The 230,686-nt window shown below is 59.9% G+C and carries 183 protein-coding genes, 2 tRNA genes, 2 pseudogenes and 1 riboswitch (2 of these 188 cut by a window edge); of the genes and pseudogenes, 89 read left to right on the top strand and 98 right to left on the bottom strand.

The window, feature by feature from the left end:
• The 9 genes in view from PPTH39_RS18560 to PPTH39_RS18520 are tightly spaced (at most 13 nt apart) and all read right to left on the bottom strand, a layout consistent with a single transcriptional unit that may run on beyond the window.
• Nucleotides 1-1,004: the 5' portion of an HAL/PAL/TAL family ammonia-lyase gene (locus PPTH39_RS18560; protein ID WP_130872287.1), read on the bottom strand. It extends 541 nt beyond the left edge of the window; the window shows 1,004 of its 1,545 coding nt (coding positions 1-1,004); it begins with the start codon at nucleotides 1,002-1,004; the stop codon falls past the left edge of the window.
• Complete coding sequence (locus PPTH39_RS18555) at nucleotides 985-1,923, bottom strand: LpxL/LpxP family acyltransferase (protein WP_095000880.1); 939 nt, start codon at nucleotides 1,921-1,923, stop codon at nucleotides 985-987. Before PPTH39_RS18555 ends, PPTH39_RS18560 begins: the two co-directional genes overlap by 20 nt.
• A complete protein-coding gene (locus PPTH39_RS18550; RefSeq protein WP_095000881.1) occupies nucleotides 1,920-2,654 on the bottom strand; it encodes a glycosyltransferase family 2 protein in 735 nt (244 codons plus the stop codon). Before PPTH39_RS18550 ends, PPTH39_RS18555 begins: the two co-directional genes overlap by 4 nt.
• A gap of 13 nt (nucleotides 2,655-2,667) precedes the next feature.
• Nucleotides 2,668-4,338: an AMP-binding protein gene (locus PPTH39_RS18545; protein WP_130872286.1), complete on the bottom strand. Its 1,671-nt coding sequence runs from the start codon at nucleotides 4,336-4,338 to the stop codon at nucleotides 2,668-2,670.
• Nucleotides 4,335-4,880, bottom strand: a complete 546-nt coding sequence (locus PPTH39_RS18540; protein WP_095000883.1) for a COG4648 family protein — start codon at nucleotides 4,878-4,880, stop codon at nucleotides 4,335-4,337. Before PPTH39_RS18540 ends, PPTH39_RS18545 begins: the two co-directional genes overlap by 4 nt.
• Nucleotides 4,877-5,131 carry an acyl carrier protein gene (locus PPTH39_RS18535; protein ID WP_095000884.1) on the bottom strand — a complete coding sequence of 85 codons (255 nt, stop codon included), beginning with the start codon at nucleotides 5,129-5,131 and terminating at the stop codon, nucleotides 4,877-4,879. Before PPTH39_RS18535 ends, PPTH39_RS18540 begins: the two co-directional genes overlap by 4 nt.
• Before the next feature lie 9 nt (nucleotides 5,132-5,140).
• Nucleotides 5,141-5,401 (bottom strand): phosphopantetheine-binding protein, encoded by a 261-nt coding sequence (locus PPTH39_RS18530; protein WP_095000885.1) that lies wholly within the window; start codon nucleotides 5,399-5,401, stop codon nucleotides 5,141-5,143.
• A complete protein-coding gene (locus PPTH39_RS18525; protein WP_095000886.1) occupies nucleotides 5,376-6,188 on the bottom strand; it encodes a lysophospholipid acyltransferase family protein in 813 nt (270 codons plus the stop codon). The genes PPTH39_RS18530 and PPTH39_RS18525 overlap by 26 nt, the downstream gene beginning before the upstream one ends.
• Nucleotides 6,164-6,886, bottom strand: coding sequence for a beta-ketoacyl synthase chain length factor (locus PPTH39_RS18520; protein ID WP_130872285.1), 723 nt, complete (start codon nucleotides 6,884-6,886; stop codon nucleotides 6,164-6,166). The genes PPTH39_RS18525 and PPTH39_RS18520 overlap by 25 nt, the downstream gene beginning before the upstream one ends.
• A gap of 303 nt (nucleotides 6,887-7,189) precedes the next feature.
• On the opposite strand from PPTH39_RS18520, the gene PPTH39_RS18515 reads away from it, so the two are divergent.
• Nucleotides 7,190-7,963: a ParA family protein gene (locus PPTH39_RS18515; RefSeq protein WP_095000888.1), complete on the top strand. Its 774-nt coding sequence runs from the start codon at nucleotides 7,190-7,192 to the stop codon at nucleotides 7,961-7,963.
• Here PPTH39_RS18515 and trxC read toward each other — a convergent pair.
• Entirely contained in the window at nucleotides 7,960-8,400 is a 441-nt protein-coding gene (trxC, locus tag PPTH39_RS18510; RefSeq protein WP_095000889.1) for a thioredoxin TrxC, read from the bottom strand. The two genes, PPTH39_RS18515 and trxC, sit on opposite strands and share 4 nt — an antisense overlap.
• A 262-nt stretch (nucleotides 8,401-8,662) precedes the next feature.
• Between trxC and PPTH39_RS18505 the strand changes: the two are divergent.
• Nucleotides 8,663-8,958, top strand: a pseudogene (locus tag PPTH39_RS18505) (type II toxin-antitoxin system HigB family toxin).
• The gene (locus tag PPTH39_RS18500) at nucleotides 8,955-9,356 is read left to right on the top strand and encodes a helix-turn-helix domain-containing protein (protein WP_095017710.1); all 402 of its coding nucleotides are present in this window, start codon (nucleotides 8,955-8,957) and stop codon (nucleotides 9,354-9,356) included. Before PPTH39_RS18505 ends, PPTH39_RS18500 begins: the two are co-directional and overlap by 4 nt.
• Nucleotides 9,357-9,467: 111 nt before the next feature.
• Here PPTH39_RS18500 and selO read toward each other — a convergent pair whose 3' ends face one another.
• The 3 genes from selO to PPTH39_RS18485 all read right to left on the bottom strand — a co-directional run bounded on the left by selO (nucleotide 9,468) and on the right by PPTH39_RS18485 (nucleotide 16,191).
• Nucleotides 9,468-10,931: a protein adenylyltransferase SelO gene (selO, locus tag PPTH39_RS18495; RefSeq protein ID WP_095017709.1), complete on the bottom strand. Its 1,464-nt coding sequence runs from the start codon at nucleotides 10,929-10,931 to the stop codon at nucleotides 9,468-9,470.
• Between the two features lie 135 nt (nucleotides 10,932-11,066).
• Nucleotides 11,067-14,414 (bottom strand): mechanosensitive channel MscK, encoded by a 3,348-nt coding sequence (gene mscK, locus PPTH39_RS18490; RefSeq protein WP_095017708.1) that lies wholly within the window; start codon nucleotides 14,412-14,414, stop codon nucleotides 11,067-11,069.
• A 34-nt stretch (nucleotides 14,415-14,448) separates the two neighbouring features.
• Entirely contained in the window at nucleotides 14,449-16,191 is a 1,743-nt protein-coding gene (locus tag PPTH39_RS18485) for a potassium/proton antiporter (RefSeq protein WP_095000894.1), read from the bottom strand.
• A gap of 246 nt (nucleotides 16,192-16,437) precedes the next feature.
• Here PPTH39_RS18485 and PPTH39_RS18480 point away from each other — a divergent pair, with 246 nt between their 5' ends.
• Nucleotides 16,438-17,019, top strand: a complete 582-nt coding sequence (locus PPTH39_RS18480; protein WP_095000895.1) for a hypothetical protein — start codon at nucleotides 16,438-16,440, stop codon at nucleotides 17,017-17,019.
• A 66-nt stretch (nucleotides 17,020-17,085) separates the two neighbouring features.
• On the opposite strand, the gene putA is transcribed toward PPTH39_RS18480, so the two are convergent.
• Nucleotides 17,086-21,039, bottom strand: coding sequence for a trifunctional transcriptional regulator/proline dehydrogenase/L-glutamate gamma-semialdehyde dehydrogenase (gene putA / locus PPTH39_RS18475; RefSeq protein ID WP_130872284.1), 3,954 nt, complete (start codon nucleotides 21,037-21,039; stop codon nucleotides 17,086-17,088).
• Nucleotides 21,040-21,499: 460 nt separating this feature from the next.
• Between putA and putP the strand changes: the two genes are divergently transcribed.
• Nucleotides 21,500-22,987 (top strand): sodium/proline symporter PutP, encoded by a 1,488-nt coding sequence (gene putP / locus PPTH39_RS18470; protein WP_095000897.1) that lies wholly within the window; start codon nucleotides 21,500-21,502, stop codon nucleotides 22,985-22,987.
• 170 nt (nucleotides 22,988-23,157) lie between these two features.
• Nucleotides 23,158-24,000: a 23S rRNA (adenine(2030)-N(6))-methyltransferase RlmJ gene (locus PPTH39_RS18465; protein WP_095000898.1), complete on the top strand. Its 843-nt coding sequence runs from the start codon at nucleotides 23,158-23,160 to the stop codon at nucleotides 23,998-24,000.
• A gap of 109 nt (nucleotides 24,001-24,109) precedes the next feature.
• Here PPTH39_RS18465 and msrA read toward each other — a convergent pair whose 3' ends face one another.
• The 5 genes from msrA to aceE all read right to left on the bottom strand — a co-directional run bounded on the left by msrA (nucleotide 24,110) and on the right by aceE (nucleotide 33,730).
• Nucleotides 24,110-24,757, bottom strand: a complete 648-nt coding sequence (gene msrA, locus PPTH39_RS18460) for a peptide-methionine (S)-S-oxide reductase MsrA (protein ID WP_095000899.1) — start codon at nucleotides 24,755-24,757, stop codon at nucleotides 24,110-24,112.
• 67 nt (nucleotides 24,758-24,824) lie between these two features.
• A complete protein-coding gene (locus PPTH39_RS18455; protein ID WP_095000900.1) occupies nucleotides 24,825-27,518 on the bottom strand; it encodes a sensor domain-containing phosphodiesterase in 2,694 nt (897 codons plus the stop codon).
• Between the two features lie 175 nt (nucleotides 27,519-27,693).
• Nucleotides 27,694-29,079 carry an alkaline phosphatase D family protein gene (locus PPTH39_RS18450; protein WP_095025240.1) on the bottom strand — a complete coding sequence of 462 codons (1,386 nt, stop codon included), beginning with the start codon at nucleotides 29,077-29,079 and terminating at the stop codon, nucleotides 27,694-27,696.
• A gap of 365 nt (nucleotides 29,080-29,444) precedes the next feature.
• Nucleotides 29,445-31,076, bottom strand: a complete 1,632-nt coding sequence (gene aceF, locus PPTH39_RS18445; protein WP_095000902.1) for a dihydrolipoyllysine-residue acetyltransferase — start codon at nucleotides 31,074-31,076, stop codon at nucleotides 29,445-29,447.
• Nucleotides 31,077-31,087: 11 nt separating this feature from the next.
• Nucleotides 31,088-33,730, bottom strand: coding sequence for a pyruvate dehydrogenase (acetyl-transferring), homodimeric type (gene aceE / locus PPTH39_RS18440; protein WP_095000903.1), 2,643 nt, complete (start codon nucleotides 33,728-33,730; stop codon nucleotides 31,088-31,090).
• 383 nt (nucleotides 33,731-34,113) lie between these two features.
• Here aceE and glnE point away from each other — a divergent pair, with 383 nt between their 5' ends.
• The 9 genes from glnE (at nucleotide 34,114) to PPTH39_RS18395 (ending at nucleotide 45,109) form a co-directional block, all read left to right on the top strand.
• On the top strand, nucleotides 34,114-37,056 hold the full coding sequence (gene glnE / locus PPTH39_RS18435) for a bifunctional [glutamate--ammonia ligase]-adenylyl-L-tyrosine phosphorylase/[glutamate--ammonia-ligase] adenylyltransferase (RefSeq protein ID WP_095025241.1): 2,943 nt from the start codon (nucleotides 34,114-34,116) through the stop codon (nucleotides 37,054-37,056).
• A 118-nt stretch (nucleotides 37,057-37,174) separates the two neighbouring features.
• Nucleotides 37,175-38,098, top strand: a complete 924-nt coding sequence (locus PPTH39_RS18430; protein ID WP_095000905.1) for a branched-chain amino acid transaminase — start codon at nucleotides 37,175-37,177, stop codon at nucleotides 38,096-38,098.
• A 59-nt stretch (nucleotides 38,099-38,157) separates the two neighbouring features.
• A complete protein-coding gene (waaF, locus tag PPTH39_RS18425) occupies nucleotides 38,158-39,192 on the top strand; it encodes a lipopolysaccharide heptosyltransferase II (protein WP_095000906.1) in 1,035 nt (344 codons plus the stop codon).
• Nucleotides 39,193-40,254 carry a lipopolysaccharide heptosyltransferase I gene (gene waaC / locus PPTH39_RS18420; RefSeq protein ID WP_095000907.1) on the top strand — a complete coding sequence of 354 codons (1,062 nt, stop codon included), beginning with the start codon at nucleotides 39,193-39,195 and terminating at the stop codon, nucleotides 40,252-40,254.
• Entirely contained in the window at nucleotides 40,254-41,375 is a 1,122-nt protein-coding gene (locus tag PPTH39_RS18415) for a glycosyltransferase family 4 protein (RefSeq protein WP_095000908.1), read from the top strand. Before waaC ends, PPTH39_RS18415 begins: the two co-directional genes overlap by 1 nt.
• Nucleotides 41,375-42,181, top strand: a complete 807-nt coding sequence (gene rfaP / locus PPTH39_RS18410; protein WP_095000909.1) for a lipopolysaccharide core heptose(I) kinase RfaP — start codon at nucleotides 41,375-41,377, stop codon at nucleotides 42,179-42,181. Before PPTH39_RS18415 ends, rfaP begins: the two co-directional genes overlap by 1 nt.
• Entirely contained in the window at nucleotides 42,181-42,915 is a 735-nt protein-coding gene (locus PPTH39_RS18405) for a lipopolysaccharide kinase InaA family protein (RefSeq protein ID WP_095000910.1), read from the top strand. Before rfaP ends, PPTH39_RS18405 begins: the two co-directional genes overlap by 1 nt.
• Entirely contained in the window at nucleotides 42,912-43,667 is a 756-nt protein-coding gene (locus tag PPTH39_RS18400; RefSeq protein ID WP_095000911.1) for a lipopolysaccharide kinase InaA family protein, read from the top strand. Before PPTH39_RS18405 ends, PPTH39_RS18400 begins: the two co-directional genes overlap by 4 nt.
• Nucleotides 43,667-45,109, top strand: coding sequence for a lipopolysaccharide kinase InaA family protein (locus tag PPTH39_RS18395; RefSeq protein ID WP_095017701.1), 1,443 nt, complete (start codon nucleotides 43,667-43,669; stop codon nucleotides 45,107-45,109). The genes PPTH39_RS18400 and PPTH39_RS18395 overlap by 1 nt, the downstream gene beginning before the upstream one ends.
• Before the next feature lie 88 nt (nucleotides 45,110-45,197).
• Here the strand turns inward: PPTH39_RS18395 and PPTH39_RS18390 are convergent, their stop codons facing one another.
• Nucleotides 45,198-47,276, bottom strand: coding sequence for a TonB-dependent receptor family protein (locus PPTH39_RS18390; protein WP_095000913.1), 2,079 nt, complete (start codon nucleotides 47,274-47,276; stop codon nucleotides 45,198-45,200).
• A gap of 162 nt (nucleotides 47,277-47,438) precedes the next feature.
• A complete protein-coding gene (locus PPTH39_RS18385; RefSeq protein WP_130872283.1) occupies nucleotides 47,439-51,725 on the bottom strand; it encodes a membrane-targeted effector domain-containing toxin in 4,287 nt (1,428 codons plus the stop codon).
• Nucleotides 51,726-51,984: 259 nt separating this feature from the next.
• Here PPTH39_RS18385 and PPTH39_RS18380 point away from each other — a divergent pair, with 259 nt between their 5' ends.
• From PPTH39_RS18380 to PPTH39_RS18350, 7 genes are all read left to right on the top strand, one after another.
• A complete protein-coding gene (locus tag PPTH39_RS18380; RefSeq protein ID WP_095000915.1) occupies nucleotides 51,985-53,742 on the top strand; it encodes a carbamoyltransferase family protein in 1,758 nt (585 codons plus the stop codon).
• The gene (locus PPTH39_RS18375; protein WP_095000916.1) at nucleotides 53,726-54,856 is read left to right on the top strand and encodes a glycosyltransferase; all 1,131 of its coding nucleotides are present in this window, start codon (nucleotides 53,726-53,728) and stop codon (nucleotides 54,854-54,856) included. Before PPTH39_RS18380 ends, PPTH39_RS18375 begins: the two co-directional genes overlap by 17 nt.
• Nucleotides 54,856-55,752 (top strand): antimicrobial resistance protein Mig-14, encoded by an 897-nt coding sequence (locus tag PPTH39_RS18370; protein WP_095017697.1) that lies wholly within the window; start codon nucleotides 54,856-54,858, stop codon nucleotides 55,750-55,752. The genes PPTH39_RS18375 and PPTH39_RS18370 overlap by 1 nt, the downstream gene beginning before the upstream one ends.
• A gap of 121 nt (nucleotides 55,753-55,873) precedes the next feature.
• Entirely contained in the window at nucleotides 55,874-57,292 is a 1,419-nt protein-coding gene (locus tag PPTH39_RS18365) for a PIG-L deacetylase family protein (protein WP_130872282.1), read from the top strand.
• Nucleotides 57,293-57,355: 63 nt separating this feature from the next.
• Nucleotides 57,356-58,240, top strand: coding sequence for a DUF6625 family protein (locus PPTH39_RS18360; RefSeq protein ID WP_170943714.1), 885 nt, complete (start codon nucleotides 57,356-57,358; stop codon nucleotides 58,238-58,240).
• On the top strand, nucleotides 58,237-59,388 hold the full coding sequence (locus PPTH39_RS18355) for a glycosyltransferase family 4 protein (RefSeq protein WP_130872281.1): 1,152 nt from the start codon (nucleotides 58,237-58,239) through the stop codon (nucleotides 59,386-59,388). The genes PPTH39_RS18360 and PPTH39_RS18355 overlap by 4 nt, the downstream gene beginning before the upstream one ends.
• The gene (locus tag PPTH39_RS18350; protein ID WP_095017695.1) at nucleotides 59,385-60,269 is read left to right on the top strand and encodes a glycosyltransferase; all 885 of its coding nucleotides are present in this window, start codon (nucleotides 59,385-59,387) and stop codon (nucleotides 60,267-60,269) included. Before PPTH39_RS18355 ends, PPTH39_RS18350 begins: the two co-directional genes overlap by 4 nt.
• 14 nt (nucleotides 60,270-60,283) lie before the next feature.
• Here PPTH39_RS18350 and PPTH39_RS18345 read toward each other — a convergent pair whose 3' ends face one another.
• Both PPTH39_RS18345 and PPTH39_RS18340 read right to left on the bottom strand, forming a co-directional pair.
• Nucleotides 60,284-61,492, bottom strand: a complete 1,209-nt coding sequence (locus tag PPTH39_RS18345; RefSeq protein ID WP_232527670.1) for an acyltransferase family protein — start codon at nucleotides 61,490-61,492, stop codon at nucleotides 60,284-60,286.
• A 2-nt stretch (nucleotides 61,493-61,494) separates the two neighbouring features.
• Nucleotides 61,495-63,360 carry a bifunctional O-antigen ligase/aminoglycoside phosphotransferase family protein gene (locus tag PPTH39_RS18340; RefSeq protein ID WP_095020185.1) on the bottom strand — a complete coding sequence of 622 codons (1,866 nt, stop codon included), beginning with the start codon at nucleotides 63,358-63,360 and terminating at the stop codon, nucleotides 61,495-61,497.
• 157 nt (nucleotides 63,361-63,517) lie between these two features.
• Between PPTH39_RS18340 and msbA the strand changes: the two genes are divergently transcribed.
• Both msbA and hldE read left to right on the top strand, forming a co-directional pair.
• Nucleotides 63,518-65,326, top strand: a complete 1,809-nt coding sequence (msbA, locus tag PPTH39_RS18335) for a lipid A export permease/ATP-binding protein MsbA (RefSeq protein ID WP_095000924.1) — start codon at nucleotides 63,518-63,520, stop codon at nucleotides 65,324-65,326.
• A gap of 167 nt (nucleotides 65,327-65,493) precedes the next feature.
• A complete protein-coding gene (hldE, locus tag PPTH39_RS18330) occupies nucleotides 65,494-66,915 on the top strand; it encodes a bifunctional D-glycero-beta-D-manno-heptose-7-phosphate kinase/D-glycero-beta-D-manno-heptose 1-phosphate adenylyltransferase HldE (RefSeq protein WP_095000925.1) in 1,422 nt (473 codons plus the stop codon).
• Between the two features lie 110 nt (nucleotides 66,916-67,025).
• On the opposite strand, the gene PPTH39_RS18325 is transcribed toward hldE, so the two are convergent.
• From PPTH39_RS18325 to PPTH39_RS18310, 4 genes are all read right to left on the bottom strand, one after another.
• Nucleotides 67,026-67,982, bottom strand: coding sequence for a metal ABC transporter ATPase (locus PPTH39_RS18325; protein ID WP_095000926.1), 957 nt, complete (start codon nucleotides 67,980-67,982; stop codon nucleotides 67,026-67,028).
• A 41-nt stretch (nucleotides 67,983-68,023) separates the two neighbouring features.
• A complete protein-coding gene (locus PPTH39_RS18320) occupies nucleotides 68,024-68,836 on the bottom strand; it encodes an aldo/keto reductase (protein WP_095000927.1) in 813 nt (270 codons plus the stop codon).
• Nucleotides 68,833-70,008 (bottom strand): NAD(P)/FAD-dependent oxidoreductase, encoded by a 1,176-nt coding sequence (locus PPTH39_RS18315; RefSeq protein WP_095017691.1) that lies wholly within the window; start codon nucleotides 70,006-70,008, stop codon nucleotides 68,833-68,835. Before PPTH39_RS18315 ends, PPTH39_RS18320 begins: the two co-directional genes overlap by 4 nt.
• 124 nt (nucleotides 70,009-70,132) lie before the next feature.
• Entirely contained in the window at nucleotides 70,133-70,465 is a 333-nt protein-coding gene (locus PPTH39_RS18310; protein WP_095000929.1) for a DMT family transporter, read from the bottom strand.
• A 145-nt stretch (nucleotides 70,466-70,610) separates the two neighbouring features.
• On the opposite strand from PPTH39_RS18310, the gene waaA reads away from it, so the two are divergent.
• Nucleotides 70,611-71,888 carry a lipid IV(A) 3-deoxy-D-manno-octulosonic acid transferase gene (waaA, locus tag PPTH39_RS18305; RefSeq protein ID WP_130872280.1) on the top strand — a complete coding sequence of 426 codons (1,278 nt, stop codon included), beginning with the start codon at nucleotides 70,611-70,613 and terminating at the stop codon, nucleotides 71,886-71,888.
• On the opposite strand, the gene PPTH39_RS18300 is transcribed toward waaA, so the two are convergent.
• Both PPTH39_RS18300 and PPTH39_RS18295 read right to left on the bottom strand, forming a co-directional pair.
• A complete protein-coding gene (locus PPTH39_RS18300; RefSeq protein ID WP_130872279.1) occupies nucleotides 71,885-76,567 on the bottom strand; it encodes a dermonecrotic toxin domain-containing protein in 4,683 nt (1,560 codons plus the stop codon). The genes waaA and PPTH39_RS18300 overlap by 4 nt on opposite strands.
• 113 nt (nucleotides 76,568-76,680) lie before the next feature.
• A complete protein-coding gene (locus PPTH39_RS18295; protein WP_095017688.1) occupies nucleotides 76,681-78,117 on the bottom strand; it encodes a TolC family outer membrane protein in 1,437 nt (478 codons plus the stop codon).
• Nucleotides 78,118-78,289: 172 nt separating this feature from the next.
• Nucleotides 78,290-78,395: riboswitch (TPP riboswitch) on the top strand.
• A 154-nt stretch (nucleotides 78,396-78,549) separates the two neighbouring features.
• Here PPTH39_RS18295 and thiC point away from each other — a divergent pair.
• Together thiC and cytX are read left to right on the top strand one after the other, a co-directional pair.
• On the top strand, nucleotides 78,550-80,439 hold the full coding sequence (gene thiC / locus PPTH39_RS18290) for a phosphomethylpyrimidine synthase ThiC (RefSeq protein WP_130872278.1): 1,890 nt from the start codon (nucleotides 78,550-78,552) through the stop codon (nucleotides 80,437-80,439).
• Between the two features lie 140 nt (nucleotides 80,440-80,579).
• Nucleotides 80,580-81,851 (top strand): putative hydroxymethylpyrimidine transporter CytX, encoded by a 1,272-nt coding sequence (gene cytX / locus PPTH39_RS18285; protein WP_169916129.1) that lies wholly within the window; start codon nucleotides 80,580-80,582, stop codon nucleotides 81,849-81,851.
• A 105-nt stretch (nucleotides 81,852-81,956) separates the two neighbouring features.
• Here the strand turns inward: cytX and PPTH39_RS18280 are convergent, their stop codons facing one another.
• Nucleotides 81,957-82,703 carry an RsiV family protein gene (locus PPTH39_RS18280; protein WP_130872277.1) on the bottom strand — a complete coding sequence of 249 codons (747 nt, stop codon included), beginning with the start codon at nucleotides 82,701-82,703 and terminating at the stop codon, nucleotides 81,957-81,959.
• Nucleotides 82,704-82,926: 223 nt separating this feature from the next.
• Here PPTH39_RS18280 and PPTH39_RS18275 point away from each other — a divergent pair, with 223 nt between their 5' ends.
• The 9 genes from PPTH39_RS18275 to PPTH39_RS18235 all read left to right on the top strand — a co-directional run bounded on the left by PPTH39_RS18275 (nucleotide 82,927) and on the right by PPTH39_RS18235 (nucleotide 92,235).
• Complete coding sequence (locus PPTH39_RS18275; RefSeq protein WP_095001096.1) at nucleotides 82,927-83,544, top strand: NUDIX domain-containing protein; 618 nt, start codon at nucleotides 82,927-82,929, stop codon at nucleotides 83,542-83,544.
• The gene (locus PPTH39_RS18270) at nucleotides 83,535-83,987 is read left to right on the top strand and encodes a DUF1249 domain-containing protein (RefSeq protein ID WP_095000935.1); all 453 of its coding nucleotides are present in this window, start codon (nucleotides 83,535-83,537) and stop codon (nucleotides 83,985-83,987) included. Before PPTH39_RS18275 ends, PPTH39_RS18270 begins: the two co-directional genes overlap by 10 nt.
• 114 nt (nucleotides 83,988-84,101) lie before the next feature.
• Entirely contained in the window at nucleotides 84,102-84,917 is an 816-nt protein-coding gene (gene cpdA, locus PPTH39_RS18265; RefSeq protein ID WP_095000936.1) for a 3',5'-cyclic-AMP phosphodiesterase, read from the top strand.
• A gap of 95 nt (nucleotides 84,918-85,012) precedes the next feature.
• A complete protein-coding gene (locus PPTH39_RS18260) occupies nucleotides 85,013-85,621 on the top strand; it encodes a YqiA/YcfP family alpha/beta fold hydrolase (RefSeq protein ID WP_095000937.1) in 609 nt (202 codons plus the stop codon).
• A 51-nt stretch (nucleotides 85,622-85,672) separates the two neighbouring features.
• Nucleotides 85,673-87,577 carry a DNA topoisomerase IV subunit B gene (gene parE, locus PPTH39_RS18255; protein WP_095000938.1) on the top strand — a complete coding sequence of 635 codons (1,905 nt, stop codon included), beginning with the start codon at nucleotides 85,673-85,675 and terminating at the stop codon, nucleotides 87,575-87,577.
• Nucleotides 87,577-88,557 (top strand): esterase-like activity of phytase family protein, encoded by a 981-nt coding sequence (locus PPTH39_RS18250; protein ID WP_130872276.1) that lies wholly within the window; start codon nucleotides 87,577-87,579, stop codon nucleotides 88,555-88,557. The genes parE and PPTH39_RS18250 overlap by 1 nt, the downstream gene beginning before the upstream one ends.
• The gene (locus PPTH39_RS18245) at nucleotides 88,554-89,075 is read left to right on the top strand and encodes a retropepsin-like aspartic protease family protein (protein WP_095000940.1); all 522 of its coding nucleotides are present in this window, start codon (nucleotides 88,554-88,556) and stop codon (nucleotides 89,073-89,075) included. Before PPTH39_RS18250 ends, PPTH39_RS18245 begins: the two co-directional genes overlap by 4 nt.
• An 11-nt stretch (nucleotides 89,076-89,086) precedes the next feature.
• Nucleotides 89,087-91,351: a DNA topoisomerase IV subunit A gene (gene parC / locus PPTH39_RS18240; protein ID WP_095000941.1), complete on the top strand. Its 2,265-nt coding sequence runs from the start codon at nucleotides 89,087-89,089 to the stop codon at nucleotides 91,349-91,351.
• Between the two features lie 179 nt (nucleotides 91,352-91,530).
• The gene (locus PPTH39_RS18235; RefSeq protein WP_179292897.1) at nucleotides 91,531-92,235 is read left to right on the top strand and encodes a PqiC family protein; all 705 of its coding nucleotides are present in this window, start codon (nucleotides 91,531-91,533) and stop codon (nucleotides 92,233-92,235) included.
• A 121-nt stretch (nucleotides 92,236-92,356) separates the two neighbouring features.
• Here PPTH39_RS18235 and PPTH39_RS18230 read toward each other — a convergent pair whose 3' ends face one another.
• Complete coding sequence (locus PPTH39_RS18230) at nucleotides 92,357-93,904, bottom strand: AhpA/YtjB family protein (RefSeq protein ID WP_095000943.1); 1,548 nt, start codon at nucleotides 93,902-93,904, stop codon at nucleotides 92,357-92,359.
• 132 nt (nucleotides 93,905-94,036) lie between these two features.
• Between PPTH39_RS18230 and serB the strand changes: the two genes are divergently transcribed.
• Nucleotides 94,037-95,251, top strand: a complete 1,215-nt coding sequence (serB, locus tag PPTH39_RS18225) for a phosphoserine phosphatase SerB (protein WP_095000944.1) — start codon at nucleotides 94,037-94,039, stop codon at nucleotides 95,249-95,251.
• A gap of 115 nt (nucleotides 95,252-95,366) precedes the next feature.
• Here the strand turns inward: serB and asd are convergent, their stop codons facing one another.
• The 3 genes from asd to PPTH39_RS18210 are packed head-to-tail and all read right to left on the bottom strand — an operon-like array spanning nucleotide 95,367 to nucleotide 98,645.
• The gene (gene asd / locus PPTH39_RS18220) at nucleotides 95,367-96,233 is read right to left on the bottom strand and encodes an archaetidylserine decarboxylase (RefSeq protein ID WP_130872275.1); all 867 of its coding nucleotides are present in this window, start codon (nucleotides 96,231-96,233) and stop codon (nucleotides 95,367-95,369) included.
• Nucleotides 96,234-96,242: 9 nt separating this feature from the next.
• Nucleotides 96,243-97,070 carry a rhodanese-like domain-containing protein gene (locus tag PPTH39_RS18215; RefSeq protein ID WP_095017684.1) on the bottom strand — a complete coding sequence of 276 codons (828 nt, stop codon included), beginning with the start codon at nucleotides 97,068-97,070 and terminating at the stop codon, nucleotides 96,243-96,245.
• A gap of 36 nt (nucleotides 97,071-97,106) precedes the next feature.
• On the bottom strand, nucleotides 97,107-98,645 hold the full coding sequence (locus PPTH39_RS18210) for an HDOD domain-containing protein (RefSeq protein ID WP_130872274.1): 1,539 nt from the start codon (nucleotides 98,643-98,645) through the stop codon (nucleotides 97,107-97,109).
• 152 nt (nucleotides 98,646-98,797) lie between these two features.
• Here PPTH39_RS18210 and motA point away from each other — a divergent pair, with 152 nt between their 5' ends.
• Nucleotides 98,798-99,649, top strand: coding sequence for a flagellar motor stator protein MotA (gene motA / locus PPTH39_RS18205; protein WP_095000946.1), 852 nt, complete (start codon nucleotides 98,798-98,800; stop codon nucleotides 99,647-99,649).
• Nucleotides 99,650-99,652: 3 nt separating this feature from the next.
• On the top strand, nucleotides 99,653-100,639 hold the full coding sequence (gene motB / locus PPTH39_RS18200) for a flagellar motor protein MotB (protein ID WP_095000947.1): 987 nt from the start codon (nucleotides 99,653-99,655) through the stop codon (nucleotides 100,637-100,639).
• Between the two features lie 109 nt (nucleotides 100,640-100,748).
• On the opposite strand, the gene rsgA is transcribed toward motB, so the two are convergent.
• The gene (rsgA, locus tag PPTH39_RS18195) at nucleotides 100,749-101,780 is read right to left on the bottom strand and encodes a small ribosomal subunit biogenesis GTPase RsgA (RefSeq protein WP_095000948.1); all 1,032 of its coding nucleotides are present in this window, start codon (nucleotides 101,778-101,780) and stop codon (nucleotides 100,749-100,751) included.
• Between the two features lie 106 nt (nucleotides 101,781-101,886).
• On the opposite strand from rsgA, the gene orn reads away from it, so the two are divergent.
• Nucleotides 101,887-102,429, top strand: a complete 543-nt coding sequence (orn, locus tag PPTH39_RS18190) for an oligoribonuclease (RefSeq protein ID WP_086799078.1) — start codon at nucleotides 101,887-101,889, stop codon at nucleotides 102,427-102,429.
• A 184-nt stretch (nucleotides 102,430-102,613) separates the two neighbouring features.
• Nucleotides 102,614-103,225: a trimeric intracellular cation channel family protein gene (locus PPTH39_RS18185; RefSeq protein ID WP_019826256.1), complete on the top strand. Its 612-nt coding sequence runs from the start codon at nucleotides 102,614-102,616 to the stop codon at nucleotides 103,223-103,225.
• A gap of 23 nt (nucleotides 103,226-103,248) precedes the next feature.
• Here PPTH39_RS18185 and queG read toward each other — a convergent pair whose 3' ends face one another.
• Nucleotides 103,249-104,316, bottom strand: coding sequence for a tRNA epoxyqueuosine(34) reductase QueG (gene queG / locus PPTH39_RS18180; protein WP_095020195.1), 1,068 nt, complete (start codon nucleotides 104,314-104,316; stop codon nucleotides 103,249-103,251).
• Between the two features lie 62 nt (nucleotides 104,317-104,378).
• On the opposite strand from queG, the gene PPTH39_RS18175 reads away from it, so the two are divergent.
• From PPTH39_RS18175 to PPTH39_RS23890, 13 genes and pseudogenes are all read left to right on the top strand, one after another.
• The gene (locus tag PPTH39_RS18175) at nucleotides 104,379-105,239 is read left to right on the top strand and encodes an NAD(P)H-hydrate dehydratase (RefSeq protein WP_095017682.1); all 861 of its coding nucleotides are present in this window, start codon (nucleotides 104,379-104,381) and stop codon (nucleotides 105,237-105,239) included.
• On the top strand, nucleotides 105,227-105,697 hold the full coding sequence (gene tsaE / locus PPTH39_RS18170; RefSeq protein WP_016783300.1) for a tRNA (adenosine(37)-N6)-threonylcarbamoyltransferase complex ATPase subunit type 1 TsaE: 471 nt from the start codon (nucleotides 105,227-105,229) through the stop codon (nucleotides 105,695-105,697). Before PPTH39_RS18175 ends, tsaE begins: the two co-directional genes overlap by 13 nt.
• A gap of 2 nt (nucleotides 105,698-105,699) precedes the next feature.
• The gene (locus PPTH39_RS18165) at nucleotides 105,700-107,121 is read left to right on the top strand and encodes an N-acetylmuramoyl-L-alanine amidase (protein ID WP_198417412.1); all 1,422 of its coding nucleotides are present in this window, start codon (nucleotides 105,700-105,702) and stop codon (nucleotides 107,119-107,121) included.
• Nucleotides 107,122-107,135: 14 nt separating this feature from the next.
• On the top strand, nucleotides 107,136-109,034 hold the full coding sequence (gene mutL, locus PPTH39_RS18160; protein WP_165446536.1) for a DNA mismatch repair endonuclease MutL: 1,899 nt from the start codon (nucleotides 107,136-107,138) through the stop codon (nucleotides 109,032-109,034).
• Nucleotides 109,034-110,014, top strand: a complete 981-nt coding sequence (gene miaA / locus PPTH39_RS18155) for a tRNA (adenosine(37)-N6)-dimethylallyltransferase MiaA (RefSeq protein ID WP_130872273.1) — start codon at nucleotides 109,034-109,036, stop codon at nucleotides 110,012-110,014. Before mutL ends, miaA begins: the two co-directional genes overlap by 1 nt.
• Before the next feature lie 90 nt (nucleotides 110,015-110,104).
• Entirely contained in the window at nucleotides 110,105-110,365 is a 261-nt protein-coding gene (gene hfq / locus PPTH39_RS18150; RefSeq protein ID WP_016783304.1) for an RNA chaperone Hfq, read from the top strand.
• 13 nt (nucleotides 110,366-110,378) lie between these two features.
• A complete protein-coding gene (hflX, locus tag PPTH39_RS18145; protein ID WP_095000953.1) occupies nucleotides 110,379-111,680 on the top strand; it encodes a ribosome rescue GTPase HflX in 1,302 nt (433 codons plus the stop codon).
• Nucleotides 111,681-111,776: 96 nt separating this feature from the next.
• Nucleotides 111,777-112,958 (top strand): FtsH protease activity modulator HflK, encoded by a 1,182-nt coding sequence (hflK, locus tag PPTH39_RS18140; RefSeq protein WP_095000954.1) that lies wholly within the window; start codon nucleotides 111,777-111,779, stop codon nucleotides 112,956-112,958.
• On the top strand, nucleotides 112,958-113,836 hold the full coding sequence (gene hflC / locus PPTH39_RS18135) for a protease modulator HflC (protein ID WP_095000955.1): 879 nt from the start codon (nucleotides 112,958-112,960) through the stop codon (nucleotides 113,834-113,836). The genes hflK and hflC overlap by 1 nt, the downstream gene beginning before the upstream one ends.
• 407 nt (nucleotides 113,837-114,243) lie before the next feature.
• The gene (locus PPTH39_RS18130) at nucleotides 114,244-115,431 is read left to right on the top strand and encodes an ATP phosphoribosyltransferase regulatory subunit (RefSeq protein WP_095000956.1); all 1,188 of its coding nucleotides are present in this window, start codon (nucleotides 114,244-114,246) and stop codon (nucleotides 115,429-115,431) included.
• Nucleotides 115,432-115,485: 54 nt separating this feature from the next.
• On the top strand, nucleotides 115,486-116,775 hold the full coding sequence (locus tag PPTH39_RS18125) for an adenylosuccinate synthase (RefSeq protein ID WP_016783309.1): 1,290 nt from the start codon (nucleotides 115,486-115,488) through the stop codon (nucleotides 116,773-116,775).
• 419 nt (nucleotides 116,776-117,194) lie between these two features.
• A pseudogene (locus PPTH39_RS23895) lies at nucleotides 117,195-117,938 on the top strand (methyl-accepting chemotaxis protein); the annotation flags it as partial.
• A 21-nt stretch (nucleotides 117,939-117,959) separates the two neighbouring features.
• Nucleotides 117,960-118,844 carry a methyl-accepting chemotaxis protein gene (locus PPTH39_RS23890; RefSeq protein WP_370688628.1) on the top strand — a complete coding sequence of 295 codons (885 nt, stop codon included), beginning with the start codon at nucleotides 117,960-117,962 and terminating at the stop codon, nucleotides 118,842-118,844.
• A 125-nt stretch (nucleotides 118,845-118,969) separates the two neighbouring features.
• Here PPTH39_RS23890 and PPTH39_RS18115 read toward each other — a convergent pair whose 3' ends face one another.
• From PPTH39_RS18115 to PPTH39_RS18080, 8 genes are all read right to left on the bottom strand, one after another.
• A complete protein-coding gene (locus PPTH39_RS18115; protein ID WP_095017680.1) occupies nucleotides 118,970-120,523 on the bottom strand; it encodes an ABC transporter permease in 1,554 nt (517 codons plus the stop codon).
• On the bottom strand, nucleotides 120,523-121,548 hold the full coding sequence (locus PPTH39_RS18110) for an iron ABC transporter substrate-binding protein (RefSeq protein ID WP_095000959.1): 1,026 nt from the start codon (nucleotides 121,546-121,548) through the stop codon (nucleotides 120,523-120,525). Before PPTH39_RS18110 ends, PPTH39_RS18115 begins: the two co-directional genes overlap by 1 nt.
• Nucleotides 121,549-121,781: 233 nt before the next feature.
• Complete coding sequence (locus PPTH39_RS18105) at nucleotides 121,782-122,873, bottom strand: cytochrome-c peroxidase (RefSeq protein ID WP_232527657.1); 1,092 nt, start codon at nucleotides 122,871-122,873, stop codon at nucleotides 121,782-121,784.
• Nucleotides 122,870-125,644 (bottom strand): TonB-dependent receptor, encoded by a 2,775-nt coding sequence (locus PPTH39_RS18100; protein WP_232527656.1) that lies wholly within the window; start codon nucleotides 125,642-125,644, stop codon nucleotides 122,870-122,872. The genes PPTH39_RS18105 and PPTH39_RS18100 overlap by 4 nt, the downstream gene beginning before the upstream one ends.
• A gap of 145 nt (nucleotides 125,645-125,789) precedes the next feature.
• Nucleotides 125,790-126,758, bottom strand: a complete 969-nt coding sequence (locus PPTH39_RS18095) for a FecR family protein (RefSeq protein ID WP_130872272.1) — start codon at nucleotides 126,756-126,758, stop codon at nucleotides 125,790-125,792.
• The gene (locus PPTH39_RS18090; RefSeq protein ID WP_095017676.1) at nucleotides 126,751-127,257 is read right to left on the bottom strand and encodes a sigma-70 family RNA polymerase sigma factor; all 507 of its coding nucleotides are present in this window, start codon (nucleotides 127,255-127,257) and stop codon (nucleotides 126,751-126,753) included. Before PPTH39_RS18090 ends, PPTH39_RS18095 begins: the two co-directional genes overlap by 8 nt.
• Before the next feature lie 192 nt (nucleotides 127,258-127,449).
• A tRNA-Leu gene (locus tag PPTH39_RS18085) sits at nucleotides 127,450-127,536 on the bottom strand.
• A gap of 174 nt (nucleotides 127,537-127,710) precedes the next feature.
• Nucleotides 127,711-127,797, bottom strand: a tRNA-Leu gene (locus tag PPTH39_RS18080).
• A 227-nt stretch (nucleotides 127,798-128,024) separates the two neighbouring features.
• Between PPTH39_RS18080 and rnr the strand changes: the two genes are divergently transcribed.
• The 8 genes from rnr (at nucleotide 128,025) to PPTH39_RS18040 (ending at nucleotide 137,893) form a co-directional block, all read left to right on the top strand.
• The gene (rnr, locus tag PPTH39_RS18075) at nucleotides 128,025-130,688 is read left to right on the top strand and encodes a ribonuclease R (protein ID WP_095000963.1); all 2,664 of its coding nucleotides are present in this window, start codon (nucleotides 128,025-128,027) and stop codon (nucleotides 130,686-130,688) included.
• Complete coding sequence (gene rlmB, locus PPTH39_RS18070) at nucleotides 130,685-131,449, top strand: 23S rRNA (guanosine(2251)-2'-O)-methyltransferase RlmB (RefSeq protein WP_095000964.1); 765 nt, start codon at nucleotides 130,685-130,687, stop codon at nucleotides 131,447-131,449. The genes rnr and rlmB overlap by 4 nt, the downstream gene beginning before the upstream one ends.
• A gap of 306 nt (nucleotides 131,450-131,755) precedes the next feature.
• Nucleotides 131,756-132,181: a 30S ribosomal protein S6 gene (rpsF, locus tag PPTH39_RS18065; protein WP_003439045.1), complete on the top strand. Its 426-nt coding sequence runs from the start codon at nucleotides 131,756-131,758 to the stop codon at nucleotides 132,179-132,181.
• 28 nt (nucleotides 132,182-132,209) lie between these two features.
• A complete protein-coding gene (gene rpsR / locus PPTH39_RS18060; RefSeq protein WP_003171373.1) occupies nucleotides 132,210-132,440 on the top strand; it encodes a 30S ribosomal protein S18 in 231 nt (76 codons plus the stop codon).
• Nucleotides 132,441-132,476: 36 nt separating this feature from the next.
• Nucleotides 132,477-133,373 (top strand): YybS family protein, encoded by an 897-nt coding sequence (locus PPTH39_RS18055; RefSeq protein WP_095000965.1) that lies wholly within the window; start codon nucleotides 132,477-132,479, stop codon nucleotides 133,371-133,373.
• Nucleotides 133,374-133,392: 19 nt separating this feature from the next.
• Nucleotides 133,393-133,839, top strand: a complete 447-nt coding sequence (gene rplI / locus PPTH39_RS18050; RefSeq protein ID WP_003439047.1) for a 50S ribosomal protein L9 — start codon at nucleotides 133,393-133,395, stop codon at nucleotides 133,837-133,839.
• Nucleotides 133,840-133,959: 120 nt separating this feature from the next.
• Nucleotides 133,960-135,354 (top strand): replicative DNA helicase, encoded by a 1,395-nt coding sequence (dnaB, locus tag PPTH39_RS18045; protein WP_016783319.1) that lies wholly within the window; start codon nucleotides 133,960-133,962, stop codon nucleotides 135,352-135,354.
• A gap of 232 nt (nucleotides 135,355-135,586) precedes the next feature.
• Entirely contained in the window at nucleotides 135,587-137,893 is a 2,307-nt protein-coding gene (locus tag PPTH39_RS18040; RefSeq protein WP_095000967.1) for a YgiQ family radical SAM protein, read from the top strand.
• Between the two features lie 351 nt (nucleotides 137,894-138,244).
• Here the strand turns inward: PPTH39_RS18040 and PPTH39_RS18035 are convergent, their stop codons facing one another.
• Nucleotides 138,245-138,445 (bottom strand): hypothetical protein, encoded by a 201-nt coding sequence (locus tag PPTH39_RS18035; protein ID WP_095000968.1) that lies wholly within the window; start codon nucleotides 138,443-138,445, stop codon nucleotides 138,245-138,247.
• 332 nt (nucleotides 138,446-138,777) lie between these two features.
• Between PPTH39_RS18035 and azu the strand changes: the two genes are divergently transcribed.
• Complete coding sequence (gene azu / locus PPTH39_RS18030; protein ID WP_095000969.1) at nucleotides 138,778-139,224, top strand: azurin; 447 nt, start codon at nucleotides 138,778-138,780, stop codon at nucleotides 139,222-139,224.
• Between the two features lie 57 nt (nucleotides 139,225-139,281).
• Here azu and PPTH39_RS18025 read toward each other — a convergent pair whose 3' ends face one another.
• From PPTH39_RS18025 to PPTH39_RS18010, 4 genes are all read right to left on the bottom strand, one after another.
• Complete coding sequence (locus tag PPTH39_RS18025) at nucleotides 139,282-140,304, bottom strand: DUF1338 domain-containing protein (RefSeq protein WP_095017675.1); 1,023 nt, start codon at nucleotides 140,302-140,304, stop codon at nucleotides 139,282-139,284.
• A 214-nt stretch (nucleotides 140,305-140,518) separates the two neighbouring features.
• On the bottom strand, nucleotides 140,519-141,346 hold the full coding sequence (gene nadE / locus PPTH39_RS18020; RefSeq protein WP_095000971.1) for an ammonia-dependent NAD(+) synthetase: 828 nt from the start codon (nucleotides 141,344-141,346) through the stop codon (nucleotides 140,519-140,521).
• 3 nt (nucleotides 141,347-141,349) lie between these two features.
• Entirely contained in the window at nucleotides 141,350-142,564 is a 1,215-nt protein-coding gene (gene pncB, locus PPTH39_RS18015; RefSeq protein WP_095000972.1) for a nicotinate phosphoribosyltransferase, read from the bottom strand.
• Nucleotides 142,565-142,705: 141 nt separating this feature from the next.
• On the bottom strand, nucleotides 142,706-143,602 hold the full coding sequence (locus tag PPTH39_RS18010; protein ID WP_095017674.1) for a LysR family transcriptional regulator: 897 nt from the start codon (nucleotides 143,600-143,602) through the stop codon (nucleotides 142,706-142,708).
• A gap of 154 nt (nucleotides 143,603-143,756) precedes the next feature.
• Between PPTH39_RS18010 and amaB the strand changes: the two genes are divergently transcribed.
• From amaB to PPTH39_RS17960, 10 genes are all read left to right on the top strand, one after another.
• Nucleotides 143,757-145,247 carry an L-piperidine-6-carboxylate dehydrogenase gene (amaB, locus tag PPTH39_RS18005; RefSeq protein WP_095000974.1) on the top strand — a complete coding sequence of 497 codons (1,491 nt, stop codon included), beginning with the start codon at nucleotides 143,757-143,759 and terminating at the stop codon, nucleotides 145,245-145,247.
• A gap of 142 nt (nucleotides 145,248-145,389) precedes the next feature.
• On the top strand, nucleotides 145,390-146,673 hold the full coding sequence (gene amaA / locus PPTH39_RS18000; protein WP_095000975.1) for an L-pipecolate oxidase: 1,284 nt from the start codon (nucleotides 145,390-145,392) through the stop codon (nucleotides 146,671-146,673).
• Nucleotides 146,674-147,036: 363 nt separating this feature from the next.
• The gene (locus PPTH39_RS17995) at nucleotides 147,037-148,173 is read left to right on the top strand and encodes a branched-chain amino acid ABC transporter substrate-binding protein (protein WP_095000976.1); all 1,137 of its coding nucleotides are present in this window, start codon (nucleotides 147,037-147,039) and stop codon (nucleotides 148,171-148,173) included.
• A 1-nt stretch (nucleotide 148,174) separates the two neighbouring features.
• Nucleotides 148,175-148,330: a hypothetical protein gene (locus PPTH39_RS23555; protein ID WP_153327708.1), complete on the top strand. Its 156-nt coding sequence runs from the start codon at nucleotides 148,175-148,177 to the stop codon at nucleotides 148,328-148,330.
• A 9-nt stretch (nucleotides 148,331-148,339) separates the two neighbouring features.
• A complete protein-coding gene (locus tag PPTH39_RS17990; protein WP_095000977.1) occupies nucleotides 148,340-149,254 on the top strand; it encodes an ABC transporter permease subunit in 915 nt (304 codons plus the stop codon).
• Between the two features lie 2 nt (nucleotides 149,255-149,256).
• On the top strand, nucleotides 149,257-150,540 hold the full coding sequence (gene livM, locus PPTH39_RS17985) for a high-affinity branched-chain amino acid ABC transporter permease LivM (protein ID WP_095000978.1): 1,284 nt from the start codon (nucleotides 149,257-149,259) through the stop codon (nucleotides 150,538-150,540).
• The gene (locus tag PPTH39_RS17980) at nucleotides 150,537-151,424 is read left to right on the top strand and encodes an ABC transporter ATP-binding protein (protein ID WP_095017673.1); all 888 of its coding nucleotides are present in this window, start codon (nucleotides 150,537-150,539) and stop codon (nucleotides 151,422-151,424) included. The genes livM and PPTH39_RS17980 overlap by 4 nt, the downstream gene beginning before the upstream one ends.
• Nucleotides 151,421-152,137: an ABC transporter ATP-binding protein gene (locus PPTH39_RS17975; RefSeq protein WP_095000980.1), complete on the top strand. Its 717-nt coding sequence runs from the start codon at nucleotides 151,421-151,423 to the stop codon at nucleotides 152,135-152,137. Before PPTH39_RS17980 ends, PPTH39_RS17975 begins: the two co-directional genes overlap by 4 nt.
• 811 nt (nucleotides 152,138-152,948) lie before the next feature.
• Complete coding sequence (locus tag PPTH39_RS17965; RefSeq protein WP_130872345.1) at nucleotides 152,949-153,716, top strand: SDR family oxidoreductase; 768 nt, start codon at nucleotides 152,949-152,951, stop codon at nucleotides 153,714-153,716.
• A gap of 70 nt (nucleotides 153,717-153,786) precedes the next feature.
• Nucleotides 153,787-154,692: a cation diffusion facilitator family transporter gene (locus tag PPTH39_RS17960; RefSeq protein WP_095000982.1), complete on the top strand. Its 906-nt coding sequence runs from the start codon at nucleotides 153,787-153,789 to the stop codon at nucleotides 154,690-154,692.
• Between the two features lie 110 nt (nucleotides 154,693-154,802).
• On the opposite strand, the gene PPTH39_RS17955 is transcribed toward PPTH39_RS17960, so the two are convergent.
• The 6 genes from PPTH39_RS17955 to PPTH39_RS17930 form a co-directional block, all read right to left on the bottom strand.
• Complete coding sequence (locus PPTH39_RS17955) at nucleotides 154,803-155,936, bottom strand: AGE family epimerase/isomerase (protein ID WP_095024338.1); 1,134 nt, start codon at nucleotides 155,934-155,936, stop codon at nucleotides 154,803-154,805.
• 170 nt (nucleotides 155,937-156,106) lie between these two features.
• The gene (gene ureG / locus PPTH39_RS17950) at nucleotides 156,107-156,718 is read right to left on the bottom strand and encodes an urease accessory protein UreG (RefSeq protein ID WP_095000984.1); all 612 of its coding nucleotides are present in this window, start codon (nucleotides 156,716-156,718) and stop codon (nucleotides 156,107-156,109) included.
• 9 nt (nucleotides 156,719-156,727) lie between these two features.
• Nucleotides 156,728-157,402 carry an urease accessory protein UreF gene (locus tag PPTH39_RS17945; protein ID WP_095017670.1) on the bottom strand — a complete coding sequence of 225 codons (675 nt, stop codon included), beginning with the start codon at nucleotides 157,400-157,402 and terminating at the stop codon, nucleotides 156,728-156,730.
• Nucleotides 157,399-157,899: an urease accessory protein UreE gene (ureE, locus tag PPTH39_RS17940; protein ID WP_095000986.1), complete on the bottom strand. Its 501-nt coding sequence runs from the start codon at nucleotides 157,897-157,899 to the stop codon at nucleotides 157,399-157,401. The genes PPTH39_RS17945 and ureE overlap by 4 nt, the downstream gene beginning before the upstream one ends.
• 161 nt (nucleotides 157,900-158,060) lie before the next feature.
• On the bottom strand, nucleotides 158,061-158,693 hold the full coding sequence (locus PPTH39_RS17935; protein ID WP_095000987.1) for a TetR family transcriptional regulator: 633 nt from the start codon (nucleotides 158,691-158,693) through the stop codon (nucleotides 158,061-158,063).
• A 180-nt stretch (nucleotides 158,694-158,873) separates the two neighbouring features.
• Nucleotides 158,874-159,146: a hypothetical protein gene (locus PPTH39_RS17930; protein WP_095000988.1), complete on the bottom strand. Its 273-nt coding sequence runs from the start codon at nucleotides 159,144-159,146 to the stop codon at nucleotides 158,874-158,876.
• 253 nt (nucleotides 159,147-159,399) lie between these two features.
• Between PPTH39_RS17930 and PPTH39_RS17925 the strand changes: the two genes are divergently transcribed.
• Nucleotides 159,400-161,466 (top strand): AsmA family protein, encoded by a 2,067-nt coding sequence (locus tag PPTH39_RS17925; protein WP_095031352.1) that lies wholly within the window; start codon nucleotides 159,400-159,402, stop codon nucleotides 161,464-161,466.
• 154 nt (nucleotides 161,467-161,620) lie between these two features.
• Here PPTH39_RS17925 and PPTH39_RS17920 read toward each other — a convergent pair whose 3' ends face one another.
• Nucleotides 161,621-162,496, bottom strand: a complete 876-nt coding sequence (locus tag PPTH39_RS17920; protein WP_095017667.1) for a DMT family transporter — start codon at nucleotides 162,494-162,496, stop codon at nucleotides 161,621-161,623.
• A 97-nt stretch (nucleotides 162,497-162,593) separates the two neighbouring features.
• Here PPTH39_RS17920 and PPTH39_RS17915 point away from each other — a divergent pair, with 97 nt between their 5' ends.
• The 3 genes from PPTH39_RS17915 to PPTH39_RS17905 all read left to right on the top strand — a co-directional run bounded on the left by PPTH39_RS17915 (nucleotide 162,594) and on the right by PPTH39_RS17905 (nucleotide 164,923).
• The gene (locus PPTH39_RS17915; protein WP_095000991.1) at nucleotides 162,594-163,379 is read left to right on the top strand and encodes an AraC family transcriptional regulator; all 786 of its coding nucleotides are present in this window, start codon (nucleotides 162,594-162,596) and stop codon (nucleotides 163,377-163,379) included.
• 63 nt (nucleotides 163,380-163,442) lie between these two features.
• Nucleotides 163,443-163,724, top strand: coding sequence for a PsiF family protein (locus PPTH39_RS17910; RefSeq protein WP_095000992.1), 282 nt, complete (start codon nucleotides 163,443-163,445; stop codon nucleotides 163,722-163,724).
• Nucleotides 163,725-163,912: 188 nt separating this feature from the next.
• The gene (locus tag PPTH39_RS17905) at nucleotides 163,913-164,923 is read left to right on the top strand and encodes an AI-2E family transporter (RefSeq protein ID WP_095000993.1); all 1,011 of its coding nucleotides are present in this window, start codon (nucleotides 163,913-163,915) and stop codon (nucleotides 164,921-164,923) included.
• 48 nt (nucleotides 164,924-164,971) lie between these two features.
• Here the strand turns inward: PPTH39_RS17905 and PPTH39_RS17900 are convergent, their stop codons facing one another.
• Nucleotides 164,972-166,237 carry an Hsp70 family protein gene (locus PPTH39_RS17900; protein WP_095000994.1) on the bottom strand — a complete coding sequence of 422 codons (1,266 nt, stop codon included), beginning with the start codon at nucleotides 166,235-166,237 and terminating at the stop codon, nucleotides 164,972-164,974.
• A 269-nt stretch (nucleotides 166,238-166,506) separates the two neighbouring features.
• Here PPTH39_RS17900 and cbpA point away from each other — a divergent pair, with 269 nt between their 5' ends.
• Together cbpA and PPTH39_RS17890 are read left to right on the top strand one after the other, a co-directional pair.
• On the top strand, nucleotides 166,507-167,418 hold the full coding sequence (gene cbpA, locus PPTH39_RS17895; RefSeq protein WP_095000995.1) for a curved DNA-binding protein: 912 nt from the start codon (nucleotides 166,507-166,509) through the stop codon (nucleotides 167,416-167,418).
• Between the two features lie 2 nt (nucleotides 167,419-167,420).
• Nucleotides 167,421-167,726: a chaperone modulator CbpM gene (locus tag PPTH39_RS17890; RefSeq protein ID WP_095000996.1), complete on the top strand. Its 306-nt coding sequence runs from the start codon at nucleotides 167,421-167,423 to the stop codon at nucleotides 167,724-167,726.
• A gap of 126 nt (nucleotides 167,727-167,852) precedes the next feature.
• On the opposite strand, the gene PPTH39_RS17885 is transcribed toward PPTH39_RS17890, so the two are convergent.
• The 26 genes from PPTH39_RS17885 to cbiE form a co-directional block, all read right to left on the bottom strand.
• The gene (locus PPTH39_RS17885) at nucleotides 167,853-168,986 is read right to left on the bottom strand and encodes a sensor histidine kinase (RefSeq protein ID WP_095017665.1); all 1,134 of its coding nucleotides are present in this window, start codon (nucleotides 168,984-168,986) and stop codon (nucleotides 167,853-167,855) included.
• A gap of 105 nt (nucleotides 168,987-169,091) precedes the next feature.
• Nucleotides 169,092-170,792, bottom strand: a complete 1,701-nt coding sequence (ureC, locus tag PPTH39_RS17880) for an urease subunit alpha (RefSeq protein WP_095025263.1) — start codon at nucleotides 170,790-170,792, stop codon at nucleotides 169,092-169,094.
• Between the two features lie 35 nt (nucleotides 170,793-170,827).
• Nucleotides 170,828-171,136, bottom strand: coding sequence for an urease subunit beta (locus PPTH39_RS17875; RefSeq protein ID WP_095000999.1), 309 nt, complete (start codon nucleotides 171,134-171,136; stop codon nucleotides 170,828-170,830).
• Nucleotides 171,133-171,666 carry a GNAT family N-acetyltransferase gene (locus tag PPTH39_RS17870; protein WP_095017663.1) on the bottom strand — a complete coding sequence of 178 codons (534 nt, stop codon included), beginning with the start codon at nucleotides 171,664-171,666 and terminating at the stop codon, nucleotides 171,133-171,135. The genes PPTH39_RS17875 and PPTH39_RS17870 overlap by 4 nt, the downstream gene beginning before the upstream one ends.
• The gene (locus tag PPTH39_RS17865; RefSeq protein WP_095038947.1) at nucleotides 171,663-172,196 is read right to left on the bottom strand and encodes a GNAT family N-acetyltransferase; all 534 of its coding nucleotides are present in this window, start codon (nucleotides 172,194-172,196) and stop codon (nucleotides 171,663-171,665) included. The genes PPTH39_RS17870 and PPTH39_RS17865 overlap by 4 nt, the downstream gene beginning before the upstream one ends.
• Nucleotides 172,197-172,204: 8 nt before the next feature.
• Entirely contained in the window at nucleotides 172,205-172,507 is a 303-nt protein-coding gene (ureA, locus tag PPTH39_RS17860) for an urease subunit gamma (RefSeq protein ID WP_016783355.1), read from the bottom strand.
• A gap of 75 nt (nucleotides 172,508-172,582) precedes the next feature.
• Nucleotides 172,583-173,422 (bottom strand): urease accessory protein UreD, encoded by an 840-nt coding sequence (locus PPTH39_RS17855; RefSeq protein WP_130872271.1) that lies wholly within the window; start codon nucleotides 173,420-173,422, stop codon nucleotides 172,583-172,585.
• Nucleotides 173,423-173,467: 45 nt separating this feature from the next.
• Complete coding sequence (gene urtE / locus PPTH39_RS17850) at nucleotides 173,468-174,166, bottom strand: urea ABC transporter ATP-binding subunit UrtE (protein WP_095024332.1); 699 nt, start codon at nucleotides 174,164-174,166, stop codon at nucleotides 173,468-173,470.
• 40 nt (nucleotides 174,167-174,206) lie between these two features.
• The gene (gene urtD / locus PPTH39_RS17845; RefSeq protein WP_095001004.1) at nucleotides 174,207-175,055 is read right to left on the bottom strand and encodes an urea ABC transporter ATP-binding protein UrtD; all 849 of its coding nucleotides are present in this window, start codon (nucleotides 175,053-175,055) and stop codon (nucleotides 174,207-174,209) included.
• A complete protein-coding gene (gene urtC, locus PPTH39_RS17840; RefSeq protein ID WP_095020797.1) occupies nucleotides 175,052-176,131 on the bottom strand; it encodes an urea ABC transporter permease subunit UrtC in 1,080 nt (359 codons plus the stop codon). Before urtC ends, urtD begins: the two co-directional genes overlap by 4 nt.
• Nucleotides 176,131-177,633, bottom strand: coding sequence for an urea ABC transporter permease subunit UrtB (gene urtB, locus PPTH39_RS17835; RefSeq protein WP_095017660.1), 1,503 nt, complete (start codon nucleotides 177,631-177,633; stop codon nucleotides 176,131-176,133). The genes urtC and urtB overlap by 1 nt, the downstream gene beginning before the upstream one ends.
• A 149-nt stretch (nucleotides 177,634-177,782) precedes the next feature.
• The gene (urtA, locus tag PPTH39_RS17830; RefSeq protein ID WP_095017659.1) at nucleotides 177,783-179,048 is read right to left on the bottom strand and encodes an urea ABC transporter substrate-binding protein; all 1,266 of its coding nucleotides are present in this window, start codon (nucleotides 179,046-179,048) and stop codon (nucleotides 177,783-177,785) included.
• Nucleotides 179,049-179,271: 223 nt separating this feature from the next.
• Nucleotides 179,272-180,282, bottom strand: coding sequence for a FecCD family ABC transporter permease (locus PPTH39_RS17825; protein ID WP_095017658.1), 1,011 nt, complete (start codon nucleotides 180,280-180,282; stop codon nucleotides 179,272-179,274).
• Nucleotides 180,279-181,229, bottom strand: coding sequence for an ABC transporter substrate-binding protein (locus PPTH39_RS17820; RefSeq protein WP_095001009.1), 951 nt, complete (start codon nucleotides 181,227-181,229; stop codon nucleotides 180,279-180,281). Before PPTH39_RS17820 ends, PPTH39_RS17825 begins: the two co-directional genes overlap by 4 nt.
• Complete coding sequence (locus PPTH39_RS17815) at nucleotides 181,226-182,014, bottom strand: ABC transporter ATP-binding protein (RefSeq protein WP_095001010.1); 789 nt, start codon at nucleotides 182,012-182,014, stop codon at nucleotides 181,226-181,228. Before PPTH39_RS17815 ends, PPTH39_RS17820 begins: the two co-directional genes overlap by 4 nt.
• A gap of 83 nt (nucleotides 182,015-182,097) precedes the next feature.
• Nucleotides 182,098-184,224 (bottom strand): TonB-dependent receptor, encoded by a 2,127-nt coding sequence (locus PPTH39_RS17810; RefSeq protein WP_130872270.1) that lies wholly within the window; start codon nucleotides 184,222-184,224, stop codon nucleotides 182,098-182,100.
• Nucleotides 184,225-184,389: 165 nt separating this feature from the next.
• Nucleotides 184,390-185,766 (bottom strand): PepSY-associated TM helix domain-containing protein, encoded by a 1,377-nt coding sequence (locus tag PPTH39_RS17805; protein ID WP_095001012.1) that lies wholly within the window; start codon nucleotides 185,764-185,766, stop codon nucleotides 184,390-184,392.
• Nucleotides 185,767-185,925: 159 nt separating this feature from the next.
• On the bottom strand, nucleotides 185,926-187,983 hold the full coding sequence (locus tag PPTH39_RS17800; protein ID WP_095017655.1) for a TonB-dependent copper receptor: 2,058 nt from the start codon (nucleotides 187,981-187,983) through the stop codon (nucleotides 185,926-185,928).
• A 101-nt stretch (nucleotides 187,984-188,084) separates the two neighbouring features.
• Nucleotides 188,085-188,450 (bottom strand): DUF2946 domain-containing protein, encoded by a 366-nt coding sequence (locus PPTH39_RS17795; protein WP_095020802.1) that lies wholly within the window; start codon nucleotides 188,448-188,450, stop codon nucleotides 188,085-188,087.
• 48 nt (nucleotides 188,451-188,498) lie between these two features.
• Complete coding sequence (locus PPTH39_RS17790; RefSeq protein WP_130872269.1) at nucleotides 188,499-188,993, bottom strand: copper chaperone PCu(A)C; 495 nt, start codon at nucleotides 188,991-188,993, stop codon at nucleotides 188,499-188,501.
• A gap of 48 nt (nucleotides 188,994-189,041) precedes the next feature.
• Nucleotides 189,042-189,440 (bottom strand): DUF2946 domain-containing protein, encoded by a 399-nt coding sequence (locus PPTH39_RS17785; protein ID WP_095001016.1) that lies wholly within the window; start codon nucleotides 189,438-189,440, stop codon nucleotides 189,042-189,044.
• A gap of 109 nt (nucleotides 189,441-189,549) precedes the next feature.
• The gene (locus tag PPTH39_RS17780; protein ID WP_095024324.1) at nucleotides 189,550-189,840 is read right to left on the bottom strand and encodes an addiction module antidote protein; all 291 of its coding nucleotides are present in this window, start codon (nucleotides 189,838-189,840) and stop codon (nucleotides 189,550-189,552) included.
• A gap of 3 nt (nucleotides 189,841-189,843) precedes the next feature.
• Nucleotides 189,844-190,146, bottom strand: a complete 303-nt coding sequence (locus PPTH39_RS17775; RefSeq protein ID WP_095020804.1) for a type II toxin-antitoxin system RelE/ParE family toxin — start codon at nucleotides 190,144-190,146, stop codon at nucleotides 189,844-189,846.
• A gap of 49 nt (nucleotides 190,147-190,195) precedes the next feature.
• The gene (locus tag PPTH39_RS17770) at nucleotides 190,196-190,924 is read right to left on the bottom strand and encodes a cobalt-precorrin-6A reductase (RefSeq protein WP_095024323.1); all 729 of its coding nucleotides are present in this window, start codon (nucleotides 190,922-190,924) and stop codon (nucleotides 190,196-190,198) included.
• Nucleotides 190,921-192,018: a cobalt-precorrin-5B (C(1))-methyltransferase gene (locus PPTH39_RS17765; protein WP_095025273.1), complete on the bottom strand. Its 1,098-nt coding sequence runs from the start codon at nucleotides 192,016-192,018 to the stop codon at nucleotides 190,921-190,923. Before PPTH39_RS17765 ends, PPTH39_RS17770 begins: the two co-directional genes overlap by 4 nt.
• Complete coding sequence (cbiE, locus tag PPTH39_RS17760) at nucleotides 192,011-193,222, bottom strand: precorrin-6y C5,15-methyltransferase (decarboxylating) subunit CbiE (RefSeq protein ID WP_130872268.1); 1,212 nt, start codon at nucleotides 193,220-193,222, stop codon at nucleotides 192,011-192,013. The genes PPTH39_RS17765 and cbiE overlap by 8 nt, the downstream gene beginning before the upstream one ends.
• 188 nt (nucleotides 193,223-193,410) lie before the next feature.
• Between cbiE and PPTH39_RS17755 the strand changes: the two genes are divergently transcribed.
• The 6 genes from PPTH39_RS17755 to cobJ all read left to right on the top strand — a co-directional run bounded on the left by PPTH39_RS17755 (nucleotide 193,411) and on the right by cobJ (nucleotide 206,927).
• Nucleotides 193,411-198,630, top strand: a complete 5,220-nt coding sequence (locus tag PPTH39_RS17755) for a dermonecrotic toxin domain-containing protein (RefSeq protein ID WP_130872267.1) — start codon at nucleotides 193,411-193,413, stop codon at nucleotides 198,628-198,630.
• Nucleotides 198,631-198,726: 96 nt separating this feature from the next.
• Complete coding sequence (locus tag PPTH39_RS17750) at nucleotides 198,727-202,491, top strand: dermonecrotic toxin domain-containing protein (RefSeq protein ID WP_130872266.1); 3,765 nt, start codon at nucleotides 198,727-198,729, stop codon at nucleotides 202,489-202,491.
• A gap of 90 nt (nucleotides 202,492-202,581) precedes the next feature.
• Nucleotides 202,582-203,913 (top strand): precorrin-3B synthase, encoded by a 1,332-nt coding sequence (gene cobG / locus PPTH39_RS17745; protein ID WP_301448596.1) that lies wholly within the window; start codon nucleotides 202,582-202,584, stop codon nucleotides 203,911-203,913.
• On the top strand, nucleotides 203,906-204,532 hold the full coding sequence (locus tag PPTH39_RS17740; RefSeq protein WP_016783380.1) for a precorrin-8X methylmutase: 627 nt from the start codon (nucleotides 203,906-203,908) through the stop codon (nucleotides 204,530-204,532). Before cobG ends, PPTH39_RS17740 begins: the two co-directional genes overlap by 8 nt.
• Nucleotides 204,532-205,263, top strand: a complete 732-nt coding sequence (locus PPTH39_RS17735) for a precorrin-2 C(20)-methyltransferase (protein WP_086798974.1) — start codon at nucleotides 204,532-204,534, stop codon at nucleotides 205,261-205,263. The genes PPTH39_RS17740 and PPTH39_RS17735 overlap by 1 nt, the downstream gene beginning before the upstream one ends.
• Nucleotides 205,260-206,927: a precorrin-3B C(17)-methyltransferase gene (cobJ, locus tag PPTH39_RS17730; RefSeq protein WP_130872264.1), complete on the top strand. Its 1,668-nt coding sequence runs from the start codon at nucleotides 205,260-205,262 to the stop codon at nucleotides 206,925-206,927. Before PPTH39_RS17735 ends, cobJ begins: the two co-directional genes overlap by 4 nt.
• Nucleotides 206,928-207,008: 81 nt before the next feature.
• On the opposite strand, the gene PPTH39_RS17725 is transcribed toward cobJ, so the two are convergent.
• The 14 genes from PPTH39_RS17725 to PPTH39_RS17660 form a co-directional block, all read right to left on the bottom strand.
• Nucleotides 207,009-207,605, bottom strand: a complete 597-nt coding sequence (locus PPTH39_RS17725; protein ID WP_095001023.1) for a MarC family protein — start codon at nucleotides 207,603-207,605, stop codon at nucleotides 207,009-207,011.
• Between the two features lie 58 nt (nucleotides 207,606-207,663).
• Nucleotides 207,664-210,444, bottom strand: a complete 2,781-nt coding sequence (locus tag PPTH39_RS17720; protein WP_130872263.1) for a hybrid sensor histidine kinase/response regulator — start codon at nucleotides 210,442-210,444, stop codon at nucleotides 207,664-207,666.
• Nucleotides 210,445-210,543: 99 nt separating this feature from the next.
• Nucleotides 210,544-211,842 carry a phosphoribosylamine--glycine ligase gene (gene purD, locus PPTH39_RS17715; RefSeq protein ID WP_130872262.1) on the bottom strand — a complete coding sequence of 433 codons (1,299 nt, stop codon included), beginning with the start codon at nucleotides 211,840-211,842 and terminating at the stop codon, nucleotides 210,544-210,546.
• Nucleotides 211,843-212,025: 183 nt separating this feature from the next.
• Nucleotides 212,026-213,633 (bottom strand): bifunctional phosphoribosylaminoimidazolecarboxamide formyltransferase/IMP cyclohydrolase, encoded by a 1,608-nt coding sequence (purH, locus tag PPTH39_RS17710; protein ID WP_095019746.1) that lies wholly within the window; start codon nucleotides 213,631-213,633, stop codon nucleotides 212,026-212,028.
• 81 nt (nucleotides 213,634-213,714) lie between these two features.
• The gene (gene fis, locus PPTH39_RS17705) at nucleotides 213,715-214,035 is read right to left on the bottom strand and encodes a DNA-binding transcriptional regulator Fis (protein WP_003439210.1); all 321 of its coding nucleotides are present in this window, start codon (nucleotides 214,033-214,035) and stop codon (nucleotides 213,715-213,717) included.
• The gene (gene dusB, locus PPTH39_RS17700; RefSeq protein WP_095001027.1) at nucleotides 214,032-215,045 is read right to left on the bottom strand and encodes a tRNA dihydrouridine synthase DusB; all 1,014 of its coding nucleotides are present in this window, start codon (nucleotides 215,043-215,045) and stop codon (nucleotides 214,032-214,034) included. The genes fis and dusB overlap by 4 nt, the downstream gene beginning before the upstream one ends.
• Nucleotides 215,046-215,242: 197 nt before the next feature.
• On the bottom strand, nucleotides 215,243-216,496 hold the full coding sequence (locus PPTH39_RS17695; RefSeq protein WP_130872261.1) for a DUF3426 domain-containing protein: 1,254 nt from the start codon (nucleotides 216,494-216,496) through the stop codon (nucleotides 215,243-215,245).
• Nucleotides 216,497-216,526: 30 nt separating this feature from the next.
• Complete coding sequence (gene prmA / locus PPTH39_RS17690; protein ID WP_130872260.1) at nucleotides 216,527-217,405, bottom strand: 50S ribosomal protein L11 methyltransferase; 879 nt, start codon at nucleotides 217,403-217,405, stop codon at nucleotides 216,527-216,529.
• Nucleotides 217,406-217,677: 272 nt separating this feature from the next.
• Nucleotides 217,678-219,036: an acetyl-CoA carboxylase biotin carboxylase subunit gene (gene accC, locus PPTH39_RS17685; RefSeq protein ID WP_095001029.1), complete on the bottom strand. Its 1,359-nt coding sequence runs from the start codon at nucleotides 219,034-219,036 to the stop codon at nucleotides 217,678-217,680.
• A gap of 17 nt (nucleotides 219,037-219,053) precedes the next feature.
• Nucleotides 219,054-219,512: an acetyl-CoA carboxylase biotin carboxyl carrier protein gene (gene accB / locus PPTH39_RS17680; protein ID WP_095001030.1), complete on the bottom strand. Its 459-nt coding sequence runs from the start codon at nucleotides 219,510-219,512 to the stop codon at nucleotides 219,054-219,056.
• 25 nt (nucleotides 219,513-219,537) lie between these two features.
• A complete protein-coding gene (gene aroQ / locus PPTH39_RS17675) occupies nucleotides 219,538-219,993 on the bottom strand; it encodes a type II 3-dehydroquinate dehydratase (protein WP_048360251.1) in 456 nt (151 codons plus the stop codon).
• A 130-nt stretch (nucleotides 219,994-220,123) separates the two neighbouring features.
• Entirely contained in the window at nucleotides 220,124-221,890 is a 1,767-nt protein-coding gene (locus PPTH39_RS17670) for a protein-disulfide reductase DsbD (RefSeq protein ID WP_095027258.1), read from the bottom strand.
• A 123-nt stretch (nucleotides 221,891-222,013) separates the two neighbouring features.
• Nucleotides 222,014-223,057 carry a methyl-accepting chemotaxis protein gene (locus PPTH39_RS23885; protein WP_416068818.1) on the bottom strand — a complete coding sequence of 348 codons (1,044 nt, stop codon included), beginning with the start codon at nucleotides 223,055-223,057 and terminating at the stop codon, nucleotides 222,014-222,016.
• A 998-nt stretch (nucleotides 223,058-224,055) separates the two neighbouring features.
• Nucleotides 224,056-225,699: a response regulator gene (locus PPTH39_RS17660; protein ID WP_130872258.1), complete on the bottom strand. Its 1,644-nt coding sequence runs from the start codon at nucleotides 225,697-225,699 to the stop codon at nucleotides 224,056-224,058.
• Nucleotides 225,700-225,942: 243 nt separating this feature from the next.
• Here PPTH39_RS17660 and PPTH39_RS17655 point away from each other — a divergent pair, with 243 nt between their 5' ends.
• From PPTH39_RS17655 to speA, 4 genes are all read left to right on the top strand, one after another.
• Nucleotides 225,943-227,010 carry a DUF2333 family protein gene (locus PPTH39_RS17655; protein WP_095001034.1) on the top strand — a complete coding sequence of 356 codons (1,068 nt, stop codon included), beginning with the start codon at nucleotides 225,943-225,945 and terminating at the stop codon, nucleotides 227,008-227,010.
• A gap of 3 nt (nucleotides 227,011-227,013) precedes the next feature.
• Nucleotides 227,014-227,547 carry an NUDIX hydrolase gene (locus PPTH39_RS17650; RefSeq protein ID WP_095001035.1) on the top strand — a complete coding sequence of 178 codons (534 nt, stop codon included), beginning with the start codon at nucleotides 227,014-227,016 and terminating at the stop codon, nucleotides 227,545-227,547.
• Between the two features lie 310 nt (nucleotides 227,548-227,857).
• Complete coding sequence (locus tag PPTH39_RS17645) at nucleotides 227,858-228,229, top strand: translation initiation factor Sui1 (protein ID WP_016783399.1); 372 nt, start codon at nucleotides 227,858-227,860, stop codon at nucleotides 228,227-228,229.
• Between the two features lie 208 nt (nucleotides 228,230-228,437).
• Nucleotides 228,438-230,357 (top strand): arginine decarboxylase, encoded by a 1,920-nt coding sequence (speA, locus tag PPTH39_RS17640; protein ID WP_130872257.1) that lies wholly within the window; start codon nucleotides 228,438-228,440, stop codon nucleotides 230,355-230,357.
• Between the two features lie 77 nt (nucleotides 230,358-230,434).
• Here the strand turns inward: speA and PPTH39_RS17635 are convergent, their stop codons facing one another.
• Nucleotides 230,435-230,686, bottom strand: the end of a protein-coding gene (locus PPTH39_RS17635) for an MATE family efflux transporter (RefSeq protein ID WP_095020816.1). 1,092 nt of this gene lie beyond the right edge of the window; 252 of the gene's 1,344 nt are visible here — the last part of the coding sequence; its start codon lies beyond the right edge, outside the window; its stop codon occupies nucleotides 230,435-230,437.

Here is a 230,686-nt window from a genome sequence, read left to right as displayed (position 1 = left end):
CCGTAGAAGTGCCCGCCGTGCAGTACGCGCTCCTCTTCGGCGTCAATGATCGGGTTGTCGTTGGCGCTGTTGAGTTCGGTCTCGATAAACCCGCGCAGCCAGCTCAGGCTGTCTGCCAGCACGCCCAGCACATGGGGCGCGCAACGCAGCGAGTAGCGGTCTTGCAGGCGATGCAACGGTGCGGTGGGGGCATCGATGGCGAGGTCCTGACGGATCCAGGCAGCGACCTGCATTTGTCCCGGGTGCGGCTTGGTGGCAAACAGGCGTTCGTCAAAGTGCTCGGGGTTGCCTTGCAGCGCCACCACGTTGAGGGCGGTGATGCGCGTGGCCAGTTTGAGCAGGTAGTCGGCGCGGGCATAGGCCAGGCAGGCGAGGCCGGTCATCACGGCGGTACCGTTCATCAGTGCCAGCGCTTCCTTGGGCCGAAGTACCAGCGGTGTCCAGCCCAGTTCCCGGTGCACATCTGCTGCAAGGCGGCGCTCGCCCTTGAACAGGACTTCGCGTTCGCCCGACAGGGTTGCGGCCACGTAAGACAGTGGCGTCAGGTCGCCACTGGCCCCCACCGAGCCTTCTTCGGGGATCAGTGGCAGGATGTCGTGGGCAATAAAAGCCTGCAATCGTTCCAGCAACTCTATGCGCACCCCCGACACGCCGTGGCACAGCGACTGCAAGCGTGCCGCAAGCACCGCGCGGGTGGCTTGCGCATCGAGCAATTTGCCCAGGCCGCAACCGTGGAAGGTATAGAGGTGGCGGGGCAAGGCTTCGACGTGCTCCAGCGGCACCGCAACCACGCAGGAGTCGCCGTAGCCGGTGGTTACGCCATAGATCACGCCTTCCTTGTCCAGCAGCGAGTCGAGAAAGCGCGCGCCCTTGGCGATGCGCTCGCGGTAGTCGGGGTCGTCCTGCAGCCGCGTTGGCGCCTGACGATTGGCCAGGGCCAGCACGTCTTCAATGCGCAACGGGGTTTGGCCGAAGGTTACTGGCTCATGCGGATGCGTCGTCATCGGTCTTCCAGAAAGGGTAAAAGTTGAACCATTGTTGCGGTGCCTGCAGGCAGTAGTAGCCCAGGCGGTCGGCGTAGAGCGTGGCCCAGTCGTCGATCACCTGCTCGCGGTTATTGCGTCGCCACACCACTTCGCGGGCAAAGGGTTCGAGGATGACTCGATAACGGCCTTTGTGTTTCAGGCAGAACATCAGATTGACCGGGCATTTGAGCAGTCCTGCCAGCAACCACGGGCCTTGGGGGAATGCTGCCGTATAGCCGAGGAAACCGACCTCTATATGGCGCCCGCCATTGAGTGGTACGCGGTCACCGGCGATGGCCAGCCATTCGCCGTTTTCCAGGCGCTGGTTGAGTTGCAGCATCACCGCCGGGTTGAGTTCACTGACCTGAATCAACCGTAAATGGCTGGCCCCGGCTTCGCCCAGCAGGCGGTTGAAGTGTTCGGCATGCCGGGTGTGAACCAGCACATTCATGGTCACCTGCTCGCCCAGTTCGGCGAGCGCACGGCAGACTTCAAGGTTCCCCAAGTGGGCGCCTACCAGCATCTGCCCGCGTTCGCCGCGCAGTTGATTGCGCAGCAGCGCGGGGTCAACGATTTCGATGTCTTCGATCTTGAGACGGCCATTCCATACATCGAGCTTGTCGAGCAGGGCGTCGGCAAACGCCATGAACTGCCCGAATACCCGCCAGCGGGTAGGGCGCAACTCGCTTTGCTCGCTCCAGTCGGCCAGGCGCTGCTGGTATTGCCAGATGCTGCGTCGTGCGCGGCCGCCGAACACAAAGAAGTACAGCACAATGGCGTAAAGCACCGGGCTGAGCACACGTCGGCCCAGCAACCTGACGCCCAGGGCGGTGAGCTTCATCAGCCGGAAACTGCCGCGCTCTTTGTGGGCAGCCCAATGCTGTTGAGGTTCATTCATGCTTTGCAGCGCCTCCAGAGGATGCCCGGCAAGCGTATCAACATGCCGAAAAACAGCTTGGTGTGCATGCTCGAAATCAGCGCATTGTCATGGAACAGGCGAAAGTGCGAGAGACCGTCCTGCGGGTAGTGGACCTGGGTCGGCAGCCAGCACATCGGCTGGTTGCGCCACGCCAGGCGAACCAGGATCTCGGGGTCGAAATCCATGCGCTTGCCCAGCGTTACCGAGTTGATCAGTGCGAGGGTCGGCGCCAGCGGGTAGACCCGAAAACCGCACATCGAGTCGGGAATCTGCAATGAAAGGCTGTTGATCCACACCCACACATGGGTCAGGTAACGCGCATACAGGCGGCCCTTGGGCACGCTGGCATCGTACTGTGGGTAACCGCAAACCAGCGCTGCAGGGTTTTGCTGTGAAACCCGCATGAAAGTAGCGACGTTGCGCAGATCGTGCTGGCCATCTGCATCCACTTGCAGGGCATGGGTAAAGCCCAGTTGCATGGCTTCACGAAGACCGGCCATGACTGCGCCGCCTTTGCCCTGATTGACGGCCAGACGAATGAGGAAGATGTTTTCGCCACGGGCAAGCTCACCAAGAACAGCGGCGCAAGCGGGGCTGCTGGCGTCGTCGACCAGCACACAGGGCAAACCGGCGGCGCGCAGGGCCGCGACCACGCCAGGCACGGCGGTTTCGTGGTTGTACACCGGGATCACGGCGCAGGGGTTATGCACGGGACTATTACTGTTATCCACAGGGGGCCTCCAGCACGATGCGACCACTGGAACAGGGTGCAGTGGCGTTGCGGTAGGCGAAGTGCAATTTTGCGCGTTCGCTGTCAAAGCGCAGGGTTAATTCAATGGCGTCCCCGGGGCGCACCAGTTGCTGGAACTTGAGTACTTCCATCCCGGCAAAACGCGGCGGCAGATCGAGCAGTTGCTGGCCCAACACCATTGCCCAGTCCACTTGCACCACACCCGGCAACACCGGTGTTTTGGGGAAATGGCCGCTGAAGAACGCCAGGTCCGGCGGGATCGACAGGTTCAGCGTCCACTGACCGGCGTCTTCGCTTTGGCTCAACACTTCCGGCAGCTTGGGCCGGGGTGCGAGTAACAATGCATCGACTCGGGCCTGTGGCAGCTTGCCCTGGCTGTTGAGTGGTAACTGGCGCAGCAAACGCCAGCGGCGCGGCAAGGCCACGGCTTCGCAGTGCTGACTCAAGTGCTGGCGCAGGGTGTGAGTCAGGGCTCGGCGCCCCTGTTCGCGCAGGGCAAACAGGCCACTGGCGCTGAGCACCAGCAGGGCGCCCAGTGAGGCGCGTTTGTCATGCACCACGCCCAGGCGGGCTTCGGCTACCCAGTCATGGGAGAGCAGCGCCTGCTCCAGCATTGGCAGGGAAATACGTTTCTCTTCGAGTTTGACGATGCGATCCAGTCGCCCGAGCAACTCAAATCGCCCGTCGGCTTCAATACGGGCGGCATCAGCCGTGTGTTCGACATGGCCCTTGGGCAAGTAGCTAGAGGCGATGATCAAGGCGCCGTCACTGCTCTGGCTCAATTGCACATCGGCAAAGGGCTGCCACAGGTGTTGCCCCTGACGCCAGGCGATACCGCCGGTTTCGGAGCTGCCGAGGATCTCGGTCGGCCACTGGCCCAGGCGTTCGAACAGCGTCCGGGCTGCTTCTTCGGGCAGGGCACCGCCAGAAGAAAATACTCGGCGGACCGAGCTTAACGCCGGCCAGTCGAGGTTGTCGGCCATGCGCTTGAGCAAGGCCGGGCTGGCGATCCAGGCAAAAGCAGCGTGCTCACGGCTGGCGCGTTGCATGTCTTCAGGGAAGGCCAGTTGTTTGCGTACAAAGCTGCGGCCTGCGCACAGAGGCCACAACACACGGAACAACAGCCCGTAGATGTGCTGCGCCGCCACACTGGCAATAATGCATGCATCACCCAGATCAGCACCCCACAGTTGCTCCAGTGCCTGAACCTCGTTGGCCATCTGGCGCAGGCTTTTGTCGATCCGTTTGGGTTCGCCGCTGGAGCCCGAGGTGCACAAACTGAGCTGGCACTGGTCCAGATCCAGTTGCGCTGCAGGCAGAGGATCGGCGTACAGGTCCTGCAACTCTTCGCTTTGAGTTATCCACAGGTCAACCTGGCTGTCCCATCGAAGGCGGGTTTGCGCTTGCAGGTCGGCGGGCAAGAGCACGCTGACTCCGGCCTGCCAGGCACCGAGCAAGGCCTGCGCCAGCTCGGCGGCATCTTCAAGGTGTACGGCAACGCGCCGCACGCCGCGCTGTTGCAGGCCGCCCGCCAGGCGCAGGGCCCGTTCACGCAGGGTGTCGTGGTTCAGCTCGGGGTCAACGCTGACCCGGCGATCTGCGTGCCCCTTGAGCAACAGGTGCTCAAGATTTATCCAATTCATGCCCGGCCTCTTACCTTTTGTCGTATCAGCCATTCAATGAAAAACAGCAGCCCCATCAGCGCGTAGGCGATCAGGCCGTTGTACAACGTCCACCAGCTCAGCGGCGCCCACAGCGTCAGGGAGGCTGCGACTAATCCGTTTAGCATGAAGAACAGGCACCAGACCTTGGTCACCTGCCGCGTGTAATCAATTGCAATATCGGGCAGCACGGGCTCGCGCAACCGCGCCAGCCGCTCGATCATTGGCGGCCCGTACTTCAGGCTCAGGCCGAACAGGCAAAGCATGAACGTGCTGACCAGCACCGGGTACCAGCGCAACAGTGCCGGGCTGTTGAACAGCCCCAGCAGGGCGCAGAACATCAATGCAACCACCGCCATCAACAGACTGCCCGGGCGGCGTTCGCCGGTCAGGGCGCGGGCCAGCCACAGGCTGCCCAGCAGCAGCGCGAATTGCCACGGGGCGAAATGGGCCATGCCGAAATACACCGCAAAGGGGTACATCAGTCCGGCCAGCAACAGGCCGAGGCCAATCAGGCGGTTCATGCGTCAGCGTGAACCAGGCGGTAAACCGCCTCGACCACGTCATTGACGGTACGCACCGATTTGAATTCTTCAGCGGCGATTCGTTTGCCGGTTTTACGCTTGATATGGTCAATCAGGTCGACAGCGTCAATGCTGTCGATTTCCAGATCCTGATACAGGTTGGCGTCCAGGGTGATGCGTTCGGGTTCCAGTTCGAAAAGTTCGACCAGAGCGTCGCGCAGGGTGTTGAAAATGTCGTCACGGTTTTGCATGGTTCGGTCTCAGGCTGCCTGTTTGGCGGTGACAAAAGCCGCAAGGCTGGCCACGTTGGAAAAATGATTGCGTGTATCTTTGGCGTCGGCGTCTATTTTGATGCCGTAGGTCTTTTGAATCGCCAGGCCCAGCTCCAGTGCGTCGACCGAGTCCAGCCCCAGGCCGTCGCCAAACAGGGTTTGATCGTCGCCAATGTCGCTGACACTGATGTCTTCGAGGCCCAGGGCATCGATGATCAGCTGTTTAATATCGTTTTTCAGATCGCTCATCTGTGGCGAGCTCCTTAATAAAATAGTCATGCACGAAGTCGTTGAGCAGGCGCGAGGCTTTGGGCGGCGGGCCAAGCGCGGAAAATGTATGTGGATCTATATCGGCACCGACCCGAAAGCTGAAGTGCACGCGACGCTCGGGTATGCGATACCAGGGCTCGGCCTTGGTCAGCGTGGTGGGGCTGACCTTGATCACCACCGGCGTAAGGATCTTCGCACCCCGCAGTGCAATCGCGGCGGCCCCGCGATGAAAGGATGGCGCATGGCCTGGCCGGGTACGCGTGCCTTCCGGGAAAATCACCAGGGTCTGGCCTTGCTGCAACGCCCCCGCAGCGTTATCGAGCATGTCTACGCTGCCATCATTGCTGATGTATTGCGCCGCACGCACAGGGCTACGGGTAAACGGGTTTTGCCAAAGGCTCTGTTTGACCACGCAATTGGCGTTTCTCACCAGGCCGATCAAAAAAACCACATCGATTAGCGACGGGTGGTTGGCGATGATCATCTGCCCGGGGCGGCCTAGCCGCTCGGCACCCTGGACGTCATAGGTCAGCACGCCCATGCGCGCCATGGTGCGAATAAACAGCCAGAACAGGCGGCTGACGGTAAAACGGGCACGCTCGCGCTGACGCGTGGCATCGCCCGGCAGGCAACTCAGCACCGGAAAAATCACCAGACGCAGGCACAGGCAACCGATACCGAACAGTGCAAAGCTGATGGCAGTGGCGATCAAGCGCCAGGCATAAGCATCACGGCGGGCGCTCACAGGCTGTGCTGCCAGTTCCACACGCGGTTTTTCCAGGTGTGCTGGAATGATCTCTGCTGCTTATCGAGCAGTTGGCGCAACAGATTCAGGGCATGGGGCCATTGAGCTTGTTCTATGCCTGCGGTACCACTGGCGAGTGAAACCTGCCATTGCTCGCCCGGGGTCAGCAGCAGGCCCACGGCATAAGGGAAGGGCACGTCATTGATACAGCGTGTGTAGGCCTCGGGTGGCTGCTCTTCGGTGATGATCAGCAACACGGCGGGCGCGCCTTCATTGAGCAGGGCGCAGGCTTCGATCAGGCCGTGCTCCAGGCCGTCTCCGGCGGCAGCAATAGCGGTCATTTCGCTGGTTTCGCCGCGCATGATCGACCACAGGCCAATCACGGCGTTATGCACCGAGAGGCTGAACTGCGTGGGGGACAAGGGCTGATCAGCCGCGAGGTCGCTGAGTATGTCGAATGTGCGCGGGGTTTCACCGTGACGCGAGGCAAAGACCAGCGGTAATGCTTCATGGCCTTCGGCCAATGGCCAGCCGACGCAGAATGCCATGCGAGCCAGGCGGCTGAGGCGGCGCCGTTGCATGGCGGGTAAAAATGAGACATCGGGTGCTGCGCTGTTGGCAGCAAGTACACAGGGGTGCTGGCTCCAGGCTTGCCAATCGGCCACGGTGTCGAGGCCTGGAGCCCAGGCGCGCCACGCGGCGATATTGAAATTGATCACTGGAGTTCATCCCGCCCTTGCAGGCTTCCTTGATGCGAAAGTGGACACCGATCGACGCCGCACTTGATACAGAGGGGCGATATTATCCCGGTGCAGTTGGTTCGTAGCAAATATTGCTTACAGCCCCAGTGTGGTTTTTCTGGGAATTTAGAAAAATAGGATCAATGGATTTTATTTGAGAGATTTATTCGTTTGTTTTTGTGGAGATATTCTTGATTGATGTAGGGCATTTCTTAGCAAGGTAGCTAAGCCGCGCAAAGGGCATCTACACTCGGACACTCATAGGTACACGGAGGTTTTGAAATGCGTCGCGTGGTGTTTAACCAGAAAGGCGGTGTGGGTAAATCCAGCATCGCGTGTAACCTGGCTGCGGTTAGCGCCAGCGAAGGGTATCGCACGTTGTTGGTGGATCTGGATGCCCAGGCCAACTCTACTCAATACCTGACCGGACTGACCGGCGATGATATCCCTATGGGGATTGCCGAGTTCTTTAAACACACCTTGTCAGCGGGCGTGGGCTCGAAGAAAAACCGGGTCGATATTTACGAAACACCCTTTGAAAACTTGCACGTAGTGACGGCTACGGGTGAATTGGCCGATTTGCAACCCAAGCTTGAGGCCAAGCACAAGATCAACAAGTTGCGTAAGTTGCTGGACGAGCTGGCTGAAGACTATGACCGCATTTATGTCGACACTCCACCCGCGCTGAATTTTTACGCGGTATCGGCGTTGATTGCCTGTGATCGTGTGCTGATTCCGTTCGATTGCGACAGTTTTTCACGTCAGGCGCTCTATGGCCTGCTGGCTGAAATCGCTGAGCTAAAGGAAGACCACAATGAAGACCTGCTGGTCGAGGGCATCGTGGTCAACCAGTTTCAGGCCCGGGCCAGCCTGCCCCAGCAAATGCTTGATGAGCTGATTGCCGAGGGGCTGCCGGTGCTGCCCATGTACCTGAGCAGCTCAGTGCGCATGCGTGAGTCGCATCAGGCCTGCCAGCCTTTGATTCACTTCGACCCGAGGCACAAGCTGACCCAGCAGTTTGTGGAGTTGCACGATTACCTGGATCAGAACGCTTAAGCGCTGATGCCTTGGCTGCGCAGCCAGGCGCCAAGTTGCTGCAATGGCAACGCACCGCTCTGGCGTGCGATTTCGCGGCCATTTTTAAACAGGATCAGGCTGGGTATCGAACGGATGCCCAGTTGCCCCGCCAGGTGCTGGTTGGCCTCGCTGTCGAGCTTGGCAAGCCGACACTTGCCCAGCAGTTGGCGGGCGGCCTGCTCAAATACCGGAGCAAAGGCCTTGCAGGGCCCGCACCACTCGGCCCATACATCTATCAGTAGCGGCAGGTCGCCCTTGATCTGGCTGGCGTAATCGGTTTGCTGCAAATCGAAGGGCCTGGCCAGCAATACTTCATTTTTGCAGCGCCCGCATTTGGGGTGCTCACCCAGGCGATCGCCGGGGATGCGGTTCAGGCCGTTGCAGTGGGGGCAGGGGATCAGCAGCGGTTCGGTCATGGAGAGCTCCTTGGAAGTGGCCATTGGTGCCGCCTGTCGCAGCGACTCCAGATTGATGGCGTGCAGTTCAGCAGATGAACACCTGGGCCGCCACCCCCCATGACGTATCTGCTCACAATGTGCTCAAGCCGGCCACCAGGTCTCTATCTAGGCTGTAAAAACCCCCCGGGCTTTGCACCGCTGGTCTGGCAATCGTTATCGCAAGTTGCGATTGCCAGGGTTCGGGTTTAGCCTTCATAGCAAGATGCGATAAGGACATTGCATGCGAGTGATTACAGCAAAACGAATTTGGGAAGCCAAAGCACAATGGCCGCAATCGGCGAGCGCACTGGATGAGTGGTATCGCAAGATCAAAGTCCTCAGCCCTGAAGACTTCGCCGCGTTGAGGTCGTTTTTCCCGTCACCGACAAGGTGGGTTCGTTTCATGTTTTCAATATAGGTGGTAACAAACTGCGGTTGATCGCCGTGGTGCGTTACCGGGTACAGCGCCTCTACATCCGTCATGTGCTGGATCACCGTGACTATGACAAGGGCAAATGGAAGGAATCAGCACCATGAACGCATTGGTCGAACAGGCAGCAGAGCATTGGCAATTCGTGGCGCCGCTGCTGCGCAAACCGAAAAACGAAGCCGATTACGACGGGCTGGTCGCCGCCCTTGATACGTTGATCGACTTGATAGGCGATGATGAGACCAACCCCTTGATGAGCCTGGTGGACATCATCGGTGACTGGGTTGAGGCTTACGACCTAGAGCATCGACCGATGCCCAAGGTCAGCGGCGTCGATGTGCTGCGCTCGGTGATGCAGGAACACGGGCTGACGCAAAGCGATTTGCCAGGTGTCGGCACCCAGTCTGTGGTGTCCGAAATCCTCAGCGGTAAACGCCAGCTCAACGTACGGCAGATTCGTTGGCTGGCCGATTACTTCAAAGTGCCTGTGGATATGTTTATCTGAGGCTTACGGCGTGCGCCACGCTGTGGCTGGTTTGTGGGCCGACGACTGGCGACCGGCCTCGGTTCTGTGGGAGCGGGCAAAACCGGCAACAGTATATTTACCGGTTTTGCATCACGACGAGCAGCTGATTTCCAGATGCTTGCCCCACTCCGGCGGGCGTTCGGCGTAGCCTTCCATGCCCGGTTGTTCGGTGAACGGTTGGGTCAGTACCGTGTGCAAGCGTTGCACTTCGCTGTAATCCCCGGCCTCGGCCGCATCGATGGCCTTTTGTGCCAGGTAGTTGCGCAGGATATACAGCGGGTTGACCGCGTGCATGCGCTCACGCCGGACGCTTTCATCGCTTGCGCCGTCTCGGGCAACCCGGGCCACGTACTGCGCGGCCCATTCGTCAAAACCCTTGAGATCGACAAATTCGTCTCGCAGCCGTGCTACCGCCTGTTCTGCCGGGAGGTCCCCCAGGCGCCGGAAAAACAGGTTGTAGTCGACGCTGCTGCCTTGCATCTTTTGCAGCAAGGTTTCGACCAGGTGTTGATCGGTGTCTTCGGCACTGGTCAGACCCAACCGGCGGCGCATCAGGTCGAGGTAGTGGGCCTGGTACAGCGGCAAAAAAAGCCCCAGGGTTTCGCGCAAGGCTTCAACGCTGATAAACGGCGTCAATGCCTGGGCCAGGGCACTCAGATTCCACTGGCCGATCGGCACCTGGTTGCTGAAGGAGTAACGCCCTTCATGGTCGGAATGGTTGCAGATGAAGTTGGCGTCGAAGTCGTCGAGGAAGGCGAACGGACCGAAGTCAAAGGTGATGCCCAGGATCGACATGTTGTCGGTGTTCATTACACCGTGACAAAACCCGTAGGCCTGCCACTTGGCGATCAGTTCAGCGTTGCGTTCGACGATTTCGCGAAACATGGCCAGATAGGGTTCGGGTTGCTCCAGGCACTCGGGGAAGTGCATCGCCAGCACATGCTCACCCAGTAGCTTTTGCTGCTCGGGGCGCTTGGTGTAGTAGAAATACTCGAAGTGCCCGAAGCGTATATGGCTGGGTGCCAGGCGCAGCACCATGGCGGCGCGCTCCTGGGTTTCGCGCCACACCGGGGTGTCGGAGGCGATCACACACAGGGCTCGGCTGCTGGGGATGCCCAGTGCATGCAGTGCCTCGCTGGCGAGAAACTCGCGGATCGAGGAGCGCAGTACGGCGCGGCCATCACCCATGCGCGAATAAGGGGTCATGCCGGCGCCCTTGAGGTGCAGGTCCCAGTGCTCGCCCGCGTCGTTATACACCTCACCCAGCAGTAACCCGCGGCCATCGCCCAGTTGCGGATTGTAAGAACCGAACTGATGACCGGAATAGACCATCGCCCGAGGCTCGGCGTTGGCCCACAGGGTATGGCCACCAAACAGTTGCGCAAATACAGGGTCTTGGGTGACAGCGGGGTCGAGGTCGAGCAGTGCCAGGGCGGCGTCGCTGGCGACCACAACACGCGGTGCGTCGATGGGCTCAGGCAGCACATGGGTCGAGAAGGCATCACCCAGGCGGGCAAAGCGGTTATCAAAAGTCAGTTCGTCGAGGGCTTTCAATGACCGTCTCCAGTGAACAGTGGCGGATCGTGGCAGCGGGCTTGCCCGCGATGGCATCAACGGGCTTGGTTGGTTAAACCGATTCGTTTGCATCGCAGGCAAGCCAGCTCCCACAGAGGTTGCATCGGACTTGCGTCAGTCGAGCTTGCCCAACTGCGGCTTTTGCGGTGGTGGTGTCGGCTCGGGCGGGACTTCCGGCCCAACGGGCACCAGTTTGTATTCTTGCCCCTGCAGGTTCTTGAGGTACACCTCCATCTGCTGGAAGGAGATGTTGATGTGGTGGTTCTTGAACTCGCGGTTGATAAAGCGGTTGACCTCGTCGATCACCGGGTTGCGGTCGCCCAGGTCGCGTACGTGCATGCGCAGTTCGTGGTCGAGGGTGCTTTGGCCGAAGTTGAGGAAGTACACATGGGGCTCCGGGTCTTTGAGCACCCGCGGGTTCTCTTGCGCAGCCTTGAGCAGCAACTGCTTGACCAGGTCGAGGTCGGAGCCGTAATCGACGCCCAGCTTCAGGGTCACACGGGTGATGGTGTCCGTAAGCGACCAGTTGATCAGTTGCCCGGTAATAAAGGTCTTGTTCGGGACGATGATGTCTTTGCGGTCGAAGTCGGTGATGGTGGTGGCCCGGATGCGGATCTTGCTCACGGTGCCTGACAGATTGCCGATGGTGATGGTGTCGCCGATCCGTACCGGGCGTTCGAACAGGATCATGATCCCGGAAATAAAGTTGGCGAAGATTTCCTGCATGCCGAAGCCCAGGCCTACCGACAGTGCCGCAACCAGCCATTGCAACTTGTCCCAGCTCACGCCCAGTGTTGACAGGGTGGAGACAAAGCCTACGCCGATGATCACGTAGGTCAGCAGGGTCGTAGTTGCGTAAGCACTGCCCTGGCCCAGATCAAGGCGCGACAGCACCAGCACCTCCAGCAGGCCGGGCAAGTTACGCGCCAGCGCGATGCTGATGCCGATGATGACCAGCGCACCTATCACGTCGCCGATGCTGATGGGCACCATGCTCATATTGGCGCCGGTACCGCTGGTATATTCGTAGAGGGTGATGTTGTCCAGGTAGGAAAAAACCGAGATCAAGTCAGCCCACACCCAGTACAGAATGCCGATAAAGCCAGCCAGCAGGGCCAGGCGGATCAGGCGCAGGGACTGTTGGTTGACCTGTTCGATGTCCAGGGTCGGCTCTTCGATAATCGTATCGTTGCCTTCGCCTGCTTCCTTGGCGGCCTGGCGTTTGGCCAGTGCACGCTGGTAGGCCAGGCGCCGTGCCGCTACTGCCAGGCCACGGACAAACGCCGCTTCGACAACCAGCCAGAGCATCAGCAGATAGAGGGTATTGATCAGGCGGTCGCTGAGCTTGAGCGCGGTGTAGTAGTAGCCAAAACACACCGCCACAAACAGCGCCAGCGGCAGCAGGGCGAAGGCAAAACCGAGCAACTTGCGCAGGCGATAGGCTTTTGTTGCTGTTTCAAAGTCGTTGAGCAACAGGCGGCAGAGCAGCCAGGCCATGGCCGCATAGCAACTGAGCACCACCAGAATACCCAGGACATCGTCGGCCAGCGCAGCCGGTTGTTGCTCGGCAAAGGCGACGACGGCCACAAGGGCCAGGACCACAAAACCGAGTTTGCGGATCCAGTTCTGCAAGAACGCGACCAACGGTTTTTCCCAGCGAAAATGCAGTTCGGCCACGCCACCCGGCGCCAGAATCCGGTAAGCGGTGTAGAACACCAGCCAGGCCTCGGCCATCTGAATCAACGCCGCGCCCGTATTGGCATTCATGCCCCGGGCATCGGTTTGCAAGGCGTAGCCGCACAAGGCCAGCGCCAATGAAATGGGCATCGCCAGCAAGATGTTGATCAATATTGCCAGCGGCGTGTGCCATTGGCTGTCACGCTTGAAGTGACCGATGTCCTGATGGATCTTGTTCAATTTGCTGTAGAGGTAGCGACGTTTCCACAGCAGCGCCACGACCACCAGCAAAAACGGCAAGAACAGCAGGGGACGTTGCACCAGGCCTTCTGCCAGTTCACTGACGCTGGAACCCCAGGGCAGGGTGGTGATTTGCTGCTCAAGCTGGCGCGGTGCGGTTTCCAGCCATTCCAGATCCAGCGGCTTGTTGCTGGGGATCCAGAACATTTGCTCATCCAGCGTGGCGCGCAGGCTTTGGGCGGTGCTGAGCAGTTGTTTCTGGTTCAGTTGCAGGGTGATCGATTCGTTGAGCAGTGAGCTTAGTTCGCGGTTCAGGCGGTCCAGCAGATCGCTGCGGGTGTTGACCAGTTCGAGCAGGGTTTTGCGCAGTTGCGGTGTGACCTGGTCGGCAGGTTGGGTGGACAGCAGGTTGTCGACGTAAGTCGTGGGGTTGCTGATCAACTCGCGCTGCTGGTTGATTTCAAACTGGTACAGACGGATATCGGCGATTTCGTCTGCCAGATTCTTGTCCATTTTTTGCAGGCGCGGCAGGGCTTGCTTCTGCTTATAAAGTATCTTGGACAGCAACAAACTGCCCTTGAGCACGTTGATCTGCTCATCCAGGGCCTGGTCGCTCTGGGTAACGTTGTCCAGTTGTTGCTTTGTTTGCAGATTCTGCTGGGTCACCTCGTTGAGGCGATCGGTGCTGCGCAACAGGTAGTCGGAGAGCTTGAGGTTGATCGCGCTTTCGGTCGCCAGCAGGCTGCTGCTGCCGGACTTTTTCGCCTCGATGGATTGCTCGGTCACGGTCTGCTGCGACTGGGCCAGGCGCTTTTGATTGATCAGGGTTTGCAGGTCCTGGATTTCCTGGTCCTGGCGCGTGGTTTTTTCCAGCAGCAGGTCGTGCTGGCTGCCGCTCAGATCTTGCAACAGGCTGTTGCCAGCCAGTTCCTGGCGGCGCAGGGCAATCAGTGCGTTAAGCGAGGCGGCTTCGGCGTTGAGCTGGTTGCGCTGATCGGGGGTAAGCAACTTGCCATTGTCGCGTCCTGTTTTCAGGGTGGTGTTGATCTGCTGGATACGGGTCTGGCTGTTGCTGATCTCGGCCTGGGCCCGCTCGGGTCGGGTCTGCGCGGCAATGCTTTGGCTGTTGGCGATAGCCAGGGCTTTTTGCAGCTCGCCCTGTTGCGTGGTGCGTTCCGCCAGCAGTTGTTCCAGCTGCTGCACGGACAGCTCGCTGTAGCGCTGGGCTACGGGTATGGGTTTGCTGGCCTTGATTTTGGCCAGTTCGCGCTGGTTTTCGGCAGTCTGGCGAGGGGCATCGTTGATCTGTTGTTTGACGTCGTTCAGGCGCTGTTCGTAATCGGCTTTGCTGTCGAGCAGGGTCAGGGTCTGCTGGAGCACCGCCTGCAGGGCTTTTTGGTCGGCGTCCGGCAGTTTGCGCTCGGCAATTTTGTCCAGGCTTTGCTGCACCGCTTCGGCGGTAGGCGGGTCGGCAGCCTGAAGCGTGCCGACACAAAGGCTCAGGCCGAGCAGGACGGTGGCGATGAACGTGCGCAGAGTTGGCATAGATACCGGTCAGACAAGGGCGGAAAGTTGGAGTTTAGAGGAACAGCCCCGGGCCCGGTGCACTTCCTTCGGGGAATCTGACGCCCACTTTGGCGATCTTGTTCCCTTCCATCATCGCAACCGTCCAGATGGTGTTGTTCCACTCCACCTGGTCGCCGACCACCGGCGCGCCGCCGACCTTGTGGGCAATGAAGCTGCTCAGTGAGGTGTTCGGGTCGATGCCGTCCAGCTTCAGGCCGTACAAGGCGGCCACAGCGCCCAGCTGGGCGTCGCCTTCGAGCACGAAGTCGCCGAAGAAACGCAGGTCCAGGCCACGGCTCGGGGGCTGGCTGAACAGTTTGCCCAAGGCAGGCAAGTCGTGTTCGTGGCCGATGACGCAGAGCAGGTCACCCACTTCAAGCGTGGTACTACCCGACGGATGGAGCAGTTTTTTATCGCGAAACAGGGCGGCGATACGGGTGCCGTCGGGCATTTTCAGTTCACGCAGGGCCGCACCGATGCACCAGTTTTGTGCGTCGAGGCGATAAACAAAGAGTTCCCACTCGCTGGTGACATGCACTTCAAGGGCTGAACGGGACACGGGGGCCAGATCAGGCGGTACGGTCACCTTGAGCAGCTTGGCGACCCACGGCAGGCTGGTGCCTTGCACCAGAAGAGATACCAGCACGATAAAGAATGCCAGGTTGAAATACAGCTGCGCATTGGGCAGCCCGGCCATCAACGGGAACACCGCCAGAATGATCGGCACCGCACCGCGCAGGCCTACCCATGAGATAAAGGCTTTTTCGCGTCCATGGAAGGCTTTGAAAGGTAGCAGCCCCACTACCACTGACAGCGGGCGGGCAAACAGAATCATCCACAGGGCCAGTGCCAGTGCTGGAATGGCGATGGGCAACAGGTCGTGTGGCGTGACCAGCAAGCCCAGCACCAGGAACATGCCAATCTGGGCCAGCCAGGCCATGCCGTCGAGCATATGCAAAATGCCATGACGGCTGCGGATCGGACTGTTGCCAATCACCAGGCCGCACAGGTAGACCGCGAGAAAGCCGCTGCCGTGCAGGGCGTTGGTCAGGGAAAAGACCACCAGCCCGCCTGCGATCACCAGAATCGGGTACAGGCCGTTGGCCAGGTTGATACGGTTGACCATTTGCAGCATTAGCCAGCCGCCTGCCAGACCGACCGTGCCGCCGATGGCAAATTCACGCACCAGGTTGAGCAACAGGCTCCAGTGCAGGCCTGTTTCACCGCTGGCGAGCATGTCGATCAGGGTGACGGTGAGGAATACCGCCATCGGGTCGTTGCTGCCGGACTCGATTTCGAGGCTGGCTGAAACCCGCTCGTTCAGGCCTTTGCCACCCAGCAGCGAGAACACTGCGGCGGCATCGGTGGAGCCGACAATGGCGCCAACCAGCAGACCCTGGATCAAGTTGAGATTAAACAGCCAGGCGGCCATCAGCCCGGTCAGCCCCGTGGTGATCATCACCCCCACCGTGGCCAGCGATAACGCGGGCCATAACGCCACGCGAAAACTGGAAACCCGGGTGCGCAAGCCGCCGTCGAGCAAAATCACCGCCAGGGCGAGGTTGCCCACCAGATAGGCCGTGGGGTAGTTGTCAAAAATGATGCCGCCGCCATCGACACCTGCGGTCATGCCCACCGCAAGGATGATGACCAGTATCGGGATGCCCAGGCGCGAGGACAGAGAACTTACCAGGATGCTTGCGCCTACCAGCAACGCGCCGATCAAGAACAGGCTGTTGATGGTCGTCGCATTCAAAGGCAGTACTCCAGAAAGCTAAAAAAGACAGGGCGCAGACCTGGCATGCAGCCTGCGTGCCATCGATTCTAACCTGCGCCATTGGCGGGCTGTCAAAAAAGGTTTTGAATGGATTACACCCTGGAGGTGTTTGGGCCTGTCGAGTAGGACTGAAGGCCTTTCTTACAAAAAAATGGGATTTTCACTGCATTTTTATATTAGGTAAATTGTGTGTACTGCGGCCTCCCACTTGCGCACGGACATGACATGAACCCTGCTACTGAGGCTGGCAACAGGCTATCGAAGACAACACCGTGGTGTGACGACAAACGAATCAACCTTTATGTCGTGTCTGTCAGCAAGTTTCTGCTGCTGTATGGGCTTACGGCAGGCGGGTACATGGTCTATTGGTCATATCGCAACTGGGCGTCCTACAAAGCGGAAACCGGGGCGCCGATCGCGCCGTTGCTGCGCGCTGCGCTCTGGCCATTTTTTATCCTGCCGCTGTTTGAAGTGGTTCAGAACGGCCTCGACAGGACAGGGCGCTGCTATTTTTGGCAACCCGAGACCAGAGGCCTGCTCATTATGCTGCTGGTCATGTTCTCGGTGCTGGTGTCCACGCTGTTTACCCGGCCCGCGGATGCGGTCTATGTGTTGTTCACCAATGCAGTACTGATCACCGGTTGTTGTGCAATGCTGGTGGCGGCCCAGCGCGCAATCAATATGCTGGCGGGTGACCCGCAGGGCAGCGTCAACAAGGCCCTGAGCTGCGCTAATTTTGCCTGGATGGTGGCCGGCACGTTGTTGATGGCCATCGTTGGCTATATGGAATTCATGAGCCAACGTTGAGTTCATGGCGTAAAAAAACCGGGCAACCCTTTCGGGTGCCCGGTTTTTTATTGCCCGATCACATCCTCAACCGATGGTCATCAGGCTTGCGTTGCCACCCGCAGCAGCGGTGTTGACGCTCAGTGCGCGCTCGATCACCAGGCGTTCCAGGGCGATATTGGTTTCGCCCTGGGACAGGCCCTGTACGCCAACGATGGCGCCTGCGCGTTGTGCCACTTGCTGGCACACGTCACGCAACTGGTCACAGTCGCCGTGGTGCAGGACGGCGTCGAAGATCACTTCGTCCTTGGTCCAGTCCGCGACCAGTGTGATGCGTGGCTGCACCTCTGCAGGCAGGCGGGCCAGCAGGGCCTTGGCCAGTTCACTTTGCGGCAGTACCGCCGAGCTGCCCACGGCCAGAACGGCAGCCAGTTGGGTCAGCAGGTCGCTTTCAACTTCAGCCAGGCACAGCACATGTTCACGCGGCAGAATGGCGTAGCTGTTGCGTTCGCCGGTCGGGCCGTTGAGCAGGCGCGTGATGCCACTTTGCGAGTGTGCAGCGTACTCGGTGCACAGCTCGGCCAGTGCTGGTTGCTGGTTGCTGGTTGCCCAGGCTTGCAGGGCGCTGAGCGGTTTGCTCATGGCCTCGCGGGCCTGGGTGTCCGGTGCGGTCACGGCATCGACCTTGGCGAACGATTGCTCGATTGCATTGCCCGGGCGGGTCGACAGCAGGCGGTACAGGTACAGCGGGCCACCGGCTTTCGGGCCGGTACCCGACAGGCCTTCACCGCCGAACGGTTGCACGCCGACCACTGCACCAACGATGTTGCGGTTGACGTAGACGTTACCGGCGTTGACGTTGTTGACCACCTTGGCAATGGTTTCGTCGATACGGGTATGCACGCCCAGTGTCAGGCCATAACCCGAAGCGTTGATCTGTGCGATCAACTGGTCGATGTCTTTGCGCTTGTAGCGCACCACGTGCAGCACCGGCCCGAAGATCTCGCGTTCCAGCTCGTCAAAGCTTTCCAGTTCAATCAGGGTCGGCATGACAAAGGTGCCGCGTTTACATTCTTCGCTATCGGCGATGGCCATCTGGTACACAGAGCGGCCCTTGTCGCGCATGCCCTGGATATGCTGCTCGATCCCGGCCTTGGCTTCGGCGTCGATCACCGGGCCGATGTCCACGTTCAAGCGCTCGGGGTTGCCCATGCGCGATTCGGCCATGGCACCTTTGAGCATTTCGATGACGCGATCTGCCGAGTCCTCTTGCAGGCACAGTACCCGCAGTGCCGAGCAACGTTGACCGGCGCTGTCGAAGGCCGAAGACACCACGTCGATAACCACTTGCTCGGTCAGGGCCGAAGAGTCGACGATCATGGCGTTCTGGCCGCCAGTTTCGGCGATCAGCGGGATAGGGCGGCCCTGGGCATCCAGGCGACCGGCAATATTGCGTTGCAGCAGGCGGGCCACTTCGGTGGAGCCGGTGAACATCACGCCTTTGACGCGATCATCACCCACCAGGCGTGCGCCGACGGTTTCGCCGCGGCCAGGCAGCAATTGCAGCACGCCTTGCGGGATGCCGGCTTCGAGCAGGATGCGTACGGCTTGTGCGGCAACCAGCGGGGTTTGCTCGGCAGGCTTGGCCAGTACCGGGTTACCGGCAGCCAATGCTGCAGCCACCTGGCCGCTGAAGATGGCCAGCGGGAAGTTCCACGGGCTGATGCAGACCACCGGGCCCAGCGGGCGGTGGGCATCGTTGGTGAAGTCGTTACGGGCCTGCACCGCGTAGTAGCGCAGGAAGTCCACTGCTTCGCGCACTTCGGCGATAGCGTTGGCGAAGGTCTTGCCAGCTTCACGGGCCAGCAGGCCCATCAGTGGCTGGATCTCGCCTTCCATCAGGTCGGCGGCGCGCTCCAGGATCGCAGCGCGCTCGGCGGGCGGGGTGGCCTGCCAGATCGGTGCGGCGCTCAGGGCACACTGGATAGCGTTATCGGCGTCTTCAACGGTGGCTTCTTGTACATGACCCACCACATCACGCAGGTCGGCCGGGTTGAGCACCGCCGCCGGGGCTTCGTTGCTGGAGTCACAACCGAGCATCGGCGCGGCTTTCCAGTCGTTATGGGCCGTGGCCAGCAAGGCGCAGGACAGCGACGCCAAACGGTGTTCGTTGGACATGTCGATGCCGCTGGAGTTGGCGCGTTCGCTGCCATACAGATCACGCGGCAACGGGATGCGCGGGTGCGGCAAGCCGAAGCCGCCTTCGGTCGTGGCCATTTGTTCAATCTGGCTGACTGGATCGGCCACCAACTCGTGGATTGCGATAGTGTGGTCGGCGATACGGTTAACGAACGAGGTGTTCGCGCCGTTTTCCAGCAGGCGTCGCACCAGGTAAGCCAGCAGTGTTTCGTGGGTACCCACTGGGGCGTACACACGGCACGGACGGTTCAGCTTGCCTTCGGCAACCTTGCCTACAACCTGTTCGTAGAGGGGTTCACCCATGCCGTGCAGGCACTGGAACTCGTACTGACCCGGGTAGTAGTTTTGACCGGCAATGTGATAAATCGCCGACAGCGTCTGGGCGTTGTGGGTGGCGAATTGCGGGTAGATGGCTTCTGGTACGGCCAGCAGCTTTTTCGCACAAGCGAGGTAGGACACGTCGGTGTACACCTTGCGGGTGTAGACCGGATAGCCTTCCAGGCCTTCGACTTGGGCGCGTTTGATTTCGCTGTCCCAGTACGCGCCCTTCACCAGGCGGATCATCAGGCGATGACGACTGCGGCGAGCCAGGTCGATCACGTAGTCGATCACATACGGGCAGCGCTTCTGGTAAGCCTGAATCACGAAGCCGATGCCGTTCCAGCCAGCCAGCTGCGGCTCGAAGCACAGGCGCTCGAGCAGGTCGAGAGAGATTTCCAGGCGGTCTGCTTCTTCGGCGTCGATATTGAGACCGATGTCATACTTCTTGGCCAGCAAGGTCAGCGACAACAGGCGCGGGTACAGTTCGTCCATCACGCGTTCGTACTGGGCGCGGCTGTAGCGCGGGTGCAGGGCCGACAGCTTGATGGAAATGCCCGGGCCTTCATAGATGCCGCGACCGTGGGAGGCTTTGCCAATCGAGTGGATGGCTTGCTCGTAGGACGCGAGGTACTTTTGTGCGTCATGTTCGGTGAGTGCGGCTTCGCCGAGCATGTCGTAGGAATAACGGAAGCCCTTGGCTTCAAAGCGCGTGGCGTTGGCCAGGGCTTCGGCGATGGTTTCGCCGGTGACAAACTGCTCGCCCATCAGGCGCATGGCCATGTCGACGCCCTTGCGGATCATCGGCTCGCCGCTCTTGCCGATAATGCGGCTCAGGGAGGAGGTCAGGCCTGCTTCGTTGTGCGTCGACACCAGCTTGCCGGTCAGCAACAGACCCCAGGTCGCAGCGTTGACGAACAGCGACGGGCTGTTGCCCAGGTGCGGGTGCCAGTTGCCAGTGCTGATCTTGTCGCGAATAAGGGCGTCGCGGGTGCCTTTGTCCGGGATACGCAGCAGCGCCTCAGCCAGGCACATCAGGGCCACGCCCTCCTGGGACGACAGGGAAAACTCCTGCAGCAAGCCCTGCACGATACCGGCACGGCCGCCGGCGCTCTTCTGGTTGCGCAATTTTTCGGCAATCGAGGCTGCCAGGGTTTGCGTGGCTTCGGCCATAGGGGCTGGCAGTCGCGCCTGCTCCAGCAACATGGGCACCACTTCGGGTTCCGGGCGACGGTACGCCGAAGTAATGGCAGCGCGCAGTACGGACTGCGGCAGGATGCTTTCTGCGAACTCCAGGAAGCATTGATGCGCGTGGTCGGTTTGTACTTCGTAGGCGTCATCGCTGGCAGAACCAGGGATACCGCTCAACTCGGTCAGGGTTGCACCACCCTCGAGTTTTTCCAGGTAATTGAAGATTGCCTGCTTGATCAGCCAGTGTGGCGTGCGATCAATCGAGGTCGCGGCGGCCTTGAGGCGCTCGCGGGTCGGGTCATCAAGTTTGACCCCAAGGGTGGTGGTAGCCATTTTTTTATCCTCATGGGTGCCACATTTGCGTGGCAGCAGCTGGCGGCAAGATTAGCGCTGCGCCGAAACGGGTGCAACTAGGTGCAACCCGTTTTTTTGTGGATTGGTCGACGCTTCGTCAGGAATATTCAGGCGGGGTGAAATCAGTGCCCTGGTGTGGTGCTTTCTGTTTGGTTTGGTAGGGTCTTTGCTCCGAAAAGGCGCAAAAACTCCGAATTGAGACGAAAAGGCGACAAGGTGCAACTTGGCTCGCAGAAACTGGTTGCACCCGATTTGCTTTGTTGCATAGCATTCGCGCCCAAGGTGCAACCTCCTACAGAAGATTGGTTCATCGGCTGATGGATTTCCTGGGGAAACATCAGTCATAAATGCGCGGCAGGGTTAATCGTCTCAAACAGGACGTTTGTGAGCGTACGGCCAGACCGCCGCTAAACATAAAAACAATGCCAGGGCTTTATCAATGAGTGTTAGTAACCCAACCCTGATCACGTTCGTGATCTATATTGCGGCAATGGTGCTGATTGGCCTGATGGCTTATCGCTCCACCAACAACCTTTCTGACTATATTCTCGGTGGCCGTAGCCTGGGCAGCGTTGTCACTGCATTGTCCGCCGGTGCCTCCGACATGAGCGGCTGGTTGTTGATGGGTTTGCCGGGTGCGATCTACATGTCCGGCTTGTCGGAAAGCTGGATCGCCATCGGTCTGGTGACCGGCGCTTACCTGAACTGGCTGTTTGTTGCCGGTCGCCTGCGGGTACAGACCGAGCACAACGGTGATGCGCTGACCTTGCCGGATTACTTCTCCAGCCGTTTTGAAGACAAAAGCGGTTTGCTGCGGATCATCTCGGCCATCGTGATTCTGGTGTTCTTCACCATCTACTGCGCTTCCGGCATTGTGGCCGGCGCCCGCCTGTTCGAAAGCACCTTCGGCATGTCTTACGAATCCGCCTTGTGGGCCGGTGCTGCGGCGACCATCGCCTATACCTTTATCGGTGGGTTCCTGGCAGTGAGCTGGACCGACACGGTTCAAGCCACCCTGATGATCTTCGCGCTGATCCTGACGCCTATCATCGTGCTGCTGGCCACGGGTGGCGTAGACACCACGTTCCTGGCCATCGAGGCCAACGACCCAAGCAACTTCGACATGCTCAAGGGCACGTCCTTCATCGGCATCATCTCGCTGATGGGCTGGGGTCTGGGTTACTTCGGTCAACCGCACATTCTGGCGCGTTTCATGGCCGCTGATTCGGTCAAGTCGATCGCCAAGGCGCGTCGCATCTCCATGACCTGGATGATCCTGTGCCTGGCCGGTACGGTCGCTGTAGGCTTTTTCGGTATCGCTTACTTCTCGGCACACCCTGAAGTGGCCGGGCCGGTGACCGAAAACCCAGAGCGCGTATTCATTGAACTGGCCAAGCTGCTGTTCAACCCGTGGATTGCCGGTGTGCTGCTGTCGGCCATTCTGGCTGCGGTCATGAGTACCCTGAGCTGCCAGTTGCTGGTGTGCTCCAGTGCCCTGACCGAAGACTTCTACAAGTCCTTCCTGCGTAAAAATGCCTCCCAGCTGGAACTGGTATGGGTTGGCCGGATCATGGTGCTGGTGGTTGCACTGATCGCCATTGCACTGGCCTCCAACCCGGAGAACCGTGTGCTGGGTCTGGTGAGCTACGCGTGGGCAGGTTTCGGTGCTGCGTTCGGTCCAGTAGTACTGATCTCTGTACTGTGGAAAGGCATGACCCGTAATGGTGCATTGGCCGGTATTCTGGTCGGTGCCATTACCGTGATCGTGTGGAAGCATTTCGCCTTGTTTGGCCTGTACGAAATCATCCCGGGCTTTATCCTGGGCAGCCTGGCCATTGTGCTGGCAAGCCTTGCGGGCAAAGGCCCAAGCAAAGGCATGATCGAGCGTTTCGACGCTGCTGAAAAAGACTTCCAGCAAAACAGCTGATCAGAGAAGCGCTTGCGCTGACCTTGAAGTGTTCAGAAACGGCCCGTCTCCAGGTGAGACGGGCCGTTTTTTTTTGCCTGGGTGTTGCTCACCGTATCTCGGAAAAAACGCCCGCGACCTGACGTCAGGTTGCGTACAAGGTAAACTTCGCCTCCTGCGCAGGAGCAACCATGAACTATCGTCACGCCTTCCACGCCGGCAACCACGCCGACGTCTTCAAACATATCGTCTTGACCCGCCTCATCGCCCTGATGTCGCGCAAAGAGCAGCCTTTTGCCTATCTCGATACCCACGCCGGTATTGGTCTGTACGACCTCAAGGGCGATCAGGCCAACCGCACGGGCGAGTACCTTGAAGGCATTGCACGGTTGTGGGGGCAGAAAGACCTGCCTGCAGTGACTGATGACTACATGCAAGTACTGCACAAGATGAACCCGGATGGCGAGTTGCGCTATTACCCGGGCTCGCCGGAGTGGGCGCGACGCCTGACCCGTTCCCAGGACCGTGTGCTGTTGAACGAGAAACACCCCGAAGACGGCGTATTGCTCAAAGACAACATGAAGGGTGATCGCCGCGTAGCGGTGCATTTGGGCGAAGGCTGGCATGTGCCGCGTGCTTTGCTGCCGGTGGCTGAGAAGCGTGGCTTGATGCTGATCGACCCGCCGTTCGAGAAACTCGACGAAATGAAGCGCTGCGCCGAATCGTTGAAAGACGCGATCAGTCGCATGCGCCAGACCGTTGTAGCGATCTGGTATCCGATCAAGGACAAGCGCCAGTTGCGTCGTTTCTATCAGGACCTGGCAGGTTCAGGTGCACCGAAGTTGCTGCAGGTGGAGTTGTTCGTGCATCCGCTGGATACGCCCAACAGCCTCAATGGTTCGGGCCTGGCGATCGCCAACCCGCCTTGGGGTCTCGAAGAAGAGCTGCGCGAACTGTTGCCGTGGCTGGCCAAAAAACTGGGTCAAACCCAGGGTGGCTGGCAGATGGAATGGTTGATTGCGGAAAATAGCTGAAAACCAATGTGAGAGCGGGCTTGCTCGCGATCGAGGCGATGCGGTGTAACAGAAACACCGAGTCGCTTGCATCGCGAGCAAGCCCGCTCCCACCGTTTTTTGTGCTACATCAAATCGGGCAGGTCACACCGGTGCCGCCGATACCGCAATAACCCTGCGGGTTTTTCGCCAGGTACTGCTGGTGGTATGCCTCGGCGAAGTACACCGTTGGCGCCTGGTCGATTTCAGTGGTGATGGTGCCCAGCCCGGCCTTGTCCAGTTCCGCCTGGAACACCTTCTTGCTTTCCAGTGCCTGCTCAAGCTGTTCAGGGGTGGTGCAGTAGATCACCGAGCGGTACTGGGTGCCGATGTCGTTACCCTGGCGCATGCCCTGGGTGGGGTTGTGCAGTTCCCAGAACATGGCCAGCAATTGCTTGTAGCTGACCACTTCCGGTTCGTAGACCACCAGCACCACTTCGGTATGGCCGGTCAGGCCCGAGCAGACTTCTTCGTAGGTCGGGTTCGGCGTGTAGCCGCCCGCATAGCCCACTACGGTGCTGACTACGCCTTCGCGCTCCCAGAACTTGCGTTCTGCGCCCCAGAAGCAACCCAGGCCAAAAATCGCGAAGTCCACGTTCATCGGGAACGGGCCCAGTAGCGGCTGGCCGGTGACGTAGTGGGTTTCCGGCAGTTGTACGTGAGTGTCACGGCCGGGCAGGGCTTGTTCTTTAGTGGGTAGCACGTTTTTATTCACCAGGATTTCCGAGCGCAAGACCATGTTTCATGTCCTCTCAGTCAGAGTGTAGGAAGTCAGGCTGCTAGTGTGCCCGAGTGTTACGGCGCTGTCAGGCCAGTGGGCCACGCGGGTAGCGTTTGAGTTTTTCTATCAGTTCGCTGCCGGGGATAGGTCGGTCGAACAGATAACCCTGGCCTACATCACAGCGATGGCGGCGCAGGAATGCCAACTGTGCAGCGGTTTCAATGCCCTCGGCAACCACTTTGAGCTTGAGGTTGTGGGCCATGGCAATCACGGCGGAGGTGATTTCCATGTCGTTCTGGTTGTCGGGGATGTCTTTGATAAAGCTGCGGTCGATCTTGATGATGTCGATCGGAAATTTTTTCAAGTAGCTGAGCGATGAGTAGCCGGTGCCGAAATCGTCCATGGCCAGGGTCAGGCCCAGTTTTTTCAGTTGGTCGAGTTGCAGGCGGGTGTCGTCGGTGGCTTCCAGCAGCAAGCCTTCGGTCAGCTCCAGCTCCAGCAGCGCAGCCGGTAACTGTTCTTCCTTGAGGATACTGGCAATCGAGGCAACCAGGTCCGGGTCGGAAAACTGCTTGGGCGACACGTTGATCGCTACTTGCAGACTGCCCAGCCCGGCCAGGCTCAGTTGCCGGCTCATCCGGCAGGCCTGGCGGGCGACCCATTTGCCGATAGGGATGATCAGCCCGGTTTCTTCGGCCACGCTGATGAACTGATCGGGGCGGATCATGCCGTTTTTAGGGTGGTTCCAGCGCAGCAGGGCTTCCATGCCCAGCAGTCGTCCGGTACGCAGGCACAGCTTGGGCTGGTAGAACACCTCAAGTTCGTTCTGGGTCAGGGCGCGGCGCAGGTTGTTTTCGACAAACAGTTTGTAGCTGGCTTCGGCATTCAGGGCTTCGGTAAACACCTGCACCTGGTGCTTGCCGCAGGCCTTGGCCTTGTGCAGCGCCAGGCCTGCGTTGCGCATCAGGGTTTGCGGATCCCGGCCATGCAAGGGCGCACAGGCTACCCCGACCGAGCCGGTGACGCTGATCAGCTGGTTATCGACGAACATCGGCTTGTCGAGGGTCATCAGCAACTGGCTGGCAATTTGCTGTCCGGTCGTCAGGTCAGTATCGTCCAGCAATACCGCGAATTCGTTACTGGCAAAGCGCGCCAGCCCATCGCTGGCGCTCAGGCTGTTGCGCAGGCGCCGGGCCAGGCTGATCAGCAGCTTGTCGCCGGTCTGGTGGCCAAGGCTGTCATTGATGCGCTTGAAGTTGTCGATGTCCACCAGCAACAGGCACACCGGCGTGTTGCTGTTGCGGGCGAAGCGTTCATCGAGGTTGCGGATAAAGGCCGGGCGGTTGCCCAGGTTGGTCAGGTTGTCGGTGTAGGCCAGGCGTTCGATGCGCTGCTGCGCCAGCTTGGCCTCGGTGATGTCTTCATAAATACCGATGTAGTGGGTCAGCTCACGGTTGTCGCCATACACCTTGGAAATCGACATCTGCCCCCAGTAGGGTTCCAGGTTTTTGCGTCGGCTCTTGAATTCACCCTGCCAGCTGTTGCCTTTGCTCAGACTGGAGTGAGCATCGAAGAGCAGTTCGCTGAGGTTTTCCAGAGCGGGCAGCTCGGACAGTTTATGGCCCTGGACTTCCTCGGTGCTGTATTGGGTGATGGCGGTAAAGCTGGGGTTTACGTACTCCACCACGCCATCGCAGTTGACCAGCAAAAAGGCGTTGGCACTTTGTTCGACGGCGCGCTGGAACAGGTGCAGGGCGTTGGTGGCAGCGCGGCGGTTGTGGTTGTTGATGACCTGGGCAAACTGGTCGGCCAGCTCGCCGGCGAAGGCGATTTCGTCCGCTTGCCAGGCGCGGGTTCTGCCGACCTGCTCCAGGCACAGGACGCCCACCACCTGACCGTCGATGCGGATACCTGCGTCGAGCATGGCATTGGCTTCGTGCCGGCCCAGGCTGGCCACCAGTTCGCGGGTGCGCGGGTCGCGGCTGGCGTTCGGCGCGTCGATCGAGCGGCTGGTGTGCAAGGCTTCCAGGTAGTCGGGGAAGTGGCTGGCATCGAAGATGTCTTGCGCGACATGGGCCTGGGTCTCGCGTTCGAACGCCGAAACAGGCAGCAACCGGTTGCCTTCAAGATTCCACAGGCTGGCACCATCGATTTGATAGATATCGCAGGCGCTGCGGGTGATCAGCTCGGCGGCTTCTTGCAGCGAATTGTGCTGGCTGTAGCGATGACGGGCGAGGCGCAGGATCAAGTCCTGCTGGGCACGCACGCGCTCTAGATGCTGAAGTTGATCCGCCTGGGTACGCTGGTTGAGCGCCAGGGCGATCTGCAGGCGGCTGTTTTGTGTTTCAAGTTCGGCCACCGGGGCGGGCGAAGGGCTGGCAGCGCTGTCTTCAATGGCCAGCAGATAGCCGCGCAAAAAATGTCGATTGTGCTGTTTGTAGGCCTCGCCCAGCTCCATCAGGTTCAGTGGGCCCAGGGCGGTGTGCAGGGTGTAATGCACAACGTAGTGGTGGCTGGTCCTGAGCTGATGCTCGATTGCATCGTGCAGGTGATAGCGGGCGCGGGGTTCCATCAGACTGGCGTAAGGCGAGCCAACCAGCGCGCACAAGTCTGCCGCGGGCATGCCGAATTGGCGCTCGCAGTGCGGGTCGAGATAGAGCATGGCCCAGCTGGCTTCATTAAGCCGTTCGAAACGCAGCATGCCGAGCCTGGAAGGTACGGGGAGCTGGGTCACGACCTCGGCTGCCAGGCGCGGGGCAGCATCAGGCTGGCTTTTCATTGGGGCACTCGCTTCACAAATGCGGATTGCGCACGGGCTGTCACCCTGTCTCTGTGGTAGACGGCAAGGTTGCATCATGCTCGGCGTGCTGACAAGTGAACATAAAGGCTAAGTGCTATAAGGGCTTATCGGCCGGTCGGGGATTTCCTGCAGGCCGATCGGCAAGGTTTGCAGCTTATTTAAGCTCAACAGTTGCGGACTCGATAATCCGGCCCTTTTTATTGTGAAAATCAACCTTGAGTTGTTGGCCGCTAATGCTCAGGCAGACGAAGTTGTCTTCGCTGACCACTCGACTGTTGAGCTTGAGTGAGTAAGTGCCAGTGCCCACGCTGGTCAGGGGGGTGTTGACGAGCAGGTCTCTGACGTTCGCGTACGGCAGCAGTCTGGTATTGCACAGGGGTGAGGACACCACGCTGTGTACGATAAAGTCCGGGCTTTTGTCGTGGGTCAGATGACAGCAGAGCGAGCCATGAATATCGCCCGACACGAACACCACGTTCTTGATGGCGTTGCTGCGAATGGATTCGAGGATGCGGTTGCGCTGCGCCGCAAAGGCCTTCCAGCCGTCATTGTCGCGCCGTTGGTCGGGCATAAGCATGACGCTGCTGACGATGAACTTGACCCTGGCGTTGCTGTTGATCAGCCATTTGAGCAGTGCCTGTTCCTGAGTGACGCCGATCATGCGTTTGTCACGCCCCGTAAGGGTGCGCTCGGTGCGGCAATCCATGACGAACCAGTCGATGTCAGCGTTGGCAAACCTGTACCAGTAGCGGGACAGGTTGCGGTTGATGCGCCCGTCGGGCAGCAGGTCGTGGGCCGGGCCATGGCTGCACTGGTAAGCCTCGTAAGCTCTCATGGCGTTGTTGTAGAGCGTTTTATCTCCGGTATCCCGATTGGCTGGCCAGTTATCTTCGATTTCATGGTCGTCGAGGATCATGTAGGTCGCAGTGCCTGCCATTAGCTTGCGGATATGGGGTTGTGTGAAAGCGGCGCGGTATTTTCGGGTGATGCTGGAGTAGTCGCGGTCCGGGGCCACAATATTCAGGTCATCGACATACACCTGATCGCCGGCCATCACCACAGCATCAATGCTTTGCTGGCGGGTCAGTGCATGGATGTTGCCGAAGATTTCGTCCCCTAGGTGCGGGGCAGAAGGGATGCCTGCCGTGAGCCTGAGGTAGCGGCAAGAGCCAACGACATATCGGCGAGTACGGTTGCGTGCAGTTGAGTCGGTCTTGAAACTGTATACCGTGGCAGGCCATTGAAGCGGGATCTGCTTGACGGTTTCAGTCGTGTGCCCGGGGTTTGCGGTGGCGAACCAGCCAGCCTGGTATTCGTAGCGGGTATCACTGTGCAGAGTGTTCAAGACCAGCGTATCGGACATGTCGAACTCAGGGCTCAGTCTTGAAAACACACCGGCAGACCACTGGCTGTCGCCAGCCTTGCGATGCCGGATACCGGCGAAGACGGCGTTGTTTTTGTCGAGTTCGCCGCGGACAAAAATGCGCGCGTGCTGTGAAGTGGTAAAGCCCACTATCGGGCCAACGGTGGGTGGGATCACATCGAAATCCTTTCTGATGTTTGGGCGATGGCAATCGCGTGGTTCAATTCCTTTGGTTAACGGTAGAAGTGGTTGGGTGGTTGACCCATTCATGGATTCAGCGCTGGGTGTAGTGCTTGAAGGGCAGTGAGTGTCAGAAAAGCCCCTCACCCTAGCCCTCTCCCAAAGTGAGAGGGGCCTAAGCGCACGCAACTTCAAAACACCGCCAATCAGCTCCCTCTCCCTCCGGGAGAGGGTTGGGGTGAGGGGCTCTTCAAATCGCAGGCAAAAAAAAGCCCCGCCAAATGGCGGGGTTGAGGTACGAGCGTGGCGCTCGGAAAACAGTGCGCTACCCCGGCCTTCAGTGACGAAGGCCGGGGCGTGGCTTACAACAGGATAGTGCGGATGTCGCCCAGCAACTGGCTCAGACGCTGGGTGAAGCGTGCAGCAGCAGCGCCGTTGATCACGCGGTGATCGTAGGACAGCGACAGTGGCAGCATCAGCTTCGGCTGGAAGGCTTTACCGTCCCAGACTGGCTGGATGGTTGCCTTGGATACGCCGAGGATAGCCACTTCCGGTGCGTTGACGATTGGCGTGAAGCCGGTGCCGCCAATGTGACCGAGGCTGGAAATGGTGAAGCACGCGCCTTGCATGTCGTCTGCGGTGAGCTTCTTGTCACGGGCCTTGGCGGCCAGTGCAGCGGCTTCAGCAGCCAGTTGCAACAGGCTCTTCTGATCAACGTTCTTGATCACAGGCACCAGCAGGCCATCCGGGGTGTCAACGGCGAAGCCGATGTTGACGTACTTCTTGCGGATGATCGCTTTGCCGCTTGGCGCCAGCGAGCTGTTGAAGTCCGGCATTTCCTTGAGCAGGTGCGCGCAGGACTTGAGCAGCAGAGGCAGTACGGTCAGTTTCACGCCGGCTTTTTCTGCGACGGCTTTTTGCGCGACGCGGAAGGCTTCCAGCTCGGTGATGTCAGCCTGGTCGAACTGAGTCACGTGCGGAATGTTCAGCCAGCTGCGGTGCAGGCTCGACGCGCCGATTTGCATCAGGCGGGTCATGGCCACTTCTTCCACTTCACCGAAACGGCTGAAGTCGACAGCAGGGATCGGCGGAATGCCAGCACCACCGGTTGCGCCGGCGGCCGGTGCTTCCTTGGCTTTTTGCATCATGGCTTTGACGTGCGCCTGCACGTCTTCCTTGATGATACGGCCGTGCGGGCCGCTCGGAGTGACTGCACTCAGCTCGACGCCGAATTCGCGGGCCAGTTGACGCACGGCAGGGCCGGCGTGAACCTTGCCACCTTTTGGCGCAGGCGCGGCGGCCGGGGCAGGAGCAGCCTCGGTTTTCGCAGCAGGTGCCGGGGCTGCAGGTGCTTCAGCTTTTGCCGGTGCTGGAGCAGCAGCGGCCTGGGCAGGAGCAGCAGGTGCCGCAGCGCCTTGAACCTTGAGCTTGAGGATAAAGTCGCCAGTGCCGACTTCGTCATCCAGCTTGACCGAAATACTCTCAACCACACCGGCGGCTGGCGATGGAATTTCCATGCTGGCCTTGTCGGACTCGAGAGTGATCAAGGATTGATCAGCCTCAACGGTATCGCCGGCCTTGACCAGGATTTCGATGATTTTAGCTTTGCCCGACGAGCCGATATCCGGGACATGAATGTCCTGGATGGTAGCAGCGGCAGGTGCAGCCGGGGCCGCAGGGGCCTCGGCAGCAGGAGCAGCAGGTTTTTCGGCCGCAGCAGGAGCTGCAGCAGGGGCCGGTGCTTCAGGCGCCGCAGCGGCGCCCTCGGCTTCCAGTTCCAGCAGTTCGTCGCCTTCTTTCAGGCGGTCGCCCAGCTTGATCTTCAGGCTCTTGACGATACCGGCCTTGGGAGCAGGGATTTCCATGCTCGCCTTGTCCGATTCCAGGGTCAGGATGCTCTGATCGGCTTCGATACGGTCGCCGACTTTTACAAACAGCTCGATGACTTCACCGTCGCCGCTGCCGATGTCAGGTACTCGAATGAGTTCGCTCACAAATATTCTCCTCAGCAGTCCAGTGGGTTGCGTTTTTCCGGGTTGATGCCGAACTTGACGATGGCTTCTGCCACCACTTTAGGTTCGATATCGCCACGGTCAGCCAGTGCTTCCAGGGCTGCCAACACCACGAAATGACGGTCTACTTCAAAGAAGTGACGCAGTTTTTTGCGGCTGTCGCTGCGGCCGAAACCGTCAGTGCCCAGCACTTTGAATTCCTTGACCGGTACCCACTGGCGAATCTGTTCGGCGAACAGCTTCATGTAGTCGGTAGAGGCAATCACCGGACCTTTACGGCCAGTCAGGCACTCTTCAACGTAGCTCAGCTGAGGCTTCTGGCCAGGGTGCAGGCGGTTGTGACGCTCTACGGCCAGGCCGTCGCGACGCAGTTCGTTGAAGCTGGTAACGCTCCATACGTCAGCGCCGATGTTGAACTGTTCACGCAGGATGATCGCCGCTTCACGGACTTCACGCAGGATGGTGCCGGAGCCCATCAGCTGAACGTGGTGCGCCGCTTCCTTGGTGTCTTCCTCGAGCAGGTACATGCCCTTGACGATGCCTTCCTCGACACCGGCCGGCATGGCTGGCTGCTGGTAGGACTCGTTCATGACGGTGATGTAGTAGAAGACGTCCTGTTGCTCTTCGGTCATCTTCTTCATGCCGTCCTGAATGATCACCGCCAGCTCATAGCCGTAGGTCGGATCAAAGGTGCGGCAGTTCGGGATGGTACCGGCCAGGATGTGGCTGTGACCGTCTTCGTGCTGCAGGCCTTCACCGTTGAGCGTGGTACGCCCGGCGGTGCCGCCGATCAGGAAGCCACGGGTGCGGCTGTCGCCAGCGGCCCAGGCCAGGTCGCCAATACGCTGGAAGCCGAACATCGAGTAGAAGATGTAGAACGGCAGCATCGGCTGGTTGTGGTTGGAGTACGAAGTACCGGCGGCGATGAAGGAGCTCATGGCGCCTGCTTCGTTGATGCCTTCTTCGAGGATCTGACCTTTTTTGTCTTCGCGGTAGAACATCACCTGGTCTTTATCGACTGGCTCGTAGAGCTGGCCGACAGAGGAGTAGATGCCCAGCTGGCGGAACATGCCTTCCATACCGAAGGTACGGGCTTCGTCCGGGATGATCGGAACGATGCGCGGGCCGATTTCCTTGTCCTTGACCAGCTGCGCGAGGATCCGCACGAAAGCCATGGTGGTGGAAATTTCACGGTCGCCGGAGCCGTCAAGGATGGCCTTGAGGGTTTCCAGTGGCGGGGTCGGAATGCTGATGCTCTGTGCGCGGCGCTGAGGTACGAAACCGCCCAGTGCGGCACGGCGCTCGCTCAGGTAACGGGCTTCGGCGCTGCCTGCTTCCGGTTTGAAGAACGGCAGGTTTTCGATTTCGTCGTCTTTGACCGGGATGTCGAAACGATCGCGGAACAGCTTCAGGCTTTCAACATCAACCTTCTTGGTGTTGTGCGCGGTGTTTTTCGCTTCGCCGGCGCCGGTGCCATAACCCTTGATGGTCTTGGCCAGGATAACGGTTGGCTGGTCTTTGTGGTTGACCGCTTCGTGGTACGCCGCGTAGACCTTGTACGGGTCGTGGCCGCCACGGTTGAGCTTCCAGATCTCGTCATCGGACAGATCGGCAACCATCGCCTTGAGTTCCGGCGTGTTGAAGAAGTGTTCACGTACGAACGCGCCGTCTTTGGCTTTGTAGTTCTGGTACTCGCCGTCGATGACTTCGTCCATGCGACGTTGCAGGATACCGTCGACGTCTTTGGCCAGCAGCGGGTCCCAGAAACGGCCCCAGATGACTTTGGTTACGTTCCACTGAGCGCCGCGGAACACGCCTTCGAGTTCCTGGATGATCTTGCCGTTGCCGCGAACCGGACCGTCGAGGCGCTGCAGGTTGCAGTTGATGACGAAGATCAGGTTGTCGAGGTTTTCACGGCCTGCCAGGGAGATTGCGCCCAGGGATTCCGGCTCGTCGCACTCGCCGTCGCCCAGGAAGCACCAGACTTTCTGGCCAGCAGGGATGTAGCCACGGGCTTCCAGGTACTTCATGAAGCGCGCCTGGTAGATCGCCTGGATCGGGCCAAGGCCCATCGACACGGTCGGGAACTGCCAGAAATCAGGCATCAGCCAAGGGTGCGGGTAGGACGACAGGCCCTGACCGTCCACTTCCTGGCGGAAGTTGTTCATTTGTTCTTCGCTGATGCGGCCTTCCATGAACGCACGGGCGTAAACGCCTGGCGAGGTGTGACCCTGGAAGTAGATCAGGTCGCCGCCGTGTGCGTCGGTCGGGGCCTGGAAGAAGTAGTTGAAGCCGATGTCATACAGGGTTGCGCTGGAAGCGAAGCTGGAGATATGACCGCCCAGGTCAGAATCTTTCAAGTTCGTGCGCATCACCATGGCCATGGCGTTCCAGCGTACCAGCGAGCGAATGCGGCGTTCCATGAACAGGTCGCCAGGCATGCGTGCTTCGTGGGTTACGGGAATCGTGTTGCGATAAGGCGTGGTGATGGCATACGGCAGCTGCGAACCGGTGCGGGTAGCGAGCTCACCCATACGGGTCATCAGATAGTGAGCGCGGTCTTCGCCTTCTTTGTCGAGAACCGATTCCAGGGCGTCCAACCATTCCTGGGTTTCGACGGGATCGAGGTCTTGCATGGCTTGCTCCAGGGCGGATAGGCTTCCAGAATCGGTTGCCTGAGTTTGCGACTGGCCTTGTGGGCAGACGACATAAATTCTTGGATGGCCGGAGGTTGATTCCAGCGGCGTGTAGTTTTACTACAAATCGTCGGCCATTTCAGCCTTTCGAGTGTGTCATGCAGTAGTAAAACTACAGGAATGGTCCTGGTGGCCACCTGTTTCGTTGTGCGAAAAATCGATATTGTTGGTGCTTTTATCTGCAATAAGCCGGTGATCTGCTGGCTTGATGCTAAACAAAATGATCTTACAGCTATTTATAACCTTTGTTCGACAGTCGGATTAAACCGCTGTTTCTTCCTGTCACCGTACTCGGCAACACCATAGCCGATCAAGGATAGACCATGAGCCTCCCGTCGCTTGCTCCAATTCCCGGTCTTTTACAGCCACTGGCCAGCCGTGCCGAGCAGTCGTGGCGCACGGCAGTCGCCGGGCTTGAGGACGGGCACGGGCTCGATGACTGGTCGCCAGAGCGCTGGTCGGCGTTCAGCCGGGTCAGTGCAGCCAGCGACTTCTTTATAGAACAGTCTTTGCGTGACCCTTTGATGTTGCTCGAACTGGCGCGCTCGGGTGAGCTGGACCGCACCTTCGCCCCCGGCGAGTTGTGCGGGCAGATTGCTGCTGCCGCGCAGGCCGCAACCAGCGATGACGAACTGGGCCGCGCACTGCGTCGTCAGCGCACCCGCCAGCAAGTGCGGATTATCTGGCGCGATATCAATCGTCAGGCCGACCTGATCGAAACCTGTCGCGATCTGTCGGACATGGCCGATGCCAGCATCGATCAGGCCTATCGCTGGCTGTATCAACGTCATTGCCAGCAGTTCGGCACACCCATTGGCAATCGCAGTGGCGAGCCGCAGGCGATGGTGATCCTGGGCATGGGCAAGCTCGGCGCCGTGGAGCTGAACCTGTCTTCGGACATCGACCTGATCTTTGCCTACCCTGAAGGCGGCGAAACCGTGGGGGCCAAGCGGGCGCTGGACAATCAGGAGTTCTTTATCCGCTTGGGCCAGCGCCTGATCAAGGCGCTGGATCCGATGACGGTCGACGGTTTTGTGTTTCGCGTCGACATGCGCCTGCGTCCTTATGGCTCATCCGGTGCGCTGGTGTTGAGCTTCAACGCGCTGGAGCAGTACTACCAGGATCAGGGCCGTGACTGGGAGCGTTATGCAATGATCAAGGCCCGGGTCGTGGCCGGTGATCAGGTGATGGGCGCGCAGTTGCTCAGTCTGTTACGCCCGTTTGTGTATCGTCGCTACCTCGATTTTTCCGCGATTGAAGCGCTGCGCACCATGAAGCAGTTGATCCAGCAGGAAGTGCGGCGCAAAGGCATGGCTGACAATATCAAGCTGGGGGCGGGCGGTATCCGCGAGGTCGAGTTTATCGCCCAGGCATTCCAGCTGATTCACGGCGGCCGCGATCTGAGCCTGCAACAACGGCCGCTGCTGAAAGTCCTGACCATCCTGGAAGGCCAGGGCTACTTGCCTGCAGAGGTGGTCGGCGAACTGCGCGAAGGTTATGAGTTCCTGCGTTACACCGAGCATGCAATCCAGGCCATTGCCGATCGCCAGACTCAAATGCTGCCCGACAATCAGCAGGATCAGGCCCGCATTGCCTTTATGATGGGTTTTGACAGCTGGACCGCATTCCATGAACAGCTGATGGCGTGGCGTGGTCGTATTGACTGGCACTTCCGTCAGGTTATTGCTGACCCTGATGAAGAAGAGGTCATCGACGAAGGCGAGCTGATTGTCGGTGGTGAGTGGTTGCCGCTGTGGGAAGAGGTCCAGGACGATGCCGCAGCCTGCGCGCAGTTGGAAGAGGCCGGGTTTGTCGATGCGCCCAAAGCCCTGAAACAACTGGCGGCCCTGCGTTCCAGTCCGCAACTGCGCTCTATGCAGCGCTTGGGGCGCGAGCGTCTGGATGCTTTTATCCCGCGCTTGCTGGCGCAAGCCGTTGAGCACGCCAACCCTGATCTGGTGCTGGAGCGGGTGCTGCCGCTGGTCGAGGCGGTGGCCCGGCGTTCTGCTTATTTAGTGTTGCTCACCGAAAACCCAGATGCTTTGCGCCGTTTGCTGACGCTGTGCGCAGCCAGCCCGTGGATCGCCGAGCAGATCACCCGTTTCCCGTTGCTGCTCGACGAGTTGCTCAACGAGCGCCGTTTGTTCAAGCCGCCGCTGGCCCCTGAGCTGGCCGCAGAGTTGCGTGAACGCCTGACGCGTATCCCCGAAGACGACCTTGAGCAGCAGATGGAAGCCTTGCGCAACTTCAAGCTGGCCCACCGTTTGCGGGTCGCGGCATCGGAAATCTCCGGCAGCCTGCCTTTAATGAAGGTCAGCGATTACCTGACCTGGCTGGCCGAGGCCATTCTGGAGCAGGTGCTGGCCCTGGCCTGGCGCCAGACAGTGGCCAAGTACGGCACGCCACAGCGCACCGACGGCAGCCTGTGCGATCCCGGCTTTATTATTGTCGGCTACGGCAAGGTCGGTGGCATCGAGCTGGGGCATGGCTCGGATCTGGACCTGGTATTTATCCACGATGGCGACCCGAATGCTGAAACCGATGGCGCCAAGCCCATCGACGGTGCGCAGTTTTTCACCCGTCTGGGCCAGCGGATCATCCATTTGCTCACGGCGCAGACCAACTCCGGGCAGTTGTATGAGGTCGACATGCGCCTGCGCCCGTCAGGCGCTTCGGGGTTGCTGGTCAGCTCGCTAGGTGCTTTTGAGCGCTATCAGGAAAACGAAGCCTGGACCTGGGAGCATCAGGCACTGGTGCGCGCCCGCGTGCTGGTGGGCTGCAAGCAGGTGGGCGCGGCCTTTGAACAGGTGCGCGCGAGCGTATTGGGCCGCGAGCGGGATTTGCCGACCTTGCGTCAGGAGGTCAGCGAGATGCGGGCCAAGATGCGCGACAACCTGGGCACCCGTATTACCGCTGCCGGAACCGCAGAAAACGCCTTCGAGGCAACGGTGCCGTTCGACCTCAAGCAGGACGCCGGAGGTATCGTCGATATTGAATTTATGGTGCAATACGCGGCCCTGGCGTGGTCCAGGGAACACCCGGCGTTACTGCGCTACACCGACAATATCCGCATTCTGGAAGGGCTGGAGCAGGTCGGGCTGATGCCCGCCACCGATGCCAGCCTGTTGCGCGAGGCTTACAAGGCCTTTCGCGCCGTCGCCCACCGGCAAGCCTTGCAGAAGGAAGCCGGGGTGGTCACGGGGGATCAATTTGTGGTCGAACGCCAACACGTACGGCGCATCTGGTCCGAGCTAGGGTTGAGCTGATTTGCTGGCTCACACACAGAGTTAAAGCTGTAAGAACGTATCCGGCGGGTCCATAAGGCCCGTCCAATTTGCCTGCCGCCTCGTGGTGCGGGTGCTGGATTCTTTGAGGAGCGTAATGATGTCGATGGCTGATCGTGATGGTGTGATCTGGTATGACGGCAAGCTGGTGCCGTGGCGTGATGCCACGACCCATGTGCTGACCCATACATTGCACTACGGCATGGGCGTGTTTGAAGGTGTGCGCGCTTACGAAACCCCGCAAGGCGCGGCGATTTTCCGCTTGCAGGCGCACACTGACCGTCTGTTCGATTCGGCCCACATCATGGGCATGAAGATCCCGTTCAGCAAAGACGAAATCAACGAAGCGACCCGCGTAGCGGTGCGTGAAAACAACCTCGACAGCGCCTATATCCGCCCGATGGTGTTCTACGGTTCCGAAGCCATGGGCCTGCGCGCCACCGGTCTCAAGGTGCACGTGATCATCGCCCCCTGGAGCTGGGGTGCCTACATGGGCGCCGAAGCGCTGGAAGTCGGAATCAAGGTGCGTACCAGCTCCTTTACCCGCCATCATGTGAACATCTCCATGACCCGGGCCAAGGCCAACGGCCATTACATCAACTCGATGCTGGCCCTGCAGGAAGCGATTTCCGGTGGAGCCGACGAAGCGCTGTTGCTCGATCCGGAAGGCTTTGTGGCTGAAGGCTCGGGTGAAAACGTATTCCTGGTCAAGGATGGCGTGATCTACACCCCGGACGTGACCGCGTGCCTGAACGGCATTACCCGCAGCACGATCCTGACCCTGGCCACCGAGCTGGGGTACAAGTTTGTTGAAAAACGCATCACCCGCGACGAGGTGTATATCGCCGACGAAGCGTTCTTTACCGGCACTGCCGCTGAAGTGACGCCGATTCGCGAAGTCGACGGGCGTCAAATCGGGATCGGCCGCCGTGGCCCGATCACCGAAAAACTGCAAAAGGCTTACTTTGACCTGGTGACCGGCAAGACTACGGACCATCCAGAGTGGCGTACACTGGTCAAGTAATGTCGGCATAGCATCACAGCAGGGAGGCGAATGCCTCCCTTGCTTGTTTATGGAAACTTATGAATATTTTGATCGTTGGGCCCAGCTGGGTCGGTGACATGGTGATGGCGCAGACACTGTTCCAGTGCCTCAAGCAGCGCCACCCGCAGTGCGAAATCGATGTGCTGGCTCCCGAGTGGAGCCGGCCCATCCTTGAGCGCATGCCTGAAGTTCGCAAGGCCTTGAGCTTCCCGCTCGGCCACGGCGCGCTTGAACTGGCCACGCGACGCAAGATCGGCAAGTCCCTCAAGGGCCAATACGATCAGGCAATCTTGTTGCCCAACTCGCTTAAATCGGCCCTGGTGCCATTTTTTGCGGGTATTCCCAAACGTACCGGCTGGCGCGGCGAGTTCCGCTACGGCCTGCTTAACGATGTGCGCAAGCTCGACAAAGAGCGCTACCCGCTGATGATCGAGCGCTTTATGGCCCTGGCCTATGAGCCTGGGGCCGACCTGCCCAAGCCGTACCCGCGCCCTGATTTGCAGATTGACCCGCAAAGCCGTGCCGGCGCACTGGCCAAGTTCGGCCTGGAGCTGGATCGTCCGGTGCTGGCGCTGTGTCCGGGTGCCGAATTTGGCGAGTCCAAGCGCTGGCCGTCCGAGCACTACGCCAAAGTTGCCGAACAAAAGATCCGCGAAGGTTGGCAAGTGTGGCTGTTCGGCTCCAAAAACGATCACGGGGTAGGCGAAGATATCCGTTCGCGCCTGATCCCGGGGCTGCGCGAAGAGTCGGTCAACCTCAGCGGCGAGACCTCACTGGCCGAAGCCATCGACCTGTTGTCCTGTGCAGATGCCGTGGTATCCAACGATTCCGGGCTGATGCATGTGGCCGCTGCGCTGAACCGCCCGCTGGTGGCGGTCTACGGCTCCACTTCGCCAGGTTTTACCCCGCCCTTGGCGGACAAGGTCGAAATTGTGCGGCTGGGCCTCGATTGCAGCCCCTGTTTTGACCGTACCTGCCGTTTTGGCCACTACAACTGCCTGCGCGAACTGATGCCGCAGCCGGTGATTGAAGCCTTGCAGCGCCTGCAGGGTTCACCGGTCGAGGTTAACTAGGTGCGCGTTCTGTTGGTCAAAACTTCATCCCTCGGGGATGTGATCCATGCCTTGCCGGCGCTGACCGATGCGGCGCGGGCGATTCCGGGCATCACCTTTGACTGGGTAGTGGAAGAAGGCTTTGCCGAAATCCCGACCTGGCACCCGGCGGTGGGCAAGGTGATTCCGGTGGCGATTCGCCGCTGGCGCAAAAATATCTGGCAGACCCTCAAGAGCGGCGAGTGGAGCCGCTTCAAGCAAAGCCTGCGCGCCGAAAAATACGACCTGGTGATCGACGCTCAGGGACTGGTGAAAAGTGCCTGGTTGACCCGCTACGTGAAAGCCCCGGTTGCCGGGCTGGATAAAGACTCTGCCCGTGAGCCGCTGGCCAGCCGCTTTTACCAGCGCCGCCTGGCGGTAGCCCGCGGGCAGCACGCGGTTGAGCGTCTGCGTCAGTTGTTCGCGGTCGCGCTGGGCTACGACCTGCCCAAAGGGCTGGGCGATTACGGCCTGGATGTCGAAAAACTGGTTGAGCTGCCGCGCAAAAAGCCCTTCGTGCTGTTTTTGCATGGCACCACCTGGGACACCAAGCACTGGCCCGAAGTCTATTGGCGCGATCTGGCCCAGCGCATGGGCCATCTGGGCGTCGAAGTGCGCCTGCCGTGGGGCAATCCGGCTGAAAAAGCCCGGGCCGAACGCATTGCCAATGGCTTGAATAATGCCGTGGTGCTGCCCAAATTGAATCTGGCCGGGGTCGCCAAGGTACTGGCCAGTGCCAGTGCCTGCGTGGCAGTAGACACCGGGTTAGGGCATTTGGCCGCTGCACTGGATGTGCCGACCATTTCTTTGTTCGGGCCTACCAATCCGGGCCTGACCGGGGCCTATGGCAAGGTGCAAATCCACCTGGCCAGCGATTTTCCGTGTGCGCCATGCCTGCAGAAAAAATGCACCTACACTCCGACTGCACAGGACCAGCAGCGGTTTGATCTGAAAAACGAGTGGCCACTGTGCTTCACCCGTTTGAACCCTGAGCGTGTCGCGAGTCGATTAAGCACGTTGTTACTGGCTGAGGAACTGCGCTGATGCAACTGGCTTTTGTGCTGTACAAATACTTTCCGTTTGGTGGGCTGCAACGGGATTTCATGCGCATTGCGCTGGAATGCCAGAAGCGCGGCCATCAAATCCGCGTCTACACCATGATCTGGGAAGGCGATATCCCGCCCGGATTCGAAGTGCTGGTGGCGCCGGTCAAGGCGTTCCACAACCATACCCGCAATGAAAAAATGCTCGCCTGGATGCAGGCCGATCTGGCCAAGCGCCCGGTAGACCGGCTCATCGGCTTCAACAAGATGCCGGGGCTGGACGTGTACTACGCGGCGGACGGCTGCTTTGAAGACAAGGCGCAAAACCTGCGTCATTCGTTTTATCGCTTTTTCAAGCGCTACAAGCACTTTGCCGAGTACGAGCGCGCGGTGTTCGCCAAGGACGCCAAGACTGAAATCCTGATGATTTCCGAAGTCCAGCAGCCGCTGTTCATCAAACACTACGACACCCCGCTGGAGCGTTTCCATCTGCTGCCACCGGGTATCGCCCTGGATCGCCGCGCGCCGGACAATGCCGCCGAGATTCGCGCCGAGTTCCGACGTGAATTCAATCTGGCAGACGACGACTTGCTGCTGGTGCAGATTGGCTCGGGCTTCAAGACCAAGGGTGTGGATCGCAGCCTCAAAGCGCTGGCGGCCTTGCCGGGTGAGCTCAAAAAACGTACGAAATTGTTTGTAATCGGCCAGGACGACCCCAAAGTCTTTCAATTGCAGAGTGCCACTTTGGGTTTGGGCGATCATGTGCAGTTCCTCAAGGGGCGCAGTGATATCCCGCGCTTCCTGCTGGGCGCCGATTTGCTGATTCATCCGGCCTATAACGAAAACACCGGCACTGTATTGCTTGAGGCACTGGTAGCGGGTTTGCCGGTGCTGGTCAGCGCTGTTTGCGGCTACGCCCATTACATCAGCGACGCCGATTGCGGTCGGGTCCTGGACGAGCCGTTCGAGCAGGCGCAACTCAATGAATACCTGACACACATGTTGTCCGACGACACTGCGCGCGCGGCCTGGAGCCGAAACGGCCTGGCCTACGCGCAGACGGCCGACCTCTACAGCATGCCGCAGCACGCTGCGGATGTGATTCTGGCGGAGCAACACTGATGAAACTGATTCTTGCCGAACCGTTCAAGAGCTTGTGGGCAGGGCGCGATGCGTTCACCGAAGTCGAGCGTCTGGAAGGCGAGGTTTACCGCGAACTGGAAGGCCGGCGTACCTTGCGTACCGAAGTCGACGGACGCGGTTTCTTTGTGAAAATCCACCGTGGCATTGGCTGGGGTGAAGTGTTCAAGAACCTGCTGACGGCCAAGCTGCCAGTTCTTGGCGCCGGCCAGGAGTGGCGGGCGATCAAGCGCCTGCACGAAGTGGGTGTGCCGACCATGACGGCCGTGGCTTACGGCGAAAAGGGCAACAACCCGGCAGCCCAGCATTCCTTCATCATCACCGAAGAACTGGCGCCGACGGTCAGCCTCGAAGACTTCAGCCTCAACTGGGTCAAGCAGCCACCGCAGCCCAGGCTCAAGCATGCGCTGATCGCTGAAGTGGCACGCATGACCGGCATGATGCACCGTGCCGGGGTCAACCACCGTGACTGCTATATCTGCCATTTCTTGCTGCACACCGACAAACCGGTGACCGCAGACAACTTCCGCCTGTCGGTGATCGATCTGCACCGCGCCCAGACTCGCGCCGTGATCAGTAAGCGCTGGCGCAACAAGGATCTGGCGGCACTGTATTTCTCGGCCCTGGATATCGGCCTGACCCAGCGGGACAAACTGCGCTTCCTGCGCGGTTACTTCCAGATGCCCCTGCGCCAGATCCTGCGCGAAGAAGCCCGCCTGCTGGCGTGGCTCGAAGGCAAGGCGAACAAACTCTACGAACGCAAACAGCGTTATGGAGATGCACTGTAATGGCGGGTTGGAATCTGGAACCTGCTTACAGTGCGTTGGCGTCTGATTTTGGCAGTCTGGAGGCAGTATTTGCCTTGCAGGGGGAGCATCTGACGCGCGATCCGCTATCGGAAGTCATCCGTGTGCAGCGCGATGGCGTGAATTATTACGTCAAGCGCTACACCGGGGCCGGCAAGGGCCTGCGCCGTTATCTGGGCCGCCCGCGGGTCAAGTCCGAATGGCAGAACCTCAAGCGCTTCGCCAAGTGGGGTATCCCCACGGCCGAGGTGGTGGCCTGGGGCCTTGAACGCAGTGGGTTCGCCTACTCCCGTGGCGCCATGATCACCCGCGAACTGCCCAATACCCGGGATTTGTCAGAGTTGGCGGACAACCATGATCCGCTGCTCAAGGATCGTGCCTGGGTAGATTGTGTCAGCCGTCAGTTGGCGCGTTATACCAAGACCATGCATGACCATCGCTTTACCCATAACGACCTGAAATGGCGCAATTTGCTGATCGATGAGCAGCCCAAGCTGTTTTTGATCGATTGCCCCAACGGCGATTTCTGGCGCGGCTTCTGGCTCAAATACCGCATCACCAAAGACCTGGCGTGCCTCGATAAAGTGGCCAAGTACCATTTGTCCTACACCCAGCGTTTGCGTTTCTATTTTCAATACACCGGGCGCACGACGCTCAATGCGGCGGACAAGGAACGTGTCCGTCATATCGTGCGTTTTTTCGAGGGCCGGGAATGACAGACTTTATGGCAGACGCCGACCGGGCATTGCTTGAGCGCAATGGCCTGGCTGACTTTGATGCCCTGTGGGCCGTGCAGCTGGAAGCGGTAGACGAGCCCAATACCAGTGGTGGCGGCTGGAGTAGCGTGTTTCGCATGGATCTTGAAGGTCAGGGCTATTACCTCAAGCGTCAGAGCAATTACCTTACGCGCACGCTGCACAGTCCGCTGGGCGAGCCGAGTTTTGCCCGCGAATTCCGTAATATTCAGCGCTATAAGCACATAGGTATTCCTGCGCTGGAAGCGGTGTTTTTTGGTGAGCGAAAAGTGCCGGGCGAGCGTCGTGCAGTGCTGATGACCCGTGCGCTGGACGGTTGGAATGACCTCGACTCGCTGCTCGAGCAATGGCCGCAACTGACCACAGAGCAGCAGCAGGCGATTTTGCGCGAATGCGGCCAATTGGCTCGTCGGCTTCACGCTGCGCGGCAGGTGCATGGTTGTTTTTACCCCAAGCATATCTTCCTGCAGGCCGATGGCGCGGGGGGGTATCGCGCTCAATTGATCGATCTGGAAAAAACCCGGCCCTTGTTGCTGGGCCAGCGGGACAGGGTCAAGGACATTGAGCCGTTGTTGCGTCGGGCCGATGTCTGGAGCGAAGCAGAGGTGCGCGCCTTGCTCGCTGCTTATCTGGAACAGCCCGTCGACAGTTCCTTGGTCGATGCCTGGCTGACGCGACTGTATGTGCGGCGCAATCAAAAAGGGGGGCGCTGATGCGTTTGTCCGAACTGCTGAAGGCTGGCCGTGCGCCAGGCTTGCCGCTGAGTATCGAACTGGCCGACGCAGCAGGGCCTGCGCAATTGCAACTGCTGACCTTGCTGCGGGTATTGCCGGGCCAGCGTTATGTCGGTGCCGGGGTGTGGCGCGGGCGTACCGTGCTGGCCAAGATGATGGTCGGCAACAAGGCTGCGCGCAACTTTCAGCGCGAGCTGACCGGGGTGCGTCTGCTGGCTGAACAAGGCTTGACCACGCCGCAACTGCTGGCCGATGGCTTGCAGGAAGGTGAGGGGGGCTGGTTGCTGTTCGAGTACCTGGAGGGCGCTCAGAGCTTGGGCGATGCCTGGGATGCAGTCGCGTCGTTGCCGGTGCTGGCTGATGAACAAGTGGCCGTACTTGCCGAGGCTTTGACTGCCATCGGGCAGATGCACCGCAAGGGTCTGTGGCAGGAAGACCTGCATCTGGACAACCTGTTGCGTCAGGACGGCAAGCTGTATTTGATCGATGGTGCAGGCATCTGTGTCGAAGAGGCAGGCAAACCGCTGTCGCGGCAAAAAGTGCTGGAAAACCTCGGCGTGTTTTTTGCCCAGTTGCCCAAAAGCCTTGAGCCGTTTATCGAAGAATTACTCGTGCACTACCTGCTGAGCAACGGCGAGCATGCCTTGCCGCTTGAAGCGCTGCTCAAGCAGGTCGAGAAAGTCCGTGCCTGGCGCCTGAATGACTTTTTAAACAAGGTTGGCCGTGATTGCTCGTTGTTCAGCGTGCACCGCGGGGCGTTTGCCTTGCGTGCCGTCCTGCGCGAAGAAGAGCCGGCGATGTTGCCCGTTTTGGCCAGGGCTGATGCGTTGCTTGATCAGGGGCATCTGTACAAGACCGGTGGCGCGGCGAGTGTCGGCAAGGTTGAAGTAGCGGGCCGCATGCTGGTGGTCAAGCGCTATAACATCAAGGGCTTTGCCCACTGGCTCAAACGTTTCTGGCGCCCGAGCCGGGCCTGGCATTCATGGCGTGAAGGCAACCGTCTGGCGTTTTTGGGCATTGCCACGCCTAAACCGTTGGCAATGCTGGAGACCCGTTTTATGTGGTTGCGGGGCAAGGCGTATCTGGTGACGGAGTTTTTGCCGGGGCCGGATATCATCGAGCGTTTTGCGCCGTATGTTGAGCACGGAGATGCGCCCGAAGCCGAATTGATGGCTTTGGAGCGGTTGTTTGCCGATTTGATCCGCGAGCGTATCAGCCACGGTGACCTCAAGGGCCATAACGTGTTCTGGGATGACGGGCGCTGGGCGCTGATTGATCTGGATTCGATGTGCCAGCATCGCTCATCGAGCAGCTTCGCTTCAGCGTACGCCCGCGATCGTGCACGCTTTATGCGCAACTGGCCGGTGGGCAGTGCGTTGTATCAGGTGATTGACGGGCGATTGCCGACAAACCCTGACTGAAGCCTAGCCAGGACTTTCTGTGGGAGCGAGCCTGCTCGCGAATGCTCTTCGCGAGCAGGCTCGCTCCCACAGGGATGGTGTTGAGGCTTTAGAAGCTGTACTGCGCCCCGGCTCCGGCATACCACGAGCGGCCCGGCGCAGCTTCGTAGTAGCGACTGTTGGAGTCGCCGACAATCACCGAACCCACATACTGACGGTCCAGCAGGTTGTCCAGACGCAAGGTCTGGTGGAAGGTCCAGTGCTCGATCTTCTGTTCAAACTTCGCCCGCCAGTTGAATACGGTATAAGCAGGTGCTGCCTTGGCGGTGTTGGTGTCTTCCACATATACCTTGCTGCGGTACATGCCTTCAATAGCCGTACTGACCCAGTCGGCCGGCTTCCAGTTCACCTCGGCAAACAGCGTGGTCTGCGGTACGCCCGGCAGGTAGTTGCCTTTGTCTACGGTACCGCTGGTGCTGGCGAAGTCGCTGTCGTAGGTGGCTTGCAGGCGAGTGTAAGCGAGGGTTGAGGTCCAGTGTTCTGCGAGCTGGCTCTCTACACCCAGTTCAAAGCCCCGGCGCAAGGTGCGGCCGGCGTTCTGGTAGGTCGTACGGCCACCGGTATTACTCAGCACCACCAGTTCATCTTCTGTGGTGATCTGGAATATGGCCGCATTGATCCGCGTATTGTTGAGCTGAGCCTTGAGGCCCATTTCATATTGGGTGCTCTCGGAAGGTTTGAGGCCGAAATTGAAGCCCTGGCCGTTGGGCGAGTATGCCAGTTCGGCCTGAGTCGGCGTTTCAAAGCCTTTGCCTGCACTGATATAACCATGCAGCTCGGGGGTAAAGGCATACATCACGCTGACGGATGGCGTGGCCTTTTCGTAACGCTTGGTGCCACTGGCGTCGCCGTTGCTCAAAAATTGATCATCGACGTCCATCTCCATGGTGCTGTAGCGCAAGCCGGCCTGTACCGTCCAGTTGTCCAACGCCCAGTTGGCCTGTACATACGGGTCGAGACTGCGGGCGGTATCTACTTCATCACGCACCAGTGCGCCTTTGACCCCCAGCTCACTGCCGATAAAGTTTTGATAACCGTGGCGGCTGTCCTGGCTCTGATCGAAGTCCAGGCCGCCAATCAGGGTCAGATCGCCCGGTACACCGTAGACCGGTTGCATCCAGCGCAGGCTGCCGCCGTAAAACTTGCGATCGAATTGCACGACACCGCCGCCCTGTTTATTGCTGGCTGCTGTGGGCGGAATCGCCAAATACTGAATAACGCTGCGCGTACCGGTATAGGCATTGACCTGCAGGGTAGCGTCACCGATATAGCGCTCGTAGTTCAGGCCCAGTTGCTGATGGTCGATGCTCTTACGGGTGTTGTAGGTAATGGCATTGGGCGTTACCGAGCGCGGGTCGGCCTTGTAGGCTTCCCAGCTTTGGCCCAGCGGATCCTGTGTGCCGTTTTGCTCAAGGCTGCTGTAGATCAGCGCCAGCTTGCTGTCTTCGTCGGGCTTGAGGTTGAGCTTGGCGAAGGTCTGGTCCCGGCGTGCGGCGCTGTGGTCGCGGTAGCCGTCGGTGTCCATGCGTGAGGCATCAAGCACAAAGCCGACGTCGTCGGTGGCGCCCTCGGCGGTCAGGTGGTTCTTGCTCATGCCGTCGCTGCCGACCAGAGTCTCGGCGCCAATGCGCGGCGGGCCCTCGCCGTCGCGGGAGAACATTTGAATCACGCCACCGGCGTTACTGCCATACAGGGTTGCCGCCGGGCCGCGCAGCACTTCAATGCGCTCGGCGGTATCGAGGTTGAAGGTTGCAGCCTGGCCCTGGCCGTCGGGGGTGCTGGCCGGTATGCCGTCGGCAATCAGCTTGATGCCGCGCACCCCAAACGCCGAGCGGGCACCAAAGCCACGGGAAGATATTTGCAGGTCCTGGGCATAGTTCTGACGGTTTTGCACCACCAGCCCCGGTACACGGGACAGCACCTCGGATGCATTGATGCCCAGTTGGCCATCCTGGATTTGCTCCTGATTGATACTGTCCACCGAGTACGGCAGGTCAAAACTCGGGCTGGCGCTGCGCGAGCCGGTGATGACACTGGGATCCAGCTCCAGGGTTTCGGCGCAGACGACAGGTGCCAGGCACAGGCCTGGCAGTAACAGGGCAAGGTGAGCAGGTGTGAAATATTTCATGGGCAAATCGGGTTCCGTGTGACGCGACCCGTCCAGGGCGACGGGGGGAGGCTAGCAGAGGGCGCGCAGTTTAGCGGCTGAGGTGCGGATATCCAGCAAAACAAGTGACAAGGACGCGCTGAGCCGTCCCTGTCTTGAACGTGATGAGCGTCGGGCGCGGGGTTATTGCACTTGGGTCATGTTGATGTCTTGTAAGCCATGGATCAGGTCTTTGAGGGTGTCGTAGCGTTTTTGGTGGATGGTTGGCCAGCTTTCACGTTCGATAAAAATCTGACCATTGGCGTCGGTTCTCAAAGGGGTATGCACAATTTCGTGGTTATTTGAGCGATGTATCAACTGGGCGCCTTGAGGGGATGCGCTGTCCAGGCGGAAGAACCCCGGAGCCGGTAGCCTGTTATTGGTTTGCGATGGGGAGAGGGCTGGTAAATGGGGCTTTGTGCCTGGAATGTCGATTTGCAGCCAGTAATCGTTTTTCAAAAAGCGGTAGTTAGCATGTTTGTTATCCGCGGGGATGATTTCACCGATGTCCTGACGCAAGCCGCGGCTGGTGCCCGGGGCTGAATCCGATACCCGCACGGATATCGCCCCTTCAAGTTCGGCCAGCCCCGGTATGCCCTCAAAGGTGTTGGCATGTGAGTTGCCCGTCAGGGCTATCCATTTGCCTCCTGGGTTTTGGGCCTGATGAGCGCGAATCGTACGGGAGGCAAAGTAGCTGAACATTTCATAACGGTTTAGCCAGGGCGTTTCGCTCGGTGTGCTTTTCGGGTAGTAACTGGCCGAGCAGTCAACCGCGATAACCCTGATGCCATGCCGTCTGGCCTCGCGCACCAGTTGGCTGAAGGTATGGCGGCTGGAGGGGTTGATCTGATGACCAAAATCCTGATCCTCAAGGTATTTGTTCAACCTGAGGGGCATTTTTCCGCTTTGGAAGTAGTCATCCAGAAGGCTTTGGTGCAGGTCGCTTTGCAGGTGCTCCATGTAGAGGACCTTTACGTCGTGTCTGGCAAACTCGGCCATGTTGTCGATCAGGATCTTTTTACTCGATTGGTGAGAGTGGGTTTCACCCCACACGATGCCATCTGACTGCTCGAACAGGTGGTTGATCAACGCTTGTTCCTGCACGTTGCCAGGTAATTGCGGGCGGGTGGCCCGGGGTTTTGCAGGTTTTGTCAGGAAGTAGGCCTTGGCATCCGCGAGCAGCTTGATCCGCAGCTCCTTGAATGCCCGGTGGGCAAGGCTGCGCTCGGACGCAAAATCCATAAAATCAGTGATGCCATCGAGTACTGAACGATGGTTCTCGGTGATGTCCCGAAGTGCTTCCTGGTACTCGGCGGGCATGTCGTAGTCACTGTATTTGAGGTGGGGTACATCGCCAGTCAACTCGGTGAGATGCCCCGTCAGAGGCACCCAGCGTTTGCTGTTGTCCGCCAGCCTGTGCTTGATTTGCCAGCGGCCTGCGGTGCGCCGGACCTTGAAGCTGGCGCTTGCGCCAGCGCTTGAACTCGATTGCGGTTGCAAGTACCAGTTGCGGCCCAGCCAGCCGCTGTAGACTTCGAACACGTCGCTGTCCTGCTTGATATATCGCATGTTGTCTATGCGATAGATGCCCTGCTCGTCAGGGGTGTAGCGGCTGAGATCGACGCCTCTGACGCGCGCGTTGTCGATTACCCTTTCAATGCCGGGCTTTTGTTTGAGCAAAGGGGTTGTTGGATCGACATCCCATTGCCCGGCCGAGAGTTCGCGCAAGGGGATGCTGTACGGTGCGTTGGGTTTGCGCTCATCCAGTGCGCGCCAGGTGTTGTCCAGGTTGTCGTACTGGCTGCGATAGAACCTGCCGTTTGTGTTTTTGGTGTAGCGGGCGGTCTGACCATTGGCAGTGGGCGCTTCATACACACCTGCACCGTATTCATCCCCCGTGCGCAGCCTGAGCCTGGCACCGGGATAATGGCTGGCAGCAGCGGGACTCAACGAGGGTACGGGCTGTTTTGCGCGTTGACGTATCGAATTGCCGAATACGGCTGAGCCGGTAAAGTCCGAGGCGCCGTCAGTCAGGTAGGTGATGGACTCCATAAAGTGCAGCAGAGCTTCGTGTTTTTCGTCGCGCTGCAGGGCATCAAGGCCTCTGATGATCTGAGCGATAAACCGCGCCAGTACGATGGGCAGCAGCACTCGGGTGGGCAATGCGAAAGACAGGATGTCGATTGCCGTCAGTACGGCCTCTTTGGCAGTGTTTACGTTGCTTTCCCAGGTAGAAGTCGACTGCTCGTCAGCATCGCGGATGGCGTGCAAGGCCTCGGTGTCGTAGGACGCTTCGAACAGGTCATGGCTGATGCCCTGCAGTTGCAGATTGGCCTCGCTCAGTCCCCGCTCCAGCAGCGGCTTGATATACGGCTGTTGCGCCGGTGTGACGTGGCGCATCACATAGGCTCGCCAAATAGGCCGTGACAGGATCTGGCCCAGCTCGTTGCGTGAGTTGGCAACCAGGAACCAGCGGCTCTCAGGCCCGCCGGGGGTGTAGCACAGCAGTTGCCCGGAGCCGGTGGCGCTGAACACCAGCAAACCCGGTAGTGGTTTATAGCGCAACATCAGCAGATGGACTTTGACCTGCTCACCGTTGATTTGTGCACGGTTGTTCTCTACGGGCTGCTCAAGCGCAGCCCTGACCCATGACACCTGTTGGGTGGTCAGCGCACCCGCCAGCGTGGCTTCAAGCAAGTCCAGGTTCAGTTGTGCCTGCTTAAAAGCGACATAGCGCTCCTTGCGCCATTGGGCCTGGCTGGAGTTGACCAGTAGCTCCTTGAGATTTTTTTTGTAGCGCTCGCCAATATCCAGCTGGCGCACCAGCGTTTTCAGATAGCTGCTGGTCAGCACGGCATGTTTCTGGCCCGCTCCATCCTTGACTTGTGCAGTGAGGGCGAAAGTGACGTCCCAGATACCGACATTGGACAGCGCCATCTCACTCAGGCTACGGCGTGTGGTGTGGTAACTGATGATCGGCCCGGTTCTGCCCAGGCTCATGCCTGCAGGAAACCCGGAACCACTGACAGGGTTGATCAAGGGGCCGGTGCGCAGGGCTTCAGTGGTCGAGATGAAGATCTCGTCCGGGTCGACGTCTATGCCGTGGTCTTTTTTGATCTGTTGCTGTAACTGAAGGCGGGCATAACCCAGCAGTGTATGTTTGCGGCCGATTTCGCTGAGGGGTTGGGCGTCGTCGGATTCTGCCGCCAGGCGCTCGTGATTAAGGCGCTCAACGGCCAGCCGCCACTGGGTTTTTTGGCTGTCTGAAGCAGTCTTCAACCAGTCGGGCAATTGGCTTTCCAGCAATCGGGTATAGCGCCCGCGCAGTATGTTGGCGGGATTGAGGGGCAGGCTTGCAGCCAGGGATTGGTCGACGCAGTCGGATAGCTGATCGAGGGATGTGTCTTGCTTGAGATTGCGTGCCACCGACCAGGCATGGTGCATGTCGCTTTTTTGTTTGTTGATCAATTGATCGCTGAAGACGGTAGCTATGGCGCTGTCTGCAACCGGGCTGTAGTCGACTTGCTCATGGGCCAGGGCGCGCTCCCGATCTTCGGTGAGTACGCACGTGAGCAGTGTTTCACGCTGGTAAGGATCGTTGAGCCGGGTCGACAGTTCCTGGCTGAGGGCGGCGAGTGAATCGAACACTTCCAGGCCAGTGTTCGGCAGGTAAAGCACTGAAGGCCGCGGGGTGGGATCCAGGGCAGTGCGCTTGTCCTGCACGCTGGCTGAGATCAGGGGCAGGTGTTTCGTGGTAATCACGAAGGCGCCGTGCAGCACTGCAGTCCTTTGCATGAGACGACTGCTGAGTGCCAGCGTGTAAAAGCCGTAGGGGCCGGGCGTTTTTGGCGCGGGAGATGGGCTGGCATCAGGGAGTACCTGATTGATCATGTCCAGGGCGGTGGGGCTGAAGGTGCTGTCCTCGTGGCGCACGGAGGCTTCTGCGCGGATCAGCCTGTGGGCAAATTGCGACAGCCAGTCTTTGGGCGCTTGCCCATTGAGGTCCTTGTGGGGTGTGCGCCAGAAGTCGTTAAGGGCATCCCTCACACACAACTGCGGGGAGCGGACGACAAACTCAAGGTATTTTTCGAGTTCAGGGGCGGATACCCCGGCCGTTCGATCCTCCTCGTCAAGGCTATAGGCGTAGTTGTAGACGCGGGTGGCACCCTGTACGAAGGTCGGGATCTGGCCGGTCAGGTAGCACTGGTCTATCAGGGCAGTCACCGACTGGCTGGTGATAGTGGGGTTTTGGCCAGGCTGGGCTGCGATCTCTTCATTGATGAAAAGAAAGTCGGTGCAGGTGTCAGCGGGCAACCGCGGAAAAAATACCCGCAGGCAGTGATCCAGCGACAGATCAAGGTTGGGCAAGGCATTGCGCAGCACGAGCAGTTCGCGCTCTGCGTCTTTGAGGTTAGCGAGTGCACTGGGCATGGGGTCGTTCCTGTCTATTGACGCGTACGTCGGTGTATCCACAGGAAATCCCAAAACGTTCGGGTGTTAGGGCTACATATATGTGGCCCGGCGATTTTTTTGCAGATGAGGGCGCGCAATAGGGCGTGGCAAATCGTGCAGGGTCACTGCGGGCGTCTTTACGCTATAATCCCGCTCTTTAGCTGTTTCTCGAACTGCGAGGAACGCATCATTTTTTCAGGCGCCCGCCGCCTGCCTGCATTCAAAAGAGGCTAATCCAGTGGCATTGACGATTCTTGGCCTGTCCGGCGCCCTTAGCCATGATCCCTCCGCAGCCCTCTATATCGACGGCAAGCTGGTAGCGGCGGCTGAAGAAGAGCGCTTCGTACGCGATAAGCATGCAAAGAACCGCATGCCCTACGAGTCCGCAAAATTCTGTCTTGAACAAGCGGGTATCAAACCTTCCGACGTTGACGTGGTGGCGATCCCGTTCGCTCCGATCAGCTTGTTCGGCAAGGCTCGCTGGCACTACGCCAAGCGCTACTGGTACGCCCCGGACCGCGCCCTTGACGCGATCCTGATGGGCAACCGGCGCTACAAGCGCTACCGCAACAAGATCGTGTTCTGTCTTGAGCAACTGGGCTTCGACCCGAAGAAAATCAAGATCGAACCGGTCGAGCACCACCTGGCTCACGCATCCAGCGCCTACCACTGCTCGGGTTTCAAAGAGAAAACCGCGATCCTGGGCATCGATGGCAAGGGCGAGTACGCCACGACCTTCTTCGGCTACGGCGAAAACGGCAAGATCACCAAGATCAAGGAGTTCTTCGACCCGGACTCCCTGGGTGGCCTGTACGGTGCAATCACCGAGTTCCTCGGTTTCGAGATGCTCGATGGCGAATTCAAGGTCATGGGCATGGCGCCGTACGGCGACGCCAGCAAGTACGACTTCTCGCGTCTGGCCTCGTTCGAAAACGGCGAACTGGTGATCAACACCGAATACGCCAACGTGATCGGTCTGCGTCGCTACAAAGAGAACGGAAAGGGCTTCTACTTCTCGCCAAAACTGATCGAGTGGCTGGGGCCCAAGCGCGAAGGCGATATCGCCGACGAGCCGTACATCCACTACGCGGCCAGCATGCAGGCGCTGTTTGAAAAACTGTCGCTGCAGATGATCGACTACTACCTGGGCGACATCCTCAAGGAAACCGGCAAGATTGCCTTTGCGGGCGGCTGCGCGTTGAACGTGAAGCTGAACCAGAAAATCATTGCTCGCCCGGAAGTCAAAGAACTGTTCGTACAGCCTGCGTCCGGTGATGCCGGTACCGCAGTCGGTGCAGCGGCGTATGTATCCCACGCTCGCGGCGTGCCGGTCGAGAAGATGGAACACGTCTACCTCGGCCCTGCGTACAGCAACGAAGACGTGATCGCGGCCTGTGCCCGTCACCCTGGCAAACCTGCCTACCGCCGCATCGAAAACACCCCGGAGCGCATCGCCAAGATCATGGTCGATGGCAACCCGGTAGCGTGGTTCCAGGGGCGCATGGAGTTCGGTCCGCGTGCATTGGGCGGTCGCTCGATCATCGGTTGCCCGAGCAGCGAAGGCGTGGCAGACCGCATCAACGAACAGATCAAGTTCCGCGAGCGCTGGAGGCCTTTCTGCCCGTCGATGCTCGACACCGTAGGCCCGCAGATGATCAAGGTCGATCACCCGGCACCCTTCATGACCTTCACTTTCGAAGTGGCTGAAGAGTGGAAAACCCGCGTGCCGGAGGTTGTCCATGAAGATGGCACTTCCCGCGCCCAGGTGCTCAAGCGCGAATACAACCCGCGTTATTACGACATGATGAAGGCGCTGGAAGTGCTGACCGGTAACGGCGTTTCGCTGAACACTTCGCTTAACCGTCGTGGCGAGCCTATGGTTTGCTCGCCGACTGACGCGCTGAACATGTTCTTCGGTTCCGATCTGCAGTACCTGATCATGGAAGACATCCTGGTGGTTAAAGACGGCGCTGAGACTTATGAATCGCTCGACTGAGCGTCATGTGCTGCAGTTCTGCCACGGCTATGACGGGCCGTTCCTGGACTGTGCGCGCCAGTACGCGAGCCTGTTTGCCGGTACCGGGTACAAGGTCACCACGGTCTTCCTGACCGGAGCAACCGACCCTGAAGTGGCAGCAGGCTGTGCGTCTGATGAAGTGATCTTTATGGAATTCAGCTCCAGGGCCATTCGTGGCCTGAAGCTGGGTGCCATCGCCAGGCTGCGCAAGATCGCAGCCTCGCGCAATTTCAGTTTTTGCATCGCCCACCGCTTCAAGCCGATTTATATCGCCTTGTTGGCCACCGGTTTGCCGGTGATCGGCGTGCATCATGCGTTTGGCGATTATCAGCGTCGCAGCCGCAAACTGTTTGCCCACCTGTTTCGCAAGCGCCTGAGCCTGCTCGGTGTTTCCGACGCGGTGCGTGACGACATGCGCAAGTGCCTGCCCAAGTGGCCAGCAGGGCGTATCAACACGCTCTATAACCGTATCGACATCGATGCGGTCCAGGCCGGGCAATTGTCTGGCACCCCGGCGCGCGAAGCGTTGGGGCTGTCGGTCGATGGCTTTATTGTCGGCAACGTCGGTCGCCTGCATCCGGACAAGGACCAGGCCACGCTGATTCGCGGTTTTGCCCTGGCGTTGCCCAATCTGCCAACTGACAGCCAACTGGTCATTATGGGCAAGGGGCGTCTGGAGGAGGATCTCAAAGAGCTGAGCAATGAGCTGGGGATCGGCGATCAGGTGCTGTTTTTGGGCCAGGTGCCTGATGCACGCCGCTATTTCAGGGCCTTTGACGTGTTTGCGTTGAGCTCTGATCACGAACCGTTTGGCATGGTGCTGCTTGAGGCTATGGCTGCCGGTGTGCCGTTGCTGGCAACGGCCTGTGGCGGTGCCAAAGAAGTGGTCGAGGGCGTGGGGATTTTGTTCCCGCTGGGCGATGCCGAGCATCTGGCCCAGGGCCTGCAGCACCTGGCTCAACTCGATGATGAGCAGCGCATGGCCTGCGCCGAACTGATGCTTGAGCGTTTGCATGAACGCTTTAGTGATCGGGCGGTGCGCAATACCTTCTGGCACTTGGCGCAAGTCACCGACCTGATTGCGGAGTCCTGATGCTCAATCGATTTCAAGGCTGGCGTGAGCGCGGCTGGAGCGTTGTGGATTCCGGCACTTATGCCGATGCCTGGCAGCGTTTTGGCGGCAGCGTCGCTACCCACCCGATGGTCGTTGAACGTCTGGCGCAGTTGGCCGGTATTCCTGTGCGTTATCTTGCCTGGGAGCAGGACGGCAAGCTGAAGGCGGCGATCCCTACTTGGGGGCGCGACCTGGCCTTGTCCAAGGATGTGCTCAAGCGTCATGGCAAAAAAGGCCTGTTCGATCTGGGTAACGCCGAGCTGATCCTGCCCGCAGCTGCGGATGCAGCGGCGCCTTTGCGTCATCGAGCACGCTACCTGTCGCAGCTCAATGAGGGCCGTTTCAGCAATCTGCTGCCGCAAGCCGAGCAGTTGGCGATGGCTCGCACGCCGGAAGAACTGTCGAAAAAATTCCGCTACAACCAGCGCCGCGAACTGCGCCTGCTGGAAGAGGCGGGCGGCGTAGTGCGCCCGGTATCGGAGTTTTCCAGTGCTGAATTGGCGAGCATATACTGCGATCTGTTTTTGCGCCGCTGGGGCTTTGTTGCCACAGGGGCCGAGCGGATGGCCGAGGTCATCGAGCTGTTGCGCGAGCTGTTGATCGGCTCGGTGATTTTCCTCAACGATGCGCCGATAGCGATTCAATTGGTGTACCGCGCTGAATCGCCCGAGTGGATCAGTGTCGAGTACGTCAATGGCGGTGTTGACCCTCAGACCCGTGAATTCAGCCCTGGCAGCGTGTTGAGTTTTCTCAATACCCAATCTGCCTGGGAACAGGCCCGCAATGTCAACAAGCCGTTGCGCTTCTCGTTCGGCCGCGCCGACCGTGAATACAAAGAGCGTTGGTGCAACCCGGTGCCCGTGTTCAAAGTCTGAAACACAAATCTTGTAGGTGCGGACTTGCTCGCGATGGTATCACTGCGTTTTTTAACATCCCGCAGTGCCTGCATCGCGAACAGGTTCGCTCCCACGGGAGATCAATCACAAGAGCCTAGCCATGAGCCAACCCGCCTCGCGCAAACAGCAACTTCTCAAGCGTCATCGGCGCAACAAGCGTATTGGCCTGCTGATCGGCCTGCTGGTGCTGATTGCCAGTGGCGTGTTGCTGGCCTGGTGGTTGCCACCGGTGTTGGCGGTGCTGGGCTGGGTGGCCCATGAAGCATGGTTTGCCGATCATCTGTTCTATTCGCCCAAGGACGATTACCAGTACAGCTTCCCGGCCGGCAGCGAGCAGCCGGCGGTGCGCCTTGAGGGCGACAAGCTGGTAGCGGAGCAGCCGCTGCAACTGGCGGGAGATGAAACCCTGATCCTGGAGGTCAAGGTTAAAAGTGGCTGGCTGGGACGCTTTGTTGACCCGTATGTGCAACTGTCGGGTGGCGAGTCGGCGGACCGGCAAACTTTCGAGCGTGGCGTGAATGGCCAGCGCTACCTGAACGTGAGTGGTTGTGCGCAGGCGCTGGTCGCGGGGCAGTTGCGTGTGCGCGGGCGCTACTGCCGCGTTTTGGGCCAACCTGAACTGCGGATTTTCCGTCAACCCGATTATCGCCAGCAGCGGATCATGGTTGTTGCGCCCCACGCCGATGATGCAGAGCTGGCCGCGTTTGGCCTGTACAGCCAGGCCAAAGAAGCCTGGATCGTGACCCTGACCGCTGGCGAAATCGAAGCCGGGCATTATCAGCAAATGGGCCTGCCACGGGCAGAGGCCGCCCGCCTCAAGGGCCGTTTGCGCGCCTGGGACAGCATGGTCGTACCGCGCTGGGCCGGGGTGCCTGAAGCCCATTGCGCGCAATTGGGTTATTTTTGCCTGCAATTGCCCGCCATGCAGGGCGCTCCCGATCAGCCGATGGCCTCGCGCGAGGCCGATTTGAGCGACATTCGCGTATTCCGCCAATTCAACCCGTTCCCGTTGCCCGCCGATCAGGACGGCGCGCCGACCTGGCATAACCTGCTGGCCGACTTGCGTGCATTGATTCTGCGCGCGCGCCCTGAAGTGATCGTGCTTCCGCACCCGTCAATCGACCCGCACCCGGACCATATCTGTGCCCATGACGCTGTCATCGAGGCCCTTGAAGGCCTGGAGTGGCAGCCGACCACGGTGCTCGGCTACGCCAACCACCTGCATGACAACGATCGCTGGCCGATGGGTAACAGCGGTGACGGCATTGCCTTGCCGCCGGTGTTCGATGCCACGCTCTGCCTGCGCCCTTGCAGCCTGCCGTTGAGCCTTGCACAGCAATGCGACAAGGCCATGGCGCTGGGGATGATGCATGACCTGCAGCCACGGGCTGCGCTCAAGCGCAGGATTAGACGATCGATACAGCAACTCCTGGCAGGCAGAAAGCCATCGCCTTATGGCGAGAATGAGTTTTTCCGCAAGGCCGTCAGGCGTCATGAGCTGTTTTGGCAACTAAAATAATAAGCACATATAAAAAGCGGTCATAGCATTGACCCTAATCTCGACCTTTACATTGAGTTCCCTGTGATAAAACCATCACCGCGTATTTTATTTGTGATCCCGTACTTCGGCCGCTGGCCGTTCTGGATGCCGTTTTTCCTAGAAAGCTGTCGGCACAATCCCGATATTAACTGGCTATTTTTCAGCGACTGTGGGGTACCTGAAAATCTGCCGGCCAATGTGACCGTTGAATCGATCAGCTTTACCGACTATTGCCGTAAGGTTTCTGAGCGCCTGAAGATCAATTTCGCACCCAAAGAGGCTTATAAACTGTGCGATATCAAGCCGGCGTTGGGCTATATCCACGAAGATCGTCTGCAGGGCTATGATTTCTGGGCCTTCGGCGATATTGATCTGGTGTACGGAGACCTGCGCAGTTATTTCACCGCCGAGCGGCTGGCCCGCTATGACCTGTTTTCAACCCACGAACGCCGGGTCGCGGGGCATTTGTGCCTGATGCGCAATACGTCATGCAAGCGCGAGCTGTTCATGCGGATAAAGGACTGGCAGCAGCGCTTTACTGACAATCAGCATCATGCGCTGGATGAAGGTGCCTTCAGCCGGATCTTCCTGTGGCGCAAGAACCTGCCCAAACCGCTGTTCGAGCTGGTGGGCAAGTTCAACCCGCTGCGTCGCACCAGTGAGTTTACCGAGGCCTTCAGTACCCCCGGCGGCTGCATTAAGTGGCATGACGGCACGGAAAATTTCCCGGGCAAGTGGTTCTGGAAAAACGGCATATTGAAAAACGATCGTGACGGCGATCACACCTTTCCTTACTTTCACTTCGTGTGTTGGAAGCGTAACGAGTGGGCCAAGCTGCCTGCTCCCGATCCAGTTGCAATCCAGCGTCTGGCGGCAGAGCCTGCCTGGGTTATTGATGCCACCGGATTTCACCGGGGAGAGTTATGAAGCGTTCCAAGGTTTTGCAATTGCAGCCCGACTACAACGTCAAGTCCTATGACTTTGCCGACCTCGCCGAGCAGATCGTACGCGCATTGCCCCGTGAGCATTACGAGATCACGGCGGCCTTTTTGCGTGGGCGCCCGGGGCCGGGCGAGCCAGTGAGCAAGGCCGACCACTCGGTGTATTTCGAGTTCAGCGACAAGTCGCTCAAGGGCATGCGGTTGCGCGCCATGTGGGCGTTGTACAAGTTCTGCCGCAAAGAGCAGTTTGATGTGGTGATCTGCAACCGCTTCAAGCCGGTGAACATGATGCTGCAGCTCAACCGCTGGCTGAAAATCCCGCTGTGCGTGGGTATTTCCCACGGGTTTGGCGAGTACGACCGTTTTTACCGGCGCAGCCAGGCCAAGCGCCTGATCGACAAGCACTGGCGCTTTGTCGGCGTGTCGCCTGCGGTCAAACAGTACCTGCTGGACTGCCAGTGCGGTTTCACCGACGCCAATACTTACGCGATCACCAACGCCATCGATATCGAGCAGGCCGAAGCCCTGCAGCTGCCACGCCAGCAGGCGCGTGAAAAGCTCGGCCTCGATCAGGATGCGCGGATGATCGGCGCGCTGGGGCGTCTGGTGCCTATCAAGGGCCATCGCTTTTTGCTGCAAGCCTTCGCGGCATTGAAAGACAAATACCCGAACGCGCAATTGGCCATTATTGGTGCCGGCCGCGAGGAGTCGCGTTTGCGCGAGCAGATCGGGCAACTGGGGCTCGATGGTCGTGCGCATTTGTTGGGCTTCCAGGAGAACGCCCTGCAGTACGTGCGTGCTTTTGATATCTGGACCATGCCTTCACTGGCCGAAGGCCTGGGGCTGGCGCTGCTCGAAGGCATGAGTGGGCACTTGCCGGTGATCGCCAGCAATGTACCGGCCATGCTGCCGCTGATTGAAGGGGCGGGCGGCCTGGCGGTGAAGCCCAGCGACGTGGCAACGCTCACCGCAGCGCTGGACGAGTACCTGGCCCTGTCGGACGACGCTTTGCGAGCCAAGGGCGAGCAGGCGTTCCGCTACTTGCAGCAAAACCACGACATTGAGGTATTCCGCCAGGAGTATCTGGACCTGATCGACTCGGGCCTGCGCCAGGCCCGTAAGGAACACCCATGACTGACTCGCAACCCCTGGTGACGGTGATCATCGCCTCCTACAACCACGGGCCCTACATAGAACAAAGCATCCAGAGCGTTCTGGATCAGACTTATCCCAATATCGAATTGCTGGTGATCGATGACGGCTCGCCTGATGACAGCGTGGAGCGTATCCAGCGTTTACAGGCGGTACATGGTTTCGACTTTCGAGTGCAACAGAACCAAGGCCTGACCAATACCCTCAATGGTGCGATTGCTCGGGCCAAGGGCAGCCTGATCGTGCCCTTCGGTTCCGATGACATCATGATGCCGGATCGTATCGCGGTGCAGGTTGCCTACATGGATGGCAAGCCGGAAGTAGGTATTTGCGCGGGCAATATCGAGTTGATCGATGCCAATGGCAACCTGTTCCCGGAAAAACGCCAGCGCCGTGATGTACCGTTCCGGCGCCTGGACTTCGATGACATGTTCCTGGAGCGCAAACCGTATCCGCCTGCGCCGACCCTGATGATCCGCCGTGAAGCACTGGACAAGGTGGGGGGGTTTGACCCGAGCATTCGCCTGGAAGACTTGTATATCGAGCTGAAGATTACCCATGCAGGGTACTTTATCGACGGCCTGAACGTGGTGATGGCGCGCTATCGCAAGCACGCGACCAACTCGTACAAGAACCACCGGTTCATGATCGACAGCATTCTGCGCATTTATGCCCAGTTCAGCGATCACCCGCTGTACGACGAGGTGCGCTACAAGTTCCTCAATTCCATGTTCCTGAAAACGGCCAACCGCAATCGTGCCCTGGCTCGCGAGCTGTTGGCGCAGATTCCGTTCAAGCGCTGGACGGGCAAAACCTGGCGTGGGCTGGGGCGGCTGTATTTCTCACCCCTGGAAAAAGACTGACGGCGTGCGAGGGGTTATTCCGGCTCGACCTGTGAGGTTGTCCGGGTACGCCGGCGCAGTCGGCGCACAACCCTTTTGCCTGCGGCCATGCCCGGCTTCTCGATGTAGAGGAAGCTCAGGCTGCTGAGCACAATCAGCAGGCAGCTGCTCAGGGCCGCCAGCAGCAGGAACACCAGCGGCTCTCTGGTATCCAGTGGCAGCCCCAGTGGCAGGCGTTGCAACATCAGCCAGATCAGGAAGCCGTGTAACAGGTAGGTGCTGTAGCTGATTTCACCCATCCAGCGAATGCTGCGCTTGGCCAATGCGCCAAACAGCGTATGCCCGGAGGCGATGATCGAGAACGCCAGGGTAAGCAACAGCAGCGGGAAGAACGCAAAGCTCTTGCGGAACAGGGTCAGCACGGCCATCAGCACAACCAATGCAATGACCCCTGCAACGGGCGTCCGGCTCCAGGCCAGCAGCCTGGGCGTGCGTACCCAGTACGCCGCGGCCACGCCACCGAGAAAGCTCATCAGAATGTGCTTTTTCAGCGAGTGCTCCCAACCTACCACCTGATACAGCGCATAGATGGCGATCAGGCACAGTGCAGTCTGTCGCCAGTCGCTGCGGTACAGAAACACCATCCCGAACAGCGGCAACGCCATATAGAAGAACACTTCGTAGCTCAGGGTCCAGGTGACGTTGGCAATCAGCCCGCCGGTTTGCGGGAATTGATTGATGTCCGGGCGATCAAAAAACAGCCAGGCCAGTATCTGGCCGGCAATCTCCAGCGGGGTGTCCTTGAGTGTCCAGTCCTGGATGTAGAACACGCTGACAATCACCAGCAGCATCAGCGGCAAATATAGCGGGTACAGGCGGAAAACCCGGGACACGGCGAAGGCCAGCCAGTCGTATTCACGGCCTTTCTCGAGCAAACGCCCCCAGAACAGAAAGGCCGTGATCATGAAAAACAAGGCCACGCTGGCCAGGCCGATCTGGGCGTAGAACCGGGTCGAGGGCATTTCAAATGCCCCGGTATGCAGGAACACCCAGGTAATGGCGGTGTGGTGAATGAACACACCAAAGGCCAAATAGCCGCGCAAGCCATCAACACTGCTATAGCGGCCTTGAGCTGAGTGCTCCAGATTGCGCTGGATGGTCGGCGACCACCGCAGCAGCAATGCTGACGTCATGATCGCCAGGCCATAGGCCAGCACCGCCCACAAGGGGTTACTGCTGTCCAGGCTCAAGGCGCGTTGGTTTGAGCAAGTGCCATAACCTGGTTGCGCAGGCTTGTAACGGCAGGGGCGGGAGCCAGGGTGGCATAACCTTGCAGCAGTTCGGGCAGTTGCTCTTCGAACAGCCAGCGACGGTCTTCGGGGTAGCGTTGCATATGCCGCAAGTTGCGCTGGCGCAGGGCTATGCGCAGTGCCGAAGGATAAAGATGCATGTCGGCGATATCGATCAGGGCGAACTCGCCATCGTCCATCAACAACACATTGCCCAAGTGCAGTGAGCGGAAGTAAACGCCCTTGTCATGCAGGATCGCCAGGAACTTGCCGAAGCGCTCGACCAGGGCCTGGCGCATGGCCGGCGAACCCATCGACTGCATGACCTGGCGCAGGGTCTGGCCGGGCAGTGGTTGGTACAGCACGGCAGTGCTGCCATTGCGCAACTGAAACAGGTCGAGGATTTTCGGCGCGGGAATGCCCATCGCCTGCAAGCGCTCACTGTTGACGGCAAAACGTTCCGAATAAGGGTTGAAGCTGCCCGAGGTATAGCAGCGGCGTGCGCGGAACAACTTGAGGAAGTTGCCGTTTTGCAGGCGCAGCACCTTGGGGCCCAAGCCATCTTCTTCAATCACCTGGGCATGGCTGGCAAGGGTATTGAAGGCGGCATCGGACAGGCGGTGAACCGGCCTGTCGCGCAGGGTCTTGATGCGCAGGCCGATATTCAGTGCGGCGATCAGGGCCAGCGGGATCCACAGCAGATACCAGTGTTCCTTGGGGCGCGAGATGATCCCTCCACCCTCGGTCAGGCCGGCACCGATACCGTATACCAGCCAGGCGGAGGCCAGGATGAACAACGGCTGCACGCGGTGACGCCAGCTGCTGTACAGGCCCCAGGCCTGCATGAACAACCAGGGCAGCAGGCCGAGCAAACCGACGTAGAACAGTACCCCGAGGAAAAAATTATGGGGCTCGCTCAGGGGGTCGTCGGGATATTGTGGCAACGTCAGAGACAAGTGCGCGTCATAGCCATGACCGACCCACGGGCTTTGCGCGATCAGATCCAGCGCCATCTGCCACAGTTCAAAGCGGAACGAGCTGCCGCGGCTGACGAGCATGTCCCAGAACAGCGTGGCCACCACAATGCCCCCTGCAGCGAGCATGCTGATCAGGGCCAGTGAGCGACGGTTCCAGCAGATAAAGCTGAGCCAGACCATGGTCATGACGATGGCCAGCAGCGGGGTTCGGGAGCCGGTGGCGATCACCGCCGCAAACATGATGACAAAGGCGGGAATGGCCACAAACAGGGCTGGCGGGCGCTTGCAGGTCATGCCCAGGGTTAGCCAGTAGATGCAAAAGAACCCGAATGCGTGGGAGCTGAGCAGCGGATTGTCGAAAGCACCGGCTCCGATCATCCGCAGTTGCGGATCATGGTTGGGGTAGAACATGTACAGGTTGTACAGGGTCGCGACCAGGGCAATGACAGCGGCACCAAAAATGACCGGCTGCAGGCTGTCACTGCGGTATTTGACCAGCAATGTACCGCCCGCGAACAGCATGAACAGGTGCAGCGGGGGTTTGAACAGGCCGAGAATGCTCTCCTCGGTGTTGCTCCAGATCAGGCTGACCATGGCCCAGGCAGCAAACAGCAGGAAGCCTGCGATCAACGGTTCACGCAAGATGTCCCGGAGTTCTTTGGGCCGCAAGACAAGGGCAATCAGGGTCGGAATGCTGAACAGCCCGTAATACAGTTTGTGATGCAGGCTTCGTCCAGGTAGAAAATAAAGGTCGGATAAAAGTAATAAAAGGCCGACAGGCAGCAGCCATAGGCAAATGAAATCAAACACCCGTTGTTTTGAATAATTTAAGTAGCTCAATTGCATGCTGAAAGGTTCGTTCCAGATTTTGGACGGCCATACTAGCGCACTGGCCCTGTAGTGTCGTTTTTACTGCCCCACGAGGCCGGGCTACAAGCGGCAGTCAGTACACCAGAGAAGCTGTGATAAAGTCAGCTTCCTTTTTTACTAACCGCCGCGTGATATGACCGAATCCAGCCCCAGCACAAGCGAATCGAGCTTGAAGATATATCTGCGCCTGCTCAGCTATGTCCGGCCTTATGTCGGCCTGTTCCTGCTGAGTATCGTCGGGTTTCTTATTTTCGCTTCGACCCAGCCAATGCTTGGTTACATCCTCAAGTATTTCGTCGATGGCCTGTCCAATCCGGACGCAGTGCTGTTTCCTTCCGTTCCCTATTTGCGTGATCTGCGCCTGTTGCAGGTCGTGCCGATCCTGATTGTGTTGATCGCCGCATGGCAGGGCCTGGGATCCTTCCTGGGCAACTACTTCCTGGCCAAGGTCTCCCTGGGCCTGGTACACGACTTGCGGGTTCAGCTGTTCAACAACCTGCTGGTCTTGCCCAACCGCTATTTCGACAAGCACAACTCGGGCCATCTGATCTCCCGTATTACCTTCAACGTGACCATGGTCACCGGTGCTGCCACCGATGCGATCAAGGTGGTGATCCGTGAAGGTATGACAGTCGTATTCCTGTTTGGCTCGTTGCTGTGGATGAACTGGCGCCTGACGCTGGTTATGGTCGCGATCTTGCCACTGATTGCGGTCATGGTGAGCACAGCCAGCAAAAAATTCCGCAAGCAAAGCAAGAAGATTCAGGTGGCGATGGGTGACGTAACCCACGTTGCCTCGGAAACCATCCAGGGCTACCGCGTTGTGCGCAGCTTTGGCGGTGAGGCGTATGAGCGCAAGCGCTTCCTGCAGGCGAGCCAGAGCAACACCGACAAGCAACTGCGCATGACCCGCACCGGGGCTATCTATACCCCGATGCTGCAACTGGTCATCTATGTAGCTATGGGCATCCTGATGTTCCTGGTGCTTTACCTTCGTGGTGACTCGTCGCCTGGCGACATGATCGCCTACATCACCCTGGCCGGCCTGTTACCCAAGCCGATTCGTCAGCTGTCTGAAGTCAGCTCGACGATCCAGAAGGGTGTAGCGGGTGCCGAAAGCATCTTTGAACAGCTGGATGAGAAACCGGAGGTCGATACCGGCACTGTTGAGCGCGACCACGTCACTGGCCGTCTGGAAGTGCGCAATCTGAGCTTCACCTACCCGGACACCGACCGTCAGGTGCTCAGGGACGTGAGCTTTTCGGCCGAACCGGGGCAAATGGTGGCATTGGTGGGGCGTTCCGGCAGTGGCAAGTCGACATTGGCGAACCTGATTCCGCGTTTCTATCACCACACAGCGGGCGAAATTCTGCTCGATGGTGTTGAAATCGAAGATTACCGTCTGCTCAACCTGCGCCGTCATATTGCCCAGGTAACCCAGCATGTGACCCTGTTCAGCGATACCGTGGCCAACAATATTGCCTACGGTGACCTGGCGGGTGCCCCGCGTGCCGACATCGAAAAAGCCGCGCGTGATGCTTACGCGATGGACTTTATCGAGCAATTGCCACAAGGCCTGGACACCCAGGTCGGTGAGAACGGCGTGCTGCTTTCCGGCGGTCAGCGTCAGCGTCTGGCAATTGCCCGGGCGTTACTCAAAAACGCACCGCTGCTGATCCTGGATGAGGCCACCTCGGCGCTGGATACCGAGTCCGAGCGCCATATCCAGGCGGCACTCGACCACGTCATGAAAGGTCGCACCACGCTGGTGATCGCTCACCGGCTGACCACCATCGAGAAAGCCGATCTGATTCTGGTGATGGATCAGGGCCAGATTGTCGAGCGCGGTACCCATGCCGAGCTGATGGCGCAAAACGGTTACTACGCACGCTTGCACTCGATGGGGCTTGATGCGCCTGAGGTCTCCGGCGATATCGCCTGAGGCCTATACTGATACCTGTGGAGGCAGGCCTGCCTCCACGGGGAATCTTCATCTTGAGTCTTGTAGCTCATGTCTGATTCTCATTCGCTGCGATTAATACCGTGAACTGACCTGCGTTCACCCTGTGTTAATATCGCGCCCCTGTTCATTTTGTATGTGGGTTGTCCATGAAGTTGTCCATGCCGCGATTCGATCAAGCCCCTGTCTTGGTGGTAGGCGATGTCATGCTCGACCGTTATTGGCATGGCGGGACCTCACGGATTTCCCCTGAGGCGCCGGTGCCGGTGGTCAAGGTCGAGCAAATCGAAGACCGCCCGGGCGGCGCTGCCAACGTTGCGCTCAACATCGCTGCACTGGGCGCGCCTGCCTCGCTGGTGGGGGTGACCGGCGACGACGAAGCCGCCGACAGCCTGGCCAACCGGCTCAAGGGTGCGGGTGTTCGTGCACTGTTCCAGCGTATTGCGCACCAGCCGACCATCGTCAAGCTGCGGGTCATGAGCCGTCACCAGCAATTGCTGCGTATCGATTTCGAAGAACCGTTTGCCACCGACGCCCTGGCGTTGGGCGCTGAAGTTGAAAACCTGCTTGAAGGCATCAAGGTGCTGGTGCTGTCCGACTACGGCAAGGGTGCCCTGAAAAACCATCAGGTGCTGATCCAGGCCGCACGTGCCAGGGGCATTCCGGTGCTGGCCGATCCCAAGGGCAAGGATTTTTCGATCTACCGTGGCGCCAGCCTGATTACGCCAAATCTCAGTGAGTTTGAAACCATCGTCGGTGGTTGCACCGACGAGGCCGACCTGGTGGCCAAGGGCGCCAAGCTGATGGCAGATCTGGACCTGGGTGCCTTGCTGGTGACCCGTGGCGAACATGGCATGACCCTGTTGCGTCCGGGCTTTGCCGCCATGCACCTACCGGCCCGTGCCCGAGAAGTGTTTGACGTAACAGGGGCTGGCGATACCGTCATCTCAACCCTGGCCGCAGCCATTGCTGCCGGTGAAGAACTGCCCCACGCCGTGGCCCTGGCCAATCTGGCGGCGGGTATTGTGGTCGGCAAGCTGGGTACGGCAGCCATCAGTGCGCCGGAACTGCGTCGGGCGATCCAGCGCTCAGAAGGGTCGGAGCGTGGTGTGCTGAGCCTCGATCAGCTGTTGCTGGCCATCGAAGATGCGCGGGCGCACAACGAAAAAATCGTCTTCACCAATGGTTGTTTCGATATTTTGCATGCCGGGCATGTGACCTATCTGGAGCAAGCGCGGGCCCAGGGCGATCGTTTGATCGTTGCAGTCAACGATGATGCTTCGGTGAGTCGCCTCAAGGGTCCGGGTCGCCCGATCAATAGTGTGGACCGTCGCATGGCGGTACTGGCCGGTCTGGGCGCCGTGGACTGGGTGATCAGCTTTCCTGAAGCCACGCCGGAAAACCTGCTGGCTCAGGTCAAGCCTGACGTGCTGGTCAAAGGCGGTGATTACGGCATCGATCAGGTGGTTGGCGCCGATATCGTGGCCGCCTATGGCGGTACGGTTAAAGTGTTGGGGCTGGTTGAAAACAGCTCGACCACAGCCATTGTCGAGAAAATTCGCGGTCAGTGATCGACCGCACACCCCCTGTGGGAGCGGGCTTGCTCGCGATCGGGTCGACTCGGTGTAACTGAAAAACCGAGTTGTCTGAATCGCGAGCAAGCCCGCTCCCACATTTGAATCTAAGACTTTTTCACCACCTTCCTGAAAATCTGCCGCGCCTTGCCGGTCAGGCGCTTGAGCCGTGACTCGGGTTTGGGCGGGGTTAAACCCTGTTGCCGAACCCAATCCTTCCAGCGAATCCGCTCGTCATGGACCACCCAGCCGTCCTGCGGTGCAAAGCTCTCGGCCAGCCGCACGCCACGGGTACTGGCAGGTTGCAGGCGGTCTTTGCTCAGGGTGTATAACTCGGCGCAGGGCCGGCCTTCCGTGAGCGGGATCAGGTACAGATCCGGGCGCTTGCGGTCCAGCCGCGCTACCAATTGATCCCCTTCAAGCCGCTCTTCGACATGGAAAAGGCTCAGGGACTTGGCCTCTTTGGGCACTTCCAGACGCAGGTCGTAAATCAGTTGCAGCGATGCTGTCGGCAAGTGCACGTAGGTCCGTGGCCGCTCCAGCAAGGGCTGGCTGCCACAGCTTACAGGCCGTGTCGCACCGGACAGGGGGGTCAGGCGAAAGGGCATGGCCTCGCGGTAATGCAGCGCGGCGGCGTAGGGCGCAGGCAGCCATGTTTCATTGAACCGCCCGCTCAGCCAGCCTTCGGGGGTTTCCAGCAGGCACTCTTCGGCAATCTCCTGGATGGCTGTGTGCAGGGGCAGGCTGACCTCGTGGGCTGGCACGTAACCAGAGATCAGCTTGAGCACCACATCGCCCCGATCCTGACGACGCTGACGTACCAGCACCCAGTAGTCGCGACCTTGCCAACTCATGGTCAGTCGCACGGATACGCCAAGGTTGGCCAGCTCCAGCGAAAAACGCTCATTATCGGCAACCTTGACCGGGCGGCGCTTTAGCAGGGTCTGCGCGAAGTTCAACGGCATGCCGATGCTTTGATAGCTCAAGCCCTCTGGCGTGGCTTCGACAAATAACGGCAGGGTTTTGAAGTCGCTGGGGTTCTTGCGGATCAGCATGCGCGGCATGTCGGCTCCTCCTTGCGTCGGGGTCGGCCGCGTCGGCGGCTTCAGGTTTTACGCAGAACCTGCGCAACGGTCGCCACGTTATGGGCCAAGTGCAGCGGATTGATGGTGCCGACAATAGCACTGGCAACCCCGTGATGGCCAAACACCAGTTCGAAGCTGGCGCGCACCGGATCGACCCCAGGGCTCAAGCACACATGCCCGCTGGCCAGCGCCTTTTTAACCAGAATGGCCTTGCCGTGGGCCGCGGCGTAATCGATCACCGGCCGCTCGGCCTGTTCATTGAGGTTGTAGGTGACCATCGCGCAATCACCGGTTTCCAAGGCCTTGAGCCCTCCTTCAACGGTTTTGCCCGACAAGCCGAAACCGCGAATCTTGCCCTCGCGTTTGAGTTCGGCCAGGGTCTCGTAGACCTCGCACTCATTGAGAACCGCAAGGTCATTGCCGTCAGAGTGCACCAGTACCAGATCGATAAAGTCCGTTTCAAGACGTTGCAGGCTGCGCTCAACGGAGTGGCGGGTATGCGCAGCGCTGAAGTCGTGACTCGACTGGCCGTCGACAAACTCTTCGCCGACCTTGCTGACGATCACCCAGTCCTGGCGCTGACCACGCAATAGCGGGCCAAGGCGTTCTTCACTGCGGCCATAGGCGGGGGCGGTGTCGATCAGGTTGATGCCCAGGTCGCGGCTGAGCTTGAGCAGCATCTGCGCTTCGTTATCATCCGGAATCTTGAAGCCGCTGGGGTACTTGACCCCCTGGTCGCGGCCCAGCTTGACGGTGCCCAGCCCCAGTGGCGAAACCAGCAGGCCGGTACTGCCCAGCGGGCGATGGAAGTCGTGCAGGGTTGGCTGGCTCATGGCAAAAGTTGCTCCCACGCGGTTTTTCCCAGGGGTGGACGTGGCAGCGGAGGGAGGGCCGGTGCATTGCCCGGTTTGATTCCGTCGTGCTCCAGCGCTTGCAGCACCCGGTCAGAGAAGTCCGGTGCCAGTGCCAGCTTGGTCGGCCAGCCGACCAGCAGACGGCCCTGGTCCGAGAGAAAAGCGTTGTCCGGGCGTACCAGCCCCGACTGCGCAGGCTCGGCACGGTTGACCCGCAACGTGGCCCACTGCGCCTGGCTCAGGTCAACCCAGGGCAGCAGGTTGCCCAGCTCTTTTTTCGCCACGGCGATTTGCTCGGCAGGTTCGCGGGCCACGCCATCGGCTTCGGCGATATCACCGCCCAGATACCACACCCACTCGCCATTGGCCGCGGGGTGAGTGGTTACCGTAATGCGTGGCTTGGGCCCACCGCCCAGGCAGTGGGCGTACAGCGGCTTGAGGCTGGGCCCCTTGACCAGCACCATATGCAGCGGGCGCAGTTGCTGGGCCGGAACGCTGATGCCGACACTGGCCAGCAGCTCGGCATTGCCGCCACCTGCACTGAACACAATACGCTGGGCGTGAATTTCGAGACCGTCGACCCGCAGGCCAATCAGTTCGTCGTTGTCAAACAGCGGCTCAATCACCTGCCCGGCCAGCAGGCCATCCCCCGCCAACTCCGCCAGACGCTCGATCAGGCTCGGGACGTCGACTACCAGCTCCGCCAGGCGATACACCTTGCCTTTGAAACGTGGATCTTGCAGGGCCGGGGGCAACTGGTCGCCCTTGACCTGATCGACCCGGCCACGCACGGCCTTGCTGGCAAAAAAGCTGGTGAGGTTGCCCGCGAGGGTGCCCGGCGACCACAGGTAATGGGCTTCGGAAAGAAGGCGCACACCACTCAGGTCGAGTTCGCCGTCGCCGGCAAGGGCTTCGCGCCAGCGGCGCGGCATATCGGCGATGGCTTCGGACGCCCCGGTCAGGGCACCGTGCAGTGCATACTTGGCGCCGCCATGAATGATGCCTTGAGATTTCACACTCTGCCCGCCCCCCAGGCTTTCACGCTCGACCACAATCGTGGAGAAGCCCTGGCGACGCAGGCGGGCATTGAGCCAAAGGCCGGCAACCCCAGCGCCGACAATCAGCACGTCGGTGGAAATAACAGATGGCATGGGCGACCTCGGCGTTTAAAGACAAAGACCGCAAGTATACAGCCTGATCCACAACCTGGCCTGAGCCTGTAAACCTGCGTAGCAGCTGCCGAAGGAACGAGGTGTGGTGTTTTCGTTGCTGGATTCAATGCCCCGCTGTTTTCGAGAACAGTTGAATCACCACCACCCCCAGCACAATCAGGCCCATGCCGAGCATGGCCGGGATGTCGAGTTTTTGCCCGTAGATAAACAGCGCTGCGACACTCACCATCACAATGCCCATACCCGCCCACACCGCGTAAGCCACGCCCACGGGAATGGTTCGCACCACCAGGGTCAGCATCCAGAATGCCGTGGCGTAACCGGCAATCACCAGGATCAGCGGCAGCGGTGTGCTGAAACCCTTGATCGCTTTCATGGAGACGGTGGCGATGACTTCGGCGCAAATGGCAATGGCCAGGTAATAGTAGGCGTTCATGGTGGAGTCCTGAGTGTGGAGCGGGGCAATTTAGCAGCAAGGCATTCTAGTAGTTGTGAAAGTGTGTAGTGCGTTCTGGTTGCGACAGGGTAGGGAGTATTCGGTGCCATCATCGTGAATACTTTTTCAAGTAAACTCCGCACCCATGAATAGAACTCTCTACACCTTGCTGTTTCATCTGGGGCTGCCACTGGTGGCGATTCGATTGTGGCTGCGGGCGCGCAAGGCGCCCGCTTATGCCCGGCGTATTGGTGAGCGTTTCGCCTTGAATCTGCCGACCCTGCAGCCGGGGGGGATCTGGGTGCATGCGGTCTCGGTGGGCGAGAGCATCGCTGCCGCGCCGATGATTCGTGAGCTGCTAAAACGTTACCCACAGCTGCCAATCACAGTGACGTGTATGACACCCACCGGGTCCGAGCGGATCCAGGCGCTGTTCGCGAATGAGCCGCGTATTCAGCATTGCTACCTGCCTTACGACTTGCCGTGGGCGGCCGCGCGCTTTTTGAATCGCGTGCAACCCAAACTCGCGGTCATCATGGAAACCGAGTTGTGGCCCAATCATATCCATCAGTGTGCCAAGCGCGGCATACCGGTGGCGCTCGCCAATGCCCGCTTGTCGGCACGCTCGGCCAAGGGCTATGGCCGCTTCGCCCGCCTGACCCGGCCCATGTTGGAAGAAATGAGCCTGATTGCCGTGCAGACCGAAACCGAAGCCGAGCGCTTTCGTCAATTGGGTGCACGATCTGAGTGCGTTGAGGTCACCGGCTCGATCAAGTTTGACCTGACCATTGACCCCCAGCTGCTGGTCGATGCCCGGGAGCTGCGTGAGCAGTGGCAGGCTCTGGCTCGCCCGGTATGGATTGCAGCCAGCACCCACGAGGGGGAGGACGAGATTGTACTCGCGGCCCATCGGCAATTGCTTGGCCATTACCCCAATGCGTTGCTGATGCTGGTGCCTCGGCACCCGGAGCGCTTCAATCAGGTATTCGAGCTGTGCCAGCGCGAAGGGTTTGCCACGGTGCACCGTTCCAGTGGCGAGCCGGTCACCGCGAGTACCCAGGTCATGCTGGGCGATACCATGGGTGAATTGCTGTTTTTGTACGCGCTGGCAGACACCGCTTTTGTGGGGGGCAGTCTGGTTCCCAATGGCGGGCACAACCTGCTGGAACCGGCGGCGCTGGCCAAACCGGTGTTGAGCGGGCCACATCTGTTCAACTTTCTGGAAATCAGCGCGATGCTGCGCGACGCCGGAGCACTGGAAGAAGTGGACGACGTCCAAGGGCTGGCGCTGGCGGTACAGCGCTTGTTCGAGTTGCCGCAAGACGCCCGGCGCATGGGCCAGGCGGGCCTTAAAGTCATGCAGCGCAATCAGGGCGCCTTGCAGCGGTTGCTCGATGGCCTGGGACGGTTGATGTCGCGCTAGTCGGCCAGTGGCAGAAACCAGCGTTCGGCCAGGTCTTTACCAATCTGGCCGCGATGCACGTTTACGATGGCAGGGGCAGTTTTAGCCTTGTCCAGCTGGACGATGTAGCTGAATTTTCGCTGCTCTTTTGTCTTCAAGTGAGCGGCCGTGTAGTTCGCTTTCGGGGTATGGGCCTCGTCATAGTGAAAATGGGCATACCACAGCGGGCTGCCCTGGCGGTCGTTGACGGCGTACTCCTGCATATAGTCCTGCCGCTCACCGGTTAACGGGATGCGCTTGCCTAGCCCCGCTATCTGGACCTGTTTCTCATCAATCAGGTACTGCAGGTTGCCATGGGTCGGCGGCAGTTCGAAGCTCAACTTGATGCGCATCTCCCTGCCTTCCCTGATCATTTTTTGGGCAGCACTGCGCATGCTGTCGATCAGGGTCTGATCGTCCTGGGACCTTGAATCCTCGGCTTGGGTCTGCAGGGCCAAGTGCAGTTCAGTGGCCAGCTTGTCGAGCTTATTGGCTTCGCGAATGAGTTCTTCCTCGACTTCCTGCGGGTAGCGGGTACTCATGCTGTGCACTGTGGCCTTGTGCAGATGCCATTCGGACAAGGCGTAAAGTTTGCGCGCATCACCCTTGATGATATTCAGTGCCCGTGTGCGCGGTGATTCAGTGCGCACGGTTTTAATCTCGATCCATTCGTCCTCGTGCTGCAAATAAGTCGACAGTAATTGCTCGTCATAGTCTGAGCGGATTTCAATGACATCACTCAGCCATTCGTTGTCTGCGGGCCGGAGTTCGCCGATCAATTTGCCCTTGCCACGGACATGAATCACTTTTTTGGAGCGACTGCCAGCGGTAGGTGGAGTGCGCTTTCCAGGTCTTTGTGCGGGGGGCTGCGGGGGCGGCTTGATCTCGGCCGCCAGTTGGCGGGTGACATCCTGATAGAGCTCTGTCAGCAACAGACGAAGCTTTTTGAAGTACTCGGGATCCAGTTCATCGGCATACATCAAGCCAATGCCTTCCAGGGCATCCAGCGCCTGGCCGTAGTTCTCCACCAGGCTGTCCAGTACCTCGAGGCGTTTGTCAGCGTCGATTTCCAGAGTATTGAGCTGGTTATGGGTGTGGGTGTGCTCATTGAGCGGGTCAATGGCGCTATCAAGGCTTTCTTCTGTGAGACTGCTTGCGGAGGGGGTGGAGCTGGCCTGTTTCAGGCAGTCGAGCTGAAAACCCTTGAGAGTCAGGCTGGTATGTCCAGCCGCAGGTATTGAACGGGCCAGTTCGGTAGCGGCAGCGATGCCCGCTTCGCCGAAGTTGTACAACTGCTCCAGATAGCCGTCTCTTTGTTCGATACGTTCTATCGTGATCTCGTTGATTGCCACCTGCTCGCGGTTTGACTGTGCATACCCCTGGGGGTCTGCCTGTACCGCGGCCTCGATATCAGCGTCCTCTGCATTGAACTGCGGCCACTTGTTGATCAGGGCTCTTTGTTCGTTTGCCGAGACAACCAGGGAGATGATCCGGTTGTCGAAGGACTTCTCCAGCATGGAAATCACGATCGTTTCGTGAAAGGGGATATCAAGCTTGCTGCGTTCCTCGGCAGTGGCCAGCAATGCCTGGTAACCGCTCAACTCCGCGTGCAGTGCGGTTTTGAGCCTCTCGCGTAAAGCGGCGAGCTGCTCGGCAGTGAAGCGTGGGTCTGCCATTGCACTTCTCAGGGCGCTGTGGGTGATATCAACGGCCTTCTGCCGCGGAGCTTCAAGGGGGTAAAAGTCAGTCAGCTGTGTTTGCAGTTCACTTTTACGCCGGGCTTTTTGCGCTTGCAGGGACGCTATGCGTCTGGAGAGGCCCCCAGCCTGTAAACGCAGGCGGGTGTCTACAAACCAATTACCTTTACCATCCGTTCTCAGGTTCGGGCCAATGCGATTGATATCGGTGCTTGAAGAGATGGCGACATTATCTTCGCTGTCGATGTGCACGGGGTACAGCCCTTCACCGAGCAAGGCGTGCCACTTCTGATCAATTAAATAAAGCCCCTTGAACAGGCCGTCGGGTATCGGAGGCGGTAAAGTTTCGGGTCGCGCCACCTTGAAACTGGCCAACAGCTCGCGTCTGCTGGCAGTCAGGCGATCGCTGGCGCTGGCGATGCCCAAGTCCAGCTCGGTGCTGCGGGCACCAGGCAACTCGCCGGGCAGGGCCACGATGCCCGTGACAATTTTGGGCGGCTCCGGCTCCGGCCAGATTTCGGCGATACGGGCCGGCGCCTGCGCTCGCAAGGCCTTGCTCATTAACCCTTCTGGAAGTGGTGTGAGTTTCTGCAGAGCCGTCTGGGACTGGTGGAACAGCAACATGCCCAGGTTAAGCAATACATCGGCGGCTGCCAGCTCGCGAGTCGCGGCGTCACTGCTGGCAAGAGCGGGGATGTCCTGGCTGGCCAGTTTCGCGACACTCAGCAAACCGCCGGTCAGCATGATGGGGGGTGGCAAGCCCGGCAGCAGCAACAGGCTGTTGAAAATCAGGCTGCCACCTTCCAGTAGCACCCCCCAGCGGCTTTCCGTATTGGACACCGAATCTGTGTTCGCCTGCTCCACCAGCGCCCTGGCATTACAGCCAAAGAGGTACTGCATCAACTGGCCGTTCTGTAGAAATTGCAGTAACTCGTCGCTGCCGTTGGTGGCCAGCCTGGCAGGACCCGGCCGTTCAATCGGAGCGAACTCACTGCCCAAACCGAAGCGCAGGTAATGTGGCTCCTTGAAGCCGCCGTTGTCGTAGATCGGACGGGCAATGTCACTCAACCAGGTCAGTACGCTGGTTTGCAGAGGCGAGGGCTCGACAATGGCGTCCAGCAGTGCGTCGCGGGTGCTGAACTCCAGCAGTGATGGCGAGTAAAAAGGCCGGTACAGCACATGTGGCCCATACTCGACGTTGGCCGGCTCGATGATAAACATGTTGCCCACAATGTCGGGCAGGGCTTCGGGGTGGCGTAGCAGGGCCAAATGACGAATGACCACTGCCAGTCCTTCGACCTGTTGCTCAGCGGCGCAGGTGTGTACCACTGCGGCCACATGGCGGGCGCCCAGCGGGGTCAGGCCATTTTGTTTTTTCAGGCTCAGTTCCAGCGCTTCCATCGGCAGTTGCACGCTGGTTTGAGTGGCGAAAAACCTTTCGCGCACCAGGGCGTCGGGTGTGTTGCTCAACAGTGCGTTTTCAAGATACTTGGGGTACACCCTGCCGATATCGACCTTTTCGATCAGCCCGCCGCGTCGGGTGATGTAGTCGGGCGTCAACCATCCTGGCAGTGGCTCCCCCAGGCGATGGCGCAGGCTGAGTGCACCTTCGGGCCGACCGATCAGATTTTTCAGGGACAGCTCGGTCAGGCTCATGGTGGTGCTCTCCACGATGCCGATGGTCCCGGGCAGGCCGGTGGCGGACAGAAAAGTCAGCTCGATATCATTGGGTGCAAACTGATCCATGCGCTCTTGCATGGGGATATCTTGCTCGAATTGTCGCTGGTCGGCGCGCATTTGCCAGTGCAACGCGTCGGCGGCATAGGTGTGGATGTCGCTGATGCCATACAGGTAGGTCTTGCCTTCGCTGGCCTGTTTGGCGGCATACAGGGCAAGGCTGTAATGGCGATAGCGTGCGATGCTGGCCGCTGACGCGTTATTCAGCCATTCGGGCAAGTGGTTTTTGACCGTTGTAAGGCTCTGCAAGGTGGCTTTGGGCGCGTCGGCAAAGTATGCCGAGGTATCCGTGATGGACCTGTAAACCCTTTGCAGTGCCTGCCAGCCGATACTGGACGGCACTTTTAGCGTGGCTGTGCGTTCAAGTTGCCGGTTCAGAATGGCGGCGGCGCTGGCATCGAAAAAATTACCCTCCAGCTCAAATTGCTTCATGCGAATTTCTTTTACGGTGTACGAGCTGATGATTTTCCTGGCCCAGGCCTGACCCAGTGTGGCCATGCTTTTAAAGGTGAGGGTGTCGCCGTCAGCTTTGCACATCAGCACCTGGTTTCGGGTGACCAGAGCAATCCTTGTATTGAGCCCGGAGTAAACCACCTCAGGATTCAGCAGGGTGGCTTCGAGCCAATAGGCGCGCACAGCGTTCTCGCCATACAGGCGGATACGCTCTTCGAGGTCAGGCGTGGTGATGATCTGGTTGATGGCAGCAAGGGCGGCCGGGTTCAGACCGGTTTGCCGAATTGCACCAATTGTCAGGGTGTCCCGCATCACATCGCTGAGCCACCGCCAGCGGCTGGTGCCGGTATCGGTTTTTTTTGTCCACCACTGGTGCAGTGCATTCTGCAGTCCGACGGGCAGGCGCCAGGGGAGCTCCTTGACCAGGCTTTCGATAACCTGCATATCCAGCTCACCGTCATCGGGCTTGAGCCAGTCGGGGGCGTTATCGGTCAGGTAGTAGGGTTGTGTGTTGACGGGGCTTAAATCCAGCGTGACACCGCTACCCAGGTAATCCAGCACCCGGGGCATGAACGGCTCCAGCGACCAGCCTCCACCGGGCCTGGGCACGGCCAGGCGGGTGCGTTCGAGGCTGATTCGCAGTGAGGGATAGCGCTGTGCAATGGCCGCTGCGAGCATTTGCCGGGCGACCGTTGTGAGTGGGGGCGGGTTGGCGAACTGTGCCCGTACGGCATTTTCGGGCAGGGCGAGGGAGGGCGAGGGGACTGTAGGCATGAGCGTTCCTGTGTTGCGTTCCAGAAGGTCATACGACCGATGCCGTATTAACTTCTGGAGCGTTCAAGGAACGGTGTTAGCTGGATATGTCAGCCAATCAAATTGCGCGAAAGTCAGTTGCCCGGCGAGCGCAGATTGGCTTCGGCGGCCTTGGCCAGGTCCGGTGGCAGAAAGTCCTTGTCCGGGTTGTAGTCGGCTTTCAAATAATGTGACAGCGCTTCCAGATCCCCCGGGTTCAACGTTCCTGCAGCTTGCTTGAGGCGCAGGTTGTCGAGGATGTAGTCGTAGCGACTGTTGTTGTAATCACGTACCGAGTTGTACAGCTGGCGCTGGGCGTCGAGCACGTCGACGATATTGCGTGTGCCCACCTGGTAGCCGATTTCCGTGGCTTCCAGTGCGCTCTGGTTGGAGATGATCGACTGTTTGCGTGCCTGCACCTGTTCAACGTCGGTATTGACCGCACGGTGCAGGTTGCGGGTGTTTTCCACCACCTGGCGGCGCAAGGCTTCACGCTGTTGTTCGGTCTGGTCCAGGCGCGAGTACGACTCGCGCACCTGGGAGCTGGTCAGCCCGCCGCTATAGATCGGGATATTCAACTGCACGCCGATGCTGCGCTGGGACACGTCGCCGCCGTAACGCTGGTTCAGGGCGTTGGGGTTGCTCAAACCGAAAGCGTCGTTGTCGCCGGTTTTGTACTGTGCCACGGCATCGAGGGTTGGCGCATGGCCAGCCTTGCGCTGCTTGAGGGTTTCTTCGGCGGCGTTTACCGCGTAATTGCTGGCCAGCAGGTTGAGGTTCTGCTGCGCGGCGGTGTCTACCCATGACTTGGCGTCATTGGGCATCGGCGGCAGGATCGGCAAGGTGTGACGCATGCCTTCAATCGCATTGTACTGGCGGTTGGTCAGGGTGATCAGCGATTCAAAAGCGTCTTCGACCTGACGCTGGGCCAGCATCCGGTTGGCCCGCGCCGTATCGTAGCTGGCCTGGGATTGCAGCACGTCAGTCTTGTCCGACAGACCCACGTCAAAACGCTCGCGGGACTGGTCCAGCTGGCGCTTGAACGCGGCCTCTTCGGCCTTGGTCGCCGCCAGTGTGTCCTGGGCGCGCAGTACCGAGAAGTAGGCATTGGCGCTTTGCAGAATCAGGTTTTGCTCGGTGGCCGAAAGTTGCAGTGCAGCCTGTTCGTTGATCGATTCGGCGGCTTTCAACTGGAACCAGCGGTCAATCCGGAAAATCGGCTGTGCCAGCGTGGCCTGATAGACCACGGCGCTGCGGGTGGTGGTCAGCGATGGCTGGTCGATGGCCGTGCGCACGTTGCTCGACTCGGCCCCCCCTGACAGGTTGGGCAGCAAGCCAGCACGGGCCTGGGGCACCACTTCCTTTTGCGCCTCGTAACCGGCGCGGGCCGCCGCCAGGTCGGCGTTGTTGTCGACCGCTTCGTGGTAAACGCTGACCAGACCGTTTTGGCTGGACAATGGGGCGGTGGTTTCCAGCGCCATTGCGCTGGACGCCCAAGACACGGCGATAGCCAGTGATAGTTTGCGCAGCATGAGCGATCCCTAGTTCAAGAATGCGAAAAATGAAAGCCCGAGTCCGACTCGCGGTTTCAAGAAGTAGCGAGTGTAGTAGTGGTGGCACCTTGCAACAATGCCGTTCTTGCGCCTTTTATCACGCCATTGATTGAGGGGTTGGCGTTCTGCCTCACTCTTCTCTAGACTGGGCCCGTTCTTGTCGGGGTGCCTTGCTATGAGGCTGAGATCGAATAATTTCGGATCCCGTTGAACCTGATCAGGTTAACGCCTGCGTAGGGAACAAGATTTCTCGTCTCCCGGCGAGTCCTCTTGAGTGCTGTCCGGGATTGATTGGTCAAAAAATGATCAATCATTCGAGGCCGTCACTCAGCACCCAGTCCTTGGGTGCATCCGTACATTTTTCAGGTTCTCCCTCCGACAATCCGCCTGGATGCAGTCTGGAGAGCCGTGATGAGTACAAAACCAAAAAACGCGATCAATCTCAGTGATTCGGCCAAGGTCGATGAGCAGTCGGTCAAGCCGTTTACCCGCTCGCAAAAAGTCTACGTACAGGGTTCGCGCCCGGACATTCTGGTGCCGATGCGTGAAGTCAGCCTGGATGTCACACCTACCGATTTTGGCGGTGAAGTGAACGCCCCGGTATTGATCTACGACACTTCGGGCCCGTATACCGACCCGTCGGTGCAAATTGATGTGCGCAAAGGTCTGGGCGATGTGCGCTCGGCGTGGATTGACGACCGTGACGACACCGAGCGCCTGCCGGGCCTGAGCTCCAACTTTGGGCAGATGCGCCTTGAAGATGCAGAGTTGACCAAACTGCGCTTCGCCCACGTGAAGAACCCGCGTCGGGCCAAGGCCGGTGCCAACGTCAGCCAGATGCACTATGCGCGTCAGGGCATCATCACCGCCGAGATGGAATACGTCGCCATCCGCGAAAACATGAAGCTGCAGGAAGCCCGCGCCGCCGGTTTGCTTGACCAGCAGCATCCGGGCCACAGCTTTGGCGCCAGCATCCCGAAAGAAATCACCGCCGAATTCGTGCGTGATGAAATCGCCCGCGGCCGCGCCATCATCCCGGCCAACATCAACCACGTTGAGCTGGAACCGATGATCATCGGTCGCAACTTCCTGGTGAAGATCAACGGCAATATCGGCAACAGTGCGCTGGGCTCTTCTATTGAAGAAGAAGTGGCCAAGCTGACCTGGGGCATTCGCTGGGGATCGGACACGGTCATGGACCTGTCCACCGGCAAGCACATTCACGAAACCCGCGAGTGGATCATCCGCAACTCGCCGGTGCCGATCGGTACGGTGCCGATTTACCAGGCGCTGGAAAAGGTCAACGGCGTGGCCGAAGACCTGACCTGGGAGCTGTTCCGCGACACCCTGATCGAGCAGGCCGAGCAGGGCGTGGACTACTTCACCATCCACGCAGGTGTGCTGCTGCGTTATGTGCCGCTGACCGCCAAGCGCGTGACCGGGATTGTGTCCCGTGGTGGTTCGATCATGGCCAAGTGGTGCCTGGCGCACCACAAAGAAAACTTCCTTTACACCCACTTCGACGAAATCTGCGAAATCATGAAAGCCTACGACGTCAGCTTCTCGCTGGGCGATGGCTTGCGTCCGGGATCGATTGCCGACGCCAATGACGCGGCGCAGTTCGGCGAGCTGGAAACCCTTGGCGAGCTGACCAAGATCGCCTGGAAGCACGACGTGCAGTGCATGATCGAAGGCCCTGGCCACGTGCCGATGCAGTTGATCAAGGAGAACATGGACAAGCAGCTGGAGTGCTGTGACGAGGCGCCGTTCTACACCCTCGGCCCGCTGACCACCGACATTGCGCCGGGTTACGACCACATCACCTCGGGCATTGGTGCGGCGATGATCGGCTGGTTCGGTTGCGCCATGCTTTGCTACGTGACGCCCAAGGAACACTTGGGCCTGCCGAACAAGGATGACGTGAAGACCGGGATCATCACCTACAAGATCGCGGCCCATGCTGCCGACCTTGCCAAGGGTCATCCAGGCGCTCAGATCCGCGACAACGCCCTGAGCAAGGCGCGTTTTGAGTTCCGTTGGGAAGATCAGTTCAACCTGGGCCTGGATCCGGACACGGCGCGCTCCTATCACGACGAAACGCTGCCCAAGGATTCGGCCAAGGTCGCGCATTTCTGCTCCATGTGCGGGCCGAAGTTCTGCTCGATGAAAATCACCCAGGAAGTTCGTATCTACGCCGCCAACCAGCGCATAAATGCCATCGACGTGGATGTGGCCAAAGGCCTGGCCGAACAGGCCGAGCGCTTCAAGCAGGAAGGCAGTCAGCTGTACAAAAAAGTGTGATGTAAGCAGTCCCCTTGTGGGTGCGGGCTTGCTCGCGATTGCAGCACCTCGGTGATTCAGCTGCACCGAGTTGATTGCATCGCGAGCAAGCTCGCTCCCACAGGTTTTTTAGGCGGTTTTCTCTTTGTGGGATTCATTCCTTGAACACACCCGGTACTTACTCTCCCGACCTTGCTGTCCCTCTGGATCGGCGTGCATTCGGCGGTCGCGATTTGTTCTCCCTGTGGTTCTCCCTCGGCATTGGCCTGATGGTGTTGCAGACCGGCGCGTTGCTTGCGCCGGGGCTGGGACTGTCGGGTTCATTGCTGGCGATTTTTCTCGGCACGCTGGTAGGCGTGTCGCTATTGGCTTCGGTCGGTGTGATTGGCAGCGATACCGGCCTGTCGTCGATGGCTGCGCTCAAGCTCAGCCTGGGCAGCCGCGGTGCCATGCTCCCGGCCATGCTCAACGTGCTTCAACTGATCGGCTGGGGCTCGTTTGAAATCATCGTGATGCGCGACGCAGCCAGCCTGCTTGGCGCCCGGGCTTTTGGCGAAGGCAGCCTGTTGAGCAACCCCCTGTTGCTGACGCTGTTGTTCGGCGCCTTGGCCACCTTGCTTGCGGTGAGCGGGCCATTGACCTTTGTGCGCAAGATTCTGCGCAAATGGGGTATCTGGTTACTGCTGGCAGCCTGTCTATGGCTGACCTGGAACCTGTTTGCCAAAGCCGATCTGCCAGCGCTGTGGGCGCAAAAAGGCGATGGTTCGCTGCCGTTCGCAGTGGGTTTTGACATTGCCATTGCCATGCCGCTGTCGTGGTTGCCGCTGATTGCGGATTACTCACGCTTCGGCAAGCGTGCACAAAACGTGTTCGGCGGCACGGCCTTGGGCTTCTTTATCGGTAACTTCTGGCTGATGAGCCTGGGCGTGGCTTACACCCTGGCATTCGCCCCGAGTGGTGAAGTGAATGCGCTGCTGTTGGCGCTGGCAGGGGCCGGGCTGGGGATTCCGCTGCTGCTGATTTTGCTCGATGAGTCGGAAAACGCATTTGCCGATATTCACTCGGCGGCGGTGTCAGGCGGGATTCTGTTGCGTTTGAAAGTCGAGCATCTGGCCCTGGCCATCGGCGTGGTCTGCACCTTGATCGCCTGCTTTGCGCCGCTGGCGCAGTACCAGAACTTTCTGTTGCTGATTGGTTCGGTGTTCGCGCCATTGTTCGGCGTGGTGCTGGTGGATCACTTTATCCTGCGCCAGCGCAGTGCCCGGGTTGCGCCTGAGTTGTGGCGCTGGCCGACGCTGCTGGCCTGGCTGGGCGGGGTGCTGACTTATCACCTGCTGGCGAACGTGCTGCCGGATGTAGGCGCAACATTGCCCGCGTTGTTGCTGGCCGGCGGGTTGCAGTGGCTGTTGGGGCGCGGGTCAAAAACGGCCTAGCACACTGTGGGAGCGGGCTTGCTCGCGATGCTGGCGACGCGGTTTTCCAGTGAAACCGTATCGATCCCATCGCGAGCTAGCCCGCTCTCACAGGGGCGGTTGGCGTTACCTGCGACCCGGAAACCACTCTGGCTTTAAAATCCCGTTCAAACGCGAGTACGGAATCTTCAATTCAACATGGCCCTCAGAATACGGCGCAATGCTGTACACGTCGTACTTGAGCACTACGTTGTCTTTGAGCAGCGCTACATGCGGAGTTTTCTCGAACGGCCAGTTTTTCACGAACTCCGGGTCGCTGCCGTAATGGCTGCTGATCAGCCAGTTGTTGTGAGCCACTTTGGCTGCACCCCAGAAAGCCTGTTCCTGACCCGGCAGCAGCATGTCCTGCAGGGTCACGTCCTTTTGCTGTGAGCGCGAGTAGTTGATAAAGCCGCGGCCCGGCATGCCATGGGCGCCCCCGGTATCCAGGTAGCTGGAAAGCTCGACAATCACCAGACCGTCATGCTGCTCGCGTACCTTGGCCTGCAAATAAGTGCTGTTACGGCTGTCGGCCGTACGCAGGAAGTGTTCGCGATAGGCGTTGAGCGAGGGCGCCAGTTTGTCCTCAGGCGAATTGACGGTCATTCGCAACAGGCGATTTTCGATCAGCGCATCGAGCTTGGGGGCGTCGGGAAAATGCAGTGTATCGATGTTCACCAGCGGGCATTCCTGGCCGGTGCAGCCTGCCTTGACTTGCTCGGAAGCGTCATTGGCAAACGCCAACGGCTTTTGCACCGCAGGCTGGAACACGCTTTGGCAAGCGCCCAGGGTCAGGGCGATGCAAGTCATGGAAGCAAACTTTAAAAGCGACATGGTCGTCCTTCATCGTCGGAAGAGTGGGGGAGTGATGGTGGTTCGACTGCCAGCATGGGCATCGGTTCGCCACTAAGCTTATGTAGAGCCAATTAGAGTTGTTTTGCAGGCGATCCGTCTATCCCCGTGTTAGAAAAGAGGCTGCATCAGCAGTCTCTGGCGCGTTAGGATGCGCGATGCCGAGGGTCCGCCCACGGTGAAATTCGCCAGCAAGGGGTTTGTAATGACTGACATCACCAAGGCCAGGCCAAGCACCGTCGAGATCGTAAAGCGCGAGAACGGTTATCAGGGTTTTTACAAGCTTGATCGGGTGCATCTGCGACACGAACTCTTTGCCGGAGGCATGAGTCGCGAGATCAGTCGTGAGGTGTTTGTACGACATGATGCAGTCTGTGTGCTGCCCTACGACCCGCAGCGTGATGAAGTGGTACTGATCGAGCAGTTCCGCGTCGGCGCCCTGGGCAAGACTGACACGCCCTGGCTGATCGAGCTGGTTGCCGGGCTGATCGACAAGGCTGAAGTGCCCGAGGAAGTGGCTCACCGTGAAGGTGAAGAAGAGGCCGGGCTGACGTTCTCGTCGTTGTGGCCGATCACTCGCTACTTCCCGTCGCCGGGGGGCAGCACCGAGTTTGTTCATCTCTATCTCGGGCGTTGCAGCACTGAGGGCGTCGGGGGCTTGCATGGTCTGGAGGAAGAGGCAGAAGATATTCGTGTAACGGTATGGGCGTACGAAGATGCGCTGCAAGCAGTACGTGATGGGCGTATTTCCAATGCAGCGAGCATTATTGCCCTGCAATGGCTGGCGCTTAATCGCGCTGAAGTGAGGGGGTTATGGTCGTAAATGGGGTTCGCGATCGTTATCGGGTCGATCTGATCGGGCTGCAGGCCGCTTGCGAGGCCAACTATGCGCGTCTGATGCGTTTGTTGCCCGAAATGCGCGAGCAACCCGGCCCGCGCCAGATTGCCGTGACCCAGGGCGATCAGATGCTGGGCGTGCTGACGCTGGAGGTGATCCTCGATTGCCCGTACACCAGCACCTTGCGTGTCAGCCAGGAGCACAGCTTGCCGTGGTTGCCGGTGCCTCAATTGCAGGTGCAGGTGTATCACGATGCGCGCATGGCCGAAGTGGTCGCGGCCGAGCATGCGCGGCGTTTTCGCAGCATTTATCCCTACCCCAATATCGCCATGCACCAGCCCGACGAAAAGGCCCAGCTCAATGTGTTTTTGGGTGAGTGGCTAAGTCATTGCCTGGCCTGTGGCCATGAGTACGCAGAGGTGCGCTGAAATCCTGGCAAGCGCACCAAAAAACTGGCCTCTGGATCAAGGCGCTTACTCCCATAATGGCCATACTCAATGGCATAATCGCGCCATTCACTGACCCTCCCCGGGAGAGCCACCTTGCCGAATGTATCCACGCTGACCACCGAAGACCCGGTGCTGCTGGTGCAGCTCTCTGACAGCCACCTGTTTGCAGAAGCGGATGGCTCGCTGCTGGGGCTCAAGACCGCGCAAAGCCTGCAACAAGTGATTGATCTGGTGCAGGCCGAGCAGCCGCATATTGACGGCCTGCTGGCCACTGGTGATCTGACCCAGGACGGCAGTGTCGAGGCTTATCAACGCTTTCGCACACTGACCGCGCCGTTGGCACCCTTTGGCCGCTGGATCCCCGGCAACCACGATCAAGTTGCGCAGATGCGTGAAGCGGCTGTGCAAAGCCGTCTTCTGGAGCCGGTGGTCGATATTGGCAATTGGCGCATTACGCTGCTCAACTCGGCTGTTCCCCACTCCACCCCCGGTTACCTGGAGGACGATCAGTTGCAATTGCTGGCCCAGTCCTTGAGCGAAGCCCCCGATCGCCATCACCTGGTGTGCCTGCATCACCACCCGGTGTCGGTGGGCTGCCCGTGGCTGGAGCCGATCGGTCTGCGCAATGCCAAAGAATTCTGGTCGGTCATGGACCGTTATCCCCAGGCCCGGGCGGTACTGTGGGGGCATGTTCATCAGGCGTTCGACCAGCAGCGCAACGACGTTCGATTGCTGGCCACGCCCTCTACCTGCATCCAGTTCGCGGTGGGCAGCCCAGACTTCAAGGTCAGCGGCGAGGCACCGGGCTATCGCTGGCTGCGCTTGCAACCGGACGGCACTCTGCAAACCGGCGTGTCGCGCCTGGCGGATTTCACCTTTGAGCCGGATTACAGCGCCAACAATTACTGAATTATCTTGAAGCGAGTCATTGCCCCTGAGTCAGGCTAAACTGCGCGCCTTTATTGTTGCTGTGTTCAGCTTAACGGGTCTTCGGGGGTCATCGCATGTCAGGTTCCATCTTGTATATCCACGGGTTCAACAGTGCCCCCGAGTCCAAGAAAGCCATGCAGTTGACGTCGGCTATGCACGGCATGGGCCTTGGCGGGCAACTGCGGGTGCCTGCCCTGCACCATCATCCGCGCCAGGCCATTGCCCAATTGCAGGGCGTAATCAGTGAGCTTGGCAGCCCATTGCTGGTCGGCAGCTCGCTCGGCGGCTACTATGCGACATGGCTGGCCCGCCAATACGGCCTCAAGGCCTTGCTGATCAATCCGGCCGTCAGCCCGCACCGGATGTTCGACGGCTATCTGGGCACGCAAACCAATCACTACAGCGGCGAAACCTGGGAACTGACCCTCGATCACGTGCAGGCGCTGGCAGAACTTGAAGTGCCAGCCCCTCAGGACGCGCAGCGTTGTCAGGTGTGGTTGCAGACAGGCGATGAAACCCTGGACTACCGCTACGCTGAACAGTACTACGCGGCATGTACGTTGCGTATTGAGGCGGGCGGTGATCACAGTTATCAGGGCTTTGCCCAGCAGCTGCCCGACTTGCTGAACTTTGCAGGGATCGGCGCCGAACAGTTTGAAACCATCGACTTCGCGGCCCTTTAAGGCGCCCGTCGAATGGCCCTTTTTTTCACTTACGACTAACGACGAGACCCTATGGCCACTCCCAGCGCTAGCTCTTATAACGCCGACGCCATCGAAGTCCTCTCGGGCCTCGACCCGGTGCGCAAACGCCCCGGCATGTATACCGACACCAGCCGGCCCAACCACCTGGCCCAGGAAGTCATCGACAACAGCGTCGACGAGGCCCTGGCCGGTCACGCCAAGTCGGTCAACGTCATCCTGCACGCCGATCATTCGCTGGAAGTCAGCGATGACGGGCGCGGCATGCCGGTGGACATCCACCCTGAAGAGGGTGTGCCGGGCGTCGAGCTGATCCTCACCAAGCTCCACGCGGGCGGCAAGTTCTCCAACAAGAACTACCAGTTCTCCGGTGGCCTGCACGGTGTGGGCATCTCGGTGGTCAACGCGCTGTCGACGCTGGTGCGGGTCAAGGTCAAGCGTGACGGCAACGAGTACCAGATGACCTTTGCCGATGGCTATAAAGCCACCGATCTGGAAATTATCGGCACCGTGGGCAAACGCAACACCGGCACCAGCGTGTACTTCGCGCCGGACCCGAAATACTTCGATTCACCCAAGTTTTCCGTCAGCCGCCTCAAGCACGTGCTCAAGGCCAAGGCCGTGCTATGCCCGGGGCTGCTGGTTACGTTCGAAGACAAAAACACCAACGAAAAGGTCGAGTGGCATTACGAAGACGGCCTGCGCTCGTATCTGGTCGATGCAGTCAGCGAATTTGAACGCCTGCCCGACGAGCCGTTCTGCGGCAGCCTGGCCGGTAACAAGGAAGCCATCGACTGGGCTTTGCTGTGGCTGCCCGAGGGCGGCGACAGCGTGCAGGAAAGCTACGTCAACCTGATCCCTACGGCCCAGGGCGGTACCCACGTCAACGGCCTGCGCCAGGGCTTGCTCGATGCCATGCGCGAGTTCTGCGAGTTCCGCAGCCTGCTGCCGCGGGGTGTCAAGCTGGCGCCTGAAGATGTGTGGGAGCGCATTGCGTTCGTGCTGTCGATGAAAATGCAGGAACCCCAGTTCTCGGGTCAGACCAAAGAGCGTCTGTCATCCCGTGAGGCGGCGGCATTTGTCTCGGGCGTGATCAAGGACTCCTTCAGCCTGTGGCTCAACGCCAACCCCGAGTTGGGCATGCAACTGGCCGAACTGGCGATCAACAACGCCGGGCGCAGGCTCAAGGCCAGTAAAAAGGTCGAACGCAAGCGCATTACCCAGGGGCCGGCCTTGCCGGGCAAGCTGGCGGACTGCGCCGGGCAAGATCCGATGCGCTCCGAGCTGTTCCTGGTGGAAGGTGATTCTGCAGGCGGCTCGGCCAAGCAGGCGCGGGACAAGGAGTTCCAGGCGATCCTGCCGTTGCGCGGCAAGATCCTCAACACCTGGGAAGTCGACGGCAGCGAAGTGCTGGCGAGCCAGGAAGTGCACAATATCGCTGTGGCCATCGGTGTCGATCCGGGCGCGGCCGATATGAGCCAGTTGCGTTACGGCAAAATCTGCATCCTTGCCGACGCCGACTCCGACGGCCTGCACATTGCTACTTTGCTCTGTGCATTGTTTGTGCAGCACTTCCGCCCGCTGGTGGATGCCGGTCACGTCTATGTGGCGATGCCGCCGCTGTACCGCATCGACCTGGGCAAGGAGATCTTCTACGCCCTGGACGAAGCCGAGCGCGACGGCATTCTTGACCGTCTTGTCGCCGAGAAAAAACGCGGCAAGCCGCAAGTCACACGATTCAAGGGGCTGGGTGAGATGAACCCGCCACAGCTGCGCGAAACCACGATGGATCCGAACACCCGTCGCCTGGTGCAACTCACTCTTGAAGACTTCGCCGCCACGTCAGAAATGATGGACATGCTGCTGGCCAAGAAACGCGCCGGTGACCGCAAGTCCTGGCTCGAATCCAAAGGCAACCTGGCGCAGGTGCTGGCCTGATGCGCAGTGCCTTGCTGGGCTTGTTCTGTTTGGGTGCTGCGCCGGTCATGGCCGATACCTGGCCAGAACTGGCGTTGCAGTCAGAGCATCCGGTTGAAGGCATGCGCGGTGGCAATCTGTCCGGGCTGGCATTATGTTCGGGTGAGCTGTGGGCGGTGTCTGATCGTGATGATGATCAGATTTATCGCCTCGATACCCGCGAGTCTCTGTGGCAGGCCGAAGCCTTGCCTGTCGATGTGCCGCCAGCGCCGGAAAGCGGCTTGCCGTGGGGCGTGCGCATGATGGGCAAGGCCATCAGCCCGTTGCGCGGCGGCGAGCTGGACTTTGAAGGGATCAGTTGCGATGAGGCGGGCAACCGGTTCGTGGTCAGTGAGTCCCATGCAGCGGTACTGCAAATCCCTCAGGCCGGGGCGCCTTCATGGCTTAAAATCGACCCGGCGCTGGTGCGTCAGGCCCGTGCCAGCGGCATGTTGCTGCATTTCAATGCGCTGTTTGAGGGGATTGCCGTCAACCCGCAGGGTAATCAGATATGGCTGGCGGCCGAGCGTGAGCGCCGTGGCTTGCTGACTATTCGCAAAAAACAGAGTGTATGGGACTGCGAAAACGGTTGCGTGCTGATGAGCGAAGGCGGTCTTGAACAGCCGCCGACGCAACTCAACGCCAAGGCCCAGGCAAAGGACTTTGCCGACCTGGCGCTGTTCGAGGACAAGCTGTTTACCCTTGAGCGCATGGCCTATCGTATTTGCCGGCGTACCCCGAATACGGGCGAGATCGAACGCTGTTGGTCGTTTGCCAATGATGCCCTGACCGATGCCCGGCGTTACAACACCGGCTATGGCAACACCGAGGCCCTGAGCCTGGATGCCAAGGGCGCCTGGGTCGGGGTCGACAACGGCAGCCATAGACGCGCCGATGGCGAAAAACGTCCCATCGTCTGGCGCTTTGCTGCACCGCAAGGTGGCTGGAGTGCCAAACAATGAGCCAGCAAGCACCGGGCAAAGGCGTGGGGCGTATCTTCATGATCGTGGCCTGGTGCGCGGGCCTGTACCTGGCCACGCAGTTTTTCGGGCGCTGGGAACAGCGTCAGCAAAACCCCAATACCGAAGTGACCTCGCAGCAAGGCGAGGGTTATATCGAAGTCAAACTGCTCGGCAACGTGCAGGGCCATTTCGTCGCCAGTGGCCGGATCAACAACGTGCCGGTGGAATTTTTACTCGATACCGGTGCCACCGATGTGGCAGTACCGCTGGATCTGGCCAGGCAACTGGCACTGCCCAAGGGCCTCCCGGTGACCCTGAGCACCGCCAATGGCCGCACCCAGGGCTACCAGACCCGCATCGATCGCCTGCAGCTGGGCGCCATTGTGCTGCGCGATGTGCGAGCTGTAGCGGCCCCCGGGCTGGACGGCGAGCAGGTGCTGCTGGGCATGAGTGCGCTGAACAAACTTGAATTTACCCAGCGCGGCGGCACCATGCTGCTGCGCCAGACAACGAACTGAATGAGGTCCGCATGAGCGACTCCCTTGATCTCAGCCTGGACGGCGTAGAACGCCGGTCACTGGCCGACTTCACCGAACAGGCCTACCTCAACTACTCCATGTACGTCATCATGGATCGGGCCTTGCCGCATATCGGCGACGGCCTCAAGCCCGTACAGCGGCGTATTGTTTACGCCATGAGCGAGTTGGGCCTGGACGCTGACTCCAAGCACAAGAAATCGGCGCGTACCGTCGGTGACGTGCTCGGTAAATTCCACCCTCACGGCGACTCGGCCTGCTACGAAGCGATGGTGCTGATGGCACAGCCGTTCAGCTATCGCTACACCTTGGTCGACGGCCAGGGCAACTGGGGTGCGCCGGACGATCCCAAGTCGTTCGCCGCCATGCGTTACACCGAAGCTCGCCTGTCGCGTTACTCCGAGGTCCTGCTCAGCGAATTGGGCCAGGGCACGGCGGACTGGGTACCGAACTTTGACGGTACCCTCGACGAACCTGCGGTTTTACCGGCACGTTTGCCCAATATCCTGCTCAATGGCACCACCGGCATCGCCGTCGGCATGGCCACCGATGTACCGCCGCACAACCTGCGTGAAGTGGCGGCGGCGTGCGTGCGTTTGCTCGACGAGCCGAAAGCCACGGTTGAGCAATTGTGCGAACACATTCAAGGCCCGGACTACCCGACCGAAGCTGAAATCATCACCCCGCGCGCCGACCTGCTGAAGATCTATCAGACCGGCCGTGGTTCGGTGCGCATGCGTGCGGTGTATCACATCGAAGACGGCGACATCGTGGTCACTGCACTGCCGCATCAGGTGTCGGGTGCCAAGGTGTTGGAGCAGATCGCCGCGCTGATGCAGGCCAAGCCGACCAAGCTGGCGATGGTAACCGACCTGCGTGATGAGTCCGACCATGAAAACCCGTGCCGTATCGTCATCATTCCGCGCAACAACAAGGTCGATCTCGACGAACTGATGCAGCACTTGTTCGCCGTCACCGAGCTTGAGTCCACGTTCCGGGTCAACATCAATATCATCGGCCTGGACGGCAAGCCGCAGCTGAAAAACCTGCGTGCCCTGCTGGTTGAATGGCTGGAGTTCCGCGTCAACACCGTGCGCCGCCGCCTGCAGTTCCGCCTCGATAAAGTCGAGCGCCGCCTGCACCTGCTGGACGGTTTGCTCACCGCTTACCTGAACCTCGATGAAGTGATCCATATCATTCGCACCGAGGAACACCCCAAGGCCGAGCTGATTGCACGCTTTGCCCTGAGTGAAACCCAGGCTGATTACATCCTTGATACGCGCCTGCGCCAACTGGCCCGTCTGGAAGAGATGAAGCTGCGCGACGAGCAGGATGCGCTGCGTAAAGAGCAAGCCAAGCTGCAAGCCCTGCTGGGCAGCGAAGCCAAGCTGAAAAAGCTGGTGCGCACTGAACTGCTGGAAGACGCCAAAACCTACGGCGATGATCGTCGTTCGCCAATCGTGGCCCGCGCAGAAGCCAAGGCCCTGTCGGAAAACGAGCTGGTGCCGACTGAAGCGGTCACGGTGGTGCTCTCGGAGAAAGGCTGGGTACGTTGCGGTAAAGGCCACGATCTGGACGCTACCGGCCTGTCCTATAAAGCGGGGGATGGTTACAAAACCGCCGCTGCCGGGCGCTCCAACCAGTTTGCGGTGTTTATCGACTCCACGGGGCGCAGCTACTCAGTGGCTGCGCACACCTTGCCGTCGGCCCGTGGTCAGGGCGAACCGCTGACCGGTCGTCTGACCCCGCCGCCGGGCGCCACATTCGAGTGTGTGTTGTTGCCGGAAGACGATGCGCTGTATGTGATTGCTTCCGACGCCGGTTACGGGTTTGTGGTCAAGGGAGAAGACCTGCAGGCCAAGAACAAGGCAGGTAAGGCATTGCTCAGCCTGCCCAAAGGCGCGCAGGTGATGCAGCCGCGGCCGGTGTCCGATCGCGAGCACAACTGGCTGGCGGCGGTGACCACTGAAGGGCGCCTGCTGATTTTCAAGGTCAGCGACTTGCCGCAGCTGGGCAAGGGCAAGGGCAACAAGATCATCGGCATACCCGGCGATCGCGTGGCCAGCCGCGAAGAGTACGTGACCGACATCGCGGTACTTCCAGACAATGCCGCATTGGTATTGCAGGCGGGCAAGCGTACCTTGACGCTCAAGGCGGATGACCTGGAACACTACAAAGGTGAGCGTGGCCGTCGTGGCAACAAACTGCCTCGTGGGTTCCAGCGTGTGGATGCCTTGTTGGTAGAAACCCCCAATTAAGCCTGTTTAGTGCGCCCGGCCTGCGTTTTTAAGCGCAGATCGGCGCGACAGCGCTGGAGTCATGCCCAATATTCGCGGATGATATGCCGCGTTAGCGGCACGGCTTATGGCAATGTGCTTTGCGAGCCTTTCGAGAATTACACTGCGGCTCGCCCTGAGGCGGCCACCTGGATGGAATGATGAACGTTCTACGCCTTCCTTTAATTGCGTTGCTGACCGGTGTGCTGGGTCTGGCGGGGTGCAGCACGCACCAGCCTGCGGCCCTGTACCAGCTGGACAGCGGCAGCCCCGGCCAGCCCGCGCAAAGCGCCGGCATGGCTGTGGTACTTGGCCCGATCAGCGTGGCCGACTACCTGCAACGTGAAACCCTGCTGCAACGCCAGCCTGATGGCAGTTTGAGCGCTGCGACTGACGGACGATGGGCGGGTAGCCTGTCGGCAGATATCGACCAGCTGCTGGTGCGCCAACTGGCATGGCGCCTGGACAGCCAGCGTGTGGTCCAGGCCCCGGCACCTGCGGGCTTCAGCCCGGATGTGCAAGTGTTGTTGTCGATCACTCGCCTGGACTCGGGCAAGGACCTGCCTGCAGTGCTGGACGCACAATGGCGCTTGATTGACCGTCGCGGGCAAGTGCGTGACAACCGCATCGTGCACCTGGAGCAGCCGCACGGGGGCAGTACGGCGGACCAGGTCAAGGCTCAGGGCAAGTTGTTGCAACAGTTGAGCGAGCAATTGGCGGTGGCACTCAAGCCTCTGGCCAACCAGCCGCCTCTGGTGGAAGCGCCCAAGGCGCCGTCCAAGGCAGCCCCCAAGCAGGGTGCGGATAAACCTCGTATCCCGATGGCCTCACCGATACGCACGGATATGGAAATCTTCCGCTTCTGAGGCTGTAGCCAGAAACAAAAAAATCCCGCACATGTGCGGGATTTTTTATGGCAGGTCAAAAGCCCCTCACCACGCCTCTCCCGGAGGGAGAGGGCCAGGGTGATGGTGCTCTTGGCTTTGGCTACCCGCGACTCTCATGCATCCGCGCCAGCTGGCGCTCCAGCATCGAAGGGTAAGGCTCCATCAGGCGCTCTACGCAGCAGGCGCCTTCCGGGCTGGCAATCGGGCGGATGCGGGCGCGCTGGCGGATCAGCGGGTCATCGCTGATCTTGCGCTCTACCAGCAACAGGTTGCGGCTGTGTTGCGACAAGGCCAGTGCATCCTGCGCCGTTTCGGTCAGCAGCAGGTCAATCTGACTCATGCCGCTCAGGCCTTCACCCAGCACCAGGCCCAACTGCAATTGCAGGGTAATGCCGCTGTCTGCCACTTCGATTTGCAGGGCGTGACCCAATGCACGCAGCAGCTCGCCGCAGCAAATGGCGTTGGTCAGGTAGTCGTCGCCGCTGTCTTCACTGTGGAACAGCATCAGTGTGCTGCCATCGTTCAGCGTATGCAGTTCGCTTTGGTACAGCGAGGCTGCCTGGTTCAGACAATCACGATAGCGTTCCAGCAGTTCCATCAATCGGGCGCGGGGCAGGCGGCGCAATTGCTCTTGTGCCCCCAGTTGCACCGCGAGTACGGCACTCGGTTGCGGCGCCGCAGATGCGACCGGTTTTGGTTTGGCCAGGGCAACCGGCGCGGCACTCGCCGTGCTGGTGTCGCGCAGGTCGGCAAACGGGTCTTCGTCGTCGTTCTCGTCTTCTTCGGTGCTCACCAACTGTCGAGGTGCAGCCTTGGGCGCAGGTGCCGCTGCAGTCTCATCGAACGTCGGGTCACTCAGGTTGCGCACTTCAAAGCTCGGCTCGTTGTCTTCGGCCTCTTCGTAGTCGCTGTCGTCGTAGTCGTCTTCTTCTGGTTCCGGCTCGGGCTCTGGTGCCGGAGGGGCCAGGCGGGTGTGGAGCTGACGAGCCAGGTCGCCGATCTCATCCTGGCGCTGGATGGCCGGGGTGTAAGGATCGGGTTCGCGCAGCCATACCCGCAGTTGCAGCAGGGGCGTGGTGATATGACGGCCCAGACGCAAGCTTAAGGCCAGGGCAAGGGCCAGCAGGATAGCACTCAAAATGCCCATGCTTTGCAGGCTGATGGTCATCGGCTGCTCGAACTGGTGCATGTCCAGGCTGATGCGCAGATGCCCGGCGGTCACATCCTGAAAGGTGATCTTGGTTTGATACACACCCTCGGTTTCGCCCAGCAGGCCATTTTTGGGACGTTGCCCGGCTTCGGCGAGGATACGGTTATCCACGCTATAAATGGCCGCGTGGGCCACCAGCGGGTTTTTGGTCAGGTTGTTGAGCAGCACGTTGAGGCTGAGGATGTCGTTTGACACCAGCAGCTCGGTCGCCGAGGTGGCGGTTTGCGTGGTCAGGCTCTGCCCCAGGGCGTCGGCCTGTTCGTGCATGGCCTGCTTGAATTGCAGGCCCATGACCACGGCATAGATGACCAGTGCCAGGGCGACCAGGATCACGTTATGGCTGGCGATACGCAGAGCAAGCGGAACGCGGCGATCGCGCAGGGCCCGGAAGATCAGCAGGAAGAAGTTATCGGTTTTGACAGGCGATGGCCGGTTCACTGAGCGCGGCTCTTAGTCCGTTAAGTTGGTGCGCAGTATAGCGAGCGGCCTGAGGGCGGCAAAGCCTTGGCGGTGCCCGATGGTCACTGAAAGTGGGTAGAATGCGTTTTTTTTAGCGAATGGGGGTGTGCCTTGCGCGAAATCGTCCTGATAAACATCACAGGTGAGGACCGTCCGGGTCTCACTGCGGCCATTACCGGTGTACTGGCCAGCAATGGTGTGAATATTCTCGACATCGGTCAGGCCGCCATCCATGGCGTTTTGTCATTGGGTTTTCTGGTCGAAATTCCACAAGCCGAGCTGGTTTCGGCAGTGCTCAAGGACCTGCAGCCCTTAATCGCGAAGGAAGGTTTGCAGCTGCGTTTCGACCCGATCAGCGAAGAGCATTACCAGCGCTGGGTCCACGAACAAAGCCAGACCCGGCATGTGGTCACGCTGATGAGCCGCCAGGTGACCGCCCATGAGCTGCAGCGCGTGACATCGGTGATCAGCCAGCACGGTTTGAACATTGAGCAGACGGATCGCCTGTCCGGTCGCGTGCCGCTGGATGCGTCGACCGAGTCGAGCAAAAGCTGCATCGAGCTGCGTGTGTGTGGCGAGCCTGTGGATGTTGACGCGCTGCGTGCCGATTTCTTCAACCTGGCCCAGGAGCTGGGCGTGGATATCGCCCTGCAGGAAGACACCCTGTTCCGTCGCAATCGCCGCCTGGCGGTGTTCGACATGGACTCGACGCTGATCGAAGCTGAAGTGATCGACGAGCTGGCCAAGGCGGCAGGCGTGGGGGATCAAGTGGCGGCCATCACCGAGCGCGCGATGGCTGGCGAACTGGATTTCAAGGCCAGTTTCAAGGAGCGCATGGCGCTGCTCAAGGGCCTGGACGTGGGCGTGCTGGATGCCATCGGTGCTTCGTTGCGCCTGACCGAGGGCGCTGAAGTGCTGTTCGCCGAGCTCAAGCGTCTGGGTTACAAAACTGCGATCCTGTCAGGCGGTTTCACCTACTTTGCCAAACAAGTGCAGGCCAGACTGGGCATCGACTATGTCTTTGCCAACGAGCTGGAAGTGGTGGACGGCAAGGTGACCGGTGTTGCGGTCGAACCGATTGTTGATGCCCAGCGCAAGGCAGATTTGCTGCGCGAACTGGCACAAAAGGAAGGCTTGAGCCTGGAGCAGACCATTGCGGTCGGTGATGGCGCCAATGATTTGCCGATGCTGGCGATTGCCGGGCTGGGTGTGGCATTCCGTGCCAAGCCGCTGGTCAAGAAATCGGCCAAGCACGCAATTTCGACTTTGGGCCTGGATGGCGTGCTGTACCTGCTCGGTCAGCGTGACCGTAACAGCCAGGGCTGAGCCCCCCTGTAAATGACCTGTGGGAGCGGGCTTGCCCGCGATTGCATCACCTCGGTGAATCAGATGCACCGAGTTGCCAGCATCGCGAGCAAGCCCGCTCCCACAGGGTTATGGGTTATTCGGCGTGCGCCGGTGCACCCATTTTCTGACCCATCATCACCGGCGTTCCTGCCCTCAGGCCTTCGGCCCATTTCACCTGATCCGCGCCAAACAGCACGATCGCCGTCGAACCCAGTTTGAAACGACCCAGCTCGGCACCTTTTTCCAGGTGGATCGGCGCACGGGCAGCTTCGTCGTAACGGAAGGTTTTCAGCTCGCGTTTCGGCGGGGTAACCAGACCGGCAAACACGGTTTCAATGGATGCCACGATCATGGCACCGACCAATACCACGGCCATAGGGCCGCGCTCGGTGTCAAAAATGCACACCGCACGCTCGTTGCGGGCAAAAAGCTCCGGCACGTTTTCGGCGGTGGTCTGGTTGACCGAGAACAGGCGCCCCGGCACGTAGATCATTTCACGCAGGGTGCCCGCCAGTGGCATGTGCACGCGGTGGTAGTCCTTGGGCGACAGATAGATGGTGGCAAATTCGCCGCCCATAAACTGGGCTGCTACTGCAGCATCGCCACCCACCAGCTCCAGCACGCTGTAGCTGTGGCCCTTGGCCTGGAACACGCGGCCGTGTTCGATCGGGCCCAGCTGGCTGACCGCGCCATCGGCAGGGCTTAGCACCGCACCCGGAGTTTGATCCAGCGGGCGGGCGCCGTCTTTCAGGGCGCGGGTAAAGAAGGCGTTGAAGTGCTCGTAGGCGGTCACGTCTTCAACCAGGGCCTGGGACATGTCTACCTGATAACGCTTGGCGAACCAGCTGGTGAACGCATTCTTGAACCAGCGTACGCGGCATTCGGCAATACAGCCGGCCAGGCGTGACAGCAGGTGATGCGGCAACAGGTACTGACTGAGGAGGAACAAACGCTTTTTCATTCAAGGTCCTTAATTTTTTACAGGTAGCTCGACGGGGGTGTCGGGGTGGTTGCCCCATTCGCCCCAGGAGCCGGCGTAGCCTTTGACGCGCGGGTAACCGAGCGCCTTGGCGACGAGATAGGTAAAGCCGGAACGGTGGTGGGTCTGGCAGTGGGTAATCACTTCTTTGTCTGGCGTGATGCCCAGATCCTTGAGGATCTGCGCCATGTCCGGGCGGATACGCAGGTTACGGGTTTTATCCATGCCGGTGGTCCACTCAAGATGCTTGGCCCCGGGGATATGCCCGCCCTTGGCCGCCAGCACTTTTTCGCCGCTGTATTCGGCGGCACTGCGTGCATCCCAGATCGCCAGGTCGGCGGCGCCCAGGCGGCTTTGCAGGTACTCGCGGGTGGCAGTGGGTTCATCGTGCAAGGTCAGCGCCACCGGGCCATTGACGGCGGCAGGCACGTCCTGGCTGAGGGCATAGCCTTCGCCAATCCAGGCGTGAATGCCCCCGTCCAGATAGTGGTATGCCTTGTGCCCGATTACATCAAGCAGCCAGATAAACCGCCCGGCCCAGCCGCCGCCTTCGTCGTCATAGACCACATAGACCGCGTCGGGATTGTGCCCCAGCTCGCCGAACAGGGTTTCGAGTGACGCTTGCGACGGCAGCAGGCCGGGTGCCGGTGGCAAGCCCAGTTGCGTGCGTTTCGGGTCGACAAAACGGGCGCCCGGAATATGCCCGGCCTCGTAGCGTGCAACACTGGTCAGGTCAACCAGGATCAGTTCGGGTGCGTCGAGCCGGGCGAGCAGGTCGCCGGGCTCGATCACTAATGGCAAGCCAGAGAAGCCAGGCATAGGAAGCCTCCAGAGCAAAAAGGGGGGATTGTAGCGCTAGCGCCCGCGACTACTAAAGGTATTCAAGGCTTTCTCGATGCATTGGGCCGTTTTGCCAAAGGCTTGCACGCTGGTTTCGGAAAATGGCCCGCCGCCCTGGTCTGCCAGTATGAGCATGACCACGCGACCGTTATTGCTCAGCGAGCGTAGCAGCAGATGCTCGCCGGGGAACAGGCTGCGCAGGCTGTAGGGCAAGACTGCGGAGATCACCGCGTTGTTTTCGGGCGTCAGGCGCACTTGTGCAGGTTGCATCATCAGGCGTTGCAGCGCGGTGCTGTCACTGATGTTGACGGTCAGGTCGAAGGCGGTTCTGCCCAGGCCGGCAATCTGGTTGACGCTCAGGCTGGTCGAGGTCTTGTCGGGGGTGAGTATCATCACCCGGCGCATGCCGCACGCCTGCAAGGCTTCGCGGGCACAGGTGCTCAGATGCATCGGGTTGCTGAATGCGCTGGGTTGCTCCAGCAGCTGCCCGCAATGTTTGCGCCAGGCGACGAGTGCCTCGGCCGAGGGAGGCGGGGCTGCCTGCGAATTGTCCCCGTTGCGGCGTGAGTCCCACGGCCAGAGCAATGCCTGGGCCGGATGCCAAAGGTCGGGGCTGGAGTGATAGCGCGCGCTGCTCGCGGCCTGCTGGTGTGCCTGCTGCTGAACTTCGTCCAGGGGCATTTGCAGGTAAAGGCTGGTGACGTACTGCCAGCGCAGGTTGTGCGGTGTGTCCCAGCCCTGCTGGGCTGACAGCGCCAGGCAGTTGGCCAGCAACACACTGTTGGCAGGCTGGTTGAGCCAGCGCCGCAGGACCGGGTCGGCGTCCAGCAGTTGTTGCTGACGCAGGGGGTGATGGGTGTCGCGGGCGATATGCAGCACCCTGACCAGGGTGCGGCGCTCTTCGGTGATCACCGTATAACCTTGCATCACCCACCCCGGCAGACGCCACAGCTCGGCCAGGCTGCGGCAGATATCAAACAGTGGCACACCAAAAAGCTGGCGCTCGACTTTACTGGCGCACTCATTGTGCCCGACCACCCGCCGTTCCCAGGTTTCGAGCAGCAGTGGGTGGGTCAGTGCCAGGGCCCATAGCGGTGACAGAAACAGCAAGCTGCTCCAGTAGATTTCCTGCCAGAGCCGCGCCAGGCGATTGCCGAACAGGCCAATGGCCTGTTGTGCGGCGTGCTGGCTGATCAGCTGGATTTGTCGGTAGGCCAGCGGGATATCCTCGATCGCCAGCGCCGGCACATGTTCGAGCAGCATCTGGGTGCGTTTGAGGCCCAGGCGGTTGATCGCCACTTCAAGGCTCTCGGCCGGCTCGCTCAGGCTGCTTTGGACTTGCTGGTTGGCCTCGCGGATCAGTCTGAGGGCCAGCGCCGGGCTGTCCTGCATGACCTCGGCAATTTCGCGTAACGAGCGGCGACTGTCGTTGAGGGTCTTGAAGACCCGCGCATGGCTGGTTTGCGGGATCGGCAGATCGACGGCGTCCAGGTGTGCAACCCAGGCATCCAGGGTGGTGGGTGTTGATATCGGTGCGCGGGTTTCGTTGGCCATAATGAGGACGCGATGATCATCCAATCTGGGGGTCGAATGGCTTTTCGGCTCTACCGGCTATAGTCTGGCGCAGATTCGCCGATAAGGAGAAGAAGAGTTTTAGCTACGCTGGAATATGACCTTGAACCGACCCAAGAAGTACTTTTATATCTATGGCTAAAATTATCGGCATCATCGTCGTGTTCGCGAGTGTGCTCGGCGGATACGTACTTTCCCACGGTAAAATCGGGGCGCTGATCCAGCCGTTCGAGGTTTTGATCATCGGCGGTGCGGCCTTCGGTGCGTTCCTGCAAGCCAACCCCGGTTACATGACCATGCATGTGATCAAAAAATCACTGGGCATGTTCGGTTCGCGTTTCTCCCACGCTTTTTATCTCGAAGTGTTGGGCCTGGTTTACGAGATTCTCAACAAAAGTCGTCGCGAAGGCATGATGGCCATCGAGAGCGACATTGAAGACGCGGCCGCCAGCCCTATCTTCGCCAAATACCCCACTGTCCTTAAAGATGAGCGCATGACCGCGTTTATCTGCGATTACCTGCGCATCATGTCCTCGGGCAACATGGCCCCCCACGAGCTTGAGGGGTTGTTTGACATGGAGCTGTATAACCTCAAGGAAGAGCTGGAGCATCCTTCCCACGCCGTTACCGGTATCGCCGACGGCATGCCGGGTTTCGGTATCGTCGCCGCGGTACTGGGTATTGTGGTGACCATGGCCTCGCTGGGCGAAGGTGATCAGGCGGCCATCGGCATGCACGTTGGCGCCGCGCTGGTAGGTACCTTCTTCGGTATTTTGGCGGCCTATGGTTTTTTCGGTCCGTTGGCGACGTCTTTGGCTCACGATGCCAAGGAAGAACTCAACGTGTATGAATCGATCAAGGCCTCGCTGGTGGCTTCGGCCTCAGGCATGCCGCCGTCGCTGGCGGTCGAGTTTGGTCGCAAGGTCCTGTACCCCAAGCACCGGCCCAGTTTTTCCGAGCTGGAACAAGTGGTTCGTGGTCGCTGATTTATGGAAAACAACCAGCCCATAATCATCAAGCGCGTCAAGCGCTACGCCGCAGGCCATCACGGTGGCGCCTGGAAAATCGCCTTTGCCGACTTCGCCACGGCGATGATGGCGTTCTTTCTGGTGATGTGGCTGATGACGGCGGCCACGCCCGAGCAAAAGATCGCCATTGGTGGTTATTTCAAAGATCCGATCGGATTCAGCGAAAGCGGCACGCCCTACGTCATCGACCTGGGCGGCACTCCGGCCTTGGCGCCGGACAACACCCTCAACCCTGAAGAAAAACTGCAGCCCCAGCCCGACAAGATCAAGGTAGATGCCGAGCAGGTTGAAAGCATGGCCGAGCAGGTCGAGAAAGAGCGCCTCGAACTGCTGTTGCAGGAGTTGCAGAACAAGGTCGAAGAAAACCCGCAGCTGCGCAAGTTCAAGGATCAGTTGCTGTTTGAAATAACCCCGGACGGCCTGCGTATCCAGATCATGGATGCCGCAAACCGGCCGATGTTTGATGTGGGCAGTGCAAGGCTCAAACCGTACTTCGAAGATATTTTGCTGGCCATGGCCGACACCATCAAGGCAGTACCCAACAAGGTCAGTATCAGCGGCCACACCGATGCCATGCCTTATGCGGGGGGCGGTGATTACGGCAATTGGGAGTTGTCGGCCAACCGTGCCAATGCTGCGCGGCGTGCACTGGTGGCGGGCAGCTACCCGGAAGGGCAGATTGCGCGGGTGGTGGGTTATGCCTCGTCAGTGCTGTTCGACACGGCTAACCCCAATAATCCGGTCAACCGTCGTATCGACATTGTGGTGCTGAACAAAAAGGCCCAGCAGGCGATTGAAGGCGAGCAGGGTGCGGAGTCAGTCAAGCCCCAGGAACTGCCCAAGGCGCCAGTTGACCCGATCAAGCTGCCCGCCGACAAACAGCCACTGCCGATGCATGAAGAACGGCAGAAGCTGAATCTGTTTGACGACCCGCCGCCCTCACCCTAACCCTCTCCCAGAGGGAGAGGGGACTGAGCGCACGCGGCTTCAAGAACACTGATAATTTGCCCCCTCTCCCTCCGGGAGAGGGCTGGGGTGAGGGGGCTTCTGGCCTGAATCAGTAACTCGACTCAGGCAAGCTGGCAATGATCGAGCGATAGCTGTTCATGCGCTGTTGCTGCACGCGGCCATCTTCCAGGGCCATCAGCAATGCACAGCCCGGCTCGCGGTCATGCTTGCAGTCGCGGAAGCGGCAACGGCCGATCAGGTCGTTGAACTCGATGAACCCCGCCTCGACATCGGCACGGCTGACGTGGCCCAGGCCGAACTCACGAATACCCGGGGAGTCGATCAGATCGCCGCCGCCCGGGAAGTGGAACAAGCGTGCCGTGGTCGTGGTGTGCGTACCCTGGCCGGAAATCTCCGAGAGCGGCCCGACCCGAAGGTTGACCTCAGGCAGCAGGCTGTTGACCAGGGACGACTTGCCAACGCCCGACTGACCCACAAACACACTGATATGGCCGTCCAGTTGCGCTTGCAACTGCTGCATGCCATCGCCGTGATGGGCCGACACTTCCAGCACCGGATAACCCAGTTGACGATAAACCCCCAGCAACGCATTCAGCGCCGGTGCGTTCTGCTCGTCGATCAGGTCAGCCTTGTTGAGCAGCAACAGCGGGCGAATCCCGGCGTGCTCGGCGGCGACGAGATAGCGGTCGATCAGGTTGGCGTGCGGCTCGGGCATGGGCGCGAACACAATCACGATCATGTCGACGTTGGCAGCAACCGGCTTGAGCTGGCCACGGCTGTCAGGGCGGCACAGCTCGGTCTTGCGCGGCAACTGGGCGACGATAACGCCGATGCCCTGATTGCCGGCGCGCCACACAACCGTGTCACCGGTTACCAGAGCGGGCAGGTTGGCGCGCAGGTGGCAACGGAACATCTGGCCTTTGAGCTCACCTTCCTGGGCTTCGACTTCGACCTGCACACCAAAGTGCGCGATCACCAGGCCAAGTTGCTCGGGGCCTAAATCGCCGCCTTCAAGCGCTTCGACGGCACTGGATTCGCGTTTGGCGGCGCGGGCAGCGCGCTCGCCCTGGATCTTTTCGATGCGCCAATTCTGACGACGGTTGAGCTGGCGTTTGGCCATGGGTGTTCCGTGTTGATAAAACGATAAGAAGGGTAAAACGCCGGGGAGTTTAGCACGAGGGCCGCGTGCCTAAGCTAAACTGCGCACCTAAGCACTGGAGGCCATTATGCAAAACGCGCAGAACCTGATCTGGATCGACCTGGAAATGACCGGTCTGGACCCTGACAACGACGTCATTATTGAAATGGCCACCATCGTTACCGACAGCAACCTCAATACCCTGGCCGAAGGCCCGGTCATCGCCATCCACCATAGTGATGCCGTGCTGGCGCGCATGGACGAATGGAACACCCGCACCCACGGCGGCAGCGGCCTGACCCAGCGGGTCAAGGACAGCACCACCACTATGGCCGAAGCCGAAGCGCAGACCATCGCGTTTCTTGAACAGTGGGTACCCAAAGGCAAATCGCCGATCTGCGGCAACAGCATCTGCCAGGATCGTCGTTTCCTGTACACCCATATGAAAGCCCTGGAGAGCTACTTTCACTACCGCAACCTGGACGTTTCAACGCTCAAAGAGCTGGTTGCACGCTGGGCGCCGGAAGTACGCGACAGCCTGGTGAAAAAGGGTACGCATCTGGCGTTGGACGACATTCGCGAGTCGATTGCCGAGCTGCAACACTACCGCAAGCATTTCATCAAATTCTAAGCTGCCGTTGATCCCCCTGTGGCAGCGGGCTTGCTCGCGATGCAAGCGACTCGGTACATCTACCGAACCGCAGCGAAGCCGTCGCGAGCAAGCCCGCTCCCACAAAGAACAGTATTTGTTGCCCGCTTTTGGTGCCAATGCCAACTGAGAGTAGACTGCGCGCCTTCTTGCAAGGATCGCTGCCATGTTGCTGATGCTTTATTTAGTTGCCATTACTGCCGAAGCCATGACCGGCGCGCTGTCTGCCGGGCGTCGGGGCATGGACTGGTTCGGCGTGGTGCTGATTGCCTGCGTCACCGCGCTAGGCGGCGGTTCGGTGCGTGACGTCCTGTTGGGGCACTACCCGCTGACCTGGGTCAAACACCCGGAATACCTGGTACTGACCACGTTCGCTGCATTGGTGACGATCTTTATCGCGCCCTTGATGCGTCATCTGCGCTCGCTGTTTCTGGTGCTTGATGCCCTGGGGCTGGTAGCGTTTACCCTGATCGGCTGCATGACCGCGCTGGAGATGGGCCAGGGCATGCTGGTGGCTTCGGTGAGCGGAGTGATTACCGGGGTCTTTGGCGGCATCCTTCGTGACATCTTCTGCAACGACATTCCGTTGATCTTCCGTCGCGAGCTGTATGCCAGCGTTTCGTTTGCTGCGGCGTGGTGTTTCTTGTTGTGTACTTATCTGGAAATGCCCAACGAACAGGCGATTTTCGTCACCTTGTTCGGCGGGCTGCTGCTGCGTTTGCTGGCGATCCGCTTTAACTGGGAAATGCCCAAGTTCGTTTATAACGACGAGCATTAAGCAACTGTGGCAGCGGGCTTGGCTCAGGCCCGCTTGGCGTGTTGTGTCAGCGCCCACTCCACATGCTCGCGCACCAGCTCCGACGGGTAGTCACGCCGCGCATTCAGGGCTTCCAGCACCGGGATCGTCGACGGCGCATTACCCAGGCCCACAGCCAGGTTGCGCAGCCAGCGCTCGTACCCGGCCCGGCGTAGCGGCGAACCTTCGGTGCTGCTCAGGAATGTGTCTTCATCCCACATAAACAGCTCGGCCAAGCCGGCATTGTCCAGGTTATGCCGTGGCTTGAAGTCCCCTTCTGCGGTGGTGCGGGCAAAACGGTTCCAGGGGCAGACGATCTGGCAGTCATCGCAACCGAATACCCGGTTGCCGATCATCGAGCGCAATTCTTCAGGGATCGCGGTTTTCAGCTCGATGGTCAGGTACGAAATGCATTTGCGCGCATCCAGCACATAAGGCCCGACAAAGGCATTGGTGGGGCAGATGTCCAGGCAGGCGGTGCAGCGCCCGCAGTGTTCGGTTTCGTGGGGGGCGTCGACCGGTAGCGGCAAATCGACAAACAGCTCGCTCAGGAAGAAGTAGCTGCCCGCCTTGCGATTGAGCACCAGGGTGTTCTTGCCGATCCAGCCCAGACCCGCCTGTTGCGCGATGGCCTTTTCCAGTACCGGGGCGCTGTCGACAAAGGCGCGGAAGCCAAACGGGCCAATGTCCTTCTGGATGCGGTCGGCCAGTTGTTGCACGCGCTTGCGGATCAGCTTGTGATAATCGCGGCCCAGGGCATAACGTGAAACGTAGGCTTTTTCCGGTTGGGCCAGCAGCTGCGCCATATGAGTGTCACCGGGCAGGTAGTCCATGCGCAGGGAAATCACGCGCACTGTGCCGGGCACCAGCTCTTGCGGGTGTGAACGCTTGCTGCCGTGGGCGGCCATGTAGTCCATGTCGCCGTGGTAGCCGGCTTCCAGCCAGCGTTGCAGATGGTGTTCGTGTTCTCCCAGGTCGAGGCCGGCAATGGCGACTTGTTGAAAGCCCAACTCGCGGCCCCATTCCTTGATGGATCGGGCGAGAGCGGGGAGGTCGGCAGTAATAGCAGGCATGGGACAAGAGAAACCGGAGCTGAGATGCGTATAATTCTGCCAGACATCGGAGCCAAACACGCATGCCGCAGACCAAACACCTGTTAGCCGACCCCCAAGCCCTTAGCGCAGATAATCTGGCGCCACTACCTCGACGAGCCCCGAGCGCCCATAAAGGCCAGTTCGGGCATGTGCTGCTGGTGGGTGGCGATCGTGGATTTGGCGGCTCGATTACCCTCAGCGCCCAGGCTGCACTACGCTGTGGCGCTGGCCTGGTATCCCTGGCCACGCGCCCCGAGCACGTGCCTGCTGCGCTGGTGCGGGTGCCCGAGGTGATGGTGCTCGGCGTATCGTCGGCCAACCAGTTGATGGGCGTACTGGCGCAGGCTTCGGTGGTCGTGGTGGGGCCGGGTTTGGGGCAGGCGCCCTGGGGGCGCAGTCTGTTGTCGGCCGCGGCACAGGCAAAAATGCCGCAGGTGTGGGATGCCGATGCGCTTAATTTGTTGTCCAACGCAGTCATCACGCTGGCACCAGGGTCGGTGATGACCCCGCACCCGGGTGAAGCCGCACGCTTGCTGGGTATCAGCACCGGGCAGGTACAGGCCGATCGACCGGCTGCGGCCAGGGCGTTGGTTAAAAAATACTCAGCAGTGTGCGTCCTTAAAGGTGCAGGCAGTCTGATTGCAGGGCTCAATGGCGAGTTGGCCATTTGCAGTCACGGCCATCCGGCAATGGCTACGGCCGGTCTTGGGGATGTGCTGGCAGGCGTGATCGGCGCGCTGCTGGCTCAGGGGTTGGGCGCTTATGACGCCGCATGCCTGGCGGTGTGGCTGCATGCCCGCGCCGGTGAGCAACAAGGACAATTGGGTCGTGGGCTGGCGGCCAGTGATTTGATTCCAGCCATTCGTCAGTTGTTGGAGGAACACGCACCGTGCACGAAATAACACTGCAACTGGCCGACGAAGAGGCCATGACCGCATTTGGCGCGCGCCTGGCCACTGTCACTCAAGGTCACGGCCTGATTTTTCTCGACGGCGACCTGGGTATGGGTAAAACCACCCTGTCACGTGGCCTGATTCGCGGCCTTGGTCACACGGGTTCGGTCAAAAGCCCGACCTTCACATTGGTCGAGCCCTACGAGATTGGCGATATTCGGGCCTTCCACTTTGACCTGTATCGGCTGGTCGATCCGGAAGAGCTGGAATATATGGGGATTCGCGATTATTTCGACGAAGACGCCCTATGCTTGATCGAGTGGCCCGATAAAGGTGCAGGCTTTTTGCCAAAGCCTGACCTGACCATTACCATTAGGCCGCATAACACCGGGCGTTTGCTGACGCTGACGCCCCAAGGTTCTCGTGGCGAGTCTTGGTGTGCCGCATTGGCGCCGGAATACAAATAATGATGGGGTTTGGTATGCGCTTTCGCGCGTTAGCAAGTGTGGTGGGTGTGTTGCTCAGTGTCATGGCATTCAATGCTGTGGCCGCAACCCAGGTCAAGAGCGTGCGTCTATGGCGGGCGCCGGACAACACTCGACTGGTTTTTGATCTTACCGGGCCGGTGCAGCACAGTGTGTTTACGCTGACTGCACCTGATCGTCTGGTCATCGACATCAATGGCGCGACCCTGGGCGGGCCGCTGAATGTGCAAACAGCCAATACGCCAATCACCAGCATGCGCTCGGCGCAGCGTACCCCCACCGACCTGCGCGTGGTTATCGACCTGAAAAAGGCCGTGACCCCGAAAAGTTTCGTTCTGGCGCCCAATGCCCAGTACGGCAACCGCCTGGTGGTCGACCTGTATGACCAGGGCGCCGATCTGGCGCCAAGCCTGCCGGCCACCAACGTGGCAACGGTGCCGGTGGTGCCGGTGACGCCCGCGCAACCCGACGTTAAATTGCCGCCGATCCCGAGCGGTAAACGCAGCGTGGTGGTGGTGATCGATGCCGGCCACGGCGGTGAAGACCCGGGGGCCTCGGGCTCGGCTGGCCAGCGTGAAAAAGATGTGGTGTTGGCGATTGCCAAAGAACTGCAGCGCCAGATCAACGGCATGAAAGGCTTCAGGGCCGAGCTGACGCGTACCGGCGACTACTTTATCCCGCTGCGTGGCCGCACCGAAATCGCCCGCAAGAAGGGCGCCGACCTGTTTGTCTCGATCCACGCCGATGCGGCGCCGTCCAAGGCTGCCTTTGGTGCTTCGGTGTTTGCCCTGTCTGAACGCGGCGCGACTTCCGAGACGGCGCGCTGGCTGGCCGACAGCGAAAACCGCTCCGACCTGATCGGTGGCGCAGGCAACGTCAGCCTCGATGACAAGGACCGCATGCTGGCGGGTGTATTGCTTGACCTGTCGATGACCGCGTCGCTGACCTCCAGCCTCAACGTCGGGCAAAAAGTGCTGAGCAACATAGGTCGGGTCACCCCGCTGCACAAGCAGCGCGTGGAGCAGGCCGGGTTTATGGTGCTGAAGTCGCCGGACATTCCGTCGATTCTCGTCGAGACCGGGTTTATCTCGAACTCCAACGAAGCGTCCAAGCTGGCTTCGAGCAGTCACCAGCAAGCGCTGGCCCGTTCGATCAGCAGCGGCGTACGCCAGTTCTTCCAGCAAAATCCGCCGCCGGGCACTTATATCGCCTGGCTGCGTGACACCGGCAAAATCGCCCAGGGTGCCCGCGAACACACGGTTCGTCCCGGCGAAACCCTGGCGATGATCGCTGTACGCTATCAAGTGGGCGTGGCGACATTGCGCTCGAGCAACAGCCTGAAAACCGATGAGTTGAAGGTCGGCCAGAACCTGAATATTCCGGCAACTGCCCTGGCGGCACAGTAATGAGTGATGAAGCATTGAGCAGCAGCGCGCGGATTGAATTGCTCAGCCCGCGCCTGGCCAACCAGATCGCTGCGGGCGAAGTAGTTGAACGCCCGGCTTCGGTGATCAAGGAACTGCTGGAAAACAGCCTCGATTCGGGTGCCAAGCGCATTGATGTGGACGTGGAGCAGGCCGGGATCAAGCTGCTGCGGGTACGTGACGATGGCAGCGGTATTTCCAGCGACGACTTGCCGTTGGCGCTGGCCCGTCACGCCACCAGCAAGATTCGTGATCTGGAAGACCTTGAGCGGGTGATGAGCCTGGGCTTTCGCGGTGAGGCGCTGGCTTCCATCAGCTCCGTGGCGCGCCTGACCCTGACCTCGCGCACCCGTGGTGCCGATCAGGCCTGGCAGGTCGAGACCGAAGGCCGCGACATGGCGCCCCGGGTTCAGCCGGCTGCGCATCCGGTGGGCACCTCGGTTGAAGTGCGCGACCTGTTTTTCAACACCCCGGCACGGCGCAAATTTCTCAAAACCGAAAAGACCGAATTCGATCACCTGCAGGAAGTGATCAAGCGCCTGGCGCTGGCACGTTTTGATGTGGCGTTCAATTTGCGCCACAACGGCAAGTCCATCCTCAACCTGCACGAAGCCCGCGACGATACTGCCCGCGCCCGGCGTGTGGCGGCCGTGTGCGGCTCCGCGTTCCTGGAACAGGCAATGCCCATCGAGGTTGAACGCAATGGTTTGCACCTGTGGGGCTGGGTCGGTTTGCCGACTTTTTCCCGCAGTCAGGCGGACTTGCAGTACTTCTATGTCAATGGCCGCGCGGTACGCGACAAACTGGTGGCCCATGCGGTGCGCCAGGCCTATCGCGATGTGCTGTTCAATGGTCGCCACCCGACCTTTGTGCTGTTCTTTGAGGTCGACCCCTCGGTGGTCGACGTCAACGTTCACCCGACCAAGCACGAAGTACGCTTCCGTGACGGGCGCATGGTGCATGATTTCCTCTATGGCACTTTGCACCGTGCTCTGGGTGACGTTCGCCCCGAAGACCAACTGGCCGCACCAGCGCCGGTGCCCGGGGCCGAGCGCCCGACGGGGCTGGATGCTGGCGAATTCGGCCCGCAGGGTGAAATGCGTCTGGCGGCTAATGTGCTGGAGCAGCCGCAGTCGGCCCCGTCACCGCATGTGGCAGGTTCGGGCGCTGGTGCGGGCTATCAGTACCAATACCGTCCGCAGTCCTCCGCGCCCCCGGTGCCCGTCGAAGAAGCGCGCAATGCCTATCGCGAGTTTTTCGCACCATTGCCTGAGGCCAATGCCGCGCCTCTGCCGGACGGGCAAGGTGATATTCCGCCGCTCGGCTTTGCTCTGGCCCAGCTCAAGGGCATTTATATCCTCGCGGAAAACGCCCAGGGGTTGGTGCTGGTGGATATGCACGCGGCCCATGAGCGGATCATGTATGAGCGTCTGAAAATCGCCATGGCCAGTGAAGGCCTGAGTGGTCAGCCGCTGCTGGTGCCGGAATCGATTGCGGTCAGCCAGCGGGAAGCCGATTGCGCCGAAGAACACGCCGAGTGGTTCCAGCGCCTGGGCTTCGAGTTGCAGCGCCTTGGCCCGGAAACCCTGGCCATCCGCCAGATCCCGGCCCTGCTCAAGCAGGCCGAGGCCCAGCGACTGGTTCACGACGTACTGGCCGACCTGATGGAATACGGCACCAGTGACCGGATCCAGGCGCACCTCAACGAGTTGCTCGGCACCATGGCCTGCCACGGTGCGATCCGCGCCAATCGCCGTTTGGCGATCCCGGAAATGAACGGTCTGTTGCGTGACATGGAAAACACCGAGCGCAGCGGTCAGTGCAATCATGGTCGTCCCACCTGGACCCAAATGGGCCTGGACGACTTGGACAAACTCTTTTTGCGCGGTCGCTGATGACAGGTTCCAACGCTTTACCCCCGGCTATTTTCCTGATGGGGCCGACGGCCGCCGGCAAGACCGACCTGGCCATCGAGCTGAGCAAGGTGCTGCCGTGCGAGCTGATCAGTGTCGACTCGGCGCTGGTCTATCGCGGCATGGACATCGGCACTGCCAAGCCGTTGAAAGAAATCCTGGCGGCTCACCCGCATCAGTTGATCGACATTCTCGACCCGGCCGAGAGCTATTCGGCGGCCGATTTTCGTCGCGATGCGCTCAAGGCCATGGCCGAGATCACGGCGCGAGGCAATATCCCGCTGCTGGTGGGCGGCACCATGCTCTATTACAAGGCACTGATTGACGGCCTGGCCGACATGCCTCCGGCGGACCCCGAGGTGCGCGCGCAGCTTGAAGAAGAGGCGCAGCGCCTTGGCTGGCAGGCCCTGCACGACCAGTTGGCAGCCATAGATCCGGAGTCTGCCGCGCGAATTCACCCCAATGATCCGCAGCGTCTGACCCGGGCGCTTGAGGTTTATCGGGTCAGCGGCATGAGCGTGACGGCCCATCGGCAAAAACAATCTGAACAAACGACTAAAGCAGCGGCTTCTGGGCACAGCCAATTGCCCTATACTGTCGCAAATCTGGCCATCGCTCCGGCGAACCGTCAGGTGCTGCATGAGCGAATTGCACTAAGATTCGGGCAGATGCTGGAACAGGGGTTCATTGACGAGGTCATAAACCTGCGCAACAGAAGTGACCTGCATGCCGGGTTGCCGTCTATACGTGCAGTGGGTTACCGCCAAGTCTGGGACTACCTCGACGGCAAGCTGACAGCGGCCGAGATGCAGGAGCGCGGCATCATAGCCACGCGCCAGTTGGCCAAGCGCCAGTTCACCTGGTTGCGCAGCTGGAATGATTTGCATTGGCTTGACAGTCTGGACTGCGACAATCTGCCACGAGCCTTGAAATACCTGGAATCGGTCTCCATATTGAGCTGAGTCTTGGCAAATGCCGTCTATCCTATGGATGTGGCGACAGCGGTCATCTAATTTTTGTTTCTATTTTTTATCCTTACAGGAGTGCGGCATATGTCAAAAGGGCATTCGCTACAAGACCCTTACTTGAATACTTTGCGTAAAGAGAAGGTTGGCGTTTCCATCTATCTGGTCAACGGGATCAAGCTGCAGGGGACCATCGAGTCTTTCGACCAGTTCGTGATCCTGCTGAAAAACACCGTCAGCCAAATGGTTTACAAGCACGCAATTTCGACAGTCGTACCAGTACGTCCAATTCGTCTGCCTAGCGCAACCGAATCGGATCTGGCAGACGCTGAACCAGGTAATGCCTAAATAGGAGCATCCTTTGTTCTTTGAGCGCCACGGTGGTGGTGAGCGAGCGATCCTCGTTCACTTGGAAGGACAGGACCCTGAGGCGCGCGAAGATCCGCAGGAGTTCCAGGAGTTAGCTGTGTCGGCTGGCGCCGATACCGTCGCGTTTTTTAACGTGCCGCGTCATCGGCCATCGGCCAAATACCTGATTGGCAGTGGCAAGGTCGAGGAGTTGCGCGATCTGGTCAAGGCCGAGAAGGTCGACATCGTGATTTTCAATCACGTACTCACGCCCAGTCAGGAACGTAACCTCGAACGTGTTTTCGAGTGTCGCGTGCTTGACCGTACCGGGCTGATTCTCGATATCTTCGCTCAACGCGCCCGTACCCATGAGGGTAAGCTGCAAGTCGAACTGGCTCAGCTTGACCACATGAGCACGCGTCTTGTACGCGGCTGGACTCACCTTGAGCGTCAAGGTGGCGGCATTGGCATGCGCGGGCCGGGTGAAACCCAGCTCGAAACCGACCGCCGACTGTTGCGTGTGCGCATCAGCCAGATCAAAGCCCGTCTGAAAAAAGTCCGCAGTCAACGCGAGCAGTCCCGTAGAGGGCGTCAACGCGCCGATATTCCTACAGTGTCGCTGGTGGGCTATACCAACGCCGGTAAATCCACGCTGTTCAACAAGGTCACCGGCTCTGACGTCTTTGCCGCCGACCAGTTGTTCGCCACGCTAGACCCGACCCTGCGCCGCCTTGATCTGGGCGACCTGGGGCCGATCGTGCTGGCCGACACCGTGGGCTTTATTCGTCATCTTCCGCACAAGCTAGTTGAAGCATTCCGGTCTACGCTCGAAGAGTCGAGCAATTCCGATCTGCTGCTGCATGTGATCGATGCGCACGAGCCTGAGCGCATGGCGCAGATCGAGCAGGTGATGGTGGTACTGGGCGAAATCGGTGCGCAGGACTTGCCGATTCTCGAGGTCTACAACAAAATCGATTTGCTTGAAGGTGTCGAGCCGCAGATCCAGCGTGATGCCGATGGCAAGCCGCAGCGGGTCTGGTTGTCGGCCCGTGATGGTCAAGGGCTGGAGTTGCTTGAGCAGGCCATCGCCGAGTTGCTGGGCAATGATTTGTTCGTGGGCACCTTGCGCTTGCCGCAACGTTTTGCTCGACTGCGTGCACAGTTCTTCGAACTGGGGGTTGTGCAAAAAGAACAGCATGACGATGAGGGCTCCAGTCTGTTGGACGTACGCCTGCCGCGATCCGAGCTCAATCGCTTGGTCAGCCGCGAAGGGATGCAGCCGCTGGAATTCATCGAAGAACACACTTTGCAATAAAAGCCTCGCAAAGCGGTCGTGCCGCTGTGATAGGCATTCTGTAGCATTGGTCGGCGCGCCGTGGGCGCGTCTTTGCTTTATCAGATGGAGAGCGCTATGGCTTGGAATGAGCCGGGTGGCAACTCGAACAATCAAGATCCTTGGGGTGGCAAACGCCCTAAAAATGGCGACCGCAAGGGGCCACCAGATCTCGACGAGGCCTTCCGAAAGCTGCAGGAAAGCCTGAATGGGTTGTTCGGTGGTGGGAAAAAACGTACTGGCGGCAGCGGCAGTGAGGGTGGTTCGAATGGCAAGGGCGCCGGCTACGGTCTGCTCGGCATCGGCCTCGTCGTGCTGGCGGCTGCCTGGCTTTACAGCGCCGTGTATGTAGTCGATGAGCAGGAGCAAGCCGTGGTGCTGCGCCTGGGCAAGTACTACGACACCGTTGGGCCGGGCCTGAATATCTACTTCCCGCCGTTCGACAAAAAGTACATGGAGAACGTGACGCGTGAGCGTGCGTACACCAAGCAGGGTCAAATGCTGACTGAAGACGAAAACATCGTCGAAGTGCCGCTGACCGTGCAGTACAAGATCAGCAACCTGCGCGACTTCGTGCTGAATGTTGATCAACCGGAAGTCAGCTTGCAGCAGGCGACCGACAGCGCCTTGCGTCACGTCGTGGGTTCCACGTCGATGGATCAGGTGCTGACCGAAGGCCGTGAGCAAATGGCCGTGGAAATCAAGGAACGCCTGCAGCGTTTCCTCGATACCTACAAGACCGGTATCACCGTGACCCAGGTCAACGTACAGAACGCAGCCGCACCGCGTGAAGTACAGGAAGCCTTCGATGACGTGATCCGTGCCCGAGAAGACGAGCAGCGTGCCCGCAACCAGGCCGAAAGCTATGCCAACGGCGTTGTACCGGAAGCACGTGGTCAGGCCCAGCGCATCATCGAAGATGCCAACGGCTACCGTGATGAAGTGGTTTCCCGCGCCAAGGGTGAGGCTGACCGCTTTACCAAACTGGTTGCCGAGTACCGCAAAAATCCTGAAGTGACCCGCGACCGTCTGTATCTGGACACCATGCAGGAAGTCTTCAGCAACACCAGCAAGGTACTCGTGACCGGTAACAAAAACGGCCAGAGCAACCTGCTTTACTTGCCGTTGGACAAAATGATCGAAGGCCGTAATGGCAGCACCCCGGCAACGGGTTCGGCAGCCGCAGCGAGCAATACTGATTCCGGCTCGCACGTCAGCACGGATCTGCCGCCACAACCGCGCACTAGGGAGAGCCGCTGATGAGCAATAAATCGCTGGTTGCCCTTATTGTTGCTGTTGTCGTGGGGATCGTTGCCTGGAACAGCTTCTACATCGTCTCGCAAACCGAGCGTGCGGTACTGCTGCGCTTTGGCCGTGTGGTCCAGGCTGACGTTCAGCCGGGCCTGCATGTGAAGATTCCTTACGTCAACCAGGTGCGCAAGTTCGACGCCCGCCTGATGACGCTGGACGCGCCGACTCAGCGTTTCCTGACGCTGGAAAAGAAAGCGGTCATGGTTGATGCCTTCGCCAAGTGGCGTGTGAAAGATGCCGAGCGCTTCTACACCGCAACTTCGGGCATGAAACAGATTGCTGACGAACGTCTGTCGCGTCGTCTGGAATCCGGTCTGCGTGACCAGTTCGGCAAGCGCACCCTGCACGAAGTAGTGTCGGGTGAGCGTGATGCGTTGATGGCTGACATCACTGCATCGTTGAACAAAATGGCTGAAAAAGAGCTGGGCATTGAAGTGGTCGACGTTCGCGTCAAGGCCATCGACCTGCCAAAAGAAGTAAACCGCAGCGTTTTCGAACGTATGAGCACCGAACGTGAGCGTGAAGCACGCGAGCATCGGGCCAAGGGTAACGAACTGGCAGAAGGCATTCGTGCTGACGCCGACCGTCAACGTCGTGTTCTGCTGGCTGAAGCTTATCGTCAGTCCGAAGAAGCACGCGGTGATGGCGATGCCCAGGCAGCTTCGATCTACTCCAAGGCTTATGGCCAGGATCAGGAGTTCTACAAGTTCTATCGCAGCCTGCGCGCTTACCGCGAAAGCTTCGCGAGCAAGAACGATGTGCTGGTTCTGGACCCAAGCAGCGATTTCTTCCGCTACCTGGAAAAATCCAAGCCTTCACAGCAGTAAAAGCGCTTCAAGCCTGTGGGAGCAGGCTTGCTCGCGATGCAAGCAACTCGGTCTGTCTGCTAAATCGAGTTGATGCCATCGCGAGCAAGCCCGCTCCCACACTGTTTTCAGAAGGGTTGGCATGTTCATCACAGGCCCTGATTCACTCCGCTTGGCGGTCAAATGGCCTCGCAGGGTGATCCTTTTAGAAAACGGGTGTATGATGCGGCAGCCGGGAAATTCCCGGCTTTTTTGCGTCTGCATGTTTGATTGTCCGAATGGCTGTTACAGCATCGGCAGAATTTTCGAGGAATGTGCGAGCCTGTCGTTCAGGCTTTTTTGCTGTGCGCGTTCAAGACGCAGCCACGTTCTGCTTTACTCAAGGCTCGCCTGCTGGCTGGCCGCCCGGATCACAGGGGAATGGCGTAATGGCAACGGTAGACCGCTGGCTTTTGCCAGATGGCATCGAAGAAGTACTTCCACCTGAAGCTGCCCGCATTGAAGTGGCGCGCCGTCAGGTGTTGGATCTGTTCCAGAGCTGGGGCTATGAGTTCGTCGTGACCCCGCATATCGAATACCTGGAGTCCCTGCTGACAGGGGCTGGCCAGGACCTCGACTTGCGTACCTTCAAGGTGATTGACCCGCAAACGGGTCGCCAGATGGGTTTTCGTGCCGACATCACGCCGCAAGTGGCGCGTATCGATGCGCATACCCTGCGTCGTGAAGGCCCGAGCCGTCTGTGCTACGCCGGCAGCGTGCTGCATGCTCAACCGCGTGCACTGTCATCCTCGCGCAGCCCGATCCAGCTGGGCGCCGAGTTGTATGGCGATGCAAGCCCGAGCAGCGATGTTGAAGTGATCAGCCTGATGCTGGCCATGCTGCAACTGGCCGATGTGCCGGATGTGCACATGGACCTGGGGCATGTTGGTATTTACCGTGGTCTGGCCCGTGCGGCCAACCTGTCGGTTGAAGTGGAACAACAATTGTTCGACGCCCTGCAACGCAAGGCGATCGACGAAGTAACGGCCTTGACCCAAGGCTTGCCGGCCGATTTGGCGGGCATGCTGCAGGCCTTGGTTGGTTTGTGTGGCGGTCACGAAGTTCTGGCTGCTGCGCGCGAGCGTCTGGCCAAGGCTCCGGCTCAAGTGCTGGCAGCTCTGGACGACCTGGTGGCGATTGCCGAAGGGTTGTCTGTGCGTTTCCCGCAGTTGCCGTTGTACTTTGACCTGGGCGAGTTGCGTGGGTATCACTACCACACAGGTGTAGTGTTTGCGGTATTTGTACCGGGCGTTGGGGACTCCATCGCCCAAGGCGGTCGTTATGACGACATTGGTGCTGTTTTCGGGCGTGCCCGGCCGGCAACCGGCTTTTCGACCGATTTGAAAACCCTGGTGACCCTGGGGCGTGCGGAAGTCAAGTTGCCGTCTGGTGGTATCTGGATGCCAGACAGCACCGATGCGGCACTCTGGCAGCAGGTTTGCCAGCTTCGCAGTGAAGGCCAGCGTGTGGTTCAGGCGTTGCCTGGGCAACAGCAGGCTGGTGCCCTGGAGGCAGACTGCGACCGCCAATTGATTCAGCAGAATGGCCTGTGGCAAGTAGTGCCGCTGGTTTCTTGAGTTTTCCTGCCGGCGGCTGCCGGCACCAAGTTTGCGCGAATGAGGACAAGTGTTATGGGTAAGAATGTCGTAGTCCTGGGCACCCAATGGGGTGATGAGGGCAAAGGCAAGATCGTTGATCTGCTGACCGAACATGCTGCCGCTGTAGTGCGTTACCAAGGTGGCCACAACGCTGGCCACACGCTGGTAATCGACGGCGAAAAAACCGTATTGCACCTGATTCCGTCGGGCGTGTTGCGCGAAGGCGTGCAATGCCTGATCGGCAACGGTGTCGTGGTTGCTCCCGACGCCCTGCTGCGTGAAATCATCAAGCTGGAAGAGAAAGGCGTACCGGTGCGCGAGCGCCTGCGTATCAGCCCGTCCTGCCCGCTGATCCTGTCGTTCCACGTGGCGCTGGACCAGGCCCGTGAAAAAGCCCGTGGCGAGCTGAAGATCGGTACGACCGGTCGCGGTATCGGCCCGGCTTACGAAGACAAAGTTGCCCGTCGTGGCCTGCGTGTTGGCGACCTGCTGAACATGCCGCGCTTTGAAGCCAAACTGCGTGAACTGGTGGATTACCACAACTTCATGCTGGTTGGTTACTACAAAGAGCCGGCTATCGACTTCGACAAGACCCTGGCCGAGTGCAAGGAATACGCCGAGCTGCTCAAGCCGTTGATGCTGGACGTGACAGCCGAGCTGCACGACCTGCGTCGCGCTGGCAAGGACATCATGTTCGAAGGCGCCCAGGGTTCGTTGCTGGACATCGACCACGGTACCTATCCGTACGTGACCAGCTCCAACACCACCGCTGGCGGCGTTGCGACCGGTTCGGGCGTTGGCCCGATGTTCCTGGACTACATCCTGGGCATCACCAAGGCTTACACCACTCGCGTAGGTTCGGGCCCGTTCCCGACTGAGCTGTTCGACGACGTTGGCGCTCACCTGGCCAAGCAAGGTCACGAGTTCGGTGCTACCACCGGCCGTGCCCGTCGTTGCGGCTGGTTCGACGCCGTTATCCTGCGTCGCGCTATCGATGTGAACAGCATCTCGGGCATCTGCCTGACCAAGCTGGACGTACTCGACGGTCTGGAAACCATCAACATTTGCGTTGGCTACAAAGACGCAAACGGTGTTGATGTTGCACCGACCGACGCTGACAGCTACGTAGGCCTGCAGCCTGTGTACGAAGAAGTGCCGGGCTGGACTGAATCGACCGTGGGTGCCAAAACCCTGGAAGAGCTGCCAGCCAACGCTCGCGCTTACATCACGCGCGTAGAAGAGCTGATCGGCGCTCCGATCGACATCATTTCGACTGGCCCGGACCGCAACGAGACCATCGTTCTGCGTCACCCGTTCGCTTAAGTCGCTGTTGATGTAAAACAAAAGGCCCTTCGGGGCCTTTTGTCGTTTCTGCCTGTTGTGCGGCACGACCCTTGCTGTGAAAACCGTCAATAAGCGTGCTATCAAAATAATGGCACCTAAGTGGAGGGTTTTCCGTGTCTGCCGTTCTCTCACTGTTACAAAGCCGTCTGCTGCGGCCTGTATTCGTTACCCTAGGTATCGCTCTTTTGGTGCAGGTTTTGGTGGCTGTTGCACTGACACGGAGCACGGTGACGGCGTTGGAGTCTGATCTGGATGCGCGTCTGGGGGCAGACAGCCAAAAGCTCACCGCGGAACTGGAGCAGGCCGGGCGTGAAGTTAAAAGCAGCCTTGATGCGTTGTCTGCCAGCACCCGGCAGCGTTTGACCGCGGGCCTGGAGCCACGCTTGAAAGACGAGCAAATGCAGCTCAGGCAATCGCTGGAGAAGAACCTGCAGGACTCGGCCAACGACATGGCGCAACTGCTGGCAGCTGTAGCGCCGCGTGCCATATGGGATAGCGACGTGCCCACGCTGTCCGATTTCGCCCGACGCGCTCAACGTAATCCTAATGTGTTATTCGTGGTGTACGACGATGCCACGGGGCAGCATCTGACCCGCTATCTCAATCGTGATAACCCGATCAACCAGGCGCTCTTGGCCAAGGGCAATGGCGAGCGGGCGCTGGATAAAGTGCTCGATGCGGCCCGCCATGATCCGTCTGTGTACTATCTCGAAGCCTCTATCAACCCCAATGGCGTCGAGATCGGCAAAGTGCTGATGGGGGTTTCCACCGCCTCGGTTGAGCAGGACCTGGCGGCCCTCGACCAGCGCTTTTCGACGTTGATAGCCAATAGCGGGCAACTGGTCGGCGAAAGCTTGCAAGGTGCTGCCAGCGACAGTTCGGCAGCACTGGGCGCGCGCCTGGAGTCGGCGCAGGCAGCGGCGGCGCAGATGCAGGCCAATACCGCGCAGACTGTGCGCGAGGCGGCGGACACCTTGCGCTGGCGTATTGGCATGGGGCTGGCGATTGTCGGATTTGGTGTGTTGCTGTTACTGGCGGTGGTGCTGGGGCGGCGGGTGGTCAACAAGTTGCTGCTGCTGATTGCCGCGCTGGATGACCTGGCCGCAGGCGAAGGCGATTTGACCAAGCGTGTAGGCCTGAACAGCAAGGATGAAATCGGCGATATGGCGGCGGCGGTTAACCGCTTTGTCGACAAGCTGCAGCCCATCGTGCGTGAGGCGGGTGATGTGGCGCAGCGCACCGGGGTCGAGATCGGTGTGATGACCCTGCGCAATGCCGGGGCCGATGCTGCCGCGCAGTTACAGCGCGATGAAGTAGCTCAAAGCCTGCATGCACTGTCGACCATGGCAGATGCAGCCCAGTCGGAAAGCCAGGCGATGCAGGCAGCGCTCAGGCAGGTGGTCGATATTCGTCAGGCTACTGATGAAAACACTCGCACCTCGGCCAAGGTCGGGGGGCTGATCGAGGCGCTGGCCGGGCAGGTGGGCGAGGGAGCCAAGGTGATCGAGCGTCTGGCGCAGCAAAGTGAGCAGATCGAAGTGGTGCTGACGGTGATTCACGGCATCGCCGAGCAAACCAATCTGCTGGCTTTGAACGCGGCCATTGAAGCCGCGAGGGCGGGGGAGACTGGGCGTGGTTTTGCTGTGGTAGCCGATGAAGTGCGGGCTCTGGCCAGCAAAACCCAAAGCTCTACCGGTGATATTCAGGCGCATATCGTGGCCTTGCAGCAGGGAGCCAGGGAAGCCGTGGCGGCCATTGGCCTGGCGGGGCGTCAGGCCGATGAGGGCCTGGCGGTGCTGCGCGGCAGCGTGCAGTTGCAAAAGACCATGCAGGTATCGGTCGAGCAGGTGCATAGCGCAATTGGTGATGCGACCAAAGCTGCCGAGCATCAGGCGCAAGGAGCGTATGCGGTGCGTGGGCGGGTGGAAGTGATCCATGCCCAGGCCGAGCGTGCGGCCGAGGCGGTGACCCAGACCACGGCCAGCGGCAAGGTGCTGGACGGGTTGGCGGCGCAGCTCAAGGCGAGTCTTGGGCAGTTCCGGGCGTAGAGAAGCGGGGCTGCCCCTGTGGGAGCGGGCTTGCTCGCGATGCGGGCAGCGCGGTGTATCTGCATGCCCCCGTCGATGCCATCGCGGGCAAGCCCGCTCCCACACGGGGTATGCTGGATCCGCTGTCAGCGGCTCAAATACATCCTGGTGGTGAGCAAGTACACCGGCAGCCCCGACACCAGAATCAACAACGCCGCATAAGGCGCCGCTGCCGCAAACTCGATATTCGAAGTATGCGACCACACTTGTGTTGCCAGGGTGTTCAGCCCGGTCGGACTCAGTAGCAAGGTGGCGGTCAATTCCTTCATCGCATCCAGAAACACCAGGGCAAAGGCCGCCCCCAGCGCGGGGAAGATAATCGGCAGGGTCACCCGGCAAAATGCCGTAAACGAAGTGGCGCCCAGGGTCCGTGCTGCTTCTTCCAGTTGCGGAGCCGCCTTGTTCAGCGCCGTGCGGATGGGTGCCTGTGCCAGTGGCAAAAACAGCAGCGCATAGGCAATCAGCAGCAATGCCGAAGTCTGGTACAGCGCCGGCACATAATGCAGGGCGAAGTAGACCAGCGCCAAGGCAATCACCAGCCCGGGCAGTGCATGTAACAGATATGGCAAACGCTCCGCCCAGATGGCCAGCGGGCCTTTGTAGCGCACCACCAGCAATCCGACCGGCACAGCCAGCACCAGGCACAGCGCCGCACCGCCCAGGGCCAGTGACAGCGACGAGAACAGAGCCTCGCCAATCTCGGCCAGCGGGAATGCTGCCGAGCTGCCCTTGATCAGCCAGTACGCCAGCATGCCCAGCGGGATGCCGCTGCCAATCACCGCCAGCGCCAGGCAATACAGTTGCCCCGGTAGCGACCACTTGCCCAGGTTCACTTGTTCCGCATGCCGTGCAGCGCCCTGGCCGATACGAATATGCCGGCCTTTGCCACGAACCTTAAGTTCCAGCCATAACAGGCTCAGGCACATCACCAGCAGCACCGCAGACAGCATCGCCGCATTGGCATTGCTGAACTCCAGCTCGAACTGCTGATAAATGGCTGTGGTAAAGGTCTGCAGGCCGATGATCGACAGCGCGCCGAATTCCACCAGCATATGCAGGGCAATCAGCAACGAGCCGGCCAGCAGCGAAGGCCAGAGCAGTGGCAGGGTGATCTTGAAAAACACCCCCCAGCGGTTCTGCCCCAGGGTTCGAGCCGACTCTTCAAGGGCTGGGTCGAGGTTGCGCAGGGTCGCCGCCACCGGCAGAAAGATCAGCGGGTACTTGGACAGGCTCATCACCAGAATGGCACCGCCCAGGCCCTCGAAACTGGCGCTGAGCGATACCCAGGTAAAGCTGCTGACAAACGCCGGCACGGCAAATGGCAGGCACAGGATCACGCCCCACAGGCGCCGCCCCGCCAGGTTGCTGCGCTCCAGCAGCCAGGCCAGGCTCAGGCCGACCAGCGCGCAGGTCAGTGTGACGCCGATCATCAGCAGCAAGGTGTTGCGCATCAGGCCAAAGACATAAGGCCGCCACAACAGGTGCAGGGCTTCAGACCACCCGGCTTGCCAGGCCTTTGTGCCGACATACAACAGCGGCAACAGGCTCAGGCCCACCAGTAGCAGTACGGGCAACAACAGCCAGATCGAAGGCTTTTTGCGAGTGGGCGTAAAGCGTGCAGGTTGAGCGGCTGACAACATCAGAGCAGGCCTACATCACGTTCAAGGTCCAGTGCTTCTTCAGCGTTACCCAGGTCGGCAGGCGTCACTTTCGGCGGTTGCAGCTCTTCAAACGGTTTGAGGCCGCGTTCCGAGACCATGCCTTTGCGCATCGGGTATTCAGCGGTGGTGTTGGTGATAACGCGCTGACCTTCTTCACTGGCCATGTAAGCCAGCAGTTGCTGGGCTTCCTTGGGGTGTTTGCTGGCCTTGATCACGCCGGCGCTGGACACGGTGATCAAACCGCCCGCATCACCATCGGTGAAGTAGTGCAGTTTGGAATCCAGCTGGCCTTTTTCGCGTTGCAGGGCAAACCAGTAGTAGTTGTTGACCAGTACTGCGGCGACTTCACCGTTTTCTACGGCTTTGAGTGCCACCATGTTGTTGGTGTAGGTCTTGCCAAACGCACGCAGTCCGGTCAGCCATTCTTCGGCGGCATCGCGCCCGTGCAGCTTGATGATTGCTACGGCCTGTTCCTGGAAGGCACCGCTGGTGGGTACAAAGCCGATCTTGCCTTGCCATTGCGGGTCAGCGAAATCCAGAACCGACTTGGGCAACTGGTCTTCGCTGATCTTTTTCGGATTGAAGGCGACAACGCGGGTACGCGCAGTCACGCCGATCCAGGTGCCATTGGCGGCCACGTACTCTTTGGGCAGCGCTTGCAGGGTGCTGTCATCGGCCTTGGCCAGAAAGCCCTGTTCGCCCAGGCTGTTCAGAGGCGGCGACTCTTCGGCGTAGAACACGTCCGCAGGCGAGCGATCGCCTTCTTCCATGATCTGGCTGGCCAGCTGGTTGCTGCTGCCTTTGCGCACATTGACGTGAATGCCGGTCTTGGCTTCAAAGGCGGCAGCGAGGTTGTCGCCGACCTCTTTGTGCTGGCCGTTGTACAGGGTCAGCGTCACAGGATCGGCAGCGTAGGCGGCGGGAGCAAGCAGGGTCAGGCCAAGTGTTGCGATGGACAAACTGCGCAGTAGAAATGTCGCAAGCTGGGTATTTCGGAGCATCATTCGCTGGTTTCCTCGCTTGGGTACTACAAAACTTGTAACAATAATAAACGATATCGTTTCTCAAGTGCGCTTGACCCAGCGTCCAATTGCACCAGTGCGACGAAATGTGATGCTGCCGGCCTGTTCTGCTTTTGTGGGAGCGGGCTTACCCGCGATGGGTATGCTGCCGTTTTACCGGTACACCGTGTCGCCTGCATCGCGAGCAAGCCCGCTCCCACAAAGTCAGGCGCTGCCTACAGTGTGTCGAGAAAGCTGCGCAAGGCCCGCAGTTCGTCCTTGTCCATGTTCAGCGCCTTGAGCCGGTCGCTGGTGCGTGGGAACAACGGGTCGTTGACCTGTTGCGCGTTGGGGCGCGGGCGGGGCATGCCCATGTTGTAGAACGCCAGCGTGCCTTCCATGTTCACAAACAGGCCGTTGTGCATCCACGGTGCGGTTTTCATCACCAGGCGCAATGACGGCGTACGAAATGCCCCCACGTCTTCTGGTTTGCGCGTTACTTCGTAGCGCCCGAGGTCTTCGTATTTACGCCCGTAGTAACTCAGGCCGACGTTATGAAACTGCTCGTCGCTCAGCGCCGGGCCGAAGTGGCAGTTCATGCAGCGTGCCTTGGTGCGAAACAGATGCAGGCCATAGAGCTGCTCATCGCTCATGCGTTGCGGGCGCCCGCGCAGCAGTTGCTCGAAGGCGGTGTTGCGCGTGGCGCTGACCAGCGTACGCTGAAAGGTGGCCAGGGCCTGGGCGGTTTGCTGTGGGGTGATCGGGCCTGGCCCGAAAACTTGTGCAAACTCCTCCCGGTAAGCGCTATCGGTATTGAGCCGTTGCAGCAGTTGCGGGATATCAAAGGCCATTTCCACCGGGTCGACGATGGGGTGCATGGCTTGCTGTTCCAGAGTGCCACCGCGCCCGTCCCAGAACAGCGCCGGGCTGTAGCCGCTCATTACCAGGCTGGGGGCATTGCGTCGGCCGCTCTGGCGGTCATGCCCGAACGAGACGCGGCGGCCATCGGCAAAGGCCATATCGGCTTCATGGCACGAAGCGCAGGCGATTTGCCCGGAGCGCGAGAGCTTGGGGTCGTTGAACAGTTTTTTGCCCAACTCGGCCTTGGCTTCGCTGAACGGGTTATCCGGCGGTGCGGGGGCGTGGGCGGGCAGGGCGGCCATTTCCTGCCATTGCACATCGGCATCTACCTGGGGTGCGGGCCATTGGGCGACGGGCTGGCGGTATTGTTGGGCGATGCAGGTTTTATAGTCGGCGGCCTGTTCGTCGCAGGCGACTGCGTTCAGGGTCAGGGTGCCCAGGGTCAGGCCGAGGAACAGGGTCTTCAAAATTTATACCCCACTTCCAGCATGAACTGACGGCCGACTTCATAGTTGAGTACGCCGTTGGTGTCGGTGGAGCTGACAATGGTCTTGTCCAGCAGGTTGCTGACGTCGAGATTGACGAATACGGCCTGATCCTTGGCGGTGGGCATCTCCCAGGCCACACGGGTGTCCCATGTCAGTGCCCCGGAGAACGGAGTTTCTTCCCAGACATGGACACTGCTGCCTTCGTGCTCGACCGTTTTGTTGGTGGAGGCAATGCGCCGGTAGCCGTCGCGATAACGCAGGAAGTTGGTCCAGGTCAGGTGCAGGGGCTCGACTTCGGTCACGGTGGTCAGGCGCGCGGTCCAGGGGCGGTTGTAGTTGCTGGCGGGCATGTCGGAATACTTCATGAACTTGCCGTCGTACTGGATCGTCGGGTCTTCTACGTAGATAGCGCCGATGCTGGCACTGTAGCTGGACAGACCGGTGTTGTTGATCTTGCTCCAGTCCATCGCAAACTGCGCAGTGGTGCGGGTGCTGCCCAGATTGAAGGGTTGCAGGGGGGTGATGCTCAGGGTGTAGATGTCGGCGTCGCTTTTGCCGCCGTTGTAGTAGGTGTAGTAGTTGGCAGCCAGGGTCGAGGTGTCTTCGGACGGTTCGCCGATTTGCGCGCCCCAGGCGCGGCTGATCTGGTCGCGCCCCTTACGGTTGACGTACTTGACGGCGAACTCGGTGTTCCATTGCACGTGGCTCAGGCCCAGGGTCAGTTCGTCGTCGTAAGGCACTTTGAGCTGGTTGAATTTGCTGTCATTGGCGATGTGCTTGCTCAGCTCCCAGTCAGACGTCTGCGTCTTGCGGGTGTATTCGGTGCTCATCGAGGCAATACCGTCGCGCAGGCGATAGGCGTAAAGGTTGCGTCCGTAGTAACGGTTGGCGCCGGCAGTGAGGCGGGTCTTGCCATCGCCAAACACGTCCAGCTCGGTGGCCAGGCGCGGGGCGAAGGTGATCTGATTCATATAGTTGTCGCCGTCCACCCGGATGCCGGGCCTGACGGTGAGGCGCTTGTAGTGCATTTCGTCTTGCAGATACAGCGCCCATGAACGCGTGTCGAAGGCAATTTTGCCCTGGGTAACGGTCATCTTGTTCGCATACTGGCCAGGCCAGCCATTGATCGTGGGCGCCATTGAGCACAGCGGGTCATTGCCGGTGCATGACGTGGCCTTGTCCACCGCATAGCTGCTGTAGGGTGTGCCGCGCTCATAGCTGGCCGAGTTCTGCGACAGCTCCAGGCCAGTTTGCAGCGAATGATCCACACCCAGCCATTTGAAGCTGTTCCAGTCGGCCTTGAGTTTGTAGGCCAGGGTTTTTTGGGTTTCTTCGATATCGCCAAAACCGCCTTCGGTGGCGAATGCCGAGGTGCTCCAGTCACGGCTGGCCGAAGTTCGCCAGAGGATCATGTAGTCGCGGTCGGAATAGCGTGAGGTATTCAGCTCGCTCCAGCTCAGGTTCTGCTCAACCCGGGCCAGGGGCGCGTTCCACACCAGGCGCGTACTGATACTGTCGCCACCGGCATCCATATCGCGGCCGGACACCAGCGAGTTGGGGCCGTAGGTGCGGGCGGTTTCCGGCGCGTGGGTCAGGGTGGTATCGAGCTTCCAGTCTTCGTTGATCTGCCAGGTGGCCTTGAGGAAGTAGTTGTCGATGCGCCGCGATTGTTCTTCGGTCTCCATTGCCGTTTCGGTCTGGTTGGCCACGGAAAACAGGCGGGTCGGCATGGTGGATTCTTTACGCGAGAAGGTGCCCAGCAAGCCGAAGTTGTCGGTCAGGTGGCCTTCGAGGGTGGCGCGGGTGATGACTTTTTCGAAGTCGGGCTGGTAGTTGTTGCCAAAGCCGGCCTTGAAGTTCTCCAGGTCCGGGTCGTCTTTGTTCAGGTGATAGCGGGTCCACTCGGAGCGGGTCATTTGTACCGACACCTTGCCGTGCAGTTCCTTGCGGGGGTCGCGGGTATTGGCTTCGACTACACCGCCATTGAAGCCGCCAAATTCTACCGGCACGTTACTGTCGTAGACCTTGATGTTTTCCAGCAGGTCGGTGTCCAGCGCCAGGCCCTGGCTGCGCCCCGGTATCTCATCGAAGTCGTCGTTGCTGTTGCCCGGGTCCAGGTCGTTGTTCATGCTCATGCCGTCAACGATAAACAGGTTCTGCCAGGGCCGTGCGCCGTTGATGCTGATATCGGCGGGGGCGATTTCCCCCGGGTTTTTGCTGCTCAACTGGCTGTTGTCGAACTGCACGTTGGGGTTGGTGCGCAGCAGGCTGGTGATATCACCGTTGCCCGAGGGCAGGTCCTCGATCATCTGCCGGTCGATCACCTGTTCGCCCTGGAACACCGGCTCCATCGCCGTGATGGGGGTACTTTTGATTTGCAGTACATCGCTTTGGGCGGGCGGCAGGATTGAGGCGCTGTCAGACGAGGTCACTTCCCATTGCATGCCCGTGCCGCGCAACAGGTGGGCCAGGGCTTTTTCGGGGCTGGTGCTGGCATCGACTGGCGAGCTGGTCAGGCCGTTGAGCACGGTGCTTTCCGCGCTGACCTGCCAGCCTGACTGCTGGGAAAACGCAATCAGGGCGCTGGCCAAAGGCTGGGCCGGGATCTGGAAGTGCAGTTGTTGACGGCTGATTGACGTGTCGGCTGCCGGGCTGGCAGCGATGGCCAGTGCGGGCAGGCCGAGCAACAGGGCCAGGGACAACGATCGATAGCGAGCAACACTGACACAACGCAAACGCGAAGAAGGCATGAGGTGACCTACGAAATGAAACGCCATAGTCACTAATGCGAATCTTTATCAGTGACGTTCGTAGGTAAAGACTCCCGGGCCTTCAGGATTTCCAGAAATAAGTGAAAATAGTTTCCTTAACGCAAGCCCGCGCCCGCAGGGAGGCTCAGGGCTTGGTCGAGACGATCAGGGTGTAGGGCACGCTGTCCTGCAGGCGTCCGCCCAATGGGGCAATGGCGGTTTGCAGTGCGCGTTTGGGGTCGCGCAGGTTCAGGGCTGCGGTGATGCGTCGTTGCCCCAGCGCCTTGTCCGTCAGCAGAATCAGGCCCGGCTGATAGCGGCGCAACTGTGTGATCACGTCATCGATCGATTGATCGACCGCCACCAGCTGCCAGCGACGCCAGGGCGCGATTTGCTCCTGGGGCAATTGCACGATGCGCGTGCGCTGGCCGTTTGCAGTGAAGTGCAGTTGGTCGCCATGGCCCAGCAGGTGCGTGGCCGAAACCGATGCTTGCGGCGTTTGTACCGCAACCGTGCCGCTCTCGACGCTGACGTCGACGCCGTTGTCGTCCAGGTTGACCGCAAACGCGGTGCCGGTCACCCGAACCCGCACGTCACCGGCGTTGACGTAGAAGGCGCGGTTGGCATCGTGGGTCACCGAGAAAAAGGCCTGGCCACGCAATAGCGTGACTTCTCGCTGATCGGGGTTGAACTGCACATCGGCAAGCGTATTGCTGTCGAGAAGCATCTGGCTGCCATCGCTGAGCGCCACTGTGCGGTGTTCGCCGGTGGGGCTGCGGTGGTCGGCTTGCATCGCCTGCCAGTCGGGGCCCCACATCAGCAGGGCGCTGGCGGCCACGGCGGCGCCGACCAGTGCGCGTTTGCGCCGGCTCAGGCGCTGGGGTGGGCGTGCCATCGGCGGGGCCGGTGCTGTTGTCGCCGGCAGGGTGAGCGCCTCGCCGCTCAGGCTCCAGACCTTGAGCGCCTTGCGATAAGCCGCGTCGTGCTCAGGGGCGCTGGCGCGCCAGTGGTTCAGGCGTTCGGTCAGTTCGGAGTCGTGAGGGTTCTCCTGGATCAGCAGCAGCCAGTCCAGTGCGGTTTCCCAGATCGGGTTCGGGGGCGGTTTTTCAGTCATCACTCAGTTGTTCCGCGCAGTAGGTCAGGGCGTCGCGGACCAATTGGTGGGCCAGGCTCACGGATATGCCAAGTTGCGTGCCGATTTGCTGAAACGTCAGGCCTTGCAGGCGATGCAATACGAATGCCTGGCGCGTGCGCTCCGGCAGGCGGGACAAAGCATGTTGCAATTTGCGCAATTCGTCCACATGCAAGGCTTGCTGCTCGGGCGAAGGCGCGTTGGAAATGTGTTCGTCCAATGATTCGCTATGGGTGGTGTGGCGGTTTTCCAGGGTTGCCCGGCGATTGAGGTCAAAGGCCAGGTTGCGCACGATACGGTAAAGATAGCCCACCGGTTGTGTCAGCGGGGCGAGGTTGTCCGCGCCCTGGCTGAAGCGCAGCCAGGCGTCTTGAACCACATCTTCTGCCTTGGCCCGGCAGCCCACGATGGGGGCGGCATAGTCGACCAGGGCGATACGATGCGTCAGGTAAAGCTGGAGCCTGTCATTGGTGTCGGGCACGGGTATCCAGGAGGATGAGCCAGGGATCTGAAGTTGGCCGGATATTAATGCGGATGAGATAGATTATCAAATACGACCTTTAGGCCGCAGATAAAAGGTATCGAAGAGGGCAGGAAGGAATCCCGGAAACTAAAAAGCCCGCTTTCGCGGGCTTTTTGAGTGGTTACACAGGGTGAACCTGTAAACCTGAATTGGTGCCCAGAAGAAGACTCGAACTTCCACGACCTTGCGGTCACCAGCACCTGAAGCTGGCGTGTCTACCAATTTCACCATCTGGGCAGTATCAGCAACGTTGCCGCTGTTGATGTGGCGCATAATACGTAGAGCTTTTCGATCTGTAAACCCCTGTTTTAATTTTATTAAATCAGGGGCTTAGCTGACCCGGAATGCAAAAACCCGCTTTCGCGGGTTTTTGTGTGAGGCTGAAGAGTGTACTACTCTGCAATCTCGAATTGGTGCCCAGAAGAAGACTCGAACTTCCACGACCTTGCGATCACCAGCACCTGAAGCTGGCGTGTCTACCAATTTCACCATCTGGGCAGTATCTTCAACGCTGTTGCCGTTGTTGATGGCGCGCATCTTACGGACGAACCTTTGACCTGTAAAGCGTTGTGTTTAAAAATAGTGAAAATATTTCGCGAACGGTTGGTCGACAGCAGCAAAGCGCGTCAGAAAGGACTAATAAGGCCCAGTGTGTGCCTGAAATTTCCCGTTTCAATACGCGTATGCCAAACTAACCCGCATATAGACAAGGTGAAAACTATCTAATGGCCGATTGGCAGACCCTCGATCCCGAGGCCGCACGTGAAGCGGAAAAATACGAAAACCCTATCCCTAGCCGCGAACTGATCCTTCAGCACCTGGCCGAGCGTGGCTCGCCTGCTGCTCGTGAACAGTTGGTGGAAGAGTTCGGTCTGACCACAGAAGACCAAATCGAGGCCTTGCGCCGTCGCCTGCGTGCGATGGAGCGCGATGCCCAACTGATTTACACCCGCCGTGGCACTTACGCGCCGGTGGACAAGCTCGACCTGATTCTCGGCCGTATCAGTGGCCACCGCGATGGCTTCGGCTTCCTGGTTCCGGACGACGGCAGCGACGACCTGTTCATGAGCCCTGCGCAAATGCGCCTGGTGTTCGATGGCGACCGTGCGCTGGCCCGTGTTTCGGGGCTGGACCGTCGTGGTCGTCGTGAAGGCGTGATCGTCGAAGTGGTTTCCCGTGCTCACGAAACCATCGTGGGTCGCTACTTTGAAGAAGGTGGTATTGGCTTCGTAGTGGCCGACAACCCGAAGATCCAGCAAGAAGTGCTGGTAACCCCGGGTCGCAACGCTGGCGCAAAAATCGGTCAGTTCGTCGAAGTGAAGATTACTCACTGGCCTACGCCGCGTTTCCAGCCGCAAGGCGATGTACTGGAGGTTGTAGGCAACTACATGGCTCCGGGCATGGAAATCGATATTGCCCTGCGTACTTACGACATTCCTCACGTATGGCCGGAAGCTGTGCTTAAGGAAGCAAGCCGTCTGAAGCCGGAAGTCGAAGAGAAAGACAAAGAGAAGCGCATCGACCTGCGTCATCTGCCGTTCGTCACCATTGACGGCGAAGATGCTCGCGACTTCGATGACGCCGTATTCTGCGAAGCCAAGCCTGGCAAGCTGCGCCTGTTCTCCGGCGGCTGGAAGTTGTACGTGGCAATTGCCGACGTCTCCAGCTACGTGAAAATCGGTTCGGCCCTGGATGCCGAAGCCCAGGTTCGCGGCAACTCGGTGTACTTCCCTGAGCGCGTGATCCCGATGCTGCCTGAGCAGCTGTCCAACGGCCTGTGCTCGCTGAACCCGAAAGTCGACCGTTTGGCCATGGTTTGCGAGATGACCATCTCCAAAACCGGCGAAATGACCGACTATCAGTTCTACGAAGCGGTGATCCATTCCCAGGCACGTCTGACCTACAACAAGGTCAGCACTATTCTGGAGCAGCCGAAAACCAGCGAGGCCAAGCAACTGCGCAGCGAATACGCTGATGTGGTGCCGCACCTCAAGCAGTTGTACTCGTTGTACAAGGTGTTGCTGGCAGCTCGTCATACCCGTGGCGCGATTGATTTTGAAACCCAGGAAACCCGGATCATCTTCGGTTCCGATCGCAAAATTGCCGATATTCGCCCGACCACCCGTAACGATGCGCACAAGCTGATTGAAGAGTGCATGCTGGCGGCCAACGTGGCCACCGCCGAGTTCCTCAAGAAGCACGAGATTCCTGCGCTGTATCGTGTCCACGATGGTCCGCCGCCGGAGCGTCTGGAAAAACTGCGTGCGTTCCTCGGTGAGCTGGGCCTGAGCCTGCACAAAGGTAAAGATGGTCCGTCGCCGAAGGATTACCAGGCATTGCTGGCCAGCATCAAGGACCGTCCGGATTTCCACCTGATCCAGACCGTAATGCTGCGTTCGTTGAGCCAGGCGGTATACAGCTCCGATAACCAGGGCCACTTCGGCCTGAATTATGAAGCCTATACCCACTTCACCTCGCCGATTCGTCGCTACCCTGACCTGTTGACCCACCGTGCGATCCGCAGCGTGATCCATTCCAAGATGGATACCCCGCACGTTCGCCGTGCTGGTGCGATGACCATTCCGAAAGCGCGCATCTATCCGTACGACGAAGCGATCCTGGAGCAGCTCGGCGAGCAGTGCTCCATGAGCGAGCGCCGTGCCGACGAAGCCACCCGCGATGTGACCAACTGGCTCAAGTGCGAGTTCATGAAGGATCGCGTAGGCGAGTCGTTCCCTGGCGTGGTAACGGCAGTGACCGGTTTTGGCCTGTTCGTGGAACTGACCGATATCTATGTTGAAGGTCTGGTTCACGTAACTGCCTTGCCGGGCGACTACTACCACTTCGACCCTGTGCATCACCGCCTGGCGGGCGAGCGCACCGGTCGCAGCTTCCGCTTGGGTGATACCGTTGAAGTGCGGGTCATGCGCGTCGATCTCGACGAGCGCAAGATCGACTTCGAAATGGCGGAAAAAACCCTCAGTGCGCCGATTGGTCGTAAAAATCGTACTGCTGATGCGCCTAAAACCAGGAATGCAGGCAAGGCCGGTACCAAGCCGACTGAAAAGCCGGTTGAGCCAGCCCCGGCTGCACGTCGCAGTGCGCCGGCCAAGCCCGCTAAAAAATCCTCGGATGATGCTTATCGCCCAAGCGATGCTGCGGCAAAAAACGCCGAGCTGCGCAAAAGCCGTGAACTGAAACAGGCGCTGCTGGCCGAATCGAAAAGCGGCGGTCGGACATCGGAGCCGGGAAAGTCGGGTAGGGGGGCGCCTGCAAAAGATGCGGGCAAGCCTTCCAAGCCGAGCAAACATCGTAAAGGCCCGCCAAAATCGGGCACCGCTCCAGCCGCCAAAAGCGGCGGGGCGCGCAAACCTAAGGCCAAGTCATGAGTCTGGAAAAAATCTATGGCGTGCATGCCGTAGAAGCATTGCTGCGTCACCATCCCAAGCGCGTCAAGCAGGTATGGCTGGCAGAAGGTCGCAGTGATCCGCGTGTACAAACGCTGATCGAGCTGGCCAACGAAAACCGTGTGGCTGTCGGCCAGGCCGAGCGTCGTGAAATGGACGTCTGGGTCGAAGGCGTGCACCAGGGTGTGGTGGCGGACGTGAGTCCGAGCCAGGTCTGGGGCGAAGCCATGCTCGACGAGCTGCTCGATCGCACTGAAGGTGCCCCGTTGTTGCTGGTACTGGACGGCGTGACCGATCCCCACAACCTGGGTGCTTGCCTGCGCTCGGCGGATGCTGCCGGTGCGCTGGCTGTTATCGTGCCCAAGGACAAATCTGCAACGCTGACGCCGACGGTACGAAAAGTAGCCTGCGGTGCAGCGGAAGTTATTCCGTTGGTTGCCGTGACCAACCTGGCGCGTACCCTGGAGAAGCTCCAGCAGCGCGGCTTGTGGGTTGTCGGTACGGCCGGTGAGGCTGAAGTCAGTATCTATGACCAGGACCTGACCGGCCCGACCATCCTGATCATGGGTGCAGAAGGCAAGGGCATGCGTCGCCTGACCCGTGAGCACTGTGATTACCTGGTCAAGCTGCCGATGGCCGGCAGCGTCAGCAGCCTGAACGTTTCGGTGGCGACAGGTGTTTGCCTGTTCGAAGCCCAGCGTCAGCGCGGCGCCAAGGCCAAGACTTCTTCTAAGAAGAAGTAAGCTGGCTGGCTGTTAAATGTGGGAGCGGGCTTGCTCGCGATGCGTATCACGCGGTGTCTCTGGATGACCGCAGCGATGCCATCGCGAGCCAGCCCGCTCCCACATTGGTTTGTGGCGTATACAAGTAAAGATTGTTCAAATAATCACCAATTGCCTTGCGCCTCCGTTGTCCCTTCTCTACAATTGCGCCCCTTGCCGTCATGGCGGGCGCATATGTGCCTCTCTAGGCAAGACACACAAGTGTCATTCACTCCTTGTCTGACCGCTTTTTAGTTAGCGGCAGGCTACAACCCGTAAGGAGCATTCATGCGTCATTACGAAATCATCTTTTTGGTCCACCCGGATCAAAGCGAACAAGTCGGCGGCATGGTAGAGCGTTACACCAAGCTGATCGAAGAAGACGGCGGCAAAATCCACCGTCTGGAAGATTGGGGCCGTCGTCAACTGGCCTACGCAATCAACAATGTTCACAAGGCTCACTACGTGATGCTGAACGTTGAGTGCACTGGCAAAGCCCTGGCTGAGCTGGAAGACAACTTCCGTTACAACGATGCTGTGATCCGTAACCTGGTCATCCGTCGCGACGAAGCCGTAACTGGCCAGTCCGAGATGCTCAAGGCTGAAGAGAACCGCAGTGAGCGCCGTGAGCGTCGTGACCGTCCTGAGCATTCTGACAGCGCCGATGGCGATGACAGCGATAACAGCGACGCCAGCGATAACGCTGACGAGTAATCCACGGACCTTTTGAGGAGCCAATTACATGGCACGTTTCTTCCGTCGTCGTAAATTCTGCCGCTTCACCGCAGAAGAAGTGAAAGAGATCGATTACAAGGATCTCAACACTCTGAAAGCTTACGTATCCGAGACCGGCAAAATTGTTCCAAGCCGTATCACCGGTACTAAAGCTCGTTATCAGCGTCAGCTGGCCACCGCTATCAAGCGCGCCCGCTTCCTGGCCCTGCTGGCCTACACCGACAGCCACGGCCGCTGAGACCGGGCAGTCGACAAGTAGTAAAGGATTGAAAGCATGCGCGCCTTAGCTGAGTTCATCATGCGAGGCCGTGTGCAGGCCACGTTAATCGTGGCCGGATGTGCGGCATTGCCGTTCTTGTTCTGGTTGAGTGCTGCTGCAGGTAGCCTGGTGCTTCTGCGGCGCGGTCCGAGAGATGCCTTGAGCATTCTCTCATGGGCGTTACTGCCGGCCTTGGTCTGGTGGTTTATCGGAGAGCCCCGCACCCTTATGGTGCTGCTGGGAACTCTGGGGCTGGCGTTGATGTTACGCGCCGGTCAGTCCTGGAATCGCGTGCTGCTGGTCAGCGTAGCGTTGGGTGTGGTGTATGGCGTGGTCCTGGGTACGGTTTTCCGCGAACCCATTGGTGCAATGGCGCAGGAGTTGGAAAAACTTCTGCCGCAGGTCCTCAATGGTCTCTACGACAAGTTATCTGACGTAGAGCGAGCGCGCCTTGGAGCACTGATTGCACCCGTCCTCACCGGTTTGATTGCAGCTTTGATGCAGGTCGTCAGCGTGCTGAGCCTGATACTTGGGCGTTATTGGCAGGCGTTGTTGTATAACCCGGGTGGTTTTGCCAGCGAATTTCGCAGCATCCGCCTACCGCTGGGACCAGCGCTCGTATTGCTGGCGTGCATGCTTGTAGGGCCGAACTTCGGTCCCGAAATGGCCATGCTTACGCCGTTGTGCAGCGTAGCGTTGTTCTTCGCCGGGCTGGCCCTGATTCATGGGCTGGTGGCGCAAAAGCGACTGGCCAAGTTCTGGCTGGTGGGGTTGTACGTCACGCTGTTGCTGTTTATGCAGCTGATCTATCCGTTGCTCGTGGTCTTGGCCATTGTCGACAGCCTGATTGATTTTCGCGGACGTCTGGCGCCGAAAGGCACCGATAAAGACTCTGCGGACGGTGAAGGTTAAAAGTTAAGAGGATTTTCACATGCAACTGATCCTTCTGGAAAAAGTCGCGAACCTGGGCAACCTGGGCGACAAAGTAAATGTTAAGGCCGGTTACGGTCGTAACTACCTGCTGCCGTACGGCAAAGCTACCGCTGCAACCGCTGCCAACCTGGCTGCGTTTGAAGAGCGTCGTGCTGAGCTGGAACAAGCTGCTGCAGACAAAAAAGCTTCGGCTGAAACACGCGCTGCCCAACTGGCTGAGCTGGAAGTGACTATCACTGCCACCGCTGGCGACGAAGGCAAGCTGTTCGGCTCGATCGGCACTCACGACATCGCTGATGCACTGACCGCCTCCGGCGTTGAAGTTGCAAAAAGCGAAGTTCGTCTGCCGAACGGCACTATCCGCAACGTTGGCGAATTCGACGTGGCTGTGCACCTGCACGCCGAAGTTGAAGCAACCGTACGCGTTGTTGTGGTAGCTGCTTAAGCAGTCTTAACTGACTGGCACCTTGTGTGCCGGACGGTTAACATCGGGCACGATCCTGTTTACAGGTCGTGCCCTTTGTCTTTCTGCAGATCCTGATTTTCAAACTAATTCCAAGTGGCCATGAACGATATCTCCGCTCCTGAGCAATACGATCTACAAACCGCAGCCCTGAAGGTGCCTCCGCATTCCATCGAGGCCGAACAGGCTGTGCTCGGTGGTTTGATGCTGGACAACAACGCCTGGGAACGCGTGCTGGATCAGGTTTCGGACGGTGATTTTTATCGACATGACCACCGCCTGATCTTCCGCGCCATTGCCAAGCTGGCAGACCAGAACTCCCCGATTGACGTCGTGACCCTTGCCGAGCAACTGGACAAGGAAGGTCAGACTTCGCAGGTGGGCGGCCTGGGCTACCTCGGTGAACTGGCAAAAAATACGCCGTCGGTCGCCAACATCAAGGCCTACGCCCAGATCGTGCGTCAGCGTGCGACGTTGCGTCAGCTTATCGGTATCAGCACCGAAATCGCCGACAGTGCATTCAACCCGGAAGGGCGCAGCGCCGAAGAAATCCTCGATGAGGCCGAGCGCCAGATCTTTGCCATTGCCGAGGCCCGGCCAAAAACCGGTGGCCCGGTGAGCGTCAATGATCTGTTGACCAAAGCCATCGACCGTATCGACACGCTGTTCAACACCGACAACGCCATCACCGGCCTGTCCACCGGTTACACCGACCTCGATGGCATGACCAGCGGCTTGCAGCCTGCGGACTTGATTATCGTCGCCGGTCGTCCATCGATGGGTAAAACCACCTTTGCGATGAACCTGGTTGAAAACGCCGTATTGCGCAGCGAGAAAGCGGTACTGGTTTACTCCCTCGAGATGCCAGGTGAATCGCTGATCATGCGTATGCTGTCATCGCTGGGTCGCATCGACCAGACCAAGGTCCGGGCCGGTCGCCTCGAAGACGACGATTGGCCGCGCCTGACTTCGGCGGTCAACCTGCTCAATGACCGTAAACTGTTTATCGACGATACCGCGGGCATCAGCCCCTCGGAAATGCGCGCCCGTACCCGGCGACTGGTGCGTGAGCACGGCGATATCGGCTTGATCATGATCGACTACCTGCAATTGATGCAGATCCCGGGTTCCGGCGGTGACAACCGTACCAACGAAATCTCCGAGATTTCCCGCTCCCTCAAGGCGCTGGCCAAGGAATTCAACTGCCCGGTAGTCGCGCTGTCACAGCTCAACCGTTCCCTGGAGCAGCGGCCCAACAAGCGCCCGATCAACTCCGACTTGCGTGAATCCGGAGCCATCGAGCAGGACGCCGACGTCATCATGTTCGTGTACCGGGACGAGGTGTACCACCCCGAGACCGAGCACAAGGGCATTGCCGAGATCATCATCGGCAAGCAGCGTAACGGCCCGATCGGCACCACGCGCCTGGCGTTTATCGGCAAATACACGCGCTTCGAAAACCTGGCGCCAGGCAGTTACAACTTCGACGACGATTAACCTGTCCGGCTTCTGTGGGAGCTGGCCTGCCAGCGATAGCATCGACGCGGTCAATCAGATAGATCGCGCCGCCTGAATCGCGAGCAAGCTCGCTCCCACAGACAATATGCCTGCGCCAATCAATTCCGACCATTGCCGTCGGAATTGGTCATTTTTTGTGCTATATTCCGCGCCCGCGAATTTCTTAGTAAATGCCGCGCCCCCTTTTTTGCACTCAACACCGGTCATCGACATGCAATCAGCCAAGCCTCTATTTGACTATCCGAAGTACTGGGCCGAATGTTTCGGCCCAGCACCATTCCTGCCCATGAGCAGGGAGGAGATGGATCAGCTTGGCTGGGATTCATGCGACATCATCATCGTGACGGGTGATGCCTATGTCGATCACCCGTCATTTGGCATGGCCATCATTGGTCGCTTGTTGGAGTCCCAGGGTTTCCGTGTGGGCATCATTGCCCAGCCGAACTGGCAGTCCAAAGACGACTTTATGAAGCTGGGCGAGCCGAACCTGTTCTTCGGCGTTGCCGCCGGCAACATGGACTCGATGATCAACCGCTACACCGCTGACAAAAAGATCCGTTCCGATGACGCCTACACCCCCGGTGGCATGGCAGGCAAACGTCCGGATCGCGCCAGTCTGGTGTACAGCCAGCGCTGCAAGGAAGCCTACAAAAACGTACCGATCGTACTCGGCGGTATCGAAGCTTCGTTGCGCCGTATCGCGCATTACGACTACTGGCAGGACCGCGTACGCAATTCGATCCTGATCGACGCCTGTGCCGATATCCTGTTGTACGGCAACGCCGAGCGCGCCATCGTCGAAGTGGCCCAGCGTCTGTCCTACGGCCACAAAGTCGAAGACATCACCGATGTGCGCGGCACCGCGTTCATTCGTCGCGATACGCCAAAAGACTGGTATGAAGTCGACTCCACGCGTATTGACCGTCCGGGCAAGATCGACAAGATCATCAACCCGTACGTCAACACCCAGGACACCCAGGCCTGCGCCATCGAGCAGGAAAAGGGCCCGGTTGAAGACCCGAACGAAGCCAAGGTCGTGCAGATCCTGGCCAGCCCGCGCATGACCCGTGACAAGACGGTCATCCGTCTGCCATCGGTCGAGAAAGTACGTGCTGATGCGGTGCTGTATGCCCACGCCAACCGCGTGCTGCACCTTGAAACCAACCCGGGCAACGCCCGTGCGCTGGTGCAAAAGCACGGCGAAGTGGATGTATGGTTCAACCCGCCACCGATCCCGATGACCACTGAAGAAATGGACTACGTGTTTGGCATGCCTTACGCACGTATTCCCCATCCTGCGTACGGCAAGGAAAAAATCCCGGCCTATGACATGATCCGTTTCTCGGTGAACATCATGCGGGGCTGCTTTGGTGGCTGCACCTTCTGCTCGATCACCGAGCACGAAGGGCGCATCATCCAGAACCGTTCCGAAGAATCGATCATTCGCGAGATCGAAGAGATCCGCGACAAGGTGCCAGGCTTTACCGGGGTTATTTCCGACCTTGGCGGCCCGACCGCGAACATGTACCGCATCGCCTGCAAAACGCCAGAAATCGAATCCGCGTGCCGCAAGCCGTCCTGCGTTTTCCCGGGCATCTGCCCGAACCTGAACACCGACCACTCGTCGCTGATTCAGCTTTACCGCAGCGCCCGTGCCTTGCCGGGCGTGAAGAAAATCCTGATCGCTTCCGGTCTGCGTTACGACCTTGCCGTCGAGTCGCCGGAATACGTGAAGGAACTGGTCACCCACCACGTCGGTGGTTACCTGAAGATCGCCCCGGAACACACCGAGGAAGGTCCGCTCAACCAGATGATGAAGCCGGGCATTGGCAGCTATGACAAGTTCAAGCGCATGTTCGAGAAGTACACCAAGGAAGCAGGCAAAGAGCAGTACCTGATCCCGTACTTCATTGCCGCTCACCCCGGCACTAAAGACGAAGACATGATGAACCTGGCCATCTGGCTCAAGACCAACGGTTTCCGTGCCGACCAGGTGCAGGCGTTCTACCCGTCGCCGATGGCTACCGCCACCGCGATGTACCACTCGGGCAAGAACCCGCTGCGCAAGGTCACGTACAAGAGCGACTCGGTGACCATCGTCAAGAGCGAGGAGCAGCGCCGCCTGCACAAGGCGTTCCTGCGCTATCACGACCCGAAAGGCTGGCCGATGCTGCGTGAGGCGCTGACCCGCATGGGCCGTGCCGACCTGATCGGTTCGGGCAAGGACCAGTTGATCCCGTTGCATCAGCCGGCGACCGACAGTTACCAGAGTGCCCGTCGCAAAAACTCGACGCCTGCCGGTAGCCACAAGGTCGCGGGTGAGAAGACCACCAAGATCCTGACCCAGCACACTGGCCTGCCGCCGCGTGCCAGTGATGGTGGCAACCCGTGGGACAAGCGTGAACAGGCCAAGGCTGCTGCGTTTGCCCGCAACAAGCAGGCCGCCAAGGAGCGCCAGGAAGCAGCCAAGGGCGGCAAGAGCCAGCGCCCGGCCCGCAAGCCGGTAGTGCCGCGCTAAGCCTGCCCTTGTAGATACTCTGTTGCAGGTCAAGCCCTATTGTGGGAGCGAGCCTGCTCGCGAACGACCTTCGCGAGCAGGCTCGCTCCCACAGTTGCAGTGTTCCTTCGGCAGCTGCTACGGTTTTGCGTAAATTGCAGTAAATCAACGCCAGCCTTAGGGCTGGCGTTGTGCTTTCTGCGCGCTGAGAGGCCTGCCACGGGTTTGTAGGCTGTTTGCTGTCGCGGAAGTAAGGGAATGAGGTTGGAAGCGTCTGAGGGCGTTCAGGCTAACTGCGAGGATCAGCAGGCGGGCTGCTGATCCTGATCACAGATCCTGTGGGCCGGGTTGTGGATAACCGGGCCGAGGGGGTCAAGCAGTTGGAGCTTTGTCTTCTGGTGCGCCGGTATCTTCTGCGGCGTCTTCACTTTCGCTGTCGACTTCGTGGTCCAGCTCGGTATCAACAGTACCGCCTTCAGCAGCCGCTTTCTTGCGGGCAGCCTTTTCCTCTTTCTTCTGCTCTTTAGCCAAGTCTCTTTGACGCTTAGCGAAGTTATAGTTTGGTTTGGCCATGGGCGATCCTCTTGGGGTCGAAGGTGAGGTTGAGCGGCGCGTATTCTGCCCTGTATTAGTGCTTAGCCGTTAGCTGGGTTTTTGCAAGGTTGCACATTGCGCTAAAAATACGACTCTACACCCACGCAAAAGCCGGTTGTGGATTAAATCTAGTTACTTATTCCCCCAAAATTCAAAATGATGGCCTAAGGTTATAAGCCTGAAGTCCATTCTGGGATGGATTGTGTCGATTGTGGCGATAGATCATGACGCAGATCATATGAATCGATACAATTTTCAGGCAATCTGTATACAGATTTTTGCTTCCCCATACCCTGCCTTGGAGATACACCATGTTTGCCAAAGTTGTTGCGGTATCCCTTTTGACTCTGGCCAGCGGCCATTTGCTGGCGGCTGAGTGCGCTGTAACTGTCGATTCGACTGACCAAATGTCTTACAACACCAAAGAGATCGTCATCGACAAATCCTGCAAGACCTTCACCGTTAACCTGACGCACTCCGGCAATCTGCCGAAAAACGTCATGGGTCATAACTGGGTCTTGAGCAAAAAGGCAGACATGCAGGCAGTTTCTACCGACGGCATTGCCGCTGGCCTGGACAAAAACTATCTCAAGGACGGTGATGAGCGCATCATCGCCCACACCAAAGTGATTGGCGCCGGTGAGAAAGACTCCGTGACCTTCGATGTGGCCAAGCTGAAAGCGGGCGAAGAATATGAATTCTTCTGCACCTTCCCGGGCCACAACTCGATGATGAAAGGCGCTGTGGTTCTTAAATAACACCACGCAAGCCCTTAACAGCCCTGACGTGCCCTGCGCCGTCAGGGCTGTTTGCGTTCAGGCCCTGGAGTCGGTCATCTTGAAAATGCCCTGGGCGTTGCTGCTGTCGAAGTTCAGATCGATGTGGCCGGTATCAGGGTCGATCTTGCGTTGGATGAACTCCACAAATGACCCCGGCACTGCGTGCTCGCGGTACACCCCGGCAGCATCGACCAGGCCGCGGCTGACCGTGTTGGCGCGATAGGCGGTTTGCATCACCCGCCCCGAGGCGGACACTTCGATGCTGTCTTTCATGGGCCGTTGCAAGTCACGTTGTTGCGCCACACAGGCTTCGAGGTCCGGCACGCGATCGGTCAGATGGTTGAAGCTGTTGCCCTCGGTTGCGATCCAGGCCATCTCGGCGCTTTCAGCGAGGAGGCAGTTGTAGTCCGTTTCCTGTACCACGCCATGCTGCCGGCCGAATGCTTGATACAGCCCTGGCAACAGGGCCTGCGCCTGGCTCAGGCTGCAGTGGCGGGTGAGGCTCAGGGTCTTGAGGATGCTGTGGTGTTGGGCCTGCAGCGGGTCAAGGCTGGAACCGACCACGCGGCTGACGGCCTGTTGAAAAGCCTCGCTGAAGCGGCCGGGGTGCAGTTCCGAGACAAAGAACTGGGCGATGTCTTCGGGCAGATCCATTTGTCGGTATCCCCAGCCGGTCATGTTCAGCTTGGTCAGCGGGTAGGTTCGCACATCGGTAAAGCCCAGTGGCTCCAGCAAACGGGCAAATGCCTGGCGGCCGCGGGGCAGTTCGCCGTTGGCAGGCCAGTCCACCGTACGGAGGGCGCCATGGTCGAACACTACCTTGCGGCCATGCTGTGCCTGTTCCTGTACATAGCGTCGGCCTTCAGGCACGGCTTCCACCAGTTTGTGCAGCAGGCACAGGTTCAGTGCTTCGGCGAGCCACACCCGGTGCAGTGCCTGTTCATGCCAGTTGAAGCGCAGCAGCCCTTCAGGCACTTCGACATGCTCACGCAACCAGGCGGTGGCCGGTTGGCCGAGCACGGAATCGACAAGGGAGAACAAAGCATCGAAAGCAGGCATGGGGCAGGGCTCTGGCGACGAAATAGACGTCTATCAAAGCCTTTGGCCGTTGCGGCCACAAGCGAAAAAAATTGCGGGGTTCATTCCGTTTTTTCCGGGAAGGAAAAAGCCCCTCACCCTAGCCCTCTCCCGGAGGGAGAGGGGACGGATTGATGGTGTTCTTGAAACCGCGTGCGGTCTGCTCCCTCTCCCTCCGGGAGAGGTACGCACGGGCTCAAGGCGCGAACGGCATCTCACGCTTGTGGTGGGTCTTTTCGTACGTCTTGCAGATGATATTGAACGCTTCTTCGCTCACCGGCTCGCCATGCAAAAAGGCATCGATCTCGGCATAGGTCACGCCGTGGGACGCTTCGTCCGGTTTGCCGGGCTCCAGGTCTTCGAGGTCGGCAGTCGGGACTTTCTCCACCAGCGATTCCGGCGCACCAAAATGCCGCGCAATGGCCCGCACCTGATTTTTCACCAGCCCGCTGAGCGGCGCCAGATCACAGGAACCATCACCGAACTTGGTGAAGAAGCCCATTACCGCCTCGGCGGCATGGTCGGTACCGATCACCAGCCCGCCAGTCGCCCCGGCAATAGTGTATTGCGCCACCATGCGCATACGCGCCTTGGTGTTACCCAGTACAAAGTCCACGGTGGCGGCAGGCTTGCCTTCAAACGCGGTCACTTCAGCCGCCAGGGCCTTGACCGCAGGGCCGATGTTCACGGTCTGGCGCTCGTCCGGGTTGATAAAGTCGACCGCAGCCGTGGCGTCTGCTTCGTCATGCTGCACACCGTAAGGCAGGCGCACGGCAATAAAGCGATAGGCCTGGTCACCGGTCTGTTCGCGCAATTGCTGCACCGCACGTTGGGCCATCAGGCCTGCGGTCAGGGAGTCGACCCCGCCGCTGATGCCCAGTACCAGGGTCTTGAGCCGGGCGTTGTGCAGGCAGCACTGAATGAAAGTGATACGCCGGGCAATCTCGGCCTCAAGGGCTGCGGTGTCTTTGAACGGCGGCTGGACCTTGAGGTCTGCAGCAATCTGACGCTGTACGGCCTGCATGATTCACTCCTTGGGAGAATGTTCAGGAACTTGGAAAACGTGGCGTAAATAGGCGGCGAAGTTGGGGTCGGAGCAATGGGTCTTGCCCGGTTCATCGGAAATCTTGGCCACCGGCGAGCCATTGCAGGCGTTCATTTTAAGCACGATGCTCATTGGCTCAACCCCCGGAATGTCGCAGGTCAGGTTAGTCCCGATACCGAAGCTGACGTTGATCCGGCCGCGCAGCGACCGGAAAATCTCCAGCGCCCGGGGCAGGGTCAGGCTGTCGGAGAACACCAGAGTCTTGCTCATGGGGTCGATGCCCAGCTTGTGGTAATGAGCTATGCATTTTTCGGCCCACACCACAGGGTCGCCGGAGTCGTGGCGCAGGCCGTCGAACAGCTTGGCAAAGTACAGATCGAAATCTTTCAGGAAGGCATCGGTAGTAATGCAGTCCGTCAGCGCGATGCCCAACAAGCCGCGGTACTCGCGCACCCAGCAGTCGAGCGCGGCACTCTGGCTGTCGATCAGCCGTGGGCCCAGTTGCTGGTGCGCCATGATCCATTCGTGGGCCATGGTCCCCAGCGGCTTCATGTCCAGCTCGCGGGACAGGTTGACGTTGCTGGTGCCGACAAAGCGCCCGGGGAAGTCGTGCTTGAGCACACTGACGACTTCTTCTTGCACGCGGTACGAAAACCGTCGACGAGTGCCGAAATCGGCGACTTGCAGTTCAGACAACTCTTCTGCGCTGGCATTGGCCTGCAGCCAGTCAAACTTGCGATACAGCTGCTCCCGGGCCTGTGACAGCACGGTATCGGCATAGCGCGAACGGTTGCGTACTTCGCTGACAATCGCCAGTAACGGCACTTCAAACAGGATCACATGCAGCCACGGCCCGCGCAGGCGGATAACCAGTTCGCCGTTTTCGATGCCGGTGTGTACATAGCGCATATTGAAGCGAAACAGCCCCAAAAAGCGGATGAAGTCGGGCTTCATAAAGGTGATGCGTTCCAGAAACCCCAACTGGTCCTGAGTCATGCTCAGTTCGCACAGGCGTTCGATCTGGTGACGAATTTCGTTGAGGTATGGGCGCAGATCCTCACTGTTGCGGCAGCGGAATTCCCATTCGACTTCGACGTTGGGGTAGTTGTGCAGCACCGCCTGCATCATGGTCAATTTGTAGAAGTCGGTGTCGAGCAGGTTCTGCACGATGCGATCGGCAAATACACTCTCGCTCATAGCGGCAATCTCCATGCTGCCCGTGCCTGATAGCCACGGCGTTCAGCTTTTTCAATGAATGGCGCTAGTGGCGCATATCTGCAGGCGGTTTTGCCAGCGGTTTTTGTGGTCGTAGCCTGTTTCTGCCCGCTCCTACAGGTGTTATCGCGCATCCAGCTGCTCCATGAACCAGCTCACGAATGCCTTTACCTTGGGTACGCCTGCCGTATGTTCAGGATAGGCCAGGTAGTAGGCATCGCGGCTCGGCATCAAGTGCTGCCAGGCGATGACCAGTTTGCCGTCGGCCAATTCCTCTTCCACCAGGAACCTCGGCAGCAGTGCCACGCCACAGCCAACCTGGGCTGCGCGGATGCACATGTAGAAGGTGTCGAAGCGCGGCCCATGGTAGCTGTGATCGGTATGAAACCCCTGATGCTCAAACCACTCGTGCCAGGCCTGTGGCCGCGAAGCGTTCTGCAGCAACACCAGACCTGTGAGTTGGGTCGGGTCGGTCAGTGCCGTGCCCGGCAAGCTTGCTGGCGAACATACGGCGACCAGTTCTTCACTGAACAGCTTCAGGCTCTCGGTGCCGGGCCGTGAGCCCTGGCCGAAGTAAAACGCCAGATCGCTGCGCCCTTGCAGCAAATCGTCGCCTTGCTGCTCATTGCACAGATCCAGATGAATATGCGGATGGCGTATGCCCCAACCTTTGAGGCGCGGCACCAGCCAGCGGGCGCCAAAAGTGGAAGGGGTGGAGACCCGTAGCACTTCTGTTTCGCCGCCATAGGAACGCAGGGTATGGGTCGACATCTCGACCTGGGTCAGGATTTTTCGGACTTCTACCAGATACAAATCCCCTGCTGGAGTCAGCTGCAAGCGGCGGCGCACCCGGCGAAACAGCAAGTGCTGCAACAGCTCCTCGAGCTGTGCGACCTGTTTGCTGACTGCGCTCTGGGTCAGATTCAGCTCTTCGGCCGCACGGGTGAAACTCAGATGACGAGTCACCGCTTCAAAACACTGCAACGCCGTGATCGAAGGTAGATGGCGCTTGTTGAGCATAGAAGGCCTCTGATTGTTGTTGTCAGGCAACGTTACCAGTGCAGCATGAATTTTCGGAATGATATCTCGCTTAAAGGTCGTTTGTTGCCGCCATGCCAGCCAGCTACAACTAAAGGCCTGTGAATCATTTTTTAAAGCTCAAGGAGTGCCTTCAATGGTTGCTGCATTACTGGATCGTCTTGGTGTGAACCCCGCGCTGTACCAGCAGGGCAATCAGCCGGTGTATACGCCGATTGACGGTAGCCAGATCGGTGCGGTGCACTGGGAAGGGGCTGCCGAGGCCGAGCAGCACGTGACCCGCGCCGAACACGCATTCGAGGCATGGCGCAAGGTGCCTGCCCCGCGTCGTGGGGAACTGGTGCGCCAGTTCGGCGATTTGCTGCGTGAGTACAAGGCCGATCTGGGCGAGCTGGTGTCATGGGAAGCGGGCAAGATTACCCAGGAAGGGTTGGGCGAAGTGCAGGAAATGATCGACATCTGCGACTTTGCAGTTGGCCTGTCGCGTCAGCTCTACGGCTTGACCATCGCCTCGGAGCGCCCAGGCCACCATATGCGTGAAACCTGGCACCCGCTGGGTGTGGTGGGTGTGATCAGCGCATTCAACTTTCCGGTGGCCGTGTGGGCGTGGAATACCGCGTTGGCGCTGGTATGCGGCAACGCGGTGATCTGGAAACCATCGGAAAAAACCCCGCTGACGGCGCTGGCCTGTCAGGCCTTGTTTGATCGTGTGTTGAGCTCGTTTGAGGGCGCGCCCAAGTACCTGGCCCAGGTGGTGATTGGTGGTCGTGAAGCGGGCGAAGCCCTGGTTGACGATCCGCGAGTCGCGCTGATCAGTGCCACCGGCAGCACGCGCATGGGCCGCGAAGTGGCGCCTAAAATCGCCGCACGCTTTGCCCGCAGTATTCTGGAGCTGGGCGGCAACAATGCGATGATTTTGGCGCCGAGTGCCGACCTGGACATGGCCGTGCGCGCCATTCTGTTCAGTGCTGTCGGTACTGCCGGGCAGCGCTGCACCAGCCTGCGCCGGCTGATTGCCCATGACTCGGTCAAGGAAGAAATTGTCACCCGGCTCAAGGCGGCCTACTCCAAAGTGCGTATCGGTCATCCGCTGGAAGGCAATCTGGTGGGGCCGCTGATCGACAAAAGCAGCTTTGAAAACATGCGTGATGCGCTGGAGCAGGCCCTTAGCGAAGGCGGGCGGGTATTTGGTGGCGAGCGGCAATTGGCAGGCCAGTACCCTGGCGCTTACTACGTGGCCCCGGCGATTGTGGAAATGCCCGAGCAAAGCGACGTGGTGTGCAGCGAGACCTTCGCGCCGATTTTGTATGTGGTCGGTTACAGCGACTTTGCCGAGGCCTTGCGCCTGAACAACGCGGTGCCGCAGGGGCTGTCGTCATGCATCTTCACCACCGATGTGCGCGAGGCCGAGCAATTCATGTCGGCCACTGGCAGTGATTGCGGGATTGCCAACGTCAATATCGGGCCCAGCGGTGCGGAAATCGGGGGTGCCTTTGGTGGTGAGAAAGAAACCGGGGGCGGTCGCGAGTCGGGGTCAGATGCATGGCGTGGATATATGCGCCGGCAGACCAATACCGTCAACTACTCGCTGGAATTGCCGTTGGCGCAAGGGATTACGTTCGATTGAGGTGATGCAAGCCCTCACCCCCAACCCTCTCCCGGAGGGAGAGGGAGCTGATCTGCTTTTGCCTTTAGTCCCCTCTCCCTCCGGGAGAGGGCCAGGGTGAGGGGCTTTGATTTTGGTTGGGTTTCATTTCTGGAGCTTGGCAATGCCTTTACAAGAACAATGTCTGTGGGAAACCCTTACCCCCCAACGCCCCCAAGCGCCAACCTTCAAGGGCGAGTTGAGCGTTGATGTGTGTGTGATCGGTGCCGGCATCACCGGTTTGTCCGCCGCCATCCATTTGCTCGAGCAGGGCAAAAGTGTCTGTGTGCTCGAAGCCTATCGCACCGGTCATGGCGGCTCAGGCCGCAACGTAGGATTGGTTAATGCCGGGATGTGGATACCGCCCGACGATATCGAAGCCGGTTTCGGCGAGGCTGTCGGCAGCCAGCTCAACCGCATGCTCGGTGCCGCCCCGGGACTGGTGTTCAGCCTGATCGACAAATACCGTATCGACTGCCAGTTGCGCCGTGAAGGCACCCTGCACATGGCCCATAATGCCCGTGGCGAAGCCGATTTGCGCAGCCGTGAAGAACAATGGAAGCGCCGTGGCGCCCCGGTTGAACTGCTCACCGGCGCCGCCTGCGAAGCCGCTACCGGCACCACAAAAATCGCCGCCGCCTTGCTCGACCGTCGCGCCGGCACCCTCAACCCTATGGCCTACACCTCGGGCCTGGCCAAGGCAGCCTGTGATCTGGGCGGGCAGCTGTTCGATCATTCCCCGGTCACCGGACTTGAACGCCAAGGCCCACGCTGGTCAGTGCAAACGGCCCACGGTGCGGTAAGTGCAGAGCAGGTGGTGCTGGCGTCCAATGCCTACACCGAAGGCGAGTGGACTGACTTGCGACGTAACTTTTTCCCCGGTTATTACTACCAGGTCGCCTCCAAACCTCTGACCGACGCCAGCGCAGCGCGAATCTTGCCAGGCGGCCAAGGGTCGTGGGACACCCGCCAGGTATTGAGCAGTATCCGTCGCGATGCCGACGGCCGTTTACTGCTCGGCAGCCTAGGCAACGGCAATCAGAAGCCTGCGTGGTTTCTCAAGGCCTGGGCCGACCGCGTGCAGCAGCATTATTTCCCGTACCTCAAGGGCGTGGAATGGGAATGCACCTGGACGGGCTGCATCGCATTTACGCCCGATCATCTGATGCGCTTATTTGAACCGGCGCCCGGTTTGGTGGCAGTCACCGGCTATAACGGTCGCGGTGTAACCACAGGCAGCGTGGTCGGCAAGGCCTTTGCCGACTATTTGTGCAGTGGCGATGCCAAGGCCTTGCCAATCCCCTTTGCACCGATGCGGCCGCTGTCTGGCACGGGGTTGCGCAGTTGTTTATACGAAGCCGGTTTTTCGCTGTATCACGCCGGCCAATGTTTAAGAATTGTGATCTGACGCGGTTTTTTTCTGGGCGCCCCGACGTTTTGCCTGGCAGCGGCTAGCCTTAAGTGGTGCGGCCTGTAGCAGTCCTGCACCGAGAGTGTGCAGTTCGGTGACGCAAGTGGTTACAGGACGTTTGCGCAACCCGGGGCAACCTGGTTGCAATCCCGGCTGCGGCAGGTGGCGCCTGTAGAAACATAGCGGTTTTACCTTCCTCGGTTTAGACGGTTGCACGCCCAATGAAAATGGGCTCGAAACAGTCGATATAACAACAATAGAACGACTTTTTTAAGAATAAAAAGCCAATGGCACGCGGCTTGCTCAGCGCTTTAGGTGAAGTCGAAGTGCCATCTAATAAAACCTCAGGAGCACCACCTCATGTCGCAGACGTTCTACAAGAAAGGTTTTCTGGCCCTCGCCGTAGCAGCTGCATTGGGCGTTTCTTCGTTTGTTCAGGCTGATCTGAAAATTGGTGTTGCGGGCCCGATGACTGGCGCCAACGCAGCTTTTGGCGAACAGTACATGAAGGGTGCCAAGGCAGCGGCAGACAAGATCAACGCCGCCGGTGGGGTCAACGGCGAGAAGATCGTTCTGGTGGCCGGGGACGATGCCTGCGAGCCGAAACAGGCCGTAGCCGTCGCCAACCGTTTGGTCGACCAGGACAAAGTGGCCGGTGTAGTAGGGCACTTCTGTTCTTCATCGACCATTCCGGCGTCTGAGGTGTACGCCGATGCCGGTGTGATTGCGATCACTCCTGGCTCCACCAACCCGGCGGTGACCGAGCGTGGCCTGAGCGCGATGTTCCGCATGTGTGGTCGCGATGACCAGCAGGGCATTGTGGCGGCGGATTACATAGTTGATGTGCTCAAAGGCAAGAAAGTGGCCGTTCTGCACGACAAGGACACCTATGGTCAGGGCCTGGCGGACGCCACCAAGGCGCAACTGATCAAGCGCGGCGTGACCCCTGTGCTGTACGAAGGCCTGACCCGGGGCGAAAAAGACTTCAGTGCCGTGGTGACCAAAATCCGCTCCAACGGAGCTGACGTCGTGTATTTCGGTGGCCTGCACCCGGAAGCCGGCCCGCTGGTACGCCAACTGCGTGAGCAAGGCCTCAAGGATGTGAAGTTCATGTCCGATGATGGTGTGGTCACCGACGAACTGGTTACCACCGCAGGCGGCCCGCAGTACGTTGACGGCGTTTATATGACCTTCGGTGCCGACCCGCGCCTGTTGCCAGACAGCAAGGTGGTAGTTGAAGAGTTCCGTAAGGCTGGCACCGAACCAGAGGGCTACACCCTGTACGCCTATGCTTCGGTCCAGGCCCTGGCTGACGCCTTTGCCGGCGCCAAATCCAACAAGGGTGAAGATGCTGCCAAGTGGCTCAAGGCCAACCCGGTTAAAACCGTGATGGGTGAGAAAGCCTGGGACAGCAAAGGTGACCTTAAAGTCTCCGACTACGTTATGTACCAGTGGGACAAAGACGGTAAATATCACCAACTGGAAAAACAGAAGTGAGATGAGTCACCTACCTGATGCCAGCTTCGGCGGGCATCAGGTAGGGATGGATCTGCACCACCTGTCTTCTTTTCCAGGAGTCGCGCACACCCTGCCAGCCAAGCTGTCCTGTGACGGCGTGGATGGCTTGCGTCTGCGCAAAGGCTCCAGTGCGTGAGATTGCGTTATGGATGGTATTTTCCTACAGCAACTGCTGAACGGCCTGACCCTCGGGTCTGTCTACGGCCTGATCGCCATCGGCTACACAATGGTCTACGGCATCATCGGCATGATCAACTTCGCCCACGGCGAGGTGTACATGATCTCTGCTTACCTCGCGGCGATCAGTCTGGCTCTGTTGGCATACTTCGGTATCGAATCCTTCCCGTTGTTGATGTTGGGCACCCTTATTTTCACGGTGGTGGTCACGGGCGTGTATGGCTGGGTGATCGAGCGCGTGGCCTACAAGCCGCTGCGCAATTCCACACGGTTGGCGCCGCTGATTAGCGCCATTGGTATCTCCCTTATCCTGCAGAACTATGTGCAAATCGCCCAAGGCTCACGTCAGCAGGGCGTGCCGACGTTACTTAGCGGGGCGTGGCGGGTCGATATCGGCTCAGGCTTCGTACAGCTGACCTACACCAAAGTCTTTATTCTGCTCGCCGCCTTTGTGGGCATGGGCCTGCTTACTTACATCATCAAGTACACCAAGCTGGGCCGCATGTGCCGCGCCACCCAGCAGGATCGCAAGATGGCGTCGATCCTGGGGATCAATACCGACCGGGTGATTTCCTACGTGTTCGTGATCGGTGCCGCCATGGCCGCGCTGGCCGGTGTGCTGATTACCATGAACTACGGCACGTTCGACTTCTATGCCGGTTTCATCATCGGGATCAAGGCCTTCACCGCAGCGGTGCTCGGCGGCATCGGTTCACTGCCGGGGGCCATGCTCGGCGGGATCATCCTAGGTATTTCCGAGTCGCTTTTTGCCGGGTTGATTAACTCGGATTACAAGGATGTATTCAGTTTCTCACTGCTGGTGCTGATTCTGATTTTCCGTCCTCAAGGCCTGCTGGGTCGTCCTCTCGTGGCGAAGGTGTAAGTATGTCTGTAGCCATTAATAAACCGATTGATATCAAAAAAAGCGTAGTCGACTCGATCCTGGCCGGGTTGATTTCATTGATTGTGTTCGGGCCCATCGTAGGGGTGGTGCTCGACGGTTACAGCTTCAACCTGCAACCGGCCCGGGTAGGCTGGCTGGTGGCTATCGTGATGGTCGGGCGCTTTGCCCTGAGCCTGTTTTTACAGACTGCCAAAGGGCTGAAAATCCTGCAGGGCTTTGAGTCCACAGGCTCGGGCGTGCATGTGCTGGCACCGGACTACAAGTCGCGGCTGCGCTGGATCGTGCCGTTGCTGATCGTGATTGCCATCGTGTTTCCGTTTTTCGCCAATAAATACATTCTGACCGTGGTCATCCTTGGGCTGATTTACGTGCTGCTGGGCCTGGGGCTGAATATCGTGGTTGGCCTGGCGGGGTTGCTCGACCTGGGGTATGTGGCGTTCTATGCCATCGGCGCTTATGGTCTGGCGCTGGGCTATCAATACCTGGGGCTGGGTTTCTGGACGGTGCTGCCGCTGGCGGCCATTGCGGCGGCGATGGCGGGATGCATTCTGGGGTTTCCGGTGTTGCGCATGCACGGTGACTACCTGGCCATCGTGACCCTGGGCTTTGGTGAAATCATCCGTCTGATCCTCAACAACTGGCTGTCGTTTACCGGCGGGCCAAATGGCATGCCGGTGCCATCGCCGACCTTTTTCGGCCTGGAGTTCGGCCGGCGCGCGAAAGATGGCGGGGTGCCATTTCATGAGTTCTTCGGCCTGGAATACAACCCCAATATCAAGTTCCTGTTTATCTATATCGTGCTGTTTCTGGTGGTGCTGCTGGTGTTGTACATCAAGCACCGCCTGACCCGCATGCCGATCGGCCGCGCCTGGGAAGCGCTGCGCGAAGACGAAATTGCCTGCCGTTCCATGGGCCTCAACCATGTGCTGGTCAAGCTGTCGGCGTTCACCATTGGTGCCTCCACGGCTGGCCTGGCCGGGGTGTTCTTTGCCAGCTACCAGGGTTTTGTTAACCCTTCCTCGTTCACCTTCTTCGAGTCGGCGCTGATCCTCGCCATTGTGGTGCTCGGCGGCATGGGCTCGACAGTGGGCGTGGTGATCGCCGCATTCGTGCTGACGGTGGCTCCTGAACTGTTGCGCAGCTTTGCCGAGTACCGGGTGCTGCTGTTTGGTGTGTTGATGGTGTTGATGATGATCTGGCGACCGCGAGGCCTGATCCGCATCAGCCGTGTCGGAGTTGCGCCACGCAAGGGGGTTGCGCCATGAGCGAATTGTCAAAAGACGACGTGGTGCTCTCGGTCGACAAACTGATGATGCACTTTGGCGGGATCAAGGCCCTGAGTGATGTCAGCCTCAAGGTCAAACGCAACTCGATCTTTGCCCTGATCGGCCCCAACGGTGCCGGTAAAACCACAGTGTTCAACTGCTTGACCGGCTTTTACAAAGCCAGCGGCGGCAGGATCGAACTCAATGCCCGCGGTACTCGTACCAACGTGATCAAGCTACTGGGGGAGCCGTTCAGGCTGAGCGACTTTGTATCGCCCAAGGCGTTTGCCAGCCGGCTGTATTACAAAATGTTCGGCGGAACACATCTGGTCAACCGCTCGGGTCTGGCGCGCACGTTCCAGAATATCCGCCTGTTCAAGGAAATGTCGGTACTGGAAAACCTGCTGGTGGCCCAGCATATGTGGGTCAACCGCAACATGCTCGCCGGCATCCTCAATACCAAGGGCTATCGCAAGGCTGAAAGCGATGCGCTGGATCATGCCTTCTACTGGCTGGAGGTGGTTGACCTGGTGGACTGTGCCAATCGCCTGGCCGGTGAGTTGTCCTATGGCCAGCAGCGACGCCTGGAGATTGCCCGGGCCATGTGTACGCGGCCGCAAATCATCTGCCTGGACGAACCGGCGGCAGGCCTCAACCCGCAGGAAACCGAAGCGTTGAGCGGGATGATCCGCCTGCTGCGCGACGAACACGACCTGACGGTGGTGTTGATCGAGCACGACATGGGCATGGTCATGAGCATTTCCGATCACATCGTGGTGCTCGACCACGGCAACGTGATTGCCGAAGGCGGGCCTGAGGCCATCCGCAACGACCCCAAAGTGATTGCGGCCTACCTTGGCGCAGACGAAGAGGAGCTGATATGACGGGCACGATCCTCGAGCTCAAGGAACTGGACGTTCACTACGGGCCGATCCAGGCCCTGAAAAAAGTCTCGATGCATATTGAGGAGGGCGAAACGGTAAGCCTGATCGGCTCCAACGGTGCGGGCAAATCCACGTTGCTGATGTCGATTTTTGGCCAGCCCCGGGCCAGCGGCGGGCAAATTATCTACCAGGGTGTGGACATTACCCACAAGTCCTCGCACTACATCGCCTCCAACGGTATCGCCCAGTCGCCGGAAGGCCGTCGCGTGTTTCCGGACATGTCGGTGGAAGAAAACCTGCTGATGGGCACCATCCCCATTGGCGACAAATATGCCGACGAAGACATGCAGCGCATGTTCGAGTTGTTCCCCCGGCTCCTGGAGCGGCGCAATCAGCGGGCCATGACCATGTCGGGTGGCGAACAGCAAATGCTCGCCATTGCCCGAGCGCTGATGAGCCGGCCCAAGCTGCTGTTGCTGGATGAGCCCAGCCTGGGGTTGGCACCGATTGTGGTGAAGCAGATTTTTGCCACGCTGCGGGAGCTGGCAGGCACTGGCATGACCATCTTTCTGGTGGAGCAGAACGCCAACCATGCCCTGCGGTTGTCGGACCGGGCCTATGTAATGGTCAACGGTGAAATCCGTCTGACCGGCACCGGCAAGGAACTGCTGAGTAACGAGGAGGTGCGTAACGCTTATTTGGGCGGGCATTAACAGGCATTTCACATCTCTCTGTGTGGGAGCGAGCCTGCTCGCGATGGCATCACTGCGGTTTGTTTGAATCACCGCGTCGATCCCATCGCGAGCAGGCTCGCTCCCACATGTCTTTTTGTCAGACAATTCCACCCCGCCCGCCCTCGCCGCAAATTGTGGAAAACAATATTACAACGCTGTGAAAGCGCGACATAAAGCCGCTGCAATTACCTGTTTTGTCATCATTTTGACTTGTCCCCGTTTGCTGTGGAGGTGGCTGTGGGTAACGTGGGAGTAGTTGGCTGTAGCCCTTTATTTACAAGGTGTCCAGCTGGGTGGTTATTTTTCGACCAGCGGCTTTTGCGCAGCCGTTGCGCCGATTTGTCAACAGGTTTGTACGGGTGTAAAGAGCGTCTGGAAATAATGACTAACCTGTGGATAAGTCTGTGGTTAAACTCTGGAAAGAATGCTCCAGGCAGCGTAATTACTGGCCTCTGGCTATCTGGCGGATTTTCCACGGTTGCACCTTTTTGGGGCGTCTGCATGCGGGGTGTGCCCGGGTCAAGTAAAAAAGTCTTACCGATGCTCTCTATCCCTTGTGGATCGGGGCTTTGCGCTTTTTGGAGTTGCCCCCAAAGACTGTGGACGGGCCTGTGGATAAGGTGAGCGCATCTGGCTCCAGCCCTTGTTCGTCGTGGCTTGTCGCGTGCTGGTTGTTTTTTGTACAGACTTGTTGCGAAAACACCGCAGGTTGCCGCTGAACGCTAGCCGGGGCATTCTGCTCAACGTCCAATTCAACGGCGGCCGATGCCCGCCAGCCAAGGAGAACATGATGACTTCCACCCTGTTTATTACGGGCGCGACTTCCGGATTTGGTGAAGCATGTGCACGCAAGTTTGCACAGGCAGGCTGGAAACTGGTGTTGACGGGGCGACGCGAAGACCGTTTGAAAGCATTGTGCGAAGAGTTATCCAAGCAAACCGAAGTACACGGCCTGGTGGTGGATGTGCGCGACCGTGCCGCGATGGAAGCGGCGATTGCCGGTTTGCCACCTTCGTTCAGCAGATTGCGTGGGCTTATCAACAACGCGGGCCTGGCCCTGGGTACCGACCCTGCGCCCAAATGCGACCTCGACGATTGGGAGACCATGGTCGACACCAATATCAAGGGCCTGCTCTACACCACCCGCCTGCTGTTGCCACGACTGATTGCCTACGGCCGTGGTGCCGGGATCGTTAACCTGGGTTCCATCGCGGGTAGTTATCCTTACCCCGGCAGCCATGTGTATGGCGGTACCAAGGCGTTTGTAAAACAGTTCTCCCTGAACCTGCGCTGCGATTTGCAGGGCACGGGCGTGCGGGTCAGCAACGTTGAGCCGGGCCTGTGCGAGAGCGAGTTCTCGATGGTGCGCTTTGGCGGCGACAAGGCTCGCTACGACGCGACCTATCAGGGCGCCGAACCGATTCAGCCAGAAGACATCGCCGAGACCATTTTCTGGGTGCTCAATACTCCGGCCCACGTCAACATCAACCGCCTTGAGCTGATGCCCGTCACGCAGTCCTGGAGCGGTTTTGCCATCGAGCGCCACGCCAAGGAGTAAACTCACCCCTGGCAGCCCACCTGCGACCTCCTGAGGGGGTCGCATTCAATCGGGCTGAAAAGGAGTTTGTGTGAGTAACCGTGGTGAGCAGAAACTGCTCAAGCAATCGACCGTTCTAATGTTCGCGGTGGCCATTGCCGGCATCGTGACGGGTTTTATTTCGGGTTCCGAATCCATCATGTTCGATGGGTTTTTCTCTCTGATCGCGACTTTTATCAAAGTGCTGATGCTGATTACGGCGCAACTGATCGCCAAGGAAAGCAACCAGCGTTTCCAGTTCGGTTTTTGGCACCTTGAGCCCATGGTGCTGCTGATTGAAGGCAGCTTCCTGTTGTTGATTGCGATCTACGCCTTTCTCAATGGCGTGTTCGGCATTATCAATGGCGGGCGTGATATCGAACTGGGGCTGGTGATCGTCTATGCGGCGGTGTTCACCGTTGTTGAATTTGCCTACTACTTCTGGGTAAAGCGCAAAAATCGCAAGCTCAAGTCAACCCTTATCCAGTTCGATAATGTCAGCTGGCTGGTGGATGCCATGTTGTCGGTGGGGCTGTTGATAAGTTTTGTCACGGCGTTGCTGTTGAAGCAGCAGGGTTATGCACAGTGGGCTGCTTATGTTGACCCGGCGATCCTGATTTTGCTGGCGCTGAGCATGCTTGCGCCGGCGTTCAAGATCCTCAAGCCGGCCTTGCGTGATGTGCTCGGGATTGTCCCGGATGCGCTGGATGACAAGGTGCGGGATGTGCTCGAGGAAATGTCGGCGCGGCATGGTTTTGAAGGCTACAAAACCTATGTGCAGAAGCACGGGCGGGCACGGTTTATAGAGATTCATATCGTGTTGCCGGCAGGTTATCCACTGACCAGCGTGAAGACCCTTGATGCACTGCGCGAAGAGATCTCCGGGTTGCTGGGTGCCGCGGACAGTGCGCGCTGGCTGACCATCAGCTTTACCGGTGATCGTAAGTGGATTGCCTGAGCCAGCCTTGAGTGGTGGGAGCGGGCTTGCTCGCGATTCAGGCGGCGCGGTTTGTCAGGACTGTTTCGGTGATGCCATCGCGAGCAAGCCCGCTCCCACAGCTGTTGGTGTTAGCTGAGGTATTGCACCAAACCGCTGTAACAGGTGGCCAGATGATAAGGCGTGGTCGACGGCATATCCTCGCGGCTGACCTTGCCCGCGCCATCGCGGCATTCGTACCAGCCACCGGCATGTAGAAACTTCTGCTGCAGCGCCAGCAATTGACGCTGCACCTGTGCCTGGCTGTTCGGGCGCAAGGTCAGGGCGCGCAGGTACTCGGCCTGTGCCCAGATACGCTGGGTACCATCGCGCAGGCTGCCATCAGGGGCCAGCATGCCGCACACCGCGCCGCTCTGCGGGTCGACCCCCACCTGCTCGGCAAACCCGAACGCCCGCTCCAGCGAACCGTGCAACGGCGTCTGGCGCAGCAGTGGCGAAGACTCCAGCAAAAAGAACCACTCGAATTGATGCCCCGGTTCAAACCAGTTATCCACAGCTCCGAGCGGTTTTTCCAGCATGACGTTATGCACAGGCTCGATAAAGCGCTGTTGCATACCCTCGGCCAGGGCCAGCAAGGCCGTCTGCACTGGCTTATCGTCACGTACCGACAAAGTGGCCAGGAACGCTTCGGCCAAGTGCATCAACGGGTTTTGCAGCGGGCCGCTGCCCAGTGGCGACCAATCCCGCTCCAGGCTGGCTTCATACAGGCCGTTGCCGTCATTGAAACGTTCAGCCACCACTGCCAGTGCGCCATTGAGCGCCGACGCCACTTGTGGTTCGCGCACTTTCGCCCAGTAATGGGCACAGGCAAAGATGATAAAGGCGTGGGTGTAGAGGTCTTTGCGTTGATCCAGCGGCGCGCCATCGGGGCCGATGCTGTAGAACCAGCCACCGTGCTCGGCGTCATGAAAATGCAGGTGCAGCGAGCGGAACAGTTCAGCAGCGCGTTCGGCGGCACCGGGGAACGCCGGGTCGTCGATCAGGCTGGCGAACAGGTACAGCTGCCGTGCGCAAGCCATGGCTCGATAGCGCTGGGGTGGCAGCGGCTGGTGCGTGGGGCTCAAGGCTTCGAAGGGCAGTGCGAGTTCGGCATTCCAGCCGGGGCCTTGCCAGAGCGGCACGATGACCTGGCGAAAATGCTGCTGTACTGCCGCAAATTGGGCGGTCAGTTCAAGCGGGAAGTCGGAGCTGGCTACATCAGGCATCGGTGGGTGTCGTCACGGCTGGGGCGATTGCGCGACATGATACACCGTGATTCCCCGGATGATCTCAACTCTGTGGGGGCGAGCCTGCTCGCGATGGCATCGCTGCGTTTTTCTGATGTACCCCGTCGCGGCCATCGCGAGCAGGCTCGCTCCCACAGATGATTTCACCGCTATTGGATCAACAATCCCTGACGCTCAATAAACGCCACGATGGTGTCCAGGCCATGTCCGGTCTTCTGGTTGCTGAACACAAAGGGTTTTGCACCGCGCATGCGCTTGGTGTCGCTGTCCATCAGTTCCAGCGATGCGCCCACCAGCGGCGCAAGGTCGATTTTGTTGATCACCAGCAGGTCTGATTTGCAGATCCCCGGCCCGCCCTTGCGCGGCAACTTGTCCCCGGCGGACACGTCGATCACGTAAATGGTCAGGTCGGACAGCTCCGGGCTGAAGGTGGCCGACAAGTTATCCCCACCCGATTCCACCAGAATCAGGTCAAGGCCGGGAAAGCGTCGGTTCAACTGATCCACAGCCTCCAGGTTGATCGACGCATCTTCACGAATCGCTGTGTGCGGGCAGCCGCCGGTTTCTACACCGATGATCCGCTCTGGCGCCAGCGCCTCATTGCGCACCAGAAAGTCAGCATCTTCACGGGTGTAGATATCGTTGGTGACGACGGCCAGGTTGTACTTTTCCCGCAGGGCCAGGCACAGGGCCAGGGTGAGCGCAGTTTTGCCGGAGCCTACCGGGCCACCGATGCCAACACGCAAAGGCTGTGTGTTCATTGCTTTCTCCTAGGAACGAAACAGGCGGCTGTACTGGCGCTCGTGGGCCATGCTCGCCAAAGACAGGCCGAAAGCGGCACTGCCAATGTGGGATAAGTGGAGGCTACTGGCGTGTTGCTGGGCCTGCTGCAACGCAGCCGACAGTTCGCTGGTCATGCGCTGGGCCGCTTGCTGGCCCAGGGGCAGGGTTTTCATCAGCACGGCCAACTGGTTTTCCAGCCAGCTCCAGAGCCAGGCGGCCAATGCGTCCTGTGGGTCGATGCCCCAGGCGCGTGCGGCCAATGCCCAGCCCAGCGCCAGATGGGGCTCGGCCTGTTGTGCGAGAAACTCGCGTGCGGGCTCGTCCAGCTCCGGTAAGCCGGTGAGTAACTGTTGCAGGGAATACCCCATTTGCCGGCTTTCCTGATGCAGTTCTCGGGTTTCACGGCTGGCGCGATGCTCGTCACACAAACGCTGCAAAGCGTTCCAGTCTTGATCCGCTGCGGCCTGACAGTGGGCGAGCAACAAGGGCGCCTCGAAGCGGGCGAGGTTGAGCAGCAATTGATCGCGGATCCAGCGCGCTGCCGTGGCCGGGTCAGCCACGCGGCCGTTTTCAACGGCCATTTCCAGCCCCTGGGAATAGCTGTAGCCGCCAATGGGCAGCTGCGGGCTGGCCAGGCGCAAGAGCGCCCAGGCCGGGTTCACAAGCGCACACCAAACTGATGCAACCGCGGGGCGTAGTTGAAGTCCTCTTCGCCCGCACGGGAGTGGTGATGGCCACCGCCATAGGCGCCGTATTCGGGCTGAAACGGAGCTTCGATGGCCTCGATATGGGCACCCAGTTGCTCCAGCATGGCCTTGAGCACGTAGTCGTCAAGCAGGCGTAACCAGCCATCACCCACTTGCAGGGCGACGTGGCGGTTGCCCAGGTGATAAGCGGCGCGGGTCAGTTCAAAAGCATTGCAGCAGGTGACATGCAGGAGCTTTTCGGGGCTGGCACAGACGCGCACGATGCGTCCGTCCTGAGCCTGCAGAAATTCGCCATCGACCAGCGGTGACTGGCCACGGTCAAGGAACAGGCCGACATCTTCGCCGCTGCTGCTGAAACAACGCAGGCGACTTTTGCTGCGGGCTTCGAAGTTCAGGTGTAACTCGGCGCTCCACACGGGGTGGGACTGGACTCTGCGATGAATCACCAGCATCGGAAGGCTTCCTGCAATGGACATTACTCCAACCACAGCAAGGGGCTTGCCAACCCGGTCGGAGGCTGCAAATGCAGGCCCAAAAAGGGTGCAGAAAGATGAAGATGTTCTATATAAGTGCGCAATCTGCGCATCGGCGCACCAATGGGGTGCGCTTGCGATTATTCGGTACTGCCCAGGCCTTTCCAGTGCTTGAGCCCGATAAAAATAAAGCGCAGTTGCTGACTGATCTTGGCCTGGGGCTGCAGGTGATCGGGCAGTGAATCTGCAGGCGGGTCGATCACGTCGGGCAAGGCGGCAAATACGCTTTTGACCACCAGATCGGCGATCACGGTAAGGCCGGCATGATTCAGGTGCGCTAACTTGGGCTTGGAGCCAAGGTCGGCCGCCAGATCCGAAGTGATGTCTTCGCGCAGGGCGCCAATGGCCTGGCGAACCGGTTGCGAGCCGCCGTATTGCTCGCGGGCCAGAAACAGAAACTGCGAGCGGTTGGCTTCTACCACGTCGAGAAAAATTCGTACCGAGGCGTTGATCACACCGCCCATAAACAGTTCGTTGTGACGCACCAGACGAATGGTTTCACGAAAGGTCTGGCCGACTTCACTGACCAGGGCCAGGCCCAGTTGGTCCATGTCGCTGAAGTGGCGATAAAAACCGGTCGGCACGATGCCAGCGGTCTTTGCGACTTCGCGCAGGCTCAGGCTGCCAAAGCCGCGACCCGACTCCATCAAGTGGCGGGCAGCATCCATCAGCGCAAGGCGGGTTTGTTGCTTCTGTTCGGCACGAGGCAGCATCGGGGCTGGTATTCCAGACAAGTACAGCGGCGCACTCTAGCAAATCGGCTTTGATGACGTCGAACGGTGTACTGCACAAAGTGTGGGGGCGGGCTTGCTCGCGATGCAGGTTACGCGGGCTAGCGGATCAGCGGCAGGGATGCATTGGCGAGCAAGCCCGCTCCCACACCTGCGAAAGGCTTAGCTCGCATGCTTGTTGCGTTCTGCCAGACGATCGGCGCCACCTTCGGCGACAAACTGGCTGCCCGGAGTGCGATCGTAGCCATCTTCGGCATAGCTGTTTTGTTGGTCCAGGGTACGTTGTGCGCCGTCTTCGGCAACCGGGTTGAGCGGCTGGCTCAAGGAGCTCGATGCTGGTTGGGCCATTGGGGTCGGCTCTTCATCGGCAGGCATGGCGAAGGCGTTGAAGGCCATCAGTGAAAGGGAAAGACCAAACAGGACTGGGCGTTTCATGGTGTGTGCTCCGTAGCAATGCAACTAAGTAGGTGTGATGGCAATGCTACGCTTGGCTGCCGGATATCAAAGTTCATACGGCCAATGGTGATAATCGACAAAATTGATTGTTCAGGCTGGGAGGCTCTAGCCCGGGGCTTTTGAAATTTTTTATACGAAAGCCGTACCGGGGTTAAACCTTCCGGCGTCTTTGCCAGTCGTACATTTATGGCGTCGTAACTGGGACGTTCTGTGGAATTCAAGGAGCCGTGACATGACGCGCACCCGTAAGACCCTTGCCTGGGCAGGCGGTATTTTCGTTCTGCTGGTGGCCGTGCTGGTGGTGATCCTCGCTACCTTCGACTGGAACCGCATCAAGCCGACCATCAACAGCAAAGTGTCTGAAATCCTCCACCGCCCGTTTGCTATTAACGGTGACCTGGCTGTGCGCTGGCAGCGCGAAGAGGATCAGGGCGGCTGGCGGGCCTGGGTGCCGTGGCCCCATGTGATTGCTCAGGACCTGACCCTGGGCAACCCCGAGTGGGCGAAAACTGCGCAAATGGCCAGCCTGAAAAGAGTCGAGCTGCGCCTGTCGCCGCTGGCGCTGTTGACCCAAACCGTGGATATCCCGCGCATCAATCTGACAGAGCCCAGCGCCAGTCTTGAGCGCCTGGCTGATGGCCGGGCGAACTGGACCTTTACCTTCGACCCCAAGGACCCGGATGCCGAGCCTTCAGCCTGGACGCTGGACATCGGTGCTATCGGCTTCGACAAGGGGCATGTGACCCTCAATGATCAGACCCTGAAAACCCGACTGGACGTGCTGATCGACTCGCTGGGCAAACCCATCCCGTTTAGCGAGATCGTCGGCGAAAAAGACGCGAAAAAGGCCCTGGAGAAGGGCGGCAAACCGCAGGACTATGCGTTCGCCCTCAAGGTCAAAGGCCAGTACCACGGTCAGCAGCTCAACGGCAGCGGTAAAATTGGCGGTCTGCTGGCATTGCAGGACGCGACTCAGCCTTTCCCGTTGCAAGCCCGGGTCAGCATTGCCGACAGCCATGTCGAGCTGGCCGGAACCTTGACCGACCCGCTCAATCTGGGTGCCCTGGACCTGCGCCTGAAATTGGCCGGTACCAGCCTGAGTAACCTCTATCCGTTGACCGGCGTGACCTTGCCGGATTCGCCGCCGTACTCCACCGACGGCCATTTGACCGCCAAACTGCGTGAAGCCAATGGCGCGACCTTCAGCTATGAAAATTTCAACGGCAAAATCGGCAGCAGTGATATCCATGGCGATCTGAAATATGTGGCCAGCCAGCCACGGCCCAAGCTGTCCGGCAAGCTGGTGTCCAACCAGTTGCTGATGGCTGACCTGGGGCCGTTGATCGGTGCCGACTCCAACACCCAGCAAAAAGCCCGGGGCAGCGAGAGCAAGCAGCCTGCGGGCAAGGTGCTGCCGGTGGAAGAGTTTCGCACCGAGCGCTGGCGCGATATGGACGCAGACGTAGAACTCACCGGCAAACGTATCGTGCAAAGCGCCGAGCTGCCGTTTACCGACCTCTACACCCATGTGGTGCTCAATGATGGCGAACTGAGTCTTGAGCCGCTGCGTTTTGGCGTGGCAGGTGGCAAGCTGGATGCGCAAATTCGTCTCAACGGCCGTGCTGCGCCCCTGAAAGGCAGCGCCAGGCTGACCGCGCGCAACTTTAAACTCAAGCAACTGTTTCCCACCTTTGAGCCGATGAAAACCAGCTTCGGCGAACTCAATGGTGATGCCACGATTACCGGTACCGGTAATTCGGTGGCCAAGTTGTTGGGCACCGCCAACGGTGATCTGAAGATGATCATCAATGACGGCGCTATCAGTCGCAGCCTTATGGAAATTGCCGGCCTGAACGTAGGCAACTATGTAGTGGGCAAGATTTTTGGCGACGAGGACGTGAAGATCAACTGCGCGGCAGCGGACCTGGGGATCAAGAACGGGCTGGCCAGTACCCGATTGTTTGTGTTCGATACCGAGAACGCGATTATCTATATCGATGGCACGATCAACCTTGCTACCGAGCAGCTGGACTTGAAGATCACTCCAGAGTCCAAGGGTTTGCGTCTGTTTTCGTTGCGTTCACCGCTGTATGTACGCGGTACCTTTGCCAACCCGTCAGCGGGTGTGCAAGCCGTGCCGCTGCTGTTGCGTGGTGCGGGCATGGTGGCATTGGGTGTGATTGCAGGGCCGGCGGCGGGATTACTGGCGTTGGTCGCCCCAAGCGGTGGCGAACCCAACCAGTGCGCGCCGCTGCTGCAACAAATGCAGCAGGGCAAGGTGCCGAAGACGGTGAAGTAGATCAAAAGTCCCTCACCCTCTCCCGGAGGGAGAGGGTGAGGGGACTAAAGGCAAAAGTGGATCCGGGCAACGCCACCAGTTGACTCCCTCTCTCTGCGAAGGCTTGAGCCGGACATCGAAAGCGGGCATGGAGAGGGCTGGGGTGAGGGCTAAATCACGCCGCCCGCAACGGCGTAGTCCAGCGCTCCGACAGAATCACTCCGCCCAAGGTCAGCGCCCCGCCAATCAGGTGATAGGCATGTAGTTGCTCTTTGAGCACCACCGCTGCGATCAGCGCGGTAATCAACGGCAGCAGGTTGAAGAACAGCGTGGTACGGCTTGGGCCAAGGCTGGCCACGGCTTTCATCCAGGCCAGCGGTGCGATCATCGACGCCAGCACGCAGGCGTAAAGCACCAGCCCCATGTTATGCACCGTTGGCCCGACCTTAGGTGAGGCCAGATACAGCGGAAACAACACCACAATCGCCACCAGCACCTGCATATACAGCATCTGCAGCGGCGGCAGGCGCAGTTGCCATTTTTTCAGCAGGGTGCTGTAAACCGCATAGGCCAGGGTGGCGACCAGCATCATCGCGTCACCCAGGTTGAGGCCATGATCAAGCAAGGCCGCCAGGCTGCCGCTCGACACCACCACCAGTACCCCGACAAACGATACGACCGCGCCCACCAAGGCCCCGGCAGTCAGGCGCTGCCCCAGGCTGATAATCGACATGCTCAGCACCATCAGCGGCATCAATGACAGGATAATGCCCATATTGGTCGCCGACGTACGGGCCGCCGCGTAGTAGGCCAGGCTCTGGTACACCGCCATGCCGAGCACGCCGAGGATGAAAATCTTGCCCAGGTTGGGGCGGATGATCGGCCAGTTGCTCATCACCGGCTTGAGCATAAAGGGGGTAAACAGCAGGCCAGCCAGCAGCCAGCGATAAAAGCCGATCTCGGACGGGAAGATCGCTCCCACCGCAAGCTTGTTGATAACGGTATTGCCGGCCCAGATCAAAATGGCCAGTAGCGGGTAAGCGTATTGCATCGGTGACAACCACAGGGTTAATGAGCGGTGATTATCCGCTTGTCTGTCTGCGAGCCTATACTGCGATCCAGCCAACCTCACCCCGTATCCAGACAGCATGCACAAGAATCTGATCAACGTCCCCGAGTTCGACGGTCTGCCAGCGCCGGTTTACTTTCGCTATGCCGAGATTGAGGCCCACAGCCATGCCGTGCCCCATACCCATGCCTGGGGCTCACTGGATTATGTGGCCCACGGTGTGATGCGCTTTGAAGTCGATGGCCGGCGCTTTATGTCGCCGCCGCAATACGCGGTCTGGGTGCCGCCCAACACCGAGCACAGTGCCTACAACGCCCAGGCGATTGTTTATCGCTCTGTGTATCTGGATGCCGTGCATTGCCAGCACTTGCCGACCACCCCGGTCACCCTGGCTATCAGCGATATTCTCAAGGCCATCCTCAGCGACTTTGCCCGCCGCGATATCAATATCCCGCAAAGCGAAGCCGATGTAAGACTGGCCCGGGTGCTGGTCGATCAATTGCGCCAGGCACCGGTGCATCAGTGCTTCTTGCCTTATGCCAGCCATCCGGGCCTGTTGCTGGTGTTGGAAGCGCTGCAACAGAGCCCAGGCGACAACCGCCCGTTGGGCCAGTGGGCGCAGCAGGTGCATGTCAGCGAACGTACATTGGCGCGGGTGTTTGTGCGGGAACTGGGCATGAGCTTTGGCGAGTGGCGTCAGCGTCTGCGGTTTCTGGCCGCGATTGAGGCGCTGGAGTCTGCGCGCAGCGTGCAGGACGTGGGCTTCGACCTGGGTTACAGCACCTCGTCGGCGTTTATCGCAATGTTCCAGCGCCAGGCCGGATGTACCCCGGAGCAGTATCGACGTCAGGCACGAGTGCTGTAACAGAGTTTGTCTACACTTCAGGAATCGCGCTGCCCGTTGGCGCGCCAACAAGGAGAAAACTCCATGAAGATGCTGCGTGTTCCTTTGCTGATGATAGGTCTGCTCCTGTGTTCCCAGGGCTTTGCGGCCACGGCCCAACAAAACAAAATGACCACCTGTAACGCTGACGCCAGTGCCAAGGCCCTCAAGGGCGATGAGCGCAAAGCCTTTATGAGTACCTGCCTCAAAGCCAAGCCGGCGACGCAGCAGGACAAGATGAAAACCTGCAATGCCACCGCCGGCACCCAGGCCCTCAAGGGCGATGCGCGCAAAGCCTTTATGAGTGATTGCCTGAAGAAAAAATGATCGGCACTGTGGGAGCGGGCTTGCTCGCGATGGCCTCACTGCGGTTTAACTGACATACCGCAGCGCCTGATTCGCGAGCAAGCCCGCTCCCACAGGGTGTATGCCCTCCCGCCAGTCACAAATTCTAGTGCTCGCAGCTGAAGGCTGGCAGACTGCTTGTCCTTTCACGCTGTCAGTTTTGAGGCTGTATGCCATCGTTTTCTCAGCGTCACATCGTCTTGGCCAGCTACATCATTATTGCTGGCGGCCTGCTATTGGTTTTCCCGTTGCGTTTGTTGCCCAGCCTGCTGGCGGGCTTGTTGGTGTTCGAACTGGTCAATATGCTCACCCCGCAATTGCAGCGTCTGATTGCCGGGCGCCGTGCGCGCTGGCTGGCGGTGGCTTTGCTGGGTACGGTGATTGTCAGCGTACTGGCGCTGATCTTTGCCGGTGCCATCAGTTTTCTGTTGCATGAGGCGGAAAACCCCGGCGCTTCACTGAATAAATTCATGGCCGTAGTCGATCGGGCCCGCGGCCAGTTGCCGCCGTTCCTGGACAGCTACCTGCCAGCCAGTGCTGCCGAGTTCCGGATTGCCATCGGGCAATGGATGAACAAGCACCTCAGCGATCTGCAACTGGTGGGCAAAGACGCCGCGCATATGTTCGTGACCCTGCTGATCGGCATGGTGCTGGGGGCCATCATGGCCTTGCAGACCATTCCTGATATCAGCCGCCGCAAGCCGCTGTCGGCTGCGCTGTTCGAGCGTCTGCACCTGCTGGTACAAGCCTTTCGCAATATCGTTTTTGCGCAAATCAAGATCGCGCTGCTCAACACGGTATTTACCGGGATCTTTCTGGCTGTAGTCCTGCCGCTGCTGGGCGTGCATCTGCCGCTGACCAAAACCCTGATCGTGCTGACCTTCCTGCTGGGTTTGCTGCCGGTGATTGGCAACCTGATTTCCAACACCCTGATCACTATCGTCGGTTTATCGCTGTCGATCTGGGTGGCGATCGGGGCGCTGGGTTATCTGATTGTTATCCACAAGCTGGAATACTTCCTCAACGCCAAGATTGTCGGGGGGCAAATCAGTGCCAAGTCGTGGGAATTGCTGCTGGCGATGCTGGTCTTTGAAGCAGCCTTCGGCCTGCCGGGCGTGGTGGCGGGGCCGATCTACTATGCATATTTGAAGAGTGAGCTGAAGCAGGTGGGGTTGGTGTAACGGCTTGCCCCAACCCTCTCCCGGACGGAGAGGGTTGGGGCGAGGGTATTAGCCGTAACGCTTTTTAGCCTCAATCGCCAGACCGCTGCCGATGCTGCCGAAGATGTTGCCTTCAACATGCTGCGCATTCGGCAACATGGCCGCGACGCTCTGGCGCAAGGCCGGAATCCCGCTCGAACCACCGGTGAAGAACACCGTATCCACCTGCTCGACACCCACGCCGGCATTGCCCAGCAATTGCGTCACGCTGTTGCGGATGCGTTCCAGCTGGTTGTCGATGGACTCTTCAAACATCGCCCGGCTCAGGTTTACGCTCAACCCCGCTTCAACCCGGTCCAGCGGCACATGGCGGCTGTCGTTGTGGGTCAGTTCGATCTTGGTCTGCTCGATTTCCATCGCCAGCCAGTGTCCGGCACGCTGCTCGATCAGTTTGAACAGACGGTCGATACCGCCGGTATCCTCAATGTCGTAACGCATGCTGCCCAGCGACAGCTGGGATTTTTGCGAGTACACGGAGTTGATGGTGTGCCAGGTCGCCAGGTTCATGTGATGGCTGGTAGGCATGTAGGCACCGCTTTTCATGCGGCTGCCGTAGCCGAACAATGGCATCACGCCTTGCAGGCTCAGCTGTTTGTCGAAATCGGTACCGCCCACGTGTACGCCGCCGGTGGCCAGAATATCGTCCTGGCGGTTGTCCAGGCCACGGCGCTCGGGCGACAGGCGCACCAGGGAGAAGTCGGACGTACCACCACCGATATCGACAATCAGCACCAGCTCTTCGCGCTCGATGGTGGACTCATAGTCAAATGCCGCGGCGATCGGTTCGTACTGGAAGGACACTTCCTTGAAGCCGATGGCGCGTGCCACGTCGGTCAGGGTGTTTTCGGCTTCCTGGTCGGCCAGGGGGTCGTCGTCGACGAAAAATACCGGGCGACCGAGTACCACTTCTTCGAATTCACGACCGGCGGTCGCTTCGGCGCGCTTTTTCAGCTGGGCGATAAACAGCCCCAGCAAGTCCTTGAACGGCATCGCCGTGCCCAGAACGCTGGTGTCGTGCTTGATCAGCTTGGAACCCAGCAGGCTTTTGAGCGAGCGCATCAGGCGGCCTTCGTAGCCTTCCAGGTACTCATGCAGCGCCAGACGACCATACACCGGGCGGCGTTCTTCCATATTGAAGAACACCACCGAGGGCAGGGTGATCTTGTCGTCCTCCAGCGCAATGAGGGTTTCCACGCCTGGACGCAGCCAGCCGACGGTGGAGTTTGACGTGCCGAAGTCGATACCGCAGGCACGTGCTGGAGAGGCGCTTTTCATGTCTTTCGTGTTCCGGTCAAAAAACGGCCGCGCAGTGTATGTCAGACCGCCGCAGAATCGAAGCACGACTAATCGTTAAATCGCAGGTTTTAATCCACTTGAAAGACTATCCTTGATCCCCAAACTTCCAGTCATTGGCGTGGCAGTCTTTAGGCTGCCGATAAACATTGGCAGCGCTGTTCTTGAGGCCGGTCAAATGACAGGCCGGGCAACCGGAGCATTCTGGTGACCTGAGCTGCGCGATATTGATAACGGATGGTGATCCTTACATGGACTTCAAAGACTATTACAAGATCCTGGGTGTCGAGCCCACGGCGGACGATAAGGCGATCAAGACCGCCTATCGCAAGCTGGCGCGCAAGTATCACCCGGATGTGAGCAAGGAAAAGGACGCCGAGAGCAAGTTCAAGGATGTCAACGAGGCGTATGAAGCGCTTAAAAGCGCCGAAAAACGCGCTGAATACGACGAAATTCGCAAATACGGCCAGCATGGCCAGCCGTTCCAGGGGCCGCCGGGCTGGCAAGGCCGTTCCAGCGGCGGTTTCGAAGACAATGGCGATTTTTCGGACTTCTTCAGCTCGATCTTCGGTTCGCGTGGTGGCGGTTTTGGTGGGCAATCAGGCCGCAGTGCGGGCCGTCGCGGGCAGGATGTTGAAATGGAGTTGCCGATTTTCCTTGAAGAAACCCTGTCGGGTGAGTCCAAGCCCATCAGCTTTCAGATAGGCGGGGTCAGCAAGACCCTGAACGTGAAGATCCCGGCCGGTGTGACCGACGGTGAGCGCATCCGCCTTAAAGGCCAGGGTGGCCCGGGCGTGGGTGGCGGGGCCAACGGTGATCTGTACCTGATCATCCGTTTTGCACCGCATCCGAAGTTCGATGTTGAAGGCCATGACCTGGTTATCACGGTTCCTCTGGCGCCGTGGGAAGCTGCGCTGGGCACCAAGGTGGCGATACCGACCCTGACCAGCAAGGTGATGATGACCATTCGCCCTGACAGCCAGAGCGGTCAGCGCATGCGCATCAAGGGCCACGGCCTGGTGGACAAGCAAGGCCAGCGTGGTGATTTGTATGCGCAACTGAAAGTGGTCATGCCGACCCATGGCGACGAGGCCACCAAGGCCCTGTGGCAAGAACTTGCCGACAAAGCAGCATTTGATCCGAGAGCCCAATGGAGTAACTGATCATGAGCAGCACCCTGATCGTTCAGCTGGACATGGAAAGGTTCTGCGAAGAGGCCAATATCCCGGCCACTTACGTGATAGAGATTGTCGAACACGGAATTATCGAACCTCAGGGCCGCACGCCTGACGTGTGGCGTTTTGAAGACTACGAACTGGTCATCGCCAGACGCGCGGCCAAGCTGCGTGATGATCTGCAGATGGAATGGGAGGGCGTGGCGCTGGCGCTGGACCTGCTCGAGGAAGTGCAGCAATTGCGTGCTGAAAATCAGCGATTGAAGCAGCAGTTGGGGCGGTTTGTGACGCAATAGATGAAGCCTGCCTAAAGGCTCTGTGGGAGCTGGCTTGCCTGCGATGGCCTCGGTGCGGTGTTCCTGATAGACCGCGGCGACTGCATCGCGAGCAAGCCCCTCCCACAGATGGCGTTTGCCCAGGGCTCAGGCGTTTTTGGGCAACACCACCGTAAACGTCGTGCCCTCGGCTTCGGTCGAGGTCACGTCGATGCTGCCCTGGTGGGCGTCCACCACTTCCTTGATGATAAACAACCCCAGGCCCAGGCTGGTGGATGTACCCGGCTGGGTCAGGTCTTCGCTCGGGCTGCGCACCAGCGGGTCGAACAGGGTGCCCAGGGCGTCTTCGGCGATGGGCATGCCCAGGTTGTGCACGCGCAAGGTCACCGCTTCGCTGTCCCCGCTCAGGTGCAATGTCACCTTGCCCCGGCGCGCACCGTGCTGCAGGGCATTGCCGATCAGGTTTTGCAGCAGTTGCCCCAACCGGCGCGGATCCCAGTGCCCTTGCACATCACCTTCGACCTGCAGTGCCGGCGCGCAATCCGGTTGCCCGGCGCAGGCTTCATCCAGCGCCGCCTGGCAGGCCTGGGCAAGGTCCATCGGCTCGGGCTCGATCGGCAGGCTGGTGCCCAGACGGCTGCGCACAAACTCCAGCAGGTCATTGACCATCGCGCCCATATGCCGCGTGCCGTTTCTGATGGCCAGCAGATAAGGCTGCGCCGCAGGGTCAAGGCTGGTTTTGCGCTCCAGCATTTCACTGGACATGCTCACTGCTTGCAACGGTGCGCGCAGGTCATGACCCAGGATGGCAAGGAAGATGTCGCGTGAGCGATTGACCTGTTCGGCATAGGCCGCGGTGGACTCGGCCAGGGCCTGGTCAATGGCTTCGTTGAAGCGGATCATGTCGAGCAGGTGCTCGTGGGCCGGGGCCTGGATGCTGGCGACCCACAGGCGGATGACGCAGGCGCGCAGGTGGCGGAACTCCGAAGTCATCTGCACCAGATCAAAACCCACGGTATGGCGCAGTTCGCCGTGGCTGGCAGCTGCTTCATCCAGCGCAGGGCTCGTTTCGGGGCCTTCACCCTCGGCCTTGGCCTGCTGCTCGCTGGCCGTTTGCGCGGTGTTCATGTCCCGCGAAGCAGCCAGCAGGATTTCCCTGGCATGGTCGCGCAGCGCGACGCTGTTCATGGATTCGGCTGCCGGGGTAATGGTTTCGGCAAACTGCTCCCATTCATCGACGATGCGATCTACATTGAGCACGATGAATTCAGATAGGCCCATGGCCACACGCCTTGCTGCAAGAGCGGTTGTAAAAAATGGAGCCGCATCTTAACGCCAAATGCAGCGTTCCAGTACAACCGCCAATCCCCCTGCAAATACGGGGTGTCAGAACAGGAAGTAGCGCTGTGCCATCGGCAGGACCTCGGCCGGTTCACACCACAGCAATACACCGTCGGCCTTGACCTGATAGGTCTGCGGGTCGACTTCGATCGCGGGCAGATAGCCGTTGTGGATCAGATCCTTTTTCTGCACATCCCGGCAGCCCTTTACCACCGCGATTTGCTTTTGCAAACCCAGCGCTGCGGGGACGCCCGCGTCAAACGCGGCCTGGCTGATAAAGGTCAGGCAGGTGGCGTGGCGCGAGCCGCCGTAGCTGGCGAACATCGGGCGATAGTGAACCGGTTGCGGCGTGGGGATCGAGGCGTTGGCATCGCCCATCAGGCTTGCCGCAATGGCCCCGCCCTTGATGATCAACGTCGGTTTGACGCCGAAAAACGCCGGGCGCCACAGCACCAGGTCGGCCCACTTGCCGACTTCGATCGAGCCCACTTCATGGCTTACGCCATGGGTGATCGCCGGGTTGATGGTGTATTTGGCGATATAGCGCTTGGCGCGGAAGTTATCGTTGCCCGGTGCATCCTCAGGCAGCGGCCCGCGCTGTTTTTTCATCTTGTCGGCGGTTTGCCAGGTGCGCGTGATCACTTCACCCACCCGGCCCATGGCCTGGCTGTCGGAGCTGATCATCGAGAACGCGCCCAGGTCATGGAGGATGTCTTCGGCGGCGATGGTCTCGCGGCGGATCCGGCTTTCGGCGAAAGCCACGTCCTCGGCGATGCTCGGGTCGAGGTGATGGCAGACCATCAGCATGTCGAGGTGTTCGTCGATGGTGTTGCGCGTAAAAGGCCGCGTCGGGTTGGTGGAGCTGGGCAGCACGTTGGTCAGGCCGCAGGCCTTGATGATGTCCGGCGCATGCCCGCCACCGGCACCTTCGGTGTGATAGGTGTGGATGGTGCGGCCCTTGAAGGCGGCGAGGGTGGTTTCGACAAAGCCCGACTCGTTCAGGGTGTCGCTGTGGATCGCCACTTGCACGTCATAGAGGTCGGCAACGGTCAGGCAGTTGTCGATGGACGCCGGGGTGGTGCCCCAGTCTTCGTGCAGCTTGAGGCCGATGGCTCCGGCTTCGACCTGTTCGATCAGCGGTTGCGGCAGGCTGGCGTTGCCCTTACCGGTAAAGCCCATGTTCATCGGGAACGAATCGGCGGCCTGAAGCATGCGCGCCATGTGCCACGGCCCCGAAGTGCAGGTGGTGGCATTGGTGCCGGTGGCCGGGCCGGTACCGCCGCCGATCATGGTGGTCACGCCGCTGTTGAGCGCTTCTTCGATCTGTTGCGGGCAGATAAAGTGGATATGGGTGTCGATGCCGCCTGCGGTGAGGATCATGCCTTCGCCGGCGATCACTTCGGTGCTGGCGCCGATGGCGATGGTGACGTTGGGCTGGATATCCGGGTTGCCGGCCTTGCCGATGGCGTGGATGCGCCCGTTCTTGAGGCCCACATCGGCTTTGACAATGCCCCAGTGATCGATAATCAGCGCATTGGTGATCAGCGTGTCGACCACTTCACTGGCGAGCAGTTGGCTCTGCCCCATGCCGTCACGAATCACCTTGCCACCGCCGAACTTCACTTCTTCGCCGTAGGTGGTGAAGTCGTGCTCGACCTCAATCCACAACTCGGTGTCGGCCAGGCGGATCTTGTCGCCGACGGTGGGGCCGAACATGTCGGCGTAAGCCTGACGGGAGATTTTCATGGTGAGTTCCTAAAAATTGGTCCGGACCCTGTGGGTCAATCCAGATTGCCCATCACCCGCCCGGCGAAGCCGAACACCCGGCGCAGACCGGCCAGCTCCACCAGTTCCACTTCACGGGTTTGCCCCGGCTCGAAGCGCACGGCGGTGCCAGCCGGAATGTTCAGGCGCATGCCGCGACTGTCGCCACGGTCAAACATCAGGGCGTCGTTGGTTTCAAAAAAGTGATAATGCGAGCCGACCTGGATCGGGCGGTCGCCACGATTGGCTACGCTCAGGACCAGGGTGCGGCGGCCGACGTTCAGTTCGATCTCGCCCGACTCAATGCGGTATTCGCCCGGGATCATTGCGGCTCACTCAGGGTCTTGAAGTAGATGGCCGTGGGGCTGTAGTGGCCGTCGGGGCTTTGGCAGTAGTTGGGCAACTCGCCCACGCGGGTGTAGCCCAGGGCACTGTAGAAGTTCTCCGCCGGGGAGCCGGCTTCGGTGTCCAGGTGCAACAGGCCGCGCTTTTGCTCGCGGGCGCCTTGCTCCAGGGCGTGGATCAGTACCTGTCCCAGGCCGCGGCGACGCACTTCATTGAGCACCAGCAGTTTTTGCACCTCGGCACGGTTCAGGCCGTTGGCCTTCTGGCACAGCACCAGTTGCACGCTGGCCAGCACGCGCTGGTCTTCGACCAGTACCCACAGCAGCAGATTGCCTTGTTCCAGTTGCCCGTGAACTTCGTTGAAGTAACGGCTGGCCTGAGGCTGATCCAGATCGTTCATGAAACCCACCGATGCGCCGTGCCCGACCGCATCGAGCAGCAACACAATCAAGTCATCGCGGTATTGAGCAAAGCTCTGCGCCGTCACGCGTACCACCTGTTCGGCGTTCATTGTGCGAGCTCCTTGGGCGGCAGGGCGCCGGGGTTAAGCATCAGTTGCATAAAAGTCAGGTCTAGCCAGCGGCCGAACTTGATCCCCACTTGCGGCATGCGCCCGCTGGTGACAAAGCCCAGTTGCCTGTGGACATGGATCGAGGCCGCGTTGGCGCCTTCGATGGCGGCGACCATCACATGCTTGTCGCAGGCACGGGCGCGCTTGATCAACTCGGCCAGCAACTGTGGCCCGAGTTTTTTGCCGCGCTGCTCGGGGTGGATATACACCGAGTGCTCAACGGTATGGCGAAAGCCCTCGAACGGCCGCCAGTCGCCGAACGAGGCATAGCCCAGGGCGATATTGGTGTCGTCGACGATCACCAGAATCGGGTAACCCTGGGCCTGTCGTGCGTCGAACCACCGCTGGCGGTTGTCCAGGTCTACGGTGTTTTCGTTCCATATGGCCAGGGTGTTGAGCACCGCATCGTTGTAGATATCGCGAATCGCCGGCAGATCCGCCGCGACTGCATCACGAATGACATAAGACATGCTCGGCCTCAGGCGATGGGTTGGTGGACGGTGACCAGCTTGGTGCCATCCGGGAAGGTGGCTTCGACCTGGATATCGGGGATCATTTCCGGAATGCCTTCCATCACCTGGTCGCGGGTCAGCAGGGTGGTGCCATAGTGCATCAGCTCAGCGACGGTGCGGCCATCGCGGGCACCTTCGAGCAGGGCTGCGGAGATATAGGCGATGGTTTCCGGGTAGTTGAGAATCACACCGCGGGCCAGCCGCCGCTCGGCCAGCAGGCCGGCGGTGAAGATCAGCATCTTGTCTTTTTCGCGTGGAGTCAGGTCCATGGTCGGGTCCGTGTTCGGCAGTTAAAAATGAGTCGGGCCTTGGCCCTCACCCTCTCCCAGAGGGAGAGGGGCTCTTCAGGTACTCCAGATGCGTGGCGCCAACGCCTCGCGCCCCAGCAATGCCGGGCGCAGCAAGCGCCATAAATCGATCAGCCAGCTGCGCGCCTGCAAGGCTTCACTGGCCAGGCAGCGCGCTACCAGTAGACCCGGTAATTGAGTCAAATCACCGCGTACCGGGTTGGCCAGCGCGCGGCAGCGTTCCAGCAGCTCGGCACTGACTTCACCCGTTACCAGCAAGGTGGCAAACACCGGGTTGCCATCCAGGCCGATGGGCGAGTCCAGCAGCCCGTCGCCGCCTGCAATGCGCTGGCGTTCATGCCAGAGCAACTGGCCGTCGCGGCGGATATCCAGGCGTGACTGAAAATGCCCGTGCTCAAAACGCTCGCCGCTGGCCAGCCGCCCCAACGCCACCATGTCCCAGTAAAACAGCCGTGCATCGCCAGCAAGTTCGATACGGGTGGTGAGTTCGGCCTGGGCTGCGCTTAACACGATGGTTTCTTGCGGCAGCCATTCCAGGGTCGCGCCGGCAGCCACGTTCAATTCGACTGTCTGGTAAGCCGGGCCCGCCGCGCGATACCACTTGGCCGCGCCGGGGCTGGTCAATTGCGCCCAGGCATCGGGGCCGACGCTGGCGCTGATATTCAGTTGGTCACCCCCGGCAATCCCCCCCGGCGGGTGGACGATGATGTGCTGGCACACCTCGGGGCCTTCGGCGTACAAATGCTTTTGCACCCGCAACGGGCCGAGGTGGCGCCGCAGGGTAGGGCGGGTGCTGTCGCCAAAACGGCCATAGCCCAGCTCCAGCTCGGCGAGCCAGCTGGGGGTGAACAATGCGGTATTGGCCGGCAGGTTCATATGTAGGACTTCTTTGTAAGAAAAGCACCAGGAAAGAGGGACAGATTAAATCGTCACCAGCCCGCGCACACCCTCTGTTTGCATATTTTCGCCACGCCCCTGTTGCACGATTTCACCTCGCGACATCACCAGATACTGATCGGCCAGTTCTTCGGCAAAGTCATAAAACTGCTCCACCAGCAAAATCGCCATATCGCCGCGGGCGGCGAGCATTTTGATCACTGCGCCGATCTCCTTGATCACCGAGGGCTGGATGCCTTCGGTGGGCTCGTCGAGGATCAGCAGACGCGGGCGGCTGGCCAGTGCGCGACCGATGGCCAGCTGTTGCTGCTGGCCGCCGGACAAATCGCCGCCGCGCCGGTGTTTCATTTGCAGCAGCACCGGGAACAGTTCGTAGATAAACGCCGGCACTTCCCTGGCCTCGGCGCCGGGAAAGCGCGACAGGCCCATCAGCAGGTTTTCTTCCACTGTCAGGCGCCCGAAAATCTCCCGGCCCTGGGGCACATAGGCGATCCCGGCGTGGACCCGCTGATGAGGCTTGAGCGTGGTGATGGGCTGGCCCTCCCACTGCACGCTGCCTTCCTTGACCGGCAACAGGCCCATCAGGCATTTGAGCAGGGTGGTCTTGCCCACGCCATTACGGCCGAGCAGGCAGGTGACTTCACCGACTTTGACCTCGAAGGACAGGCCGCGAAGGATATGACTGCCGCCGTAGTATTGGTGCAGTTTTTCGACGTTAAGCATGTTCAGTTCTCTCCATGCCCCCTGTGGGAGCGGGCAGTTTTCAGCGACCCAGGTAGACTTCGATCACCCGTTCATCCGCCTGCACCTGCTCCAGCGAGCCTTCGGCCAATACGCTGCCCTGGTGCAGCACGGTGACGTGGTCGGCAATCGAGCCGACAAAGCCCATGTCATGCTCCACCACCATCAGCGAATGTTTGCCCGCCAGGCTCTTGAACAGCTCGGCGGTGAATTCGGTTTCGGCATCGGTCATGCCCGCCACCGGCTCGTCGAGCAACAGCAGTTGCGGGTCCTGCATCAACAACATGCCGATTTCCAGAAACTGTTTCTGCCCGTGGGACAACAGCCCCGCAGGCCGCAGGGCCGAGCCGGTCAGGCGGATGGTATGCAGCACTTCGCCGATACGGTCCTTTTGCTCTCCTGTCAGTTTCGCGCGCAGGCTGGCCCACACCGACTTGTCGGTCTTCTGCGCCAGCTCCAGGTTCTCGAACACGCTCAGGGCCTCGAATACCGTGGGCTTCTGGAACTTTCGGCCAATCCCGGCCTGGGCGATCTGTACTTCGCTCATCTGGCGCAGGTCGAGGGTTTCGCCAAACCAGGCCTGGCCTTCGCTGGGCCGGGTCTTGCCGGTGATCACATCCATCATGGTGGTCTTGCCCGCACCATTGGGGCCGATGATGCAGCGCAGTTCACCGACGCCGATATACAGGTTGAGGTTGTTCAGGGCCTTGAAGCCATCGAAGCTGACGCTGATGTCTTCCAGGGTCAGGAGGGTGCCGTGGCGGGTGTTCAGGCCCGGCCCGGCGGCTTGTCCCAGGCCGATGGCGTCGCGACTGCTGCCAGCGTCCAGCACCGGTTCGAGCATGAATTCGGCGGTCGGTGTGATTCTCATTGTTCGCCCCTTTTCTTCAGCAGGCCGATCACGCCTTTTGGCAGGTACAGGGTCACGACGATAAACAGCGCCCCGAGAAAGAACAGCCAGTATTCGGGGAAGGCCACGGTAAACCAGCTTTTCATGCCATTGACCACGCCTGCCCCCAGCAGCGGGCCGATCAGGGTGCCGCGCCCGCCGAGGGCGACCCATACGGCGGCTTCGATGGAGTTGGTCGGCGACATTTCACCCGGGTTGATAATGCCCACCTGGGGCACATACAAGGCCCCGGCCAGGCCGCACAGCACGGCGCTCAGTACCCAGACGAACAGCTTGAAACCGCGTGGGTCGTAGCCGCAGAACATCAGGCGGTTTTCCGCGTCGCGCAGTGCGGTCAATACCCGGCCGAACTTGCTGCGCGCCAGTCGCCAGCCAAGGAACAGGCTGGTCACCAGCAGCAGCACGGTGGCCAAAAACAGCGCCGCGCGCGTGCCCGGCTCGGTGATGCCAAAGCCCAGAATACTGCGAAAATTGGTGAAGCCGTTGTTGCCGCCAAAGCCGGTTTCGTTGCGGAAAAACAGCAGCATTCCGGCGAAGGTCAGGGCCTGGGTCATGATCGAGAAGTACACGCCCTTGATCCGCGAGCGAAAGGCGAAAAAGCCGAACACCAGGGCCAGCAGGCCGGGGGCCAATACCACCAGACACATTGCCCACCAGAAATGCTCGGTACCGACCCAGTACCATGGCAGCTCGGTCCACGACAAAAAGGTCATAAAGGCCGGCAGCTCGTCGCCCGAGGCCTGGCGCATCAGGTACATACCCATTGCGTAACCGCCCAGGGCGAAGAACAGGCCATGGCCGAGCGACAGCAGCCCGGCGTAGCCCCAGACCAGATCCAGGGCCAGGGCGACAATGGCGTAGCAGAGAATCTTGCCCACCAGCGTCAGCGTGTAGGCCGAGACCTGCAACGGGCTGTCGGCGGGCAACAGCGAGAGCAGCGGCAGGGCCAGCAATACCAGCAGGACCAGAACGCCCACCAGTGTAGTGACCGCAGGTCCGGCCTTTTGTGCAGCAGTGACCATCAGAGGCTGATTCATCAGTCGATCACCCGTCCTTTAAGCGCGAAGAGCCCCTGCGGACGCTTCTGGATAAACAGAATGATCAGTCCCAGGATCAGGATTTTGCCCAGCACGGCACCGATCTGCGGTTCGAGGATCTTGTTGGCGATACCCAGGCCAAAGGCCGCATACACAGTACCGGCCAATTGGCCGACGCCGCCCAGCACCACCACCAGAAACGAGTCGATGATGTAGCCCTGTCCCAGATCCGGGCCCACGTTGCCGACCTGGCTCAAGGCCACGCCGCCAAGTCCGGCAATCCCCGAGCCCAGGCCGAAGGCGAGCATGTCCACGCGCCCGGTGGGTACACCGCAGCAGGCAGCCATGTTGCGGTTCTGGGTAACGGCGCGCACGTTGAGGCCCAAACGGGTCTTGTTCAGCAGCAGCCAGGTCAGTACCACCACGGCCAGGGCGAAGACGATGATCACCAGACGGTTATACGGCAACACCAGGTTGGGCAGCACTTGCAGCCCGCCCGACAGCCAGGCCGGGTTGGCCACTTCGACGTTTTGCGCGCCGAACAGCACACGTACCAGCTGGATCAGGATCAGGCTGATGCCCCAGGTGGCAAGCAATGTCTCCAGCGGGCGGCCGTAGAGGTGACGGATGATGGTGCGCTCCAGCAGCATGCCCACGGCTGCGGTAACGAAGAACGCCACGGGCAGGGCCAGCAGCGGGTAGAACTCGATGGCGCCGGGAGCAAAGCGCTGGAACAGCAACTGCACGCAGTAGGTGGAATAGGCGCCGAGCATCAGCATTTCGCCGTGGGCCATATTGATCACCCCCAGCAGGCCAAAGGTGATGGCCAGGCCGAGTGCAGCCAGCAGCAGGATCGATCCGAGGGACAAACCGCTGAACGCCTGCCCCAGCAGGTCGCCGATCAGCAGCTTGCGTTTGATTTGCACCAGGCTGGTTTCGGCGGCGGTGTGCACGCTGGCATCGGTTTCTACCCCTGGTTGCAGCAGGTTTTCGAGGCGGGTCCGGGCCAGCGGTTCGCCAGTTTCGCCCAGCAGGCGCACGGCGGCCAGACGCACGGCAGGGTTGGGGTCGACCAATTGCAGATTGGCCAGCGCCAGGCTTAATGCGCTGTGCACATCGCTGTCCTTTTCAGCGGCCAGTTGTTGGTCGAGGAAATTGAGTTGCGCCGGTTTGGCGGATTTCTGCAATTGTTGCGCTGCGCTCAAGCGCAGCTTGGGGTCGGCTGCCAGCAGTTGATGGCTGGCCAGTGCGGTATCGATCAAGCCGCGCAAGCGGTTGTTCAGGCGCAGGGTTTTAACCTGGCCGTCTACGCTGATCTGGCCTTGTTGCAGGCTATTGATCAGCTCTACACGGGCGGGTGCCGGTTGTGCCGCCCAGCTTTCGAGTAGCGTGGCTTGCTGTGAGTTAGTGGCTGCGGCGAAGTCGCTGGCGTCGTCGGCGTGGGCGGCCAGGGGCAGCAACAGCAGTAGCGCGACGATAACGCGGTAAAGGGCAGTGGGCATAGTTATGGCCTTGCACAGATAGAAGCAATTCAACACACCTGTGGGAGCGGGCTTGCTCGCGATGCAGGCAACGCGGTCTTTCAGTCAAACCGTGTTGACTGCATCGCGAGCAAGCCCGCTCCCACAAAAGCACAACGATGAGGCTGGCCTCAGTTACTCTTCACCGCGTAATCCGGCTTCTTGTCATTGCCCGGGATGTAAGGGCTCCACGGCTGGGCGCGGATCGGCCCTTCGGTCTGCCATACCACGCTGAACTGCCCGTCCGGCTGGATCTCGCCGATCATTACCGGCTTGTGCAGGTGATGGTTGGTCTTGTCCATCGTCAGGGTGTAGCCCGAAGGCGCGGCAAAGGTCTGGCCCGCCAGGGCTTCGCGCACCTTGTCGACATCGGTGGACTTGGCTTTTTCGGCCGCCTGGGCCCACATGTGAATGCCCACGTAGGTAGCTTCCATCGGGTCGTTGGTCACGGCCTTGTCGGCGCCCGGCAGGTTGTGTTTTTTGGCGTAGGCTTTCCAGTCAGCCACGAATTTGGCGTTGACCGGGTTCTCTACCGACTGGAAGTAGTTCCACGCCGCCAGGTTACCCACCAGCGGTTTGGTGTCGATGCCGCGCAGCTCCTCTTCACCCACCGAGAACGCGATCACCGGCACGTCGGTCGCTTTCAGGCCCTGGTTGGCCAGCTCTTTATAGAAGGGCACGTTGGAGTCACCGTTGACCGTGGAGATCACCGCTGTCTTGCCGCCCGCCGAGAACTTTTTGATATTGGCCACGATGGTCTGGTAGTCGCTGTGGCCAAACGGGGTGTAGACCTCTTCGATGTCCTTGTCGGCCACGCCTTTGGAATGCAGGAATGCGCGCAGGATCTTGTTGGTGGTGCGCGGGTACACGTAGTCGGTGCCCAGCAGCACAAAACGTTTGGCGCTGCCGCCGTCTTCGCTCATCAGGTATTCCACCGCTGGAATCGCTTGCTGGTTCGGCGCCGCGCCGGTGTAGAAGACGTTGGGCGACATCTCTTCGCCTTCGTATTGCACCGGGTAGAACAGCAGGCCGTTGAGTTCTTCAAACACCGGCAGTACCGATTTGCGCGACACCGATGTCCAGCAGCCGAACACCACCGCAACCTTGTCCTGAGTCAGCAACTGGCGGCCCTTTTCGGCAAACAGTGGCCAGTTGGAGGCCGGGTCGACTACTACGGGTTCGAGCATCTTGCCGTTGACACCGCCCTTGGCGTTGATCTCGTCAATGGTCATCAGGGCCATGTCTTTGAGCGAGGTTTCGGAGATCGCCATGGTTCCGGACAACGAATGCAAAATCCCTACTTTGATGGTCTCGGCGGCTTGCACCGTCCAGGTCATGCCCATGGCTGCGATGGAGGCGCTCAGGGTGAAAGCCTTGATCAAGCTACGACGCTTCATGGTGCGATCTCCAGGTCTCTGATTTTTAGTGATGAATTCAATGACTGGAGAGGTCTTTAGCAAAGGCTGTGCCTATACCTGAAAAGGGCTCTGGAACAGTATTTTGCGCGAAGAGTGGGCGCGACGACGCACCCGTTTGGTGCCGCCGGGAAGGGGTGGTGCGGGGTTATGCTTCACCTTGGTGCTTTGCGGGTTTGACTCACTACCGCCCTGTCAGGCGGTGTTAGCGTTTGCGCATCAACCCGATAAAAAACAGCCCGCCAATCGCCGCCGTGGCCACGCCTATGGGCAGGTCTTCGGGGGCGATCAGGGTGCGTGCCGCCACGTCGACCCAGACCAGGAACACACTGCCCAGCAAGGCGGATACCGGCAGCAGACGTCGATGCTCCGCGCCCACCAGGCGGCGGGCGATATGCGGAATCATCAGCCCGACAAAACCAATGGAGCCACTGATGGCCACCAGCACGCCGGTCATCAGCGAGGCGATCAAAAATACCCGCAGGCGCACATTGCGCGCATTCAAGCCCAGGGTCACGGCGGTTTGTTCGCCGGCCATCAGGGCATTCAGCGGGCGTGCCATACCCAGCAGCAACACCAGCCCCAGCAGCACGCTGGCGCTGGGGATGGCCAGCAGCTCCCAGCGCGCCAGTCCCAGCCCGCCGAGCATCCAGAACAGCACCGCGGAACTGGCCCGGTGGTCGCCCAGAAACAGCAGGGTATTGGCCACGGCCATCATCACAAAGGATACGGCCACGCCGCACAACAGCAAACGGTCGCTGTCGAGCCGGCCGTGTCGGCTGGCGATGGCCAGTACCAGAGCCATGCTCAACAGCGCCCCGATAAATGCGGCAATGGGCAGGGTCAGCAGCCCGACGATTTCGCCCACATGCAGCACCACAATCACCGCCCCCAGCGTGGCGCCGCTGGTCACACCCAGCAGGTGCGGGTCGGCCAGGGGGTTGCGGGTCACGGCCTGCAACACCGCGCCGATCAGTGCCAGCCCTGCGCCCACCAGCGCCCCCAGCAACATGCGCGGCACGCGGATCAGCCACACGATATGTTCCTGGCCCGCGCTCCAGTTAACGTCGCCGATGCCAAACAGCTTGTGCAGCAGAATCTGCCACACCACGTCCACTGGCACCCGCGCCGGGCCAAAACCCAGCGAAACCACACACGACACCAGCAGCAATGCGCCAAGACCAGTGAGCAACAGGGCGTAGCGGCTGGCTATCATTGCGGGTGAAAGCCTTTAGCCAGGGTTTCGATGGCGAGCACGTTGTCGATGCCCGGCGTGGCCTGCACATAAGGGATAACGATAAAGCGCTTGTTACGGATCGCGTCTACCGATTGCAGCGCCGGGTTGGTTTCCAGGAAGCGTTGTTTCTGCTCGGCGGTGACCTCGCTGTAATCAACGATCACGATGACTTCGGGGTTGCGCTCGACCACGGTTTCCCAATTGATACGGGTCCAGCTGGCGTCGATATCGCTGAGGATATCGTTGCCACCGGCGGCTTCGATCAATGCGTGGGGGATACCCAGTTTGCCCGAAGTCATGGCCCGGTCTTCACCGCTGTCATACAGGAAAACCCGGGGCTTCGAGGTGGGCAGGGTGTTTTGGACGTCTGCAATTTTTGCCTGCATCTGGGCGATCAACGCACTGGCGCGATCCTGCACGTCGAAGATCCTGCCCAGGTTGCGCAGGTCGTTATAGGTGTCTTCCATGCTGGCGGGCGGGCGCTTCATCACAAATGCGCAGGACTCGGTCAGCTCATACACATTGATGCCCAGCGGGGTCAGGGTTTGCGGCGTGAGGTCGCCGCCCACGCGCATGCCGTAGTCCCAGCCGGCGAAGAAGAAATCGACGTTGGCATTGAGCAGGGTTTCCACTGACGGGTATTTGCTCGCCAGTTCCGGCAGACCATCGAGGATCACTTTCATCTGCGGGGTCACGGCCTTCCACCCGCTGATCCCGCTGTAGCCGGCCATGTGTGGCTTGAGACCGAGGGCGAGCATCATCTGGGTCATGTTGATGTCATGGCTGACCGCGTGTTTGGGGGCCTGGTCGAAGGTCACGTCGCGATTGCAACTCTTGATAGTCAGCGGGTACTGCGTGGCCTCGGCAAAGGCCAGGGGCGAGGCGAGCACTGCGCCCAGGCAGAGGGCGAAACGAATCAGGTTCATGCGTGGGTTATCCAGGTTATGCGCGGGTAGCCGGACAGCGGATGGTCGTCGATCAGGGCCGCCACGCCAAACACGTCGCGCAACAGCTCCACAGTCAAGACTTCACGGGGCGTGCCGCTGGCGATGATCTTGCCGTGGTCAATGACGTACAGCCGGTCACAAAAGGCAGCGGCCAGATTGAGGTCGTGGATGCTGGCCAGGGTGCCGATGTTCAGGCGCTTGACCAGTTGCAGCAACTCCAGCTGATAGCGCGGGTCGAGGTGATTGGTGGGCTCGTCGAGGATCAGCAGTTCGGGTTGCTGGGTCAGGGCACGGGCCAGGATCACCCGTTGTTTTTCGCCGCCCGAGAGGGTGGCGAAAGCGTGGTCTTCAAAACCCTGCAGGCCGACGGATGCGAGGGCGTTTGTGGCCAGTTGGCGATCAGCTTGGGTGTCGCCATCGAACAGGCCTTTGTGCGGGGTACGGCCCATGGCGACCACTTCATCGACGGTCAGGCCGAAAGTGTCGGGGAATTCTTGCAACACCACGGCGATGCGTTGCGCGCACCAGCGGGGTGATTGCTGCCAGAGATTGTGGCGGTCGAGCTGGACAGTGCCCGATTGCGGCTTGCTGAAACGGTAGGCGCAGCGCAACAGGCTGGTCTTGCCGCTGCCGTTGGGCCCGATCAGCCCCACAAACTCACCTGCAGCGACATGCAGGTTGGCATCACGCAGCTGGAACTGGTGATGGCAATGGCCGTGGCCCAGAGGGCTCCAGGCGAGTTGGGTGAGGGTGAGGCGGGTCATAAAAGTCCGGTTGTTCTTTAAAGTCAAAAGCCCCTCACCCTAGCCCTCTCCCTCCGGGAGAGGGTTGGGGTGAGGGCCAGCGGTTAAAAGGTGTAATCAGCCGTCACGAAAAACGAACGCGGTTCGCCCATGATCCATTGCTGGCCGCCATTGTATTGGGTTACGGCGTACTGGCGGTCGAACAAATTGTTCAAACGCAAACCCAGGGTGGTTTTGGGCATCGCTTTCCAGCTCACGCTGGCGTCTACCACGGTGTAGCTCGGCAGCTCGACGTTGTTGGCCATGTCGGCATAACGCGAGTCGACATAGCGCACGCCGGCACCGGCACTTACATCATCGTTGATGGCCTTGCTCAACCACAGATTGGCGGTGCGACGGGGTACGTCGGTGGGGCGGTTGCCTTTGCGCGATACGCCTTCATCGTCGAACTTGTCGTACTGCGCGCGCACCACCGAGGCGTTGGCTTGCAACGCCCAGCGCTGCGGCAGTTGCAGGTCAAGGCTGGCTTCCAGGCCGCTGGAGGACTGCTCGCCCACTTGCAGCGTATTGCCCGGGATATTCGGGTCGGAGGTCAGCAGGTCTTTTTTGACGATGTGATAGGCCGCCAGGGTCCATTCGCCGCGCTGATCCCAGAACATCTGCTTGAAGCCGATTTCGGTCTGGCGCGCATGGGCCAGTTCGAAGTTTTGCTGCTTCTCGCTCAGGCTGATCAAGCCGCCCACGCCATCAACGCTGGTGGCTTGCTGGGCATAGATCGACATGTCCGGTGTCAGTTCGTATACCAACCCGACTTTCCAGCTGTTGGCCGACAGGCTGCGGTCAGTTCGAGTGGCGTCGCCATTGACCGCGAAGTCATCGCGGTCCAGATGCACGATATCGCGGCGCACGCCGGTGACCAGGGACAGTTGATCGGTCAACTCGGTGCGGTTTTCGGCAAACAGCGAAACCTGTTGCGTGGTGGTGGTGTATTGATCGCGGTACGGCGAGTCACTTTCAAATTCGCCACGATCCGGGTGGTACAGGTCAATCGGCTGACCGTTTTCATTCACGTCTTTATACGGCGAGTTGCTGTGCAGGTTGAAGTGGATGCGGTTGTAATCCGCGCCCACCAGGGTTCTGCTTTCAAGGCCGAACAGGTCGTGGTTGAGGGTGAAGGTCTGGCGGTCGCCGACTTGTTCCTGCTCGTGCTTGATGCTGAAGTAGCCCCTGCGCAGCAAGGTCTGCTGGCTTTCATTCCAGGCGTGGTTTTCGGCGTTCTGCCAGCGGCGTTGGGCCTTGAGGTAATACAGCTCGTTGTTGGCACTGAGGGCGTCGTTGATCTGCCATTCAGTATTGAGGCGCGTCCACTGGTCGTTGTAATGCAGTTTTGCATCGCGCACGTTGTAGTTCTTGTCCCGCAGGCTCTGGTGATACCGGCCATTGATCAGCGGTACGCCGAAATCGTTTTGCGGCTCCTGATCGCCATAGTCGTGGCTCAGGGTAAACGCCAGGTCATCGCTGGCCTGCCAGCGCAGAGCGGCGCTGACAAAGGTGTTTTCGGAGTCGCCGTGGTCGATCCAGCCATTGCTCTGGACGTGGTTGATATTCAACCGATAGCTCAGGGTATCGGTCAGCGAGCCACCGCTGTCGAGTGCCTGCTGGCGGGTGTCGTACGAGCCGTAGCCCACACGGACATGGTTTTCTATGGCACCGGAGAAGGGTTTTTTCGGGATTACGTTAATCACTGCGCCGGTAGCGCCTTCGCCATACAGCACCGAGGCCGGGCCGCGCAGCACGTCGATGCGTTCCACCGACCAGTCGTCCACCGGGAAGGTCACGGTACCCGCGCCGCTGTACATGCGTACGCCGTCATAGAGCTGCATCACCGAGCCTTCGCCGACAAAACCCCGGGCCGAATAGGCGGAGCCGCCGTTACCCGGTGTGCCGGTGTTGCTGATGCCGGTGGTGCGGGTCACGGCGTCCTGCACGCTGCGGTCGCCACGGGCGCGGATTTGCGCGCCGGTCAGGCTTTCAACGCTGGCAGGCGTTTCGAGACCGGTAAGGTTCAGGCGTGAGCCGGCGCTGGTGGCGGTCTTGAGGTCGATGCTTTCAATCTCGACTTCAGGCGCGGTAACGCTCGCGGCAGGCAGCATCAGAGAGGGGGCGGCGTCATCGGCCTGGGCGCTGTTCAGCGCCAGCAGGCAGAGACTGGACAAAAAGTACTTGTTCATCAGGGCAGTGAGTCGCTTATTTCAGAGGGTGTCCCCGCTGCCTCCTGGCGGCGGGTGATGGAGCTTAAATGGTTTTGTTATACAGTAACACTTATTTCGCGCATGATATTGGCGTGCCATTATAGGGGTGGCTCTGCAATGCGCCTCTCGGATGGTTCATGCTGGTTATGAAAGGCGCTCATCCGGCCGTAGTTTGCGCACCATCAGCCATAACCGGTCGAGCCCCCACACTGCGATCAACGAGGCGCCCACCAGCGGGAACGCGATAGCCAGAGCGAGCATGATGGCAACGCCGGCCTTCCAGGTCGGCAGGTCGTGACGCAGCGGCGGAACCCCCAAACCGCCTTGCGGGCGACGCTTCCACCAGATCACCAGGCCGCTTACGGAACTGAGCAGGATCATCAGGCACACCAGCAGCATCACGATCTGGTTGAGCGGGCCAAACAACTTGCCTTCGTGCAGCATCACGCCCATTTCGGTGGCGCGGGCGACATTGCTGTAATGCTGCCAACGCACGTCGGCCAGTACCGTGCCGGTGTATTGATCGACATGCAGGGTGGCGTCGTTACGCGGGTCGTCGGCGAATACGGCAATGGTGAATACGCCGGTAGCGGTGGTCGGCAGGGTGATGCTGTAGCCGGCCTCGACCTGGCGGGCCGTGGCGGTGTCGACCACCGCTTGCAGGGTGATGCCGGGGGCGGCGGGGCCTGAGGTGTGCGCGGCGTGGGCCATATGTTCGGCGTGGGCGCCGGAGACCGGCATCGGTGTGTTTTCCATTGCCCAGGGCACGGTCTGGCGGTTGGCGGTATTGAGGCTGCGGGCCTCGATATCAGACTTCGGCACGTCGTTCCACATGGCTACCGGGAAACGGTTCCACAGGTCGGCATATTGCTTGCCCCAGAAGCCGGTCCAGGTCATGCCGCTGATCAACATGAACAGCAGCAAGGCGGCCCCCCAGAACCCTGTGACAACGTGAAGGTCGCGCCATAGCACGCGCCCGCGCCTGCTCAGGCGCGGCCATAGAATTCCGGCAGCCGATTGCCCCCGCGGCCACCACAGGAACAGGCCGGACACCACCAGCACCACGCCCCAGCCAGCGGCCAGTTCCACCAGCCGGTCGCCGAGGGTGCCGATCATCAATTCGCCGTGCAGGGCGCGCGCCACGGCTTGCAGGTTGAGCTTGGCATCCTGCTCGCCCAGCACCTGGCCGGTGTAGGGGTTGATAAACACATTGAGCTCGTGCCCGCCGTTGTGAACCACGAACTGGCCGCTGCGTTGCGGATTGATCGGCGGCAGGTACTGGCTGATATGGCCCTGTGGATAAGTGGCCTGCACACGGCTGAGTTGCTCATCGGCGCTGAGGCTGTGATGGGCCGGGGTGACGTTGAGCAGATGGTCGTACAGCAGTGGATCAAGCTGGGGTTTGAACAGGTAAATGATCCCGGTCAGGGCCAGCAGGATCATAAACGGGGCGACAAACAACCCGGCGTAGAAATGCCAGCGCCAGGCCAGGTTGTAGAAAGACGGTGTTGGTCGGCTCATGTGAGCGGCTCCGCAAGGTTGAAATTGTTGTCGTCAGCAAAGACCCTCACCCTAGCCCTCTCCCAGAGGGAGAGGGGACTGACCGCTGCGGGTTCAAGCACGGCGCAAATCAGCTCCCTCTCCCTCCGGGAGAGGGTTGGGGTGAGGGCTGGCGGTTTGTCAGAAACTCACATCCACCTTGGTCCACAGCGTGCGGCCCGGTTCATTGATGGCGCGCGGGTCATTGGCCGGGTAGCCGTAACCGGCGTTGCCCGCCATGTTCAGGTGCTCGCTGTAGTTTTTGTCCAGCAGGTTGTCGACCCCGGCGCTGACCTTGAGGTTTTTGTTGATGCGGTATGCACCGTTCAACGAGAACACGCCAAAGCCGGCACTTTTGCCAAAATCCTTGCCGACCACATTGCCCGCGTTGCGGTCTATGCGGTCCTGGCGCGCCACGACGCGCCACAGGGCGCCGGCACTCCAGTCGTCCTCGCTGTAGGTCAGGCCCAGGCGGGTGTCCAGCGGCGGCATTTGCGGCAGAGCCTTGCCATCGCTGGTGTTCTTGCCCCAGGCGTAGGCCAGGGTGGCGTCGGCTTTCCAGTTTGACGTCAACTGATACGCCGCGCCCAGCTCGCCGCCCATGACCCGGGCGTTGATGTTTTGCGCTTGGGATGAGCCCTTGGCGTAGTCGAACAGGATGTAGTCGCGAATCTCGCCGGCGTACACCGAGGCCCAGGCCTCCAGGGTGTCGGTCTTGTATTGCAGGCCCGCATCGAGCTGCGTGGTTTTCTCGGGCTTGATGGCGTCGAATGCATTCACCGAACCGGTCGGGCCGGAGCTCGGCGAAAACAGCTCCCAGTAATCGGGGAAGCGCTGAGTGTGGCCCAGCCCGGCGTACAGGGTGGTCGGGCTGTCGCTCAGGTCATGCTCGTAACGCACAAAACCGCTGGGCAGGGTGTCAGCGCGGGTCTTGTCCAGGGTCGGGTTGGGCTTGCTCATCATCCCCGAGCCGAGTCGGGCGCGGTAATCCTTGGCGGATGCGCGGTCAAGACGAGCACCGGTAATCAGCCGGTCACGCTCGGCGGCGTACCAGGTCAACTCGCCAAAGGCGCCGTAGTTGTGGAAATCGGCGTCCTTGCTCCAGTTCTGGTCCTTGTAGGTATCGATGCCCATGCCCATGCGTTTGCGGTGTTCGTTGGTCTGCGCATCGATGCCGCTGATTAGCTGGTAATCGGCCCAACGCCAGGTGGCCTTGATCCGCGCACCGAGGGTGCGGCGGTCGACGTTGGACGCCATCGGCCCTGCCATCATGCCGGTGCCCGACGGGGTACGCAGTGTGTAGTTGTCCATCACATGGTCGGCGTAGTTGTAGTAGACCTGGGCTTCGATCTTGTCGAGAACGTCGCCGATATTGGACTTTTCAAAGCGCAGTCCCAGGCTTTCGCGCTTGTACTGGCTGCCGTCCATGCCGCGTCCGGCCGAGCGCGCTTCACCGTCGCCCTTGCCGGCGGTGAGTTCCAGCAGGGTGTCGGCGTCCGGGGTCCAGCCCAGGGCAATGTCGCCGTTCCATTTGTCGTAACGCGACGGCACGGTGTCGCCGTTGCCGTCCTTGTAGTCATCGGCATGGGCGGTGTTGCCGATGACCCGCACATAGCCCAGCGGGCCACCGGCGGCGGCGTCGATGGTTTTGTCGAAACGGCCGTTGGAACCCGCCAGCAGGCTGGCATTGACCCGTGTGCCCAGTTCGCCGAAGTGCTCGGGCTCGCGTTCGAAGAGGATGGTGCCCGCCGAGGCGCCCGGGCCCCAGAGCACGGTTTGCGGGCCTTTGATCACCGTGAGCTGGTCGTAGGTTTCCGGCGAGATGTAGGAGGTGGGTGCGTCCATGCGCCCGGGACAGGCGCCGAGCATCATGCCGCCGTTGGTAAGGATATTCAGGCGCGAGCCGAACATGCCGCGCAGCACCGGGTCGCCATTGGTGCCGCCGTTGCGGATCAGGGCGAAGCCGGGGATGGTCTTGAGGTAGTCGCCGCCGTCACTGGCAGGCACGGGCTGGCGCGGGTCCTTGGGGTTGGTGACGATGGTCAGCGGTGAGCTGGGGGCGATGGCGGTGATCACCAGCGGGCTCAGCTCATTGCTGTGCCCGGCATGTTCGTCGGCCACAGCGGTGGTTGCCAGAATCGCACAGCAAAGGGTGCTGAGGGTAAAGGGCAAACGGGAGGCAGCAGTAAAGCGGGACATAGACATTCCAATAGTCAGACGAATACAACTCGGCCACGCACCTGCGACTGTCTGAAACAGTGCATGCAGGTCGGCCAGATGATGTGTTGTGGTGTCGGTAGCTAAAGGAATACGGGAGGCGCGCGGGATCGGGAGCCGGGGAAGACCGGTTGCCGGGCATGGCCCAGGCGGGGATTGGCGGCCAGGTAACTACGGGGTTCTGGTGAGTTATAGAGGGTCAGGCCCGGGGTGCCGGGCAAGGCCGGGCAACTGAACAGCAGGGTGCAGTAGCCGCACTTTTCCCAGATGGCATGGTGGTCGGCTGAAGGCTGTTCATGTTCGGCGTGCGCAGACATGTCCATGCTCATATCCATCGACATGGGCATGGAGGCGTGATGATCCATCGGCATCGCCTGGGAAATCAGCGGGCCGATAAAAATCATCAACATGGCAAACAGGCTCAGCCAACTGCCGCGAATATGCGACATGGAGTGCCTGGCGCGAGGTTCGCGCACGGGGATCAGCAACCTTGGCCGTTAGTGGGCGTGCATGTGTTCCATGCTGTCTTCAGGTGCCTGCTTCTGCACATTGACCTCAACCGGCACGGCGCCGGCTTTTTCAAAATGCAGGGTCAGCGGGAAGTGCTTGCCGTCCTGCAGCAGGCTGCGGTCCTTGAGACCGAACATCATCACGTGGTACGCCATGGGTGCAAAGGTGACGGTGCCGCCGGGCGGCACTTCAACGCTGGCCACGGGCAGCATCTTCATCAAGTCGCCTTCCATGATGTGCTGGTGCAGTTCGGCCTTATCGGCAATCGGCGTGTCGACACTGACCAGCCGATCGGCCGTGCTGCCGGTGTTGTGAATGATGAAATACGCGGCCACGGTGGGCGCATTGGGCGGCAGCTCCTGGGACCACGGGTGGGCGATTTCGAGGTCGCCGCTTTTGTATTCGTGGGCGCTGGCAAAACAGGCAGGCAGCAACACAGCCGCCGCAATCACGACGTGCTTGAACAGGGTAAGGTTCAACATGGCAATTCTCCGGAACGATTCAAAACGCAAAGGGGTTGCGAGGAAGAATCAGACCAGGGGCGATGCGCGGGGGTTGAGGCTCGGCCATTGCTGGCGCGGGGTGGGGCGCTTGAGGTGATCCGGGACCAGGCTGTGGCCCCGCTCGATGGCGGCAAAGTAGAGCTTGGGAATATGCGCGGGCAGCGCCACCACCGGCGCGGCGCCCGAGCAGCACCAGCAATGCTGCATGGTGGAATGATCGTCATGCTGGTTGTCGGCGGGCTCGAAAGTGCCCAGCGATACGGCGACCATCTTGGTGCCGGTGGAGGAGCAGAAGCTGCTCCACATGAACTGCTCGGTGGGCCCTCGCTCAACGGATTGGGTCGCCCCGGCCATCGACATGGCGAGCATGTTGAACAGCACTGCAAAGCAGGCGATCCAGGCAAATGCAAACCGTTGTCGGGACATGACGAATTCCGTGAGTGGAGCGATCAAGGGGCTATTTAGCCTGAATGCTCGGCGTAAGTAAAAAGTGCGGGTGTGGCGAAGTGTCGCGATCGGCCAGTACGCGCAAATTTCAGGCTGCTGTGGCATGCAGCTTGAGCCCCAGCGCCTTCATCACTTTGATGATAGTCGCGAACTCGGGGTTGCCCTTGCTGCCCAGGGCCTTGTACAGGCTTTCACGGCCCAGCCCGGCTTCGCGGGCGATTTGAGTCATGCCTTGGGCGCGGGCGATATCGTTGAGCGCCGCTCGGATCAGACTGCCGTCGCCGGGGTCCTCTTCGAAACAGGCGTCCAGGTAAGCCGCCATATCCTCCGGGGACTTCAGGTAGTCAACGGTATCGAAACGGGTAAGTTGCTCGGTCATGCGTCAGTCCTCATTACCCAGTGTGTGTGCCATTTGTTTTGCGCGTTTTATATCTCGTGTCTGGGTGGTTTTATCGCCGCCAACAAGCAGCAGGTAGAACACTTCGCCTTTGCGGGTGTAATAGACTCGATAACCGGGCCCGCAGTGAATCCGCATTTCGTAAACACCGCCACCGACGCACTCGCAGTCGGCGAAGTGACCCAAACCGGCTGCTTTCAGGCGAGCAAGAATGCGGGCTTGCCCGGTTTTGTCTTTAAGTGCGCCCAACCATTTGGCGAATTCGCGTGTTTGTTCGAAAGTGATCATGGGGCATGATCGTATTCTGAAGGATACACCATCGCCAGCTTTTACACATTCACAAATAATTCCCCTGCGCCAACCCTTCCATCAGCTCCTCGACCGTCCGGAACTCCCGATCCACCTGCGCCAGCGTCGGCCGCTTGAGGATCAACACCGGCACTGCGCGCTCGCGGGCAACTTGCAGCTTGGGTTCAGTGGCGCTGCTGCCGCTGTTTTTGCTGATCAATACGTCGATGCGCCGTTGTGCAAACAACAGGCGTTCGTCATCGATGAGGAACGGCCCGCGTGCGCCGATCACGTCGCAGCGTGCAGTGCCGGGGTAAGCGTCGAGGGCGCGCAGGGTCCAGAACTGCTCTGGCGGAATTTCGTGCAGGTGCTCCAGCGGCTCACGGCCCAAGGTGAACAAGGGGCGCTGGAAGGTGGCGAGCGCTTCGATCAATTCGCTCCAATCTGCCACTTCACGCCAGTCATCGCCCGTCTGCGCCACCCAGGCCTGGCGGCGCAGCGCCCAGCACGGGATGCCACTGGCAGCAGCAGCGAGGGCCGCGTTATGGCTGATTTTCGCTGCGTAAGGGTGGGTGGCGTCCAGCAGGATGTCGATGCGCTGTTCGCGGATGTACTGCGCCAAACCTTCAGCGCCGCCATATCCGCCCACCCGTACCTCGCAGGTCAGGTCCGTCGGTACCCGGCCAACCCCGGCCAGGCTGTAGACATGCTGCGGGCCCAGGGTACGGGCAATGGCCAGCGCCTCGGTGACGCCGCCCAATAACAAAATACGTTTCATGCAAAGGCTCCGGCGTGACCGACAATCCCGCCCTGGCGGTCGATGGCAAACACTTCGACCTGTACCTGGGCCGGCACCACGCTGCGGGCAAAGTCCAGAGCGTGCTGGCACACCGCATCGCCCAACGCGATACCGGCCGCACTGGCCATCGCCAGGGCTTGCTGGCTGGTGTTGGCCTGGCGGATGGCCTCCTGGAGTGGATGGTCGGCCCCGATATCCGCTGCCCATTGGGCCAGTTGCGGCAGGTCGATGCTGGAGTGGCGACTGTGCAAGTCCATATGCCCGGCGGCCAGTTTGCTGATCTTGCCGAAACCGCCGCAAATGCTCAGTTTATCCACAGGCACTTTGCGCAGATGCTTGAGCACTGCGCCGACAAAGTCGCCCATTTCGATCAGGGCGATTTCCGGCAAGTTGTAGACCCGGCGCATGGTGTCTTCGCTGGCATTGCCGGTGCAGGCGGCAATGTGCAGGTAACCGTTAGTCTTGGCGACGTCTATGCCCTGGTGGATAGAGGCGATATAAGCCGCGCAGGAAAACGGCCGCACGATGCCGCTGGTGCCCAGGATCGACAGCCCGCCGAGAATCCCCAGGCGCGGGTTCATGGTTTTCAGGGCCAGGGCTTCGCCGTCCTGTACGTTGACAGTCACTTCAAAGCCACCGCCGTAACCCAGTTCGGTTGCCAGTTGCTGCAGGTGCTCGGTGATCATTTTGCGTGGCACAGGGTTGATCGCCGGCTCGCCCACGTTCAATACCAGACCCGGGCGGGTTACGGTGCCGACACCTTGCCCGGCAACAAAGCCAATGCCCGGTTCCGGTCGCAAGCGCACCCGTGAATAGAGCAGTGCGCCGTGGGTCACGTCGGGATCGTCGCCGGCGTCCTTGATGGTGCCCGCTTCGGCGCCGTCTTGCCACAGACGGCAGAACTCCAGGCGCATTTGCACCTGTTTACCCTTGGGCAAAGTGATTTGCACGGCGTCGTTACACACGCCGCCCAGCAGCAGGCGGGCAGCGGCCAGGCTGGTGGCGGTGGCGCAGCTGCCGGTGGTCAGGCCGCTGCGCAGGGGGGCGGGTTGTTCGGCAGTTTCGTCACGCATCGAGAGGCTTGGTCATGTCCAGAAGGGTAATCGGCAACGCCTGACGCCAGGTGTCGAATTCACCCAGGGGCTGGGCCTGGGCAATATGGATGCGGGTCAGTTCGCCGCCGTGGCGCTCGCGCCAGCTCATCAGCAGCATTTCGCTTTGCAGGGTGACGGCATTGGCCACCAGCCGCCCGCCGGGCTTGAGTCGCTGCCAGCAGGTGTCGAGCACGCCTTCGCGGGTTACGCCGCCACCGATAAAAATCGCGTCCGGGGGCTCCAGACCGTCAAGAGCCTGGGGTGCCTTGCCGCGAATCAGTTGCAGGCCGGGCACACCAAGGGTATCGCGGTTACGTTCGATCAGTTGCTGGCGGCCTTCGTCGGCTTCAATCGCCAAGGTGCGGCAACTCGGCCAGGTACGCATCCACTCGATGCCGATCGAACCGCTGCCCGCGCCTACGTCCCACAGCAATTGGCCTGGCAGTGGCGCGAGGCGGGCGAGGGTTACGGCGCGCACATCGCGCTTGGTCAACTGGCCATCATGCTCGAACGCGCTGTCGGGCAGCCCACCGATACGTGACAGCGGCCGGGCGCTGGCGTCGGCCAGGCAATCGATGGCGACCAGGTTAAGCGCCGCGACGGGCGGGTCACTCCAGTCGCAGGCGCGGGTGTCGATCCTGCGTTCAGCCTGGCCGCCCAGGTGTTCCAGCACCGTCATGCGGCTGGGACCAAATCCCTGCGCGCTCAGCAGACGGGCGATGATGGACGGGCTGCTGCCATCGTTGCTCAGTACCAGCAGACGTACACCGCTGTGCAGGTGGGCATTGAGGGCGACGACGGGGCGTGCCACTACCGACAGCGTGACTACGTCCTGCAGGGCCCAGCCCATGCGTGCTGCGGCCAGGGAAAAGGACGATGGCGCTGGCAGCACCTGCATTTCATCCCGCGCTACCCGTCGCGCCAGGCTGGCGCCGACACCAAACAGCATGGGGTCGCCGCTGGCCAGTACGCAGGTCGGCGTGTTGCGCAGGGCCAGCACTGGGGCCAGTGAAAACGGGCTCGGCCAGGTCTGGCGCTCGGCGCGAATGCAGGTGGGCAGCAGGTCGAGCTGGCGCTGGCTGCCGATTACGCGGGTCGCGCCCAACAAGGCGCGGCGCGCATTTTTGCCCAGCCCGGCAAAACCGTCCTCACCGATTCCCACAACTGTTAGCCAGGGCGACATGCCGATCCTCTTGATAAACGCCGGGTTGTTCCTCCGCTACCGGGCGAAGGCCCTGCGGATACAGGTGCGCATGATAACGCGCCTTGCCCTGCACCAGAGTTCATCTTTACAGGTGGTAGCCGGTTAATGCCGTTGTACCGGAGATTCGGGCCAAGATTTGCCTTCCGTGGGTTCTGAGGCAGTCGCCAGTGACAGATGATCAGCTTGAGCCGGATGACTGGCTCGCCGCCATGCAAACAGGGTATCTGGACAACCTGGCGCGGCTCGATGCCGCGGGGCAACTCACGGCGCAAGAGTTTATCTGTCTGCAGCAGGTCATTGCGGTGCAACCGCAGCATGTCTATGCCCTTGAGCTTGGCGCGGACAACGCCCCGGCCGCCGATCTTGCCGGCCATTTCATCGTAACCCGGGCAGACAGCAACCCGCCGGGCGCATTCCTGTATTCCCCTCTCGGTGGATTGGAACGCATCGCCAATTCAACCGCGCTGCGCATAACCCTCAAGCGGCGTCTGGCCGACCCGCTGGTACGTGACACCTTGTTGCGCTTTATGCCGATCGAGGTGCGTGAAGACCTGAAAAAACTGCGCTCCCTGAGGATCAGGCGGTGCTTGATTGAAGGTCGGGTATTTGAGCATCGCACACGCTCGTTGCAGGATCTGCGTTTGCACAACCTTGAGTTGTTGAGGGCGCGCCTGCTCGATCTTCCGTCCCTGCGCGGGGTGCTCAATGCACAGCTCACGCTGGCCCTGGAGCACGAGTTCCAGGGGTTGGGCCTGTCTGCTCAGACGCTGCAGGTCAACAGCTATGCGATGGCGACGGCTGGCAGCCAGCCACCGTTGTCGAGCATGAGCCTTCTGGATCTGGCACTGGCGTACCTGGGCAAAGGCGAGTGGCCGGGTAATCACATCCGCGAGTATCTGAGCCCGACCGTAGCCTTCGATGCAGCTCAAGCACGATCACCCTCGCTGGATGTGCGCATGTACCAGTTGGTCAGGGAAATTGTCGGGGGCATTCAGGCCGTGATGCAGCAGCAACTCGAAGCCTGGTGGTATCTGGACATAAAAGGGTTGAGCCTGAGGGTGCTGGCTGTTCAGTTTATGGGCGACCGGTTTTTCAATGAGTTGTTACAGGCTCGTCACGAGGGGCGGATTGATCCCGTGCAGTTCGATGCACTGCTGGCTGTGGGGCGCTCGCGCCTGAATGATGATCGATATGCCCATGGGCAATGGCGGCCCGCCCGGCTGTCATTGCTGGGGCAGGGGGGCGCCAGGGTAGAACTGGCCGGGCTGTTCAGTGTGTCTGTACCGGTCTCCACTCCCGAGCTGTTTTTGTTCAGCGAACAGGCTGCACTTGAGCGCTTTGACAATGATGAGACGCTCAAGGGCCAGGTGCTCGCACGGCTCAAGGAGCCCCGCGACAGAGACAACCTGCTCGGTCATGTGTCACGCGATCAGCGGCCGGTATTGCGCCTTATGCTTGACCCGGTCCTGAGTGTCGAGACCATCGAGGGTGATCTGTTCGAAAACCGTGTGCGCTCCATCATCGACAAGCAGGCGCGGGATTTTACCTTTCTGCTCGGTGCCATACGTGGCAAGGACTGTAATGTGAATGCCGTGGTGGATCACGGGCTGGATGTGCGTGCGCTGCTCGATCCACGCTTGACGGAGCCCAACCAGCAAGGGCGCTGGAGTACCCGGCTGGCGCTTGATGGCCCGGCGACAGCTGCGGCTACGGCAGGTGACAGCGCTACGTTACCTTTGATCCAAAGCAAACTGCAGGTGCTCAACGGGCAGGTAGCCCTGATGCTGCTGGGCCGGCCCGAGCTCAGGGGCTTTGCCCACCGACGGCTCAAGCAGCATCTGGCGTCGCCTGGTTTGAGCCATTTGATCCCCGGGGATCTGGTGCTGCGTATTTATGGCACCGCGGCTTTGCGCAAGCAGTTGGAGCCGTTGCGGGTTGTCCCGCTGGTCGATGCGTTGCTGGATCGGGTCACAGGCTGGAGTCCGCTCCCGGTCGATGGCGCGCGAATACGTCTTGGCGTGCAAAAAAACAGCCCGGACATCAAGCCGATCCATTACCCCGATGGCGCAGCCGTCCTGGCCTTGCTCGACCGCGCTTCTGTGGGCCTCGTTGCGCAATTCATGCAGCAACTGCACGGGTTTTACTATATGGGGATGGCCGCATTGGCGGGTTCGACCGTGATTAGCCGACTGGCCCGGTTCCGGGGCTCGGCGCTGCGTTACGAGGCATTCGTCAGGCAGATGGACGGACGCCTGGACAGTAACGGGAGTGCCATTGTCAGGGCTGTGCTGGAGCATTCGACTTACCTTGCACGACGGGCGCTCAACGGGTTTATCCCCGATGTCTGCGAGCTGGCGTTAACCCTGCCCGGCAGACGCCCAAGCATCACGCTGCGCAACTGCCTTGTGATGACCGGGCGCGGTGGCACTGACAGCGTCAACTCCGGGCAAGCCGTCTTGTGGACGGCAGCCTGGAGCCTGGAATGTTTCGATTCACTGGCATCATGCCTTGAGACCTTGCAGGCCCGCTTGCGGGATCGTGTTGAACAATGGCATCTGTTGCGCTGTATCAGCTTGCGTGAGCGCGAAAGGGTGCAGGCCGCCGTTGATGTGAAATGGACTGCCAGCGTGATCGACACCGACTGGCTTGAAGCCTGCCAGCGCCGGGAGACAGAAAAACACCTCAGTGATATCGGCTTCCTGCTGGAGCGAGGTGTGGTGCAGCAGGTGTCGGCACCGGAACTGGTCAACCAGGTGGATTGCTACTGGTCGGAGCAGGCGCAGTTCAATGTTGACGCAACGCTCGCCGCCGCCCGCCAATGGCAGTTCCGTGAGGGTTTGCCTGACTGGCTCAAGCACGCGGCGACCAGTGACCAGCAAGCCTACGGTCGGATCCTGCTGCGAATTCAACAGGCCGGGAGCGAGGGGTATTCGCAAGACGTGCCCGAGCTGCTCGACTATGCCCGCGAGCGGTTGTTGGCACGCTTGAAGGCTGACTTTCCGGGCGTGGCAATTGACCCGGACAAGGTCGAAATCAGCGTGGTGCAATACAGCGGACCGGCTGGCGGAGAGATCGCCGGAGGCGCGGCAGTCTCCAGGCTGAGGCGATCGCTGACGTATTTTGCCCTGAGTCATTTTTTCAATGTGCACTCTGGCGTGCGCAGCTATCGCTCACTGGGCGAAGAACCTTTGCCTGCGGGGCTGGATGACCACTATGTGAGTGAGCTGGTGCGTTCGCTGGATCTTGGCGAAAGCTATCAGGCCCTGCTGGTCGAAAAGCTCACCCCGGGCCATGAGGGGGCTGCACGGCGTCAGGGCTTGTTCTGTCAGCAGCTGCCTGCGCAGGTGCTCGAATACGCGCTGCAAGCCCGAATCAAGGGCGCATTGAGCCAGACGGCCCATGATTTCGTTGAGCATGTACTGAACAGCCCGGACGCCAAAGCCCGCGAACGCTTCAAGGGCATCGAGCTGGTTGTGCGGCCACTGGCTTTTTGCGCCGTAACCGGTCGTCATCCCGACCGGGCGCAGGGCATGTACCTGATTGGTCCGGCTGCTCTGGATAGCGGGCCGCAGGTGTTGTATGTGCTCTACGGCAAGGGGCCTGCGCTTCGAGAGTACAGCAGCCAGTCCGATTTTCTGCATCGGTTGCACGGTTCTGGAGCCTTGCAGGACGAGGTGCTGGAGCGGCTGGAACCCCGGGTTCGTAAAATTTATGAATATGGGGGATTTCGCGAGCCGCATATCGGCTATGTCGATCCGACCTTGAGCTCGCCGCAGGTGGCCAATCCTCCCGCCAGCCTCGATCCCGGTCAGTTGACCGGTAACTGCCTGAACAGGTTGTACGTCGATACCCTCAATGTGCGGCTGGCCCTGGCTCGTACCCAGGCCCGCAGCGCAGCGCAGGCGGACTGGGCTTCCCTTGTGTATCTGCTGTCGCTGCTGGCGGACACTGCTTTGCTGATTCTGCCGGGCAAGCTGAGTGTGCCCTTGATGATCTGGCAGGCCCAGACCAGTGCACAGTCAGCTGTTCAGGCCGTGGCAGATGATCGCTGGGGGCAGGCTGTGTTTGATTTTGCCACGGCGTTGTTGATGATCGCGGGTAGCCATGGCGCACTGAGGCGCACAACCGGGGAACCTCACGTCGTTGCTGCCTTCGAGGCCCCTCTGGAGACCATGACCCGTGAGCAGCAGGCCAGCTTGCGGCCCTATGCGGCTAATCATGTGTCGTTGGATAGTCTGCATGAAGACACTGGCTCCGGGTTGTTTACTGACCCCGAGTCAGGCCACCGCTTTATCGTTCTGGACGGGCAGGTGTTTCAAGTCGCAGCCTGGCAGGATCGATGGCGTATTCATATTGGTGAAGACCGCGATGGCCCTCTGGTCAAACGCAGCCCCCATCAGCGCTGGGTACTCGATCTCAAGGAGCCGTTGCCAGGCGGTGGTCAGGCACTGGGCACGCGGTCGGGTACATCGGGGAGCGTTTCGTTTGGCCGGGAGCACACAGTTACGGTCCTGGGCATGCCTGCCATCGAACGTCTGCAGCCACGCAAGGCCCAGGTGATTCGGGAGGCGCACGAACAGGCTATTCGCTATCTGACTGATTGCAGGGAGCATCTGCAATCAGTCGGCTCCGCCAGCCAGCTGAATGCCCAGACCCGGCGCTTTCTTGCCAGGGTGTTCAGTGTGAGCCAAGTCGACGACCCCTTGCTCGACAAGCTCAAACGCATCGTCGACAAACTGCTGACGGCCCTGCAATCCACCGAGTTTTCACCACAGCACTCCAGCCGCTACGGCTTGTACTCACCGCCCAACCCGCGAGAAGTGGCGCGAGTTTCTTCGCTGGGCAGCGTGATCAAACGCAAGACCGTGCTTTTTTCTCAGGGTTACTTCGCCTCGGCCGACGAGATTTTCAGCCTGTCAGTGATGGGGGTGGACGGCCGCGAGTTCGACCGGGTCAAGCATTCGACGGCCACCATTCTGCTCCATGAATTCAGCCACCTGGTCATGGGCACCATTGATATCAATTATCTGGGTGTAAGCCATCCCTTCGAAGAGTTGCTGGTTCCCGAGCGTGACTGGGATGGTCAGATACGTACGCTTAAAAGGCAGATGCAGGATCACCGTTATCGTCAACTGACCACCGAAATTCGCAAGGCAGATCTTTTCAAGGAGAAGTACAGCAACCGGCGCAGTTACCTGCCCCTCCCTTTCAAGCTGGCACACAGCTTGATCCACAAGACTCGCAGCAAAAACATCGAAGAGGTGCGTGACCGGTTTTTCAGTGACCCGGTGTTTCGCGAGAGGGTGATCCTGATGAATGCCGACTCTCAGACGTTGTTGATTACCTGGCTCGGGTACTTCAAACCGGCAACTGTCGCTGTCGTTTGATCCCCCGGAAAGTGCCCGGGTATCTATGTAGTGCCGTTGTCGTCCGGGGGCGCGATAGCGTGTTGTGCATTGTCCGCAAGCGAAGAGAGATCACCCATGAAGGCAATCACTTCCACATTTAATTCCGGCTCTGCATCGAACGAAACCTTCAATGTCCGCCCGATGGCTGCTGGCAACGGCGGGCAGGCCGAGGGGCTGGTGATGCAGTTAATGAACATCGCTTCCCAGGTTGATGAATTGTTGCGGCCATGGCCTGCACCGTTTTCGTATGCGTATTCAAGGCTGGTGAAAGCGCTGGCCCGCGCGGGGCATGACGTGCTGGAGCTCGACCGTATGCGGTTACGGGTCGCTGGCTTGCGTGAGCCGGTGTCGCTGATGGAAGCATTGTTGCAACAGGTCACCGGACTACAGCCGCTGCCGCGTGATCCCGAAAGAATAGAGGCGGGCCTGCACTTGCTGGATACCCCGGATCTCAATCCACCCAAGCCACTTTCAGGCAGTGAACTAATCAACGTCATGGATCAGGCCGCAGCGGGGTTTTTCCAGGGGTATGTCAATCAGCTCCGTGCGTTTTTCTATACCCCGGCCCCACCGCCGAGGGCCGATACGTTGATCGACAGGCTGTGTACCCTGAGGTTGGCGATGCTACGGGCCGAATTGCAGCTGATGCAATCGGGCAACCGGCTTTCAGCGGCGGACCTGGCGGTGCTGGGCGCGGTGCTGAGCCAGCCGGTGAGCGCCCGGCGTCGAGCATTGGCAGGGTTTGTTCCCGATGTGTTTGCCATTGCACTATCAATCAATGGCGCACAGGCCGGGCTGGATATCGTCAACTGTCTGTTGTTCACCGAGCGCGGTGGTCAGCAGCCTGCAACTGCCGGCCGGGCCATATTCTGGAGCGCGGGTTCGGGGTTCGAAGGCTTTGCGTCGGTGGGCGAGTGCACCACCCAACTGCAAGCCCGCCTGGCGGACAAGGCACGGCGCTGGGAACTGCTGAGCCATGTCAGCACGGGCACGCAGCCGCAGGTTACGGCCTGGCTGGACAGCACCGCTAACGGGAAAATTGGCGGGCTTCAATTCGAACGTGTTGAACACGACTTTGTCCGAGAGACCCAGCTACGGGCTATTGCCAAGGTGCTGGCGGACGCCGGCTTTGCCTGCCGTACGGCTCAAGCCATCCCCTTGTCGGCGCAAGCCTTTGAAAATCTTATCCACAGTGAACTGGTACAAGGTCGGGCAGGGCTGGTGTTGGAACCTGTGGTTGAAATGGCGCGCCTGCAAGCGTTTGAGGCGGCAATACCGCAGTGGTTGAAAAACGCCTCGAAGGCAGACAAGTTGGCTTATGCCGGGTTGTTGCAGCGCTATCCAGGGGCAGGGCAGGAACAGCAAAACTACCTGCATGATATCCCGCCGCTTGCCGAGTACGCCCGCGCGTTACTGAAACTGCGTCTGGAGCTCGACTTCGCGGGGCAGGCGCCAGACCCGGATGCGATCGAGGTGGTGATCGACACCTATGTGCCTTCCCCGGTACCGGTTGGTAGCACGCCCTCTTTTATGCCAGCGGCGACGACGCGCACTGTTCAGACCCTCACGCAATTTTCGCTTAACGGTTTTTACCGGCTCAATGCAGGCGCGATTTCCTTGCGAGCCCCTAATGGCAGTGCGTTGCCGACGGCCTTGAATGCGACGTATGTAAAACGACTGACCCGACAACTGGAAATCGGCGCGCATTACCGTGCTTTGTTGCAAGACAAGCTGGCGCCCGGAAAACCGGGGGTGACCTTGCGCCAACAACAATTCTCCGAGCAGATCTCGCTGCAGGTGATGGAACAGGCCCTGCGGGAAAAACTGATCGACCCTGGCCAGGAGATGGCGTATCGGTACATACAGCAGGTCATCAACATGCCAGATGGAGCGGCCCGCCTGACGTTGGACAGAATGCCGATCATCGTCCGGCCATTTGAGCTGGTAGCCGAGCCCGAAGCCGATCCTGATCGGGCCAGGGGGCTCTACATCATTGGGCCTGTGGAGTCAGGCGCCGGGCCGCAGATCCTGTGGGTCAACTACAGCGAGCGCTTTACATTCAAAGCGTACAACAACGAAGCCGCCTTGCTCGACGACCTGCGTATCAACACGGACCTGCAAGCGCTGGTGCTCCAGCGTCTTGAGCCCGAGGCCCGTAAAACCTACAACTATGGCGGTTTTGTGGAGCCCCATATCCCGCAGTATGTGGACGCGTCCCTCGGCAGTTTCATGCTCAGGCCGGCCCCCCCGACCCTGGCGCCAAGGCCCATCGCGGGCAATCTGTTTGAACAGTTGTATGTCGACAACTACCACCTGTTGTTGGACATGGCCGCCGCCCAGTCGAAGACCTCCGCCGAAGCCGACTGGGAGTCATTCAAGTACCTGTTTTCGTTGATTGCATCGACTGCGTTGATGTTTTTGCCTGCCAGGCTGAGTATTCCCATGGTGGTCTGGCAAACGGCGGGTTTTGTGCAGCAGGGTTTCGAGGCCGCGCAAAAAGGCGAGTGGGGCGAAGCCGTGGCTGATTTTGCCTCGTCGCTGGCACAGATAGGCAGTGGTTATCTGACACTGCGCCAACTGAAAACAGTGACTCCGACAGTCTTGCGTCAGCCGCAGTCCGAAGCGGCGGTGCACCTCACGCCTGAGCAGGAGATCGGCCTGCAGCCCTTTCAGGCCAATGATGTGGCCTTGCTGGAGCTCAAGCAGGACAGCCTGACCCGGTTGTACCGTCACCCGGGCACAGGTCTTCACTATGTGCTGCTGGGCGGGCATGTTTTTCAGGTGCAGGCCTGGCGCGAGCGCTGGCGCATTTTTATCGGAGAAGGCCGCGAAGGGCCGCTGGTGAAAATCAACGAGCGTGAGCATTGGGAGCTTGATCTCAAGGAACCGTTACTGGGGGGCGGCCCTGTACTGTCGACCACGGCTTCGATATCCGACCGCCTGACCCATGAGATGCAGGCCATCGGCATGGCCAGCATTGAGCGGCGCTTTCCTGACAAGGCACAGGCCATTCGCGAGGCCCATGCCCAGGCCGTCACCTACCTGCAGCGCAGTCAAAGCGCCCTGCACACCTTGCTCGAACCGGGGACGCAGAATGCCCGGAACCGGGCGTTGATACAGACGTTCTTTGATGTGGAGCACGTTGATCAGCCGTTGCTTGACCGACTCAATGAAACGATCGGGCCCCTGCTTGCGAGGTTTTTGCATCCCGATCTGTCGCCGCTGACTTCCAGTAAATACGTGGTCTGCCGCTCCCGGTTCAACGACAAGGCCGTCGCCTGGATTCACCGCTGGGATTTGCACAAGCGCCTGTACTTGAGTGAGCATTTTTTCAGCACTCTATTTGAAACACCCAACGCCTTGAGCCAGGCATTTGTGAAAGCCACCCAGCCACCTTTCAGGACCAACGTGCATTATCGGGCGGCCTTTATGCTGCATGAGATCAGCCATCAGGCGCTTGATACCGAGGACATCAACTATCTGAATCCCGGCTTTCCTTACGAGGACCTGCTGGATGAATCAACCCCCCTGGGCAGCCAGATCAAGTCGTTTAACCAGATCGTCCAGAGTTGCCATTCACCCTATATCTCGACCGAGCACCTGTTTCAGCAATTTGATCCTGAAGAGCGCACCTGGGCGGATATACCCGCTAACCCGGGCAAGGCCAAAATTAAAGCGCTTAGCGGTGTCAGGACCCTTGAGCAAGCGCGGCCGATCTTTAAACACGATGCTCGTAAACGCATTGACCTCATGCTGGCCAATGCCGATTCCGTGGTGTTGTTGATCACCCGTCTGGGCCGGGATCATCCACAACTGCCCGAGGTTAATACACGGGAGTAGTCATTCCGTCCGGCAGGCTTTTCATGCACTCGCCCAAAGCAGGCATAATGCGCGACCTGCAATAGCGTATTGCCTGCTCTGGATAGCTCCTTGAACTTGCCACCTGAACTTTCTGTCACGACGCCTGTGCGCCCCTCGGCTTGCCCGGGGTTACTGCGTATCGTCCAGGCAATGGATGGCGGTATCTGTCGGGTCAAGCTGGATGGCGGCGCGATTAACGCCGATCAGGCTCGCACGGTGGCAGATGTGGCTCAGCGGTATGCCAGTGGTGTGATCGAAGCGACCAACCGTGGCAATTTGCAAATCCGTGGTGTGGGGCCGCAGCACAGTGCATTGATTGCGCCCTTGCTGGCGGCCGGGCTTGGGCCTGCTACTGCCGCCAGTGACGACGTGCGCAACTTGATGCTCAGCCCGAGTGCCGGCATTGATCTGCAGATGCATATCGATACGTGGCCGCTGGCCCGGCAGATACTGGCCAGCCTGCAAAGCACGCCAAGGTTCACCGAGCTGTCGGCCAAGTTCGCCGTGCAACTGGATGGCGGCGAGGCCCTGGCCATGCTGGAGCATCCGCATGATCTGTGGTTGTCGGCATTTGTGCGTAATGGCCAGACGCTGTTGGCTTTTGGCCTGGCCGGGTGCCCGGCGCACGATTGCGCGTTGGCAGCCGTACCCGTGGAGTACGGGCATGAGCTGGTGTTGGCCGTGCTGATGCAGTTTCTGGATCTGGCGCGACCTGAGCAAACCCGCATGCGTCATCTGCTGGAGGAGGTCACCACTGAGTCATTTGTCGGGCAGCTGGCACAGCGAATCAGCGTGGCACTGTTGCCTGCTGGCGACTGGCAGTGCAGGGCCATCTCGGCGTCCATGCACCTCGGCATTTGGCCACAGCAAGCGCCTGGTCGGGTCTATATCGGCGGGGCGCCGGCACTGGGGCGGCTGGATGCGGCGATGCTCACGGGGTTGGCCGAGCTGGCCGAGCGCTACGGCGATGGCACTTTACGGTTCACGCCATGGCAGAGCGTCTTGTTGCCCAACATAGCGGCCGCTCAGGCCGCTGCGGTGATGAGCCAGTTGATGGTGCTCGGCTTGATCGTAGAGGCTGGCAACCCGCTGGCGCATCTGGTGGCCTGTACCGGCTCCAGTGCCTGTGCCAAAGGGCTGGCCGACACGAAGCATGATGCCCGTCAGTTGGCCGCGTTGCTGCCAAAGCCTTTGAATATTCACCTGACCGGCTGCCAGCGCTCCTGCGCGGCAGCCCACGTCGCGCCGGTCACTTTACTGGCCGTGGCGCCCGGTCATTACGACCTCTATTTACGCACCCCGGAGCACGCCGGTTTCGGTGTTCTGCGCGAGCGCAATCTTACAATTGAAGCGGCGGGCGCCTGGCTTGAGGCCCGCCAATGGAGCAACACCGATGATTGATTACATCCGCGATGGTCAAGAGATCTATCGCAATTCGTTCGCCATTATTCGTGCCGAGGCCAACCTCGACAGCATCCCGGCGGATCTCGAAAAACTGGCCGTGCGTGTGATCCACGCCTGCGGCATGGTCGATGCCATTGAAGACCTGCGTTTTTCGCCGGGTGCCGGCAAGGCCGGGCGTGATGCGCTGGCGGCAGGTGCTGCCATTCTGTGCGATGCGCGGATGGTTTCCGAAGGCGTCACCCGTACCCGTTTGCCGGCCAACAACCCGGTGATCTGCACCCTGCGCGAAGAAGGCGTACCCGAGTTGGCGCTGGAGAAGGGCAACACCCGTTCGGCGGTGGCCCTTGAGCATTGGCGCCCGTACCTGGAAGGCAGTGTGGTGGTGATCGGAAACGCGCCCACCGCGCTGTTTTACCTGCTGGAAATGATCGATGCCGGCGCTCCCAAGCCGGCACTGATCCTGGGCTTCCCGGTGGGCTTTGTCGGCGCCGCGGAATCCAAGGCCATGCTTGCGGCAGACAGCCGTGGTGTGCCGTTTGTGATCATGCAAGGCCGCCGTGGCGGTAGTGCGATGGCGGCTGCGGCCGTCAACGCCCTGGCCACGGAGATCGAATAATGGCGCAACCAGGACGTTTGATCGGTTTGGGCGTAGGCCCCGGCGACCCTGAGCTGATCACGGTTAAAGCCCTGCGCCTGCTGCGCGAATCGCCGGTGGTGGCGTATTTCGTGGCCAAGGGCAAGAAGGGCAATGCGTTCGGCATCATCGAAGCCCATCTGCAAGACGCGCAAACCCAGATGCCGCTGGTGTACCCGGTGACCACCGAGGTGTTGCCGGAGCCGTTGTCCTACGAGCAGGTGATCAGTGATTTCTACGATCAGGCTGCGGTTGAAGTGGCCGTGCATCTGGATGCCGGCCGTGATGTGGCAGTGATCTGCGAAGGTGATCCGTTCTTCTACGGCTCCTATATGTACCTGCACGACCGTCTGGCCCAGCGTTTTGAAGCACAAGTGGTACCGGGCGTGTGCTCGATGCTGGGCGGCGCTTCGGTATTGGGCGTGCCGTTGGTGTATCGCAACCAGAGCCTGTCGGTGCTCTCGGGTGTGCTGCCCCACGAAGAACTCAAGTCGCGGCTGGCGGTTGCCGATGCGGCAGTGATCATGAAGCTGGGGCGCAACTTTCATAAAGTGCGCGAAGTGCTGGGCGAGCTGGGGCTGGCCGAGCGGGCGTTGTATGTCGAGCGCGCCACCATGAGCAATCAGAAGATCGTGCCGCTCAATGAAGTGGAACCGATGTCTTCGCCGTATTTCTCGCTGATTATCGTCCCAGGCGAAAGGTGGCAGGGTTGAGTCGCCCGGCACCGGCCATTGTCATTCTGGGCAATGGCAGCCTGGACACTGCACGCCGTATCCAGCAGTTGCTGCCCGGCGCTTCTGTCCTCGGGCTGGCAGGGCGGGTAGACGGCGGTGATCGCAGTTACAGCGATTTCGGCGACACCCTGCGTCAGCTTTATCAGCAGGACACGCCGATTATTGCGCTATGCGCTGCGGGTATTGTGATCCGCACGCTGGCGCCGTTGCTGCTGGAAAAAGGCGCCGAGCCACCGGTACTGGCGGTTGCCGAAGACGCCAGCGCGGTGGTGCCGTTGCTGGGCGGGCTGGGTGGGGTGAATGATCTGGCGCGGGTCATTGCGGCGGGTCTGGGCATTGCTCCGGCGATCACCACCAGCGGCGAACTGCGCTTTGGCACCTGTCTGCTCAATCCGCCTGCGGGCTATGTGCTGGCCGATCTGGAGCTGGGCAAACGCTTTGTTTCGGACCTGCTGGCCGGCGAATCAGTACGTATCGAAGGCGATGCGCCTTGGCTGGCGCGGGCGCAACTGCCCGAAAGCGGGCAGGCGCGTCTGGCGATCCATGTGGGCAGCGCCGAGCGCCTGCCAGTGGCAGACGAGTTGCTGATTTATTCGCGCAATGTACTGGCGCAGGTGTGTGCCGAGGTTTCGCCACAGTCAATCCTCGAATCGTTGTACCAGGCCGGGCTGGCACGTCAGTCGCTGGCGTGCATCGTCGCACCGGAAACCTTGATGGCCAGTGCAGCGCTGCGTGAAACGGCCCTTGAGCTGGCGGTGCCGTTGCGGTTTGTGGGCAGCGATGCAGCGTTGCTGCCTGTTGCCTGGTGTGAACCGGGCAATGGCGTGGTGCTGGGTGTTGCCGCGGCGCCGCTGGAACCTGAAACGATTGGCCGGGCCCGTGGCCGTCTGGCTGTAATTGGCCTGGGCCCCGGCGCTGCCGAACTGATGGTGCCTGCGGTCAAGGCCGAGCTGGCGCGGGCCAATGATGTGCTGGGTTATGAAACCTATGTGCGTATGGCTGGCCCGTTCCGCGACGATCAGGTGATGCATTGCACCGATAACCGCGAAGAGATGCAGCGCGCCCGCCACGCCTTCGAGCTGGCGGCGCAGGGGCGTTCGGTGGTGGTGGTGTCTTCGGGGGACCCTGGGGTTTTTGCCATGGCTGCGGCCGTGCTCGAAGCCTTGCATGAGTCTGTGGACCCGCAGTGGCACAGCGTCGATCTGGAGATCCTGCCGGGTGTGTCAGCTTCACTGGCAACGGCCGCGCAGGCCGGGGCGCCACTGGGGCATGACTTCTGCGTGATGTCGCTGTCGGACAACCTCAAGCCGTGGAGCATTATTGAGAAGCGTCTGGACCTGGCTTGCGAGGCGGATCTGGCGTTGGCGTTCTATAACCCGATTTCCCGTTCGCGGCCGTGGCAATTGGGCGTTGCGCTGGATATCGTCAGGCGCCATCGCACGGCGCAAACACCGGTGGTGCTGGGTCGTGACATTGGCCGTCCGGGCCAGACCCTGCGCACCTTGACCCTGGGCGAGTTGACCCCGGAGCAGGTGGATATGCGCACCATGGTGCTGGTGGGCTCGTCGACGACGTGCACCTTTGCCCGTGCTGACGGCATGCAATGGGTGTACACGCCGCGCTGGTATGGCGAAAAACCCTGAGCCCTGTGGGGGCGAGCCTGCTCGCGAAGCGGCTGTCAGAGCCTTTCGCGAGCAGGCTCGCTCCCACAGTTCTGTGTGTTTTCAGGGGACCATATAGCCCCTGATCCCGGTAAAGATGATCTGCGCTGCAAGGGCGCAGACAAACAGGCCCATCAGGCGGCTGACGATCTGCAAACCCTGCTCACCGAGAATCCGTTCGATTCGGTTGGACAGGTAAAGCACCACGCCCACCGTCAGGCTGGCCAGGGCAATACTGACAATCGCCATCAGCTTGTCATCCCAGTGGGGCTGGCTGACGCCCATGACCAGCAACGCACCGATCGTGCCGGGCCCGACAGTGAGCGGGATGGTCAAGGGCACAATCGTCACGTCCTGCTGCACATTGTCTGTTTGCACCGCAGACTTGCCTTGGGCCATGCCCAGCGCCGAGATAAACAGCACGCTGCCGGCACCGATGCGGAATGCATCGACGGTGATGCCGAAGACGCTGAAGATCGTGCGCCCGAACAGGTACAGCAATACACTGGAGATCAGCGTGGCCAGGGCCACTTTCCAGGCCAGCCGGCGGCGTTCCTTGTTCGAGTAACCCCGGGTCAGGCTGATAAAGCACGACAGCACGAAAAACGGGCTGTAAAGCACCAGCATCTTCAAGTACACACTGAACAGCACATGGAGCATGGTCTGAGCTCACATCGATAGGGGGCGCCGAAAGTCTATCAGGGGGATTGGCTGTCTGTTAGGACAGTTGCGTACGGGATTGACGCAGCTCACGTTGTTCGACCCAAAACTCCACCAGTTCGCGCAGTTGCGACAGTTCCACGGGTTTGGACATATGCCCGTCCATACCGGCCTGCCGGGCGCGTTCCTTGTGTTCGGTAAGGATGTGGGCGGTCAGGGCGACAACCGGAGTTCGTACCCGCTGGTGGCTGACTTCCCAGGCGCGCAACTGCTCGGTGGCAGAAAACCCGTCGAGTACCGGCATCTCACAGTCCATCAGCACCAGGTCATAGCGCTGGGTCTTCATCGCCTTGAGCGCTTCGGCACCATTGCAGGCCGTGTCCGGGTTCAGGTTGAGCTTGCCCAGCATGCCGCGGATAACCTTGGTCGAGATATTGTTGTCTTCGGCCACCAGAATGCGGAAGTCGCCGGGCACGGAGACCGCAACGGCAGCGGGGCCATTGGCGGTGGTTTGTGCGGCGGCATGGCCTTTGTTGCGCTGGGTCAGTTCGTCCGCCAGGGTGGTCTTGAGGGTGTAGCCGGCCACCGGCTTGGCGAGGATGCGCTTGATCCCGCAGTTACGCGCAATGATCTTGCTAGGGGCATTACTGATACCGGTGAGCATGACCAGCAGGATGTCGTGATTGAGGCTCGGGTCTTCCTTGATCTTGGCGGCCAGTTGCATGCCGGTCATGCCGGGCATGTTCTGGTCCAGCAGGACGATGTCGAAGTAGTCTCGCAAGTGCGCCTTGGTGCGCAGCAAGGCCAGGGCTTCCTTGCCCGAGGCGGCGGCGCTGACATTCAAGCCCCAGGCGGAGCATTGCTGCACCAGCACTTTGCGGCAGGTGTCGTTGTCGTCCACCACCAGTACCCGCGCGCCTTTGAGCGGGCTGTCGAGGTCCGAGGTGGGGTGTTCCAGGTGTTGCGGGTCCAGGGGCAGGGTCAGCCACAGGTTGCTGCCGGTGGTTTGACCGGACTTTATGCCGAATTCGCCGCCCATCAGCATGATCAGCTGGCGGGCGATCACCAGCCCCAGGTGGCCGCCCAGGCGGGTGGCGGCAAGGAAGTTCTTGCTGTGCAGTTCGGCGTGCAACAGGGCGTCACGCTCCTGCTCATCCATCGGCTGGCCGGAGTCCTGGATCGCAATGCGCAAGCGTGGCGGGCCATTGCGCTCCTCAAGGGCCACGACGATCAGGATCTCACCCTCGTCGGTCTTTTTCAGGGAGCTTTCGAGCAGGCTGAGCAGGGTCTGGCGCAAGCGTGTGGGGTCGCCGCTGATCACCCGTGGCACTTGTGGCTGGATAAAGCTGATGAGTTCGACGTTCTGCTGTTCGGCCTTGGTGCGGAAGATGCTCAGGCAATCCTCGATCAGGGCATTGAGGTCGAACTGCACGTCATCCAGTTCGATCTGCCCTGACTCAAGCTTGGAGATGTCGAGGATTTCGTTGATCAGCGTCAGCAGCTCATTACCGGCGCTGTGGATGGTCTGTACGTAGTCGCGCTGCTTGACCGAAAGCGGTGTGCCCAGCAGCAGCTCGGTCATGCCCAGCACGCCGTTCATGGGGGTGCGGATTTCATGGCTGATCTTGGACAGGAACTCGGCCTTGGCATTGACTTCGGCCGTGCTGGCCGCCAGTTCGCGGCTGATGCTGAACTGGGCCTGGGTGATGCTGCGGTTGCGTTCGCTCAGGGCGAAGCTCATCAGCAAGCCGCTGATGCACACCACGCACATCAGCGCCAGCACCAGCTCCTGCGGTGCGATGAGGGTCAGGCCCAGCAGCGCCGGGAGAATCACCAGGGTGCCGATATTGAAAATCACCATCGCCATGGCAAACATGCGTGCCGGTTTGTAGCCCTTTTGCCAGTGGTAAACCGATACGGCCAGAATGCTGACACTTGCCAGTCCGACCAGGGCATAGGTAATGAGGTTTAGCGGCAGGTTGTCGATAAACAGCAGCAACAGGCCACCGAGGGCGATAATAAGAATGTCCAGCAGCAGCAGTTTGAGCAGCCGATGGGCACCGCGACTCGCGAAAAAACTATAGGTGAACATCAGCCCGCACGGGGCGGTCAGCAGCAGTGTCAGGTAGGCGCCCGGGGTTTGCAGGCTGTGCCACTGCCCCAGCCAGGGGTCGAGCAGGTTCAGGAACAACACTGAACTGGCCATGAGCAATGCTTCGCAGATCGCCAGCCACAGGCTGCTGGGTGAGCGGCTGAAGGCAAAGCGCACAATGTTGTGCAGCAACAGCATCGTCATGCAGCCCAGCAACAGGCCATAGAGCAGGGGCTTGCTCTGGCTGGCGGCCAGCATCACGGCAGTGTCGAGAGTAATGTGGGGGCGCAGCTGGTGGTCAGAGACCATGCGCAGGTAAACATCCAGCGGTTCGGCGCTTTGCGGCAGGGGCAGCAGGTAGTCACTGCTGGGCACCGGTTTGCGGTTGGTGGGCAATGCCGAGCCGGTGTTGATTTCGCTGATCAGTTTTTGATCATCGAATACATACATGTCCAGGCGCGCCAGGTCAGGGGCAAACAGCCGCAGGATCTGCTCGTGCTTGTCGGGTTGCAGGCGTACGCGCAGCCACAAGGCTTCGCCGGGTTCAGCAGCACCAATGCGGTCAAGGTCGACAGGGCTGAACTGGCTGGACAGGCGAGGGGAGCGTACATCGCTCAGTTGCAGGCTGGCCTGCGGGTCTGACAGAACAGACCAACCGGTCGCTGTAGCGGCTTGCGCAGGCATCATGCCAAGCACAGTGGCCAGTAGGGCGGCGGTAAAAGCTATGGCGATCCTGAGCCAGCGCACGGCGAAATCCCTTCATGGATTGAAGCTAGACGGTAACTATGCGCGGGCCTGGAACGGTTAGGCAAGGGCGCAGACGCCCCGCCTATCCGTATGGAGTGTTTACTCCTGAGGTTCACCACGTTCGCGAGCAATGGCACGGTAGCCGATATCGTTACGGTATAAGCAACCCTCCCACTCGATGGCCTTGGCCAGCTCGTAAGCCTTGTGCTGTGCCGCTTCTACGGTGTCGCCCATGGCGGTTGCGCACAACACGCGACCCCCCGAGGTCACCACCTCACCGGCTTGATTGAGTGCAGTGCCGGCATGGAACACTTTGCCTTCCAGCTTGGCGGCTGCGTCCAGACCCTGGATGACAGTACCTTTGGCGTAATCGCCAGGGTAGCCGCCGGCGGCAAGCACGATACCCAGGCTCGGGCGCGGATCCCATTGCGCTTCAACCTTGTCCAGCGCTTGAGCCAGAGCCGCTTCAACCAGCAGCACCAGGCTCGATTGCAGGCGCAGCATCACCGGTTGGGTTTCCGGATCGCCGAAGCGGCAGTTGAACTCGATCACTTTCGGGTTACCGGCCTTGTCGATCATCAGCCCTGCGTACAGGAAACCGGTGTAGACGTTGCCTTCTTCGGCCATGCCACGCACGGTTGGCCAGATGACCAGGTCCATGACGCGCTGATGAACGTCAGCGGTGACCACCGGGGCAGGGGAGTAAGCGCCCATGCCTCCGGTGTTCGGGCCGGTGTCGCCGTCGCCGACACGCTTGTGGTCCTGGCTGGTGGCCATCGGCAATACGTTCTTGCCGTCGACCATCACGATAAAGCTGGCTTCTTCGCCGTCGAGGAACTCTTCGATCACCACGCGCGAGCCGGCTTCGCCAAAGGCGTTGCCTGCGAGCATGTCACGCACGGCGTCTTCGGCTTCGGCCAGGGTCATGGCGACGATAACGCCTTTACCTGCGGCCAGGCCGTCAGCCTTGATCACGATCGGCGCGCCGACTTTCTGCAGGTAAGCCAGAGCCGGTTCGATTTCGGTGAAGTTCTGGTAGTCGGCGGTCGGGATCTTGTGACGCGCCAGGAAGTCTTTGGTGAAGGCCTTGGAGCCTTCCAGCTGGGCAGCGCCAGCGGTCGGGCCGAAGCAGTCCAGGCCACGGGAGCGGAACAGGTCAACCACACCGGCAACCAGCGGGACTTCCGGGCCCACGATGGTCAGGGAAACGTTTTTCTCGGCAAAATCTGCCAGTTGCTCAAGGGCCAGCACGTCGATGGCGACGTTCTCGCATTTGGCTTCAATGGCGGTGCCGGCGTTGCCCGGGGCAACGAATACTTTGGCGACACGTGGGTCCTGAGCTACTTTCCAGGCCAGTGCGTGTTCGCGGCCACCGCTGCCAATGATCAAAACATTCATTTCAAAAACCTCGGATGACGCTGAATTCTGATGAGCACCGCTGAGGTGCCTGAAGGCCGGGCTTTTGTGGGAGCCGGGCTTGCCCGCGATACAGGCACCTCGGTGTTTCAGGCACTACCGAGGTGTTGCTGTCGCAGGCAAGCCAGCTCCCACAAAAGCCGGTGCCTACATGGGATCGTGCTGTTAGTGACGGAAGTGGCGCATGCCGGTGAACACCATGGCAATGCCCGCTTCGTCAGCGGCTGCAATCACTTCGTTGTCACGCATCGAGCCGCCTGGCTGGATCACGGCAGTGATACCGGCTTTGGCTGCGTTGTCGATGCCGTCACGGAACGGGAAGAATGCGTCCGATGCCATGACCGCGCCCTGCACTTGCAGGCCGGCGTGTTCAGCCTTGATCGCAGCGATACGGGCCGAGTTTACGCGGCTCATCTGGCCTGCGCCGACACCGATGGTCTGACGACCCTTGGCGTAAACAATGGCGTTGGATTTTACGTACTTGGCCACTTTCCAGGCAAAGATCAGGTCGTTGATCTCTTGCTCGCTCGGGGCGCGCTTGGTCACGACTTTCAGGTCTTCGCTGCCGATCATCTCGATGTCGCGGCTCTGTACCAGCAAACCGCCGTTAACGCGTTTGAAGTCCCAGGCCGGGGCGCGATCTTCGCTCCACTGGCCGCAGGCCAGCAGGCGCACGTTGGCTTTGGCGGCCACGATGGCGCGAGCTTCTTCGCTCACGGACGGGGCGATGATCACTTCAACGAACTGACGCTCGACAATGGCCTTGGCCGTTTCGGCGTCCAGCTCACGGTTGAAAGCGATAATGCCGCCGAAAGCCGACTCGGTATCCGTGGCGTATGCCAGCTCGTAGGCCTGGCGAATGCCGCCTTCGGCGTCCGGGCTGACGGCAACGCCGCACGGGTTGGCGTGCTTGACGATGACGCATGCCGGTTTGACAAAGCTTTTTACACATTCCAGCGCGGCATCGGTATCGGCCACGTTGTTGAACGACAGTTCCTTGCCTTGCAGCTGGGTTGCAGTGGCAATGCTGACTTCGGTCGGCTTGGCTTCAACGTAGAACGCCGCTTTCTGGTGCGGGTTCTCGCCGTAGCGCATTTCCTGGGCCTTGATGAACTGGCTGTTGAAGGTGCGCGGGAACAGGCCGCGGTCTTCGGTGCTCAGTGTTTCAGCGGCCTGGTTCACGGTGCCCAGGTAGTTGGCGATCATGCCGTCGTAGGCGGCAGTGTGTTCGAAGGCCTTGAGCATCAGGTCGAAACGCTGCGCGTAGGTCAGGCCGCCGGCCTTGAGGTTTTCCAGAACATTGGCGTAGTCGCTGGCATTGACCACGATGGCCACGTCTTTGTGGTTTTTCGCTGCCGAGCGAACCATGGTCGGGCCACCGATATCGATGTTCTCGATGGCGGTCGGCAGGTCGCAACCTGGTTTGGAGATGGTGGCTTCGAACGGGTAGAGGTTGACCGCGACCAGGTCGATCGGCTTGATGCCGTGCTCGTTCATGATGTCGTCGTCGATGCCGCGACGGCCCAGGATGCCGCCGTGGATTTTCGGATGCAGGGTTTTCACCCGACCGTCCATCATTTCTGCAAAGCCGGTGTAGTCCGCGACTTCAACAGCGGCCACACCGTTGTCTTGCAGCAGCTTGAAGGTACCGCCAGTGGACAGGATCTCGACGCCGAGGGCTTCCAGTTCACGGGCGAAATCAAGGATTCCGGTTTTGTCGGAAACGCTGATTAGAGCGCGGCGGATCGGCAGGCGGGTAGTCTGATCGGTCATCTCGATTTCCATCAAAAGCAAAGGAGTCAGCAAAAAAGGCGGCCTGTTTTATCAGGACGCCTTTCAGGTTTGATTGAATGCTTACAGCAGATCGTACTGTTTGAGCTTTTTGCGCAAGGTGCCGCGATTGAGGCCCAGCAGCTCGGAGGCCTTGGTCTGGTTGCCCTTGACGTAGTTCATGACGCACTCGAGAAGGGGAGCCTCGACTTCGGAAAGTACCAGGTTGTAGACGTCCGTGACTTCAGCGCCCTCCAGATGGGCGAAATAATTGTGCAGCGCCTTCTCGACACTCCCGCGAAGGGTCTGGCCTTCTTCGCTCGGTGTATTGAGGTGCTGTTTCAAGTTGACGTTGTCGCTCACGGGCGTTGTTCCACTCACTAATGTCTCGGTCATCATCGTCATGCGGCCACCCATCCTTCGTCCCCTGTCACCAGGCTCTTGTGTCGTTCGGCGAAAAACGCCTGAACGTTGGCGCATTGTGCTTCCGTATCTTCCAAACGATTGAAGTGGGCGCGAAACTCCTTGGCGCCCGGCAAGGTTGCCAGATACCACCCGACATGCTTACGGGCGATACGTACGCCCAGCACCTCCCCATAGAAGGTGTGCAATGCAGCCAGGTGCTCTAGCAGAATACGTTCCACTTCGATCATCTCCGGTGCCGGCAGCAGTTGCCCGGTACGCAGAAAGTGATCGACTTCGCGGAAAATCCAGGGCCGCCCCTGGGCCGCCCTGCCAATCAACAGTCCGTCAGCCCCGGTCGCGTTCAGCACGTGCAGGGCCTTTTGGGGTGAATCGATATCGCCGTTGGCAAACACCGGTATCGACACGGCCTGCTTGATCGCGGCAATGGTGTCGTACTCGGCATCACCGGTGTACAGGTCGGCACGGGTTCTGCCGTGCACCGCCAGTGCGCTGATCCCGGCTTGTTCGGCGATCTTTGCCACCGTGATGCCGTTCTTGTTGTCCCGGTCCCAACCGGTGCGGATCTTCAGGGTAACCGGCACATCAACCGCAGCCACGACGGCCTGCAGGATCTCGTTTACCAGTGCTTCGTCTTTCAGCAACGCGGAGCCGGCGGCCTTGTTGCAGACCTTCTTTGCCGGGCAACCCATGTTGATATCAATAATCTGTGCGCCCAGCTCCACATTGGCTCTGGCGGCGTCTGCCAGCATTTGCGCATCACCGCCGGCGATCTGTACCGAGCGTGGCTCGGGATCACCGTCGTGAATCATGCGCAGGCGCGATTTGCGACTGTTCCAGAGACTCATGTCACTGGTGACCATTTCCGAAACAACCAGGCCTGCACCCATGCGTCGGCAAAGCTGACGAAAGGGCTGGTCGGTGACACCCGCCATGGGGGCGAGAATCAAACCGTTGTTCAATGTATATGGGCCGATGCGTACCGCCGACATAGGACTTCCCTGTTGTGGGGCCGGATCTTGGGAGTTCGAAAAAGGGTTGGCATGATACCCGCTCTCGATGACTGGTTAAAGCTGCAATTGAGTGAATTTTGAACAATAAGCAGCAAGTTTCAAGGGTCAAGCGGCAAGCCGGTGCGCTTTAAACGTGTCGGTTACAGCTTAAAGCTAGCAACTTGTGCGAAACCCGCTCATTCGGGCGAGTGAAAACTCAGGCTGTAGTTCACGGCCTTGGGGCCCGGGTCGAGGATGTCCAGAGCAATGTGGATAGGGGTTTGCGGTGGCATTTCGGCTTTGGCCAAGTCACCGCTGAGGTATTCGCCAGGTTTAAACCGACGACTGGCGATCATTTTGCCGTTGAGATCGGCAAATCGCAGTTCCAGCAGCGGGAAGGGCTGAGAGAACGGTGCGCGATTGTAGAGGATTGCATCCACCACCAGCGCACCGGCGAATTCCGGATGACTGCGTACCACCAGATTGCTGCTCTTGATCCGGTCGATATCGACCTTGGAGGGCACCGTACAGCCGATCTGCGGGCACAGCTGCTGGAAGATCGGGCGGTACTGGTCCTGGCGTGCCAGTTCGTCGAAGTGGTTGGCAATGTACTGCCCGGCCAGTGCGGCTGCGGCCAGGAGTACCAGCAAGCTCCAGAGCAGGCGTTTGCCCCAGGGCGTACGGCGTTTTTGCCAGTCCAGCTGCAGCGGATCGTCCACCAGATCCATCAGCGGGTCTTCGCCCATGGCCGGTTCATTGCGTTTGCGTCTGTCCTTGCTGACAGGCGCAGGCTCAGGGCGTGCGTCGTCCTCGTCCTCGGTGGCAGACAGTCGTTCGCCTGTCAGCGGCGGTTCGAGGTCGTCGTCCAGGGAAAGCTGAAGCGGCGGGGTATCGTCGGGTTCATCGAGGTCCAGTGACAATGACGGCTCGGTGCGTCCGGTTTGCGCAATCTCGGCGGCTTGCCCGGCAACCTTGGCGGATTCGGCGCGGTCTGCCGCAGATTCGCTGAACAGGCTGTCTGACCACTCACCTTCTTCTGCGTCAGAGGTTTCGCGACGAGCGCTTAGCGACGTGGTTTTGGGCTTGTGCGGTTGGCCAAAGCTTTTGCTGGGCTGGATTTCACGCTCTTCGAGCTTGGCCAGTTCTTCGTCCAGATCCAGATGGTCGAGATCGATCGTGCTGGTCTGCCACGGTGCCGGGTTGACCGGCACGGTTGGGGCAGGTACTTCGACAGGGGCAGGTTCGATCACTTCGGGCGCGGCGACGACGGGCATCTCCACGGCGGGCGGCTGCCCTGCTTCAGTGCTCTGGTTCAGCAGCTGCTGCGCGGCATTGAACACTTGCAGGCAGGCGCCACAGCGCACCACACCGCGCGCCATGCCCAATTGGGCGTGGCTGACGCGAAAACTGGTCTGGCAATGTGGGCACTGGGTAACGAAGCTATCGCTCATGCGGCCATCCGGATTGGGCATGGTTTCATTCTAGCGCCGACGGCCGCTGATGCGCACCCAGCCATCGCGATTGGCAATCGGGTCCAGATCGAAGTCCTGGGCGTAAGCGGCGGCCACTTCTTCGCCCTGTTCGGCGAGGATGCCCGACAGTGCCAGGCGACCACCCGGTTTGACCAGGCTCGACAGTTGCGGGGCCAAAGCAACCAGTGGGCCGGCGAGGATGTTGGCGACCACGACTTCGGCCTGCACTTGTGGCATGTCTTGCGGCAGGTACAGCGGGAACAGGGCCGGGTCGATGCCGTTGCGGTTGGCGTTGTCGCGTGAGGCTTCCAGCGCCTGCACGTCGATATCGGTGCCGACGGCTTCCTTGGCTCCCAGCAACAGGGCTGCGATGGCGAGGATGCCCGAGCCGCAGCCGAAGTCCAGTACGTTGCAGTCTTTCAGGTCTTGACCGTCCAGCCATTCCAGGCACAGGGCGGTGGTCGGGTGGGTGCCGGTGCCGAAAGCCAGGCCCGGATCGAGCAGCAGGTTGACGGCATCCGGCTCGGGAGCCGCGTGCCAGCTTGGCACGATCCACAGGCGCTGGCCAAAACGCATCGGGTGGAAATTGTCCATCCAGCTGCGTTCCCAGTCCTGGTCTTCGATCACTTCGGCGTGATGCTCAGGCAGTGGCGAACCGGTCAGCAGTTCCAGATGGGAGAGTACGAGTTCGGCTTCGGTGCCGCCTTCGAACAGTGCCAGCAAATGGGTGTGCGACCACAGCGGGGTGGTGTTGAGCTCAGGTTCGAAGATCGGTTGGTCTTCGGCGTCCATGAACGTAACCGAAACGGCACCGACTTCGAGGAACGCGTCTTCGTAGGTTTCGGCTTGTTCCGGGCTGATGGCGAGGCGTACTTGCAGCCAAGGCATGGCGGGCACCTTTGAAAAATTGGAGTGTGCAGCCGGTCGGGCCGCGAGAAGCGCGCAAGTTTACGCGAGCGTAGGCATGGGGGGTAATCAAAAAACGATGAATGCAACGGATCCCTGGTGGGAGCGGGCTTGCTCGCGATACAGGCGACCTGGTCTGGCAGGTTGGCCCGTGTGAGGTCATCGCGAGCAAGCCCGCTCCCACAAGGGCAGTTACCTGCCTTGCAGAAACAACAAAGCCGCTCGAAAGCGGCTTTGTTGATCAGAATACAAACTTACTGGTTAGCCAGTTTGTGTTCCAGGTAGTGAATGTTGACGCCGCCTTTGCAGAAGCCTTCGTCATTCACCAGATCACGGTGCAACGGGATGTTGGTTTTGATCCCGTCGACCACGATTTCGTCCAGGGCATTGCGCATGCGCGCCATGGCTTCGTCACGGGTCGAGCCCCAGGTGATCAGCTTGCCGATCAGGGAGTCGTAGTTGGACGGAACCTTGTAGCCGCTGTACAGGTGCGAATCGACGCGAACGCCGTTGCCGCCCGGAGCGTGGAAGTGCTTGACCATGCCAGGGCTCGGCATGAACGTCGCCGGGTCTTCCGCGTTGATCCGGCACTCCAGCGAGTGACCGTGAATGTTCACGTCAGCCTGGGTGAAGGACAGCTTGTTGCCGGCTGCGATGCTCAACATCTCTTTGAGGATGTCGATGCCAGTGACCATTTCGGACACCGGGTGCTCTACTTGCACACGAGTGTTCATCTCGATGAAGTAGAAACGACCGTTCTCGTACAGGAACTCGAAAGTACCCGCGCCGCGGTAGTTGATGTCTACACAGGCCTGTACGCAACGTGCCAGAACTTCGGCGCGTGCGGTTTCGTCGATGCCCGGTGCCGGAGCTTCTTCCAGCACTTTCTGGTGACGACGTTGCAGCGAGCAATCGCGGTCGCCCAGGTGGATGGCATTGCCCTGGCCGTCGGAAATGACCTGAACTTCCACGTGACGCGGATTGGTCAGGTATTTCTCGAGATAGACCATCGGGTTGCTGAACCAGGCGCCGGCTTCTTCGCGGGTCTGCTTGGCAGCTTCGATCAGGTCTTCTTCACGGTGCACAACGCGCATGCCGCGACCACCACCGCCGCCAGCGGCCTTGATGATTACCGGATAGCCGACTTCACGGCCAATGCGCAATGCGGTTTCAGGGTCTTCCGGCAGCGGGCCGTCAGAACCTGGAACGGTCGGAACGCCTGCTGCGATCATGGCGTGCTTGGCCGATACCTTGTCGCCCATCAGGCGAATGGTGTCGGCTTTCGGGCCGATGAAGGCAAAACCGGATTTCTCGACCTGTTCGGCGAAGTCGGCGTTTTCAGCCAAAAAGCCGTAGCCCGGGTGAATCGCCGTGGCACCGGTCACTTCCGCGGCCGCGATGATGGCCGGAATGTGCAGGTAAGACAGGTTGGCCGGTGCCGGACCGATGCAGACGGTTTCGTCTGCCAGGCCCAGGTGCATCAGCTCTTTGTCGGCAGTGGAGTACACCGCGACAGTCTTGATCCCCATTTCCTTGCACGCCCGCAGGATGCGCAAAGCAATCTCGCCACGGTTGGCGATCAGGACTTTTTCCAGCTTCTGAGGCTTCAACATCGTTGGCTCCCCGTGGTTCAAACGATGGTGAACAGCGGTTGGTCGAATTCAACCGGCTGACCGTTTTCTACCAGGATGGATTCGATAACACCGGCTTTTTCGGCGGTGATGTGGTTCATCATTTTCATCGCTTCCACGATGCAAATGGTGTCGCCGACCTTGACGGTCTGGCCCACTTCAACGAAAGCAGGCGAGGTAGGCGCCGGGGTGCGGTAGAAGGTACCGACCATTGGCGACTTGACCACAAAACCGTTCAGTTTCGGTGCAGCAGGCGCTTCGGTCACGGTGGCAACCGGGGCAACAGCCACTGGCGCTGCAGCAGGCGCTTGCATTGGGGCTGGCGCGTAGTACTGCTGGGCAGGTGTCTTGCTGTGACGGCTGATACGTACGGACTCTTCGCCTTCTTTGATTTCCAGCTCGTCGATGCCGGACTCTTCCAGCAGCTCGATCAGTTTCTTAACTTTACGGATATCCATGAATCGTCAACTCCCAATGGGTCGGTCAGGGGCGTTTAGCTTGTAGTTCAAGCTGTTCCAGGGCGGCCTCCAAGGCCAGTCGATAACCGCTGGCGCCAAGGCCGCAGATCACACCTACCGCAACGTCGGAGAAGTAGGAGTGATGGCGGAAAGGTTCGCGTTTGTGCACGTTAGACAAATGCACTTCGATGAATGGGATGCTCACCGCCAGCAGCGCGTCACGTAATGCCACGCTGGTGTGGGTAAAAGCCGCCGGGTTGATCAGAATAAAATCCACCCCTTCGTTGCGGGCAGCGTGTACGCGGTCGATCAATTCATACTCGGCGTTGCTTTGCAGGTAGAGCAAATGGTGGCCGGCATCACGGGCCCTTTGTTCCAGATCCTGATTGATTTGCGCCAGGGTGGTAGCGCCGTAGACGCCCGGCTCGCGGGTGCCGAGCAGGTTCAGGTTGGGGCCGTGTAGTACCAGGAAAGTCGCCATCTGCTGTTCCTTATTATCTGTGTGCAGTTGTCAGTGCCGGGCGACTATGCCGAAAAGCGGATTCGCTGTCCAGTTAACTGCAATAGCCAGCACGATGACCGATGTTCGCGAAAAGTTTGTGACTGAGGCTCTAGATCTGGTCATTCGCGATCGCAACACGTTCGGCGAAGTCCGCGGCATTGATCTCGCCGATGACCCGTTGGTCACTTATTTCGGCTCCCTCCTTGCCGAAGAACATCAGTGCCGGAGGGCCGAACAATTTGTAGTGATCGAGCAGGGCGCGTTGTTCGGCATTGCTGGCAGTCATATCGAAACGCACCAGTCGGTAACCCTTGAGCAGATCCAGCACCCTGGGGTTATTCAGCACCTCATGTTCGATCACTTTGCAACTGATGCACCAGTCGGCGTACCAGTCCAGCAACAGTGGTTGCCCAGCGGCTTTGGCCTGGGCCAGTGCGCTGTCCAGTTCGGCCGGGGTGCTGACAGTGAGCCATTGGCCTGCTGGTACTGCAGAACCATTTGCGGCGCTGGCAACCGGTTGGGAATGGCCGATGGGGTTGAGCGGATCGCTCTGACCGCTCAGGGCGCCAAACCAGCAGGCCAGGGCATAGACCAGTAAAAACAGGCCCAGCAGTTGAGCCAGACGCTGGCGCGGGGCTTTGCTGGTGAACTCGAGGGTGCCAAGGAACAAACTGACACCCGCCGCCAGCGCGCCGATCAGCAGCAGCGTGACCGGCCCGGGCAGCACGCGGCTGAGCAGGCCGATTGCCAGGCCGAGCAGCAGTACGCCAATCGCGTTTTTCACACTGACCAGCCACGGTCCGCTTTTTGGCAGCCAGGCCGCACCACCGGTTGCGACCAACAGCAACGGTGCGCCCATCCCCAGGCCCAGAGCGAACAGCTTCAAGCCGCCACCCAGCGCATCGCCACTGGCGCTGATGTACAGCAGCGCCCCGGCCAGCGGCGCCGATACACAAGGAGAAACCAGCAGGCTGGAGACCACGCCCAGCACCGCCGCGCCCCACAGCGAGCCACCCTGGGTGCGATTGGCGACACGGTCGAGGCGATTGCTGATGGCTTGCGGCAGTTTCAGTTCAAATACACCGAACATGGCGAGGGCGAAAATGGCGAAGAACAGCGCGAAAGGCACCAGCACCCACACCGATTGCAAACGTGCCTGCAAATTGAGTTGCGCACCGAACATGCCCATCAAGGCGCCCAGCAGGGCAAAGCAGGCCGCCATCGGCAGCACGTAGGCCAGCGACAGGCTGAAACCGCGCAGCCCGCCCACCTGGCCGCGCAACACCACGCCCGACAGAATCGGCAGCATCGGCAGTACGCAGGGAGTAAATGTCAGGCCCAGGCCGGCCAGGAAAAACAGCGCCAGTTCGCGCCAGTTCCACGCGGTTGCCGGTTCGCCGGTGCTGGTGGCTGTGCCGCCATCGATGCTCAGGCGCTCGGTTTCCGGCGGGTAGCACAGGCCCTTGTCGGCACAGCCCTGGTAGGTGACCACCAGGGTGAAGGGGCGCTGGTCTTTGGCCGGGCGCGGGATATCGACGTCAAGAATGCCGTGATAGACCTCGACATCGCCAAAGTACTCATCGTGTTTGGCTTCGCCGGGGGGCAGTTGCGCGGTGCCCAGGGCGATATCGGCGGGTTCGGTCTTGAAGGCGAACTTGTGCCGGTACAGGTAATAGCCTTCGGTGGGCACGAAGCGCAGCTTGATCGACTCGGGTGTGCTGCTGATGAGGTTGAGCTTGAAGGCTTCGCGTACTGGCAGAAAGTCGCTGCTGTTGTTGATGGCGCCCAGGGTTGCGCTGGGGCGGTTATCCAGCAAGCCCGCGCCCATGGCAGGCACGGCAAACAGCAGACACAGGAGCAAAAGCAGGCGGCGCATAGGAATCTCGCAAATCAAACGTGCGGGCATGATAGCGCGGTTGACCGCGCAAAAAACCCGTAGCAGCTGACGAGGAACGCAGCCTCGTTCCTTCGGCAGCTGTTACAAATCTGGCCGGTGGGGTTACAGCCGGAAGGCCTGTACCGCGGTGTTGAGCTGCGAGCCCAGTTCGAGCAATTGCTGGCTTTGGTCGCGGGCAATGCCGATGCGTTGCAGGTTTTCGTCCCCCAGTACGTGAATCCGTTCACTGTGATCGCGGATCTCGCCGACCGCCCCCGTCTGCTGCGCGGTAACGTCGGCGATGCGCACGGCGGTATCGGAGATGGTGGCAATCGCCCCGACAATTTCATCCAGTGCACCATCTGCGTCCTGGGCTTGCTGGGCGGTGGCCCGGGCGTGGGTCACTTGTGCGCGGATGCCCTCAACCGATTGGCGGGCGGCCAGTTGCAGGCCGCCAATCAGGGTCTGGATTTCGTTGGTCGCGCCTGCGGTGCGCTGTGCCAGCGAGCGCACTTCTTCCGCGACCACGGCAAAGCCGCGGCCCATTTCACCGGCGCGGGCCGCTTCGATAGCGGCATTCAGGGCCAGCAGGTTGGTCTGGTCGGCAATCGATCGAATCACCGTCAACACGCCACCGATGGTGGCCGACTCTTCGGCCAGGCGTTCGATGGTTTGCGCGTTACCTTGTACTTCACCGACCAGGGCATGCAGCCCGGTCAGGCTCTGGCCAATCACCCGTTGCCCCTGGGCCACCGCAAGGCCGGCACTGCGGCTGGCATCGGCAGCCTGGCTGGCGTCGCCCGCCACCTGGGAAATGGTGGCCTCCAGCTCACCCAGCGCGTCGCGGATTTGTGCGCTATCGCCGGCCTGGCGCTCGGCGCCGCTATGCAGTCCGGAGCTCAGCTCGGCCAGGGTCCGGCTGCTGCCGGCCACTTGCTCGGCATTCAGGCGCAAGGTGCCCACCAGGTTCACCAGATAGCTGCGCAGGCGGTTTAGTGACGCCTCGATATCACGCAATTCCCGGTTGGTTTTACCCAATTGAATGTCGCGGCTGAAATCACCTTCGGCCCAGGTCGACAGCAGCGGTGCAAGGTAGGTCAGTACCCGCGCCAGTTTGCGCTGCAAGGTGTCGATCAGGAGTGCGATCAACAGGATAAGGCCAATCATCAGGCCCTGGATCAGCCGCACTTCATTCTGGATTTGCCCGTGTTCGGCGCGCACAACGGGCTCCAGCCCGGCAATGGCCTGCTGTACAGCGTTGAGCTTGAGGTGGGTGGCGGCGCTGAGCTGGCTGCGTTGTTCGATCTGGTCCCGGGTGCGCTTGAGTTCTGCGGGGTAGCGGCTTAGCAGGCTGTTAAGTTCGCGCTTGAGAGCAATTCCTGCATCTTCGGCTTGGGTTGTTTCGGTGGGATCAAGGCCCATCATCGCGGCAAAATCATCGGTGCCCGAGGCACTTTTACTGCTCACGCCCAGCAGGGGCAGGGCGTCGATTTGCCTGGCCTGGAGCTCAATGCTGTCCAGCTCACGTTCCACATCGCCGGCCAGTTCACTGCGTCCGCTACTGACCAGTTTTTCGCGGGCGAGGGACAGCTTGGCCAGGTGTTGCGAGGCAGTAAACAGCAGGGGCAGATAAGCGCGGGCCTCGTTGGAAGTGGCGTCACTGGCATATTGGCCGAGTTGTTCCAGGCCGGCGCTCAGCTCGCGTTCGGCCTGTAGCAGTAAGGCCTGGGGGTCGCCGGCCAGTTTGCCAGCGGCCAGCAGTTCGGAATTGCTGTAGGTGCTGAGGTTTTCCAGGCTGGGGCGCAGTGCATCGGCCAGTGCGGGCGGCAAAGGAGTGAGTTCGCTTTTGAGAGTGTCGAGGGCGCTGTTGGCATCACTAAGGCGCAGGGCGTCACCGCTGGCCAGGTAGTCCTCGATATTGCGTGCCACTGTGTTGTGGAACTGCTGCGAAAGGCTCAAGTAGCGTTCCATCAGCAAAAATGGGCGTTCCAGGGCCTGTTGTGACCACCACAAGGTTGCACCCAGCGCGAGGCACACGGCGACCAGCAATAGCGTGTTGAGGTTGGTTAGCAGCTTGAGGCGCATGTGGGATTTTGCCTACTACACAGTCAGAAGCGGCAAAAGTTATTGCACTTAAGTTACAGCGTTGTGACGAAAACTCGGGATCAGGGACAAATAGTGGCAATTGGCCTTGTCTGGTGAAAGGGTTGTACCTGATTGCGCCCATTGTTCTTGGCGCGGTACAGCGCCTCATCGGCCTGGGAGGCCATTTGCAGGCTGTCGGCTTCGCCCTGCATCTGCACCACGCCTGCGCTGAAGGAGCACGACAGGTCTGCGGGCTGGGCCGGGTAGTGGATTTCGGCAAAGCGCTGGCGAATCTGATTGAGTACCTTATAGGCCGACTCTTGATCGGTGTCAGGCATCACAATCGCGAATTCCTCGCCGCCGTAGCGGCCAATAAAGTCGCTTTTGCGCAGGCGCTGCTTGAGAAACAGCGCCAGGCTCTTGATCACCCGGTCGCCCATGGGGTGGCCGTAGCCATCGTTGACGTGCTTGAAGTGATCGAGGTCGAGCATGGCAAAGCTCAAGGGGCGGTTCTCGCGGCGGGCGCGAAAGGTGCAGTCTTCGAGCAGTTGCAGGATATGGGTGTGGTTGTACAACCCGGTCAGGCTGTCGCGCACCATCCGCGCCTTGAGATGGCGGGCGCGCACGGCACGGTTGCGTACGGTGGTGATCAGATGGCGCGGCTGGATTGGCTTGGTCAGGAAGTCATCGCCGCCCTCGCTCATGGCATCAAGCTGCTTGTCCATATCGTCTTCGGCCGACAGATAAATGATTGGCACGCTGACGTAGCGGTCGTTGTGGCGGATGACCTTGGCCAGCTCGGTGCCGGTACAGGAGGGCATGTACATGTCGAGGATGATCAGGTCTGGCTGGAAGTCTGCCAGCTCGGCCATCGCCTGGATCGGATCGATCAGGGTGCGGGTAACAATGCCTGCGCTGTTGAGCAGGCGCTCGGTGTGCAGCGCCTGGGCCCGGGAGTCGTCAATGATCAGCACTTTGTAGGGCTCATATTGGGCGACACAGGTCAGCACCTCGATTTTCTCCATCAGGCTGGAGGCTTCCAGGGTGCCGGTCAAAAACGCCTGCCCGCCTGCGCGCACCGCTGCAAGGCGGGTCGGGGTGTCGGTTTCATGCAGGCTGAAAAACAGCAGCGGCAATTTTTGCTCAAGACCGGTCTGGGCCTGGGCGGCCAGTTCAAGGCCAAAACCGGGGCTGGCAAAGTCCACGTCCATCACAATGGCGGCCGGATGACGCTCGGCCATGGCCTGACGAAATGCTGCCGGGCTGCTGATCGCCTGGGCGCTGAGCTCGAAAAACTCCAGCTGCCTGGCTAGTCGGTCGGCGCGCGGCAGGTCTTGCAGCAGGATATACACCGGCTTGCGCAGCGGTGGCAGGTTGATATTTCCCATCAAGTCGCCCTGACGCAGGCCGGTGCGTGACAGGCGCTGCATAAGGCGATTGAGTTCGGTGATGATCGAGCTGCTCAGGCGGCTCTGGTTGGCGGCCATGTCCTGCAGCGCCAGGCCGATGGCCCGCGCCAGCGCGGTATGCTCCGGTTGCTCGAAGCGCTCGGCAAAGCGCAGCAGGCGCAAATTGGCGTCGTCGAGCTCGGCCAGGCCGGCAGGCGACCACTCATTGGCCTGCAGACGTTGCCAGATCTCAAGGATCTGGCGGGCCTGGTGGGTGACACGCTGGGCAAAGTGGTTTTTCAGACGCTCGCGACTGGGATCTTCTTGCTCGGTCATAACCTGGCTGCTGGGTAGGGAGGCATGCTGAAATCGAATGATGGCTCTATGCTAGCAGCTCATTGCAAATCTACGAGTTTCTCCTTGAAATTAACTGTCGGGCAGCCATATTGCCCATCACCTGTGCGCTTGTTCTATAGTGCCGGGCGTAGTGGCCCCCTGAGATAAAAAGCGTGCATGCAAGGCACGATGGGTTAGGGTTGTGGTCGAACCGTTGAATCAAGCATATGAAAGGATATAGCCATGCTGGACTGGAAAAAACGTGAGGGCACAGCCCGCGAATCGGTCAAAGAGCCCAAAATACAGTCGCGTGGCTATTTCAAGAGCATCCTGCTGAGCCGTTCCATCGCGGTGCTGGTAGGGATTTTTGTGCTGGTGAACCTGGGTCTGGGCTGGTACTGGAGCCAGGAGCCGGATCTGTTCCCGGTGCAGCAAAACGCGCAATTGGCGGCCGAAAAAGAAGGCAAGCAGATGGTGCCTGGCTTCACCACCGTCGAAACCCTCAAGACCGTGGCCGGCACATTGCTGAGCAAGCCGGGCGGTTACCTGTCCAATGACCGTTTTCCACCGGGCATTTTTCTGGACAACATCCCTAGCTGGGAATACGGCGTTCTGGTGCAGGTGCGCGACCTGACCCGCGCCCTGCGCAAAGACTTCGCCCGTTCACAGTCGCAGTCTGCGGAAGATGCCGATCTGGCCAAGGCCGAGCCGCGTTTCAACTTCGACAACAAAAGCTGGATGCTGCCGTCCAGCGAATCCGAATACCAGGAAGGCATCAATTCCCTGAGCCGTTATCAGGCACGCCTGTCTGACCCGAATCAGAAAAACGCCCTGTTCTATGCCCGCGCCGACAACCTCAACAACTGGTTGGGTGATGTCGGCACCCGTCTGGGCTCCCTGTCGCAACGCCTGTCGGCCAGCGTGGGTCGGGTCAAGCTCAACAGCGCGCTGAAAACCGAAAGCCTGCAACCGGGTCAGGTGCCGGTGGTGGATGAAGAGGTGGTAGAAACCCCGTGGATGCAGATCGACAACGTGTTCTATGAAGCCCGTGGTCAGGCCTGGGCGCTGTCACACTTGCTGCGTGCCATTGAGGTCGACTTTGCCGATGTGCTGGCGAAAAAGAACGCCACGGTCAGCGTGCGCCAGATCATTCGCGAGCTGGAAGCGGCGCAAGAACCGGTCTGGAGCCCGATGATCCTCAATGGCAGTGGCTATGGCGTGCTGGCCAACCATTCGCTGGTCATGGCCAACTATATTTCCCGCGCCAACGCGGCGGTCATGGACTTGCGTCAATTGTTGTCGCAAGGCTAAGCAATGGCCATTTCAGCCTTGGAGGCCGCACACCGTGCGGCCTCTGATGTCGAGCAAGTTGCCTGGGTGGATCGCGATGATCGCCTGCTGGGTGGTCTGCCCCGTCATGAATTGCGCGAGCGCGGCCTGATCGGGCGGGGTACGTTCATTTTGCTGTTCAACTCTGCCGGGGAGCTGTGCGTGCATCAACGCACCCTGAGCAAAGCGCTGTACCCGGGGTTCTGGGATGTGGCAGCGGGCGGCATGGTCGGGGTGAATGAAACCTACGCCGAATCGGCGGCCCGTGAGTTGGCCGAAGAACTGGGTGTGAGTGGTGTGCCGCTGACGGCCCATGAGCGCTTTTACTTCGAGGCTCCGCAAAACCATCTGTGGTGCGCAGTGTTTTCAGCGGTGTGGGACGGCCCGTTGCAGGTGCAGCCCGAGGAAGTGCAGCAAGCGTGCTTTATGCCGGTGGCCGAGGCATTGCGCCTGAGTACGCAACTGGACTACTGCCCTGACTCACTGGATGCGCTCAAGCGTTATATGACCCAGGGCTGACGTTGATTCCCCCTGTGGGAGCGGGCTTGCTCGCGATTCAGTCGACCCGGTTTTTCAGTTGCACCGCTGCGATCCCATCGCGAGCAAGCCCGCTCCCACAAGTTCGTGGCTGGCGCTTTAAAAAATGCCGCCGATTGGCTATTGGGATGCAGCGATTTTGTCGTTACACTGCGCGACCTTTTTCAGGCTCAGGCGGTTTTCCCTCCTGAGTTGCGCTGCCCCTGCCAGAGTGGGGCTTCGCGGTCGGTACACCCTGGCGCAACAGCGCCAGGCACCGGCCAATTATTTGTCCTCCGAATGAGGATTGCCGGTGGCCAAAAAAGCCGCATCCTTCGCCGCCCTGGGTGGCCTGGTATTTTCCACCGACGCAGGTCGTCACTGTCCGGACTGCCGTCAGCCGGTGGACGCCTGTACCTGCAAACAAACCCTGATCCCCGAAGGTGATGGCATCGCCCGTGTGCGCCGCGAAAGCAAAGGCCGTGGCGGCAAGACGGTGACCACCATCACCGGCGTGCCGTTGGCTGAAGACGCACTCAAGGAACTGGCCACGACGTTGAAAAAACGCTGCGGCACCGGTGGCGCGTTGAAAGACGGCATCATCGAGATCCAGGGCGATCACGTCGAACTGCTGCTGGCCGAGCTGGTCAAGCACGGTTTCAAAGCCAAGAAGTCCGGCGGCTAGCAGCCTCTGTGAAAGCCACCGCACAGCCGTTCTGGCGCCCCTCGAAGGCTGGTCAGAGCGTGCTCGCCATGGTTTTCACAGAGCCTGTTATCACCGGTTTCTAAACTCGGCGCTATTGTCAGGGTCTGACTAATCGTCACGTTCACACTTTAGACTGCGCCAGCCTGCTTTCAGGCTGGGCTATTTGACTTATTTATAGGGGACTTCGATGTCCGTACGACGCACACGCAAAGACGATGGCAGCCAATGGACAGTTGCGGACAGCCGCAGTGTTTACGGGATTCGCCATTGGGGGGCCGGGTATTTCGCGATCAATGAAGCCGGTCGCGTAGAAGTCCGTCCGAACGGCCCGAACAGCTCGCCCATCGATTTGTACGAGCAGGTCGACGAGCTGCGCAAGACCAGCGGTTTGTCCTTGCCGTTGCTGGTGCGTTTCCCGGATATCCTGCAAGACCGTGTACGCCAGCTGACCGGCGCATTCGATGCCAACATCGCGCGCCTGGAATACCAGAGCGAATACACCGCGCTGTACCCGATCAAGGTTAACCAGCAGGAAGCGGTGATCGAAAACATCATCGCTACCAAGAACGTGTCGATCGGTCTTGAAGCCGGCTCCAAGCCCGAGCTGCTGGCCGTGCTGGCCCTGGCGCCCAAGGGCGGCACCATCGTCTGCAATGGTTACAAGGACCGTGAGTTCATCCGCCTGGCGCTGATGGGCCAGAAGCTGGGTCACAACGTCTTTATCGTGATCGAGAAAGAATCCGAAGTAGACCTGGTGATCGAAGAAGCGGCCTCGCTCAAGGTCAAGCCACAGGTTGGCCTGCGCGTGCGCCTGTCGTCCCTGGCGTCGAGCAAGTGGGCCGACACCGGCGGTGAAAAATCCAAGTTCGGCCTTTCTGCTGCGCAATTGCTGTCGGTGGTTGAGCGCTTCCGTGCGGCCGGTCTGGACCAAGGCATCCGCCTGCTGCACTTCCATATGGGCTCGCAGATCGCCAACCTGGCGGACTACCAGCACGGTTTCAAGGAAGCGATCCGCTATTACGGCGAACTGCGCAACCTCGGCCTGCCGGTTGACCATATCGACGTGGGCGGCGGCCTGGGTGTGGATTACGACGGTACCCACTCGCGCAATGCCAGTTCGATCAACTACGACATGGACGATTACGCCGGTGTGGTTGTGGGTATGCTCAAAGAGTTCTGCGATGCGCAGAGCCTGCCGCACCCGCACATCTTCTCGGAAAGCGGCCGCTCGCTGACCGCCCACCACGCCATGCTGGTGGTGCAGGTGACCGACGTCGAGAAACACAACGACGACGTGCCGGTGATCGAAAACAAGGAAAGCCTGCCGGAAACCGTGCAATGGCTGGTGGACCTGCTGGGGCCGACCGACATTGAGATGGTCACCGAAACCTACTGGCGCGCCACGCACTACATGAGCGATATCGCTGCCCAGTACGCTGATGGCAAAATCACCCTGGCGGAAAAGGCCCTGGCCGAGCAGTGCTACTTCGCGGTGTGCCGTCGCCTGCACAACTCGCTGAAAGCGCGTCAGCGTTCCCACCGTCAGGTGCTGGACGAGCTCAACGACAAGCTGGCCGACAAGTACATCTGCAACTTCTCGGTGTTCCAGAGCCTGCCGGACACCTGGGCGATTGGCCAGGTACTGCCGATCCTGCCGCTGCATCGTCTCAACGAAGAGCCGCTGCGTCGCGCCGTGCTGCAAGACCTGACCTGTGACTCCGACGGCAAGATCAAGCAATACGTCGACGAGCAGAGCATCGAAACCAGCCTGCCGGCGCACGGGCTGAACGAAGGTGAAGACTACCTGCTGGGGATCTTCCTGGTGGGCGCTTACCAGGAAATCCTCGGTGACATGCACAACCTGTTCGGTGACACCGACTCGGTGAACATCTACCAGAACGAAGACGGCAGCGTGTACCACGCCGGTATCGAGACCCATGACACCATCGAAGACATGCTGCGCTACGTGCACTTGTCGCCTGAAGAGCTGATGAACCACTACCGCGACAAAGTGGCCAGCGCCAGTATCAGTGCCAAGGAGCGTACCCAGTACCTCGACGCATTGCGCCTGGGCCTGACCCGCTCGTCGTACCTGTCGAGCCACTGATCCCCACGGGCTTCAGAGCTGACCGAAAAACGCCGGCCTGTGCTTTGCACGGGCCGGCGTTTTTTTTCGCCTCAGTGTCAGGCGCCGAACCACTGGTTCTTGCGTTGCATTCGCCATGCGTACACGCCCAGGGTCAGGCTGCGCAGCACCATAAACAGCAGGAAACTTATCCACAGCCCGTGGTTGCCATAGCCGTGCAGGACCCAGGCGGCGGGGAAGGCGATGACCACGCTGATCACCATGGCATTGCGCATTTCACGAGCGCGGGTAGCACCGATAAACAGCCCGTCAAGCAGGTAGCTCCATACTGCAATCAGCGGCAGCAGGGC

The sequence above is a fragment of the Pseudomonas bubulae genome (assembly GCF_900618535.1).
In the GTDB taxonomy this organism is placed as follows: Bacteria; Pseudomonadota; Gammaproteobacteria; order Pseudomonadales; family Pseudomonadaceae; genus Aquipseudomonas; species Aquipseudomonas bubulae.
Note: the sequence above shows the minus strand (reverse complement) of the source record. Positions and strands in the feature narration are given on the sequence as shown.

What these genes read in the sequence shown, in the direction of transcription:
- PPTH39_RS18395 (WP_095017701.1), top strand. Translation starts at nt 43,667, where the DNA reads ATGCGTTTGTCCGAACTGCTGAAGGCTGGCCGTGCGCCAGGCTTGCCG.
- PPTH39_RS18250 (WP_130872276.1), top strand. Translation starts at nt 87,577, where the DNA reads ATGCGCAGTGCCTTGCTGGGCTTGTTCTGTTTGGGTGCTGCGCCGGTC.
- PPTH39_RS17890 (WP_095000996.1), top strand. Translation starts at nt 167,421, where the DNA reads ATGAGCAGCACCCTGATCGTTCAGCTGGACATGGAAAGGTTCTGCGAA.
- msrA (WP_095000899.1), bottom strand. Translation starts at nt 24,757, where the DNA reads ATGGTCTTGCGCTCGGAAATCCTGGTGAATAAAAACGTGCTACCCACT.
- waaF (WP_095000906.1), top strand. Translation starts at nt 38,158, where the DNA reads ATGAATATTTTGATCGTTGGGCCCAGCTGGGTCGGTGACATGGTGATG.
- mscK (WP_095017708.1), bottom strand. Translation starts at nt 14,414, where the DNA reads ATGCCAACTCTGCGCACGTTCATCGCCACCGTCCTGCTCGGCCTGAGC.
- hflC (WP_095000955.1), top strand. Translation starts at nt 112,958, where the DNA reads ATGAGCAATAAATCGCTGGTTGCCCTTATTGTTGCTGTTGTCGTGGGG.
- PPTH39_RS17770 (WP_095024323.1), bottom strand. Translation starts at nt 190,924, where the DNA reads ATGAAACGTATTTTGTTATTGGGCGGCGTCACCGAGGCGCTGGCCATT.
- PPTH39_RS17965 (WP_130872345.1), top strand. Translation starts at nt 152,949, where the DNA reads ATGACTTCCACCCTGTTTATTACGGGCGCGACTTCCGGATTTGGTGAA.
- motA (WP_095000946.1), top strand. Translation starts at nt 98,798, where the DNA reads ATGGCTAAAATTATCGGCATCATCGTCGTGTTCGCGAGTGTGCTCGGC.
- PPTH39_RS18350 (WP_095017695.1), top strand. Translation starts at nt 59,385, where the DNA reads ATGACTGACTCGCAACCCCTGGTGACGGTGATCATCGCCTCCTACAAC.
- aroQ (WP_048360251.1), bottom strand. Translation starts at nt 219,993, where the DNA reads ATGGCGACTTTCCTGGTACTACACGGCCCCAACCTGAACCTGCTCGGC.
- PPTH39_RS18370 (WP_095017697.1), top strand. Translation starts at nt 54,856, where the DNA reads ATGCTCAATCGATTTCAAGGCTGGCGTGAGCGCGGCTGGAGCGTTGTG.
- PPTH39_RS18455 (WP_095000900.1), bottom strand. Translation starts at nt 27,518, where the DNA reads ATGAAAAGCCAGCCTGATGCTGCCCCGCGCCTGGCAGCCGAGGTCGTG.
- accB (WP_095001030.1), bottom strand. Translation starts at nt 219,512, where the DNA reads ATGGATATCCGTAAAGTTAAGAAACTGATCGAGCTGCTGGAAGAGTCC.
- PPTH39_RS18400 (WP_095000911.1), top strand. Translation starts at nt 42,912, where the DNA reads ATGACAGACTTTATGGCAGACGCCGACCGGGCATTGCTTGAGCGCAAT.
- PPTH39_RS17800 (WP_095017655.1), bottom strand. Translation starts at nt 187,983, where the DNA reads ATGTCCCGCTTTACTGCTGCCTCCCGTTTGCCCTTTACCCTCAGCACC.
- PPTH39_RS18415 (WP_095000908.1), top strand. Translation starts at nt 40,254, where the DNA reads ATGCAACTGGCTTTTGTGCTGTACAAATACTTTCCGTTTGGTGGGCTG.
- PPTH39_RS18320 (WP_095000927.1), bottom strand. Translation starts at nt 68,836, where the DNA reads ATGAGCCAGCCAACCCTGCACGACTTCCATCGCCCGCTGGGCAGTACC.
- trxC (WP_095000889.1), bottom strand. Translation starts at nt 8,400, where the DNA reads ATGACCGAACCGCTGCTGATCCCCTGCCCCCACTGCAACGGCCTGAAC.
- azu (WP_095000969.1), top strand. Translation starts at nt 138,778, where the DNA reads ATGTTTGCCAAAGTTGTTGCGGTATCCCTTTTGACTCTGGCCAGCGGC.
- rplI (WP_003439047.1), top strand. Translation starts at nt 133,393, where the DNA reads ATGCAACTGATCCTTCTGGAAAAAGTCGCGAACCTGGGCAACCTGGGC.
- PPTH39_RS17795 (WP_095020802.1), bottom strand. Translation starts at nt 188,450, where the DNA reads ATGTCGCATATTCGCGGCAGTTGGCTGAGCCTGTTTGCCATGTTGATG.
- rfaP (WP_095000909.1), top strand. Translation starts at nt 41,375, where the DNA reads ATGAAACTGATTCTTGCCGAACCGTTCAAGAGCTTGTGGGCAGGGCGC.
- PPTH39_RS17980 (WP_095017673.1), top strand. Translation starts at nt 150,537, where the DNA reads ATGAGCGAATTGTCAAAAGACGACGTGGTGCTCTCGGTCGACAAACTG.
- PPTH39_RS17825 (WP_095017658.1), bottom strand. Translation starts at nt 180,282, where the DNA reads ATGATAGCCAGCCGCTACGCCCTGTTGCTCACTGGTCTTGGCGCATTG.
- PPTH39_RS18100 (WP_232527656.1), bottom strand. Translation starts at nt 125,644, where the DNA reads ATGCCTTCTTCGCGTTTGCGTTGTGTCAGTGTTGCTCGCTATCGATCG.
- miaA (WP_130872273.1), top strand. Translation starts at nt 109,034, where the DNA reads ATGACAGGTTCCAACGCTTTACCCCCGGCTATTTTCCTGATGGGGCCG.
- PPTH39_RS17885 (WP_095017665.1), bottom strand. Translation starts at nt 168,986, where the DNA reads ATGGGCCTATCTGAATTCATCGTGCTCAATGTAGATCGCATCGTCGAT.
- PPTH39_RS17990 (WP_095000977.1), top strand. Translation starts at nt 148,340, where the DNA reads ATGGATGGTATTTTCCTACAGCAACTGCTGAACGGCCTGACCCTCGGG.
- hldE (WP_095000925.1), top strand. Translation starts at nt 65,494, where the DNA reads ATGAAGTTGTCCATGCCGCGATTCGATCAAGCCCCTGTCTTGGTGGTA.
- PPTH39_RS17875 (WP_095000999.1), bottom strand. Translation starts at nt 171,136, where the DNA reads ATGATCCCGGGCGAATACCGCATTGAGTCGGGCGAGATCGAACTGAAC.
- PPTH39_RS17805 (WP_095001012.1), bottom strand. Translation starts at nt 185,766, where the DNA reads ATGAGCCGACCAACACCGTCTTTCTACAACCTGGCCTGGCGCTGGCAT.
- urtD (WP_095001004.1), bottom strand. Translation starts at nt 175,055, where the DNA reads ATGAGAATCACACCGACCGCCGAATTCATGCTCGAACCGGTGCTGGAC.
- PPTH39_RS18390 (WP_095000913.1), bottom strand. Translation starts at nt 47,276, where the DNA reads ATGAAATATTTCACACCTGCTCACCTTGCCCTGTTACTGCCAGGCCTG.
- parE (WP_095000938.1), top strand. Translation starts at nt 85,673, where the DNA reads ATGGCCACTCCCAGCGCTAGCTCTTATAACGCCGACGCCATCGAAGTC.
- glnE (WP_095025241.1), top strand. Translation starts at nt 34,114, where the DNA reads ATGAGCCTCCCGTCGCTTGCTCCAATTCCCGGTCTTTTACAGCCACTG.
- PPTH39_RS17935 (WP_095000987.1), bottom strand. Translation starts at nt 158,693, where the DNA reads ATGCTGCCTCGTGCCGAACAGAAGCAACAAACCCGCCTTGCGCTGATG.
- PPTH39_RS18340 (WP_095020185.1), bottom strand. Translation starts at nt 63,360, where the DNA reads ATGCAATTGAGCTACTTAAATTATTCAAAACAACGGGTGTTTGATTTC.
- nadE (WP_095000971.1), bottom strand. Translation starts at nt 141,346, where the DNA reads ATGCAGGCCGTACAGCGTCAGATTGCTGCAGACCTCAAGGTCCAGCCG.
- PPTH39_RS18300 (WP_130872279.1), bottom strand. Translation starts at nt 76,567, where the DNA reads ATGCCTACAGTCCCCTCGCCCTCCCTCGCCCTGCCCGAAAATGCCGTA.
- livM (WP_095000978.1), top strand. Translation starts at nt 149,257, where the DNA reads ATGTCTGTAGCCATTAATAAACCGATTGATATCAAAAAAAGCGTAGTC.
- PPTH39_RS23555 (WP_153327708.1), top strand. Translation starts at nt 148,175, where the DNA reads ATGAGTCACCTACCTGATGCCAGCTTCGGCGGGCATCAGGTAGGGATG.
- PPTH39_RS18210 (WP_130872274.1), bottom strand. Translation starts at nt 98,645, where the DNA reads ATGGCCAACGAAACCCGCGCACCGATATCAACACCCACCACCCTGGAT.
- PPTH39_RS17775 (WP_095020804.1), bottom strand. Translation starts at nt 190,146, where the DNA reads ATGATCACTTTCGAACAAACACGCGAATTCGCCAAATGGTTGGGCGCA.
- PPTH39_RS17780 (WP_095024324.1), bottom strand. Translation starts at nt 189,840, where the DNA reads ATGACCGAGCAACTTACCCGTTTCGATACCGTTGACTACCTGAAGTCC.
- PPTH39_RS18235 (WP_179292897.1), top strand. Translation starts at nt 91,531, where the DNA reads ATGAACGTTCTACGCCTTCCTTTAATTGCGTTGCTGACCGGTGTGCTG.
- PPTH39_RS18125 (WP_016783309.1), top strand. Translation starts at nt 115,486, where the DNA reads ATGGGTAAGAATGTCGTAGTCCTGGGCACCCAATGGGGTGATGAGGGC.
- hfq (WP_016783304.1), top strand. Translation starts at nt 110,105, where the DNA reads ATGTCAAAAGGGCATTCGCTACAAGACCCTTACTTGAATACTTTGCGT.
- PPTH39_RS18185 (WP_019826256.1), top strand. Translation starts at nt 102,614, where the DNA reads ATGTTGCTGATGCTTTATTTAGTTGCCATTACTGCCGAAGCCATGACC.
- PPTH39_RS18215 (WP_095017684.1), bottom strand. Translation starts at nt 97,070, where the DNA reads ATGCCTGGCTTCTCTGGCTTGCCATTAGTGATCGAGCCCGGCGACCTG.
- rsgA (WP_095000948.1), bottom strand. Translation starts at nt 101,780, where the DNA reads ATGGCCAAACGCCAGCTCAACCGTCGTCAGAATTGGCGCATCGAAAAG.
- PPTH39_RS18115 (WP_095017680.1), bottom strand. Translation starts at nt 120,523, where the DNA reads ATGTTGTCAGCCGCTCAACCTGCACGCTTTACGCCCACTCGCAAAAAG.
- fis (WP_003439210.1), bottom strand. Translation starts at nt 214,035, where the DNA reads ATGACGATGATGACCGAGACATTAGTGAGTGGAACAACGCCCGTGAGC.
- PPTH39_RS18040 (WP_095000967.1), top strand. Translation starts at nt 135,587, where the DNA reads ATGCAATCAGCCAAGCCTCTATTTGACTATCCGAAGTACTGGGCCGAA.
- rpsF (WP_003439045.1), top strand. Translation starts at nt 131,756, where the DNA reads ATGCGTCATTACGAAATCATCTTTTTGGTCCACCCGGATCAAAGCGAA.
- queG (WP_095020195.1), bottom strand. Translation starts at nt 104,316, where the DNA reads ATGCCTGCTATTACTGCCGACCTCCCCGCTCTCGCCCGATCCATCAAG.
- PPTH39_RS17725 (WP_095001023.1), bottom strand. Translation starts at nt 207,605, where the DNA reads ATGCTCCATGTGCTGTTCAGTGTGTACTTGAAGATGCTGGTGCTTTAC.
- PPTH39_RS17695 (WP_130872261.1), bottom strand. Translation starts at nt 216,496, where the DNA reads ATGAGCGATAGCTTCGTTACCCAGTGCCCACATTGCCAGACCAGTTTT.
- PPTH39_RS18245 (WP_095000940.1), top strand. Translation starts at nt 88,554, where the DNA reads ATGAGCCAGCAAGCACCGGGCAAAGGCGTGGGGCGTATCTTCATGATC.
- PPTH39_RS18130 (WP_095000956.1), top strand. Translation starts at nt 114,244, where the DNA reads ATGGCAACGGTAGACCGCTGGCTTTTGCCAGATGGCATCGAAGAAGTA.
- amaA (WP_095000975.1), top strand. Translation starts at nt 145,390, where the DNA reads ATGCCTTTACAAGAACAATGTCTGTGGGAAACCCTTACCCCCCAACGC.
- PPTH39_RS17870 (WP_095017663.1), bottom strand. Translation starts at nt 171,666, where the DNA reads ATGAACGCCGAACAGGTGGTACGCGTGACGGCGCAGAGCTTTGCTCAA.
- PPTH39_RS18165 (WP_198417412.1), top strand. Translation starts at nt 105,700, where the DNA reads ATGGGGTTTGGTATGCGCTTTCGCGCGTTAGCAAGTGTGGTGGGTGTG.
- PPTH39_RS17910 (WP_095000992.1), top strand. Translation starts at nt 163,443, where the DNA reads ATGAAGATGCTGCGTGTTCCTTTGCTGATGATAGGTCTGCTCCTGTGT.
- PPTH39_RS17995 (WP_095000976.1), top strand. Translation starts at nt 147,037, where the DNA reads ATGTCGCAGACGTTCTACAAGAAAGGTTTTCTGGCCCTCGCCGTAGCA.
- PPTH39_RS18055 (WP_095000965.1), top strand. Translation starts at nt 132,477, where the DNA reads ATGCGCGCCTTAGCTGAGTTCATCATGCGAGGCCGTGTGCAGGCCACG.
- PPTH39_RS18110 (WP_095000959.1), bottom strand. Translation starts at nt 121,548, where the DNA reads ATGATGCTCCGAAATACCCAGCTTGCGACATTTCTACTGCGCAGTTTG.
- rnr (WP_095000963.1), top strand. Translation starts at nt 128,025, where the DNA reads ATGGCCGATTGGCAGACCCTCGATCCCGAGGCCGCACGTGAAGCGGAA.
- PPTH39_RS18095 (WP_130872272.1), bottom strand. Translation starts at nt 126,758, where the DNA reads ATGACTGAAAAACCGCCCCCGAACCCGATCTGGGAAACCGCACTGGAC.
- PPTH39_RS17905 (WP_095000993.1), top strand. Translation starts at nt 163,913, where the DNA reads ATGCCATCGTTTTCTCAGCGTCACATCGTCTTGGCCAGCTACATCATT.
- cbpA (WP_095000995.1), top strand. Translation starts at nt 166,507, where the DNA reads ATGGACTTCAAAGACTATTACAAGATCCTGGGTGTCGAGCCCACGGCG.
- PPTH39_RS18515 (WP_095000888.1), top strand. Translation starts at nt 7,190, where the DNA reads ATGCGTCGCGTGGTGTTTAACCAGAAAGGCGGTGTGGGTAAATCCAGC.
- PPTH39_RS17765 (WP_095025273.1), bottom strand. Translation starts at nt 192,018, where the DNA reads ATGCGTGACGAAACTGCCGAACAACCCGCCCCCCTGCGCAGCGGCCTG.
- PPTH39_RS18375 (WP_095000916.1), top strand. Translation starts at nt 53,726, where the DNA reads ATGAATCGCTCGACTGAGCGTCATGTGCTGCAGTTCTGCCACGGCTAT.
- PPTH39_RS18535 (WP_095000884.1), bottom strand. Translation starts at nt 5,131, where the DNA reads ATGCAAAACCGTGACGACATTTTCAACACCCTGCGCGACGCTCTGGTC.
- PPTH39_RS17955 (WP_095024338.1), bottom strand. Translation starts at nt 155,936, where the DNA reads ATGCCTGATGTAGCCAGCTCCGACTTCCCGCTTGAACTGACCGCCCAA.
- urtA (WP_095017659.1), bottom strand. Translation starts at nt 179,048, where the DNA reads ATGAAGCGTCGTAGCTTGATCAAGGCTTTCACCCTGAGCGCCTCCATC.
- PPTH39_RS18035 (WP_095000968.1), bottom strand. Translation starts at nt 138,445, where the DNA reads ATGGCCAAACCAAACTATAACTTCGCTAAGCGTCAAAGAGACTTGGCT.
- dnaB (WP_016783319.1), top strand. Translation starts at nt 133,960, where the DNA reads ATGAACGATATCTCCGCTCCTGAGCAATACGATCTACAAACCGCAGCC.
- prmA (WP_130872260.1), bottom strand. Translation starts at nt 217,405, where the DNA reads ATGCCTTGGCTGCAAGTACGCCTCGCCATCAGCCCGGAACAAGCCGAA.
- PPTH39_RS17915 (WP_095000991.1), top strand. Translation starts at nt 162,594, where the DNA reads ATGCACAAGAATCTGATCAACGTCCCCGAGTTCGACGGTCTGCCAGCG.
- parC (WP_095000941.1), top strand. Translation starts at nt 89,087, where the DNA reads ATGAGCGACTCCCTTGATCTCAGCCTGGACGGCGTAGAACGCCGGTCA.
- cbiE (WP_130872268.1), bottom strand. Translation starts at nt 193,222, where the DNA reads ATGTCGCCCTGGCTAACAGTTGTGGGAATCGGTGAGGACGGTTTTGCC.
- urtB (WP_095017660.1), bottom strand. Translation starts at nt 177,633, where the DNA reads ATGCCCACTGCCCTTTACCGCGTTATCGTCGCGCTACTGCTGTTGCTG.
- PPTH39_RS18310 (WP_095000929.1), bottom strand. Translation starts at nt 70,465, where the DNA reads ATGAACGCCTACTATTACCTGGCCATTGCCATTTGCGCCGAAGTCATC.
- orn (WP_086799078.1), top strand. Translation starts at nt 101,887, where the DNA reads ATGCAAAACGCGCAGAACCTGATCTGGATCGACCTGGAAATGACCGGT.
- PPTH39_RS17785 (WP_095001016.1), bottom strand. Translation starts at nt 189,440, where the DNA reads ATGTCCCGACAACGGTTTGCATTTGCCTGGATCGCCTGCTTTGCAGTG.
- PPTH39_RS18555 (WP_095000880.1), bottom strand. Translation starts at nt 1,923, where the DNA reads ATGAATGAACCTCAACAGCATTGGGCTGCCCACAAAGAGCGCGGCAGT.
- dusB (WP_095001027.1), bottom strand. Translation starts at nt 215,045, where the DNA reads ATGTCGGCGGTACGCATCGGCCCATATACATTGAACAACGGTTTGATT.
- PPTH39_RS18010 (WP_095017674.1), bottom strand. Translation starts at nt 143,602, where the DNA reads ATGCTCAACAAGCGCCATCTACCTTCGATCACGGCGTTGCAGTGTTTT.
- PPTH39_RS18480 (WP_095000895.1), top strand. Translation starts at nt 16,438, where the DNA reads ATGAACCCTGCTACTGAGGCTGGCAACAGGCTATCGAAGACAACACCG.
- PPTH39_RS17920 (WP_095017667.1), bottom strand. Translation starts at nt 162,496, where the DNA reads ATGCAATACGCTTACCCGCTACTGGCCATTTTGATCTGGGCCGGCAAT.
- amaB (WP_095000974.1), top strand. Translation starts at nt 143,757, where the DNA reads ATGGTTGCTGCATTACTGGATCGTCTTGGTGTGAACCCCGCGCTGTAC.
- purH (WP_095019746.1), bottom strand. Translation starts at nt 213,633, where the DNA reads ATGACCGATCAGACTACCCGCCTGCCGATCCGCCGCGCTCTAATCAGC.
- PPTH39_RS18465 (WP_095000898.1), top strand. Translation starts at nt 23,158, where the DNA reads ATGAACTATCGTCACGCCTTCCACGCCGGCAACCACGCCGACGTCTTC.
- ureG (WP_095000984.1), bottom strand. Translation starts at nt 156,718, where the DNA reads ATGAACACACAGCCTTTGCGTGTTGGCATCGGTGGCCCGGTAGGCTCC.
- asd (WP_130872275.1), bottom strand. Translation starts at nt 96,233, where the DNA reads ATGAAAAAGCGTTTGTTCCTCCTCAGTCAGTACCTGTTGCCGCATCAC.
- PPTH39_RS18260 (WP_095000937.1), top strand. Translation starts at nt 85,013, where the DNA reads ATGTCAGGTTCCATCTTGTATATCCACGGGTTCAACAGTGCCCCCGAG.
- accC (WP_095001029.1), bottom strand. Translation starts at nt 219,036, where the DNA reads ATGTTGAAGCCTCAGAAGCTGGAAAAAGTCCTGATCGCCAACCGTGGC.
- ureC (WP_095025263.1), bottom strand. Translation starts at nt 170,792, where the DNA reads ATGAAAATCTCCCGTCAGGCTTACGCCGACATGTTCGGCCCCACCGTC.
- PPTH39_RS18175 (WP_095017682.1), top strand. Translation starts at nt 104,379, where the DNA reads ATGCCGCAGACCAAACACCTGTTAGCCGACCCCCAAGCCCTTAGCGCA.
- PPTH39_RS18355 (WP_130872281.1), top strand. Translation starts at nt 58,237, where the DNA reads ATGAAGCGTTCCAAGGTTTTGCAATTGCAGCCCGACTACAACGTCAAG.
- thiC (WP_130872278.1), top strand. Translation starts at nt 78,550, where the DNA reads ATGAGTACAAAACCAAAAAACGCGATCAATCTCAGTGATTCGGCCAAG.
- PPTH39_RS18315 (WP_095017691.1), bottom strand. Translation starts at nt 70,008, where the DNA reads ATGCCATCTGTTATTTCCACCGACGTGCTGATTGTCGGCGCTGGGGTT.
- hflK (WP_095000954.1), top strand. Translation starts at nt 111,777, where the DNA reads ATGGCTTGGAATGAGCCGGGTGGCAACTCGAACAATCAAGATCCTTGG.
- rpsR (WP_003171373.1), top strand. Translation starts at nt 132,210, where the DNA reads ATGGCACGTTTCTTCCGTCGTCGTAAATTCTGCCGCTTCACCGCAGAA.
- PPTH39_RS18280 (WP_130872277.1), bottom strand. Translation starts at nt 82,703, where the DNA reads ATGTCGCTTTTAAAGTTTGCTTCCATGACTTGCATCGCCCTGACCCTG.
- ureA (WP_016783355.1), bottom strand. Translation starts at nt 172,507, where the DNA reads ATGGACCTGACTCCACGCGAAAAAGACAAGATGCTGATCTTCACCGCC.
- msbA (WP_095000924.1), top strand. Translation starts at nt 63,518, where the DNA reads ATGACCGAATCCAGCCCCAGCACAAGCGAATCGAGCTTGAAGATATAT.
- PPTH39_RS17655 (WP_095001034.1), top strand. Translation starts at nt 225,943, where the DNA reads ATGCTGGACTGGAAAAAACGTGAGGGCACAGCCCGCGAATCGGTCAAA.
- waaA (WP_130872280.1), top strand. Translation starts at nt 70,611, where the DNA reads ATGAATAGAACTCTCTACACCTTGCTGTTTCATCTGGGGCTGCCACTG.
- urtC (WP_095020797.1), bottom strand. Translation starts at nt 176,131, where the DNA reads ATGAATCAGCCTCTGATGGTCACTGCTGCACAAAAGGCCGGACCTGCG.
- PPTH39_RS18430 (WP_095000905.1), top strand. Translation starts at nt 37,175, where the DNA reads ATGTCGATGGCTGATCGTGATGGTGTGATCTGGTATGACGGCAAGCTG.
- PPTH39_RS18325 (WP_095000926.1), bottom strand. Translation starts at nt 67,982, where the DNA reads ATGCCGCGCATGCTGATCCGCAAGAACCCCAGCGACTTCAAAACCCTG.
- PPTH39_RS18270 (WP_095000935.1), top strand. Translation starts at nt 83,535, where the DNA reads ATGGTCGTAAATGGGGTTCGCGATCGTTATCGGGTCGATCTGATCGGG.
- pncB (WP_095000972.1), bottom strand. Translation starts at nt 142,564, where the DNA reads ATGAGCGAGAGTGTATTTGCCGATCGCATCGTGCAGAACCTGCTCGAC.
- motB (WP_095000947.1), top strand. Translation starts at nt 99,653, where the DNA reads ATGGAAAACAACCAGCCCATAATCATCAAGCGCGTCAAGCGCTACGCC.
- speA (WP_130872257.1), top strand. Translation starts at nt 228,438, where the DNA reads ATGTCCGTACGACGCACACGCAAAGACGATGGCAGCCAATGGACAGTT.
- ureE (WP_095000986.1), bottom strand. Translation starts at nt 157,899, where the DNA reads ATGCTGGTGATTCATCGCAGAGTCCAGTCCCACCCCGTGTGGAGCGCC.
- PPTH39_RS18405 (WP_095000910.1), top strand. Translation starts at nt 42,181, where the DNA reads ATGGCGGGTTGGAATCTGGAACCTGCTTACAGTGCGTTGGCGTCTGAT.
- PPTH39_RS17975 (WP_095000980.1), top strand. Translation starts at nt 151,421, where the DNA reads ATGACGGGCACGATCCTCGAGCTCAAGGAACTGGACGTTCACTACGGG.
- PPTH39_RS17670 (WP_095027258.1), bottom strand. Translation starts at nt 221,890, where the DNA reads ATGCGCCGCCTGCTTTTGCTCCTGTGTCTGCTGTTTGCCGTGCCTGCC.
- rlmB (WP_095000964.1), top strand. Translation starts at nt 130,685, where the DNA reads ATGAGTCTGGAAAAAATCTATGGCGTGCATGCCGTAGAAGCATTGCTG.
- PPTH39_RS17735 (WP_086798974.1), top strand. Translation starts at nt 204,532, where the DNA reads ATGGCGCAACCAGGACGTTTGATCGGTTTGGGCGTAGGCCCCGGCGAC.
- PPTH39_RS18275 (WP_095001096.1), top strand. Translation starts at nt 82,927, where the DNA reads ATGACTGACATCACCAAGGCCAGGCCAAGCACCGTCGAGATCGTAAAG.
- PPTH39_RS17820 (WP_095001009.1), bottom strand. Translation starts at nt 181,229, where the DNA reads ATGAACCTGATTCGTTTCGCCCTCTGCCTGGGCGCAGTGCTCGCCTCG.
- PPTH39_RS18500 (WP_095017710.1), top strand. Translation starts at nt 8,955, where the DNA reads ATGAACGCATTGGTCGAACAGGCAGCAGAGCATTGGCAATTCGTGGCG.
- PPTH39_RS18545 (WP_130872286.1), bottom strand. Translation starts at nt 4,338, where the DNA reads ATGAATTGGATAAATCTTGAGCACCTGTTGCTCAAGGGGCACGCAGAT.
- PPTH39_RS17660 (WP_130872258.1), bottom strand. Translation starts at nt 225,699, where the DNA reads ATGACCGAGCAAGAAGATCCCAGTCGCGAGCGTCTGAAAAACCACTTT.
- PPTH39_RS17865 (WP_095038947.1), bottom strand. Translation starts at nt 172,196, where the DNA reads ATGTCTTATGTCATTCGTGATGCAGTCGCGGCGGATCTGCCGGCGATT.
- putP (WP_095000897.1), top strand. Translation starts at nt 21,500, where the DNA reads ATGAGTGTTAGTAACCCAACCCTGATCACGTTCGTGATCTATATTGCG.
- PPTH39_RS18025 (WP_095017675.1), bottom strand. Translation starts at nt 140,304, where the DNA reads ATGCCTGCTTTCGATGCTTTGTTCTCCCTTGTCGATTCCGTGCTCGGC.
- PPTH39_RS18530 (WP_095000885.1), bottom strand. Translation starts at nt 5,401, where the DNA reads ATGAGCGATCTGAAAAACGATATTAAACAGCTGATCATCGATGCCCTG.
- putA (WP_130872284.1), bottom strand. Translation starts at nt 21,039, where the DNA reads ATGGCTACCACCACCCTTGGGGTCAAACTTGATGACCCGACCCGCGAG.
- PPTH39_RS18365 (WP_130872282.1), top strand. Translation starts at nt 55,874, where the DNA reads ATGAGCCAACCCGCCTCGCGCAAACAGCAACTTCTCAAGCGTCATCGG.
- PPTH39_RS17810 (WP_130872270.1), bottom strand. Translation starts at nt 184,224, where the DNA reads ATGAACAAGTACTTTTTGTCCAGTCTCTGCCTGCTGGCGCTGAACAGC.
- PPTH39_RS17930 (WP_095000988.1), bottom strand. Translation starts at nt 159,146, where the DNA reads ATGAAACGCCCAGTCCTGTTTGGTCTTTCCCTTTCACTGATGGCCTTC.
- PPTH39_RS17650 (WP_095001035.1), top strand. Translation starts at nt 227,014, where the DNA reads ATGGCCATTTCAGCCTTGGAGGCCGCACACCGTGCGGCCTCTGATGTC.
- PPTH39_RS17855 (WP_130872271.1), bottom strand. Translation starts at nt 173,422, where the DNA reads ATGAACCTGCCGGCCAATACCGCATTGTTCACCCCCAGCTGGCTCGCC.
- PPTH39_RS23890 (WP_370688628.1), top strand. Translation starts at nt 117,960, where the DNA reads ATGGCGGCGGCGGTTAACCGCTTTGTCGACAAGCTGCAGCCCATCGTG.
- PPTH39_RS17925 (WP_095031352.1), top strand. Translation starts at nt 159,400, where the DNA reads ATGACGCGCACCCGTAAGACCCTTGCCTGGGCAGGCGGTATTTTCGTT.
- PPTH39_RS18385 (WP_130872283.1), bottom strand. Translation starts at nt 51,725, where the DNA reads ATGCCCAGTGCACTCGCTAACCTCAAAGACGCAGAGCGCGAACTGCTC.
- PPTH39_RS17790 (WP_130872269.1), bottom strand. Translation starts at nt 188,993, where the DNA reads ATGTTGAACCTTACCCTGTTCAAGCACGTCGTGATTGCGGCGGCTGTG.
- PPTH39_RS18295 (WP_095017688.1), bottom strand. Translation starts at nt 78,117, where the DNA reads ATGCTGCGCAAACTATCACTGGCTATCGCCGTGTCTTGGGCGTCCAGC.
- PPTH39_RS17900 (WP_095000994.1), bottom strand. Translation starts at nt 166,237, where the DNA reads ATGAAAAGCGCCTCTCCAGCACGTGCCTGCGGTATCGACTTCGGCACG.
- PPTH39_RS23885 (WP_416068818.1), bottom strand. Translation starts at nt 223,057, where the DNA reads ATGATTGGCCTTATCCTGTTGATCGCACTCCTGATCGACACCTTGCAG.
- PPTH39_RS18540 (WP_095000883.1), bottom strand. Translation starts at nt 4,880, where the DNA reads ATGAACCGCCTGATTGGCCTCGGCCTGTTGCTGGCCGGACTGATGTAC.
- urtE (WP_095024332.1), bottom strand. Translation starts at nt 174,166, where the DNA reads ATGCTTAACGTCGAAAAACTGCACCAATACTACGGCGGCAGTCATATC.
- PPTH39_RS17740 (WP_016783380.1), top strand. Translation starts at nt 203,906, where the DNA reads ATGATTGATTACATCCGCGATGGTCAAGAGATCTATCGCAATTCGTTC.
- PPTH39_RS17815 (WP_095001010.1), bottom strand. Translation starts at nt 182,014, where the DNA reads ATGACCCGCCTCACCCTCACCCAACTCGCCTGGAGCCCTCTGGGCCAC.
- aceE (WP_095000903.1), bottom strand. Translation starts at nt 33,730, where the DNA reads ATGCAAGACCTCGATCCCGTCGAAACCCAGGAATGGTTGGACGCCCTG.
- purD (WP_130872262.1), bottom strand. Translation starts at nt 211,842, where the DNA reads ATGAATGTTTTGATCATTGGCAGCGGTGGCCGCGAACACGCACTGGCC.
- PPTH39_RS17750 (WP_130872266.1), top strand. Translation starts at nt 198,727, where the DNA reads ATGAAGGCAATCACTTCCACATTTAATTCCGGCTCTGCATCGAACGAA.